Origin of the sequence: Streptomyces sp. VTCC 41912, assembly GCF_045799175.1 — a bacterium.
In the GTDB taxonomy this organism is placed as follows: Bacteria; Actinomycetota; Actinomycetes; order Streptomycetales; family Streptomycetaceae; genus Streptomyces; species Streptomyces albulus_C.
Map to the genome: position 1 here is coordinate 1 of NZ_JBJMAB010000014.1, position 167601 is coordinate 167601.

Here is a 167601-nt window from a genome sequence, read left to right on the forward strand (position 1 = left end):
GCCCGGCTCCAGCGGCTCGATCACGAACCGGGAGCGGTACTCGTCGACGACCTCTTCGGTCAACGAGGGACGCTGAGCAATCAGCATGGTGTCTTTCCTTCAGTCGTGGACGCCCGCTATTTGACGTCCGCTGTACTTCAAAGGGTACGGGCGGTACGACGCCATCGGCTCCGTACCGCCCGGACCACTTCGCTCAGCTCCTACTTGGAGTAGAGCTCAACGATCAGCTGCTCCTGCACCTGGGTGTCGATCACCGGGCGCTCGGGCAGGCTGTGCACGAGGATCCGCAGCTGAGAGGGCATCGCCTCGAGCCACGCCGGGACGGTCTTCTCGCCGGCCTCCGCCTTGGCCACCTCGAAGGGGGTCAGGTTCTTGGAGCCCGAGCGGACCTCGATGATGTCGTTCACGGCGACGCGGGACGACGGGATGTCGGTCTTGCGGCCGTTGACCTGGATGTGTCCGTGACGCACCAGCTGACGGGCGTGGTCGCGGGACTTGGCGAAGCCGGCCCGGTAGACCACGTTGTCGAGGCGGGTCTCAAGGATGCGCAGAAGGTTCTCACCGGTCTTGCCGGTCTTCTGGTTCGCTTCCTTGTAGTAGTTCACGAACTGCTTCTCAAGGACACCGTAGATGCGGCTGCACTTCTGCTTCTCACGAAGCTGCAGCAGGTACTCGCTGTCCTTGGTGCGCCCGCGACCGTGCTCACCCGGGGGGTAAGGACGGATCTCGATCGGGCACTTCGCGCTCTCGCACTTGCTCCCCTTGAGGAAGAGCTTCTGCTTCTCCCGACGGCAACGCTTGCAGTCGGCCCCGGTGTAACGCGCCATTGTCTAGTTGTCTCCTACTTCAGTGGGTCAGACGCGGCGACGCTTGGGCGGGCGGCATCCGTTGTGCGGGGTGGGGGTGACGTCCTGGATGGAGCCCACCTCAAGACCGGTCGCCTGAAGCGAACGGATGGCGGTCTCGCGGCCCGAACCCGGACCCTTGACGAAGACGTCGACCTTGCGCATGCCGTGCTCCTGCGCGCGACGGGCGGCCGACTCGGCAGCCATCTGCGCGGCGAAGGGGGTGGACTTGCGCGAGCCCTTGAAGCCGACGTGGCCGGCAGAGGCCCAAGAGATCACGTTCCCGGTCGGGTCGGTGATCGAAACGATCGTGTTGTTGAACGTGCTCTTGATGTGAGCGTGCCCGTGGGCGACGTTCTTCTTCTCCTTGCGGCGCACCTTCTTGGCGCCGGCCGTACGGCCCTTCGGAGGCATTCAATATCTCCCGTGGAGGTGGTCGGTCCTACAGCGAAGACCGCTGACGTGGTCCTGCTGAGGACTACTTCTTGCCCGGCTTCTTCTTGCCGGCGATCGCGCGACGCGGACCCTTGCGGGTACGGGCGTTCGTGCTGGTGCGCTGACCGTGCACCGGCAGGCCGCGACGGTGACGCAGACCCTGGTAGCAGCCGATCTCGACCTTGCGGCGGATGTCGGCCTGGATCTCGCGACGGAGGTCACCCTCGGTCTTGAGGTTGTTGTCCACGTACTCGCGGATCTTGACCAGGTCTTCCTCGGCCAGGTCGCGGACCCGGGTGTCCGGGTTCACGCCGGTGGCGGCGAGGGTCTGCTGCGAGAGCGTCCGCCCGATACCGAAGACGTAGGTGAGGGCGACCTCCACCCGCTTTTCGCGCGGGAGGTCAACGCCTGCGAGGCGTGCCATTGATGTGGCTCCTGATGGCTATTCGGAGGTCTTCCGCAGCACCGTTCCCGTAAGACTCTTCGGTATTACGAGCCGGGTCCCCGGCCTCCGAGCCGGGGGTGGCGTCCCTCGCGCGGGGCGCGGGGTCGGGTGACTGCATATGTACGTGATGTGCTTGCGTCGCGCGAACTGCGAAATGCAGGTGGTCGGCGTGCGTCAGCCCTGGCGCTGCTTGTGGCGCAGGTTGTCGCAGATGACCATGACCCGGCCGTGGCGGCGGATCACCTTGCACTTGTCGCAGATCTTCTTGACGCTCGGCTTGACCTTCATGGGATGTGAGGTTCTCCGGGTCAGTGCCGCTGCCCCACGGGAGCGGGGCGTCGGCAAGATCTACTTGTACCGGTAGACGATCCGGCCACGCGTCAGGTCGTAGGGAGAGAGCTCCACGACGACCCGGTCATCCGGGAGGATACGGATGTAGTGCATCCGCATCTTGCCGCTGATATGCGCGAGGACCTTGTGACCGTTCTGGAGCTCTACCTTGAACATTGCGTTCGGCAGAGACTCGATCACGGTGCCCTCGATTTCGATGGCACCTTGCTTCTTGGCCACGCTTCGCCTTTCGGATCGGCTACCTTGATCGACTCACTTGCACTGCCGCACCCGACGTGCGGGCACACGGGTGCACGAGAGCCGACGCGTCAGTCTACGTCAGTGCCTGAGAAAAGACGAATCCAGGAGTATTGCCCACCACGGAGATCATTACGCGTACGACACGGCGTGCGAAGGCGACGGGCGGACCGCTACGCCAGCGGGTCGGGCGCCGCGGTGATGCCGAGGGACGCGAGCTTGGCCTTGCCGCCGTCGGGGGCGGTGAGCACCAGCGGACCGTCCTCGGTCAGCGCGACCGAGTGCTCCCAGTGCGAGGACCAGCTGCCGTCGTTGGACTTGACCGTCCAGTCGTCCTCGAGGACGTGGGTCTTGGCGGTGCCGAGGTTGACCATCGGCTCGATGGCGATGCAGAAGCCGGGCACCAGCTTCGGGCCGCGGCCGCGCTTGCGGTCGACGTAGTTCAGCAGGTGCGGGTCCATGTGCATCTGCGAGCCGATGCCGTGGCCGCCGTAGTCCTCGACGATGCCGTACTTGCCGCTGGCCGGCCGCGGCTGCCGGCGGATGTACCCCTCGATCGCCTTGGAGATGTCCACCAGCCGGTTGCCCTTGGCGACCGCGGCGATCCCCGCCCACATCGACTCCTCGGTGACCCGGCTGAGCTCGACCAGCTCCGCGGAGTGACCGGACCCGACGAAGGCGGTGTACGCGGCGTCGCCGTGCCAGCCGTCGATGATCGCGCCGCAGTCGATGGAGATGATGTCGCCGTCCTGCAGCACCTCGTCGGCGGACGGGATGCCGTGCACGACGACGTCGTTCACGGAGGTGCAGATCGTGGCGGGGAAACCGCCGTAGCCGAGGAAGTTGGACTTCGCGCCGTGCTCGGCGAGTACCTTGCGCGCCGCGTCGTCCAGGTCCTTGGTCGTGGCACCCGGCACCGCGACCTCACGCGTGGCCGCGTGGATGGCGGCGACCACCAGCCCCGCCTCGCGCATCTTCGCGATCTGTGCGGGGTTCTTGATCTCCAGCATGCCGGTGCCTTCCGCCTTCACTCTCGTCCGCGGGCTTTTCCCGCCCGCCCAACACTACGGCCGCGGTGCCCATGCTGGACAACCGCGGCCGTTCGGAGCGTGCCGCTCTACGCGTCGCCACCCAGGGCGCTCATCGCGCGCTCGGTGACCTCCGCGACCTTGCCGAGGGCAGAGATCGTGGAGACCAGGCCCTGGGCCCGGTAGAAGTCGATGATCGGCTCGGTCTCCGCGTGGTAGACCTCCAGCCGCTTGCGGACGGTGTCCTCGCGGTCGTCCTCGCGCTGGTACAGCTCGCCGCCGCAGGCGTCACAAACGCCCTCGGTCTCCGGCTGGTTGTACGTGACGTGGAAGACGTGACTGGAGTCCTTGCGGCAGATGCGCCGACCGGCGATCCGCTTGACCACCTCGTCCTCGGGGACCTCCAGGTCCAGCACGGCGTCGAGCTTGAGGCCCTTGCCCTGGAGGTACGCGTCCAGCGCCTCGGCCTGCGCGAGGTTCCGCGGGAAGCCGTCGAGCAGGAAGCCCTCGGCCGCGTCGGCCTGCTCCATGCGGTCCTCGGCCATCCCGATGGTGACCGAGTCCGGCACGAGGTTGCCGGCGTCCATGTAGGACTTCGCCTCGACCCCCAGGGGCGTGCCCTGGGAGATGTTGGCGCGGAACAGGTCCCCCGTGGAGATGTGCGGGATCGCGAGGTTCTTGGCGAGGTACGCGGCCTGCGTACCCTTACCGGCCCCCGGGGGTCCGACGAGGACGATTCGCATCAGCGGAGGAACCCTTCGTAGTTGCGCTGCTGAAGCTGGCTCTCGATCTGCTTCACGGTCTCCAGACCCACACCCACGATGATCAGGATGCTCGTCCCGCCGAACGGGAAGTTCTGGTTCGCGTTGAACAGCACCAACGCCACTGTTGGCACGAGCGCGATCAGCCCCAGGTACAGCGAGCCCGGCCACGTGATCCGGTTGAGCACGTAGCTGAGGTACTCGGCCGTCGGGCGACCAGCCCGGATGCCCGGGATGAAGCCACCATACTTCTTCATGTTGTCGGCAACTTCTTCGGGGTTGAAGCTGATGGCCACGTAGAAGAAGGCGAAGAAAACGATCAACAAGAAGTACGTAATGATGTAAACGGGGTGATTTCCCTTGGTGAAGTTGGTGGCGATCCAGGTCGCCCATGCCGCCTTCGACCCGCTGAACTGTGCGATGAGCGCCGGGATGTAGAGCAGCGACGACGCGAAGATGACAGGAATCACACCTGCCTGATTCACCTTGAGCGGGATGTACGTGGACGTACCGCCGTAGGAACGGCGCCCGATCATGCGCTTCGCATACTGCACCGGAACGCGCCGCTGCGCCTGCTCGACGAAGACCACGAGGGCGACCATCGCCAGGCCCACCACGATCACCGAGAAGAACTCGATCCAGCCGTCGGCGAGCTTGCCCTGGAGCTTGATCTGCCACAGCGCGCCCGGGAAGCCGGCCGCGATCGAGATGAACATCAGGATCGACATGCCGTTGCCGATGCCGCGGTCGGTGACGAGCTCACCGAGCCACATGATCAGGCAGGTGCCGGCGGTCATCGTGACCACCATCGTGATGGTGGTGAAGATCGAGTCGTTGGGCACGATCTGGCTGGCGACTGGGCAGCTCTGGAAGAGCGCACCGCTGCGGGCGGTGGCCACCAGGCCGGTGCCCTGCAACACGGCCAGTGCCACGGTCAGGTAGCGGGTGTACTGGGTGATCTTCCCCTGCCCGGACTGCCCCTCCTTCTTGAGGGCCTCCAACCGGGGAATCACCACGGTCAACAGCTGGAGGATGATGCTCGCCGTGATGTACGGCATGATCCCCAGCGCGAAGATCGTGATCTGCAGCAGCGCTCCACCGCTGAACATGTTCACCAGGGCGAACAACCCGCTGTTGCCGCCGGCCTGCTTCATGCAGGTCTCGACGTTCGCGTAGTTCACCCCTGGGACCGGGACGTGCGCTCCGATCCGGTAGAGCACGATGATGCCCAACGTGAACAGCAGCTTCTTGCGCAGGTCGGGCGTCTTGAACGCTCGGGCGAACGCGGTGAGCACGGTGCCTCCTGCGCCTCCCGCCTTCGCAGGCTGAGAGGTGACGGTCTTGAGGATCGACGAATACGTAGCGGCTGTACCGCGCGGACAGCGCCCGCACGGTGCGTTCCGGAGCGGACCCCGGACAAATCAAACAGTGCAGGCCACCTTACCGGCGACCGTACCCCCGTGGAACGACCAACCGGGGATGCCCCAAACGATGGGCATCCCCGGTCAGTTGAACCAACGAACTCAGAGGAGTTCGGTGACGGTGCCGCCGGCGGCGGCAATCTTCTCCTTGGCGGAGCCGGAGACGGCGTCAACCGTCACCTGCACTGCCACGGAGATCTCGCCGGTGCCGAGCACCTTGACGAGCTCGTTCTTGCGCACCGCGCCCTTGGCGACCAGGTCGGCCACCGTGACCTCGCCACCCTGCGGGTAGAGCGCGGCCAGCCGGTCCAGGTTCACGACCTGGAACTGCTTGTGGGCGGGGTTCTTGAAGCCCTTCAGCTTCGGGAGGCGCATGTGGAGGGGCATCTGCCCACCCTCGAAGCGCTCCGGAACCTGGTAACGGGCCTTGGTGCCCTTGGTACCACGACCAGCGGTCTTACCCTTGGACGCCTCACCACGACCGACACGGGTCTTGGCGGTCTTGGCGCCCGGGGCGGGCCGGAGGTTGTGGACCTTCAGCGGGTTGCTCTCCGCCATGTCAGTCGACCTCCTTGACCGACACGAGGTGGCGGACGGTGTGCACCATGCCGCGGTACTCGGGACGGTCGTCCTTGACAACCACGTCGTTGATCCGCTTCAGACCAAGCGAACGCAGGGTGTCGCGGTGGTTCTGCTTGCTGCCGATCACGGACTTGACCTGCGTGATTTCGAGGCGAGCCATTACGCACTCACCCCTGCACGCGCCCGCAGCAGAGCGGCGGGAGCCACGTCCTCCAGCGGCAGGCCACGACGGGCGGCGATCTCCTCGGGCCGCTGCAGGCCCTTGAGCGCCGTCACCGTGGCGTGCACGATGTTGATCGGGTTCGACGAGCCGAGCGACTTGCTCAGCACGTCGTGGATGCCCGCGCACTCCAGGACGGCGCGCACCGGGCCACCGGCGATCACACCGGTACCGGGGGAAGCCGGCTTGAGCAGGACGACGCCCGCAGCCTTCTCGCCCTGGATCGGGTGCGGGACGGTACCGGCGATACGGGGGACCTTGAAGAAGTTCTTCTTGGCCTCTTCCACGCCCTTGGCGATGGCAGCCGGAACTTCCTTGGCCTTGCCGTAACCGACACCTACGGTGCCGTCACCGTCGCCCACCACGACGAGCGCGGTGAAGCTGAAGCGACGACCACCCTTGACAACCTTGGCGACGCGGTTGATCGCGACAACGCGCTCAACGTACGCGGTCTTCTCGGCGGCAGCGCCACCGTCGCGACCCTTCCGGTCCCGCCGCTCGCCGCCACCGGCACCGCTTCCGCGGCGCTGGGGTCCAGCCATTGGATTTACCTCTCTCTGTTACGTCCGCTAGCTCCGGAACCGGGGCTTAGAACTTCAGCCCGGCTTCGCGGGCGGCGTCGGCCAGAGCGGCAATCCGCCCGGCGTACTGCTTGCCACCGCGGTCGAACACGACGGCCTCGACACCGGCGGCCTTGGCACGCTCGGCGACCAGGGCGCCCACCTTCTGGGCCTGGGCGCTCTTGTCGCCCTCGCCACCACGGATCGACGCGTCCAGGGTCGACGCCGAGGCCACAGTGTGGCCCGCAACATCGTCGATCACCTGGGCGAAGATGCCGCGGTTGGACCGCGTCACCACCAGACGCGGACGCTCCGAAGTACCCGAAATCCGCTTGCGGATGCGGATGTGGCGACGCTTGGCGGCAGCGCGCTTGTAGGCGTTGCCCTTAGCGATCTTCACACCGTATGCCATGGCTTACTTACCCGCCTTTCCGACCTTGCGGCGGATGACTTCGCCCTCGTACTTGACGCCCTTGGCCTTGTACGGGTCGGGCTTCCGCAGCTTGCGGATGTTCGCGGCGACCTCGCCGACCTTCTGCTTGTCGATGCCCTCGACGCTGAACTTCGTCGGCGACTCGACCTTGAACGAGATGCCCTCGGGCGCCTCGATCAGGATCGGGTGGCTGTAGCCCAGGGAGAACTCCAGGTTGGAACCCTTGGCCTGGACGCGGTAACCAACACCGCTGATCTCGAGCTTCTTCACGTAGCCCTGGGTCACGCCGGTGATCATGTTCGCCACCAGCGTGCGGGACAGGCCGTGCAGGGCCTTGTTCTGACGCTCGTCGTTCGGACGGGAGACGGCGACGACGCCGTCCTCACCCTTGGCGACCTCGATGGGCGCCGCGACGGTGTGCGAAAGGGAACCCTTGGGGCCCTTCACGTTGACCGTGCGGCCCTCGATGGTGACGTCCACACCAGCGGGAACCTGGATGGGCAGCTTGCCAATGCGCGACATTAGCTATTCCTCCGTTCCCGATTACCAGACGTAGGCGAGGACTTCCCCACCCACGCCCTTCTTGCTGGCCTGCTGGCCGGTCAGGAGACCGTGGGACGTGGAGATGATCGCCACGCCCAGGCCGCCGAGGACCTTCGGCAGGTTGGTGGACTTTGCGTAGACCCGCAGACCCGGCTTCGAGATTCGCTTGATGCCGGCGATCGAGCGCTCGCGGTTCGGGCCGAACTTCAGCTCCAGGACGAGGTTCTTGCCAACCTCTGCGTCCTCGACGCTCCAGCCGGTGATGTAACCCTCCTGCTGGAGGATCTCCGCGATGTGCGACTTGATCTTGCTGTGCGGCATCGCCACGGAGTCGTGGTACGCCGAGTTCGCGTTACGCAGACGGGTCAACATGTCTGCGATGGGATCAGTCATGGTCATGAATTGGCCTTCGGCCTCTCTCGCCGGGGTTTCCTATATGCGCCATCCCTCTCCCCGATCTCGGTCGGGACGGGTGCGGCACGGGGACCTACGGCGTAGTAAGCGACGTTATGCGGGCGGAGCCCGCGGTCGGTCTCGGGCGGCGGGGCGCCCAAACCCTTCCAGCGTACGGGAAACGGGTCCGGGCGCCCACCAGCCGATTGCTTACCGAGAGCCTCCGGTAATGCCCAACTAGGGGATTACCAGGAGCTCTTGGTCACGCCCGGCAGCTCGCCACGGTGAGCCATCTCACGAAGGCACACGCGGCACAGGCCGAACTTGCGGTACACGGAGTGCGGGCGGCCACAGCGCTGGCAGCGGGTGTAGGCACGCACACCGAACTTGGGCTTACGAGCAGCCTTGGCAATAAGAGCCTTCTTCGCCATCTCGCTTACGCCTCCTTGAACGGGAAGCCGAGGTGACGAAGCAGGGCACGGCCCTCGTCGTCGTTGGTCGCCGTGGTCACCACGGTGATGTCCATACCCCGGGTACGGTCGATCTTGTCCTGGTCGATCTCGTGGAACATGACCTGCTCGGTGAGACCGAAGGTGTAGTTGCCCCGACCGTCGAACTGCTTCGGGGACAGACCACGGAAGTCGCGGATGCGCGGCAGCGCCAGCGACAGCAGGCGGTCCAGGAACTCCCACATGCGGTCACCGCGGAGGGTGACGTGGGCACCGATCGGCTGGCCCTCACGCAGCTTGAACTGCGCGATGGACTTACGGGCCTTGGTGACGGCCGGCTTCTGGCCGGTGATCGTGGTGAGGTCGCGGATGGCGCCCTCGATCAGCTTGGAGTCGCGGGCGGCGTCGCCCACACCCATGTTGACCACGATCTTGGTCAGACCGGGGATCTGCATGACGTTCTCGTAGGAGAACTCGTCCTTCAGCTTCCCGGCGATCTCTTCGCGGTAGCGCGTCTTGAGACGCGGCGCGTTGGTGGTGGCAGTCATCAGATGTCCTCACCGGTCCGCTTGGCAACGCGGATCTTGTTGCCCTCGTCGTCAAAGCGGTACCCGACGCGGGTAACGACCTTCTTGCCGTCCTGCTCCACGACCAGCTGAACGTTGCTGATGTGGACGGGGGCCTCGGTCGTCACGATGCCGCCGGTCTGCGAACCACGAGCGGTCTGTCCGGCCTTGGTGTGCTTCTTGACCCGGTTGACACCCTCGACCAGAACACGGTCCTCGCGGGGGTAGGCCGCGATGACCTTGCCCTGCTTGCCCTTGTCCTTGCCGGTGATGACCTGGACCAGGTCGCCCTTCTTGATCTTCATCGGTTACAGCACCTCCGGCGCGAGCGAGATGATCTTCATGAACTTCTTCTCGCGCAGCTCACGGCCCACGGGGCCGAAGATACGGGTGCCGCGGGGGTCGCCATCGTTCTTGAGGATGACGGCCGCGTTCTCGTCGAAGCGGATGTACGAGCCGTCCGGACGGCGGCGCTCCTTGACGGTGCGAACGATGACGGCCTTGACGACGTCACCCTTCTTCACGTTGCCACCGGGGATCGCGTCCTTGACGGTGGCGACGATGACGTCACCGATGCCCGCGTAGCGGCGACCGGAACCACCGAGAACACGGATGCAAAGGATTTCCTTCGCACCAGTGTTGTCGGCGACGCGCAGTCGCGACTCCTGCTGGATCACGTCTATCTCCTGAATGTCTGCCGGTTCCCGGCAGGGGCCCGCCCCTTACGGGACGTCAGCCCCTGCCGAGCCTGGCGGAACTGTTCCTAGGGGGTCCCCCCAGGAGGGATGTGCTTGCCTGTCGAAATCCCCGCGAGGGAATTACTTGGCCTTCTCGAGGATCTCGACGATGCGCCAGCGCTTGGTGGCGGACAGCGGCCGGGTCTCCATCAGGAGGACGCGGTCGCCGACGCCGGCAGCGTTCTGCTCGTCGTGCGCCTTGAGCTTGTTGGTACGGCGGATGACCTTGCCGTACAGCGCGTGCTTGACGCGGTCCTCGACGGCGACGACGACGGTCTTGTCCATCTTGTCGCTGACGACCAGACCCTCACGGGTCTTGCGGAAACCGCGCTCGTTCGTCTCAGTCACATTCTTCTCGCTCATCAGGCGCTCTCCACCGTCTCGATGCCGAGCTCGCGCTCCCGCATCAGGGTGTAGATCCGGGCGATGTCCTTGCGGACGGCCTTCAGCCGGCCGTGGTTCTCGAGCTGTCCGGTCGCCGCCTGGAAGCGGAGGTTGAACAGCTCCTCCTTGGCCTCACGCAGCTTGGCAACGAGGTCCTCGTTGTTCAGCTCGCGCAGCTCGGTCGCCTTGGTACCGGCCGCCATCACGACTCACCTGCCTCGCGCCGCACGATGCGGCACTTCATCGGAAGCTTGTGGGCGGCGCGGGTCAGCGCCTCCTTGGCAACCTTTTCGTTCGGGAAGGACAGCTCGAACATCACCCGACCGGGCTTGACGTTCGCGATCCACCACTCCGGGGAACCCTTACCGGAACCCATGCGGGTTTCGGCCGGCTTCTTCGTCAGCGGGCGGTCGGGGTAGATGTTGATCCACACCTTGCCGCCACGCTTGATGTGACGCGTCATGGCGATACGAGCGGACTCGATCTGACGGTTCGTCACGTAGGCCGCGGTGACGGCCTGAATGCCGTACTCACCGAAGGCAAGCTCGGTACCGCCCTTGGCCATACCGTTCCGCTTCGGGTGGTGCTGCTTGCGGTGCTTGACCCTGCGAGGGATCAGCATGTCGGTCAGCCCTCCGTTCCAGGGTTCTCCGCCGGAGCAGCGGCAGCGGCCTCGGCCTTGGGGGCCTCGGCAGCCGGCGCCTGCTGCTGCGGCTTGCGGCCGCGGCCGCCACGCTCGCCACCACGACGCGGGCGCTCGTTGCCACCACCACGCGCGGGGCGGTTGCCCGCGCGGGCGGCGGCGTTCTCGGCACGCACCTCGGCGATGTTCTTGACGTCGCCCTTGTAGATCCAGACCTTCACGCCGATACGGCCGAAGGTGGTCTTGGCCTCGAAGAAGCCGTAGTCGACGTTCGCGCGGAGCGTGTGCAGGGGCACACGGCCCTCGCGGTAGAACTCCGAACGGGACATCTCGGCGCCGCCGAGACGGCCACCACACTGGATCTTGATGCCCTTGGCGCCGGCCTTCATCGTCGACTGCATGCTCTTACGCATGGCGCGACGGAAGGAGACGCGGGAGGACAGCTGCTCGGCGACGGCCTGGGCCACCAGCTGAGCGTCGGTCTCGGGGTTCTTGACCTCGAGGATGTTCAGCTGGACCTGCTTGCCGGTCAGCTTCTCCAGCTCACCGCGGATGCGGTCGGCCTCGGCGCCGCGGCGGCCGATGACGATGCCCGGGCGAGCGGTGTGGATGTCAACGCGGACGCGCTCACGGGTGCGCTCGATCTCCACCTTGGAGATGCCGGCGCGCTCCATGCCCTTCGTCATCATGCGACGAATGGCGACGTCTTCCTTGACGTAGTCCTTGTACAGCTTGTCGGCGTACCAACGCGACTTGAAGTCGGTGGTGATGCCGAGCCGGAACCCATGCGGGTTTACCTTCTGGCCCATTACCGGGTTCCTTCCTTGCTGCTGACGACCACGGTGATGTGGCTGGTCCGCTTACGGATCCGGTAGGCACGGCCCTGGGCACGCGGACGGAACCGCTTCAGGGTCGGGCCCTCATCCACGTACGCCTCGCTGATGACCAGCGAAGAGGCGTCGGTGTGGTCGTAGTTGTGCGCGGCGTTGGCAATGGCGCTGTCCAGCACCTTGCCCACCGGCACGCTCGCGGCCTGCGGGGCGAAACGCAGGACCGCCTGAGCCTCCGTGGCATCCATGCCACGGATAAGGTCCACCACGCGGCGGGCCTTCATGGGCGTGACGCGGATGTACCGCGCCTGGGCCCTGGCTTCCATGGTTGTCCCTTCGGTGTCAGTCATAGTCTTCGCACTCCGGTCGATCAGCGACGACGCGACTTGCGGTCGTCCTTCTCGTGGCCGCGGAAGGTGCGGGTCGGCGCAAACTCGCCGAGCTTGTGGCCGACCATCGACTCGGTGACGAACACCGGGACGTGCTTGCGGCCGTCGTGCACCGCGATCGTGTGGCCGAGCATGGCCGGGACGATCATGGAGCGGCGGGACCAGGTCTTGATGACGTTCTTGGTGCCTGCGTCGTTCTGTACGTCCACCTTCTTGGCGAGGTGGTCGTCGACGAAGGGCCCCTTCTTGAGACTGCGCGGCATCTAAACCCGCTCCTAGCGCTTCTTGTTCGTCTTGCGGCGGCGGACGATGTACTTGTTGCTGGCCTTCTTCGGCGAGCGAGTACGACCCTCCTTCTTGCCCCAGGGCGAGACCGGGTGGCGACCACCGGAAGTCTTGCCCTCACCACCACCGTGCGGGTGGTCAACCGGGTTCATCACGACACCACGCACGGTCGGGCGAACGCCCTTCCAGCGCATGCGGCCGGCCTTACCCCAGTTGATGTTCGACTGCTCGGCGTTGCCGACCTCGCCAACAGTGGCGCGGCAGCGGACGTCGACCAGGCGGATCTCGCCGGACGGCATGCGCAGGTGGGCCATGGAGCCCTCACGCGCCAGCAGCTGCACGGAGGCACCCGCGGAGCGGGCGAACTTCGCGCCGCCGCCGGGCCGCAGCTCGATGGCGTGGATGGTCGTACCGACCGGGATGTTGCGCAGCGGCAGGTTGTTGCCCGGCTTGATGTCGGCGCCAGCGCCGTTCTCAATCCGGTCACCCTGCTGCAGGCCGCGCGGCGCGATGATGTAGCGCTTCTCGCCGTCCGCGTAGTGCAGCAGCGCGATGCGCGCGGTGCGGTTGGGGTCGTACTCGATGTGCGCGACCTTGGCCGGCACGCCGTCCTTGTCGTGACGACGGAAGTCGATCACGCGGTAGGCGCGCTTGTGGCCACCGCCCTGGTGGCGAACGGTCACACGACCGGCGTTGTTACGGCCGCCCTTGCTGTGCAGCGGGCGGACCAGCGACTTCTCCGGCGTGGACCGCGTGATCTCGACAAAGTCGGCGACGCTGGAGCCACGACGGCCCGGGGTCGTCGGCTTGTACTTGCGGATACCCATTTCTCAGTCCTCGTCCGATTCCGGACGACTCGGACTCCGTTAGGAGACCGGGCCGCCGAAGATGTCGATACGGTCGCCCTCGGCGAGGGTCACGATGGCGCGCTTGGTGTCAGCGCGCTTACCGAAACCGGTCTTGGTGCGCTTGCGCTTACCCTGACGGTTAATCGTGTTGACCCCGGTGACCTTGACCGAGAAGACCGCCTCGACGGCCTGCTTGATCTGGGTCTTGTTCGAGCCGGGCGCGACGATGAACGTGTACTTGTTCTCGTCCAGCAGCGCGTAGCTCTTCTCGGACACAACCGGCTTGACGAGGACGTCACGCGGGTCCGTGAAGGTCTTGCTGGTGACGACGGCCTCACTCATCAGGCGTCGCTCCCTTCGGTCTCAACGGCCTTGGGGCCAGACACGAAGGACTCGAAGGCGGCCTTGGTGAAGACCACGTCGTCGGAGACGAGCACGTCGTACGTGTTCAGCTGGCCCGGCTCCAGGATGTGCACCTGGGGCAGGTTACGGGCGGACAGCCACGCGGCCTCGTCGGAGCGCTCGGCGACCAGCAGGACGTTCTTGCGGTCGCTGACCTTGCCGAGCAGGCCCTTGGCGGCCTTGGTGGACACCGCGCCGTCGACCACGCCGGAGACGACGTGGATGCGGCTGTGGCGGGCCCGGTCCGAGAGGGCACCGCGCAGCGCGGCGGCCTTCATCTTCTTCGGGGTCCGCTGGCTGTAGTCACGCGGCACGGGGCCGTGGACGACGCCACCGCCGGCGAACTGCGGCGCACGGGTCGAACCCTGGCGCGCGCGGCCGGTGCCCTTCTGGCGGTACGGCTTCTTGCCACCGCCGCGGACCTCGCCACGGGTCTTGGTCTTGTGCGTGCCCTGGCGGGCAGCGGCCAGCTGTGCGACGACGACCTGGTGGATCAGCGGAACGCTGACCTTCGCGTCGAAGATCTCCGCGGGGAGCTCGACGGTCCCGGCCTTGTCGCCTGCCGGCGAAAGGATGTCAATGGTGCTCATCGGTTACCTCAGGCCCCCTTGGCCGCGGTACGGACCAGGACGAGGCCGCCGTTCGGACCAGGAACTGCGCCCTTGATGAGCAGCAGACCCTTCTCCGCGTCAACGGCGTGGACGGTCAGGTTCTGGGTGGTGACCCGCTCATTGCCCATACGGCCGGCCATCCGCATGCCCTTGAACACGCGGCCCGGGGTGGCGCAGCCACCGATGGAACCAGGCTTACGGTGCACGCGGTGGGCGCCGTGCGAGGCCTTGCCGCCGTGGAAGCCGTGACGCTTCATGACGCCGGCGAAGCCCTTGCCCTTGCTCTTGCCGGTCACGTCCACCTTGACGCCGGACTCGAAGGTCTCAGCGGTCAGCTCCTGGCCGAGGGTGTACTCGCCGGCATCGGCGGTACGGACCTCGACGAGGTGGCGACGGGGGGTGACGTCGGCCTTCGCGAAGTGGCCCTTGAGGGGCTTGTTCACCTTGCGCGGGTCGATCTCGCCAAAGGCGATCTGGACGGAGTCGTAGCCGTCCTGGTCATTGGTGCGCACCTGGGTAACGACGCAGGGGCCGGCCTTCACCACGGTCACCGGGACGACACGGTTGTTCTCGTCCCAGACCTGGGTCATGCCGAGCTTCTCGCCCAGGAGCCCCTTGATCTGCTTAGCCATCTCTTCCGCGCCTCTCAGAGCTTGATCTCGATGTCAACGCCGGCCGGAAGGTCCAGGCGCATCAGCGAGTCAACGGTCTTGGGCGTCGGGTCGAGGATGTCGATCAGGCGCTTGTGCGTGCGCATCTCGAAGTGCTCGCGCGAGTCCTTGTACTTGTGCGGCGACTTGATGACGCAGTACACGTTCTTCTCAGTGGGCAGCGGCACCGGGCCCGCGACCGACGCACCAGTGCGGGTCACCGTCTCGACGATCTTCTTCGCCGAGGAGTCGATGACCTCGTGGTCGTAGGCCTTGAGCCGGATGCGGATCTTCTGTCCCGCCATGGCTACTTCGTAGTCCTGTCTCTCGTAACGCTCTGGGACCCGGGAGGTCACCGTTCTTCTCCGACCCACGCGGTCGGGCGTGTCGCACCCCTTCTCGTAAATCTCCACATGGAAGATCCCTCGAGGAGGAGAACGTGGGGGAAGAACACCCACCGGACGCCTGGAGGAGGCACCCCGCTGACGCTTCCCGGAAGATTCCCGTACTTCCGCCCCTGAAAAGGAACGACGAATACCTGGGACTCGCTTCCGGTCCCCCCGGCGGGAGGCGCGCAGCATCGGCACTCAACCGAGCAACCTGGACAGTGTGCCACACGGGCCGCGCGTAAGGCCAATCGAGGCCCAACTGTCAAGAAGCCCCGCCCACCTGGCGGCGAGCGGGGCTTCCCGAACTACTACCGGATCAACCGGAGACCGTCTTACTTGACGATCTTGGTGACCTGGCCGGCGCCGACGGTCCGGCCACCCTCACGGATGGCGAACTTCAGGCCCTCTTCCATCGCGACGGGCTGGATGAGGTCCACCTTCATCTCGGTGTTGTCACCCGGCATGACCATCTCGGTGCCCTCGGGGAGGGTCACAACACCGGTCACGTCAGTCGTACGGAAGTAGAACTGCGGACGGTAGTTGTTGAAGAACGGCGTGTGGCGGCCACCCTCGTCCTTGGACAGGATGTAGGCCTGCGCCTCGAACTCGGTGTGCGGGGTGACCGAGCCCGGCTTGATGATGACCTGGCCGCGCTCGACGTCCTCGCGCTTGATGCCGCGGAGCAGCAGACCGACGTTCTCACCGGCCTGGCCCTCGTCGAGCAGCTTGCGGAACATCTCGATACCGGTGACGGTGGTCGAGGTCTTCTCGGTCTTGATGCCGATGATGTCGACGGTCTCGTTGACCTTGAGGATGCCGCGCTCGATACGACCGGTGACGACGGTGCCACGACCGGTGATCGTGAAGACGTCCTCGATCGGCATCAGGAACGGCTTGTCGACGTCACGCTCGGGCTGCGGGATCGACTCGTCGACGGCCTTCATCAGCTCGAGGACGGAGTTGCCCCACTCCTTGTCGCCCTCAAGGGCCTTCAGGGCGGAGACCTTGACGACCGGAACGTCGTCGCCGGGGAACTCGTACTCGGAGAGGAGCTCACGGACCTCGAGCTCGACGAGCTCCAGGATCTCCTCGTCGTCCACCATGTCGGCCTTGTTCAGGGCGACAACGATGTACGGAACGCCGACCTGGCGGGCCAGGAGCACGTGCTCCTTGGTCTGCGGCATCGGGCCGTCGGTGGCGGCGACCACGAGGATGGCGCCGTCCATCTGCGCGGCACCCGTGATCATGTTCTTGATGTAGTCCGCGTGACCGGGGCAGTCAACGTGGGCGTAGTGACGCGTCTCGGTCTGGTACTCGACGTGCGCGATGGAGATGGTGATACCGCGCTGGCGCTCCTCAGGAGCCTTGTCGATCTGGTCGAAGGCCGAGGCCTCGTTCAGGTCCGGGTACGCGTCGTGCAGCACCTTGGTAATGGCGGCCGTGAGGGTCGTCTTACCGTGGTCGATGTGACCGATGGTGCCGATGTTGACGTGCGGCTTAGTCCGCTCGAACTTCGCCTTCGCCACTGGGGTCCTCCTGTGGAGTGGTTCTGTACGCCTTACTCATCGGCGCCAGGTGATCTTTGCTGGATAGCCCGGGGCCCGGGGGCATTCCTCCGCTGTTGCGGCGGAATGCCCCGGCAGGCTCCGGAGTCAAGCCTAGAGCGTGAACTCGGGGGGTGAGTTACTCGCCCTTGGCCTTGGCGATGATCTCCTCGGCGACGTTCTTGGGAACCTCGGCGTAGGAGTCGAACTGCATCGAGTAGCTCGCGCGACCCGACGTCTTGCTGCGGAGGTCTCCGACGTAGCCGAACATCTCCGAGAGCGGAACCAGGCCCGTGACGAGCTTGGCGCCGGCGCGGTCCTCCATGGACTGGATCTGACCACGGCGGGAGTTGATGTCGCCGATCACGTCGCCCATGTAGTCCTCGGGCGTGGTGACCTCGACCTTCATCATCGGCTCGAGCAGGGCCGGGCTGGCCTTGCGGGCGGCCTCCTTGAAGGCCATCGAGCCGGCGATCTTGAACGCCATTTCCGACGAGTCGACCTCGTGGAACGCGCCGTCGAGGAGGGTGACCTTGACGCCGGTCAGCGGGTAGCCGGCGAGAACACCGAACTCCATGGCCTCCTGGCAGCCCGCGTCCACGGACGGGATGTACTCCCGCGGGATGCGGCCACCGGTGACCTTGTTCTCGAACTCGTACCCGTCGCCCTCGAGCGGCGCGAGCGCGATCTGCACCTTCGCGAACTGGCCGGAACCACCAGTCTGCTTCTTGTGCGTGTAGTCGAGGCGCTCGACCGGCTTGCGCAGGGTCTCGCGGTACGCGACCTGCGGCTTGCCGACGTTGGCCTCGACCCGGAACTCACGCTTCATACGGTCGACCAGCACGTCGAGGTGCAGCTCGCCCATACCCGCGATGATGGTCTGGCCGGTCTCCTCGTCGGTGTGCACCTGGAACGAGGGGTCTTCCTCGGCGAGACGCTGGATGGCGACACCCAGCTTCTCCTGGTCGCCCTTGGACTTGGGCTCAATGGCGACCTGGATGACCGGAGCCGGGAACTCCATCGACTCGAGGATCACCGGGGAACCCGCGTCGCAGAGGGTCTCACCGGTGGTGGTCTGCTTCAGACCCATGACGGCGACGATGTCGCCGGCACCCACCGCGTCGATCTCCTCACGCTTGTTCGCGTGCATCCGGTAGATCTTGCCGATGCGCTCCTTCTTGCCCTTCACCGAGTTCTGCACCTGCGTGCCGGCCTCAAGGCGGCCCGAGTACACCCGGATGAAGGTGAGCTTGCCCAGGTGGGGGTCGCTCGCAATCTTGAACGCGAGGGCGGCCAGCGGCTCGTCCTCGGACGGGCGGCGCTTGATGACCTCGTCCGGGTCGTTGACCGCGTGGCCCTCAATGGCCTCGACGTCCAACGGGGAGGGGAGGTAGCGCACGACCGCGTCGAGCAGGGGCTGCACGCCCTTGTTCTTGAACGCGGTACCGCAGAACACCGGCGTGACGGTGGTGACGTCGGCGTTGCCGGAGGCGATGGTGATGCGACGGATCGCGGCGTAGAGCTGCTCCACGGTGGGCTCCTGGCCCTCCAGGTACAGCTCCATGACCTCTTCGTCGTTCTCGGCCACGGTCTCGAGGAGCTTGCCGCGCCACTCGTCGGCAGCCTCGATGTGCGTGTCCGGGATGTCGACGGTGTCGTACATCTCGCCCTTGGCGGCCTCGGCGGACCAGACCAGGGCCTTCATCGACACGAGGTCGACGACGCCCTTGAAGTCGGCCTCGGTGCCGATCGGCAGCTGCATCACGATCGGGGTCGCGCCCAGGCGATCCGTGATCATGTCGACGCAGCGGTGGAACTCGGCACCGGTCCGGTCGAGCTTGTTGACGAAGCAGATACGCGGAACGCCGTAGCGGTCCGCCTGACGCCAAACGGTCTCGGACTGGGGCTCGACACCGGCGACGCCGTCGAACACCGTCACCGCACCGTCGAGCACGCGCAGCGAGCGCTCCACCTCGACGGTGAAGTCGACGTGGCCCGGGGTGTCGATGATGTTGATGGTGTTGTCGACGTTGTCCAGCGGCCAGTGGCAGGTCGTCGCGGCAGACGTGATCGTGATGCCGCGCTCCTGCTCCTGCTCCATCCAGTCCATCGTGGCAGCGCCGTCGTGGACTTCACCGATCTTGTAAGAAACACCGGTGTAGAACAGGATCCGCTCGGTGGTGGTCGTCTTGCCCGCGTCGATGTGGGCCATGATCCCGATGTTGCGGACCTTGGCCAGGTCAAGCGAAGTGGTAGCCATAGTGGCTCAGTCTTCTCTCGGTCTCGATGTGGGTTGCGACTACCAGCGGTAGTGCGCGAAGGCCTTGTTGGACTCGGCCATCTTGTGCGTGTCCTCACGCTTCTTGACCGAAGCGCCGAGGCCGTTGGAGGCGTCGAGCAGTTCGTTCATGAGGCGCTCGGTCATGGTCTTCTCGCGGCGGGCGCGGGAGTAGCCCACGAGCCAGCGGAGCGAGAGCGTCGCGGCGCGGCCGGGCTTGACCTCGACCGGGACCTGGTAGGTCGCGCCACCGACACGGCGGGACTTGACCTCAAGGGTCGGCTTGATGTTCTCCAGCGCGCGCTTCAGCGTGATGACCGGGTCGTTGCCGGTCTTCTCACGCAGACCCTCCATGGCGCCGTAAACGATGCGCTCGGCGGTGGAGCGCTTTCCGTTCAGCAGCACCTTGTTGATGAGGGAGGTCACCAGAGGAGAGCCGTAGACCGGGTCGATGATGACCGGGCGCTTCGGGGCGGGGCCCTTACGAGGCATTCTTACTTCTCCTTCTTGGCGCCGTAGCGGCTGCGAGCCTGCTTGCGGTTCTTGACGCCCTGCGTGTCGAGGGAGCCGCGGATGATCTTGTACCGAACACCCGGCAGGTCCTTCACACGGCCGCCGCGCACGAGCACGATCGAGTGCTCCTGCAGGTTGTGGCCCTCACCCGGAATGTAAGCGGTGACCTCGATCCCACTGGTCAGACGCACACGCGCGACCTTACGCAGGGCCGAGTTCGGCTTCTTCGGGGTGGTCGTGAACACACGCGTGCAGACGCCACGTCGCTGGGGCGAACCCTCAAGTGCGGGCGTCTTGTTCTTCTCGACCTTGTCCTGCCGGCCCTTACGGACCAGCTGCTGGATCGTAGGCACTACTTCTCCGGTTTCTGTGTGCCAGTCTCGGTAAAGCTAACCTGGAACATTCCCCGACCCACGCGGTCGGGTGTGTCGAATACTGCAGACCTGTCCTCGCTGGGACGAGGGCGGCGGCAGATTGCGGTGTCAAAACCCGGCTTCCGCGCTGCCGGGACTCTCCGGCCGGGATCCTCCTGGGCCTTGAACGGCCCGGGCGGTACCCCCGGGCGGGAGAAGGCGCGCACGGCAGCCCGGGGACACCCCAGGCACAAGGTCAGAGCGTACCTAGCGCATTGGCTGCGGTCAAAACAAATGCACACGCGAAGGACACGCCGGACTCCCCCGACGTTGCCGCCACCGTAGTGGGATCAACGGCACTACGGAAGAAGGAACGGCGCCGTCAGGAGTGGCTCACCGCCACCAGCGCCATCACCAGGAAGAACAGTGCCCAGGCTCCGATCCCGAGCCAACCGAGCACCAAACCGGCGACCGCCTGACCGTCCCCCCGCTCCCCCGTACGCCGGATCTCGGCCCGCGCCTTGTGCCCCAGGATCACCGCGGGGATCGAGGTCAGGCCCCACGTGAACGGCGCTATCAGTCCGCAGACCAGCGCTCCGGTGGCCGAACCGTTGGTGCTCGGCGGCATCGGCATCTGCATCGGGAGGAACGTCGCGGGCACCGCGGGCATCGGGGGCCGCGGTGCGAACTGCGCCTGCGGAACCGGCCCCTGCGGCAGGTCGGCGACCAGCATCTGGAGCTCGGCATGGGTCTGCGCCTGATAGGCCCGGCCGATCCGCTGCTCGTACTCCGGCTGCCCCAACCGCCCCTCGGCGAAGCCCGCCTTCAGCACGTCCACCGCCCGCTCGCGATCGGCGTGCGAGGCCCGCATGGCCGGCACCTGATACGGGTTCTGCGCGGGCTGCCCACCCTGCCACGGCTGGAATGCCATGTCGCGAACCTCCCCCCGCTCAACAGTTGTCCCCATCCTCTCATCACAGACGCGGCAATGGGAGGACAAGTTCCCGCGGCCCGCCGAACGCCGCAGGGCGGCCACCCCGTTGGGGTGACCGCCCTGCGAAGGCGCATCTGGCCTTACTGGTTGTACGGACCGTAGTCGTAGTCCTCCAGCGGGACCGCCTGGCCGGAACCGGTGCCGAAGGGCGAGTAGTCGATGTCGTCGTAACCGACGGCCGAGTACATCGCGGCCTTGGCCTCCTCGGTGGGCTCGACCCGGATGTTGCGGTAGCGGGACAGGCCCGTACCGGCCGGGATGAGCTTACCGATGATGACGTTCTCCTTGAGGCCGATGAGGCTGTCGGACTTGGCGTTGATCGCCGCGTCCGTCAGCACTCGGGTCGTCTCCTGGAAGGAGGCGGCCGACAGCCAGGATTCCGTCGCCAGCGAAGCCTTGGTGATACCCATCAGCTGCGGACGGCCGGAGGCCGGGTGGCCGCCTTCCGCCACCACGCGACGGTTCTCGCCCTCGAACTTCGAGCGCTCCACGAGCTCGCCCGGCAGCAGCTCCGCGTCGCCGGACTCGATGATCGTCACGCGGCGCAGCATCTGCCGGATGATGATCTCGATGTGCTTGTCGTGGATCGCCACGCCCTGGCTGTTGTAAACCTTCTGGACCTCGCCGACCAGGTGGACCTGGACGGCACGCTGACCCAGGATCCGCAGCACGTCGTGCGGGTTGATCGCACCGACGGTCAGCGGCTGGCCGACCTGCACGTGGTCACCCTCGGTCACCAGCATGCGAGCACGCTTGGAGACCGGGTAGGCCGTCTCGTCGCTGCCGTCGTCCGGCGTGACGATGACCTTCTTGGTCTTCTCGGTCTCCTCGATCCGGACGCGGCCGGCCGCCTCCGAGATCGGGGCGACGCCCTTGGGCGTACGGGCCTCGAAGAGCTCGACGACACGCGGCAGACCCAGGGTGATGTCGTCACCGGCCACACCACCGGTGTGGAAGGTACGCATCGTCAGCTGGGTGCCGGGCTCACCGATGGACTGGGCGGCGATGATGCCGACCGCCTCACCGATGTCGACCAGCTTGCCGGTGGCCAGCGAACGGCCGTAGCAGAAGGCGCAGGTACCGACCGCGGACTCACAGGTCAGGACCGAGCGGGTCTTGACCTCCTCCACGCCGTGCGCGATCAGCTGGTCGATCAGCACGTCACCGAGGTCGACGTTGGCCGGGGCGATGACCTTGCCGTCGACCACGACGTCCTCGGCGAGCATCCGCGCGTACACGGAGGACTCGACGTCGTCCGCCTTGCGCAGGATGCCGTCCGCGCCCTTCGAACCGATCCGCAGCTTCAGGCCGCGCTCGGTGCCGCAGTCCTCCTCGCGGATGATGACGTCCTGGGAGACGTCGACCAGACGACGGGTGAGGTAACCGGAGTCGGCGGTACGCAGGGCGGTGTCGGCGAGACCCTTACGGGCACCGTGGGTGGAGATGAAGTACTCCAGCACGGTCAGGCCCTCGCGGAACGACGCCTTGATCGGACGCGGGATCGTCTCGTTCTTGGCGTTCGACACCAGACCACGCATACCCGCGATCTGACGCATCTGCATCATGTTTCCGCGCGCACCCGAGTCCACCATCATGAAGATGGGGTTGGTCTTCGGGAAGTTCTCATTCATCGCCTCGGCAACCTCGTTGGTCGCCTTGGTCCAGATGTTGATGAGTTCCTGCGTGCGCTCGTCCTTGGTGATCAGACCGCGCTCGTACTGCTTCTGGACCTTCTCGTCCTGCGCCTCGTAGCCGGCGACGATGCCCTTCTTGGCCTCCGGCACGACGATGTCGGAGACGGCGACGGTGACGCCGGAACGGGTGGCCCAGTAGAAGCCGGACGCCTTCAGGTTGTCGAGCGTCGCCGCCACGATGACCTTCGGGTAGCGCTCGGCCAGGTCGTTGACGATCGCGGAGAGCTGCTTCTTGCCCACCGAGTAGTCGACGAACGGGTAGTCCTCGGGCAGCAGCTCGTTGAAGAGCGCGCGGCCCAGGGTCGTCCGCAGCCGGAAGCTGTCGCCCTGCTGCCACTCCGGCTCGCCCTCGACCGGGGCCGGCGGGGTCCAGCCGCGCGGCGGCACCGTGCCGATCGGGAAGCGGATGTCCACCTTCGCCTGGAGCGAGAGCTCGCGGGCGTCGAAGGCCATGATCGCCTCGGAGACCGAGGAGAACGAGCGGCCCTCACCCTTGACCTCGCGCTCCTCCTCGTCCGTGGTGAGGAAGAAGAGGCCCAGCACCATGTCCTGGGTCGGCATGGTGACCGGACGGCCATCGGCCGGCTTGAGGATGTTGTTCGAGGACAGCATCAGGATGCGTGCCTCGGCCTGCGCCTCCGCGGAGAGCGGCAGGTGGACGGCCATCTGGTCACCGTCGAAGTCCGCGTTGAACGCGGTGCAGACGAGCGGGTGGATCTGGATGGCCTTGCCCTCGACCAGCTGCGGCTCGAAGGCCTGGATGCCGAGGCGGTGCAGGGTGGGTGCACGGTTCAGCAGCACCGGGTGCTCGGCGATGACCTCTTCGAGGACGTCGTACACCACGGTGCGGCCACGCTCGACCATGCGCTTCGCCGACTTGATGTTCTGCGCGTGGTTGAGGTCCACCAGGCGCTTCATCACGAACGGCTTGAAGAGCTCCAGCGCCATGGCCTTGGGCAGACCGCACTGGTGCAGCTTCAGCTGCGGGCCGACGACGATGACGGAACGCGCGGAGTAGTCCACACGCTTGCCGAGCAGGTTCTGACGGAATCGACCCTGCTTGCCCTTCAGCATGTCGCTGAGGGACTTCAGCGGACGGTTGCCGGGGCCCGTCACCGGGCGACCGCGACGGCCGTTGTCGAAGAGCGCGTCGACGGCCTCCTGGAGCATGCGCTTCTCGTTGTTCACGATGATCTCGGGCGCGCCGAGGTCGAGAAGCCGCTTCAGGCGGTTGTTGCGGTTGATGACGCGGCGGTACAGGTCGTTCAGGTCGGAGGTCGCGAAGCGGCCACCGTCCAGCTGCACCATCGGACGCAGGTCCGGCGGGATGACCGGGATGCAGTCCAGCACCATGCCCTTGGGGCTGTTGCGGGTCTGCAGGAAGGCGGAGACGACCTTCAGGCGCTTGAGCGCACGGGTCTTCTTCTGGCCCTTGCCGGTCCGGATGATCTCGCGGAGGCGCTCGGCCTCCTCGTCGAGGTCGAAGGTCTCCAGGCGCTTCTGCAGCGCGGCGGCGCCCATGGAGCCGTCGAAGTACGTGCCGAAGCGGTCACGCAGCTCGCGGTAGAGGAGCTCGTCGCCCTCCAGGTCCTGGACCTTGAGGTTCTTGAAGCGGCTCCAGACCTCGTCGAGACGGTCGATCTCGCGCTGCGCGCGGTCGCGCAGCTGCTTCATCTCGCGCTCGGCACCCTCGCGCACCTTGCGGCGCGCGTCGGCCTTGGCGCCCTCGGCCTCAAGCTCGGCCAGGTCGGTCTCGAGCTTCTTGGCGCGGGCCTCCAGGTCGGAGTCGCGGCGCTGCTCGATCTGCTGACGCTCGACGGAGACGTGCGCCTCCAGCGAGGGCAGGTCGCGCGTACGGCGCTCCTCGTCCACCCACGTGATCATGTAGGCGGCGAAGTAGATGACCTTCTCAAGGTCCTTGGGCGCGAGGTCCAGCAGGTAGCCCAGCCGGCTCGGCACACCCTTGAAGTACCAGATGTGGGTCACGGGAGCGGCCAGCTCGATGTGGCCCATCCGCTCACGACGCACCTTGGCGCGCGTGACCTCGACGCCACAGCGCTCGCAGATGATGCCCTTGAAGCGGACGCGCTTGTACTTGCCGCAGTAGCACTCCCAGTCCCGGGTCGGACCGAAGATCTTCTCGCAGAAGAGTCCGTCCTTTTCGGGCTTCAGGGTGCGGTAGTTGATGGTCTCGGGCTTCTTGACCTCGCCGTGGCTCCACTGACGGATGTCGTCAGCGGTGGCCAGACCGATCCGGAGCTCATCGAAGAAGTTGACGTCGAGCACTATGCGTCAATCCCTCTCAGGGTTGTAAGTCTGTGGTCTGAAACGGGGGTCGCGGGGTCGGTAGGGGCCCGTTCCTGGGCCCCTACCGGAACTCCCGTCAGACCTCTTCGACGCTGCTCGGCTCGCGCCGGGACAGGTCGATGCCGAGCTCCTCCGCAGCGCGGAAGACGTCCTCGTCGGTGTCGCGCATCTCGATGGACATGCCGTCCGAGGACAGCACCTCCACGTTGAGGCACAGGGACTGCATCTCCTTGATGAGCACCTTGAAGGACTCGGGGATGCCGGGCTCGGGGATGTTCTCGCCCTTGACGATGGCCTCGTAGACCTTCACGCGGCCGGTGACGTCGTCGGACTTGATCGTCAGCAGCTCCTGGAGGGCGTACGCGGCGCCGTAAGCCTCCAGCGCCCACACCTCCATCTCACCGAAGCGCTGGCCACCGAACTGAGCCTTACCGCCCAGCGGCTGCTGGGTGATCATCGAGTACGGACCGGTCGAGCGGGCGTGCAGCTTGTCGTCGACCAGGTGGTGGAGCTTGAGGATGTACATGTACCCGACGGAGATCGGGTCCGGGAACGGCTCACCGGAACGGCCGTCGAACATCCGCGCCTTGCCGGACGGCAGGACCATGCGGTCGCCGTCGCGGTTGGGGCGGGTGTTCTCCAGCAGACCGGCCAGCTCGTCCTCGCGGGCGCCGTCGAAGACCGGGGTCGCGACGTTGGTGCGCGGCTCGACCTGGTCGGCGGCGATGGACTGCAGGCGCTGGGCCCACTCCTCACCGAGGCTGGAGACGTCCCAGCCCTGGCTGGCGAGCCAGCCGAGGTGGATCTCCAGGACCTGTCCCGGGTTCATGCGGGACGGGACGCCCAGCGGGTTGAGGATGATGTCGACCGGGGTGCCGTCCTCCATGAACGGCATGTCCTCGACCGGCAGGATCTTCGAGATGACGCCCTTGTTGCCGTGGCGGCCGGCGAGCTTGTCACCGTCGGTGATCTTGCGCTTCTGCGCGACGTAGACGCGGACCAGCTGGTTCACGCCCGGGGGCAGCTCGTCGCCCTCCTCACGGTCGAAGACGCGGACGCCGATGACCTTGCCGATCTCGCCGTGCGGCACCTTCAGCGAGGTGTCACGGACCTCGCGCGCCTTCTCACCGAAGATCGCGCGGAGCAGGCGCTCCTCGGGGGTCAGCTCGGTCTCGCCCTTGGGCGTGACCTTGCCGACGAGGATGTCGCCGGCGACGACCTCGGCACCGATCCGGATGATGCCGCGCTCGTCGAGGTCGGAGAGGACCTCCTCGGAGACGTTCGGGATGTCCCGGGTGATCTCCTCGGGGCCGAGCTTGGTGTCACGGGCGTCGACCTCGTGCTCCTCGATGTGGATCGAGGAGAGGACGTCGTCCTGCACGAGGCGCTGCGACAGGATGATCGCGTCCTCGTAGTTGTGACCCTCCCACGGCATGAACGCCACGAGCAGGTTCTTGCCGAGCGCCATCTCGCCCTCGTCCGTGGACGGACCGTCGGCGAGGACCTGGCCCTCGATGACCCGCGCGCCCTCGTCCACGACGACCTTCTGGTTGAAGGAGGTGCCCTGGTTGGAGCGGGTGAACTTGGCGACGCGGTACGTGGTGTACGTGCCGTCGTCGTTGGCGACGGTGATGTAGTCCGCGGAGACCTCCTGGACCACACCGTTCTTCTCGGCCTTGATGACGTCGCCGGCGTCGACCGCGCAGCGGTACTCCATGCCGGTGCCGACCAGCGGCGACTCCGCCTTGATCAGCGGAACGGCCTGGCGCATCATGTTCGATCCCATGAGCGCGCGGTTGGCGTCGTCGTGCTCGAGGAACGGGATCATGGCGGTCGCGGCCGACACCATCTGGCGCGGCGAGACGTCCATGTAGTGCACCTCGTCGGCGGGGACGAGGTCGACCTCGCCGCCACGACGACGGACCAGCACACGCTGCTCGGAGAAGCGCAGGTCCTCGCTGAGCTTGGCGTTGGCCTGGGCGATGAGGAAGCGGTCCTCCTCGTCCGCGGTGAGGTAGTCCACCTCCTCCGTGACCTGGCCGTCGACGACCTTGCGGTACGGCGTCTCGATGAAGCCGAAGACGTTGACCCGGCCGTAGGACGCGAGCGAACCGATCAGACCGATGTTCGGGCCTTCGGGCGTCTCGATCGGGCACATGCGGCCGTAGTGCGACGGGTGCACGTCACGGACGTCCAGACCGGCCCGCTCACGGGAGAGACCACCCGGGCCCAGCGCCGACAGGCGGCGCTTGTGGGTCAGACCCGACAGCGGGTTGGTCTGGTCCATGAACTGGGACAGCTGGCTGGTGCCGAAGAACTCCTTGATGGAGGCGACGACCGGCCGGATGTTGATCAGGGTCTGCGGCGTGATCGCCTCGACGTCCTGGGTGGTCATGCGCTCGCGCACGACGCGCTCCATACGGGCGAGACCCGTACGGACCTGGTTCTGGATCAGCTCGCCGACGTTGCGCAGGCGGCGGTTGCCGAAGTGGTCGATGTCGTCGGTCTCGACAACGATGCTGTTGCCGTTCTCGCCGATCGTCTCGGTCTCGCCAGCGTGCAGCTTGACCAGGTACTTGATCGTGGCGATGACGTCATCGGTCGTCAGCACGCCGGCGTCCAGCGGCTCGTCGCCGCCGAGCTTCTTGTTGACCTTGTAGCGGCCGACCTTCGCGAGGTCGTAGCGCTTGGGGTTGAAGTAGAGGTTCTCCAGCAGCGTCTGCGCGGCCTCGCGGGTCGGCGGCTCGCCCGGACGCAGCTTGCGGTAGATGTCGAGCAGCGCGTCGTCCTGGCCCTGGGTGTGGTCCTTCTCCAGGGTGGCGCGCATCGACTCGTACTCGCCGAACTCCTCGAGGATCTGCTCGGTGGTCCAACCGAGCGCCTTGAGCAGGACGGTCACGGACTGCTTGCGCTTGCGGTCGATGCGCACACCGACCATGTCGCGCTTGTCGATCTCCATCTCCAGCCAGGCACCCCGGGACGGGATGATCTTGGCGGAGAAGATGTCCTTGTCGGACGTCTTGTCGATCGAGCTGTCGAAGTACACACCCGGCGAGCGGACCAGCTGCGACACCACGACACGCTCGGTGCCGTTGATGACGAAGGTGCCCTTGTTGGTCATGAGCGGGAAGTCGCCCATGAAGACCGTCTGGGACTTGATCTCGCCGGTCTCGTTGTTGGTGAACTCCGCGGTGACGAAGAGCGGAGCCGCGTACGTGAAGTCGCGCTCCTTGCACTCGTCGATGGAGTTCTTCGGAGGCTCGAAGCGGTGGTCGCGGAAAGTCAGCGACATCGACCCGGAGAAGTCCTCGATCGGGGAGATCTCTTCGAAGATCTCTTCCAGACCGGACTTGGTGGGAACTTCCTGCCCACTCTCCAGCGCAGCCTCGACGCGACCCTTCCATGCGGCATTGCCGAGCAGCCAGTCGAAGCTTTCGGTCTGCAGCGCAAGGAGGTTCGGAACCCCGAGGGGCTCCTTGATCTTCGCAAAAGAGATGCGCAGCGGGGCGGTGCTGTCGCCGTTGTTCGTATTGGCAGTCGAGGCGTTGCGCGAGGCGGCCAAGAGGGGGTCCTTCCGAGGGCTCGGACTCACTACGCGCGTACCGGTCCCGAATCGAGCAAAGCGGCGGAAAGCCCAGGTCAGGGCGGGTCAGTCAGCTTTGCTCGGGCTCGGGTATGCCCCTGGTGACGGGCAGGGAGCAGCTAACAGGCAGCGCAAAGGGTCAGTGTAGCCACATGGCCCACTGATGTCCAGAGCGAGTTTCCGGAGACCGGTACCGCACCGTGTGCCGATCTTCTCCCTCCGGGAGGTGATGCCCTCCGCAACGGAGGTGCGCCTCGTTGTTCTTCTCTACGCCCAATGCCCTGCGCCTGCCGAAAGCCCTGCGCCAGTGGCGCACACCGATGCTTCCCTCTTCGTCCGCGATCCATGCCTCGAACCCTGGACCGCTTCTGCGTCGCGTCCCGAGAATTGCGCGCCGCGTCCGGTTCGTCAAGGCCCCCCGCCTCTGGGAGATCGTCACACCGAGGTGCGTCCGGACAACGAAGATCACCATACTCGCACTCGGTCGCGGGGCAACGCAGCCGGGGCGGGTACGCGGAAGGGCGACCACCCGTATGGGTGATCGCCCTTCGCGGTGTCCGCGTTACACCCTCAGGCGCAGCGGACGGGAGTCAGAGACTCACCAAGGTCACTTGACCTCGACGGAGGCGCCGGCGCCCTTGAGGGCCTCGGCGGCCTTGTCCGCGGCGTCCTTGGCGACCTTCTCCAGGACCGGCTTCGGGGTGCCGTCGACCAGGTCCTTGGCCTCCTTCAGGCCGAGGGAGGTCAGCTCACGCACGACCTTGATGACCTGGATCTTCTTCTCGCCGGCACCGGTGAGGATGACGTCGAACTCGTCCTGCTCCTCCTCGGCGGCGGCGGCCGGGGCACCGGGGGCACCGGCGGCGACGACGGCGGCCGGGGCGGCGGCGGTGACGTCGAAGCGCTCCTCGAAGGCCTTCACGAACTCGGCGAGCTCGATGAGGGTCATCTCGTCGAACTGGGCAAGCAGGTCTTCCTGGCTGAGCTTCGCCATGATGGCGGTCCTTCCACTAATTCGGCTGGTGCCGGATGTACATTTCGGCGGGCGTGCGGCCCGCTGTAACCCGCGCCGGAATGGCGCGGATCATGACGCGAGCCGAATTACTCGGCACCGCCCTGCTCGGCCTTCTTGGCGCGAAGCGCTTCCGCGGTGCGGACGAACTTCGACGGGAGCGCCTGGAAGAGCGCGGCAGCCTGGGACTGCTTGCCCTTCATGGCGCCCGCCAGCTTGGCGAGCAGAACCTCGCGGGACTCGAGGTCCGCAAGCTTCTTGATCTCGTCGGCGGACAGCGCCTTGCCGTCAAGGACACCGCCCTTGATGACGAGGTTCTGGTTCTCCTTGGCGAAGTCACGAAGACCCTTCGCCGCCTCAACCGGGTCACCGGTCACGAAGGCGACGGCCGTCGAGCCACTGAGGTGCTCGTCCAGCACAGAGATCCCGGCCTCCTGGGCCGCGATCTTGGTCAGCGTGTTCTTCACCACACGGTACTGAGCGTTCTCACCGAGCGAACGGCGCAGATCCTTGATCTGCGCAACGGTAAGACCGGTGTACGCGGTCACAACAGCGGCGTTCGAGTTGCGGAACTTCTCGGCAATCTCGTCGACTGCTGCGACCTTGTCGGGCCTCGCCATGAGCCTCGGCCTCCTTCCGGGTGATGAGGACCGCGCAGAAGGGGCTGGGCAAAACAAACGCCCCGGCGCAGGGCACGGGGCGTCACTCAACCAGTCAGAAAACTGTCCGGGAGTTTCTCCACACAACCTGCGCAGGCCGTCCGCAGCTAGCGGATCCTTCGGCCGCCGCGCGTCCGGGATCGGACGCACAGAGACAACCAGCGGTCTTTGGCTTCCGGGACACCGTACGGGAACGACCTGGGCCGGAGCAAATCGGCTGAGCGGGGGCACCGGGAACGCGCCCCGGACCCCCGCTCACCAGTGGACTTTTAACGCAGCGGACTCACTTGTACTCGGTGGTGTCGCTCGCCGGCGGCGGCGTCACCGAGACCTTGGTGCCGTAGTCCGAGTAGTAGACCGTCGAGTCGTACGGCGACTTGGCGTCCATCTGCTCGTGCTTCTTGACCAGCAGGTTGTCCGAGCTGACCCAGAGGTCGATGGTCTCGTTCTTGGCGCCGAGCGCCTGCAGCTGCCCTTCCAGGGCCTTCAGGTCCGCCTCGCTGACGTTCTTCGTCTGCATGCGGGTCAGCTCGCTCACCGAGAGCGTGCCGCTGTAGTGGGTGGCCTGGACGCCGCGGACGTCTTCCTTGCCGACTTCCTTGACCTTGCCCGAGGCGATCAGCAGGTCCACCGACCGGCCCGGGTTGTTGTTGTTCATCATGTCCTTCATGAGGGCGCCGGCCGCGCCCATCTTCTTGGCCATGACGTCGTAGTCGTACTTGATCCAGTTCTTGCCGGCCATGGGCATGCCCATGTTCATGTACATCGCGTCCGGCGTGTACAGCGCCTTCATGGGCTTGCCGGAGCCGCCCATCGGACCGCCGGCCTGGGTGATGTCCACCGACATGTGCATGCCGGACGCCCAGTCCATCGCGCCCTTCATGGTCTGGGTCATCGCGCCGTTCTTGGTGGTGCCCTCGACCTTGGCGGAGTTCTTGCCGTTCGTCTGCTGCGAGGCCGCCTTCAGCGAGGCGAGCGCCGCGTCCAGCGGGGACTTCGCCCCCGCCGCGTCGTTGCTGCCACCGCTGGCGCTGCCACCGCCGGTGCCGTTGCTCTTGTCGCCGCCGCCGTTACAAGCGGTCAGGCCGGCCATCATGACAACTCCCGCCGCAACGGCGACGGCAATACGCGTGGTGCGCACTGAGGCTCCCCCTTAGATCTTTTTATGGACCTCGGTGGCGACTGTAGTGCAGACCCCCGACAGCCCGTGCGCCAGGCCCGGCGAGGAACGCGTCAGGCCCCGCCCTCCCTGGGGAGAGCGGGGCCTGTAAGTAACGCGTCACGCGCTACGAGGCGTCGATCAGTGAGATCAGACGGCCTCGTCCTCGACGAGGAGGTTGCGGGTGCGGTTGGGGTCCACCGGGATGCCGGGGCCGATGGTGGTGCTGATCGTCGTCTTCTTGATGTAGCGGCCCTTGGCGGCGGACGGCTTCAGACGGCTGATCTCCTCCAGCGCCGCGGCGTAGTTCTCCACCAGCTTGGTGTCGTCGAAGGACACCTTGCCGATGATGAAGTGGAGGTTGGAGTGCTTGTCGACGCGGAACTCGATCTTGCCGCCCTTGATGTCGGTGACGGCCTTCGCGACGTCCGGCGTGACGGTGCCGGTCTTCGGGTTCGGCATCAGACCACGGGGACCGAGCACGCGGCCGAGGCGGCCGACCTTGCCCATGAGGTCCGGGGTGGCGACGACGGCGTCGAAGTCCAGACGGCCCTTGGAGACCTCGTCGATCAGTTCGTCCGAGCCGACGATGTCGGCGCCGGCGGCTTCCGCGGCCGCAGCACGGTCACCGGTCGCGAAGACCAGGACCCGGGCGGTCTTACCGGTGCCGTGCGGGAGGTTCACGGTGCCACGGACCATCTGGTCGGCCTTGCGCGGGTCGACGCCCAGACGCATGGCAACCTCGACGGTCGCGTCGAACTTGGCGGACGTGGTGTCCTTGGCGAGACGGACGGCCTCGAGCGGGGCGTACAGACGCTCCCGGTCGATCTTCGCGTCCGCGTTGCGAAGAGTCTTGCTGCGCTTCACTTCTGCTCCTGATGCAGTGGGGTGGAGTCGTGGTACGGACCAGCGCCTGGTCCTGCCACGGGCTGAGCCAACGTGCGGCGTGCGCCGCACGGCCGTGACGAGCTGAGGATCAGCCCTCGACCGTGATGCCCATGGAACGGGCGGTGCCGGCGATGATCTTCGACGCGGCGTCCAGGTCGTTGGCGTTCAGGTCGGGCATCTTGGTCGTGGCGATCTCGCGGACCTGCGCCTCGGTGATCTTGGCGACCTTGGTCTTGTGCGGCTCGCCGGAGCCCTTCTCCACGCCCGCGGCCTTCAGGATGAGCTTCGCGGCCGGCGGGGTCTTGGTGACGAAGGTGAAGGAACGGTCTTCGTAGACCGTGATCTCCACCGGCACGACCATGCCACGCTGCGACTCGGTCGCGGCGTTGTAGGCCTTGCAGAACTCCATGATGTTGACGCCGTGCTGACCCAGCGCGGGGCCGACCGGCGGAGCCGGGTTCGCGGCACCGGCCTGGATCTGGAGCTTGATAAGCCCCGTGACCTTCTTCTTCTTGGGAGGCATGCTCTCTCCGGGTCCTAGTGAGAGGTGGTTCGCCCCGCAATCCGGTCATCCGGATGGAGGCATACCGCACCACGATAACGGGTACTGTCGTGCGGCCAAAAACCGCGCAGGTCAGACCGGCTCTGCGCCGGTCTGACCTGGTCGGTGGCTGGAGGTCCGGAAGAACCTAGTTCTTCTGGATCTGGTCGAAGCTCAGCTCGACCGGGGTCTCGCGGCCGAAGATCTCCACCAGACCCTTGACCTTCTTCGAGTCGGCGTTGATCTCGTTGATCGTGGCCTGCAGCGTCGCGAACGGACCGTCGGTGACGGTGACGGAGTCGCCCACCTCGAAGTCCAGCACCTGGACCTCGACCTTGCGGGACGGCGCCGGCTTGCCCTCGGCCGCGGCGGCCTCCTTGGCGGCCTTCTCCTCCGCCTCCGGCGCGAGCATCTTGACGATCTCGTCCAGGGTCAGCGGGTACGGGTCGTAGGCGTTGCCGACGAAGCCGGTGACGCCCGGGGTGTTGCGGACGACGCCCCAGGACTCGTTGGTCAGGTCCATGCGCACCAGCACGTAGCCCGGAAGCTTGTTCTGGCGGACGGTACGGCGGTCACCGTTCTTGATCTGCACTACCTCTTCCTGCGGCACCTCGGCCTGGAAGATGTAGTCCTCGACGTTCAGCGACACGGCGCGCTGTTCGAGGTTGGTCTTCACGCGGTTCTCGTAGCCCGCGTAGGTGTGGATGACGTACCACTCGCCGGGGAGCCCGCGCAGCTCGTCACGGAGGGCGGCCACCGGGTCGACCGGCTCCTGCTCCTCGACGTCCTCGGAAGCCTCGTCGGCCTCCTCGTCCTCGACGTGCACGGCGGCCGCCTCGGCGGGCTCGCCGGCGTCGGCGTCCTCGGCGTCCAGCTCGTCGACGTCGTCCGCGCCCGCGACGATGTCCGCGGCGGCGTCCTCGTCAGCGATGGCCGCAGCCTCCCCCTCGACCTCGGCCGAGACGGCCTCGTCAACCTCGGCCTCTGCAGCCGCGACGGGCTTGGCGGCGTCGTTCAGGTTCGGGTCAGACACGTGGCTGCTTCTTCCTTGCTTCAAGGGGTTGAACGTGCGAAGGGCCGCCCCGCAGAGGCACCCTCCGCGGGATCAGCCGAAGACGTACCCGACGACTCGGTTGATTCCCAAGTCAATCACGGTTACGAGACCGATGACGATGGCCACGAAGACGATCACCACGGTGGTGTACGACGACAGCTGGCTGCGCGTCGGCCAGACGACCTTACGCAGTTCCGCGATGACCTGACGGTAGAAGAGCGCGAGCCGTGCGAAGGGCCCCTTCTTGCCGCGCTTGCCACCGCGGCGGGGCTTCTTCTCGGATTCCGCGGCGTCCTCTTCGGAACGACCGCGCTCAGGCATGTCGATGGAGCCCAGGGCGTCCGTCACTCGTCCTCACCTGAATCCGGGTCGTGGCCGTGCCGCGCCCGGCCCGGCCGCACGGCGGTGCATTTCGTACGTACGCGTGCACGCACTCGGTGATGACAGTGCGTGTAGCAGGGCCGGAGGGACTTGAACCCCCAACCGCTGGTTTTGGAGACCAGTGCTCTACCAATTGAGCTACGACCCTTTGTGGTTCCCCCAACCTACCGCATGCGGACGACTGCACTATGTCGTGTCATCGTGCGCCGCGGCGACCCGGTGGGAGCCAACGGTCAGCGAGTGTACGTGGTTCGGGGCCGGGCGTCGAACAGGAACCTCCCGTACCGCCCTGCAAACCCGTGCAACGCGGTCGCGCCCGGTCTGCAACGATGCCCCTATGAGCGCTGCCACTCCCTCTGCATCGTCCCCCGCCGACCGCCGGGTTTCCGTGCGCGTCGGTTCGATCTCCGAGTCCGCCACCCTCGCCGTCGACGCCAAGGCCAAGGCCCTCAAGGCCGCCGGGCGTCCGGTGATCGGCTTCGGCGCCGGCGAGCCCGACTTCCCCACGCCCGACTACATCGTCGAGGCGGCGGTCGAGGCCTGCCGCAACCCGAAGTTCCACCGCTACACCCCCGCCGGCGGCCTCCCCGAGCTCAAGTCGGCGATCGCGGCGAAGACGCTGCGCGACTCCGGCTACGAGATCGAAGCCGCGAACGTCCTGGTCACCAACGGTGGCAAGCAGGCCATCTACGAGGCGTTCGCGGCCATCCTGGACCCGGGCGACGAGGTCATCGTCCCGGCGCCGTACTGGACCACCTACCCCGAGTCGATCCGGCTCGCGGGCGGTGTGCCGGTCGACGTGGTCGCCGACGAGACCACCGGATACCGGGTCTCCGTCGAGCAGTTGGAGGCGGCCCGCACCGAGCGCACCAAGGTGCTGCTGTTCGTCTCGCCGTCGAACCCGACCGGTGCGGTCTACCCCCGCGAGCAGGTCGAGGCGATCGGCCGCTGGGCCGCCGAGCACGGCCTGTGGGTGCTGACCGACGAGATCTACGAGCACCTCGTCTACGGCGACGCGGAGTTCTCCTCGCTGCCGGTCGTGGTGCCGGAGCTGCGCGAGAAGTGCATCGTCGTCAACGGCGTGGCGAAGACGTACGCGATGACCGGCTGGCGGGTGGGCTGGGCCATCGGCCCCAAGGACGTCATCAAGGCGGCCACCAACCTCCAGTCGCACGCCACCTCCAACGTCTCCAACGTGGCGCAGGTCGCGGCCATCGCGGCGGTCAGCGGTGACCTGGCGGCCGTCGAGGAGATGAAGGTCGCCTTCGACCGGCGCCGCAAGACCATCGTGCGGATGCTCAACGAGATCGACGGCGTGCTCTGCCCGGAGCCGGAGGGCGCGTTCTACGCGTACCCGTCGGTCAAGGGGCTGCTGGGCAAGGAGATCCGCGGCAAGCGCCCGCAGTCCAGCGTCGAGCTGGCCGAGCTGATCCTGGAGGAGGCGGAGGTCGCCGTCGTCCCGGGTGAAGCCTTCGGCACCCCCGGCTACCTGCGTCTTTCGTACGCCCTGGGCGACGAGGACCTGGTCGAGGGCGTCTCGCGGATCCAGAAGCTGCTGGCGGAGGCGAAGTAGCCGCGTAGCGCGGCGCGGTCAGCCGCTCGGCGTGCGGGGTCGGACCGTCGTCCGGCCCCGCACGCCTTTTTGGTGGTCCCTCCGTTCGGGGCGGGGCCTATGCCGGCGGGCGGCGGGTGCGGCAGTATCTGCGGATGGAGCGTGTTCGTGATCTGCGTCAACTGCCGAAGGCCCACCTGCACCTGCACTTCACCGGCTCGATGCGACCGGCGACGCTGCTGGACCTCGCCGACAAGTACGGCGTCCATCTGCCGGAGGCGCTCACGAGCGGGAAGCCGCCCCGGCTGAGCGCCACCGACGAACGCGGCTGGTTCCGCTTCCAACGGCTCTACGACATCGCACGGTCCTGCCTGCGCTCCCCCGAGGACATCCAGCGGTTGGTGCGCGAGGCGGCGCAGGAGGACGTCCGGGACGGCTCCCGCTGGCTGGAGATCCAGGTCGACCCGACCTCGTACGCGCCGCGGCTGGGCGGGCTGATCCCGGCCCTGGAGATCATCCTGGACGCGGTGGACCGGGCCTCCCGCGACACCGGGCTGGGCATCCGCGTCCTGGTGGCGGCGAACCGGATGAAGCACCCGTTGGACGCCCGCACGCTGGCCCGGCTGGCCGTGCGCTACGCCGACCGCGGGGTGGTCGGCTTCGGGCTCTCCAACGACGAACGCCGCGGCCTCGCCCGGGACTTCGACCGGGCCTTCGCCATCGCCCGGGACGGCGGCCTGCTCTCCGCGCCGCACGGCGGCGAGCTGTCCGGGCCGGCGAGCGTCCGGGACTGCCTGGACGACCTGCACGCCGCCCGGATCGGGCACGGGGTGCGGGCCGCGGAGGATCCGGTGCTGCTGCGCCGGCTGGCGTCCCGCGGGGTGACCTGCGAGGTGTGCCCGGCGTCCAATGTGGCGCTGGGCGTCTACGGGAAGCAGGAGGACGTGCCGCTGCGGACGTTCTACGAGGCGGGGGTGCCGATGGCGCTGGGCGCCGACGACCCGCTGCTGTTCGGCGCGCGCCTGGCCGCCCAGTACGAGATCGCGCGCACCGCGCACGCCTTCACCGACGCCGAGTTGGCCGAACTGGCCCGGCAGTCCGTGCGGGCCTCCCGCGCGCCCGAGGAGGTGCGGCGGGCGGTGCTGGCGGACGTCGACGCCTGGCTGGCCGCCCCGGTGCCGTAGCGGCCCGGGCGGTCGGCCAGGGGCGCCTACAGGCTGACGCCGACCGTCACCGGCTCGTTGACGAGGGTCACCCCGAAGGCGTCGTGCACGCCGTCGCGGACCTCGCGGGCCAACGCGAGCAGGTCCTCGGTGGTGGCCCGGCCGCGGTTGGTGAGGGCCAGGGTGTGCTTGGTGGAGATCCGGGCCGGGCCGCTGCCGTAGCCCTTGGTGAAGCCGGCCCGGTCGATGAGCCAGGCCGCGGAGGTCTTCACCCGGCCGTCGCCGTCCGGGAAGGCCGGCGGCGCGGCGTCCGGGCCGAGCCGGTCGTGGACCCGCCGGACGAGGTCGTCGTGCTCGTCCTCGGTGAGGACGGGGTTGGTGAAGAAGGAGCCGGCCGACCAGGTGTCGTGGTCGTCGGGGTCCAGCACCATGCCCTTGCTGGCCCGCAGCGCCAGGACGGTCTTGCGGGCGACGGCGAGCGGCACCCGGTCCCCGGTGCCGACGCCGAGGGCACGGGCCGTCTGGTCGTACCTCAGGGGCGCGGAGAGCCCGTCCGCGTCCTCCAGGGCGAACCGCACGCGCAGCACGACGAACCGCTCGGGGTGCTGCTTGAAGCGGCTGTGGCGGTACGAGAAGCCGCACTGCGCGCGGGAGAGGGTGACGGTCTCACCGCTGTGGCGGTCGTAGGCGACGACTTCGGTGAGGGTCTCGGAGACGTCCTGCCCGTAGGCGCCGACGTTCTGGATCGGGGTGGCGCCGGCCGAGCCGGGGATGCCGGCCAGGCACTCGACGCCGGCCAGCCCGGCCTCGACGGTGCGGCCCACGGCGTCCGACCAGTTCTCGCCCGCGGCGAGCTCCAGCGCGGTGCCGTCGAGGGCGAAGCCGCGGGTGGCGATGCGCAGGGCGGTGCCTTCGAAGCCCTTGTCGCCGATGACGAGGTTGCTGCCGCCGCCGATGACCAGCAGCGGGGTGCCGGCGTCGTCCGCCGCGCGGACGGCCGCGACCACCTCGTCGTCGGTGGTGGCCGTGACGAGCCGGGTCGCGGGGCCGCCGAGCCGGAAGGTGGTCAGCGGGGCGAGGGGGGCGTTGTTCTCTACGTGGCGTTCCTGCACCCGGCCAAGGGTACGGGGGCGGCCCGGCGGTGCCGGCCGGCCGCCCCGCGCGGCTGCGTCAGGCGAGCCGGACCACGGCGCGGGACATGCCCAGCACCTTCTGGTCGGCGCTCTTGGCGGTGAGGTCCACCCGGACGGTCCGCTCGTCGTCGTCGAGCTTGGCCGCGACCGTGGCGCTGACCTCGATCAGCGCGCCGTCCTCGTCGTTGGGCACGACGACGGGCTTGGTGAAGCGCACGCCGTACTCGGCGACCGCACCCGGGTCGCCGACCCAGTCGGTGACCACCCGGACCGCCACGGCCATGGTGAACATGCCGTGCGCGATGACGTCCGGCAGCCCGACCTCCTTGGCGAACTTCTCGTTCCAGTGGATCGGGTTGAAATCCCCGGAGGCGCCGGCGTACTGGACGAGCGTGGCGCGGGTCACCGGGAAGTCCTGCGCGGGGAGCTCGGTGCCGACCTCGACGTCGTCGTAGGCGATCTTCGCGGTCATGTCAGGCCTCCTCGGCGCGCCGGGCGACGAGCTTGGTGATGGCGGTCACGACGTGCTCGCCGGCCTCGTCGTGCACCTCGCCGCGGATGTCGATGACCTCGTTGCCGGCCATGGAGCGGATCGACTCGATGGTGGAGGTCACGGTCAGCCGGTCACCGGCGCGCACCGGCCGCCGGTAGGCGAACTTCTGGTCGCCGTGCACCACTCGGCTGTAGTCCAGACCGAGTTGCGGGTCGGCGACGACCTGCCCGGCGGCCTTGAACGTGATGGCAAACACAAAAGTCGGCGGGGCGATCACATCGGAGTGACCGAGCGCCTTGGCGGCTTCGGTGTCGATGTAAGCGGGGTTGGTGTCACCGATCGCCTCCGCGAATTCGCGGATCTTTTCCCGGCCGACCTCGTACGGGTCGGTGGGCGGGTACGTGCGTCCGACGAATGACTGGTCGAGCGCCATGGGCTCGCAACCTCCCTGTACTGATGGTGCTAATGCCGCGAGGCCGCCCCCAGGAAATGGGGACGGCCTCACAGACGAGCCTGAGTTATCGCGTCTCGCGGTGCGCGGTGTGCGCGTTGCAACGCGGGCAGTGCTTCTTCATCTCCATGCGGTCCGGGTCGTTGCGCCGGTTCTTCTTGGTGATGTAGTTCCGCTCCTTGCACTCCACGCAGGCCAGCGTGATCTTCGGGCGGACGTCGGTGGCAGCCACGTGAGTGCTCCTTGACGGACGGATAGTCGATACGAATGCATACAAGAGTAGCCGACCGGAGGACCGACCCCACAATCGGCTACTGTAAGTAGCGGTGACCGGACTTGAACCGGTGACACAGCGATTATGAGCCGCTTGCTCTACCGACTGAGCTACACCGCTGCGGTGCGAGATTCCCCCGTCCGAAGACGGGATCCTCACACACCAGAGCCCCAATACGGAATCGAACCGTAGACCTTCTCCTTACCATGGAGACGCTCTGCCGACTGAGCTATTGGGGCGAGCGATGAAGACATTACACGGCCCGCCGCCAAACGTGAAATCCGTATCCGCGTCGCGTCCCAAGAACCCCCCGCACCACACCGGTACGACTATTTCGCGCCTGCGCGATGCGCTCCGGGCCGCGCCCTAGGCTCGGTTCCACGCCGCGTGATCTTGCACGCCGGGGCTTCGAGGAGCGCGATGTCCGACAGCAGTTCGCCGCAGCCGGGGAAGCCCGGGGGTGCCGGCCGGTACGCCCGGCCGGATTCCGGCGCACTGGTCCTGTGCGGCGCCCGGCTCGCCGACGGCCGCACCGTGGACGTCCGGCTCGGCGGCGGGCGCATCGAGGCGGTCGGCACGGCCGGCAGCCTCGCCCCGCAGGGCGCCCGGGTGGACCTCGCCGGCTACCTGCTCCTCCCGGCCCCCGCGGAGCCGCACGCGCACTGCGACACCGCCCTGACGGCGGACGCCGACGGGCCCGCCTCCGACTCCGCCGAGGACATCCAGCGCCGCACCACCGAGGCGGCGCTGCTCCAACTGGGGCACGGGTCGACCGCGTCACGGAGCCACGTGCGGATCGGCGGCGTCCAGGGGCTCCAGGCCCTGGCGGCGGTGCTCCGGGCCCGGCGGGCGCTGCGCGGGCTGGCGGACCTGGCCGCGGTGGCGGTGCCGCGGGTGCTGACCGGGGTGGCCGGCGCGAACGGGCTGGCGATGCTGCGGGACGCGGTCAAGATGGGCGCCACGGTCATCGGCGGCTGCCCGGACCTGGACCCCGATCCGACCGGCTACGTGGAGACCGTCCTGGAGGTGGCCGACGAGCACGGCTGCCCGGTGGACCTGCACACCGACGGCGACGACCCCGCGCGGCTGGCCCGGTTCGCGGCGATGTGCGGCGGGCTGCGGCCGGGCGTGGCGATCGGGCCGTGCGCCGGGATGGCGCGGATGCCGCGGAGCGTGGCGGCGCGGATCGCGGAGCAGTTGGCGGCCGCCGACGTCACCGTCGTCTGCCTGCCGCAGGGCGACTGCACGGGCCTGGAACGGAACGGCAACCGGGTGTCGCGGCCGGCGCCGGTGCGCCTGCTGCGGGCGGCCGGGGTGCGGGTGGCGGCGGGCAGCGGGGCGCTGCGGGACGCGGCGAACCCGGTGGGGCGCGGCGACCCGTTGGAGGCCGCGTACCTGCTGGCCTCCTTGGGCGAGGCGACACCGGAGGCGGCCTACGAGACGGTGAGTTCGGCGGCGCGGGCGACGCTGGGGCTGCCGGAGGTGCGGGTCGAGGCGGGCTTCCCGGCGGAGTTGTTGGCGGTGCGCGGAGAACGGATCGCCGGGGTGCTGTCGTTGGCGTACAGCCGGATCGTGGTGCACCGGGGCCGCGTGGTGGCGCGCACCAGTGCGGTGCGCGAGTACTGCGATTCGGTGGACGTGGCACTGGAGTTGCCCCGCCAGTCACAGCGCTGAGCGCCGCACCGGCCGGTCCTGCGGTGTGCCGGGGCGGTTCGGCGTACGGTCGGCAGCATGCGCATTGTCATCGCAGGTGGACATGGTCAGATCGCGCTGCGGCTGGAGCGTTTGCTGCACGCGCGCGGGGACGAGGTCGCCGGGATCGTCCGGCGGCCGGAACAGGCCGGCGATCTGCTGGCCGCGGGTGCCGAACCGGTGGTGTGCGACCTGGAGTCGGCCTCGGTGGGCGACGTCGCCCGGCACCTGGAGGGTGCGGACGCGGCCGTCTTCGCCGCGGGGGCCGGGCCGGGCAGCGGCGCCGCGCGCAAGGACAGCGTGGACCGCGGCGCGGCGACGCTGTTCGCGGACGCGGCCGAGGCGGCGGGGGTGCGGCGGTTCGTGGTCGTGTCGTCGATGGGTGCGGACCGGGAGCCGCCGGAGGGCACCGATCCGGTCTTTGCGGCCTACCTGCGGGCGAAGGGCGCCGCGGATGCCGACGTTCGGGCCCGCGCCGGGCTGGACTGGACGATCCTGCGGCCCGGTCGGCTCACCGACGACCCCGGTACCGGTCAGGTGACGTTGGCCGACGCGACCGGGCGCGGGGCGGTGTCGCGGGACGACGTGGCGGCCGTGCTGGCGGCGCTCTTGGACGAGCCCGGGACGGCCGGACGGACGTTGGAGCTGATCGGCGGGGACGTGCCGGTGGTGGACGCGGTGCGGAACGTGGCGTCGCACTGAGGGGCGTCGGCGGCGGAACGCGCCCCGGAAGGCCCTGAGGGCGCGTCTGCCGCCCCGTGACGCCCCCAACGACTCCGCCCGGGTGCCAGGTGGGCGTCGGGCGCCTGTGCGGCCGCTGGCGCCCGTGTCGGCGGGGAGGCGGGCGCGGCGCGCCGAAGGGCCGCGCCGCGGAAATTCACCCGGCGCGGAACCGGAGCGCGACACCACACGAAAGGCGGCAGCACGAAAGAGCCCCCGGATCGCATTTCTACGATCCGGGGGCTCTTTCTTGGCTGTGGCGGCGCCAGGATTCGAACCTGGGAAGGCGAAGCCGGCAGATTTACAGTCTGCTCCCTTTGGCCGCTCGGGCACACCGCCGGGTTGTGTCGTCCGGAGTTCCGCTGTGGGGCGGTGCTCCGTGGCAACGACGTAAACCATACCCGATGACAGGGGGTGCTTTGCCACTCGCTTCCGGGGCGCTGGATCTTGGTCGGGTGGCTAGGCTTGGCAGGCGGTCCGGGAAGGGCCGCATCCCTGATGGATCTACGTACGAGGAGCCAACCCACCATGGCCGACTCCAGTTTCGACATCGTCTCGAAGGTCGAGCGGCAGGAGGTCGACAACGCGCTCAACCAGGCCGCCAAGGAGATCTCGCAGCGTTACGACTTCAAGGGCGTGGACGCGTCGATCCAGTGGTCGGGCGAGAAGATCGAGATGCGGGCCAACGCCGAGGAGCGGGTGAAGGCCGTCCTGGACATCTTCCAGTCCAAGCTGGTCAAGCGCGGGATCTCGCTCAAGGCGCTGGAGACCGGCGACCCGCAGGCGTCGGGCAAGGAGTACCGGATCTCCGCCTCGACGCAGGAGGGGATCTCGCAGGAGAACGCGAAGAAGGTCGCCAAGATCATCCGCGATGAGGGCCCGAAGGGCGTCAAGGCGCAGGTGCAGGGCGACGAGCTGCGGGTCAGCTCCAAGAGCCGGGACGACCTGCAGACCGTTCAGCAGCTGCTGCGCGGCAAGGACCTGGACTTCGCGATCCAGTTCGTGAACTACCGCTGAGTCAACCACCGCTGAGCGGCCCCGAACGGGGCGTGCAGCGGCACGCGGTGAGTCGCTGGGGCGGCGCGGCACGGGAGCGCGCCGCCCCAGCGGCGTTCATCGGGTGGCGAACGGCTGGTCGGTGGGGACGATCTCGCGGCCCAGGGGGACCAGGGAGATCGGGATCATCTTGAAGTTGGCGATGCCGAACGGGATCCCGATGATCGTCACGCACAGGGCGAGGCCGGTGATGACGTGGCCGAGCGCCAGCCACCAGCCGGCGAAGACGATCCAGACGATGTTGCCGAGCACCGAGCCGGCGCCGGCGTCGCGGCGCTCCACGGTCGTCCGGCCGAACGGCCACAGGGCGTAGCCGGCGATGCGGAAGCTGGCGATCCCGAAGGGGATCGTGACGATCAGGATGCAGCAGATCACGCCCGCGAGTACGTAGCCGAGCGCCATCCAGAAGCCGCAGAGGACCAGCCAGAGGATGTTGAGGATGAACTTCATGATCGGCAGCCTTCCAAGGGCGGGACGGGCAGTGGTTCCGCCGTCCTAGACGCGGCCGGTGCCGGGAAACGTTGCGTCCTTCGGGTGACCGGTCGGTTTCAGGGGCGGTGGTGGCCGGCCATGCGCTCCAGTCGGGCGATGCGTTCGGGCATCGGCGGGTGGGTGGAGAAGAGCCGGGAGAGGCCCTCGCCGGGGCGGAACGGGTTGGCGATCATCATGTGGCTGGCGGTCTCCAGGCGGGGCTCGGGCGGCAGCGGGAGCTGCTGGGTGCCCCGTTCCAGTTTGCGCAGGGCGGAGGCCAGGGCGAGCGGATCGCCGGTGAGTTGGGCACCGGAGGCGTCGGCCTGGTACTCGCGGGAGCGGCTGACGGCGAGCTGGATCAGTGAGGCGGCGATCGGGCCGAGGAGCATGATCAGGAGCGTGCCGAGGAGGCCGGGGCCCTCGTCGTCGTCGGAGCGGCCGACCGGGATCAGCCAGGCGAAGTTGACCAGGAACATCACGACCGAGGCCAGTGCGCCCGCGACGGAGGAGATGAGGATGTCGCGGTTGTAGACGTGGCTGAGCTCGTGGCCGATGACGCCGCGCAGCTCGCGCTCGTCGAGGATCTGGAGGATGCCGTCGGTGCAGCAGACCGCGGCGTTGCGGGGGTTGCGGCCGGTGGCGAAGGCGTTGGGCGCCTGGGTCGGGGAGATGTACAGCCGCGGCATGGGCTGGCGGGCCGCGGTCGAGAGCTCCCTGACCATGCGGTAGAGCTGGGGCGCCTCGAACTCGCTGACCGGGCGGGCCCGCATCGCGCGCAGGGCGAGTTTGTCGCTGTTCCAGTACGCGTAGGCGTTGGTGCCCACGGCTACCAGGACCGCGAGGACCAGTCCCGTACGGCCGAAGAAGCTGCCGATGACGATGATGAGTGCGGACAGTCCCCCGAGGAGTACGGCGGTCCTGAGCCCGTTGTGCCGGCGGTGCACGGTACGCCCTCCAAGTGGTGCGGCAGGGGAACCCTTTGCTTCGTTTCTCCACTCTCCAGTGGACCCTTACTCACTGGTCAACGCGAGATGAGCGGGGGTGGTTCCCCGGGCCGTGCCTGGTGGCGGCCGGGTGGGGTGCGGCATGCGGGGTAGGGGCGGGCACCCGTGCGACCCCACGGCCAGGGGGCCGGGGGTCGTGGGGCGCGGCGGTCCTAGAGGAGGGCGCCGGCGGCGAAGCGGAGGACGAGCTGGGGGGCGCCGGAGAGGGCGACGCCCAGCACGGCGGCCAGGGCCAGGGCGGTGGTCAGGGCCGCCGGGATCGGGGCGCGGGACGGGCCTGCGGGCTCTTCGGCCGGTGCCTGGGCCGGGCGGAAGAGCAGCGCGGTCCACTGGAGGTAGTAGTAGAGCGCGATGACCACGTTCACGGCCATGACGACGGCGAGCCAGCCCAGTCCGGCGTCGACCGCGGCCGAGAAGACCGTCACCTTGGCGAACAGGCCGATGATGCCCGGCGGCAGGCCCGCCAGGCACAGCAGGAAGAAGCCGAGGGCGAGCGCCACCAGGGGGCGGCGGTGGTACAGGCCCCGATAGTCGACCAGGCGGTTGGCGGGGCTGGTGCGGGCGACCAGGGCGGCGACGGCGAAGGCCCCGAGGTTCACCGCGGCGTACATCAAGGCGTAGGCGACGGTGGCGCCGACGGCGTGCGCGGGGTCGTGGGCGTAGCCGGCGGCGGCGATCGGGACCAGCAGGTAGCCGGCCTGGCCGACGGAGGACCAGGCGAGCAGGCGGATCGCGCTGCGGGTGCGGGCCGGGTCCTGGCGGAGCGCGGCGACGTTGCCGACGGTCATGGTGAGCGCGGCGAGCACGGCCAGCGCCGGGCCCCAGACGTCCGCGTACGCGGGGAAGCCCTGGACGGTGACCAGGATCAGGCCGGAGAAGCCGACGGCCTTGCCGACCACGGAGAGGTACGCGGCGATCGGCAGCGGCGCGCCGACGTAGGTGTCCGGCACCCAGAAGTGGAAGGGGGCGGCGGCGGTCTTGAAGGCGAAGCCGACGAGGGTGAGCGCGACGCCGGCGCTGGCCAGGGTGGCCAGGCGGGGGTCCGGGAGGGCGGCCAGGGCGTGCGCCACCCGGGAGAGGTGCAGGCTCCCGGTGGCCGCGTAGACGAAGCTCACGCCGAGCAGCATCACGGCGGTGGCGGCGACCGAGGAGAGGAAGAACTTCAGCGCCGCCTCGGAGGAGAGCCGGTCGCCGCGGCGCAGCCCGACCAGGGCGAAGGCCGGCAGCGAGGCGACCTCCAGGGCGATGACCAGGGTGGCCAGGTCCCGGGAGGCGGGCAACAGGGCGGCGCCGGCCGCGGAGGACAGCAGCAGGAACCAGTACTCGCCCGCGGGCAGGTCGTGGTCCTTGACGGCGTCGATGGACAGCAGGGCCGTCAGGAGGGCCCCGGCCAGCACCAGGAACTGGACGATCAGCGTGAAGCGGTCGGCGACGTAGCTGCACGCCTCGGGGGTGCCGGTCAGGCAGAAGGTGCGGCGGTGGCCGTCCACGAGGGGCAGCAGCAGGAGCGCGGAGGCGGCCAGGCCGGCGGTGGCCAGCCAGCCCAACAGGGGCTTGCGGGCGGCCGGGAGGAAGAGGTCGGCGACCAGCACCACCAGGGCGACGGCCGCGGTGAGGGCGGGCGGGGCGATGGCGACCCAGTCGACGGACTGGACCAACGAGGTGACCTGACTCATCACTTACCGCCTCCAAGGAGCTGCTGGACGGCCGGGTTCGTGAGGCCGAGGAGGGCCGCGGGCCACAGTCCGGCGAGGACGGTGAGGACGACCAGGGGGCTCCAGGCCGCGTATTCGTAGCCCGCGAGGTCGGGGAGGGCGGGGGCGGTGGCCGGCCCGCCGGCGTCCGTCGGGGAGGTCGGGGCCTTGAGGGTGCCGCCCATGCAGATCCGGCGGACGACCAGCAGCAGGTAGGCGGCGGTCAGCAGGGTGCCGAGGCCGGCCAGTGCCATGAACGTCAGGAACGCGGGGCGGCTGAGGCCGGCGGCCGGGTGGAACGCGCCGAACATCGCCAGCATCTCGCCCCAGAAGCCGGCCAGTCCGGGCAGGCCCAGGGAGGCCACGGCACCGAAGGCGAGCAGGCCGCCGAAGCGCGGCGCGCGGCCGTAGAGGGCGGCGCCGGTGGTGCCCGCCAGGGTGTCCAGGTCGGTGCTGCCCAGGCGGTCCTTGAGGCCGCCGACGAGGAAGAAGAGCAGGCCGGTGATCAGGCCGTGCGCGATGTTGGCGAACAGCGCGCCGTTGATGCCGGTGGGGGTCATGCTGGCGATGCCGAGCAGGACGAAGCCCATGTGGCCGACGGAGCTGTAGGCGATCAGCCGCTTGAGGTCTCCCTTGGCGCCGGTGCGGACCAGCGCGAGGCAGGCCAGCGAGCCGTAGACGATGCCGACGGCGGCCAGCGCGGCGAGGTACGGCGCGACGGTGTGCAGGCCGTCGGGCGTGATCGGCAGCGCGATCCGCACGAAGCCGTAGGTGCCCATCTTCAGCAGGACGCCGGCCAGCAGCACCGAGCCGACGGTGGGAGCGGCGGTGTGCGCGTCCGGCAGCCAGCTGTGCAGCGGCCACATCGGCGACTTGACGGCCAGTCCGATGCCGACGGCGAGCACCGCGACGAGCTGGACGGTGTGGCTGAGCTGGGCCTTCGGCCCGTTGTCAGTGGCCAGTGCGACCATGTCGAAGGTGCCGGACTTGAGCCCGATGAGGAGGAGGCCGAGCAGCATGACGACGGAGCCGAGCAGCGTGTAGAGGATGAACTTCCAGGCCGCCGCCTGCCGTCCGGCGCCGCCCCAGCGGGCGATGAGGAAGTACATCGGGATGAGGACCATCTCGAAGGCGAGGAAGAAGAGCATCAGGTCCAGCACGGCGAAGGTCGCCAGGGTGCCGGATTCCAGGACGAGGAGCAGCGCCACGAATGCCTTCGGGGACGGGCCCGTCGGCATCTTGAAGTAGCTGTAGACGGCGCAGAGGAAGGTCAGCAGCGCGGTCAGGACGACCAGGGGCAGCGAGATGCCGTCGACGCCGAGGTGGATGCGGATGCCGAGCGCCGGGATCCAGCTGACGTCGGTGGTGGCCTGCATGCGCGCCGGGTGGCCGTGGTCGAAGCCGGCGGCCAGTGCGAGCGTCGCGGCGAACACCACGCCGGTGACGGTCACGCCGTGACGCAGCACGGCCTGGTCCGGGTTCTTCCCCTTCAGGCCGGGCGGGGCCGGCAGCAGCGCGGCGAGCGCGCCGACGAGGGGGAGGACGACGGAGCCCGCGAGGAGGATCTGCAGGGCGGTGTGGTTCACGGGTCAGGCCCTCCTCAGGGTTTCGGCTCCGGCGGGGCCGGCCACGGGGACTGTCGGCTGGGGGTGCGGGGGGCGGACCCCGGGGGATGGCGGCACGGTCAGGCTCCCGTGCCCGTGGCGACGAGGACGGCGGCGATGCCCAGGACCAGCGCGCCGGCCAGCAGCGCGCCGAGGTAGGTCTGCACGTTCCCGGTCTGGGCCCGGCGGACGGCGGCGCCCAGCCAGCGGGGGGCGGCGCCCGCGCCGCTGACGTAGGTGTCGACGACGGCGCGGTCCAGGAAGCGGACCAGTTCCGCTGCGGCGCGGACCGGCCGGACGAACAGCGCGGAGTAGACGGCGTCGAGGTGGAAGCCGGCGGCGGCGTGGCGGTGCAGCGGGCCGAGGAGAAGTCGGCCGGGGTCGGCCGGGTCCGGGGCGCCGGCGGCATCGCCGTAGGCCGGGGGGTGGGTGACGATGGCCAGTTCCTCGGCGAGGGCGGGGGTGGCGTCCTCCGCCACGGCGACCGCGCCGAGCGGGGCGCGGGCGGCGAGGGCGCTGGTGTGGCGCCAGGCGGCGTAGGTGATCAGGCCGCCGACGAGGGCGACGCCGGTGCCCAGCACGGAGGTGGTGGCGGTCGGGACGAGCGGGCGCCCGTCGAACCAGGCGGGCAGGAAGGGGGCGGTCAGCCCGAAGCCGACGGTGGGCACGAAGAGCACCCACAGCATGGCGGTCATGGGCAGCGGCTGGCGGCCGTGGTCGGGGACCTCCGGGCCGCTGCCGCGGAAGACCAGCAGCCACAGCCGGGTGGCGTAGGCGGCGGTGAGGAGGGCGGTGACCAGGCCGGAGACCAGCACGGTCCAGCCGGCGGCGCCGGGGATGCCGGCCGCGTGGCCGGTGGCGGCGTGCTCGGCGGCCCCGAGCACGGCCTCCTTGGAGAAGAAGCCGGCGAACGGCGGGATGGCGGCCAGCGCGAGCAGGGCGACGGCCAGCGTCCAGGCGGCGTCCGGGATCCGGCGGGCCAGCCCGCCCATCCGGGACATCGCGGCGAGCGAGTTGGTGCCCGCGGCGTGGATGACCACGCCCGCGCCGAGGAAGAGCAGGGCCTTGAACGCGCCGTGCGACAGCAGGTGGAAGACGGCGGCGCCGCGGTCGCCGACGGCCAGCGCCCCGGTCATGTAGCCGAGTTGCCCGACGGTCGAATAGGCCAGCACGCGTTTGATGTCGTCCTGGGCGAGCGCGGCCAGCGCGGAGCCGACCATGGTCACCGCGGCCAGCACGGCGAGCACGACCAGCGCCGCGGCGGAGGCGGCGAAGACCGGCAGGAGCCGGGCGACGACGTAGACGCCGGCGGCGACCATCGTCGCGGCGTGGATGAGCGCGGAGACCGGCGTCGGGCCGGCCATCGCGTCCGGGAGCCAGGTGTGCAGCGGGAACTGCGCCGACTTGCCCGCGACGCCGGCCAGCAGCAGCAGCGCGATCAGCGTCGGGTGGTGCAGGCCGTCGCGGGCGACGTGGCCGAGGATGCCGGTGATCCGGAAGGTCCCGGTGTCGGCGGCCAGCGCGAAGATGCCGAAGAGGAACGGCACGTCGCCGAGCTTGGTGACGAGGAACGCCTTGAGCGAGGCGGCGCGGGCGGCCTCGGTCTCCCAGTAGTGGCCGACCAGGAAGTACGAGCAGATGCCCATGACCTCCCAGCCGACCAGCAGCACCATCAGGTCGCCGGTGTAGACGACCAGCAGCATCGCGGAGGTGAAGAGCGAGACCAGCGCGGCGTAGGAGGGGTAGCGCGGATCGTCGCGCAGGTACGCCGTGGAGTAGACCTGCACGCAGGTCGCGACCACCCCGACGAGGACGGCGATCAGTGCGGCGAAGCCGTCGACGTGCAGCGCCAGGTCGATGGGGAGCGAGCCGGTCGGGGTGAGCCGGGTGGCGACGTCGGTGGCGGGACCGCCGCCCTGGCCGACGGCGACGGCCACGGTCAGCACCGCGGCGGCGAGCGTCGGCAGCACCGCCAGCGGTCGGACGAAGCCGGGCGAGCGGCGCCCCGTGAGGAGGCCGGCGACGGCCCCGAGGAACGGCAGGAGGGGAACGAGTACGGCGGTGGTCGTGAGCGTCACGCGGTGGCCTCCGCCCCGGTGTCCGGCTGCGCCTCGCGCGACCCGGCGGCGCCGTCCGGCCCGGCCGGCCGCTCGGCGAGGTCGCGGAGCCGGTCGATGTCGGAACTGCCGCGGTTGCGGTAGACGAGCAGCACGATCGCCAGCCCGATGCCGATCTCGGCGGCGGCGACGGCGATGGTGAAGAGGGTGAGCGCCTGGCCGCCGTGCAGGGCGTCGCGCAGCCAGACGTCGAAGGCGACGAGGTTGAGGTTGACGGCGTTGAGCATCAGCTCGACGGACATCAGCACCAGGATCGCGTTGCGGCGCGCGAGCACGCCGTACAGGCCGGTGCAGAAGAGCAGGACGGCGAGGACCGCCGGGTACGCCAGGTGCATCAGTGCCGTTCCTCCCCCGCGGCGGGGGCCGAGGTCTCGGCGGCGCCCTTGGCGTCGCCGCCGCGGCGGGACAGCACGATCGCGCCGACCAGCGCGGCGAGCAGCAGGACGGAGAGCGCTTCGAAGGGCAGCACCCAGAAGCGGAACAGGCTGCGCCCGGAGACCTCGGCGGAGCCCTGCACGGTCCCGTCGAGGTCGATCCAGGTGGCGCGGAAGGCGTCGACGACGACCCAGACCAGGGCCGCGGCCGAGGCCCCGGCCACCGTGAGCGCGGCCCAGCGGTTGCCCGAATCGGCGTCCGGGGACGGGCCGATGGGCGCCTTGGTGAGCATCAGCCCGAAGAGCAGCAGCACGACCACCGATCCGACGTAGATCAGCACCTGCACCCAGGCGATGAACTCGGCGGTGAGCAGGAGGTACTCCACGGCGACCCCGCCGAGGGCGACCACCAGCCACAGGGCCGCGTGCACCAGTTGCCGGGAGGTGACGGTCTGCAGCGCCGCGCCGAGCGTGGCGATGCCGACGAGGACGAAGGCGATCTCGACGCCGGTGGGCGACAGGAAGCCGTGGCTTGCGGCGGCAAGCGTCACGTTTCCTCCCCGGTGGTGTCGGTGGTGTCGGTGGCGTTGTCGGCGGGCGGCGGCGCGGCGGCCGCGGCGGCCTGTTGGGCGGCGAGCTTGTCCGCGGCCTTCTGGGCGGCGGCGATCTCCTTGGGCTCTTCGGCCGCCGGGTCCAGCGCGGGCGGTTCGGGCACCGTCCACATCCACTCGCGCAGTTTGTCGCGTTCGTGGGTCAGTTCGCGGATGTCGGTCTCGGCGTACTCGAACTCCGGCGACCAGAAGAGCGCGTCGAACGGGCAGACCTCGATGCAGATCCCGCAGTACATGCACAGCGCGAAGTCGATGGCGAAGCGGTCCAGCACGTTGCGGCTGCGCTCGCGGCCCCCGGGGGCGGCCGGCGGCACCGTCTCCTTGTGGGAGTCGATGTAGATGCACCAGTCGGGGCACTCGCGGGCGCACAGCATGCAGACCGTGCAGTTCTCCTCGAACAGCCCGATGACGCCGCGGGTGCGCGGCGGCAGGTCGGGTTGGGCGTCCGGGTACTGCGCGGTGACGGACTTCCGCGTCATGGTGCGGAGCGTGACGGCCAGGCCCTTGGCCAGACCGGAACCGGGAAACGAGCGGGGCCGCTTGGAAGGCGCCGTTGAGGGGTGGTGGTCGGGCGACGGGAGGGACATTTAGGAGATCACCACCTTGATGACGCCGGTGAGGGCGATCTGGGCGAGCGCGAGCGGAATCAGGACCGTCCAGGCGAGCTTCTGCAACTGGTCCTCGCGCAGCCGCGGGTAGGTGACCCGCAGCCAGATGACGACGAAGCAGAGCGCCACGGTCTTCACCAGCGTCCACAACCAGCCCAGGCCGTCGGCGCCGAACGGGCCGTGCCAGCCGCCCAGGAAGAGAACCGCGGTCAGGGCGCTGAGCACGACAATGCCGGCGTACTCGGCGAGCAGGAAGAGCGCGAAGCGCAGTCCGGTGTACTCGGTGTACGCGCCGAAGATGATCTCCGAGTCGGCGACCGGCATGTCGAACGGCGGCCGTTGGAGCTCGGCGAGCCCGGCGGTGAAGAACACCACGCCGCCGATGAGCTGCCACGGCACCCACCACCAGTGGAAGGCGTCGAGGATGCCGGGCAGCGACAGGGTGCCGGCGGCCATCGCGACGGACGCGGCGGCCAGCAGCATCGGCAGTTCGTAGGCGAGCAGTTGCGCGGCCGTCCGCAGACCGCCGAGCAGGGAGAACTTGTTGGCCGAGGCCCAGCCCGCCATCAGGGAGCCGAGCACGCCGACGCCCATCACCGCGAGCACGAAGAAGACGCCGGCGTCGAGGGCCTGCCCGACGGCGTTGTGCGGTCCGACCGGGATGGCGACCATGACCAGGAGGTACGGCAGCAGCGCGACCGCGGGCGCGAGCTGGAAGATCCGCCGGTCGGCGCCGTTCGGGACCACGTCCTCCTTCTGCGCGAACTTCACGCCGTCGGCGACCAGCTGCGCCCAGCCGTGGAAGCCACCCGCGTACATGGGGCCGAGCCGGCCCTGCATGTGGGCCATCACCTTGTGCTCGGTCTGGCCGATGACCAGCGGGAACACCAGGAAGACGACGAAGACGGCGAGCAGGCGCAGCACCAGGGCGAGGGTGTCGCTCACGGGGTGTCGCCTCCTTCGGGTCGTTCGTCGGACTGCTGGGGGGCGGGCTCCGGTGCCGGGGCCGGCTTCCGGGGCGCTTCCGGCTCCGGCGCGCGCTCGGGCTCCGGCTGCGGTTCCCCGGCCGGTTCCGGCCCGGGCGCGGCGTCGGGTGCGTCGAAGGCCGGGCGGGCGTGGTGCCAGGGCGCGTCGGAGGAGCGCGGGGCGGCTGCGGCGGACGAGGTCCCGGCGTCAGGGGTGCCCCCGGGCGCGGTGTCCTTGGGGGCCGTGTCCTTGGGCGCTGCGGTCTCGTGCGCTGCGGTCTTGGGCGCAGCTGTCTTGGGCGCCGCGGCCTCGGACGCGTCCCCGGGTGCGGTGGTCTCGGGCGCGGGGGGCTCGGCGGCGGCCTGCTGGCTGGCCGAACCGTCGCTCGCCGAGCGGGCGCGCCGGGCGGGCCGGTCCGGGCGGGCGGCCCGGGCGGGGCGCTCGACCGGGGTGCCGGCCGGCGTCTCGGTGGCCGGGGCCTGCTGGCTCGCCGATCCGCTGCCCGCGGTGCGGGTCCGCCGGGCCGGGCGCTCGCCGGCGGCACCCGCCGCCCGTGCGCCGCGGGCCGGCCGCGCCGGGGCGGGCGGCAACTGCCCCTTGAGCGGGCCCCATTCGTTGGGGTCGGGCACCCCCGGGGGCAGCATCTGCCGCCGCTTGGGCCCGCCGTGCTCGGACTCCCCCGGCTCCTTGGCGCCGGGCCACGCCTTCGCGACCCGGGCCGCCAGCACGAAGTCCTTGCGCAGCGGATGGCCTTCGAAGGCGTCCGGCAGCAGCAGCGGCACCAGGTGCGGGTGGCCGGTGAAGTCCACGCCGAACATCTCGTGGGTCTCCCGCTCGTGCCAACCGGCACCCGCGAACACGCCCACGGCGGTGGGCAGCGCGGGCGCGTCGTGCGGCACGGTGGTCCGCACGACCAGCCTGCGGACGGTGCCGCGGCGGGCCACGTCGACGAGGTGGGCGCAGATCCGGAAGCCGGTGCCGGGCTCGTCGACGGCGCTCAACCAGTCGAAGTAGGTGCAGCCGAGGTCGTCGCGGGCGACGGTCAGCGCGGTGAGCCAGGCGGCTGCCGGGACGTCGACGGTCAGCAGGTCGTACGCCAGCTCCGCGGTGGCGCCGGGGCCGAAGATCTCGCCGGTCGGACGCGGCAGCCAGCCGACGGGCGCCTCGACGACCGCAGCGCCCTCCCCGGCCGGCTCCTCGGACGGGACTGCTGACTGTTCGGGCTGTTCGGGCTGCTCGGGCTGCTCGGTCATCGGGGGTCCTCCCCCGCGGCGGTGGGCGCGGCCGGCCCGGGGGCGGCCGGCGGGGTCACCAGACCGCTGCGCAGCGCCGCGGCGGACGGCCGGGCGGAGCGCCCGTAGCGCTCGCCGAGCGACTCGCGGGCGATCTTCTCCTGGAGCTTGAGGATGCCCTGGAGCAGCGCCTCCGGGCGGGGCGGGCAGCCGGGGACGTAGACGTCCACCGGGATGATCTGGTCGACGCCCTTGGTGACCGCGTACGAGTCCCAGTACGGGCCGCCGCAGTTGGAGCAGGCGCCGAAGGAGATGACGTACTTGGGCTCGGGCATCTGCTCGTAGAGCCGCTTGATCGCGGGCGCCATCTTGTCGGTGACGGTGCCGGAGACGACCATCAGGTCGGCCTGGCGCGGACCGGGCGCGAACGGGATCACGCCGAGCCGGATGAAGTCGTGCCGGGCCATGGACGCCGCGATGAACTCGATGGCACAGCAGGCCAGGCCGAAGTTGAAGACCCACAGGCTGTAGCGGCGGCCCCAGTTCAGGACCACCTTCATGGGTTCGGGCGCGAGCCGGGCCAGCGTGCCGAGGCGCCGCGGCTCCGGCAGGAACTCGGGGGCGGCGGAGGCGGGGGTCACGTCCATTCCAGGACGCCCTTCTTGTACGCGTAGAGCAGGCCGATGGCGAGGAAGCCGAGGAAGACGAACATCTCCACCAGCGTCACTCCGCCGAATCCAGGAGCGGCGAAGACCGTGGCCCAGGGGAACAGGAAGATCGAGTCGACGGCGAAGACGACGTAGAGGAAGGCGTAGACGTAGTAGCGGACCTGGGTGTGCGCCCAGCCCTCGCCGACCGGATCCACGCCGCACTCGTACGTCAGCAGCTTCTCGGGCGTGGGCACGACGGGTCGCAGCAGTCGCCCGGCCCCGAAGGCCACGGCGACGAACAGCACTCCGACCACGGCGATGATCCCGACGGCCGAATAGCCCTGGAAATAGTCCGCGGCGACGGTGGTGCGTACGGTCGCGTCCGGCACGTCCGCCCCTCGCTCCCTGACTGCGTTTCTTGAAACGACTTTTACACGATCTGTATGGACGGGAGTCTAGGCCCTGCCCCGGCCGCGTTGAGAAGCCACTTGATCGCGGCCGGTGGGGTTGTCCCCACTTCGCCCCAACTGGGTGGCCGGCAGCGTAGACGGCAGGTCCGGTCGTCTCACGAGGTGTCTCACAGGCCGGACGGCATCCGTCCGCTTGGCGGGACGGCGACGGATCGGGGCGGGCCGGGAGGGCCCGGAGCGGTCTCCGCTCAGCGCGGGGTACCGCCGCCGTACGGGCTCCGGGGATCGTTCGGCGCAAGCGGCGCGAGGTGCTGTGGGTGCGGCTGGGGAGGGGGCGTCAGGGGCGGTGCGCCCGGGGGGCGGACCGGCGGCTGGGGGTAGCCCTGGGGGGCCGGCGCCGCGTGGGGGTGGGGCACCGGGGCGGGGTGGTCCCCGCGGGGCGGCGCCCCCTGGGCGGTCGGCTGCGGCGACTCCTGGTGCGGCGGCCGGCGCCGGGACCCGTCCCGGGAGACCGCGCGATCCATGACCTCGGCCGCGATCCGGGCCGCCGCCTCCCGCGTCCGGGCCCCCAACAGCTCGCCGCGGATGGCGCCGCCCGCCGCCAGGTGGCGGTCGTAGGGCAGCGGCAGCACCGCCGCGCCGCCGGCGCCCAGGTGCGCGGCGGCCCTGCGGACGTCGACGCCGCTGTCCGGCGAGGAGTGGGTGAGCACCACGACCGTGGTCGGCAGCAGTCCGCGGTGCAGGGTGCCGACCCAGTCCAGTACGGAACGGGTGGCGGCCACGCCCTCCGGCGTCGCCGGGGTGACCAGGACCCGGGCCTGGGTCGTCACCAACGCGGTGCGGGCCACTTCGGCGGGCAGCGTCTCGCAGTCCACGACCGTCGCGGCGAAGTGCCGGCGCAGCGTGGTCATCACCACCCGGTAGGTGTCGAGGTCCAGGCGGGTGCCGATGGCGCCCTGACTGCCGGGCAGCAGCCAGCCGCCGCCGGCGAACGGGAGGAGGTAGCCGGTCAGGTCGGTGATCAGCATCGACGGGTCGAGGATCTGCGCGAGGTCGCCGCTCGACCAGCGGACCTCGCGGGCGCCGAGCCGGTGCGGGAGCGTGCCCAGCGCCGGGTCGGCCTCCACGGCGAGGACCGGGTCGGGGCGGTAGTGCGCGAAGGTCAGCGCGAGCAGGGCGGCGACGGTGGACTTGCCCGCACCGCCGCGGATGCTCGACACCGCGATCTGCCGGCCGCTGCTGACCGGCTGCTGGATGGCGGCCGCGGCCCGGGTGACGGCCGCGGTCTCGGCGGCGGGCGAGGACGCGAAGACCCGGCGCAGGGCCCGGCCCGCGCGCCGCGCCAGCGGATCGCCGCGACGCGGCCGGGGCTGCCCGTCGGCCAACTCCGGCGGCAGCAGCGGCACCGGGAGCGGCGTCCGCGCGGGCAGCCCGGCACGCCCGTAGTGCCCGGGGGCGGGCGCCGACGCGGCGGTGGGTGCGGGGCCGGCGGGGGCGACCGACGGGGGCACGGGGCCGGTGGCCGCGGGGACCGGGCCGGCGGGTGGTACGGGGCCCGGCACGATGGCGGTCGGCGACAGCGGGGCGGCCGGGGGCGGAGCGGCGGGCGTGACGGGCGTGACGGGCATGTAGGGAGCGGCGGGTGCGGCGGGTGCGGCTGCCGGTGCACCTGCCGGCGCGGGCCCGGCCGCGGGCGCAGCGGCCTGCGACGGTGCGGCGACCGCTGTCGGCGCCGGGGCCGGCGAAGGTGCCGGTGCCGGGTCGAACGGGGACGACTCGGTGACGACGGGCAGCGGGCGGGTCGGGGCCGGGGCCGGGCCGGGAGCCGGCGCGGCCGTCGGCATCGGCACCGCGGCGGGCAGGGCGCCCGGCGCACCACCGGCCGCCGCCGCACCGCCCGGTCCGCCCGGTCCGCCCGGTCCACCCGGTCCACCGGTACCGGCTGGTCCACCAGTACCGGCCGGACCGGCAGCGCCCACGGCACCGGCACCACCGGCAGCTCCCGCCACCGGGCCCGGGTTCACCGCGCCCACAGCGCCCCCCGCACCCACCGGACCGCTCGCACCGTCCGCACCCACCGCATCCACCACGCCCTCCGTCGTCACCCGGTCCTCACCCCCGCCCCGTCATCGCCGCCCCGCGGACCCCTGCGTTCCGAACTCCCGGGCCCGGCCGGAACGTTCCGGCGCGGCCGGGTCTTCACAGGATGCACCCGTCGCCCCCTCGTCCCCGAAGCCTGCGCAGCTTGCGTTCCTCCCCGTCAGGAACCGCCCAGCAGCCCGTACAGCCCGAACGCGCCGAGGCCGACGGGGATCAGCGCCACCATGCTCACCGCCTCCACGAGGTCCAGCCAGCGCCGCAGCCGGTTCCGCAGCGGCTCCGGCAGCCGGACCGCACGCGACACCACCGGGACGGCGGCCAGGAGTCCCAGCACGGCCAGCGCCGGCCCGGGGGCCCCGCCGTCCGTCGCGCAGAGCACCGCCAGCCGCACGCAGACGGCCGTTGCGGCGGCGAGCAGGGCGACCACCTCGGCGGCCAACGGGTAGGCGCGGGCCCGGGAGAACAACACGAGGGCGAGCAACACGGCGGTGAGCACCGTCCAGGGCCCGGTCTCGCCCGCCGCGAGGACCCCGGCCGCGCCGGCCGAGGCCGCCAGCGCCACGGTGGCCGGGGCCAACCCGCGGTGGGTGGCGGCGAGCGCGGCGGCCACCCGGTGGCGGCTGACCGGGGTGCCGCCGGCGTGCCGGTCGTCCAACCCGGTCAGCCCGGCCGCGCGCAGCGCCAGCCGGGGCAACGCCCCCAGGGCCAGGAGGGAGAGGAAGCCGAGCACGACGCCGGTGCGGACCGGGTCGGTCAGGGCCAGCAGCAGTTCCCAGCAGGCCACCGCCAGCGCGACCGCGGCCGCGCCGGTGAGCCCGCCGCGCCCCAGGTCGGTGCGGAGGCCGAGCAGGGCCAGCGCGACCGCGGCGGCGAGTCCGGTGGCGGCCAGCCGGGCGGCCCCGCCGGGGGCCGCCTGCCAGGCGGCCAGCACGCCGAGGGCGGTGCCGCAGAGCAGCAGGGCGGTACCGGCGGCCCGTTGCCTGGTCACCGCGGTGAGCGCGGTGCCCCCGGCGGCGGCCACGACGGCCACGACTCCCAACCAGAGCGTGGCGGCGGTGCCGTACCAGGTGGCGGCGCAGATCCCGACGACCGCGGCGAGCAGCCCGCCGGCGGCCACCGCGGTCCGGTCGCGGCTGCGGTCGTCCCAGCACCGGCCACCGGTGTCCTGGGGATCGGTCGGGCCGGACGGCGCCGCGGCGGGTCCCGCCGGGGTCGGCGTCCGGCCGTGGTCGGCGCGTTGTCCGGGGCCCGCGTCCGCACCCGTCGTCGTACTCGTCATGTCCACGCGGCCGTTCTGCACCGCAACACCATACGGGCCGGGCGGCGCACCCTGTCCACAGCGTGCCGCGCCAATCCGGGCCGCCCCGCGAAGGGTGGGGCAAACCCCCCGCCCACCACCCGACGCACCCCATGGCAGAGCGGCACGGAGCCCGGCAAGCTGGGGCACATGACGGAAAGTTCCCAGCCCGCTGCCGACGCCGACGCCACCGACGGGGTGTCGCTCCCGCCCCCGCGGTCGCCGCTCGACGCGTGGACCTGGCGGGAGATCGGCTACCTGCTGGTCAACCTCCCGCTGGGCCTCACGGCGTTCGTGGTGCTGGTGGTGTGGCTGACGCTGGGGATCGGCCTGTCCGTCACGGTCGTCGGACTGCCGCTGCTGGCCGCGGGACTGACGGCCTGTCGGCTCTACGGAAAGCTGGAACGGGCCCGGGCCCGCGCCTGGCTCGGGGTGTCCGTCGCCGAACCCAGCCCGCTGCGGCTGCGCGAGCGCGGCTTCTTCGGCTGGCTGTGGGCGCGCCTGAAGGACCCGGTGGCCTGGCGGCACGCGCTGTTCGCGGTCATCCGGCTGCCGTGGGGCGTCTTCACCTTCCCGGTGGTCCTCACCGCGCTGTTCGTGGGCTGGCCGGTGCTGCCGTGGTTGGCGCGCTGGCTGTCCACCGTGGACCGGGCGATGGTGCGCGGACTGCTCTCGCCCTCCGACGAGTTGGAGCGGCGGATCGCCGAGCTGGAGTCGGACCGCGGGGTGGTGGTCGACACCGCCGCCGCCGACCTGCGGCGGATCGAACGGGACCTGCACGACGGCGCGCAGGCCCGCCTGGTGGCGCTCGCCATGGGCCTGGGCCTGGCCAAGGAGAAGCTGCTGGAGGGGCAGGCCGACGAGAGTGTGGCGGCGATGGTGGACGAGGCGCACGGCGAGGTGAAGCTGGCCCTCCAGGAGCTACGGGACCTGGCCCGCGGCATCCACCCGGCGATCCTCACCGACCGCGGGCTGGGGCCGGCGTTGGCGTCGCTGGCCGGCCGCTGCACGGTGCCCGTCACCACCTCCGTGGACCTCACCGAGCGGCCCGCGCCGGCCATCGAGGGCATCGTCTACTTCACCGTCTCCGAACTGCTCCAGAACGTCGCCAAGCACAGTGCGGCGCGGGGGGCGTCGGTGGAGGTGTGGCGCTCCCGGGACCGGCTGCTGCTCCAGGTGCAGGACGACGGGAAGGGCGGCGCACGGCTCGACGGCGGCAGTGGGATGGCCGGGCTGGCGGACCGACTGGGCGCCGTGGACGGGCTGTTCGCGCTTGACTCGCCGGCGGGCGGGCCGACCCGGGTCACGGCGGAGGTGCCGTGGCGGCCACGGCCGGAGGCCGGCACCGGGCCGCGGACCGGGCGGGGCCGGGGCGCCGGCAGGCGCTGAACCGCCCGCCGCCCGCCGCCGGGGTGGGGAAAACCCCCGGCTGAAGAGGGCGAGCAGCGTCATGGTCCGGGCTGCGGCGGGCGGCGACCCTGGACGGAGCCGGCAGGGGCCGGCCGGGAACCCGCCCGGAGTGCCGGCGGGGCCCACCGGAACCACCGCCGGACCGCACCGCGCGCGGTGCCGCCCCGGCGCCCGACACCACGGCAGAACGGACGGACTTCGAGACATGGACACCGCGTACTCCGCGCACCGCGCCCACCCCCCGCGGCCCGGCGGCCACCGGGTGCCCGCGGGCCTGCGCGCCCCGTTCTCCGGTCGCACCTGGCGGGAGTTCCTCCACCTCTGCCTGAGCCTTCCGGTGGCCTGCGTGGCGTTCGCCTACGCGGTGACCCTGGTCGGGCTGAGCGCCGGGCTGCTGATCACGTTCCTGGGCGTCCCGGTGCTGGCCGGCGGGCTGCTGGGGGCGCGCGGGCTGGGCGCCCTGGAGCGGGTGCGGGCCGCGGCGCTGCTGCGGCTGGACGTGCCCGCCCCGGAGCCGCTGCGCCCCGCGAAGCCGGGCCCGATGGCGTGGATCGCGGCGGTGCTCAAGAGCGGCGCGTCCTGGCGGCACCTGCTCTACGCGTTCGTGCTGTTCCCCTGGGCGCTGTTCACGTTCGTCTTCGCGCTGACGTTCTGGACGGTGGGCTGGTCGCTGCTGACCTTCCCGCTCTGGTACTGGCTCGTGCCCTCGTACGCCGGACTGCCCGGCATCCAACTGTGGGGGGACGGGAACACCGTCCTCTACGCCAGCCCGACGGTGGCGGCCTTCGTGAGCGGGGCGTGCGGACTGCTGATCGTGCTGGCCGGGCCGTGGGCGTTCCGCGGGCTGACGCAGGTCGACCGGCTGCTGGTGCGCGGGCTGCTGGGGCCGTCGCCGCTGGCCAACCGGGTCATCGAGCTGGAGTCGGACCGCGGGGTGGTGGTCGACACCGCCGCCGCCGACCTGCGGCGGATCGAACGGGACCTGCACGACGGCGCCCAGGCCCGCCTGGTGGCACTGGCGATGGACCTCGGCCTGGCCAAGGAGAAACTGGCCGCGGACCCCCAGGCGGCGGCGCGGATGGTGGACGAGGCGCACGGCGAGGTGAAGATCGCCCTCCAGGAACTGCGGGACCTGGCCCGCGGCATCCACCCGGCGATCCTCACCGACCGCGGGCTCGGCCCGGCCCTGTCCGCGCTGGCCGGCCGCTGCCCGGTGCCGGTCACGGTCCACGTGGACCTGACGCGGCGCCCGGCCCCCGCCATCGAGGGCATCGCCTACTTCACCGTCTCCGAACTGCTCCAGAACGTCGCCAAGCACAGCGGGGCGAACCGCGCGACGGTCGACGTCTGGTACGACGGGGACGACGGACTCCCGGAGCCGGACGGAACCAAACGGCCGACGGGGCGGCTGATGCTCCTGGTGTCGGACGACGGCCGGGGCGGCGCGAGCACCGCGTCCGGCGGCGGGCTGGCCGGCCTCGCCGAGCGGCTGGGCTCCGTCGACGGCCTGCTCGTCGTGGACTCCCCCGCCGGCGGCCCGACCGCCGTCACCGCCGAGCTGCCCTGGCGCGGCTGACCGCCGGGCGCACACCGCCGCGCGGTGGGTCGGGACGGGGGTCCGACCCACCGCGCGGCCCGCTGCCGCCCCGCCCCCGCCCGCTCGCTCCCACCCGCCCCCGCCCGTACTCACCCGCACTTCGTTGCTCCCGTGCTCCCCTCACCCGCCCGCCCCGTTCCGGATGCTGGAATGCTGGGGCCCGGCAGGCTGGACCGTGTGGAACGTGGGGGGAATGTCGTCGTGGTGGACGTGGAGGACAGCGTGCGGGTGGTCATCGCCGAGGACTCGGTGCTGCTGCGGGAGGGTCTGACCCGGTTGCTGACCGACCGCGGGCACGAGGTCGTGGCCGGCGTGGGGGACGGCGAGGCGCTGCTGAAGACGGTCGCCGACCTGGCCGGCGCGGGCACCCCGCCGGACGTGGTGGTGGCGGACGTGCGGATGCCGCCGACCCATACCGACGAGGGCGTACGGGCCGCCCTCCGGCTGCGCCGGGACCACCCCGGGATCGGGGTGCTGGTGCTGTCGCAGTACGTCGAGGAGCAGTACGCCACCGAGCTGCTGGCCGGATCGACCCGGGGCATCGGCTACCTGCTCAAGGACCGGGTCGCCGAGGTGCGGGAGTTCGTCGACGCGGTGGTCCGGGTGGCCCGCGGCGGCACCGCACTGGACCCGGAGGTGGTCGCCCAGCTGCTCGGCCGCAGCCGCAAGCAGGACACGCTGGCGCACCTGACGCCGCGGGAGCGCGAGGTGCTGGGGCTGATGGCCGAGGGCCGGACCAACTCCGCGGTCGCCCGGCAGCTGGTCGTCAGCGACGGCGCGGTCGAGAAGCACGTCAGCAACATCTTCCTGAAGCTCGGGCTGACGCCGAGTGACGGGGATCACCGTCGGGTGCTCGCGGTCCTCACCTACCTCGGCTCCTGACGGCCTGGCACCCTGCCAGATGTCACCGATGCGCGGATCTACCGATACTCGGAGCCCTGGTCGTAGAACCATGGCCCTAGCACCAATGGACGAGACCGGTGCGGCATGGAGACAGGGGGGACGGGGACAGTGATTCGATGACGAACCAGGACAGAACGGTGTCTCATCTCGGCGTCCACGATGTGGCCGACCCAGGGAAGGGCACCCTTACCCAAGTACGATGGTTATGGGACAACCGGTCGGTACGACACGTCCTACGCCCTGCGTCCGGCGGGGATGCCGCACCCCTTGAGGGAGGTCCGAAGCAGTGACCAGCCAGGTCAGTAGCACAGCCGAGCAGGCCGACGGAGCGCTAGTCGGGGAACAGCGCACGTCCGGTGACGGCGGCCCGGGCAAGGAAGTCCGGCGCCTGGACCGGGTGATCATCCGGTTCGCCGGCGACTCCGGTGACGGTATGCAGCTCACCGGTGACCGTTTCACCTCCGAGACGGCGTCGTTCGGCAACGACCTGTCGACGCTGCCCAACTTCCCCGCCGAGATCCGGGCCCCTGCCGGAACGCTCCCGGGCGTCTCCAGCTTCCAACTGCACTTCGCCGACCACGACATCCTCACCCCCGGCGACGCGCCGAACGTCCTGGTGGCGATGAACCCGGCCGCGCTGAAGGCCAACATCGGCGACGTGCCGCGCGGCGCGGAGATCATCGTCAACACCGACGAGTTCACCAAGCGCCCGATGGCGAAGGTCGGCTACGAGACCAACCCGCTGGAGGACGGCTCGCTGTCGGCGTACCACGTCCACCCGGTGCCGCTGACGACGCTGACCATCGAGGCGCTCAAGGAGTTCGGGCTCTCCCGGAAGGAGGCCGAGCGCAGCAAGAACATGTTCGCGCTGGGCCTGCTGTCGTGGATGTACCACCGGCCGACCGAGGGCACCGAGAAGTTCCTGCGGGCGAAGTTCGCCAAGAAGCCGGACATCGCCGAGGCGAACGTCACCGCCTTCCGGGCCGGCTGGAACTTCGGCGAGACCACCGAGGACTTCGCCACCTCCTACGAGGTCGCGCCGGCCACCACCGCCTTCCCCACCGGCACCTACCGCAACATCTCCGGCAACCTCGCGCTGTCCTACGGCCTGATCGCCGCCGCGCGCCAGGCCGACCTGCCGCTGTACCTGGGGTCGTACCCGATCACCCCGGCCTCCGACATCCTGCACGAGCTGTCCCGGCACAAGAACTTCGGCGTGCGGACGTTCCAGGCGGAGGACGAGATCGCCGGCATCGGCGCGGCGCTGGGCGCGGCGTTCGGCGGGTCGCTGGCGGTCACCACCACCTCCGGCCCGGGCGTGGCCCTGAAGTCGGAGACCATCGGCCTCGCGGTCAGCCTCGAACTCCCGCTGCTGATCGTCGACATCCAGCGCGGCGGCCCCTCGACCGGCCTGCCCACCAAGACCGAGCAGGCCGACCTGCTCCAGGCGATGTACGGCCGCAACGGCGAGGCACCGGTGCCGATCGTGGCGCCGAAGACACCGGCCGACTGCTTCGACGCGGCGCTGGACGCGGCCCGGATCGCGCTCACCTACCGCACCCCGGTCTTCCTGCTCTCCGACGGCTACCTCGCCAACGGCTCGGAGCCCTGGCGGATCCCCGAGGTCGACCAACTCCCCGACCTGCGCGTGCAGTTCGCCACCGGCCCCAACCACCAGCTGGCGGACGGCACCGAGGTGTTCTGGCCGTACAAGCGCGACCCGGAGAGCCTGGCCCGCCCGTGGGCCGTCCCCGGCACGCCCGGCCTGGAGCACCGCATCGGCGGCATCGAGAAGCAGGACGGCACGGGCAACATCTCCTACGACCCGGCCAACCACGACTTCATGGTCCGCACCCGCCAGGCCAAGGTGGACGGCATCGAGGTCCCCGACCTGGAGGTCGACGACCCGGCGGACGAGTCCGGCGCCGGCGCGCGCACCCTCGTCCTGGGCTGGGGGTCGACCTACGGGCCGATCACCGCGGCGGTCCGCCGGGTCCGGGGCGCCGGGCAGCGCGTCGCCCAGGCGCACCTGCGCCACCTCAACCCCTTCCCGGGGAACCTGGGCGAGGTCCTGGCGCGTTACGACGAGGTCGTCGTGCCGGAGATGAACCTCGGTCAGCTCGCCACCCTGCTGCGCGCCAGGTACCTCGTCGACGCGCGCTCGCACACCCAGGTCAGCGGGATGCCGTTCAAGGCGGAGCAACTCGCGGAGGTCCTTAAGGAGGCCATCAATGACTGACACGGTCTCGGAGAAGCCCTCCCAGATCGAGGCGCTCTCCCTGGTGCCCAAGGCCACGGCGAAGCAGTCCATGAAGGACTTCAAGTCGGACCAGGAAGTGCGCTGGTGCCCCGGTTGCGGTGACTACGCGGTCCTCGCCGCCGTCCAGGGCTTCATGCCGGAGCTCGGCCTGGCCAAGGAGAACGTCGTCTTCGTCTCCGGCATCGGCTGCTCCTCCCGCTTCCCGTACTACATGAACACCTACGGGATGCACTCCATCCACGGCCGCGCACCGGCCATCGCCACCGGCCTGGCCTCCTCGCGCCGCGACCTGTCGGTCTGGGTGGTCACCGGTGACGGCGACGCGCTGTCCATCGGCGGCAACCACCTCATCCACGCCCTGCGGCGCAACGTCAACCTCAAGATCCTGCTGTTCAACAACCGGATCTACGGGCTGACCAAGGGCCAGTACAGCCCCACCTCCGAGGTCGGCAAGATCACCAAGTCGACGCCGATGGGCTCGCTGGACGCACCGTTCAACCCGGTCTCGCTGGCGCTCGGCGCCGAGGCGTCCTTCGTGGCCCGCACCGTCGACTCCGACCGCAAGCACCTCACCTCGGTGCTGCGCGCGGCCGCCGCCCACCCGGGCACGGCGCTGGTGGAGATCTACCAGAACTGCAACATCTTCAACGACGGCGCCTTCGAAGCCCTCAAGGACAAGGAGCAGGCCCAGGAAGCGGTGATCCGGCTGGAGCACGGGCAGCCGATCCGGTTCGGCGCCCTGGCCCCCGACGGCTTCGGCTCCAAGGGCGTCGTCCGCGACCCCGCCACCGGCGACCTCAAGGTCATCGACGTCCGGGAGCAGGGCGCCGGCGCGGTCCTGGTGCACGACGCGCACAACCCCTCCCCCACCACGGCGTTCGCCCTGTCCCGGCTCGCCGACCCCGACACCCTGCACCACACCCCCATCGGTGTGCTGCGCGACGTCGACCGGCCGGTCTACGACACGCTGATGTCCGAGCAGTTGGACAGCGCCGTCGAGCAGAAGGGCAAGGGCGACCTGGCGACCCTCCTCGCCGGCAACGACACCTGGACGGTCGTCGGCTAGCAGGTCCCGGGCCGGGTTCCGGCCGAACTCCCGCGGGTGTCCGCGGGGAGCGCACCGCCGCTCCCCGCGGGCACCCGCTCGGCTTTTCCGGACCCGGCCGAGGGCGCGCCCGCCCCGCCCCCGGGGCCCGCGCTCCCGACCCTTCACACCCCTGTCATGACCGTCTAACGGAACGGGCATGACAGGAAGGGCGGACGGCGCTACCTTGCACAGGATCGACTCCGCGCGACCTGGAGGGCCCCTTGCCGCCTCGAACCGACCAACGCGCCGGCCTCGCGTACGGCCTCGCCGCGTACACGATGTGGGGCCTGCTGCCGCTGTACTGGCACCTGTTGGACGCCGCCGCACCGGCCGAGATCCTGGCCCACCGCATGCTGTGGTCGCTGCCGGTCGCGGTGATCATCCTGGCGGTGCTGCGCCGCTGGTCCTGGATACGCCCGCTGCTGCGGCAGCCCAAGCGCATCGGGCTGGTCCTGGTCTGCGCGTGTGTGATCTCGCTGAACTGGTTCCTCTACATCTGGGCGGTCAACGCCGGGCACGTGCTCGAAGCTTCGCTCGGGTACTTCATCAACCCGCTGGTCAGCATCGCCTTCGGGGTACTGGTGCTGCGCGAACGGCTGCGGCCGCTGCAGTGGACCGCGGTGGGCGTCGGCGCACTGGCCGTCGTGGTGATGACCGTCGCCTACGGCCGGATGCCGTGGATCGCACTCGGGCTGGCCCTGTCGTTCGCGACGTACGGGCTGGTGAAGAAGAGCATCAAGCTCGACGGCATCGAGGGCTTCAGCGCCGAGACCGCGCTCCAGGCGCTGCCGGCGCTGGGCTACCTGGTCTTCCTCGGGGTCCGCGGGGAATCCGTCTTCGTCACCGGCGGAACCGGGCAGGCCCTGCTGCTCGCCGCGTGCGGCATCGCCACCGCGGTGCCGCTGATCTGCTTCGGCGCCTGCGCGGTGCGGCTGCCGCTGACCACGGTCGGCATGCTCCAGTACCTGGCCCCCACCTTCCAGTTCCTGCTGGGGCTGACGGTCTTCGGCGAGCGGATGCCGCCGGAGCGCTGGGCCGGCTTCGCGCTGGTGTGGGCCGCGCTGGCACTGCTGACCTGGGACGCGCTGCGGACCGCCCGGCGGGGGCGCACCGCGCTGGCGACCGCCGGGGCACGGGCGGGCGAGGCCGTCGCCGCCGAGGCGGACCGGGCCGCGCGGCCGACGCCGGCGGAACGCCCCGGCCCGGCCCCGGACGCCCGGACGGCCGGTCCGGAGGCCGCGCCCGACACCGTCACGCCGTGACGTCGCGGGTGGTGAACCGCGCCCAGGCGGCCGAGCCGAACACCGCCGCGTAGAGCGCCTGGAGGCCCAGGTCCCGCTGGATCCCGTCCCAGTAGACCGGGTCGCGGAGCAGGTCGGCGAAGGACAGCCAGTAGTGCGGGAAGAGGTACGGCTGGATGGCCTGGAGCTGCGGTATCCCGTCCAGGATCTGGGCGGTGAGCACCAGGCCGACGGTCGTGGCCATGGCGGCGACGCCGCTGTCGGTGAGCGTGGACACGAACAGCCCGAGGGCCGCCACCCCGAGGAGGGAAAGCGCCACCACCCCGGCGATGGCCAGCGCCCGCAACAGCCCCTCACCGAGGGAGATGGACGTCCCCGACAGCAGCGTCACGTCCCCCAGCGGGAACAGCAGCGCACCGGTGGCCAGCGCGGACAGCGCCACGACGAGCGTGCCGGCCAGGCAGAACGCCACGACCGTGCCCAACTTGGCGAGCAGCAGCCGGCCGCGGCCGGCGGGCGCGACGAGGAGGTAGCGCAACGTCCCGGTGTGCGCCTCGCCGGCGACGGCGTCCCCGGCGATCACCCCGACCGCCATCGGCAGGAACACCGGCAACGTCACCGCGAGGGCGGTGAACACCAGGAAGAGGCCGTTGCCGGCGACCGCCGTGAGGAACGCCGGCCCCCGCCCGTCGCCGCCCCCGGACCGCCCGGCCTGGATCCGGACCGCGACGCCGACCAGCACCGGCACGGCCGCCAGGACCGCCAGCAGCACCAGGGTGCGCCAGCGCCGGAAGGTGGTGCCGAGCTCGCTGCGCAGCAGGTCCGCCGACCACGACGGCCGGCGGCGCGCCGCCGGCGGCGCCGTCCCGGCCGGCGGCGCCTGACTCTCAACCCGCGACATCGAATCCCTCCCCGGTGAGCCGGACGAAGACGTCCTCCAGGGACGGCCGTTCGGTGCCGAAGGCCCGGACCCGGACCCCGGCGCGGACCAGTGCGGCGTTCAGCTCCGCCGGGTCCGGCGGGGGCGCGCCGTCCGGGACCGCCGCGGGCAGCTCGCCGCCGACCCGGTCGCCGTCGGCCCGCAGGCCCCTCAGGCCGTGCTCCTTCAGGACCCGGACCGCGTCGGCCGGATCGGGGGTGGTCACCGTCAGCCGGACCTGGCCGCCGCCCGGGCCCAGGACGGCGGCGGTGAGTCCGGCGACCGGGCCCTGGGTGACCAGCCGGCCCCGGGCCATCACCGCGGCGTGCGTGCAGACCTGCTCGATCTCGTCGAGGAGGTGCGAGGAGAGGAAGACGGTGGTGCCGTCCGCCGCCAACTCCCGCACCAGGGCACGGATCTCCCGCATGCCCTGCGGGTCCAGGCCGTTGGTCGGCTCGTCCAGCACCAGCAGTTCGCGGGGCTGGAGCAGGGCGGCGGCCAGCCCCAGCCGCTGCTTCATGCCGAGGGAGTAGGCGCGCGCCTTCTTGCCGGCCGCGGCGGCCAGGCCGACCCGCTCCAGCGCCCGGCCCACCCGCGCGGTGCGGGTGCGGGGGTCGGCGGCCGGATCGGCGGCGTCGAACCGCCGCAGGTTGTCCCGCCCGCTGAGGAAGCCGTAGAGCGCCGGCCCCTCGATGAGGGCCCCCACCTTGGGGAGCACCTCGCGGACCGCGCCGGGCATCGGCCGGCCGAGCACCCGGGCGGTGCCGGCGGTCGGCTCGATCAGCCCCATCAGCATCCGGATGGTGGTGGTCTTGCCGGAGCCGTTGGGCCCGAGGAAGCCGAAGACGCTGCCGCGCGGCACGGCGAGGTCCAGCCCGTCGACGGCGGGGCGCGCGCCGCGGTAGGTCTTGGTCAGTCCCCGGGTCTCGATCACCCGGTGTGCGTCGTGCGGTGCCGCGCGCCCGTCGTCCGCGGCGGCTGGTGGTGGCACGTTCTCCCCCAACTCCTCGTGTGCGGCGGCCCTCGGGCCGTCGGCCGGGCGCGCGGTGGACCGCCTACGGGCCGCGCCGCGCCCTCCGAACCGGAGGTGCGGCGCGGCCCGGTCGCCGGCCGTGGACCGTTACTTCTTCGCGGCGTCGGCCGCGGCGATCAGTGCCTGCTTGTCGACGGCGCCGACGTAGACCGTGCCGTCGTCGGTCACCAGTGCGTTGACCAGCCGGGTGCTGAAGACGTGCCCGGAGCCGAAGCCGCCGGTCACCTTGGTGCCCAGGCTGTCCAGGAACTTCCCGGCGTCGCCCTTGGCGAGCTGGTCCTTGCCGGCCGGGCCGCCGGCGCCCTTGAGGGTGGCGATGGACGTCCAGCCCTTGCCGAGGACGTCGAACCCGCCGAAGTCCTTCGGGCCCTTGTGTTCCGTGGCGCCCTTGGCGCCCTTGAGGTCCTTGAGGTCCTTGCCGTGCTGGCGGGCGGCCTGGTCGCCGCTCACGACCTTGGCGCCCTTGGGCGGGGTGAAGGAGAAGCTGTCCGCCGCCGGGCGGGCGAAGTCGACGCGGGTGTAGCCGACGTCGATCGCGGCCGGGCCACCGCTCTTCGGGGTGAGGGTGAACTTCAGCGGGACGCCGTTGGCGGCGTCCACCGCGACCCGGATCGAGCCGACCGTGGAGGCGGCCTGCTTGGGCTTGATGACGAGCTGGTAGGCGTCCCGCCCGGCGACCTTGGCGGTGTCGCCGACCGTCACCGAGGTGGTGTCCCCGGCCGCCTTCAGCGCCTGCTGGGCGAGCTCCTGCGGGGTGGCGCCCTGCAGGCCCTCGGGAAGGCCCTCGGGCGCACCGCGCTGCGGGCCGCGGTGGGCGTCCCGGGGAGCGGTGTGGTGCACGGCGCTGTTGCTGCCGCTGTCGTACGCCCAGACGTCCGTGCCGTTGTGGATGAGGGTGTAGTCGGCGGAGCCGCCGACGATCGACACCCGCTGCTTCTCGGGGCCGTCGACGGCGACCCGCAGGGTGTGCGTACCGGACGCGAGCTCGGTCAGCTTGCTCTGCGGCGACGCCGCGCCGCCCGCGCCCTTCTCGCCGCCCTGGCCGCCGCCGAAGCCGCCGACGCCCGCGCCGCCCGGCAGGCTGGGCAGGCCGAGGTCCGTGGTGACCTGGACCGTGCCGGACAGCTGCTGGACATCGGACTTGGCGATCTTCGCTATCAGGTCCTGGGCGGAGATCTTCGGGAGGTCCGGCGAACCGGAGCCGGCGAACGCCGGGACCAGCCCGATCGTCGCGGCCGCCACCCCCGCCACCGCGACCGGTACGGCGTACCGCACCGCCTTGCGACGCTTCGTGGAGCGTCCCCCGTCCCATTCCCCGGTGACCTCGGTCGGTTCGTTCCGTGGCATCTGGCCTACCTCCGTGGTGTGCGGCGGTGCAGGGTCGTCCACTCGTCCACCCGCCGGGCCATGATGACCCGCCCCGCCGCTTCGTGGTGTCTCCATCTCACCAAAAGCTGCCGATGCTGGCGTCAACCCGCAGGGCCAACTCCGCGTACTGCTGTGGGATGACGCCCGGCCGCCGTCCGGCCGCGCCCGTACGCCGCGGGTCGCACCGCCCATGGCGGAATGCCGTAGGGGACGGCCCGGGGAACGCCGGGGACGGGCCGGTGGGCCCGGGGCGCGCGACGCGGTGCGGGCACCCGCCGCGGAGGTCAGCCCGCCCGGTGCACGACGGTGTCGCAGAGCCCTTCCAGGGCGGCCTTCGCCGTGCACTCCGGCAGCGGCACCAGCATCGCGCGGGCCTGCTCGGCGTAGCGCACGGTGTCCCGGCGGGCCTGCTCCAGGGCCGGGTGGGCGCGCAGTCCGGCCAGCGCCTCGGCGTGCCGGGCGTCGTCGGTGAGGTCGCCGGCCAGCAGCTCGCACAGCGCGCGGTCCTCGGCGGTGCCCGCGCTGCTCTCGGCGAGCGCCCGCAGCCGCAGCACGGGCAGCGTCGGGATGCCTTCGCGCAGGTCGGTGCCGGGCGTCTTGCCGGACTCGTGCGAGTCGCTGGCGATGTCCAGGACGTCGTCGGCCAACTGGAAGGCGGTGCCCAGCCGCTCGCCGTACTGGGTGAGGATGTTGACGGTCGTCTCGTCGGCGCCGGACATCATCGCGCCGAACCGGCCGGCGACCGCGATCAGCGAGCCGGTCTTGCCGGCGATGACGTCCAGGTAGTGCTCGATCGGGTCGCGGCCGTCGCGCGGTCCCGCGGTCTCCAGGATCTGGCCGGTCACCAGGCGCTCGAACGCCTCGGCCTGGATCCGGACCGCGTCGGGGCCGAGGTCGGCGAGGATGTGCGACGCGCGGGAGAAGAGGAAGTCGCCGGTCAGCACCGCGACGGAGTTGCCCCAGCGGGCGTTGGCGCTGGCCACGCCGCGGCGCACCTCGGCCTCGTCCATCACGTCGTCGTGGTAGAGCGTCGCCAGGTGCGTGAGCTCGACGACGACGGCCGCGGGGACCACGCCGGGGCTGTACGGGTCGCCGAACTGGGCGGCCAGCATCGCCAGCAGCGGCCGGAACCGCTTGCCGCCGGCGCGCACCAGGTGCTGCGCGGCCTCGGTGATGAACGGCACGTCGCTCTTGGTGGCCTCCAGCAGGCCCTCCTCGACAGCCGCCAATCCGGCCTGGACATCGGCTTCGAGAGCCTGGTCCCGCACGCTCAGCCCAATGGGCCCGACGACGGTCACGAGGGGTACTCCTGTCTGCTGACGATCAAACTGAATGTCGATCTGTCGCTGTCTCCACCATTGGCCAGCGTATCCGGTCACGGTTGGATCACCGCGAGCGCCCGCCCCCCGAACCACTCGCCCAGCACAGAAGCCGTCCCAGGGGTAGGTTTCCGATCGTCGCCCGGTTCGGTGTTTCCGTGGGAGAGATGGGGCAGCAGGGGTTTCAGGCGACTCAGAAGTCCCTTGCATCACAGTGGCGACCGGACGAAACCGGCACTACCGGGAGCGATCGCGGCCCGCCGAGCACACCGCATTGTTCACTCTCTCCAGGAGCCGGCGATTTCGCCGGCGGGCGACGCGGTGACCGATTCCGGCCATCGCCCCCGGACGCCCCACCCGTCACCGCGCGCACCTCCCCCACACCCGCCCACCCCGAATGCCCCACAGGGCGCACCATGCCCGAATTGGGCACTGTGGCAAGGTTTTTCCCTACTCCGGCGACCCGTCGCGTCCCAACCCACCGCCCCGCCCGCCGCTTCCCGGCCCGCTACCGCTCCTTCCCGGCCGAGGACCGCCCCGGTGATCGCCACCGGTCGTACCCTGATCGACGGACCCACCGGTCCACGGGGCACCCTTCCCCAGGCTCTCCACGCGGTGCGAGCAGGGGGCACCCCACCGGCCGGCCGCCCACCGGCGACGACGAGCGCGAGGAGCACTGTCCATGCCCGAGCAGAGCCCGTTCGACCTGACCGAAGGCGACCCCTTCGGCCCGCACACCCTCCCCTACGGCGTCTTCAGCACCACCGAAGCACCCGGCCTGCGCCGGCTCGGCGTCCGCTACGGCCGGCACGTCCTGGACCTGGGCGCCCTGCCCGACGCCCTGCCCGACGTCGTCCCCGCCGCGCACGCCGCCCTGCTCACCGCCGGCACCCTCAACCCGCTGTTGGCCGCCGGCCGCCCGGTGTGGCAGGAGGTCCACGCGGCCGTCCGCACCGCCCTCACCGACCCGGCGCACCGCACCACGGTGGCCCCGCTGCTGCGCCCGTTGGACGACGTCACCCTCCACCTGCCCTTCGACGTCGCCGACTACGTCGACTTCTACTCCAGCGAGCACCACGCCACCAACGTCGGCCGGATCTTCCGCCCCGACGACGCCGCGCTGCCGCCGAACTGGAAGCACCTGCCGATCGGTTACCACGGCCGGGCCGGCACCGTCGTGGTCTCCGGCACCCCGGTGGTGCGGCCGCACGGCCAGCGCAAGGCGCCGGCCGACGCGGCACCGGTCTTCGGCCCGTCCACCCGCCTGGACATCGAGGCCGAGGTCGGCTTCGTCGTCGGCACGCCCTCCACCCTGCACGCGCCGGTCGGCCTGGACGCCTTCCGCGAGCACGTCTTCGGCGTCTGCCTGGTCAACGACTGGTCCGCACGCGACATCCAGGCGTGGGAGTACGTGCCGCTCGGCCCGTTCCTCGGCAAGTCCTTCGCCACCTCCGTCTCCGCCTGGATCACCCCGCTCGACGCCTTCGACGCGGCCCGTACGGCACCGCCCGCCCGGGACGTGCCGCCGCTGCCGTACCTGGACGACACCGCCGCCGAGCCGGGCGGCCTGGACCTGCGCATCGAGGTGCGGCTCAACGGCGAGGTGCTCTCCCGCCCGCCGTTCGCCGCGATGTACTGGACGGCCGCCCAGCAGCTCGCCCACCTGACCGTCAACGGCGCCTCGCTGCGCACCGGCGACCTCTACGCCTCCGGCACCGTCTCCGGCCCCGAACCCGACCAGCTCGGCTGCCTGCTGGAGCTCACCCGGGGCAAGGGCCCCTACCTCCAGGACGGCGACGAGGTCACCCTCACCGCCTGGGCGCCCGGCCCGGACGGCGTCCGGATCGGCCTCGGCGAGGTCACCGGCCGGGTGCTGCCCGCCGTGGAACACCCCGCGGGCGCCCCCGCATGACCGCCCGCCCGGCCCCCGACCTCACCCTCCCCGAGGAGCTGTTGCTGCTCGGCCTCGACCCGGCGCGCGGTCGGCCCCTGGTCACCGGCCAGTTCCTGCGGTTCGGGCTGGCCGGGGCGGCCCTCGCGGACCTGGAGGCGGCCGGGCGGATCGTCGAACGGGACGGCCGGGTCGTGGTGGCCCGGCCGCTGCCGCTCGGCCACCCGGTGCTGGACGGGGCGCTCGCCGCACTGCCCGGCCCGGAGAAGGACCACCGGGGCGTCCGGGCCCGGTCCTGGGTGCGCCGGTCCGGCGGCACGGTCCACGAGCTGTGCGTGCGGCAGTTGACGGACCGCGGCGCGCTGCGCCGGCAGGCCCGGCGGGCGCTGGGCCTCTTCCCCTACGAGCGGTTCCCGGCCGGGTCGGTGGACCTGGCCGGGCCCGCCCGGGCACGGTTCGCCGCGGCGCTGGACGCCGGCCTGCCGGACCCCCGCGCCCGGACGCTCGCCGCCCTGGCCGCCGCCTGCGACCTGGACCGCACACTGCTGCCCGGCAACGGCCACCGCGCCGCGCGGCGCACGGTGCGGCGACTGGCCCGCACCGAGTGGACGGCGCACGCGGTCGAACGCGCCGTGCGGGAGGCGAAGTCCGCGGCCGCGACCTGACCGCGTCGCTCGCCCACCGGCCGCCCCGGGCCGCTGCTAGCCTCACGTCTCCCTGTCCCACAACGGAGGAGACGTACGTGCGCAAGGCAGCGCAGTTCGCCGGGGCGGCCGCCATCGCCGCGCTGCTGCTCAGCGGTTGCGGAAGCAGCGGCGACAGCGGCAAGGACGCCAGCACCCCGAGCAAGACGCCACCGACCGCACCGTCGGGTGCGGGCGGCGGCGACGAGAAGGCGGCGGACCCCAGCGCCGTCGAGGGCGCCTGGAAGGGCGGCACCGCCGCCAGCCCGCTGGTCCTGGTGGTCGCCAAGGGCACCGTCGCGTTCAGCAACGGGCACCAGTCCGCCTGCATGGGCAAGGTCGAGAAGATGGCCGGGATGACCATGGCCGTCCTCAAGTGCACCGACGGCGACACCACCCGCACCATGGGCACCCTCAAGACCGGTGCCGACGGCAAGACCCTGACCGTCAACTGGAAGAACGGGCCGACCGACACGTACACCAAGACCGAGGACGGCAGCGTCAAGGTCCCGGACCTGCCCAAGCTGCCGGACCTGCCCAAGAGCTGACCGCGGCCCCGCACCGCAACGGCCGCCGCCCGGCACCCCCTTGGGGGCACCGGGCGGCGGCCGCGCGTCGGGCCGGCGGATCAGCGGATGAAGACTCCCGCCTGCCCGGCCAGGTCGAGGAAGTACTGCGGCGCCAGGCCCAGCACCAGCGTGGCCGCGACGCCGACCGCGATGGCGGTGGACGTCAGCACGCTGGGCACCGCCACCGTCGGACCGTCCGCCTTCGGCTCGCTGAAGAACATCAGCACGATCACCCGGATGTAGAAGAACGCCGCGATCGCCGAGGAGATCACACCGACCACCACCAGCCAGCCCGCGCCGCTCTCCGCCGCCGCCTTGAACACCGCGAACTTCCCGGCGAACCCGGACGTCAGCGGAATGCCCGCGAAGGCCAGCAGGAAGACCGCGAAGACCGCGGCCACCAGGGGCGAACGCCGCCCGAGCCCGGCCCACTTCGACAGGTGGGTGGCCTCGCCGCCGGCGTCCCGCACCAGCGTCACCACGGCGAACGCACCGAGCGTGACGAAGGAGTACGCCGCCAGGTAGAAGAGCACCGAGGAGATGCCGTCCTTACTGGCGGCGATGACACCGGCGAGGATGAACCCGGCGTGCGCGATCGAGGAGTAGGCCAGCAGCCGCTTGATGTCGGTCTGGGTGATGGCCAGCACCGCACCGCCCAGCATGGTCAGGATCGCCACGCCCCACATCACCGGCCGCCAGTCCCAGCGCATGCCGGGCAGGACCACGTACAGCAGCCGCAGCAGCGCGCCGAACGCGGCGACCTTGGTGGCGGCCGCCATGAAGCCCGTCACCGGGGTCGGGGCGCCCTGGTAGACGTCCGGCGTCCACATGTGGAACGGCACCGCGCCGACCTTGAACAGCAGGCCCATCAGCACCAGCGCCCCGCCGATCAGCAGCAGCGCGTCGTTGCCCATCGTGCCGGCCAGCGCCGGGTCGACCTGCCGGGCGCCGTCCGAGATCACCTCCGCGATGCCGGCGTACGTCACGGTGCCGGCGTAGCCGTAGAGCAGGGCCACGCCGAACAGCAGGAAGGCCGAGGAGAAGGCACCGAGCAGGAAGTACTTCACCGCGGACTCCTGCGAGAGCAGCCGCTGCCGGCGGGCCAGCGCGCACAGGATGTAGAGCGGGAGGGAGAAGACCTCCAGCGCGATGAAGAGGGTCAGCAGGTCGTTGGCGGCCGGGAAGACCAGCATGCCGCCGACCGCGAAGAGCAGGATCGGGAAGACCTCGGTGGTGGTGAACCCGGCCTTGACCGCGGCCTGTTCGGCCTCGCCGCCGGGGACGGCGGCGGCCTGCGCCGCGAAGGAGTCCACCCGCTTGCCGTGGGTCGCCGGATCCAGCCGGCGCTCGGCGAAGGTGAACACCGCGATCAGCGACACCAGCAGGATCGTGCCCTGGAGGAACAGCGCCGGGCCGTCCACCGCGATCGCGCCCATCGCGGCCACGTGCGCCTTGGACGAGCCGAAGCCGCCCGCCGCCAACCCGATCACCGCGGCGAACGCGGCGGCCAGCGCCACCACGGTCAGCAGCACCTGGACGTAGTAGCGGCTGCGGCGCGGCAGGAACGCCTCGATCAGGACGCCGACGATCGCGGCGCCGAGGATGATCAGCGTCGGCGACAGCTGGACGTACTCGATCCGCGGTGCCGGGATCTTGCCCGGCAGCTCGGCCGCCACCGTCCACAGGCTGTGGACACTCGCCACGGAACTCACTTCGCGGCCTCCACGTCTTGGGTCTGCGCGGTCTGGCCGTGCCGGCCCGAACCTGGCACGGCGTCCACCTTCACGCTGGGCTTGGGATCCGTCTTGTCCACGACGGTCAGGGTGTGCTGGACCGCCGGGTTGACGATGTCGGTGAGCGGCTTGGGATACACCCCGAGGAAGAGCAGCAGCGCGATCAGCGGCGCGACCACCACCAGCTCCCGCGCCCTGAGGTCCGGCATCTTGCTGACCTCCGCCTTGACCGGGCCGGTCATCGTCCGCTGGTACAGGACGAGGACGTACAGCGCGGCCAGCACGATGCCGACGGTGGCGATGATCCCGATCACCGGATAGCGGCTGAACGTGCCCACCAGGACCAGGAACTCACTGACGAACGGCGCCAGTCCGGGCAGCGACAGGGTGGCCAGACCGCCGATGAGGAAGGTGCCGGCGAGGATCGGGGCGACCTTCTGGACGCCGCCGAAGTCCGCGATCAACCGCGAACCGCGCCGGCTGATCAGGAAGCCGGCCACCAGCATCAACGCGGCCGTCGAGATCCCGTGGTTGACCATGTAGAGCGTCGCGCCGCCCTGGCCCTGGGAGGTCATCGCGAAGATGCCCAGGATGATGAAGCCGAAGTGCGAGATCGAGGCGTAGGCGATCAGCCGCTTGATGTCCCGCTGGCCGACGGCGAGCAGCGCGCCGTAGACGATGCTGATCAGCGCCAGCACCAGGATCACCGGGGTGGCCCAGCTGCTGGCCTCCGGGAAGAGCTGGAGGCAGAAGCGCAGCATCGCGAACGTGCCGACCTTGTCGACGACCGCGGTGATCAGCACCGCGACCGGGGAGGTCGCCTCGCCCATGGCGTTGGGCAGCCAGGTGTGCAGCGGCCACAGCGGCGCCTTCACCGCGAAGGCGAAGAAGAAGCCGAGGAACAGCAGCCGTTCGGTGCCGGTGCCCAGGGTCAGCGCGCCGGACGCCCGGGCCTCGACGATCTGCGTCAGCGAGAAGGTGCCGGCGCCCAACTGGTCGGCGGTGGCGGCGTACAGCCCGATCACCGCGGCCAGCATGATCAGACCGCCGACGAGGTTGTAGAGCAGGAACTTCACCGCGGCGTAGGAGCGCTGGGCGGCGGCCTGCTGCTCGCCGCGCCCCCCGGCCCGGTCCCCGAAGCCGCCGATGAGGAAGTACATCGGGATCAGCATGGCTTCGAAGAAGATGTAGAAGAGGAAGACGTCGGTGGCCTCGAAGGAGAGCACCACCATCGCCTCGACCGCCAGGATCAGCGCGAAGAAGCCCTGGGTGGGCCGCCAGCGGCGATTGGGCTCCGCGCCCTCCAGGGGGTCGGCGTCGTGCCAGCCGGCCAGGATGACGAACGGGATCAGCACCGCGGTCAGCGCGATCAGGGCGACCGCGATGCCGTCCACGCCGAGGTCGTAGCGGACCCCGAAGTCCCGGATCCAGGCGTGGGATTCGGTGAGCTGGAACGGCTCCTTGGCGCCGGGGTCGAAGCGCACCGCGATCAGCACCGCCAGCGCCAGCGTGGCCAGTGAGAACAGCAACGCCAGCCACTTGGCCGCGGTGCGCTTGGCGGCGGGCACCGCGGCGGTGGCGATCGCACCGATCGCCGGCACCGCGGCGGTCGCCGTCAGCAGGGGAAACGACATGGCTCAGACACCCCTCATCAGCAGGGTCGCGGCGACGAGAACGGCGGCCCCGCCCAGCATCTGGACCGCGTAGGAGCGGACGAAGCCGGTCTGCAACTGGCGCAGCCGGCTGGAGAGTCCGCCCATCGAGGCCGCCGTGCCGTTGACCGCGCCGTCCACCAGGGAGTGGTCGAGGTAGACCAGCGTGCGGGTCAGGTGCTCGCCGCCCCGGACCAGGACGACGTGGTTGAAGTCGTCCTGGAGCAGATCGCGGCGGGCCGCCCGGGTCAGCAGCGAACCGCGCGGCGCGGTGGCCGGGATCGCCTTGCGGCCGTACATCAGCCAGGCGATGCCGACGCCGATCACCAGCACCACCATCGTGGCGGCGGTGACCGCACCGGCGTTCACCGGGGAGTGGCCGTGCGCGAAGGAGGTGACCGGCTCCAGCCAGCGGACGAAGGAGTCGCCCGCGCTGAACAGCCCGCCCGCGAAGACCGAACCGACGGCCAGCACGATCATCGGGATCGTCATCACCTTCGGCGACTCGTGCGGGTGCACCTCCTTCGGGTCCCACCGCTTCTCGCCGAAGAACGTCATCAGCATCACCCGCGTCATGTAGAACGCGGTGATCGCGGCGCCCAGCAGCGCCGCACCGCCGAGGATCCAGCCCTCGGAGCCGCCCCGGGCGAACGCCGCCTCGATGATCTTGTCCTTGGAGAAGAAGCCGGACAGCCCGGGGAAGCCGATGATGGCCAGGTAGCCGAGCCCGAAGGTGACGAAGGTGACCGGCATGTATGTGCGCAGGCCGCCGTAACGGCGCATGTCCACCTCCTCGTTCATCCCGTGCATCACGGAACCGGCGCCGAGGAAGAGGCCCGCCTTGAAGAAGCCGTGGGTGACCAGGTGCATGATCGCGAAGGCGTAGCCGATCGGGCCCAGGCCGGCGGCCAGCACCATGTAGCCGATCTGCGACATCGTCGAACCGGCCAGCGCCTTCTTGATGTCGTCCTTGGCGCAACCGACGATCGCACCGAACAACAGGGTGACCGCGCCGACCGCGACCACCGCGGTCTGCGCGTCCGGCGCGGCGTTGAAGATCGCCCCGGAGCGGGTGATCAGGTACACCCCGGCGGTGACCATCGTGGCGGCGTGGATCAGCGCCGACACCGGTGTCGGGCCCTCCATCGCATCGCCCAGCCAGGACTGCAGCGGCACCTGTGCCGACTTGCCGCAGGCGGCCAGCAGCAGCATCAGCCCGATGGCGGTCAGCTTGCCCTCGGACGCGCCGCCGGTCGCGGTGAGCACCGGCCCGAAGGCGAACGTGCCGAACGTCGTGAACATCAGCATGATCGCGATGGACAGGCCCATGTCGCCGACGCGGTTGACCAAGAACGCCTTCTTCGCGGCGGTCGCCGCGCTGGGCTTGTGCTGCCAGAACCCGATGAGCAGGTACGACGCCAGGCCCACGCCCTCCCAACCGACGTACAGCAGCAGGTAGTTGTCGGCGAGGACGAGCAGCAGCATCGCCGCCAGGAAGAGGTTGAGGTAGCCGAAGAAGCGGCGGCGCCGCTCGTCGTGCTCCATGTAGCCGATCGAGTAGATGTGGATCAGCGACCCGACACCCGTGATCAGCAGGACGAAGGTCATCGACAACTGGTCCAGCTGGAAGGCGAGGTCGGCCCGGAAGCCACCGACCGGGATCCAGCTGAACAGGTGCTGGTGCAGCGCCCGGTGCTCGGCGCCCTTGCCGAGCATGTCGACGAAGAGCACCACCGCGACGGCGAACGAGGCCACCGCGAGGAGCGTGCCGATCCAGTGGCCGGTGCGGTCCAGGCGTTTGCCGCCGCACAGCAGCAGGGCCGCACCGACCAGCGGTGCCGCGACAAGCAGCGCGATCAAGTTCTCCACTTTGTGCGACCCCTTACAGCTTCATCAGGCTGGCGTCGTCGACCGAGGCCGAATGACGGGTGCGGAAGATCGACACGATGATGGCCAGGCCGACCACGACCTCCGCGGCGGCGACGACCATCGTGAAGAAGGCGATGATCTGGCCGTCCAGATTCCCGTGCATCCGCGAGAAGGTGACAAAGGCGAGGTTGCAGGCGTTCAGCATCAGTTCGATGCACATGAACACCACGATGGCGTTCCGCCTGATCAGCACGCCGGCCGCGCCGATGGTGAACAACAGGGCGGCGAGGTAGAGGTAGTAGACCGGGTTCATTTCTGGGCGCCCTCCTTCGGTGCCGAGGGGCCGGGCCGCTTCTTCGGCGAGGCGCCGGGCTCCCGCCCCAGCCACTCCTCGGACCGCTGCTCCAGCGCCTTGAGGTCGGCCAGCGACTGCCCGGAGACGTCCCGGACCTGGCCGCGCTCCCGCAGCGTCGGACTGACCGTCAGCTCGGACGGCGTGCCGTCCGGCAGCAGACCGGGGATGTCGACCGCGTTGTGCCGGGCGTAGACGCCCGGTGCGGGCAGCGGCGTCACCTGCTTGCCCTCGCGGATGCGGGCCTCGGACAGCTCCCGCTGGGTCTTGGCGCGCTCGGTGCGCTCCCGGTGGGTCAGGACCATCGCCCCGACCACCGCGGTGATCAGCAGCGCGCCGGTGATCTCGAAGGCGAAGACGTACTTGGTGAAGATCAGCGCGGCCAGGCCCTGGACGTTGCCCCCGGCGTTGGCGTCGCCGAGGCCGTTGAACTCCTTGAGCGAGGCGTTGCCGATCCCGGCGATCAGCAGGATGCCGAAGCCGAGGCCCAGCCCGGCGGCGAGCCAACGCTGGCCCTTGAGGGTCTCCTTGAGGGAGTCCGCCGCGGTGACGCCGACCAGCATCACCACGAACAGGAACAGCATCATGATCGCGCCGGTGTACACCACGACCTGCACGACGCCGAGGAAGTACGCGCCGTTGGCGAGGTAGAAGACCGCCAGGACGATCATGGTCCCGGCGAGCGAGAGGGCGCTGTGCACGGCCCGCTTCATCAGGATCGTGCTCAGCGCGCCGGCCACGGCGACGATCCCCAGGATCCAGAACTGCACGGCCTCGCCGGTGGAGGCCGCGGCGGCGAGGTGCATCATGCCTGCGCCCCCTTACCCGTCGCGCCCGGCCGTTCGGCCGACCCCGTCGACCCGGCAGCCCCCGCAGACCCCGCAGACCCGGCCGCCGCGTCCTCGGGGTCCTCGGGGTCCTCCCCCTTGGAGCGGGCCACCTGCCGGACCGTGCCCGGCGCGGCGTGGTCCACCAGCCCGTTGTAGTAGTCCCGTTCGGTCATCCCCGGGAAGATCGCGTGCGGGGAGTCGACCATCCCCTCCGACAGGCCCACGAGCAGCTCTTCCTTGGTGTAGATGAGCGATTCGCGGGACCGGTCGGCGAGTTCGTACTCGTTGGTCATGGTGAGCGCGCGGGTCGGGCAGGCTTCCACGCACAGGCCGCACAGGATGCAGCGGAGGTAGTTGATCTGGTAGACCGCGCCGTAGCGCTCGCCCGGGGAGTAGCGCTCCTCGTCGGTGTTGTCCGCGCCCTCGACGTAGATCGCGTCGGCCGGACAGGCCCAGGCGCACAGCTCGCAGCCGACGCATTTCTCCAGCCCGTCCGGATGGCGGTTGAGCTGGTGCCGGCCGTGGAAGCGCGGCGCCGTCGGCTTCTTCTCCTCGGGGTACTGCTCGGTCAGCCGCTTCTTGAACATGGCCTTGAAGGTCACGCCGAAGCCGGCCACCGGGTTCTCGAACTCAGGCACCGTCGCCCCCCTTTCCGTCGCTCTCATTTCCGTCACTCACAGTGTCCACCCGACCACTGACAATCAACTCTCCGTCGCGACGGGGTCGCCTGCGCGGCACCGGCGGCGCGGTCTGCCCGGGCAGCGGCGGAACGGGGAACCCGCCGGCCATCGGGTCGAAGGCGGCGTCGCCGTCGCCCTCCGGCTCCACCCGCCGGAAGAAGTCCACGACCAGCGAGATCAGCAACAGCGCCACCGCGCTCCCGCCCACGTACAGCACGATCTGGGAGAAGTCGTAGCCCTCGTTCTTCAGGGCCCGGACGGTGGCGACGAGCAACAGCCACACCATCGACACCGGGATGAGGACCTTCCACCCCAGCCGCATCAACTGGTCGTAGCGGACCCGGGGCAGCGTCCCGCGCAGCCAGATGAAGAAGAACAGCAGCAGCTGCACCTTGAGGACGAACCAGAGCATCGGCCACCAGCCGTGGTTCGCGCCCTCCCAGAACGTCGAGATCGGCCAGGGCGCCCGCCAGCCACCGAGGAAGAGGGTGACCGCGACCGACGAGACGGTGACCATGTTGACGTACTCGGCCAGCATGAACATCGCGAACTTGATCGACGAGTACTCGGTGTTGAAGCCGCCGACCAGGTCGCCCTCGGACTCCGGCATGTCGAACGGCGCCCGGTTGGTCTCCCCCACCATCGTGACGATGTAGATGAGGAACGACACCGGCAGCAGCAGCACGTACCACTTGTTCGTCTGCGACTCCACGATGGTCGACGTCGACATCGACCCGGAGTACAGGAAGACCGACGCGAACGCCGCGCCCATCGCGATCTCGTACGAGATCATCTGCGCGCACGACCGCAGACCGCCCAGCAGCGGGTACGTCGAACCGGAGGACCAACCCGCCAGCACGATGCCGTAGATGCCGACCGAGGCCGTGGCCAGGATGTACAGGACGCCGATCGGGAGGTCGGTCAGCTGCATCGGGGTGCGGTGCCCGAAGATCGAGATCTCGTTGTCCGCCGGCCCGAAGGGGATCACCGCGATCGCCATGAAGGCCGGGATCGCCGCCACGATGGGCGCGAGGATGTACACCGCCTTGTCGGCCCGCCGGACGACCAGGTCCTCCTTCAGCATCAACTTGATGCCGTCGGCCAGGGATTGGAGCATCCCCCAGGGCCCGTGCCGGTTGGGGCCGATCCGCAGCTGCATCCAGGCGACGACCTTGCGCTCCCAGACGATGGAGAACAACACCGTCAGCATCAGGAACGCGAAGCAGAACACCGCCTTGATGACGACCAGCCACCACGGGTCGCGCCCGAACATCGACAGGTCCTCCTGGGCGGCCAACGCGGCCACCGGAAAACCGGGATGCTGCATCATGCCTCCACCTCCTCGGCCGACGCCGGCGTATCCGATGGGGCTCCCCCCGCTTGAGCGGAGTCGGGAGTGGGGGAGGCACTGACCTTCACCAGCTCACCGGGGTGCGCCCCGGTGTCGGCGGCGACGCCGCCTCCCACGGAATTCAGCGGCAGCCACACCACCCGGTCGGGCATCGACGTGACCCGCAGCGGCAACCTCACCGAGCCGGCCGGCCCGGTGACCACCACCAGGTCGCCGTCCTCGACGCCGGTCTCCTGGGCGGTCGCCGACGACAGGCGGGCGACCGCGGCGTGCCGGGTCCCGGCCAGCGCCTCGTCGCCTTCCTGGAGCAGCCCCTGGTCCAACAGGAGGCGGTGCCCGGCGAGCACGGCCTCACCGGGGGTCGGACGGGGCAACGGCCGTCCCGTCTGGGCCGGTTCGCCGGCGAACGGACCGCGCCAGCCGCCGAGCCGGTCCAGCTCCCGCCGCACCGCGTGCACGTCCGGCAGGTCCAGGTCCGCCTCCATCGCGTCGGCGAGCATCTGCAGCACCCGGGAGTCCGGCATCAGCTGCCGCCGGGTCATCTGGTCCGGCTTGAGCGCGGCCTCGAACGACCGGGCCCGGCCCTCCCAGTTGAGGAAGGTGCCGGCCTTCTCCACCACCGCCGCCACCGGGAGGACCACATCGGCCCGCTCGGTGACCCGGGAGGGCCGCAGCTCCACGCTGACCAGGAACCCGACCTCGTCCAGGGCCGCCAACGCGCGCGCCGGATCGGGCAGGTCGGCCACCTCCACGCCCGCCACCAGCAGGGCGGCCAGCTCACCGGTGGCCGCGGCCTCGACGATCTGGCCGGTGTCCCGACCGTGCCGGTGCGGCAGCGCGCCGACGCCCCAGGCCGCGGCGACCTCGTCCCGCGCCACCGGGTCGGTGGCCGGCCGGCCACCGGGCAGCAGCCCGGGCAGCGCACCGGCCTCGACGGCCCCCCGCTCGCCCGCCCGGCGCGGCATCCACACCAGGTGGGCGCCGGTGGCGGTGGCGGTACGGAGCGCCGCGGTCAGCGCCCCGGGCACCGCCGCCAGCCGCTCGCCGACGACGATCACCGCGCCGTCCGCGCGCAGCGCCTCGGCCGCGGCCCGGCCCTCGCCGTCCAGCCCGACCCCGCCCGCGAGCGCGTCCAGCCATTCGGTCTCGGTGCCGGGCGCGGCCGGCAGCAGCGTCCCGCCCGCCTTGATCAACCCGCGGGTGGCGTGGCTGGCCAGCCCCCAGGTGCGCTGGCCGTGCTTGCGGTGCGCCTTGCGCAGCCGCAGGAAGACGCCGGGCGCCTCCTCCTCCGCCTCGATGCCGGCCAGCAGGACCGCCGGCGCCTGCTCCAACGAGGTGTGGGTGACGCCGCTCCCGTCGAGGTCCCTACCGCGGCCGGCGACGTGGGCGGCGAGGAAGTCCGCCTCCTCCGCGCTGTGCGGCCGGGCCCGGAAGTCGATGTCGTTGGTGTGCAGCGCGACCCGGGCGAACTTGGCGTACGCGTAGGCGTCCTCGACGGTCAACCGGCCGCCGGTCAGCACGCCGGCCCGGCCCCGGGCGGCGGCCAGCCCGCGCGCCGCGGCGTCCAGCGCGGCGGGCCAACTCGCCGGCTCCAGTTCACCGCTCTCGGCGTTGCGCACCAGCGGGTGCTCCAGCCGGTCGCGTGCCTGCGCGTACCGGAAGGCGAACCGGCCCTTGTCGCAGATCCACTCCTCGTTGACCTCGGGGTCGTCCGCCGCCAGCCGCCGCAGCACCTTGCCGCGCCGGTGGTCGGTCCGGGTCGCGCAACCGCCCGCGCAGTGCTCGCACACCGACGGCGAGGAGACCAGGTCGAAGGGGCGGGAGCGGAAGCGGTAGGCGGCCGAGGTGAGCGCGCCCACCGGGCAGATCTGGATGGTGTTCCCGGAGAAGTACGACTCGAAGGGGTCGCCCTCGCCGGTGCCGACCTGTTGGAGGGCGCCGCGCTCGACCAGCTCGATCATCGGGTCGCCGGCGATCTGGTTGCTGAAGCGGGTGCACCGCGCGCACAGCACGCACCGCTCGCGGTCCAGCAGCACCTCGGTGGAGAGCGGCACCGGCTTCGCGTAGGTGCGCTTCTTGCCCTCGAAGCGGGAGTCGGGGTCGCCGACCTGCATCGCCTGGTTCTGCAGCGGGCACTCGCCGCCCTTGTCGCAGACCGGGCAGTCCAGGGGGTGGTTGATCAGCAGCAGTTCCATCACGCCGCGCTGCGCCTTCTCGGCGACCGGGGAGGTCAGCTGCGTGCGGACCACCATCCCGTCGGTGCAGGTGATGGTGCAGGAGGCCATCGGCTTGCGCTGGCCCTCGACCTCGACGATGCACTGCCGGCAGGCGCCCGCCGGGTCCAGCAGCGGGTGGTCGCAGAAGCGCGGGATCTCGATGCCGAGGAGTTCGGCGGCCCGGATGACCAACGTCCCCTTGGGGACGGAGATCTCGATGCCGTCGATCGTCAGGGTGACGAGGTCCTCCGGTGGCACCGCCGCAGCACCACCCCCATTGGGGGCGCTGGTCGTGATGGTCATGCGTTCACCCCCAGGTGAGCGTCGTTGTCGGCCCAGAGGGTCGACTTGGCGGGGTCGAAGGGGCAGCCCTTGCCGGTGAGGTGCTCCTCGTACTCCGCGCGGAAGTACTGGAGCGAGGAGAAGATCGGCGAGGCGGCGCCGTCGCCGAGGGCGCAGAAGGACTTGCCGTTGATGTTGTCGGCGATGTCGGCGAGCTTGTCGAGGTCGTCGAGCCGGCCCCGACCGGCCTCGATGTCGCGCAGCAACTGCACCAGCCAGTACGTCCCTTCGCGGCACGGTGTGCACTTGCCGCAGGACTCGTGGGCGTAGAACTCCGTCCAGCGGGTCACCGCCCGGACCACGCAGGTGGTCTCGTCGAAGCACTGGAGCGCCTTGGTGCCGAGCATCGAGCCGGCCGCGCCGACGCCCTCGTAGTCGAGCGGGACGTCGAGGTGCTCGTCGGTGAACATCGGGGTGGAGGAGCCGCCCGGCGTCCAGAACTTCAGCCGGTGGCCGGGGCGCATCCCGCCGCTGACGTCGAGCAGTTGGCGCAGGGTGATGCCCAACGGGCCCTCGTACTGGCCGGGGTTGGCGACGTGGCCGCTGAGCGAGTAGAGCGTGAAGCCCGGGGACTTCTCGCTGCCCATCGACCTGAACCACTCCTTGCCCTTGTTCAGGATCGCGGGAACCGAGGCGATGGATTCGACGTTGTTCACCACAGTGGGGCAGGCGTAGAGGCCGGCCACGGCGGGGAAGGGGGGGCGCAGACGAGGTTGGCCACGACGACCTTCCAGCGAATCCAGCAGCGCGGTCTCCTCGCCGCAGATGTACGCGCCGGCGCCCGCGTGCACCGTGACGTCCAGGTCGAGGCCCGAGCCGAGGACGCCCTTGCCGAGGAAGCCCGCCGCGTACGCCTCCCGCACGGCCTCGTGCAGGCGGCGCAGCACGGGCACGACCTCACCGCGCAGATAGATGAAGGCGTGGTTCGAGCGGATCGCGTGGCAGGCGATCACGATCCCCTCGATCAGCGCGTGCGGGTTGGCGAAGAGCAGCGGGATGTCCTTGCAGGTCCCCGGCTCCGACTCGTCGGCGTTGACCACCAGGTAGTGCGGTTTGCCGTCGCCCTGCGGGATGAACTGCCACTTCATGCCGGTCGGGAAGCCGGCGCCGCCGCGTCCGCGGAGCCCGGAGTCCTTGACGTAGGCGATGACGTCGTCCGGGGCCATCGCGAGGGCCTTGCGGGCGCCTTCGTACCCCTCGTGGCGCAGGTAGGTCTCCAGCGTCCAGGACTTCGGGTCGTCCCAGAAGGCGGAGAGGACCGGTGCGAGGACCTTCTCCGGGTTGGTCGTTCCGCCGGCGTGCGGCCGGGAGGCGCCGCCGAATTCGGCTGCCACGGTCATCACTCCCCCTCCTTGGCGGTGGGCCCGGCCGGGAAGGCGTCGTCGGAGGCCGAGGTCTGCTGCGGGGCGTCGTGCGAGCTGGGGTGGGTCGGGGGCGCCTGCTCACCGGGGCGCCCGCCGGGCGGCTCCTCGGCGGGGGCCGCCGCCCGGGGTGCGATGACGTGGTCCGTGGGGGGCCCGGCCGGGGCCTCGCCCCGGGCCAGCCGCAGCCCGACCAGGGAGGCGGGGCCGGCCCCGCCGGTCGCCTCGACGGCACCGGACCGGCCGTCGGGGAAGCCGGCGAGGATCCGGGCGGTCTCCTTGAACGAACAGAGCGGGGCGCCGCGGGTGGGTTCGACGGTCCGGCCGGCCCGCAGGTCGTCGACGAGCTGCCGGGCGGAGCGCGGCGTCTGGTTGTCGAAGAACTCCCAGTTGACCATCACGACGGGCGCGAAGTCGCAGGCGGCGTTGCACTCGATGTGTTCGAGGGTGATCGCGCCGTCCTCGGTGGTCCCGCCGTTGTCGACGCCAAGGTGCTCCTTGAGCTCCTCGAAGATGGCGTCGCCGCCCATCACCGCGCACAGGGTGTTGGTGCAGACCCCGACCTGGTAGTCGCCGCTGGGCCCCCGGCGGTACATCGAGTAGAACGTCGAGACCGCGGTGACCTCGGCGGTGGTCAGGTCGAGCTGTTCGGCGCAGAAGCGGACGCCGGTGCGGGTGACGTGGCCTTCCTCGGCCTGGACGAGGTGCAGCAGCGGCAGCAGCGCCGAGCGGGAGTCGGGGTAGCGGGCGATCACCTCCTGCGCGTCCGCGGCGAGCCGGGCCTTGACGTCGGCCGGATAGTCGGGGGCCGGAAGCTGGGGCATCCCCAGCTGGACGTCCTTGGGTGCCGGAGTGGCGTTCACCGGTCGACGCCTCCCATCACGGGGTCGATGGACGCGACGGCGACGATGACGTCGGCGACCTGGCCGCCTTCGCACATCGCCGCCATGGCCTGGAGGTTGGTGAACGAGGGGTCGCGGAAGTGCACCCGGTAGGGGCGGGTGCCGCCGTCGCTGACCGCGTGCACGCCCAGCTCGCCCTTGGGCGACTCGACGGCGGTGTACACCTCTCCCGGCGGGACCCTGAAGCCCTCCGTCACCAGCTTGAAGTGGTGGATCAGGGCCTCCATCGAGGTGCCCATGATCTTCTTGATGTGGTCCAGGGAGTTGCCCAGGCCGTCGGGGCCGAGGGCCAACTGGGCGGGCCAGGCGATCTTCTTGTCGGCGACCATCACCGGCCCCGGCTCCAGCCGGTCCAGGCACTGCTCGACGATCCGCAGCGACTGGCGCATCTCCTCCAGCCGGATCAGGAACCGGCCGTATGCGTCACAGGTGTCGGCGGTCGGCACCTCGAAGTCGTAGGTCTCGTATCCACAGTACGGCTGCGCCTTGCGCAGGTCGTGGGGCAGTCCGGCGGAGCGGACGAGGGGCCCGGTGGCGCCGGTGGCCATGCAGCCGGCCAGGTCGAGGTAGCCGATGCCCTCCATGCGCGCCTTGAAGACCGGGTTGCCGGTGGCGAGCTTGTCGTACTCGGCCATGTTCTTCTGCATCTTCTTGACGAAGGCGCGGACCTGGTCGACGGCGCCGGGCGGGAGGTCCTGGGCCAGGCCGCCGGGGCGGACGTAGGCGTGGTTCATCCGCAGGCCGGTGATCAGCTCGTAGATGTCGAGGATCAGTTCCCGGTCCCGGAAGCCGTAGATCATGATCGTGGTGGCACCCAGCTCCATGCCGCCGGTGGCGATGCACACCAGGTGGGAGGAGAGCCGGTTGAGTTCCATCAGCAGCACGCGGATCACCGAGGCCCGGTCCGGGACGTCGTCGGTGATGCCGAGCAGTTTTTCCACGGCCAGGCAGTACGCCGTCTCGTTGAAGAACGGCGTGAGGTAGTCCATCCGCGTCACGAACGTGGTGCCCTGCGTCCAGGTGCGGAATTCGAGGTTCTTCTCGATGCCGGTGTGGAGGTAGCCGATGCCGCAGCGGGCCTCGGTGACGGTCTCGCCGTCGATCTCCAGGATCAGCCGGAGCACGCCGTGGGTGGAGGGGTGCTGCGGCCCCATGTTGACGATGATCCGCTCGTCGTCGGACTTGGCGGCGGCCGCGGCGATCTCGTCCCAGTCACCACCGGTGACGGTGTAGACGGGGCCCTCGGTGGTCTCGCGGGGGGTGGCCCGGGACGTCTCGCTGGGAGTGCTCATCAGGTGTACGACCTCCGCTGGTCGGGAGCCGGGATCTGCGCGCCCTTGTACTCGACGGGGATGCCGCCGAGGGGGTAGTCCTTGCGCTGCGGGAAGCCCTGCCAGTCGTCCGGCATCATGATCCGGGTGAGCGCCGGGTGCCCGTCGAAGATCAGGCCGAAGAAGTCGTAGGTCTCGCGCTCGTGCCAGTCGTTGGTCGGATAGATGTCGACGGTCGACGGCAGGTGCGGGTCGGCGTCAGGTGCGGTGACCTCCAGCCGGATCAGCCGGTTGTGGGTGATCGAGCGCAGGTGGTAAACGGCGTGCAGCTCGCGGCCCTTGTCGTCGGGGTAGTGGACCCCGCTGACGCCGGTGCACAGCTCGAAGCGGAGCGCGGGGTCGTCGCGCAGGGTCCGGGCGACGACCGGCAGGTACTCCCGCTGGACGTGGAAGGTGATCTCGCCGCGGTCGACGACGGTCTTGTCGAGGACGTTCTCGGGCACCAGGCCCTGTTCGTCGAGGGCGCCCTCCAGCTCGTCGGCGATCTCGTCGAAGACGCCGGCGCCCTCGGCACCGTCCGGTCCCCCGTAGGGGCGGGTGCTGGCGCCGGGCAGGCGGACGGTGCGGACCAGCCCGCCGTAACCGGACGTGTCACCGCCGTTGTTGGCGCCGAACATCCCGCGGCGGGTGCCGATCACCTCGCCGGTGTCCGCGCGCTGCGCCGGGACGGCCTCGTCGGGGGCGTCCGGGTTCGGGGGGTTCGTCGGCTCGCTCACCGCAGCAGCCCTTTCTTCTCTGACGAGCGGTCCCTCTCGATCAGCGGGAGTGCCCTGAGCGCCGCGGCCTCTTCCTCGTGGGCCGCCTGCACCGCGTTGACCCCGAGCTTGGTGCCCTGGATCTTCTTGTGGAGCTTGAGGATGGCGTCCATGAGCATCTCGGGGCGGGGCGGGCAGCCCGGCAGGTAGATGTCGACGGGGACGATGTGGTCGACGCCCTGCACGATCGCGTAGTTGTTGAACATGCCGCCCGAGGAGGCGCAAACCCCCATGGAGATCACCCACTTCGGGTTCGGCATCTGGTCGTAGACCTGCCGCAGCACCGGCGCCATCTTCTGGCTCACCCGGCCGGCCACGATCATCAGGTCGGCCTGCCGCGGGGAGCCGCGGAAGACCTCCATGCCGAAGCGGGCCAGGTCATAGCGCCCGGCGCCGGTGGTCATCATCTCGATGGCGCAGCAGGCCAGCCCGAAGGTCGCGGGGAAGACCGATGACTTGCGCACCCAGCCCGCGGCCTGCTCGACGGTGGTCAGCAAAAAGCCGCTGGGCAGCTTCTCTTCCAGTCCCATTGGTGCCCCCTAGTCCCATTCCAGGCCGCCGCGACGCCAGACGTAGGCGTAGGCGACGAAGACGGTGAGCGCGAAGAGGAGCATCTCGACGAGCCCGAACAGTCCCAGGGCGTCGAAGCTGACCGCCCAGGGATAGAGGAAGACGATCTCGATGTCGAAGACGATGAAGAGCATCGCCGTCAGGTAGTACTTGATCGGGAAGCGACCGCCGCCGGACGGCTGTGGCGTCGGCTCGATTCCGCATTCGTACGCTTCGAGCTTGGCCCGGTTGTAGCGCCTGGGGCCGATGAGCGTGGCCATGACCACGGAGAAGATCGCAAAGCCTGCCCCGAGGGCTCCCAGTACGAGGATGGGCGCGTAAGCGTTCACCGTCCTCGCTCCCTTCAGTCGACGATGACTGGATGGCGGTCCGCTCGGGCTCGCCCGCTGCCCCGGTGATCGTGGATATGTGAGGCAGTTCACAAGCCCGATGCCCGCATCTTATGCCCGTCGGTCTGTGATCTGCGACACGGGGTGAGACAACGCCTTTGTGATCTTCACCACCTGACGAAGGATCATGAAGTCGGATGACCGGTGATCTCCGTACACGAAGCGCGCGAGTGATCACCAGAGGTGACATTTGCCAGGGTTACCGCTGGTCAGAGCGGTGGTTTCACTATCAAGAACCAAGCCGCACAAGCAAATTGGCGCTGGACGCACATCAACTGCTATATGCGCGAGGGCCGTAGACGTGATGCTCTCGTGACCCTCCCGTGATCGTCGGTACGTGCTCCCGTTCACGAGCGGAGGGTGGATCCGGGGAACTCCGGGACGGCGCACGGCCGGCCGGGAGCCGACGGTCGGTCACGGGAACATAACGGACACTCACGAGTGACCTATCCCACGCGCCTTGGAGTCATAAGACCTTGACGCCCGGGAAGCCTTGGCGTGGCGGATCAAGAAGTGATAAGCGCCCCCGGAGGCCGCGCCGAACATCAAATGCCGTGCGTAGGAACATGATCGCGAAATTCGGACATCGCGTCAGCGGCACGGCGCCTGACGAAAAGTCCGTTTTATTCGTCGCGTACACGCCAAGTGTGGCGCACCCCACCTTTGTTGGCAGCAACCTGCGGCTCCTGATAGCCGTGGTGCCATGTCCCCGAACGCACTCATACCCAGCCACCGGAAGCCCCGCCGCTCCGCGTCCTCGCGGGCCCTGCGTGCGGGCGTGACCGGTGGCTTCCTCACCCTCGCGGTGACCGGCGCGACCGTGCCGGCCAATGCCGTCGAGAAGCCCGTCTCCGAGACCCAGGAGATGCCCACCATCACGACGGCGCTGGCCACCAGTGCCGCCAAGAGCGCCGACGCCGCCCAGCAGGCCGCGTTCAACTACGAGCGTCAGGCACTCCAGGACGCGGCGGCCGCCAAGGCCGACAAGGCCGCCAACAAGGCCAAGGAAGCCGCGGAGAAGCAGGCCAAGGCCGAGGCCGAGGCGAAGAAGGCCGCCGAAGAGGCCCGCAAGGCCAAGGAAGCCGCGCAGACCCGCGCCTCCCGCTCCGACGCGCGCACCACGCTCTCCGCCGTCTCCGACGCCCCCGCCGCCTCCGGCAGCGTCGCCAGCCTCGTCTCCTTCCTGAAGGCGCAGCTCGGCAAGGCGTACGTGCTCGGCTCCAGCGGCCCGTCCTCGTACGACTGCTCCGGCCTGACCCAGGCCGCGTTCTCCCAGATCGGCATCGACCTGCCGCGGGTCTCGCAGAGCCAGTCGACCACCGGCACCCAGGTCGGCCTCGGCAACCTCCAGGTCGGCGACATCCTCTACTGGGGCAGCGCCGGCAGCGCCTACCACGTCGCCGTCTACGTCGGGAACGGCAACTTCATCGGTGCCCAGAACCCGAGCACCGGCATCGTGGAGCGCCCGCTCAGCTACGACATGCCCACCGGTGCGGTGCGCGTCCTCTAACCGTCCGCGGCTCCCGTAAGACACCCATCGGAAACCGCCCCTCCCCCGCTCGGGAGGGGCGGTTTCCGCGTCGTTCGGGGCCGGCGTGCGACGCGCGTCAGGCCTTCGGCGCGACCTTGCTCAGACCGTTGATGATCCGGTCCATCGCGTCGCCGCCCGTGGGGTCGGTGAGGTTGGCGAGCATCTTGAGCGTGAAGCGCATCAGCAGCGGGTGGGTCAGGCCGCGCTGGGTGGCGATCTGCATCACCTTGGGGTTCCCGATCAGCTTCACGAACGCCCGGCCCAGGGAGTAGTAGCCGCCGTAGGTGTCCTTGAGGACCTTCGGGTAGCGGTGCAGCGCCAGCTCGCGCTGGGCGTACGTCGCACGGGCCTGCGCCTGGACGATCACCTCGGCCGCGATCGCCCCGGACTCCATGGCGTACGCGATGCCCTCGCCGTTGAACGGGTTCACCAGACCGCCCGCGTCGCCGACCAGGAGCAGGCCCTTGGTGTAGTGCGGCTGGCGGTTGAAGGCCATCGGCAGGGCCGCGCCGCGGATCGGACCGGTCATGTTCTCCGGGGTGTAGCCCCAGTCGGCGGGCATCGAGGCGCACCACGCCTTGAGGATCTCCCGCCAGTCCAGCTCCCGGAAGGCGGAGCTGGAGTTGAGGATCCCCAGGCCGACGTTGCTCGTGCCGTCCCCCATGCCGAAGATCCAGCCGTAGCCCGGCAGCAGCCGGTCCTGCGCGCCCCGGCGGTCCCACAGCTCCAGCCAGGACTCCAGGTAGTCGTCGTCGTGGCGCGGCGAGGTGAAGTACGTCCGCACCGCGACGCCCATCGGCCGGTCCTCGCGCCGGTGCAGCCCCATCGCCAGCGACAGCCGGGTGGAGTTGCCGTCGGCGGCGACCACGATCGGGGCGTGGAAGGTCACCGGCTCCTTCTCCTCGCCGAGCTTGGCGTGCACGCCGGTGATGTGGCCGGTCAGCTCGTCGACGATCGGCGCGCCCACGTTGCACCGCTCGTGGAGCCGGGCCCCGGCCTTCTGCGCCTGCCGGGCCAGCTGCTCGTCGAAGTCGTCGCGCTTGCGGACCAGACCGTAGTCCGGGAAGGAGGCGAGTTCCGGCCAGTCGAGCTGGAGCCGGGAGCCGCCGCCGATGATGCGCAGGCCCTTGTTGCGCAGCCAGCCGGCCTCCTCGGAGATGTCGATGCCCATCGCGATCAGCTGCTTGGTGGCGCGCGGGGTGAGCCCGTCGCCGCACACCTTCTCGCGCGGGAACGCGGTCTTCTCCAGGAGCAGCACGTCCAGGCCGGACTTGGCGAGGTGGTACGCGGTGGCCGAACCGGCCGGACCGGCACCGACGACGATCACGTCCGCGCGGTGCTCCGATCGGAGGGTGCTCGCGGACTCGGACACGGACGCGGACTCGGTCACGGCATTGTCTCCCGGAAGTCGAAATCTGGATATCCGCTGTGGATATCTGGGTGCCGACCGGCACTGGGCAGGTGCAGTCTATGGGGGCCTTGATGATCGGAAACTGAAGGGTTGTCCCTGCCCGTCCGCGTCCGCCGGGTCCGCGCACCCCGCCCCCGCCGCGGGCGTCGGCGCACCGGCCCCCGAGGGAACCCGGGCCCGGCTCGTGGACTTGACCGAAACAAGAGCCCCGCCCGCGCATCCATTGCCCCGCCCCGTGTGTCTCAAGAGGGAGCGGCACTCTCATGTGCCCGCACTGCAGGGGTATTTGGAGCATCCACTTGAAAATTGGCATCAAAGGCATCAGGCGCATCAAGGGCATTCGGCGCGCATCCGCGGTGGCCGTCACCACCGGAGCCGTCCTGACCGCCGGCGCGTTGGGCTCCCAGGCGCAGGCCGCGACCCTCCCCACGCCCAGCATCACCGCCGCCGGCGGCTTCGTGATGAACAACGGCACCGGGTCGACGCTCTTCGCCAAGGCCGCGGACACCCGCCGGTCCACCGGCTCCACCACCAAGATCATGACGGCCCGGGTGGTGCTGGCCCAGAAGGGCCTCAACCTGGATTCGCAGGTCACGGTCCAGAAGGCGTACAGCGACTACATCGTCAACAACAACTGGGCCTCGTCGGCCCACCTGATCGTCGGCGACAAGGTGACCGTCCGCCAGCTGCTCTACGGGCTGATGCTCCCGTCCGGCTGCGACGCCGCCTACGCGCTGGCCGACAAGTTCGGCACCGGCTCGACCCGGGACGCCCGGGTGAAGTCGTTCATCGGCCAGATGAACACCACCGCCAAGAGCCTGGGCATGAAGAACACCCACTTCGACTCGTTCGACGGGATAGGGCGTGGCGCGAACTACTCGACGCCGCGCGACCTGACCAAGCTCGCCAGCAACGCGATGAAGTACTCCACCTTCCGCACGGTCGTGGGCACCAAGTCGACCAAGCAGAAGGTCACGACGAAGAGCGGCGGCTACCGCTACATGTCGTGGACCAACACCAACAACCTGCTCGGCAGCTACCAGGGCACCATCGGCGTGAAGACCGGTTCGGGCCCGGAGGCCAAGTACTGCCTGGTCTTCGCGGCCACCCGCGGCGGCAAGACCGTCATCGGCACGGTCCTGGCCTCCCCGTCGGTGAACAACCGCACCGCGGACGCCAAGAAGCTCATGGACTACGCCTTCAAGAAGTGACCCGCGTCCCGCCGCACGACGGGACCGGCGCCCCTTCGGACGGGTAGCCGGCTGGAGGGCCCGCCCCGACCGTGGTTCCACGGTCGGAGCGGGCCCTTCGTCGCGCGTGGGGCGCGCCCGCACGGCGCGCGCTCCGGGCCGGTCGAGGGCCCGGGCGCTCCGGCTCAGCCGTCGGCCGGCTTGGTGCCCCGGTGCAGCGCCACGATCCCGCCGGTCAGGTTGCGCCAGGCGACCTCGGTCCAGCCCGCGCCCTGGAGGCGGGCGGCCAGCTCCGGCTGGTTGGGCCAGGTGCGGATGGACTCCGCGAGGTAGACGTACGCGTCCGGGTTGCTGCTGACCGCCCGGGCGACCGGCGGCAGCGCCCGCATCAGGTACTCGGTGTAGACGGTCCGGAAGGGCGCCCAGGTCGGCTCGCTGAACTCGCAGATCACCACGCGCCCGCCGGGCTTGGTGACCCGGTACAGCTCGGCCAACGCGGCGCCGGTGTCCTGGATGTTGCGCAGCCCGAAGGAGATCGTGACGGCGTCGAAGACCGCGTCCGCGAACGGCAGCCGGGTCCCGTCCCCCGCCGTGAGCGGCAGCCACGGGTGCCGCTTCTTGCCCTCCCGCAGCATGCCGACCGAGAAGTCGCACGGCACGACGTAGGCCCCGGACCGCGTGAACGGCAGCGAGGAGGTGCCGGTCCCGGCCGCGAGGTCGAGCACCCGCTCGGCGGGCCGCGCGGCCACCGCGCGGTCCACCTCCTTGCGCCAGAGCCGCGCCTGGCCCAGGGAGAGCACGTCGTTGGTGAGGTCGTACCGTGCCGCCACGTCGTCGAACATCGCGGCGACTTCGTGCGGCTGCTTGTCCAGGGATGCTCGGGTCACCGGGCCATTGTCCACCGTGCGCCGCCGGCCCCCGGCACCGCCCCGGCCGGCGGCCGGACGGTTGGTCGGGGACGGCCGTCGTGCCCCCCTCTGGCGTTCCGGGCGGTCGAGCGGTGCGTGACGCATCGTGAGCGGCCGGGTGACGACCGTCCCCGCGATCACGATCTTGCCGGCCTGAATCCGTCGCTCCGCTTCCGTTGACACCGCCCTGACGTGCGACGGGGCCGCCTTGACGCGTTCCTGACGGGGCGCGTGGGCGCGCGGCTCGGCGTACGGAGCGGGGTCAGCGCCGGCGGTGGACGAGACGGCCGGCGAGGACGGTGGCCAGGCAGCTGCCGTCGGGGGCGAAGACGGCGAAGTCGGCCCGGGCGCCGGGGGCGAGGGGGGCCGGGGACCGGCCGTCGCTCCGGCCGAGGCCGGAACGCTGCACCGCCGTGCGGACCGCGGGGCGGGTGAACGGCCCGGCCAGCGAGGTGGTGCCGGCGGCCAACAGGCGCTGCAGGCCGCGCCGGGCGCTCGCGCCCCAGCGGGCCTCGGACATCGACAGGGCGGCCAGCGCCGCGCCGGTCAGCGGCTCCGTGCCCAGCTCGTCGGCCTCGCGCGGATCGGGGTGGTAGGCGGCCTCCAGGAGCGCCGCACCGTCCGGTTCGTGGCGGCCGGGGGTCAGCACCCCGCCCCACTCCCGGATCCGGGCGCTCCCGTAGGCCGCCGCGAGTTCCTCGTACGGCCCGACGGCGGCCAGCCGGTCGCCGTCGACGACGACCGCGTAGCCGGGGAGCGGCTCGGCGTCCTCACTGGGTGCGGGCCGCACGGCCCGCACCTTGTGGAGCGTCAGCATCCGGTGTCGTCAGCGTTCCTCTTCGGTCAACGTCCCGTTGCGGGCGGTCAGTTGGCGTCGACGAGCTTGAGTTCCGGGTGGGCGGTGCCGCCCTCCATGGCCGTCGAGGAGAGGTGCGAGACGACGCGGTCGTCGACCGGGTCGTTGGCCGGGTCGTCGTGCACGACGAGGTGCTCGTACGTCGTCGCGCGCTGCGCCGGCACCCGGCCCGCCTTGCGGATCAGGTCGATGATCTCCTGGCGGTTGGAGCGGTGCTTGGCGCCGGCCGAGGAGACCACGTTCTCCTCCAGCATGATCGAGCCGAGGTCGTCCGCGCCGTAGTGCAGCGACAGCTGGCCGATCTCCTTGCCGGTGGTCAGCCACGAGCCCTGGATGTGGGCGACGTTGTCGAGGAAGATCCGGGCGATGGCGATCATGCGGAGGTACTCGAAGAGGGTGGCCTGCGTCCGCCCCTTCAGGTGGTTGTTCTCCGGCTGGTAGGTGTACGGGATGAAGGCGCGGAAGCCGCCCGTGCGGTCCTGGACTTCGCGGATCATCCGCAGGTGCTCGATGCGCTCGGCGTTGGTCTCGCCGGTGCCCATCAGCATCGTGGACGTCGACTCGACGCCGAGCCCGTGCGCCGCCTCCATGATCTCCAGCCAGCGCTCGCCGGACTCCTTCAGCGGCGCGATCGCCTTGCGGGGGCGGGCGGGGAGGAGTTCGGCGCCGGCGCCGGCGAAGGAGTCCAGGCCCGCGGCGTGGATCCGGGAGATCGCCTCCTCGACGGAGACCTTCGAGATCCGTGCCATGTGCTCGACCTCGGAGGCGCCGAGGGAGTGGATGACCAGCTGCGGGAACGCCTTCTTGATCGCCGAGAAGTGCTCTTCGTAGTACTCGACGCCGTAGTCCGGGTGGTGGCCGCCCTGGAACATGATCTGGGTGCCGCCCAGTTCGACGGTCTCCGCGCAGCGCCGCAGGATGTCGTCGAGGTCGCGGGTCCAGCCCTTCTCGGTGTCCTTGGGGGCGGCGTAGAAGGCGCAGAACTTGCACGCCGTCACGCAGACGTTGGTGTAGTTGATGTTGCGCTCGATGATGTACGTCGCGATGTGCTCCGTACCGGCGTAACGGCGGCGGCGCACGGCGTCGGCGGCCTGGCCCAGCGCGTGCAACGGCGCGGAGCGGTAGAGGTCGAGCGCCTCCTCCGGCGTGATGCGGCCGCCCTGCGCGGCGCGGTCGAGTACGGACTGGAGGTCGGCGTTCTCGGTCACCGGGGCGTTCCTTTCGGAGGCGGACAGACTGCGAGCACTGCAGAAAAGCAGGACTGAACCAGCGTACGCCAGGGGTCCGACGGCGCCGGTGGGGGCCGGCGCGCGGTCCGGCCCGCCGGCCTGCTACTCCGCCGGCCCTTCCGTCGCTCAGCCACCGCTCCTCGCCAGGGTGGCCTTCGGGGTGCCGCCCCGCTCGTCGTCCGAGGTGAAGGAGAGCGAGCCGTCCTTGCCCAGGACGTACGTGACGGTGGAGGTGTTGCCCGTGCACCCCGGTCCCTGTTCGCCGTCGGGGCTCTCGCGCAGGACGAGCTTGTCGCCGGTGGCCGACACCAGCCTCGACGCGGCCCGGCAGCGCAGCAGCACCACGTCATAGGTGGTCCGCACGACGACGTCGCCCTCGTGGCCGGCCTTGATGACGCTGGTCATGGTGCCGTTGGGGATCCCGTTCGCCATGGTGACGGTGCCGCTCCAGGTGCCGAGGAAGCCCTTCGGGACGCCGCCGGTCGCGTCGGTCGGCGCGGGGGACCCGACCGTCGGGTGGTTCCCGGACGGCGGCGTGGCCGCCGAGCCGCCGCCCCCCGGCCCCTTGAGCACGCCGAAGAACACCGCGGTGGTGGTGGCGACCGCCAGCGCGCCGGCCACCGAGAGCACCAGGGTGCAGCTCATCCGCCGGGGCCGCTCCTTGCCGCCCAGCGCGCCGGTGAGCGCGATCCGCCGCTCCTTGGAGCCGGTGACCGGGGACGCCGCGGAGCCGGTCGGCAGGTCGGCGAGGCCGGACGGGGAGGAGAAGGGCGGCGCGGCCGGGGGCGCGGGCGGTGGTGGGGGCGCGTCCGCGGGGTGCGGGGCGCCGGCCGCCGGCCAGGCCGGTGGCGGTGGTCCCGGCGGAGGTCCCTGGAGGGCGCCGGGCGGCGTTCCCTGCGGAGTCCCGGGCGGCGGCGGATCGAACGGGATCAGCCCGGAGGCCGTCCCGGACCCGCCGAGGCCGGAAACGGGGCCGGAAACGGGGCCGGCGAGCGGACCGGACGCCGACCCACCGGATGCCGTTTCCGGCCCCGTCCCCGCACCGGAATCCGCCCCCGCGTCCAGGTCGAGCAGGGCCACCGCCTGGCGGCTGACCTGCTCGACCAGGGGGCCCGGTAGCCAGCCGGCGCGCACCAGTCCGGCCGCGCCCCGGGCGCCGGCGAGTCGGGCCGCGACCGTTTCGGGGGCCGGCCGCCGGACGGCCTCCTTGGCCAGGCAGGCGGCCACCAACTCCCTCAGGTCGCCGACGAGTTCCGGTCCCAGTTCGGGTTCCTCGTGCACCACCTTGTAGAGCAGCGCGGCGGACGAGTCCCCGGAGAACGGGCCGGCCCCGGTGGCCGCGTACGCCAGCACCGCCCCCAGGGAGAAGACGTCGGCGGCGGCCCCGGCCCCCTTGCCGAGGATCTGCTCGGGCGCCATGTAGCCGGGCGAGCCGACGGAGACCCCGGTGGAGGTCAGCGAGGCGGTGCCGTCCGTGGCCCGCGCGATCCCGAAGTCGATCAGCCGGGGCCCGTCCAGGGTCAGCAGCACGTTGGAGGGTTTGACGTCCCGGTGGACCAGGCCCAGCGCGTGCACCGCGCTGAGCGCCTCGGCCAGTCCGGCGCCCAGGGCCCGCACCGCACGGTCGGCGAGCGGGCCGTGGTCGGCGACCGCGCGGGCCAGCGAGGGGCCGGCGACGTAGCCGGTGGCGACCCAGGGCACAGGGGCGTCGGGGTCGGCGTCCAGGACGGGCGCGGTCCAGGCGCCGCCGACCCGGCGCGCCGAGGCGACCTCGCGCCGGAAGCGGGCCCGGAACTGTTCGTCGGCGGCGTACTGGGCGTGCACGGCCTTCACCGCGACGGTCCGTCCGCCGGCGCTGCGCCCCAGGTACACGCGGCCCATACCGCCCGCGCCCAGGCGCCCGAGCAGCCGGTACCCGCCCAAGGCCCGTGGGTCCCCGTCGGCCAGCGGTTCCATGGCGCCTCCCCCTCCAAGACGGCGGCACCAGCTTATGAACCAGGTCATGTCGGATTGCCGAAACCCTCGGGCCCGCTTTCCGCATCAAACAGGGCGCAAGCCGACCATCCGCCCCCGCACCTCCTCGCCCAGGGCTCGTCCATCGGCAGATCGGGAGAACGCCCATGCACCGCACCCCAGGGGACCGTTCCCACACCCCGCACCGGGAGGACAGTCGCGGACGGCGCGGCCTGATACGACGCGGACGCTTCCTCGGACGCGGCCGTTCCGCCCGGCCCGACGGGGCGCGGTGGTCGGCCCGGCGCCCCCGCTGGCGCGCGTCGTTCCTGACCGGTGCGGTGGCCGTGGTCGGCCTCTGCGCCTATCCGACCGTGAAGTACCTCGACGTGCTCAACGACACCGGCGAGCCGATGTCGTTCAGCCGTGCGCTGCCCGACGGGGCGCCGAGTCAGGTGCGGGCGTCGGCGGCGCAGCCGGCGGTCCGGATGCCGAGCGGTCCGCAGGCCGCGTTCCGGACGGCCGCCACCCTCGGCGACGGCACCAAGATCGGCGTCACCACCCTGCACGGCGGCAAGTCCGGCTTCACCGGCAAGGTGTGGGTCTGGGCGCCCAAGGAGTACTACGAGGAGCGCTACCGCACCAGCGCGTTCCCGGTCCTGATCGCCCTGCCGGGCGGTTACGGCCACCCCGCCAACTACTGGGCGGCGACCGGCCACAAGCTCCAGCAGACCGTCACCGACCTGACGGCCCTGGGCCGCAGCCGGCCGTTCCTCGTCGTGATGCCGGTCCTCAACCCCGGCAAGCGCTACTACGACGGCAGCGACATCCCGGGCCAACCGAAGATGGGCACCTGGCTCTCCGACGACGTCCCCGACCTGGTCAAGGCCAACTTCCGGACGTTCACCAGCCGCGACGGCTGGGCGTTCATGGGGTCCTCGTCCGGCGGGTTCGCGGCCCTGAAGCAGGTCCTGCAGCACCCGGACCGGTTCAAGGCGGTGATCGCCAGCGGCCCGGACACCCGCCCCGACTCCCCGCTGTGGCGCGGCCACCGGGCGGAGATGCGGGCCAACGACCCGGAGCTGCTGGCGCGGCGCCTGGCCGCCCGCCCCGGCGCCCCGGACGTCCACGTGCAGTTCCAGGTCGGCACGGAGGAGAGCGGCCGGGCCAACCTGCAACGGTTCGTCGAGCGGTACGCCAAGGGGCCGGTGCACGCCCGGCTGCACGTCATCGAGGGCGGCGGCCACAACGCCCGCAGCTACCTGCGCGGCATGCGGGACGAGAGCCTGGAGGCCATCAGCCGGGTCCTGCTGGGCCCGACGCCGACGCCCACGCCGGCGTCGTAGCCCGCGCGGCCGGACGGGGCGGCATCCGGCCCGGCGGTGCGGCGCGCCCTAGGCGAGGGCGTCGGCGCCCGCCGCGAGCAGTTCCACCTTCACGTCGGCCGGGAACCCGGTGGTCGGGCCCACCCGGCGGGCGAACTCCGTGACCCCGCGCAGTTGGTCCGGCCCGAACCGGAAGTCCAGGGTCGTGAAGTACCGCTCCAGCAGTTCCTCGTCGAAGTGCTCCCATCGGGCCGCCTGCTCGGCGACCTTGCCGACCTCCTCCAGCGAGAGGTCCCGCGAGGCCAGGAACGCCTCGTGCACCTCGTGGACCACCTCCGGCTCGCGCTCCAGGTAGTCGCGCCGGGCCGCCCAGACCGCGAAGACGAACGGCAGCCCCGTCCAGTCCTTCCACATCTGGCCCAGGTCGTGCACCTCCAGGCCGAGCTTGGGGGCGTCGTGCAGGTTGGCGCGGAGCGCGGCGTCGCCGATCAGCACCGCCGCCTCGGCCTCCTGCATCATCAGCCCGAGGTCCGGCGGGCAGGTGAAGTAGTCGGGCTGCACGCCGATCTTCTCGGCGAGCAGCAGCTGCGCCAGCCGCACGGAGGTCCGCGAGGTCGACCCGAGGGCGACCCGGGCGCCGTCCAGCTGGTCCAACGGCTTCTGCGAGACGATCACGCAGGACATGACCGGCCCGTCGCAGCCGACCGCGAGGTCGGGGAAGGCCACGAGGTCGTCGGCGGCCCGGAGGAACTCGACGAGGGTGATCGGCGCGATGTCGAGCTCCCCGCGCACCAGGCGCTCGCTGAGCTTCTCCGGGGTGTCCTTGGTGAGGTCCAGATCGAGGAGGGTGCCCGTGCGGGCCAGGCCCCAGTAAAGGGGCAGGCAGTTCAGGAACTGGATGTGGCCCACTCGCGGCCGGCTGCGACGGTGGTCTGCGTCGGTGCCCGCGGGTGCGTCTCCGAAGGTTGAATTGTCCACATGCGGAGGCTAGACCCGTCGGTTCCGGTACCGGACGGCGGGGCCCCGGTGTTGCCATTCCCACTCAGGGCCAAACGTGATCTTTAGCTCTTCCACCTCCCGAGTGCACCGTGCTAGGCTCAAGCCAAGTTGCAGTTTGGTTTCCCTTGCAGTACAGAGCCTGCGGAGCATGTGACCCGCAGGCTTTTGTAGTTTTCAGACTTCTTTGCAGGTTCTGGAGCAGGGCGACCCTTTGGCCCAAGGAGGGCTTATGGCTACCGGAACCGTCAAGTGGTTCAACGCTGAAAAGGGCTTCGGCTTCATCGCCCAGGACGGCGGCGGCCCGGATGTCTTCGTCCACTACTCCGCGATCAACGCCAGCGGTTTCCGCTCCCTCGAGGAGAACCAGCAGGTCACCTTCGACGTCACCCAGGGCCCGAAGGGTCCGCAGGCGGAGAACGTCAGCCCGGCCTAAGTTACCCGCTCCGGTCTTTCTCATCTGATCGACCAGTAGCACCCAAGGAGCCCCCCTCCACCTTCGGGCGGAGAGCGGGGCTCCTGCCTTTTGTGCAGCCTTTCGTGCGCTCCGGCCGCAGAACGGTTTCCGGCCCGCCCGCATGCCGGAAAAATGAATACCACGTGAATACGTGCCGTGACCCACCGCAGCGCGGCACATGGCGCGGATCGCCCGCCGCCCGGCGCCGCCCTCTCCTCCTGGCAGACCCCCGCCCCGGAGGCCCGCCGACGATCATCACGACCGGATGCGGAACGAGTAATTCCCCCGCGGCGGAACGCCCCCGGAAATATCCCGCCACCGCAGGAACCGGAAGATCCCATTGCGGATTACCGGGAATCGCACGACCCGGGAAATCCTCGCCAATTCCCGTCGCCGCCCGCCGTCACGACCACCGCGCGCGCCCGCGGCACCGCCCTGGCCTGCACACTTCGCCGGCTCGCGGCCCCTCATCCCCTGCCGGCAGGCACACACTCCCCGAATTCGGGCGCCTCCGGAAATACCGGGCCCCGGTCGAACCGGGAAGCCGCACTGGGCGATTGCCGTATCGATGGGCGCGATCACGGAAAGTGGTCACACGGCCACATGACACGTCCTACCGTGGGCAGAATGAGCGAGAGCATGCCCCCGCAGAAGCCGTGTCCGGACTGCGGCGGTGCGGGCACCGTCGAGTGGGAGACCCTCGGCGGCCACAAGGTCACCACGCAGTGCTCCGGCTGCGCCGGCACCGGAACCGTCCTGGCATAGGGGAGGCGGACGCAGACGATGGCGGCCTTCAGCAGCAGCGGCAAGCCGGTCGGCCTGGACGCGCAGTACGTCGGCAGACTCCCGTGCGCCGTCTGCGGGTTGCGGCCGATGAAGTTGCCCGGCCGGGAGGGCGGCGTGTGCATCCCCTGTTTCGCCGAGGAACGGACGGCCGCGGGGCGGCGGGCCGCCTCGGCCGGTGCGTGGGTGGCGGCGAGCTTCGTCGGGGATCCGTGCCTGGCGTGCGGGTCGCGGTCCGTGGACGCCAACGGGTGGGCGTTCTGGTGCAACTCGTGCCAGATGCAGACCGCGGTGGCCCTGCCCCCGCGGTGACGGGGCACCGGCGGCCGGGTCCGTCCGCGCGGGACCGCCGGGCGCGTGGCATGCCGATGGCCCCGTGCCACCTCCCCCACAGAGGTGACACGGGGTTCCAGTTTGACGCGCTGAGGGCCGTGGCTCCAGAGCCGGGCCGCTCCCTTTCGGAAACCCGGCCACTCCCTTTCACTCCCTTTGGTAAAGCTGGGAGATTTCGTGGGAGAAGTCACGGGCCACGGCGGCGCGGCGGAGTTTGAGGGACGGGGTGAGGTGGCCGGTGCGCTCGGAGAACTCGGCCGCGAGGACGGCGAAGCGGCGGATCGACTCGGCGCGGGAGACCAGCTGGTTGGCGTCGTCGACGGCGGTCTGCAGGTCGGCGAGAAGGCGCTCGTCGCGGACGAGTTCGGTGAGCGGCACATCGCGCTTCTTGGTCATCTGACGCCAGTGGGAGAGGCCGTCGGGGTCCAGCGTGAGCAGGGCGGTGACGTAGGGGCGGTCGTCGCCGACGACCATGCACTGGCCGACGAGGGGGTGGGCGCGGAGCCGGTCCTCCAGGGGGGCGGGGGCGACGTTCTTGCCCCCGCTGGTCACGATGATCTCCTTCTTGCGGCCGGTGAGGGTGAGGTAGCCGTCGGCGTCGAGCGCCCCGAGGTCGCCGGTGGCCAACCAGCCGTCGTGGTCGGTGGCCGGCCGGACGGCGTTGCGGGCGCCGTCCCAGTAGCCGGCGAAGACGTGCGGGCCGCGGAGCAGGACCTCGCCGTCGTCGGCGATGCGGACGGCGCTGCCGGGCAGCGGCCAGCCGACCGTGCCGATCCGCGGGCGCAGCGGCGGGGTGAGGGTGCTCGCGGCGGTGGTCTCCGTCAGGCCGTAGCCCTCGAAGACCTCGATGCCGGCGCCGGAGTAGAAGGCGGCGAGGCGGTGGCCCAGGGGCGAGCCGCCGCAGATCGCGTGGCGGACCCGGCCTCCGAGGGCGGCGCGGATCCGGCGGTAGACCAGCGGGTCGTAGAGGGTGCGGGCGGCCTTGAGGGCGACGCCGGGGCCGGGGCCCGTCCCGTGTTCGCGGGCCTCGACGGCCTCCCCGTAGGCGCGGGCGATGCGGGCCGCGCGGTCGAAGGAGGCGGCCCGGCCCGTCTTCTCGGCGGTGGCGCGGCCGGTGTTGAAGACCTTCTCCAGGACGTAGGGGATGGCCAGGAGGAAGGTGGGGCGGAAGGCCGCGAGGTCGGCGAGGAGTTCGTCGGTCTGGATGCTGGCGGCGTGCCCGAGGCGGACCCGGGCGCGCAGGCAGCCGACGGCGACCATGCGGCCGAAGACGTGCGAGAGGGGGAGGAAGAGGAGGGTGGCGGCGGGCTCCTCGCTGACCGACGTGAAGACCGGGTGGAGCAGGGCGATGGCGTTGTCGACCTCGGCGAAGAAGTTGGCGTGGGTGAGGGCGCAGCCCTTGGGGTTGCCGGTGGTGCCGGAGGTGTAGACGAGGGTGGCCAGGACGTGGGGGGTGAGGGTGGCGCGGCGTTCGTCCACGACCTCGTCGGGGAGGTCCCGGCCGGCGTCGACGAGTTGGGCGACGGCGCCGGTGCTGAACTGCCAGAGGTGGTCCAGGGACGGGAGCCGGCCGCGGATCTGGCTGATCAGCCGGGCCTCGTCGACGGCCTCGACGGCGCAGGCGCGGGCCGTCGAGTCGTGCAGGATCCACTGCGCCTGGTGGGCCGAGGAGGTCGGGTAGAGGGGGACGGTGACCAGGCCGGCGGCCCAGGCGGCGAAGTCGAGGAGGGTCCACTCGTAGGTCGTCCGGGCCATGATCGCGAGCCGGTCGCCGGGGCGGAGGCCGTGCGCGATCAGGCCCTTGGCGACGGCACGGACCTCGGCGGCGAACTCGGCGGCGGTGACGTCGCGCCAGGTGCCGTCGGGCTGTTTGCGGGAGAGGACGGCCGCGTCCGGGTCCTCGGCGGCGTTGGCGAAGGGGATGTCGCCCAGCGAGCCGGTGCGGACGGGCGGGGCGAGCGGGGGCACGGTGGCCTCGCGGACGGTGCCGTCGCGCAGCGTCGTGCGGGGCGGGGTGAGGCGCGGGGCGGTAACTGCGCTCGTAACGGGGGCGGTTGGGGGTGCGGTGGGGCGGTTGAACACGAGCGGCTCCTCGGTGTTGCGCGCTGGTGTTGCAGGGGGGAAGGGAGAAGAGGGGAAGGGGGGAAGGGGCGGGTCCGTGGTCGCGTCGCGTCGTCGGCTCGCGCGCCGTGCGGGCGGGAGCGCCCGCGCCGCCGGCGGCTCGCACGCCGTCTCGGTTGTGGCTGCCGGACGGCGGCGGTCCGATGGGGGCGGCGCCGGTGGGGGGCGGCGGCGGTGGGGGCGCGGACGGGGTGGGCCGCGGCAACGGGGTGGCGCGCGGCGACGGCGGCGGAGTGGGCGCGGTCGACCGGAACGCAGTGGATGCAGCAAGGTGCCGGCCCCTCTCGGCGCTGACCCGACGGTAACCTTACTGCGCAGTAAATTTACGCCCGGGGCACGGGGCTGGCCAATGCCCGTGCACGGCAATTCCCGTACGGCCGGGGGACGGTGGCGCGCCGGCCGCCGGTCGGGTCAGGCCGGGGCCCACCGTTCGCCGCGCATGCGGCGGTCGAGGCCGGACCAGGCGAAGTTCATCAGGGTGCCGGCGGCCTCCTCGGCCGTGGGCCGGTCCGGTGCGGGGCCGGCGGTGGACGAAGTGCCGTCGGCGGCCGGGGCGTTGACCCATTCGGCGAGGGATTCGGCGGCGCCGACCAGGGCGTGGGCCTGGCCGGCCACCTCGCGGTCGGCCAGTTCGCCGGCGCAGCCGGCCTCCTTCGCGGCGGCGCCGATCAGGCCGGTGACGAACCGGACGATCTCCGCCCGCATGGCCGCCACTTCGGCGACGAAGGGCTCACCCTGGGCCCGCGCCTGCTGGTGCAGCACCGCCCAGCCGTCGGGGTGCGCGGCGGTGTGGGCGAAGAAGCCGGCCAGGCCGCTCCAGAGCTGGCGGTCGGCGGCGGCGCCCGGTTCGACGGCCGCGGTCACGGCCGCCACCAACGCCGCGGACTCGCGCCGGATGACCGCGCCGAAGAGGTCTTCCTTGGAGTGGAGGTAGAGGTAGACCAGCGGCTTGGAGACGCCGGCGAGTTCGGCGATCTCGTCCATGGAGGCGGCCCGGTACCCGCACCGCGCGAACGTCCGCACCGCGGCGTCCATCATCTGCTGCTCCCGGACCGCCCGCGGCACCCGCTTGCGCTTGGCAGCTCCCACCCTCAAGCCCCTCCATCAGCCCGCCCCTTTGCGGCATTTACCGCAAAGTAAGTTTACGATCTTCGCCCTCCGCGCCCGCTCGCTTGACATGATGTGAGACACAACGAGACGATACGGTTCGTTTCATTGGGAATCGAGGAGGTCCGCGCATGGTGCAGCAACGAGGGACGGCGGTGCACGAGCAGTTCGTCGAGGTCGCCCCGGGAATCCGGCTGTGGACCGAGCAGCGGGGACCCGTCGACGCACCGGCGCTGCTGCTGGTCATGGGCGCGCAGGCCAGCGGCGTCGGCTGGCCGGAGCCGCTGGTGGACGCACTGGCCGCGCACCACCGGGTGATCCGCTACGACCACCGGGACACCGGCCGCTCCACCTGGCCGTTCGAGGACCGTCCGTACCGGGTCACGGACCTGGCCGCCGATGCGGTCGCCGTGCTGGACGGGCTCGGCGTCGAGCGGGCGCACGTGGTCGGACTGTCGCTGGGCGGCATGCTGGTGCAACTGCTCCTCGCCGACCACCCCGACCGGCTGCTCAGCGCCACGCTGATGGGCACCTGCGCCCTCAGCACCGTCCCGTACACCCGGCCCGACGGCTCCACCGTCCCGGTGGACGCGTTGCCGGGCATCGCCCCGGAGGTGCTGGAGATGTGGGCCCGGCCGGTGGTGGACCACGGCGAAGCGGCCGAGATCGAGCGCCGGATCGCGCACTGGCGGGTGCTCGACGGCGGGCGGTTGCCGTTCGACGAGGCGTTCTTCCGCGACCTGGAGCGCCGGGTCGTCGCGCACACCGGCCACCACCGCGTGGGCACCGCCCACGGGCGCGCCGACGACGGCGGGATGCTCCGCACCGAGGAACTGGCGCGCAACGCCGTGCCGACGTTGGTGGTCTGCGCCCCGGCCGAGCCGGTGTTCCCGCCGCCGCACCCGCAGCACCTCGCACAGGCGGTGCGGGGCGCGCGGCTGGTCGAGGTGGAGGGAATGGGGCACGCGCTGCCGCCGGCGGTCCACCGCCCGCTCGCGGCGGCGATCCTGGCGCACACCGGCGCGGTGGCACTCGCCCGTTGACGCGGTGCGCGCCGCCGCGCACGACAGCGCCCCCGCGGCCTCGTACGGGCCGCGGGGGCGTTGCGGGTGCTGCGGGGCGGACCCCGGTGGGTGGCGTCAGGCCGCGGCCGGGGCCGGCTCGCGCTCGGCGGCGGACCCGGTGGCCTCGGCGCCGGCGTCGGTGTCGCCGATGCTGATGCTGGTCGCACGGGCGTAGGCGTCGCGGTCCAGGATCTTCTCGCGGGCCGAGACCAGGATCGGGATGACGGACTGGCCGGCCACGTTGGTGGCGGTCCGCATCATGTCCAGGATCGGGTCGATGGCCATCAGCAGGCCGACGCCCTCCAGGGGCAGGCCCAGCGTGGAGAGGGTCAGGGTCAGCATGACCGTGGCGCCGGTGAGGCCGGCGGTGGCGGCGGAGCCGATGACCGAGACGAAGGCGATCAGGACGTAGTCGGCGATGCTCAGGTGCACGTTGAAGATCTGCGCGATGAAGATCGCGGCGATCGCCGGGTAGATCGAGGCGCAACCGTCCATCTTGGTCGTCGAACCGAACGGCACCGCGAAGGAGGCGTACTCCTTCGGCACGCCGAGGCGCTCGGTGACCTTCTGGGTGACCGGCATGGTGCCCACCGAGGAGCGGGAGACGAACGCCAGCTGGATGGCGGGCCAGGCGCCGCGGAAGAACTGCAGCGGGTTGACCTTGGCGACGGTGGAGAGCAGCAGCGGGTAGACGACGAAGAGGACCAGCGCGCAGCCGACGTAGATGTCGACGGTGAAGGTCGCGTACTTGCCGATGAGGTTCCAGCCGTAGGTGGCGATGGCGTGGCCGATGAGGCCGACGGTGCCGATCGGGGCCAGGCGGATGACCCACCACAGCGCCTTCTGGAGCAGTTCCAGGGTGGCGCGGCTGAGCTTGAGGACCGGCTCGGCCTTCTCGCCGAGCTGGAGTGCGGCGATGCCGGCGACGGCCGCGATGAAGACGATCTGCAGGACGTTGAGCTCGGTGAACGGCGTGATGACGTCGGTGGGGACGATGCCGGTGAGGAAGTCGATCCAGGAGCCGGTGTGCTGGGGGAGCTTGCCGTCCTTGGGAGTCAGTCCGGTGCCCGCGCCGGGGTGCGTCAGCAGGCCGATGGCCAGGCCGATCGCCACCGCGATGAGCGAGGTGACCATGAACCACAGCAGGGTGCGGGTGGCCAGCCGCGCGGCGTTGTTGACCTGCCGCAGGTTGGTGATCGAGACCAGGATCGCGAAGAAGACCAGGGGGGCGACGGCCAGCTTCAGCAGCTGGACGAAGAGGTCGCCGATGTGCTCCAGGGTGGAGCCGAGCCAGCCGATGTCACCGCTCTTGGCGGCCCAGCCGAGCAGCACGCCGAGGACGAGGCCGGCCAGGATCTGCACCCAGAACGGGATCTTGGGTATTCGGGAGGTCTTCGGGGTCTGGGGCGCCCCGGCGGGCGCGGGAGTCTGGGCAGACGTGGACAACGGACACACTCCGGAGACGGGGAAGGCGTGAGGACGCGGGGCGTCGGGAACGGCATGACGTGGCGCCAGGAGGTCCGTACGTACGAGCAGGATCTCCGGCCGCTGGGGGAACGGGTCAGCGGCGGCAACAGGCCGCGGACATACAGCGGCAAAGATCGACGTGCAGGCGCACCACGAGCGGGACGCTCATGGGGTTCGAGGGCGCAGCTGCGGTCTTCATGGCAGGAACGTTAACACTTGAACTTTGAGGAACCCAAAGAAAATCTTTGGGTCGGGAGGGAGCGGGGTCGGGCGCCCCAAAACCGGTGGGAAAACGCAAATCGGCGCCCGGTGCGGGGAGTTGGGACTCCGCGCACCGGGCGCCGGGCGGACGTGGGGACCGGACCGCGCGTCGACGTGACGCGTCTTACAGTCCGGCGGGGGGGACGGACGGGGCCTACAGCCCGTCCTCCATGCGCTGGTTGGCCGCGAGACGCTCCTTCTGGCGGTCCACCTTGGCCACGATCTGTTCGGACATCGCGTCCCGCTGCTTGCGCAGCAGCACGAAGCTGAGCGGCGCGGAGATCACGATGGCGAGGAGGAGCAGCCAGACGGTGTTGGAGCTGCCGACGCCGAGCGGAATGATCCGGAAGTACGCCAGCACCCACACCACGGCGAAGCTGGCAACGAACAGGCCGATGCGAAGGGCGGTGTAGCGGAGCGTGGCGAACTTGGGGCTACTCACGGTCGGGACCTTCTTCTCAACGGCAACCGAAAGGGTCTCCGTCCAGTCAAGCACAGGACGCTGGGCGATCTTCCGGGCCCCCGGCCGAGGGCGCTTCAGGCCAGGTCCAGCCACATGGTGATGTCGTCGCGGAAGTCGCCGTCGGCGAGCTTGATGGCGCGGGGGGCGCGGCCGATCTCCTTGTAGCCGCAGGACTCGTAGAAGCGGCGCAGGCCGGTGCCGCCGCGGCAGGTCAGGCGCAGGCCGATGATGTCGTCGATGCCGCGGGCCGCGTCGGCGACCGCGGCCATCAGGGCGCGGCCGACACCCCGGCCCTGGAGGTCCGGGTGGACCATCACGGTGTAGACCCACAGCCAGTGGGTGGACATCCGGTGCCAGTTGAGCGTGAGGAACGCGGTGGCCACGACCCGGCCGGCGGCGTCCCGACCGATGAGCAGGCGCTCGCGGCCCTCGGTGAGGGCCACGAGGTGGCGGACGAGGTCGGGGCGGACGTCTTCGGGGGTCACCGGCGGGACCAGGCCGACCGCACCGCCCGCGTTGGCGACGTCCGCCCACAGTGCGCGGATCCCGTCGCGGACTTCCGGGGTGACGGCAGGGTCCAGCTCGAAGCGCACGCTCATGGAGCGGACCCTACCGGGGCCCCGCGGGGCCGGGGGTGGTGTCAGAGCCGCATCGGCTGCGGGGACTCGCGGCGCTCGGCGTCCGGGCCGGGGTACTCGCGGATGGTCTCGTAGCGGGTGTTGCGCTCGACGGGCCGGAAGCCGGCGTCGCGGATCAGCTCCAGCAGGTCGTCGCGGGTGAGCTTGTTCGGCGTGCCGTAGTTGTCCGCGTCGTGCGTGATCTTGTACTCGACGACCGAGCCGTCCATGTCGTCCGCGCCGTGCTGGAGCGCGAGCTGGGCGGTCTGCACGCCGTGCATCACCCAGAAGACCTTGACGTGCGGGACGTTGTCGAAGAGCAGCCGGGAGACCGCGAAGGTCTTCAGGGCCTCGGCACCGCTGGCCATCGTGGTCCGCGCCTGGAGCTTGTTGCGGACCTTGCCGTCCTTCATGTCCACGAAGTCGTGCTGGTAGCGCAGCGGGATGAAGACCTGGAAACCGCCGGTCTCGTCCTGGAGTTCACGCAGCCGCAGGACGTGGTCGACGCGGTGGCGGGGCTCCTCGATGTGCCCGTAGAGCATGGTGGCGGGGGTCTTGAGGCCCTTTGCGTGGGCGAGGCGGTGGATCCGCGACCAGTCCTCCCAGTGGGTGGCGTGGTCGACGATGTGCTGCCGGACCTCCCAGTCGAAGATCTCGGCGCCGCCGCCGGTCAGCGACTCCAGGCCGGCGTCGATCAGCTCGTCGAGGATCTCCGAGGCGGACAGCCCGGAGATGGTCTCGAAGTGGTGGATCTCGGTGGCGGTGAACGCCTTGAGCGAGACGTGCGGCAGCGCGTTCTTCAGCTCCCGCAGCGAGCGCGGGTAGTAGCGCCACGGCAGGGTCGGGTGCAGGCCGTTGACGATGTGCAGCTCGGTGAGGTTCTCGTTCTCCATCGCCTTGGCGAGGCGGACGGCCTCCTCGATGCGCATCGTGTACGCGTCCTTCTCGCCCGGCTTGCGCTGGAACGAGCAGTACGCGCAGGACGCGGTGCACACGTTGGTCATGTTGAGGTGACGGTTGACGTTGAAGTGGACGACGTCGCCGTTCTTGCGGGTCCGCACCTCGTGGGCGAGACCCCCCAGCCAGGCCAGGTCGTCGGACTCGTAGAGGGCGATTCCGTCCTCGCGGGTCAGCCGTTCGCCGGCGCGGACCTTGGCCTCCAGCTCGCGCTTGAGGCCGGCATCCATCGACGCAGCCATCGGGTCGCCTCCCACCATCTCTGTCTGTCACCGGCCGTTTCACGTGAAACGCTGGCCGTTTCCTACGAAAAACGGGCTTCGCCGAGCCTACTCCCCCGGTTCCACGGCGGGCGGCGACCCCTGGAAAGTGCCCCGGCGGCGCCGCCCGCCCCGGTGAGCGCCCGACTCAGTCGACCTCTTCGGGGAGTTCGCCGACGCGGTTCTCCCACTTGGTGGAGAGCACGATCGTGGTCCGCGTCCGGGAGACGCCCTTGGTGCCGGACAGCCGCCGGATGGTGCGCTCCAGCCCGTCGACGTCGCCGACCCGCACCTTGAGCATGTAGGAGTCGTCGCCGGCGATGAACCAGCAGTCCTCGATCTCTTCGAGGTCCTTGAGCCGGCGGGCGACGTCCTCGTGGTCGGCGGCGTCCGACAGGGAGATGCCGACCAGTGCGGTGACGCCGAGTCCGAGCGAGGCGGCGTCGACCGTCGCACGGTATCCGGTGATCACTCCGGCCGCTTCGAGGCGGTTGATCCGGTCCGTGACGCTGGGACCGGAGAGGCCGACGAGCCGGCCGAGCTCCGCGTAGGAGGCCCTGCCGTTCTCACGAAGTGCCTGGATGAGCTGCCTATCCACCGCGTCCATGCCCTCAAGCCTTCCAATCTTTCCGCTTTTCTGCGTTCTGCATGTAGAATCTAAGGCATACAGGGCCCGAGCCCTGTGATTCATTTAGAATGATCAAGGACGATCTTTCAACAGGAGTTGTCACCGTGTACTCGATCGAGATGGCCTACGCCCGCATGCGTGAGCTGCAGGACCAGGCCAATCGTTCCCGTGCCGCCCAGCAGCCCGCGACCCCGCGGGCACGACGCCGCCTGGGCCGCGCCACCACCAAGAAGCGCTAACGAGCCTTCGGGGCCTCCCCCTTGGAGCCGCCCCCCAGCTCCCCTTCCCACCGCCGGTACAGCCCGTGCGGCACCTGAGCCGCATCGAGCACCCGGCCCGCGACGAAGTCCACCAGATCCTGGATGTGCGTCGCACCCGCGTAGAACGCCGGAGAGGCGGGCAGCACCACGGCGCCCGCCTCGTCCAGCGCCACCAGATGCTTCAGCGTCTGCCCGTTCAGCGGGGTCTCCCGCACCGCGACGACCAGCGGCCGCCGCTCCTTGAGCGTCACGCTCGCCACCCGCTGCAACAGGTCCTTCGACAGTCCCAGCGCCACGCCGGCCACACACGCCGTGCTCGCCGGGACGATCACCATCCCCTTCGCCGGATACGACCCCGACGACGGCCCCGCGGCCAGATCGCCGGCCGGCCAGTAGCGGACCCCCGCCAACTCCTCCTCGGTCACGGGGAAGGCGTCCGGCTTGCCGTCCGCGCCGCGCGCCAGCCACTCCCGCAGGTCGCTGCGCCAGTGCGCGTCCCGGAAGGCGATCCGGGTCTCGTCCATCAAGGTCAGTCGCGACGCCCGGCTGACGACGAGGTCTACCGCCTCCCCGGCCGCGAGCAACCCGCGCAGCACGGAGGCGGCGTACGGCGTCCCGGACGCGCCGGAGACCCCGACGACCCACGGCCGGCGGCCCGGGTCCGGCTCGGCGCTGTCGTGCGCGGCGCTGGCGTTCTTGCTGGTGTCGTTGTGCGGCGGCTCCACGGATCGAGCCTATCCGGCGGAACCGTCGGGGCCGTCACGACCGTTACTACCTGTGCGCCGGCAGGACGCCGGGGAGCCGACCGCAGACGCCGACGACGAGGGGGCCGACGATGACGCCGCGCACCGCACGGGCCAGACCCGCGCTCCTGCTGATGCTGGGCTGGGTGGCGCTGCTGTGGGTCCTGGAGGGCGTGGACGCCCTCAGCGGCAACGCCCTCGACGCCTTCGGCATCCAGCCCCGCGATCCGGCCGAGCTGGTCGACGTGGTCCCCGCCGCCTTCCTCCACTTCGGCTTCGACCATCTGGCCGCCAACACCCTGCCGTTGCTGGTGCTGGGCTTCGTCGCCGCACTGCGCAGCGGCATCCGGCGGTTCCTGGCCGCGGCCCTGCTGATCATCGTCGTCAGCGGGCTCGGCGTGTGGCTGACCGCCGCGCAGCACAGCAACACCGCGGGCGCCTCCGGCGTGGTCTTCGGGCTCTTCGGGTACCTGCTGGTCCGCGGCTTCATCGAACGCAAGGTGCTGGACATCGGGATCGGGGTGGGCGTCGCCGTGGTCTACGGCTCGATCCTGTGGGGCGCGCTGCCCACCACCAGCGGGATCAGCTGGCAGGGCCACCTGTTCGGGCTGGTCGGCGGGGTGCTGGCGGCGGTCGTCCTGCGCGAGCGGGGGCGGGCGGCACAGCCGACGGGCGTCGTTGTCGGACCCCTCTCGTAGTCTCGACGTACAAGGCTCGAAGGCGGCCGGGAGCCGGCATCGGCACTGCTCCACACCGTCCGCGGCGGCCCGGCGAGCCGACGGCACCAGCACTTCGGGGGGAATGCAGCATGTCCGACCACCACCAGCCGGGGTACGGCCCGCCCGGGGGCTGGCAGCAACAGCCCCCGCCCGGCGGGTACGGCCAGCCGGGCGCGCCCGGCTACGGCTACCCCACCGGCCCCGGGTACGGCGCCCCGCTTCCCCGGCCCTCGACGAGCCCGGCGATGTGGGCACACCTCGGGGCGCTGCTGACCATCTCCGCCGGCTCGATCTTCTGCGGCCTGGGCGGGTTCCTCGGCTGGATCGTCCCGCTGTCGATCCGCAGCAACGCCCGTCACAAGCACGATCCGTACGTCCGCCATCACGCCACCCAGGCGCTGAACTTCGGCATCACCCAGGCCGTCGTCGCGACGCTCGGCGTGCTGCTCTACTTCGGCAGCGCGATCACCTTCGCCGCGGCCGACGGCAGCGGGAGCAGCGACGCTCCGCCGGGGCTGGCCGTGCCACTGGTGACAATCATGGTGATCATGGCGGCCTACGCCGTGTCCGGGCTGGTCTGCGCCATCATCGGCACCATCAAGGCCAGCAAGGGCGAGCCGTGGAGCTACCCCCGACTGATCGCCTGGCCGCTCCACAAGGGCTGACCGGCCGGGCGTCAGGGCGACGGGGCGTCAGGGCGTCAGGCCGCGGACGAACAGGTCGAGCAGCGCGCAGACGAACAGCGCGATCCCGATGAAGCTGTTGACCTGGAAGAACGCCCGGTTGAGCCGCGAGGTGTCGTGCGGGCGCACGATCGCGTGCTCGTAGCAGAACGCCACCGCCACGATCACCAGACCGATCCAGAAGAAGACCCCGGCGCCGATCGCGACGCCGTACCACGCCAGCAGCGCGGTGGTGGCGACGTGGCACCAGCGGGCGCCCCAGAGCGCCCCCGGCACGCCGAAGCGGGCCGGTACGGACAGCACGCCGTTGCGGCGGTCCGCCTCGACGTCCTGGCAGGCATAGATCAGGTCGAAGCCGCCGATCCAGATGCCGACCGCGAGACCGAGGATCACCGACTCCCACGACCACGAACCGGTGACCGCGAGCCAGGCGCCGACCGGGGCGATCGCCTGGGCCAGGCCCAGGATCGCGTGCGGGAAGTTGGTGAAGCGCTTCCCGTACGGATAGACGACCATCGGGACCACCGCGACCGGCGCCAGCGCCAGGCACAGCGGGTTGAGCAGCGCGGCCGCGCCCAGGAAGACCACCACCGCGACCAGCGCACCGGTCCAGGCGGAGCGCACCGACACCGCGCCGGTGACCAGTTCGCGCCCGGCCGTGCGCGGGTTACGGGCGTCGATCTCCCGGTCGATGATGCGGTTGGCGGCCATCGCGAAGGTGCGCAGGCCGACCATGGCGACGGTGACGAGCAGCAGCCGGACCCAGTGGACGTTCCGGTCGAGCTGGTGCATCGCGGTGAAGGCCGCGATGTAGGCGAAGGGCAGCGCGAAGACCGAGTGCTCGATGACGACGAGCCGCAGGAAGGCCCGCGTCCTGCCCGGCTGCGGTACCGCGGCGGCGGATGCACTCATGCGGGAACCTCACTGCGCTCGGCCCGGCACGCGCACGGCACGCACCTGTTGATCGTCGGTACGCCAGGCTCGCTCACAGCCCGTACTCCTTCCAGCGGCGGTCGACCAGCGCCGCGGTCTTCGGGTCCGACTCGACCATGTCCGGCCAGCCGCCGTCGCGGGTGTAGCCCTCCTCGGGCCACTTCCTGGTGGCGTCGATGCCCGCCTTGCCACCCCAGAACTGCTGGTAGGAGGCGTGGTCGAGGTGGTCGACGGGGCCCTCGACGACGGTCAGGTCGCGGGCGTAGTCGGTGTTGCCCAGCGCCCGCCAGGAGACCTCGTGGAGGTCGTGCACGTCGCAGTCCGCGTCGACCACGACGATCAGCTTGGTCAGCGACATCATGTGGGCGCCCCAGATGGCGTGCATGACCTTCTGGGCGTGCTTGGGGTACTTCTTGTCGATCGAGACGATCGCACAGTTGTGGAAGCCACCGGACTCGGGCAGGTGGTAGTCCACGATGTCCGGCACGATGATCTTCAGGAGCGGGAGGAAGAACCGCTCGGTGGCCCGGCCCAGCGGCCCGTCCTCGGTCGGCGGGCGGCCCACGACGATCGACTGGAGCAGCGGGCGCTTCCGCATCGTCACGCAGTCGATCTTCAGCGCCGGGAAGGGCTCCTGCGGCGTGTAGAAGCCGGTGTGATCGCCGAACGGGCCCTCCGGCAGCATCTCGCCGGGCTCCAGCCAGCCCTCGATGACGACCTCGGCGTGCGCCGGGACCTGGAGCGGGACGGTCTTGCAGTCCACCATCTCGACCCGCTTGCCCTGGAGGAAGCCGGCGAAGAGGTACTCGTCGATGTCGCCGGGCAGCGGTGCGGTCGAGGCGTACGTCACCGCCGGCGGGCAGCCGAAGGCGATGGCGACCGGCAGCCGCTCACCGCGCTTGGCGGCGACCTGGTAGTGGTTGCGGCTGTCCTTGTGGATCTGCCAGTGCATCCCGATGGTGCGCTTGTCGTGGCGCTGGAGGCGGTAGAGGCCGAGGTTGCGGACGCCGGTCTCGGGGTGCTTGGTGTGGGTCAGACCGAGGTTGAAGAAGGACCCGCCGTCCTTGGGCCAGGTGAACAGCGCCGGCAGCTTCTCCAGGTCGACGTCGTCGCCGGTGAGCACGACCTCCTGGACGGGCGCGTCGCCCTTGAGCTTCTTCGGTGGGACGTGCGTCATGTTGGCGAGCTTGCCGAACGCCTCGCGCACGCCCACGAAGCCGTGCGGCAGCTCGGGCTTGAGCAGCCCGCCGATCTTCTCGCTGATCTCCCCGTACGACGTGAGGCCGAGGGCCTTCAGCAGGCGGCGGTCGGTGCCGTAGACGTTCATCGCCAGCGGCATCGACGAGCCCTTGACGTTCTCGAAGAGCAGCGCCGGCCCGCCGGCCTTCTGCACCCGGTCCACGATCTCGCCGACCTCCAGGTACGGGTCGACCTCGGCCTTGATGCGCGTCAGGTCGCCCTCGCGCTCCAGGGCCCGCAGCAGGGAGCGAAGATCGTCGTAAGCCATGCGCTCCAGTATCCGGTACGCACTACCCTGTACGGGTCACGGGGCCCCGCCGAAGGGCCCGCACGCACGCGCAGGGGGACCATCCGCAATGCTCAGGTATCTGCCGTTCCTTCTGGTGCTGGCACTGTGGATCTACGCCTTCATCGACTGCGTCAACACCCCCGAGTCGCAGGTGCGCGGCCTGCCCAAGGTGGTGTGGGTGCTGATCATCCTGCTGTTCGGCGAGGTGCTGATCGGGCCGATCGCCTGGCTGGCGGCCGGCAAGCAGCGGCAGCCGGCGGCCGGCGGCGCCGGCGGCACGCCCGCCGAGTGGCACCGCAACCGCGGCACGAAGTGGGTGGCACCGGACGACAACCCCGAGTTCCTGCGGTCCCTGCGCGAGGAGAACAAGAAGGACGAGGCGCTGCTGAAGGACTGGGAGGCCGATCTGCGGCGCCGCGAGGAGGACCTGCGGCGCAAGGAGACCGGGGCCGCCGACGGCGGGACCGGCACCGGCGACGGCGCGAGCGGCAAGGGCGGCGGGACCGGCAAGGACGGCAGGACCGACGGGGCCGACAAGACCGACACGACCGACAAGAGCGGCAAGGACCCCGAGGACACCCCGCCCGCCGCGTCCTGAGCGGGCCTCACGGCCGTCCGGCCCAGCCCGCGTTGCCACTGCCCGGCCGGGCGGGGAGAGTGACCGGCATGGACCAGGCACCGGATCCCGACCCGACGCGGGAGTGGGGGCAGGACCGCGACGCCGTCCGCCGCTACGGCCGCGTCGACGGCCACGACGACCCGTGCGGGCACCCCGACCACCTCCAGGAACAGGCCCGGGCCATGCTCGCCACGGCCGTCGCCGAGGCGCGGGCGGGGCTCGCCGAGGGCGGCGTCCCGGTGGGGGCGGCGCTCTACGGCCCGGACGGCGCGCTGTTGGGCCGTGGCCGCAACCGCCGTGTCCAGGACGGCGATCCGGCGCTGCACGCCGAGGTCGCCGCGTTCCGGGCGGCCGGGCGGCAACCCGGTTACCGCGGCACGACGCTGGTCACCACGCTCTCGCCGTGCTGGCTGTGCAGCGGGCTGGTCCGGCAGTTCGGCATCTCCCGGGTGGTCATCGGCGAGGCCCGGACGTTCCACGGCGGCCACGACTGGCTGGCCCGGCACGGCGTGCGGATCGTGCTGCTCGACGACCCCGGGTGCGCGGCGATGATGCGGGACTTCATCGGGGCGCAGCCGGAGCTGTGGCACGAGGACATCGGCGGCGGCTGAAGCCCCCTGCGGCCGCCGCGGGGCCCCCGGCCGGGGCGCGTAATCCGGTGGCCGGCGCCGCCCGGCCCCGGCAGGATGCCGCCATGAGCACCGGCACCACCGCCGCCCGTGAGCCGTCCTGCCGCATCCGGGCGCTGCACACCGCGGACACCGTCACCGCCTACCAGGCGTACGCGCCGTCACTGGGGCTGCCCGCCGCGCGCGACGGACGGTTCCCGGCCGCCTGGAAGCGCGACCGGATGACGTGGATCAAGCCGTCGTTCCTGTGGATGATGTACCGCTGCGGCTGGGCCACCAAGGCCGATCAGGAGACGGTGCTGGCCGTGGAGATCACCCGCGCCGGCTTCGACCTGGCGCTGGACCGGGCGTGCCTGTCGCACTACGTCCCCGGGCTCCACCCGGACCGCGCCGCCTGGCAGCGCGCGCTGCGCCGCGCGCCGGCCCGGGTCCAGTGGGACCCCGAGCGCGATCTGCACCTGAAGCCGCTGCCGCACCGCTCCCTCCAGCTCGGGCTGTCGGGCGAGTTGGCGCGGGCGTACGCGGACGAGTGGACCGTGGCCGTCCGCGACGTGACGCCGCTGGCCCGGAAGGTGCGGGCACTGGTGCGCGCGGGCGAGGACCGGGCCGCCCGGGAGCTGCTGCCCGACGAGCGCCCGTACCCCGCGCCGGAGGCGGCCCTGGCGCGGCTGCGCTGAGGCACGACGACGGCCGCTTCCGGCCGCCCCCGGCCCGCCCGGACCGCCTTGCTCCGCCGCGCGGGGGTCCGCTAGCGTGCGCCCGCCTTCCCGGGGGCCCGCGGCCGACGCCCTGCGGTCCCGGGTCCGCGAGCGGGTGGAGTCCGCCAGGAGAGTGGCCCCGCGTCGGCGCCCGTGCCCGGCACCCGGGCGAACTCCGGGCGTAAGCGGCGTGTCCTCGTCAATCGCCACAAAGGCGTAGCCGGGGTGGTGCACGAGTGGTCGAGCGCTGCTTCGGGTGACGTACGAGACGTAGGGCCGATCAGCCAACTCTGGTGTGTTCATGGCCATTTGACTCAGCGTTCAGCAACCTCCCCCTGCCCGGGAAACTGCGTCGCCGCCACAGTCGGGACGGCCCACCGAGAGCTTCCGCGACTCAGGGAGAGTGGCACATATGCCGAATATGACCCGACGCAGACTCCTCGGCTCGGCGGCCGGGGCGATCGGCGGCACCGCTGCGCTGTCGTTGCTGCCGCCCAGCGTCCAGAAGGCCGTCGCCGCCGGCCCGCCGCGGCACGGCACCCTGCGCGACATCGAACACGTGGTCCTGCTGATGCAGGAGAACCGTTCTTTCGATCACTACTTCGGCACTCTGCGCGGCGTCCGCGGCTTCAACGACCCGGACGCGCTCACCCTGTCCACCGGCCGGTCCGTCTTCTACCAGCCGGACCCGGAGAACCCCGACGGCTACCTGCTGCCGTTCCGCCTCAACACCCACACCTCCAGCGCCCAGGCCATCCCCTCCACCAGCCACGCCTGGTCGGTCCAGCACGAGGCGTGGAACGGCGGCAAGATGGACCGCTGGCTGCCCGCGCACCGCAAGGCCGACGGCGTCAACGGCCCGTACGTGATGGGCTACCACACCCGCGCGGACATCCCCTTCCAGTTCGCCCTCGCCGAGGCGTTCACCCTCTGCGACAACTACTTCTGCTCGGTCTTCGGGCCCACCTGGCCCAACCGGCTGTACTGGATGACCGGCACCCTCGACCCGGGCGGCACCCGCGGCGGCCCGGTCCTCAACAACACCGCGCCCCAGCCGTACCGCTGGACGACGTACGCGGAGCGGTTGGAGGCGGCCGGCGTCAGCTGGAAGGTGTACCAGGAGGAGGACGACTACGGCTGCAACCTGCTGGAGCAGTTCCAGACGTTCCGGGACGCCAAGCCGGGCAGCCCGCTGTACGAGAAGGGGGTGCGGCCCGGACCGGCCGGCGCCTTCGAGGAGGACGCCCGCAACGACCGGCTGCCGGCGGTCTCCTGGATCATCCCCACCAGCTACCAGTCGGAGCACCCGGACTACCTGCCGGCCGCCGGCGCCGACTTCGTGGCCAAGAAGATCGAGGCGATCGCCGCGAACCCCAAGGTGTGGGCCAAGACGGCCTTCATCCTGAACTACGACGAGAACGACGGCCTCTTCGACCACGTGCCGCCGCCGGTGCCGCCGGCCGGCACCAAGGACGAGTTCGTCCGCGGGCTGCCGATCGGGGCCGGGTTCCGGGTGCCGTGCCTGATCGTCTCGCCCTGGACGGTGGGGGGCTGGGCGGCCGGCGACGCCTTCGACCACACCTCGGTGCTGCAGTTCCTGGAGCGGTTCACCGGGGTGACGGAGCCCAACATCACCGACTGGCGACGGGCCTCGTTCGGCGACCTGACGTCAGCGTTCGGCTTCCGTTCGCCGGCGCACCACCCGCCGCGGCTGCCGCGGGACACCGCCGAGAAGCTGGCCGAGGCGAAGTGGGAGGTGGCGCACCTGCCCAAGCCGACGCTGCCGGGGGCGGACCAGAAGCCGCCGCGCCAGGAGCACGGCGGGCGCAAGCGGCGCTGAGGCGGGGCCGCGGCTCCCGTAGGGGCGGCGCGGCTCCCGTACACACGACGGTGCCGTACGGAACGGCCTCGCGGGCGAGGCCGTGGGTCCGTACGGCACCGGGGTGTTGCGGGTGGGGCGGGCGCGTCAGACGCCGGCGTAGGAGTGCAGGCCGGTGACGAAGATGTTCACGATGAAGTAGTTGAAGAGGTAGCAGACGAAGGCGATCACACCCAGCCAGGCGGCCTTGCGGCCCTTCCAGCCGACGGTGGCGCGGGCGTGCAGGTAGCAGGCGTAGGCGACCCAGGTGATGAAGGACCAGACCTCCTTGGGGTCCCAGCCCCAGTAGCGGCCCCAGGCGGCCTCGGCCCAGATGGCGCCCGCGATGATGGTGAACGTCCACAGCGGGAAGACGGTGGCGTTGACGCGGTAGGCGAACTTGTCGAGCGAGGCGGCCGAGGGCAGCCGCTCCAGGACCGAGGTGGCGAAGGAGCCGGGCTGCGGGCCGTCCGGGTCGGCGAGCTTGGCCTCGTAGCGGTCGCGGAAGAGGAAGAGCAGGCTCGCGACCGCACCGAGGTAGAGCACCGCGCCGGAGATGATCGCGCAGGAGACGTGGATCCACAGCCAGTACGAGTGCAGCGCCGGCACCAGCTGGTCGCTGGCGGTGTACAGGACGCTGACGGCCAGGCCCAGGTCGAGCAGGACGGTGGTGATCAGCGGCAGGCCGAGCCAGCGGACGTTCTTCTTGAGCAGCAGCAGGACCAGGTAGGCCGTCACCGCGACCCCGCCCAGGGTCGTGGAGAACTCGTACATGTTGCCCCAGGGGGCGCGCTGCACGGACACGGCGCGGGTGACGATGCCGCCGACGTGCAGCGCCCATGCCAGGACGGTCAGCGAGATCGCGATCCGGCCGTAGAGGTCGCCCTTCTCAGTGCCGCCGTGCGCGCCGGGGCCGTCGGGGACGTCAGGGCCGCCGGCCGCGGACCGGGTGACGACCTTGGGGCGCTCCAGGACGGCGGTGCCGCCCTTCTGCCTGGTCTGGACAGGCGCCGCGGCGGTGGCAGCGACCTGGGCGGTCAGGGCGGCGGCGGTCCGGCCGACCTTGCTGCGGCTGCCGAACACCCACTCGGCCATGTGGGCGAGGAAGGCGAGGGTGTAGACGGCCATCGCCGAATACACCAACACATTGCTGTTGTGAGCCAGTGTCTCGTTGGCTGCGGCAGCGAGATTCACGCGCGCGCTCCTTCGGAGGGATCAGCAGGATCGGCAGAGTCGGTAGGCTCCGTCGGTTCTTCGGCGGACGGGGCGGAATCGTCCGCGGTGTCCGGGGAGGGCGCGGCGGCGAGCGGGGCGCTGGGCGTCAGCGCGGCCGCGAGGGCGGCGAGTTCGTCGGCCACCCGGGCCGATTCGCTGCGCCCGAGGCCGGCCATCTCGACCATGGTGACGCCGTCGGCGGGCCGCTCCGCGCGGACCCAGACGCGGCGGCGCTGGATGAACAGCGAGCCGGCGAGGCCGAGCAGCGCGCAGACCGCGCCGGTCAGGGCGAGGCCGTTGCCGGGCTGGTGGGCGATCTTGAAGCTGGCCCAGGTCTTGATGCCCTCGAAGGTGATGGAGCCGGCGCCGTTCGGGAGCGTCATCGTGGACTCGGCGTCGAGCTGCTGGGGGGTCAGCTCGGCGCCGGCGTGGCCGAGCATCTGGGCCGCCCGGTCCTTGGGCAGCAGCATCTTCTTGAAGATGTCGCCGCTGGCGTCCTTGTACTGCTTCAGCCGCTTGGTGTCGAGCTGGTAGACGTTCTGCGGCAGGCCGGAGTCCAGGCCGAGGTCGCCGTGCCAGGCGTTGACCGACAGGACGGGGAAGTCCGGCGCGGGGAACTGGGAGAACATCGACCCGGAGTTCTTGCCGCCGAAGGTCGGGACGAACAGCGCCTGGAAGCCGAGCTGGTTGCGCTGGCCGTCCTTGGTCTGTGCGCCCGGGACCTTCACCACGCCGGAGGAGGTGAAGTTCTTCGGGTCCTGCGGGAGGAACGGCACCGCACCGTGGTAGACGACCTTGCCGCGGCCGTCCTTGACGGTGACGACCGGCGCGTAGCCGTGGGAGAGCAGGTAGACCTTGTTGCCGGCGATGTCGAGCGGGGTGTTCACCTCGATCGACTTCTTGTGCGGTGTGCCGTCCGCGCCGGTGAAGTAGGTGATGTTGGCGCGGAAGGTGCGGGGTGTGCCCTTCTGCGGGCCGGTCCGCTCGTAGGTCGCGTCGAACGAGTTCATGGTGAACCCGAACGGCTCCATGGTGTCGGTGTCGAAGAACGGGCCGGAGCTGAAGTCGTCGTACTGGGTGAGGCTGTTGGAGAAGCCGTCGCCCTCGGTGACCAGCTTGCCGCCCTCGGACTTCCACAGGCCGCCGACGGCGAACGCCACCAGCAGCACGATCAGCGCGACGTGGAACAGCAGGTTGCCGGCCTCGCGCAGGTAGCCCTTCTCGGAGGCGACCGAGGTGTCCTCCCGGCGGACCCGGAAGCGCCGCTTCTTCAGCAGCCGCTCGGCCGCCGCGAGGACCTCCTCGGGCGCCGCCTCGGTGTGCCAGGTGGTGTACGCGGGCAGCCGGGTCAGGCGGCGGGGGGCCACCGGCGGGCGGCCGCGGAGCTGGCCGATGAACTGCCAGGCGCGCGGCACGATGCAGCCGATCAGCGAGATGAACAGCAGCAGGTAGATCGCCGAGAACCAGACCGAGCTGTAGACGTGGAACATCCCCAGCTTGTCGTAGACCTCGCCGAGGGTCTCGTGCTTGGCCTTGAACGCGTCGACCTTGACCGGGTCGATGCTGGTCTGCGGGATCAGCGAGCCGGGGATCGCGCCGATGGACAGCAGGAAGAGGAGCAGCAGCGCCACCCGCATCGAGGTCAGCTGCCGCCAGAACCAGCGCACCCAGCCGATCGGGCCGAGGGAGGGGAGGGAGACGTCCTCCTTGGGGGCGGTGGAGAGCTGGGATCCGGCAGTGCCGAGATCACCGCCCTGGTCGGCGGCGGCGCCCGGCTCGTCCGTGGTGTCGGTCTTGGTGGACATCAATCAGATCCCAACGGTGATGCTTTGCGTCCAGCTCTGTAGCTGGGACATCAGGATGTCCCAGACGCCTGTGAGGAGGAGGACGCCGAGGGCGATCATCATGCCGCCGCCGGCCCTCATCACCCAGACGTAGTGCCGCTTGACCCAGCCGAAGGCCCCGAGGACCCGGCGGAAGGCGAGTGCCACCGCGATGAACGGCAGGCCCAGGCCCAGGCAGTACGCCACGGTGAGCAGTGCGCCGCGGCCGGCGCTGGCGTCGTAGAAGGAGAGGGTGTTGACGGCGGTGAGGGTGGGGCCCAGGCAGGGCGTCCAGCCGACGCCGAAGAGGACGCCGAGGAGCGGCGCGCCGGCCAGCCCCATCGCGGGCTTCCGGTGGAACCGCAGCTCGCGCTGGCCGAACCGCTTCAGGACGCCGGCGAAGGCCAGTCCGAGCAGGATCATCAGCACGCCCAGGACGCGCGAGATGACGTCCTTGTAGTCCTGGAGGGTCTTGCCGAAGAAGCCGAAGAGGGCGCCGCCGGAGACGAAGACGGCGGTGAAGCCGAGGACGAAGAGGAAGGCGCCGGCCAGCATCCGGCCGCGCCGGGCCTCGGCGAGGTCGGTGCCGGTGACCCCGGTGACGTACGACATGTAGCCGGGGACGAGGGGCAGCACGCAGGGCGAGAAGAACGAGACCAGGCCGGCGACGAGGGCGACCGGGACGGCCGCGATGAGGGCACCGGTGAGGATGGTCTGGTTCTCCGCGGCGTTGGCGGCGAGCGCGATCACGCGATCACTTCTCGGCGATCAGCGGGTCGACCATCTTGCGCAGGTCGTCCTCGGCGAGCGGGCCGATCGAGCGCGCGGCGATCCGCCCCTGCCGGTCGATGGCGATCGTGGACGGGATCGACTGCGGGTTGAGGCTGCCCTTGGGGAAGCGCAGCATCAGCTTGCCGGTGGGGTCGTACAGGCTCGGGTAGGGCACCTTGTGCTGCTGCTCGAACTCGGTGGCCTGCGACTTCTCGGCGTCGCGGGTGTTGATCCCGATGAACTGGACGCCCTTGTCCTTGTCCTCGTTCGCGACCTTGGCGAAGTTGGGGGCCTCGGCGATGCAGGGGCCGCACCACGAGCCCCAGACGTTGATGATGACGACCTTGCCCTTGTAGTCGGCCACGTTCAGCTTCTTGCCGGTGGTGGTCTCCCCGGACAGGTCGGGGGCGGGCTGCCGCTCGTCGGGCTTGACGGTGTCGACGCCGTTCTTGCCCTGGACGAACCGGGTCTGCGCCGAGCCGCCGGAGGCACCGTCGCCGCAGGCGCTCAGCGTCAGCGAGGCGGCCGCCGCTCCCGCGGCGAACAGGGCGAGACGGCGGCGACTGGTGAGGCGGCGGGGGGCGCGGCTGTCACTCATGTGAAAAGTTTCGCATGGGCCATTTGCGGATCTTCCGCGCCCCCCTCGCCCCGCCGCACAGCTGACGAAGGGCCATGTCAGACCGTACGGAACGAAAGCTTCCGGCGCGTCACCGGGGGTCTCCCGCAGGCGCCGGGCCGCTCAGGCGGCCGCGGAGAGGTACGACTTCCAGCCGCCGGCCGGCCGCTGACCGACGCCCAGCCCCTGGAGTTTGCGGACGACGCCGGGGTCCTGGACGTCGAGCCAATCGGTGAACTGGCGGAAGGAGACCAGCCGGACGTCCTTGTTCCGCTCGTCGGCGATGTGCTTGAGCGCCTCTTCGACGGCGTCCATGTAGATGCCGCCGTTCCACTGCTCGAAGTGGTTGCCGATGAAGAACGGCGCGCGGTTGGTCTCGTAGGCCCGCTGGAATCCGGCGATGTACGCCTCGCTGGCCTGCTTGCGCCAGCCCGGGTAGTTGGCCGGCGGCGCCTTGGTGGAGTTCTTCGACTGGTTGGCGAGGATGTTGTAGTCCATCGAGAGGACCTCGAAGGAGTGACCCGGGAACGGTATCTGTTGCAGCGGGAAGTCCCATATCCCCTGCTTCTTGCGGGGCCACATCTGCAGGCCGCCCGGGGAGCTCGCGTCGTAGCGCCAGCCCAGTTCGCGGGCGGTGGGCAGCAGGTTCTCCTGGCCGAGCAGGCAGGGCGTGCGGCCGCCGACCAGTTCCTTGCTGTAGTCGAAGGGCAGCGGCTCGGCGTCGGCGAGGCCGGTGTGCGTCTTCCACTTCGTGACGAAGCCCATGGCCTGGTCTATCTCGGACTTCCACTGGGCGGGCGTCCAGTGCGCCACGCTGCCCCGGCCGGAGCAGAAGTGGCCGTTGAAGTGGGTGCCTATCTCGTGCCCGTCGAACCACGCCTGCCGGACGTTGTCGAGGGTCTCCCGTATGTGCGCGTCGCTGAGGTAGCCGATGTCGGAGGCGCCGGGGCGGTTGTTCGGCGGGAGGTAGAGGCGCTTCTTGTCCTCGGGCAGGAGGTACAGCCCGGAGAGGAAGAAGGTCATGGCCGCGCCGTGGTCCTTGGCGAGCTTGCGGAACCGGGGGAAGAGGCCGTTGCCGACCTCTCCCGCCCCGTCCCACGAGAAGATCACGAACTGCGGCGGGGTCTGCCCCGGCGCCAGCCGCTCGGGCGCGCCGGGCTGGTGGGGCTGCTTGCCGTAATGGGCGGTCGAGCCGTCACCTATCAGCTTGGGGCGGGCCGGTGCCGCGTTCTTGACCCGCTGCCCTTCCTCGCCGTCCTGGCCCGAGGCGGAGCACCCGGCGACGCCCAGGGCCGCGGCCGCCCCGACCCCCATCCCGAGCAGATTCCGCCGACTCATCGCGCCCATAGCGTCGTTCCCCATCCGTGCTCACCGAACTCGATATCCATATAAACGGACATCTTTATAGAGGGCATGCCGGACGGGGAGGTTCCGTGCTATTGGGTCACATCTTGCATTTCCGACGAATTTGACATTCCGCCACGTGATGGCACGTCAGGCCCCGAAAGCCTTGGACTTGCCCTTCGCGGGTTTGGCGCCGGCCAGCAGGTGGGAGGGAACCAGGTCGCGCGCCGGCTCGCTGTACCCCACCGAGATGATCTTGTCACCGTGGAAGGTGAACGAGGTCAGCGAGGCCAGGGTGCACTGCCGCTTCCGCGGATCGTGCCACAGCCGCCGCCGCTCGGCGAAGCTCCGCACGATCCAGATCGGCAGCTGGTGACTGACCGCCACCGCCTCGTGCCCGCGGGCCGCGTCCCGGGCCGCGCCGAGCGCCGCCATCATCCGGACGACCTGCTCCAGATACGGCTCGCCCCACGAGGGCCGGAACGGGTTGGTCAGGTACTTCCAGTTGCCCGGCTTCTTCAGCGCACCGTCCCCCACCCCGAAGGTCTTGCCCTCGAAGACGTTGGCCGCCTCGATCAGCCGCGCGTCGGTGGCGATCTCCAGGCCGTGCGCCCCGGCGATCGGCGCCGCGGTCTCCTGCGCGCGCTCCAGCGGCGACGCCACCACATGCGTGACGTCCCGCTCCGCGAGGTGCTCGGCGACCTGGTCGGCCATCTTCCGCCCCAGGTCGGAGAGGTGGTAGCCGGGCCGGCGCCCGTAGAGCACGCCCTCCGGGTTGTGGACCTCGCCGTGCCGCATCAGGTGCACCACGGTGATCTCGTCGCCGCCCTGCGCGCCGTCGCTCATCCCGCCCGCCGTCCGGTCCGTCCCGCTCGTGCCGGTCATGCGCCGGCCTCCGCCGCGGCCCGGGCGGCGGCCGGCAGTGCGGCGGCGATCCGCTCGACGGCCGCGTCGTCGTGCGCGGTCGAGACGAACCACGACTCGAACGCGGACGGCGGGAGGTAGACCCCCTGCGCCAGCATCGAGTGGAAGAAGGCGGTGAAGCGGAACGACTCCTGCGTCTTGGCCTTCTCGTAGTCCGTCACCTCGGCGTCCGTGAAGAACACCGAGAACATGTTCCCGGCGACCTGGAGCCGGTGCGCCACGCCCTCCTTGGCCAGCGCCGCGGTGACCAGCCCGCGGACCTCCGCGGAGACCGCGTCGACCTTCGCGTACGCGGCGTCGTCCAGCAGCCGCAGCTGCGCGACACCGGCGGCGGTGGCGATCGGGTTCCCGGAGAGCGTGCCCGCCTGGTAGACCGGCCCGGCCGGAGCGAGGTGCGCCATGACGTCCGCGCGCCCGCCGAAGGCCGCGGCCGGGAAGCCGCCGCCCATGACCTTGCCGAAGGTCATCAGGTCCGGACGGACCCCGTCGATGCCGTACCAACCGGCCTTGCTGACCCGGAAGCCGGTCATGACCTCGTCGGAGATGTACAGCGCGCCGTTGCGCGAACACAGGTCCGCGAGCCCCTGGTTGAAGCCCGGCAGCGGCGGGACGACGCCCATGTTGCCCGGCGACGCCTCGGTGATCACGCAGGCGATCTCGCCCTCGTGCGCGGCGAAGGCGGCGCGCACGGCGGCCAGGTCGTTGTACGGCAGCACGATCGTGTCGCCGGCCTGCGCACCGGTCACCCCGGGGGTGTCCGGCAGCCCGAACGTCGCGACGCCCGAACCGGCCGCGGCCAGCAGCGCGTCCACGTGCCCGTGGTAGCAACCGGCGAACTTGATCACCTTGGCGCGGCCGGTGAAGCCGCGCGCCAGCCGGATCGCCGACATCGTCGCCTCGGTGCCGCTGGAGACCAGCCGCACCTGCTCGACCGGCGCGATCCGCGCCACGATCTCCTCGGCCAGCTCGACCTCGCCGGCACCCGGCGTCCCGAAGGACGTCCCGCGGGCGACCGCGTCCTGGACCGCGGCGATCACCTCGGGGTGCGAGTGGCCGAGGATCATCGGCCCCCACGAGCACACCAGGTCAACGTATTCCCGGCCATCGGCATCAGTGAGGTACGGACCGGTACCGGACACCATGAACCGGGGCGTACCACCCACGGCTCGGAACGCCCGCACCGGAGAATTCACGCCGCCCGGCGTCACCACGGACGCACGGTCGAACAGCGACTGCGAAACAGGGGCTTCATACGGAAAAGACACTGTGATCCTGACCTGCATATACGGGGGGGGAGGGCGGCGGCGCGCGGACACGGCCCGGCTGACAGCGGTACGGGAACCACCCCGCGGACCACCCGGCCCGCCGACGCGATTCCCCTTCATTCCCTCTTGGTTTCTTTTTCGTTCCTCTCGCTCGCGACCGGGCCCCAGACCCCGCGCGTCTGCGAAACTGGGGCGTCGTACGAGTGGGTCACGCAAGCAATGGTCTCAGAGGCGCACGGGGGCGTGCGGCCGGGCGTTTCACGCGCCGGTGACGGGGGAGGTCTCTGAGACGATGATCGGGTTGCGCGGCTGGGGCTGCGAGTGGTCGGGTGGAGATATGCATCGCGGTGGCGAACTGGGCGAGGGAACCAATGACCGGGGTCCCGAGCGCGCCCAGCGCGGCCGTCACCGACGCGACGGCGCCGAGAGAACCGGGGACGACCGGCACGAGGCCACCCAAGGCATTACGGGCGGGGACAACAAGGGCGGCCGCATGGGGGTGACGTACAAGTACTTCGGCGCACCCAACGGCGCCACGGCTGCCCGCGTCCCGATCTCGATGCGTCCCGAGGAACTCGGCGGTGACGAGCTCGGCATGGGCGGCATGTTCACCAAGATCAAGCCGGAGACGATGGCCGCCATGGTCCTCACCGGTATAGAGGGCATACCGCTGCACAAGGTTCCGCCGCTGGAACTGGTCGTGCTCCACCCCGACTACGCCGTCGTCAAACTGCCCATGACCGTGGTCGACCCGCTGCGCGGCGTCGGCGAGGAGTCCGTCGGCGCGGCCGCCTTCATCTGGTCCACCGTCCCCGACCGCGGCGGCCCGCAGGACGCCTTCAGCGTCTACCGGCTCCTCCACGAGTGGCAGGACTTCTCCCACCGCCTCCACGAGGCGGGACACCAGGCGTACTGCCTGGTCTGGCCGTAACGCGGCCGGGCGAGCGGGGCGACCCGGCCGGCACCGGGGACGCCCACTCCCTCCCCAGGGGCCACGGGCGGGGCGCCGTGCCCCGGTGCCGCAGGACGGGCGGGTGCACCCCGTGCGCCGGCCGGGCGCCTCGGTGCCGTCACCAGGTGGGGCGGGCCGAGACGCCGCCGTCCACGACGAGATCGTGCCCGGTGATCCAGGAAGCCATCGGCGAGGCGAGGAAGACGCAGGCGTCGCCGACGTCCTCGGCACGCCCCAACCTCCCGGTGGGCACGGCCCGTTGCCAGCGGCGCACCCCCTCCGGCCAGTCCTCGGCCAGCCCGGGCCGCTCGATCAGACCCGGCGAGACGGTGTTCACGCGGATCCCGTGGGGCCCGTACTCCAGCGCCGCGGCCCGGGCGTGCATCACCACCGCCGCCTTGGCCGCGCAGTAGTGGGCGTGCCCCGGTGCCGGGCGATCCGCCTCGATCGAGGCGATGTGCGTCACCGATCCCCCACCGGCCGCGCGCAGCACCGGCACCGCGGCCTGGGTGCAGGCGAAGACGCTGTGGACGAGGGGATCGGCGACCGCCCGCCAGTCGGCGAGCGACATCCCGGCGAGGTCCTGGACCGGCTGCACCCCGGCGTTGTTCACCAGGCCGGTCAGCCGCCCCCGCCACGCGGCGGCCTCCGCCACCAGCCGCCGGCACTCCTCCTCCACGCCCAGCTCCGCGTGGAGCGCCAGCGCGCTCCCGCCGCCCCGCTCGATCTCCCCGACCAGCTCGCGCGCGGCCGCACCGCCCGCCCGGTAGTGCACCACCACCGCCGCCCCGGCAGCGGCGAACCGCACCGCGATGCCCCGACCGATCCCACCCGACGCCCCGGTGACGAGCACCACGTGACCGGTGAGGTCCGGGAGGTCGGCGCGCCCCCCGCGGTCCGCGCGGACGGCCTCCGCCGGACCTGCCTCCCCGGCCATCCCCGCCGCCCCCACTGCTCCCACTGCCTCCGTAGGACGATCCCCCTGGCCGAATGCGCCCTGTTCCGCGGCGAGTTCGGGAGTGCCCGCCCCGTCCCCGCCGTTCGGCTCATGAGGGGTCCGCTCCACTGTCATGCCCGGCTCAGCGCTCCGATCCGCAGTGCCTCGTGGGGGAACCGGGCGGTCAGCCGCCCGGCGTCCCCGTGCTCGTAGTCCGCGAAGGTGAAGCCGGGCGCCATCGTGCAACCGAAGAGCGTCCAGGCGCCGCCGGCGGCGACCTCGGCGGCCATCCAGGTGCCGGCCCCGACCGTGAACTGCACGTGCTGGCCGCCGAGTACGTCCGGGCCGAGGACGACGGTGCGGGCCGCGTCGGCGCGGCCCTGCGCGGGCTCGCCCTCGGACAGCAGGAACAGGCTCAGCGGGTCGCCCCGGTAGAAGTGCCAGGTCTCGTCGGCCGGCAGCCGGTGCAGCGCGGAGAAGACACCCGGCTCGGCGGTCAGCAGCATCACGATCGCCGAGCCCTCGGGCCGGCCGTCCGACCGCTCGGGCCCGGCCCAGGTCCTGCGGTACCAACCGCCCTCGCGCGGCAGCCGGGTCAGCCCGTAAAAGGCGACCAGTTCCTGCGGGAACCGGTCCCGGGGCACCGCGGGGTGTTCGTCCATCCGTCTGGCCGCCTTCCGCTCGTCCGCGGGCCGGTGTGGTCGCCGTACGGGCCGGTGGGCCCGCCGGCCGCGGTCGCTTGGCCGGCTGTCGCCTCACCCTAGGGGCGGACGGGGCGCGGGCCGCGGAACGAGCGGCAGAATCGGGCCATGTCTGATCCCGTCACGACCTCCTCGGCTCCCCCTCCGGACGCCAACTGCCCCTCCTCCGCGGCCCCTTCCACCGGCGAACCTGACGACGCGGCCCCTTGGCGCACCGTCGAGGCGCTCGTCGGGTGGCTCGACCGGGAGAGTGCGTTGCCGAAGGAGCAGGAGCGCGTGCTGCGTGTCCTGAAACTTTCGGAGGAGGTGGGCGAGGCGGCCCAGGCCGTCATCGGGGCCACCGGCCAGAATCCGCGCAAGGGGCACAGCCACACGTGGGACGACGTGCACGCCGAGCTGTGCGACGTGATCGTGACGGCGATGGTGGCGCTGCGGACGCTGACGCCCGAGGCGCGGCAGGTCTTCGAGGGCCACCTGCGGCGGATCGCGGAGCGGGTGCCGGGGCCGGGCCCGTCCCCGGAGACGGGGCCGGGGACGGGGACGGGGACGGGGACGGGGACGGAATAGCGACGGGCGGGGCGGCGAGCCCCCGGCGCCTGCGCATCCGCTCCGTCAGGGGCGCTCCGCCGTCAGGTAGCGCTGGATGGTGGGGGCCAGCCAGGCGACGAGTTCGTCGTGACCGAGGTCGACGGCGGGCGGGACGCGCAGGACGTAGCGGCACAGCGCCATGCCCAGGATCTGCGACTCGATCAGGGCGGCGCGGGCCGCCGCCTCCTCCGGCACCGGGCAGGCGGCGTCGATCATCGGCCGCGCCTGCTCGGCGAAGACCCGACGGATGCACTCGGCGCCCGCGTCGTTGGTGGCGCCGACGCGCAGCATGCCGGTCAGCGTCTCGTCGCCCTCCCAGAGCTCTATGAAGTGGCGCACGAGCCGGGCGCCGCGCTCCTCGGGCGGCAGCGCCGCCAGGTCCGGCACGCGCAGGTCGATCTCCGCGGCGGCCGCGAAGAGGCCCTCCTTGTTGCCGTAGTAGCGCATCACCATCGACGGGTCGATGCCCGCGTCCCGGGCGATCGCGCGGATGGTGGCGCGCTCGTAGCCGTCGGCGGCGAAGCGGTCCCGGGCGGCGGCGAGGATCGCGGCACGGGTGGCGTCGGAGCGGCGGGGGCGGCGGTGGGTGCCGATGTCGGGGGCCTCGGCGGCGACCGGCGGCGGGCCGGCGTCGATCTCGGGGCCGACCGCCGCGGCGGGGTCGGCGGACCGGCCCGCGGACCGAGGGTCGGAGGGGGTGGCGGAGGGATCGCGTTCGACCATGTCAACAACTGTAGGCCAACGAGCGTTGACATGCGAGCGGCGGGAGCCGTACGCTTGCCAACAAGCGTTGACCAACAGTTGTTGACCACCGTGCGTTGGCAGGAGGCGGCAGACATGGATGCCCTCAACCGCAAGCCCGCAGACCACAGCAGCGACCTCGGCAGCGAGCACGACGGCGACCCGACCACCCGACCGACCGTCCCGCCCGCACGGCCGGAGAGCGACGCCGGCGCACGGCGCGCTCCCGCCGCCACGCCCGCCGGCCGGGACGCGGACGTGATCGTCGTCGGCGCCGGTCCCACCGGCCTGCTGCTCGCCGGGGACCTCGCCGAGGCCGGGATCGCCGTCACGCTCCTGGAGCGGCGCGACGACACCACCAGCAATCTCAGCCGGGCCCTCGCCGTGCACGCCCGTTCACTGGAGCAGTTGGACGCCCGCGGGCTCGCCGACGAGCTGATCGCCGGCGGCCACCGGCTCCCCGGCCTCCAGGTGTTCGGGGACGGCATGCTCCCCGCGGGCGGGCTCCACAGCCGCTTCCCCTTCGTCCTGATCACGCCGCAGTACGAAGTCGAGCGGCTGCTGCTCCGGCGCGCGCGGCAGGCCGGCGTCACCTTCCGGTACGGAGCGGAGGTGCAGGAGCTCACCCAGGACGCGGACGGCGTGACGGTGCGGTTCCGGGCGGCCGGGGGCGGGGCCGGAGAGGCGGCCGGGGACGTCGGGAGCCTGCGCGCCGGCTACGTGGTCGGCACCGACGGCGCCCGCAGCTCCGTCCGCGAGGCGATCGGCCTTCCCTTCCCCGGAAAGGCCGTCGTCCGCTCCGTCGTCCTCGCCGACGTCCGGCTGGACCGGGCGCCCGACTCCCCGTTCGCCGTCCGCGCCGCCCGTGACGCCTTCGCCCTGGTGGGCTCGTTCGGTGACGGCTGGTACCGCGTCCTGGGGTGGAACCGCCACGCGCAGGCCCCCGACGACGCCCCCGCCTGCCTCGACGAGGTCCGCGAGGTCACCCGGCTCTCCTTCGGCACCGACTTCGGCATGCACGACGCCCGCTGGATCTCGCGGTTCCACAGCGACGAACGCCAGGCCCCCGCCTACCGCGTCGGCCGCGTCTTCGTCGCCGGTGACGCCGCGCACGTCCACTCCCCGGCCGGTGGCCAGGGGATGAACGTGGGCCTCCAGGACGCGGCCAACCTCAGCTGGAAGCTGGCGGCGGTGGTGCGGGGCCACTCCCCCGACCGCCTGCTCGACAGCTACCAAGAAGAGCGCCACCCGGTCGGCACCGCGGTGCTGCGCAGCAGCGGTGCCCTCATCCGGCTCGCGCTGCTGCGCGGCGCCCCGGCCCGGGCCCTGCGCCGCCTCGGCGGGCAACTCCTCACCCGCCTGCCGTCGCTGTCCCGGCGGGCGATCGGCGGCGTCTCCGGCATCGATGTCGCCTATCCGGCCGGGCCCGGCGCCCATCGGCTGGTCGGCCGCCGCGCGCCCGACCTCCGCCTCGCCGGTGGCGGACGGCTCTACGAGCTGCTGCGGCAGGGCACGTTCGTCCTCGTCACCCCTGCGGGCGAGATACCGCAGGAGGCGCTGCGCGAGGCCGCGACCGACCGGGTCGTCACCGCCTGCTGGGCGAGCGAGCGCCGGACGGCCCTGCTGGTGCGTCCCGACGGCTACGTCGCGTGGGCCACCGACGCCACCGACCCCGGCGAACGCGCCACGGCGCTCCGTTCCGCCCTCGCCCGGTGGACCGGCGCCGGATCCGACCCGACCGACGCCTCCGCCCCATCCGCCTCGTCCGCCCCATCCGCCTCGTCCGCCCCCGCTGCCGCACGGTCCGCGGGTCGCTCCGCGCGGAGGTGAGGCGCCGGGGCGGCCGCGGTGGCACCGATGCGCTCCGGTCCGTGGGCGGTGGCCCGCGCGCCACGCGCCGGCGGCGGGCCGGGACGGGCCCGTCCTCGCCCGGGGCCGGACCGGGTCCTTACGCTGAGCGGCATGCTCATCGCCCGTTCCGTAGCCCTGTTCGTCGTCGCCGCGCTCTTCGAGATCGGCGGTGCCTGGCTGGTGTGGCAAGGGGTGCGGGAGCACCGGGGCTGGGCGTGGATCGGCGCCGGGGTGATCGCCCTGGGCGTGTACGGCTTCGTGGCCACGCTCCAGCCGGACGCCAACTTCGGCCGGATCCTCGCGGCCTACGGCGGGGTGTTCGTCGCCGGGTCGCTGGCCTGGGGCATGGTCGCGGACGGCTACCGTCCGGACCGCTGGGACGTGATCGGCGCGCTGGTCTGCCTGGCCGGCATGGCCGTGATCATGTACGCCCCCCGCGGCCGCTGACCCCCTCCTGCCGCCCGTCCGGCCATACCGGGCGGGGCGCCGTTGCCCGACCGCCCATGCCCGCCCGGCGTGTGCCCGCTCGGCGTGTGCCCGCCCGGCGTGTGCCCGCCCGGCGTGTGCCCGCTCGGCGTGTGCCCGCCCTGGACTCGGCGGAAACAGGCCGCCGAACCCGTCCAACCCGGCGGGCACTGCATCGGCGCGCCGCACCAGAGCACGGGGCCCGGCCACGGGACCGGGCCGGGAACCAACGCATCCATCGGGGCAGGACGCGGACGCCGCAGGGCCGAGGGGCCACGTTCACCCAGCCCTCCGGCCGCCGACCCGGCGCGCTCCCCTGCATATCCTGACCACGCACGCACCACCCGCACCACCCCCACCACCCGCACCTCAAAACGCCGAAGATCACGGCAGATCACCGAAGTTCACCGACCGCACGACCGCACGACCGCCCGCGCAGCGCCTCCACACCCCGCACCACGGCGCGGCGCAGGCACCGCACGCACCACACCACGGCATACGGGGTTCCGTTCGGCCCCGGCCCCAGCCCCAACTCCAACCCCAGCCCCGGAACCGGCTCGCACACCGCACCACGATGGCGCGGGCCACCTGCACCCTGGTTCACGGGCGGCACCACGACGCGCCGTCCGCACCCGTACCGCGTAGAGGGAGAGCACCATGACCGCCGACACCGCCGACACCGCGAACACCGCCGGCGTCCGTACCGCCGTCGTCACCGGAGCGAGCAGCGGCATCGGCGCCGCGACCGCCCGGGCGCTGTCCGCCGCCGGCTACCGGGTCGTGCTCACCGCCCGCCGCAAGGACCGCATCGAGGCGCTCGCCGCCGAACTCCCGCACGCCGAGGCGTACGCGCTCGACGTCACCGACCGCGCCGCGGTCGACGCGTTCGCGCGCTCCCTCGGCCGCTTCCCCTCCGTGGACGTCCTGGTCAACAACGCCGGCGGCGCGGTCGGCGCGGAGCCGGTCGCCACCGGCGATCCGGCCGACTGGCGCACGATGTACGAGGTCAACGTGCTCGGTGTGCTGCACATGACCCAGGCGCTGCTGCCCGCGCTGACCGCCTCGGGCGACGGCACCGTCGTCGTCCTGTCCTCCACCGCCGGCCACGGCACGTACGAGGGCGGCGGCGGATACGTCGCCGCCAAGCACGGTGCGCACGTCATCGCCGAGACGCTCCGCCTGGAGCTGTGCGGCGAGCCGGTACGGGTCATCGAGGTGGCCCCCGGCATGGTCAAGACCGAGGAGTTCGCGACCACCCGTTTCCGCGGCGACGCCGAGAAGGCCGCCAAGGTCTACCAGGGCGTGGACGCACCGCTCACCGCGCAGGACGTCGCCGACACCATCGCCTGGGCGGTCTCCCGTCCCCCGCACGTCAACATCGACCTGCTCGTCGTCCGCCCCCGGGCGCAGGCCTCCAACACCAAGGTGCACCGCAACAGTTGACGGGACGGCGGGTGGCGGGGCCGGCACCGGCGGGGTGGCGGGATCGATCGCCGCAGCCCCGCCCGCCGCCCGCCGCAGCCCCGCGCGGCTCCGGGAACCCACCCCGAAAAGAGGGGGCCTAGGTACACCCCCTGCTGGGTGTGCGGGCCCCGTGTCCCGCTCCCCCCGCGCCGCGACAGTGGGCGCATGCCAACGACCCCGAGCCCCGCGTCCCCACCACCGGCCGCCGGCCCGCACGCAGCCCGGCCCGCGCCCGCCGCCCCCAGTAGCACGCGGCGCCGTCGTCCCCCGACCGCCCTCTGGCTGGTACCCCTCGTCGCGGTGTCGCTGCTCGTCACGGCGCAGGCGGTCAGCGCCTACGTCCCGCCCGACCTGCACACCAGTCGCGTCCCGCCGCGCAGCGAACTGCACTACGCGCTCCTGGTGGCGCACATCTTCACCGCCACCGTCGCGGTGCTGACCGGCCTCGCCCAGTGCTGGCCCTGGCTGCGCCGCCGGCTCCCGGTCGCCCACCGGTGGATCGGCCGGACCTACTTCTTCGGCGGGGTGTTCCCGTCCGCCCTGATCGGCATACCGGTCGTCTACTTCGTCCCGCTGGGGCTGAGCAACCAACTGTCCCTGGCCGTGCTCGACGCGTTGTGGATCGTCACCGGAGTCGCCGGCTACCGCGCCGCCCGCGCGCGCCGCTACGCCGACCACCGGGAGTGGATGGTCCGCAACGTCGCGCTGACCCTGGTCGCGCTCACCTCGCGGATCATCCAGCCCGTCGTCGAGCACCTCGTGGCGAGCCAACTCGCCGACCCGGTCGCGTACGCGGGCGATCCGCTCACGGCCAGCCACGACATCGCCAGCACCTCGTCGTGGTGCGCGCTGCTGTTGAACCTGATCGCCGCCGAGTACCTGATCCAACGTCGACGACCGGCCCGACGCCGCCCGGCGGCAAGCGCCCTCCGCGGGGAACACGGCGCGTAGGCCCCCGCGGCCCGGCGCCCACCGGACCGGTGGGCGCGGCGGGCGAGGCGGGCGGGCCGGGCGAGGCGGGCGAGGCGGGCCGGGCCGCTCCGGGGCAGTGGCGCTCCGGGCGGAGCCAGCGCCCCGCCCCTCACCCCTTCACGCACACCACCTGCTTGAGCTTGGCGACGACCTCCACGAGGTCCCGCTGCTGCTCCATGACCTTCTCGATCGGCTTGTAGGCGCCGGGGATCTCGTCGACGACCCCGGAGTCCTTGCGGCACTCCACGCCCCGCGTCTGCTCCTCCAGGTCGCGCGTGGAGAAGCGCTTCTTCGCCGCGTTCCGGCTCATCTTGCGGCCGGCGCCGTGCGAGGCGGAGTTGAAGGACGCCGGGTTGCCCAGCCCGCGGACGATGTACGAGCCGGTGCCCATCGAGCCCGGGATGATCCCGTACTCACCGCTGCCGGCCCGGATGGCGCCCTTGCGGGTCACCAACAGCTCCACGCCCTCATAGGTCTCCTCCGCCACGTAGTTGTGGTGGCAGGAGATCACCGGCTCGAAGGTCGGCCGGGCCTTGCGGAACTCCGCGCGGACGACGTCCTGGAACAGGGCCATCATCACGTCGCGGTTGTGCCGGGCGTACTCCTGCGCCCAGAACAGGTCGTTGCGGTACGCCGCCATCTGCGGGGTGTCCGCGACGAAGACGGCGAGGTCGCGGTCGACCAGCCCCTGGTTGTGCGGCAGCTTCCGGGCCTGCTCGATGTGGTGCTCGGCCAGTTCCTTGCCGATGTTGCGGGAACCGGAGTGCAGCATCAGCCAGACCGCGCCGGTCTCGTCCAGGCAGAACTCGATGAAGTGGTTGCCGGACCCCAGCGAACCCATCTGCTTGGCCGCCCGCTCGTGCCGGAACTTGACCGCCTCGGCCACGCCGTCGAAGCGACCCCAGAAGTCGTCCCAGCCGGCGGTCGGGAACCCGTGGACGCGCCGCGGATCGACCGGGTCGTCGTGCATGCCCCGGCCCACCGGGATCGCCTGCTCGATGCGGGAGCGCAGCCGGGACAGGTCACCGGGCAGGTCGTCGGCGGTGAGCGAGGTCTTGACCGCGCTCATCCCGCAGCCGATGTCCACGCCGACGGCGGCCGGGCAGACCGCGCCGCGCATCGCGATGACCGATCCGACGGTGGCCCCCTTGCCGAAGTGCACGTCCGGCATCACGGCCAACCCCTCGATCCACGGAAGGGTGGCGACGTTGCGCAGCTGCTGCATCGCGACGCCCTCGACCGTGGCCGGATCGGCCCACATGCGGATCGGCACCTGGGCGCCGGGCACTTCGGTGTACGACATACCTGTCTCTTTCCCCCGGAAAATTGAAAAACGCAAAAGCCGGACAATATGCCCGATCTTGGACGGCGAACCGACGTTCGCGGCGAAACGTGCGGTAGACATTGTGTCCATCGGCCGCCGCCCGGCGGCAACCGCATTTCCGCAGGGAAGGAGCCGCGAACGATGCCGCGCAAGTCGTTCGTACCCGGTGCCGCACTGCTGGCCACCGTGGCCCTGGCCGCCGGCCTGACCGGCTGTTCCGGAGGTTCCGCCACGGGCACCAGCGGCGGTGACGGCAAGGGCGGTGACACCACCGCGGCCAGCCCGTCCGCGCAGCCGGGCCGCTACCAGACCCTGCCGGAAGCCTGCGGCCTGCCGTCCCGCGGCACCCTGCGCGCCATGCTCCCCGGCGACGACCAGCAGCTGTCGCAGGCGGACGCGCAGAAGATCTACGGCGGCCGGGCCGACATCACCTACGACACCGACCGCCGGGTCGGCTGCCAGTGGACGCGGGAGACCACCGCAGGAACCCGCCACCTCACGCTCGACATCCAACGCGTGGTCTCGTACAACGCCGCGGTCAGCGACGACGACCGGGCACAGGAGCTCTACCTCGGCAAGGAGCAGGCCGCCAAGATCCCGTCCGCCGGCTCCGACACCCCCTCGGCGTCGGCCAGCCCGAAGGACGCGCCCAAGGGCCAGCAGAAGCCGTCGGCCGGCGCCACGGAAGCGGACGGCGGCCAGGACGCCGCCGCGGGCGGGAAGAAGGCGGACGGCGCCGCGGCGGCGACCAGCGCCCCGGCCACCCCGTCCGACTCCCCCTCGGCGACCCCGTCCGACCCCACGACGGGCCCCGGCAGTCCGCTCGCCCCGCGCGTCCTGGACGGCCTCGGCGACGCGGCCTTCCTCAACGACCAACTGATCACCACGGACTCCGGCGTACACCGCGACATCACTGTGGTCTTTCGCACGTCGAACGTCATCGTGACGCTCACCTACGACCAGTGGTCCACGGACAAGACGCAGCTGCCGGAAAGCCAGGAACTGCAGGACAAGGCCCGTTCCCTGGCCGGCGAACTGGCCGACAGCCTCAGCGAATAGGCCCCGTTGATGCCGTTAATCCGGATCGAGCACTTCACTCGCGAATCGCCCGATTCGTCCCGCTGCTCAATTGTTATGAATCGGCCACCCCCCTCGCTCCGCCGCGTACCGTGCCCTAGGACCAGCCCCGAACACGGGGCCGGGCCAGCACGCTCCACAAGGGTCCGCACCGACTCGACGACGACGAACAGCGAAGGAACCATGCACCGATCCGCCAAGCGACTCGCCAGCCTCCTCACCTGCGCAGCAGTACCGGTGCTGCTCGTCGCCGGGTGCTCCGGCTCGGACGGCAAGAGCTCCGGTGACAGCACTCCCTCCGGCTCGTCCAGCGCCGCCGCCGGCAGCCCCTCGCCGACCGTCGCCGCCGCGAAGTTCAAGAAGCTGCCGAACCCCTGCGAGGCGTTCTCCAAGGACACCCTCAACAAGCTGCTGCCCAAGGTGAAGGACGCCGCCGGCAGCCAGGGCAAGTCCACCGACACCACCTCCCGCGGCGCCTGCTCCTGGAGCAGCTCCGACGACCAGGGCGTCGACGGCACCCAGTTCCGCTGGCTGGACGTCGCCTTCCAGCGCTACGACTCCGACCCGGCCATCGGCTCGGGCGAGAAGCGGGCCACGGACTTCTACACCCAGCAGATCAACGACGCCAAGGCCACCCAGGGCGCCAAGAAGGTCGCCGCCGTGCCGACCGCGGGCACCGGTGACGCGGCCACGGCCATCAGCTACGACGTCAACAAGGAAGACAACGACTTCAAGAACACGACGATCGTGGCGCGCACCGCCAACATCGTCGTCACCGTCAACTACAACGGCGCGGGCATGGCCGGCGCGGACACCCCCAACGGCAACGACCTGCTGAAGGCCGCCCAGGCCGCCGCCAAGGAAGCCGTCACCGCCGCCACCAAGGCCAACCAGGGCTGACCCGCCCGGGGCCGGCGGCACCGCCCGGGCCGCCCTCCCGCGCCCGGAGCCCTCCCCGACCCGGCAGGAACGGGTGTGCAACGCTATGCGCGCCAATTCGCCGAGTCCGGGGAGGGACCGCGGGTGTCCGCGACACAGACCGCGCAGTTGACCCGTACGCACCGCATCCTGATCGGCGTGGTCATCGCCGGCGCGGTCCTCATCGCGGCGATCGGCTTCACCGGCTCCTACGCGGCCGTCCGCGCCCTGGCCGAGAAGAAGGGCTTCGGCGCCTTCGCGGCGGTCTTCCCGATCGGCATCGACGCCGGCATCGTGGTCCTCCTCGCCCTGGACCTGCTGCTCACCTGGATCCGCATCCCGTTCCCGCTGCTGCGCCAGACCGCCTGGCTGCTGACGGCCGCGACCATCGCGTTCAACGGCGCCGCCGCCTGGCCCGACGCCCTGGGCGTCGGCATGCACGCGGTGATCCCGGTGCTGTTCGTCGTCGCCGTGGAGGCCGCCCGGCACGCCGTCGGCCGGATGGCCGACCTCACCGCCGACAAGCACATGGAGGGCGTCCGGCTCGCCCGTTGGCTGCTCGCCTTCCCCTCCACCTTCCGGCTGTGGCGCCGGATGAAGCTGTGGGAACTTCGCTCCTACGACCAGGTCATCCGGCTGGAACAGGACCGGCTCGTCTACCAGGCGCGGCTGCGGGCCCGTTACGGGCGGAACTGGCGCCGCCGGGCACCGGTCGAGTCGCTGATGCCGCTGCGACTGGCCCGGTACGGCGTCCCCCTCGCCGAGACCGCGCCGGCCGGACTCGCCGCCGCCGGCATCGACCAGCCGGTGGACGCCGCCCACTCCCGCGCGCTCTCCCCGGCCCCCGCCCACCCGGGCCCGGAGGCCCTGCCGACCGCCGCGCCCCCACGGCCGGCACCGGAATCGGAACGGCAACCGGAACCCCCGCAGGAGTCGGGGCAGGAGTCCGCAGCGGCAACGGAACCCGCGGCGGTCGGGCGGCCCGCGCCCCAACCGGCGGCGCCCGACGCGGAAGGGGCGCCCGCGCACCAGGACGTCCCCCGGCCCCGCCCGGAACCCGTTGCGGAAGCCCCCGAGCCCGCCGCCCCGCACGAGCCCGAACCCACCGCGGCCGGCCCGCAGTTGACCGTCCCGGTCGGCCCGGGCCGCAGCCGCCCCCTGGGCACCGCGGGCGGCGCGCTCCCCCAGGACGCGCCGGACGACGCCCCCGTCGAGCCCCCCGTCTGGGAGCCCGCCGACGACGCGCCCCGGGACGAGAAGTACTTCGCGGCGTTCCGCTCGTACGTGGCGGAGAAGAACGACTTCCCGGACTCCCGGCAGTTCGGCCGCTACCTGCTGGAGTTCTACGGGTACCAGGGCCGCGACGGCGGCCCGCTCAGCGAGGGCTACCTGCGCGGCTTCATCCGGGACTTCCGCGCCCGCTTCCGGATGGAGATGGAGGCGGAGCACATCCCGTAGGCGGACCGGGCGGCCCCGACCGCGCGGCCGTCGCGGCGCCGAACGGGACCGCCCCGCAAGCCCGTTGGAGCCGCCCGGCCACGGCGCGGACTACGCCGCCGCCCCCGCTTCCTTCCGCTTGCGGTCGGACTCCCCCCACACCATCAGTGCCGCGCCCGCCACGAAGAGCGCGCCGTAGGCGGGCCAGGGCAGCTCGACCCAGTGCCGGAGCACGCCCCAGGGGCCGTCGGCGAAGAACAGGCCGGCGAGGCCCAGGCCGCCCTGGACCATGACGAAGAACCCGATGATTGCCCTCATCCCGTCATCGTGACGGCTTCGGCCCCGGGAACCGTCGTTCCCGGGGCCGAACCCGTTCTCACCCTCAGGGAGGAGGAGGCCGCCCGGGCCTCCTCCCGTCAGCCGCCCAGCAGCTTGCGGACCCGGTCCGCACCCACCGCGAGCAGCAGCGTGGGCAGCCGGGGGCCGGTGTCGCGGCTGACCAGGAGGTTGTAGAGCAGCGCGAAGAACGAGCGCTGCGCGACCTTCAGCTCCGGGGTCGGCTTGGCCTCCGGGTCCAGACCCGCCTGGACCTTCGGAACGCCGTAGACCAGGGTCGTCAGGCCGTCCAGCGACCAGTGGTCGTCCAGGCCGTCGAGCAGCAGCCGCAGCGCGCCCCGGGACTGGTCGTCCAGGGAGCCCAGCAGTTCCGCGTCGGGCTCGTCGCGGACGACGGTGCGCTGGTCGGCGGGGACCTGGGTGGCGATCCAGTGCTCGGCCTTGTCGAGCCGCGGCCGGGTCTCCGCGAGGGAGCCGACCGGGTTCTCCGGGTCGAGTTCGCTCAGGATGCGCAGGGTCTGCTCGTCGTGGCCGCCGGTGATGTCCGCGACGGAGGCGAGCGTGCGGTACGGCAGCGGGCGCGGCGTGCGCGGGAGTTCACCGGCGGCGGTGCCGACGGCCCGGGCGTAGGCCCCGGCGTCCGCGGGCTGCGCGGTGCCCTCGGCGACCTTGGCCGCGAGCTTGTCCCACTCGTCGTAGAGCCGCTGGATCTCCTGGTCGAAGGCGATCTTGAAGGACTGGTTGGGCTTGCGGCGGGCGTACAGCCAGCGCAGCAGCGGCGCCTCCATGATCTTCAGCGCGTCGCCCGGGGTCGGCACGCCGCCCTTGGACGAGGACATCTTCGCCATGCCGCTGATGCCGACGAAGGCGTACATCGGGCCGATCGGCTGGTCGGCGCCGAACACCTCGCGGACGATCTGCCCGCCGACGACGAACGACGAGCCGGGCGAGGAGTGGTCCACGCCGGACGGCTCGAAGACCACGCCCTCGTAGGCCCAGCGCATCGGCCAGTCGACCTTCCAGACCAGCTTGCCGTGGTCGAACTCGCGCAGCGCCACGGTCTCGGAGTGGCCGCAGGCGACGCACTCGTAGGACATCTCCGTGGTCGCGTCGTCGTAGGCGATGACCTTGGTGAAGTCCTTGTTGCAGACCGTGCAGTACGGCTTGTACGGGAAGTAGCCCGCACCGCCGGCGCTGCCGTCGTCCTCGGTGGCCGCGCCGGAGCCCTCGGCCGCCTCCAGCTCCGCCTCGTCCACCGGCTTCTGCTGCTTCTTCGGCTTGCCGGTGGCCTTGTCCTTGGTGCGGTAGCGGCCCAGGACGGCGTCGATGTCGCCGCGGTGCTTCATCGCGTGCAGGATCTGCTCGCGGTAGGCGCCGGAGGTGTACTGGGCGGTCTGGCTGATGCCGCGGTACTCGATGCCCAGCTCGGCCAGGGACTCCTCCATGGCCACCCTGAAGTGCTCGGCCCAGTTGGCGTGCGGGCTGCCGGGCGGGGCGGGCACGGCCGTCAGCGGCTTGCCGATGTGCTCCTCCCAGGACGCATCCACACCGGCCGGCACCTTGCGGTACCGGTCGTAGTCGTCCCAGCTCAGGACGTGCTCGCAGGGGATGCCGCGGCGCCGGATCTCGTCGGCGACCAGGTGCGGGGTCATCACCTCGCGGAGGTTGCCGAGGTGGATCGGGCCGGACGGGCTCAGTCCGGAAGCGACGACGACAGGTTTGCCCGGGGCGCGGCGCTCCGCCTCGGCAATGACCTCGTCCGCGAACCTGGAAACCCAGTCGGTTTCGGTGCTCTGCTGAGCCACGATCGGCCCTTCCTCTTCCTGGTGCTTTTCCGATGCGCCCACTCGCGCCCTCCGGTGCCGCGCTCCGTCACCCGCGGCGCGGGCCGAACGGTCCGGACGGACAAAAGCCTGACGGTGCCCATTGTCCCAGACGCCCGCCGCCCGGAAATTCAGTGGTACTGCCGTGGGATACTCAGGGCAAACCCTTTCCACCCCAACGGAACGGCAGCTCAATGGCCTCGGTCACCTCCCTCGCAGCTACGGTCAACCAGCGCGTCGCGGACGCCCTCTCGGCAGCCCTGCCGGAGGCCGGCGCCGCGGACCCGCTGCTGCGACGTAGCGACCGGGCCGACTTCCAGGCCAACGGCCTGCTCGCACTGGCCAAGAAGCTGGGCGGCAACCCGCGGGAGCTGGCCGGCAAGGTCGTCGAGACGCTCGGCACCGACGGCGTCCTCGCCGACGTCGAGGTCTCCGGCCCCGGCTTCCTCAACCTCACCGTCGCCGACCGGGCCATCCTCGCCACGCTCGCCGCGCGGGCCGCCGACGACCGCCTCGGTGTGCCGTACGCGGCGCACACCGGCACCACGGTCATCGACTACGCGCAGCCCAACGTCGCCAAGGAGATGCACGTCGGCCACCTGCGGTCGGCGGTGATCGGCGACGCCCTGCGCAACATGCTGGACTTCACCGGCGAGAAGACGATCGGCCGCCACCACATCGGCGACTGGGGCACGCAGTTCGGCATGCTCATCCAGTACCTGATCGAGAACCCGGGCGAGCTCGCCCCGGCCGCCGACGTCGACGGCGACCAGGCCATGTCGAACCTCAACCGGGTCTACAAGGCGTCGCGCGCCGTCTTCGACGCCGACGAGGAGTTCAAGGAGCGCGCCCGCAAGCGGGTCGTCGCCCTCCAGTCCGGCGACGCGGAGACCCTCGACCTGTGGCAGCGGTTCGTGGACGAGTCGAAGGTCTACTTCTCCTCGGTCTTCGAGAAGCTCGACATGGAGATCCGCGACGAGGAGATCGTCGGCGAGTCGGCCTACAACGCCATGATGGCCGAGACCGCGCGGCTGCTGGAGGAGTCCGGCGTCGCGGTGCGCTCCGAGGGCGCCCTGGTCGTCTTCTTCGAGGACATCAAGGGCAAGGACGACAAGCCGGTCCCGCTGATCGTGCAGAAGGCGGACGGCGGCTTCGGGTACGCGGCGAGCGACCTGTCGGCGATCCGCAACCGCGTCTTCGACCTGGACGCCACGACGCTGCTGTACGTCGTCGACGTGCGCCAGTCGCTGCACTTCCGGATGGTCTTCGAGACGGCCCGCCGGGCCGGCTGGCTGAACGACCAGGTCAAGGCCCACAACATGGGCTACGGCACGGTCCTCGGCGCGGACGGCAAGCCGTTCAAGACCCGTGAGGGCGAGACGGTGCGGCTCCAGGACCTGCTCGACGAGGCGGTGCAGCGCGCCGCCGAGGTGGTGCGCGAGAAGGCGCAGGACCTCACCGAGGACGAGATCCAGGAGCGGGCCGCGCAGGTCGGCATCGGCGCGGTGAAGTACGCGGACCTCTCGACGTCGCCGAGCCGGGACTACAAGTTCGACCTGGACCAGATGGTGTCGCTCAACGGCGACACCAGCGTGTACCTCCAGTACGCCTACGCCCGGATCCAGTCGATCCTGCGCAAGGCCGGCGAGACCGGCCCGGTCGCCCACGAGCAGCTCGAACTCGCCCCGGCGGAGCGGGCGTTGGGCCTGCACCTCGACGCGTTCGGCGCCACCGTCGCCGAGGCCGCGGCGGAGTACGCACCGCACAAGCTGGCCGCGTACCTCTACCAGCTGGCGTCGCTGTACACGACCTTCTACGACCAGTGCCCGGTCCTGAAGGCGGACACCCCCGAGCAGGTCGAGAACCGCCTCTTCCTGTGCGACCTGACCGCCCGCACCCTCCACAAGGGCATGGCCCTGCTGGGCATCCGCACCCCCGAGCGGCTGTAGGACCCACCCCGCCGCATGACCCGGGCCCCGTACCGCACTGCGCGGTACGGGGCCCGGTCGTTCACGCGCCTTCGGGCAGTTCGCTCACCGCCCCGTCCGGCTCGCGCCGGATCGGCACCCACCGCTTCTTGTCGAGGGAGTACCCGTACTGCGGCCGGCCCTCCTCGCCGCTGGTGCGGAACGGCTTCCCGGTGTCGTCGATGCGCACCGTGCCGTGCCGGTCGCCGCTGGACCAGTCCAGCTCCAGGTACCAGCGCACGTGGTGGGCCTTGACGGTCGCGTTCACGTAGAACGTCTCGGCGTCGTCGGCGCGCACCGTGTAGGGGAAGTCGTCGTGCGCGCCCTCCTCGGGGGTCAGGCGGGGCACCGAGGAGTCGAGGTCCACGCCGAAGCTGTGCTTGGGCACGTTGCCGCCGCAGCCCACCCCGATGTACCCCATCGCGTAGTCGTTCCAGGCCAGCGGCGCGTCGGTGCCGGCGACGCGGACGTGCAGGGACTCCAGGACCACGGTGTTGCCGCCGACACCCTGGACGGTCAGCCGCACGCTCTGCCGGCCCGCGGACACCGCGCCGTTGGCGGACACCCAGCCGGGGGCGTCCTGTTCGTTGGGCGGAGGCGCGATGCGGCCCGGCGGCCGGTCGATCAGGTAGGGATGGCCGCAGGGGCTGTCCCAGTACTGCGGCTGGGTGGACACCGTCAGCGGCACGCCGGTGGCCGGCGCCCCGCCGTCCTGCCGCGCGCCGCCGGGGGACGGGGTGCCGTCGGCGTCCCCGGCCTCGCCGTCCGCGCCCTTGCCGGTGTCGGACCCGTCGGCCCCGCGCCCTGAGCCGGGCCCGGCCGTGCCGCCCGGGGACCGCTTCGGGACGCCGCCCGCACCCCCGGGCACCGACGGCCCGGCCCCGTCCGGCGACGCCTCCGCCACCGCCCCGGCCCGGTCGCCCCTCGGCGCGAGGAACCCGCCCGGCACGACGAGGGCGGTGGCCCCGAGCGCCAGCGCGACACCGGCCCCCACCACCGCGGCGATCCACCGCGCACGGGACGCGGGCCGGGCGGGCCCGGCCGGCGGCGCGGTTCCGCCCGGCGCGGTGGCCGCCGCACCCGTTCCCGCCTCCGCGTCCGCCGCCGGTTCCGGCAGCGGCTCCGAACGGGACTCGGCCTCCTGCTCCGGCCCGGCCGGAGGCACCCGCTCCGGCTCGGATACCGGCCCCTGCGGCCCCTTTTCCGCGCCGCGGCGCCCCCGTGCCGCGTCCGCCACGATCCACCGCCGGTGGACCTCCACCAACTCCTCCGGCGCCGCCCGGCAGGCCCGGGCGAACCGCTCCACCGGCGCGAACTCCGTGGGCACCGCGGTCCCGTTCACGTACCGGTGCAGCGTCGACGTACTCATGTGCAGCCGCTTGGCGAGCGCCCCGTAGCTCAGCCCCGACCGCTCCTTCAACTCCCGCAGCAATGCGGCGAGATCCCCCGCCCCCACGTGCTCCTCCCTCTCCCCCCGCCGTTCCCTGCCGCCGTTCCAGTCCGCCGTTCCAGGCAGTTCCCGTTCGCGCAGCTCAGCGCCGGTACGGGCGTTCCAGCGTCCCGGATTGCCGGGCGGCGCTGGCGATCGGGACGGAACGGACCGCACGCTGGGGCCATCCAAACACGCCGCCCCCCTCGTACGGGGAGTGCGCCGCTCGTCTCCCGGACCACCCGGGCCACCCATGGTTCAGCCCCCGCCGCACAGATAGCGAGATCCAGCCATGCCCACCCCGCGCCTCCGCCGCCCCCGCACCCGGCTGTTCGCCGCGACCACGCTCGCACTCGCCGCGTTCTCGCTCACGGCCTGCAACACCGGCGCCTCGGGCGTGCGGGACGCGGGCGCCGCCCCCGCCCGCGACGCGTCGTCCACCACGGAGGCGACCCCGAATCCGGCGGCCAAACCCGGCAGCGGCCCCACCGGCGCGACGGGCTCCGCCGGCAAGGGCTCCACGGCGACCACCCCCGAGAAGCACCGCACGACCGCCGACCCCGACGCCCCGGACCGCCGCGTGCCCTGCACCGCCGCCAACACCCGCGTCACCGCCGCCCCCGTACAGCGCCCCCTCAACCACATGCTCCTCACGGTCACCAACACCGGCTCCACCCTGTGCGACCTGCCGGCCTACCCGATCGCCCGGTTCGAGAACGCCCAGTCCGTACCGCCGGTCATCGAGAACACCAAGCCCCAGGCCGCCGTCTCGCTCCGGCCCGGCGCGAAGGGCTACGCGGGCGTCGTCCTCTCCGCCGGCGACGGCAGCGGCGGCGCGGGCTACTCGGCGCGGAGCCTGCAGATCGGCTTCCCCGGCACCGACGCGATGGTCGACGCCGCGCTCCGGACCAACAAGGTGCACATCGACGACGCGCTGCGCGTCACGTACTGGCAGTCCGACCCGGCCGACGCACTCCAGTGACGACCCACCCGCACCGACGCCACATCCACGCCGCGGCACCGCCCGCGGCCCATCGAGGAAGGCAGAACCACCCCATGCAGATCCGTCCCCGCCACGGCGCCCCCCGCCTCCGGGCCGCCGCCGCGGCCCTGACCGCCACCCTCGCCCTCACCACGCTCGGCGCCGTCCCGGCGGCCGCCGCCGGCACCCCGACCGCGAAGCCCGTCACCTGCACCGCCGCCACCACCAAGGTGACCGTCCAGAAGGTGCAGCGCCCGCTCAACCACCTGCTCCTGACCGCCACCAACACGGGCAGCAAGCCCTGTTACGCCTACAACGCCCCCTACCTCCGCTTCGACGACGCCCAGGCGGCCACCGCCGTGCTCCGCGACAGCGTGCCGCAGGCCGTCGTCACCCTGGAGCCGGGCGAGAGCGCGTACGCCGCCATCGGCACGGAGTCCCCGCAGGGCACCCACGGCTACCGGGCCCACCGGCTCGGCGTCCTGTTCTCCAACCGCGCGATGGACGGCAGCGTGGGCGGCTGGGCCCGTCCGAAGCTGCCGACGGGCGGGGTGTACGTGGACAGTTCGGCGTTCGTCACCTACTGGCAGCCGAACCCGGCCGACGCCCTGATGTGGTGACCCGCCGCCCACCGGGCCCGCCGCCGGCCGAGGAGCACGCATGACGAGGCCCCGGGCACCGCGATCCGCTCGCGGTGCCCGGGGCCCTCGCTCCGCGGGCGGCTAGCCCAGCTTCCGCGCGACCTCGGTCGCCCAGTAGGTGAGGATCATGTTGGCGCCGGCCCGCTTGATCCCGGTGAGGGTCTCCAGGATCGCCTTGTCCCGGTCGATCCAGCCCTTCTCGGCGGCCGCCTCCACCATCGCGTACTCGCCGGAGATCTGGTACGCCGCGACCGGCACGTCGACCTCGTCCGCGATCTTCGCCAGGACGTCCAGGTAGGGCAGCGCCGGCTTGACCATCACCATGTCGGCGCCCTCCGCCAGGTCGAGCGCCAACTCGCGCAGCGACTCGCGGAGGTTGGCCGGGTCCTGCTGGTAGGTCTTGCGGTCGCCCTGCAACGACGAGCCCACCGCCTCGCGGAACGGCCCGTAGAACGCCGACGAGTACTTCGCCGTGTAGGCCAGGATCGAGACGTCCTCGTGGCCCGTCTGGTCCAGCGCGTCCCGGATCACCCCGACCTGACCGTCCATCATGCCGCTGGGCCCCACCACGTGGACGCCCGCGTCGGCCTGCACCTGCGCCATCTCCGCGTACCGGTCCAGCGTCGCGTCGTTGTCGACCCGCCCGTCGGCGTCCAGCACCCCGCAGTGGCCGTGGTCGGTGTACTCGTCCAGGCACAGGTCCGACATGATCACCAGGTCGTCGCCGACCTCGGCCTTCACGTCCCGGATGGCGAGCTGCAAGATGCCGTCCGGGTCCGTGCCCGCCGTGCCGACCGCGTCCTTGTTGGCGTCCTCCGGCACGCCGAACAGCATGATGCCGCCGACCCCGGCCTCGACCGCCTCGACGGCGGCCTTGCGCAGGGTGTCGCGGGTGTGCTGGACGACGCCCGGCATCGCGGAGATCGGCACCGGCGCGGCGACGCCCTCGCGCACGAACGCCGGGAGGATGAGTTCGGCCGGATGCAGGCGGTACTCCGCGACCATCCGCCGCATGGCGGGGGTGGTGCGCAGCCGCCGCGGCCGCGCCCCCGGGAAGCTTCCGTACTTCGTCATGCCCTCCACGCTACGCCCGCCCCGCACCCGCCTTTGCCGACGCAACGTCGGGCGGACGGGCCGCGACGAGGGCCGCCGACGACCGCGGACGAGCGGAAGGGCGCCCCCGAAACGGGGACGCCCTTCCACCACGGTGCCTACCGACGCTCAGCTACGGGCCCGTCGGCGCGAGCCCGGCCGGCGCTCGCTGGGGCGGGTGACCGGGTCGCCGGCCTCCAGCGCCACGTCGCGCCGCGCCGCCCCGAACTCCGCGAGCGCCTCGGCCAGCTTGTGCACCGACGGCTCGGGCGACATCACGTCCACCCGCAGCCCGTGCTCCTCGGCCGTCTTGGCGGTGGCCGGGCCGATGCAGGCGATCACGGTGACGTTGTGCGGCTTGCCGGCGATGCCGACGAGGTTGCGCACGGTCGAGGACGAGGTGAACAGCACGGCGTCGAAGCCGCCGCCCTTGATCGCCTCGCGGGTCTCGGCCGGCGGCGGCGAGGCGCGCACGGTCCGGTAGGCGGTCACGTCGTCGACCTCCCACCCCAGCTCGATCAGCCCCGCCACCAGCGTCTCGGTGGCGATGTCGGCGCGCGGCAGGAAGACGCGGTCGATCGGGTCGAAGACCGGGTCGTAGGGCGGCCAGTCCTCCAGCAGCCCGGCCGCGGACTGCTCGCCACTGGGCACCAGGTCCGGCTTCACGCCGAAGGCGACCAGCGCCCTGGCGGTCTGCTCGCCGACCGCCGCGACCTTGATCCCGGCGAACGCCCGCGCGTCCAGCCCGTACTCCTCGAACTTCTCCCGGACCGCCTTGACGGCGTTGACCGAGGTGAAGGCGATCCACTCGTAGCGGCCGGTGACCAGGCCCTTGACCGCGCGCTCCATCTGCTGCGGGGTGCGCGGCGGCTCCACGGCGATGGTCGGGACCTCGTGCGGCACCGCACCGTACGAGACGAGCTGGTCGGAGAGCGACGCGGCCTGCTCCTTGGTCCGCGGGACCAGCACCCGCCAGCCGAACAGCGGCTTGTTCTCGAACCACGAGAGCTGGTCGCGCTGGGCCGCGGCACTGCGCTCGCCGACCACGGCTATGACCGGCTGCCCGCCGTCCGGCGACGGCAGCACCTTGGCGGCCTTGAGCACCTGGGCGACGCTCCCGAGGGTGGCGGTCCAGGTGCGCTGCCGGGTGGTGGTGCCGGCGACCGTGACGGTCATCGGGGTGTCCGGCTTGCGGCCCCCGGCCACCAGTTCCCCGGCGGCCGCGGCCACCGAGTCCAAGGTGGTGGAGACCACCGCGGTGGCGTCGCTGGCGCCCAGCTCGGTCCAGCAGCGGTCGTCGGCGCTGCGGGCGTCGACGAAGCGGACGTCGGTGCCCTGGGCGTCGCGCAGCGGCACACCGGCGTACGCGGGCACGCCGACCGCGGCGGCGATGCCGGGGACGACCTCGAAGACGATGCCCTCGGCGGCGCACGCCAGCATCTCCTCGGCGACGTAGCCGTCGAGACCGGGGTCTCCGGTCACCGCACGGACGACCCGCTTGCCGGCGCGCGCGGCCCCCATGACAAGATTGGCGGTGTCCCGAAGGGCGGAAACGCCCGGGGGGCTGCCGGGGATTGACGCCGCGTCAGCTGACGCCTGCAACGGAGTGTCCACCTGTGCGCGTGCGTGCACACGCACGACGTCCAGGACTTGCGGGTCGGCGATGAGGACGTCCGCGGAGGCCAGCGCCTCAACGGCACGCAACGTCAGCAGACCCGGGTCTCCCGGCCCGGCACCCAGGAAGGTGACCTGACCGGAGGCGGAGTGGTTTGGGGCGGTGGGGTTCAAAGTGCTCGCTCCCCCATAAGACCGGCCGCACCCTTTGCGAGCATCTCGACGGCGAGTTCCCGGCCCATGCGAAGCGGGACCGACTCGTCGGCAAGAGAGGCAGGTACGTGCCCGGTGGTGGACAGCTGCACCAACGTGCTGCCGTCGAGCGTGCCGACGACTCCGCGCAGGTGCATTTCGGTGACAGCCTGCTCGTCGGCCTTGGGGCCTCCCCTGCTCGAACGAAGTCGAGAGCTTGGGGAAAGGTCGGCGAGTGCCCCCACGGGGGCGGAACAGCCGGCCTCCAGGGCGGCGAGCAGGGAGCGCTCGGCGGTCACGGCGGCCCGGGTGACCGGGTCGTCGAGCTCGGCGAGCGCGGCGACGAGGTGCGCGTTGGCCGCGACACACTCGATCGCCAGTGCCCCCTGGCCGGGGGCGGGCAAAATCACGTCGGGCGACAGCAGCTGCGTCGCCTCGTCGATCCGGCCGATCCGGGTGAGGCCGGCGGCGGCCAGCACCACCGCGTCCAACTCGCCCTTCTCGACGAAGCCGATCCGGGTGTCGACGTTCCCGCGGACCGGGACGGTCTCGATGCGCTTGCCCAGCGTCGTGGCCCACGCGTTGAGCTGCGCCATCCGCCGGGGCGAGCCGGTGCCCACGCGGGCGCCGTCGGGAAGTTCCTCGAAGGTGAGCCCGTCCCGCGCGATCAGCGCGTCCCGGGGGTCCACCCGCACGGGTATGGCCGCCAGGGCCAGCTCCGCGGGCTGCGTCGTCGGCAGGTCCTTCAACGAGTGGACGGCGAAGTCGATCTCGCCGGCCAGCAGCGCGTCGCGCAGCGCCGAGACGAAGACGCCGGTGCCGCCGATCTGCGCCAGATGTTCGCGGGAGGTGTCGCCGTAGGTGGTGATCTCCACCAGTTCCACGGGGCGGCCGGTCAGGTCGCGCACCGCCTCGGCCACCTGCCCGGACTGGGCCATGGCGAGCTTGCTGCGCCGGGTGCCCAGGCGCAGGGGGCTCATCGTGCTGTCGGTCATGCCCGCTCCCGTGCGGCGTCGTGCTGGTCTGCTCGGGTGTCGGCCCTGCTGACGGCCGCGACCGTCTGGGGGTCGAGGTCGAAGAGCTCCCGCAGGGCGTCCGCGTACCCGGCACCGCCGGGCTCGCTGGCGAGCTGTTTGACCCGCACGGTGGGCGCGTGCAGGAGCTTGTCGACGACCCGGCGGACGGTCTGGGTGATCTCCGCCCGCTGCTTGTCGTCGAGGTCGGGGAGGCGGCCGTCGAGTCGCGTGATCTCGCTGCTGACGACGTCCGCGGCCATCGTGCGCAGGGCGACCACGGTGGGGGTGATGTGCGCGGCCCGCTGGGCGGCGCCGAAGGCGGCGACCTCGTCGGCGACGAGGGCACGGACCTTGTCCACGTCGGCGGCCATCGGCGCGTCCGCGGACGCCTCGGCCAGCGACTCGATGTCGACCAGGCGGGCCCCGTCGATCCGGTGCGCCGCGGCGTCGACGTCGCGCGGCATGGCCAGGTCGAGCAGCCACATCCGGCCGTCGCGGCCGGCCAGCGCGGCGGCGACCTGCTCACCGGTCAGCACCAGCCCGGACGCCCCGGTGCAGGAGATGACGATCTCGGCGCGGACCAGCTCCGCCTCGACGGCGTCCATGGCGAGGGCGCGGGCGGTCAGCCCGGTCGCGGCGCCCGGCCCGCCCGGCTCGGTGAGGATCTGCACCAGGCGCTGGGCGCGCGCCACCGTCCGGTTGGCGACGACGAGCTCGCCGACGCCGCTGCGGACGAGGGTGGTGGCGGCCAGCGAGGACATCGAGCCGGCGCCGATCACCAGCGCCCGCTTGCCGCGCGCCCAACCGGCGACGTCCGCACCGCCGGCCAGCTGCTCCAGGCCGAAGGTGACCAGCGACTGGCCGGCCTTGTCGATGCCGGTCTCGCTGTGCGCCCGCTTGCCGACCCGCAGGGCCTGCTGGAAGAGGTCGTTGAGCAGCCGCCCGGCGGTGTGCTGCTCCTGGGCGACGGCCAGCGCGTCCTTGATCTGCCCGAGGATCTGACCCTCGCCGACCACCATGGAGTCCAGGCCGCAGGCCACCGAGAACAGGTGGTGGACGGCACGGTCCTCGTAGTGGACGTAGAGGTAGGGGGTCAGCTCCTCCAGACCGACGCCGCAGTGGCGGGCCAGGAGGGTGGACAGCTCGGCGACACCGGCGTGGAACTTGTCCACGTCGGCGTAGAGCTCGATGCGGTTGCAGGTGGAGAGCACCGCGGACTCGGTGGCCGGCTCCGCCGACACCACGTCCTGGAGCAGCTTGCCGCGGCTCCCGGGGGCCAGCGCGGCCCGCTCCAGCACGCTCACCGGCGCACTGCGGTGGCTCAGCCCGACGACGAGGAGACTCATGCCGGCATCACGGCGGGGACGTCCCCGTCAGGTCCCTTGCGGTCGGTCGCGGCGGCCGCGGCACGGGCCGGCGGCGCCGGCGTGCCCTCCAGGCCCTCCGCCGCCTCCGAACCGCCCTGGCCGGTCTCCTCGCCCGCCTTGCGCTGCTCGTGGAAGGCGAGGATCTGCAGCTCTATGGAGAGGTCGACCTTGCGGACGTCGACCCCGTCGGGGACGGTCAGCACGGTCGGCGCGAAGTTCAGGATCGAGGTGACGCCGGCGGCGACCAGGCGGTCGCAGACCTGCTGGGCGGCGCCGGCCGGCGTGGCGATCACGCCGATCGAGACGCCGTTGTCCTGGATGATCTGCTCCAGCTCGTCGGTGTGCTGGACCGCGATGCCCGCGACCGGCTTGCCGGCCATGGCCGGATCCGCGTCGATCAGCGCGGCGACCCGGAAGCCGCGGGAGGCGAAGCCGCCGTAGTTGGCGAGCGCGGCGCCGAGGTTGCCGATACCGACGATGACCACGGGCCAGTCCTGGGTGAGGCCGAGCTCCCGCGAGATCTGGTAGACGAGGTACTCCACGTCGTAGCCGACGCCCCGGGTCCCGTAGGAGCCGAGGTAGGAGAAGTCCTTGCGCAGTTTCGCGGAGTTGACTCCCGCAGCGGCCGCGAGCTCCTCGGAGGACACCGTGGGGACCGAACGCTCGGAGAGCGCGGTCAGTGCACGCAGATACAGCGGTAGCCGGGCGACGGTGGCCTCGGGGATGCCTCGGCTTCGGGTCGCCGGTCGGTGAGTTCGGCCAGTTGCCACGGTGCTCCTGCGGGTAGAGCGGGGCTGCGGACGACCGTCGGAAACCCGACCGCCCTGTCTCTTGCAGGCTATGTCTTTGTGAACGCGTGCACAAAGATGGTGTCCGCTTTGTCCGGCCAAAGTGATGGGGCTCACGCAGCTTTTACGGGTGTCCGCGGAACCAACTCCCGCACCACGCCGTTCACGCACGCCACCGGCGATTCGCGGCAGCACCGACGGGAGCACGCGCCCTCACTCCTCACCGCTATACCCCCGGAAACCAACAAATCGCCCATTGATGGTAAGCGAAACCATCCACGGGGAGCGCCGCCCCGAACCGGCACAATGACCCCATGGCCCCCTTGTTCAGCCGCACCCCCCGCAAGAGCCCCGCCGACCGGATGGTCACCCTGATCGGGAAGCCGGGCTGCCACCTGTGCGACGACGCGCAGGCGGTGATCGAGGAGGTGTGCGCCGAGACCGGGGCGTCCTGGGAGAAGAAGGACATCACCGAGGACGCCGAGCTGCACCGCAAGTACTGGGAACAGATTCCGGTCGTCCTCGTGGACGGTGCCCAGCACGACTTCTGGCGCGTCGACCCCCGGCGCCTGCGCACCGCACTGGGCGCCTGAGCGCCACCGCACCCCGGGCCGCGCCCGCGCCGGGCGGCCCCTCGGATGGCCTTAACGCAACCGTCGGCGGCCCCGCTGCTTCCAGACACGCGCCCGTAACCGGAAGCACCGAACAAACTGGCTACGCTAGCCGCATGGCCCGCCCGTCGCCCGCTCACCGCCCCGACCGGAGCCCCGCCGGGGCGCTCTTCCCCACGGGGTGGTTCACCCGCCGCCGACGCCCCGCCACGGCACGCAGCGTGCTCGCCGGCGAGGCCGCGGCCGAGGCCGCCCGGAAGTCGTCCCAGGAGGCGCCGCCCACCGAGGCCCCGGCCGAACCGGAATTCCCGGTCGCCGGGGACACCAGCGCGGCCGCCTTCTTCGACCTCGACAACACCGTCATGCAGGGCGCCGCCCTCTTCCACTTCGGCCGCGGCCTGTACAAGCGCCGCTTCTTCCACAAGCGCGACCTGGCCCGCTTCGCCTGGCAGCAGGTCTACTTCCGCCTCGCCGGCTCGGAGAACCCCGAGCACATGGCGGACGTCCGCAACAGCGCGCTCTCCATCGTCCAGGGCCACCGCGTCGCCGAGCTCATGACGATCGGCGAGGAGATCTACGACGAGTACATGGCCGAGCGCGTCTGGCCCGGCACCCGCGCACTGGCCCAGGCCCACCTCGACGCCGGCCAGAAGGTCTGGCTGGTGACCGCCGCACCCGTCGAGACCGCCACGATCATCGCCCGCCGCCTGGGCCTGACCGGCGCCCTCGGCACGGTCGCCGAGTCCGTCGGCGGCGTCTACACCGGCAAGCTGGTCGGCGAACCGCTGCACGGCCCGGCGAAGGCCGAGGCGGTGCGCGCCCTGGCCGGCGCCGAGGGCCTGGACCTCTCGCACTGCGCCGCCTACAGCGACTCGGCCAACGACATCCCGATGCTCTCGCTCGTCGGCCACCCCTACGCGATCAACCCCGACACCCGGCTGCACAAGCACGCCAGGGAGCACGGCTGGCGGGTGCGCGACTACCGCACCGGGCGCAAGGCGGTCCGGATCGGCATCCCGGCGGCCGCCGGGGTGGGCGCGCTCGCGGGCGGCGCGGCGGCCGCCGCGGCCCTCCAGCGCCGCCGTCGCTGACCGTCCTTGATCGACGGCCCCGGCGGCGGGCCATCCGCACTCCCTACCCCCGCCGTGGCCCCGTCAGTCCCTTTCCTGGCGGTTAGCCACAACACGCCCTCCAACCAGGCAGATTGCGCTCCCTTCCGATCAATAGTTGCTCAATATTCGATACTTGATCCGCCACCAACCGAACACGGAACGTAAGTAATCGATGATTTGAGCAACTGGGTGTAGCGCTGCCTGTACGAAGCGTTATTCTCCTCAGACGCATTCCGGAACCCACACGTCCCTACGACGAGTGAACGGTCCCGCACTGCACGTGATGGAAGCTCTGCCTCTGGGAGTCCCGTGTACCCACACGTCGGGGTTGACGCCTCGGGCCTGGCTACGCTGCGTACGACACTCGTCGACCACCTGCGCAGTTTTGTCCCCACCGCGTACGCCGTCCCCGCATTCGCCACAGCCGTCCCCACCGGCCCCTGCTACGCGCTGGCTGACGGGAGCGCTGCGGTCGGCAAGGCCGCCACCGCCGGGAGAACCCGCCGCGCCGGCACCGGCACCACCACCGCACGGCGCCCCGCGGACAGCGACAGCCGCCGCATGATGGACCTCGTCGAACGCGCCCAAGCCGGCGAGGCCGACGCCTTCGGCCGGCTCTACGACCAGTACGCCGACACCGTCTACCGCTACATCTACTACCGCGTGGGCGGCCGCGCCACGGCCGAGGACCTCACCAGTGAGACCTTCCTCCGCGCCCTGCGCCGCATCGGCACGTTCACCTGGCAGGGGCGGGACTTCGGCGCCTGGCTGGTGACGATCGCCCGCAACCTCGTCGCCGACCACTTCAAGTCCTCCCGCTTCCGCCTGGAAGTCACCACCGGAGAGATGCTCGACGCCAACGAGGTCGAGCGCAGCCCCGAGGACTCGGTCCTCGAATCCCTCTCCAACGCCGCCCTGTTGGAGGCGGTCCGCAAGCTCAACCCCCAACAGCAGGAATGCGTCACCCTTCGCTTCCTCCAGGGCCTCTCGGTCGCCGAGACCGCCCGCGTCATGGGCAAGAACGAGGGCGCCATCAAGACCCTCCAGTACCGGGCCGTCCGCACCCTGGCGCGGCTCCTCCCCGACGACGCCCGCTGACGCCCGACCCCTCCGCCACCCCCAACACCCCGCCCACCGCTCACCGTTGGTGACCAGGCATGCCCTGACGGTCAGATCATCGTGAGTGCGTAACCCGAGTGCCGCGCCGCTCGTTGTGCGGGATGCAGGCTCCACGCGGTCACGCCATGCCCGCTGCCTCTCACTCGTTCGAGTGGCCGCGGACAACGGCGTGCAACCATCCGGCCCGTCTGGATAGTCAATGCCAGTCCGGGGAGTCGAGCGGGATGACGAGAGGAGGTGCCGCCCGTGATCACGAATGTCTCGGTGCACCGGCGGGCCAACGCCTTCGCCCAAGCCCTGGAGGAGCAGGAGCTCAAGGGCGCGGCGACCGAGGACCAGGTCGACAGTCCGGCACAGACGCCGGCAGACGCAGGGCTATTGGCGGTCGCTGACGGCCTCGGGGAACTCCCGAAGCCGGAGATGGCCGCCGAGGTCAAGACAGTCCAGCGCGCCCAGCTCATCGCCGCGATGGAGGCCGCCTTCGCCGAAGGCGCCCCGTCCGGCGACGCCCGGGTGCCCGAGCAACGCGAAGCGGGAGGCGCGCACCGCGCCACGAAATCACTCGGCCGGCTGCGCCCGCGCTCCCGGCTCTCCAAGGGCCTGGCAGCCGGCGGTCTGACGGTCGGCGTCGCCGCCGGCGCGTTCAGCGGCGTCGCCATGGCCAGCACCGACGCCCTCCCCGGCGACTCCCTCTACGGCCTCAAGCGGGGCATGGAGGACCTCCAGCTCACCATGGCGGGCGACGACTCCGACCGCGGCCGGCTCTATCTCGACCAGGCGTCCACCCGGATGCTGGAGGCCCGCCGCCTGATGGAGCGTGGTCGAGCCGCCCAGCTCGACCACGAGCAGCTCGCCGAGGTCCGCCGGGCCCTGGCCGGCGTCCGCCACGACGCGGGCGAGGGGCACCGCCTGCTGCACGCGGCCTACGAACGCGACGGTTCGCTCGGCCCCATCCAGACGCTGAGCTCCTTCACCAAGTCGCACCGCAACACCTGGACGCAGCTGCGCGACCGGCTCCCGGTGCAGCTCACCGACGTGCGCGACGAGGTGAGTTCGGTCTTCGACGCCATAGACGATGAGGTCGGCCCGCTCCGCTCGCTGCTCCCACAGGGCCCGGAGTCCCACAACCGCCACCGCGACACGCCGGCCGACGGCGGCGGCACCGACCGCGGCCGCCGCCCGTCCCCGGCCGGCAGCGGGTCCGCGTCCGGCTCCCACGGCACCGCCGAGCAGGCCCCGCGCCCCTCGGCCTCGCCGTCCCCGGAGCAGGACGGCCTGCTCGGCGGCAATACGGGCGGCCTGCTCGGCCCGCCCGGCAAGGGCAGCGCCTCGCCGCACGACGGCAGCCACGGCAAGGAGGGCGCCGGCCAGCCCGACGTCACACTGCCACCGCTGCTGCCCGGGCTCCTGCCCGACCTGGGCATCGACGGCGACAGCCTGCCCAAGTAGCGCGACCCGCCGCCGGGCACCGTCCCGCGGCGGACGGCGCAGCGGTTCAGCGGCGCTCGGTGTTCTTCCGGTCCTCCCTCAGAAGAACACCGAGCGCCGCTGCACGAGCAGCTTGTAGAGGGTGTGCTGGATGGTCTCCCGGACCTGGTCGGTCAGGTTGAACATCAGCATCGGGTCGTCCGCCGCCTCGGCCGGATAGCCGTCGGTCGCGATGGGCTCGCCGAACTGGATCGTCCACTTCGTCGGCAGCGGCACCGCACCGAGCGGCCCCAGCCACGGGAAGGTCGGCGTGATCGGGAAGTACGGCAGCCCCAGCACCCGCGCCAGGGTCTTGGCGTTCCCGATCATCGGGTAGATCTCCTCGGCGCCCACGATCGAGCACGGCACGATCGGCACCCCGGCCTTCAGCGCCGTGGAGACGAAGCCGCCCCGCCCGAAGCGCTGGAGCTTGTAGCGGTCCGCGAACGGCTTCCCGATGCCCTTGAAGCCCTCCGGCATCACCCCGACGATCTCCCCGCGCTCCAGCAGCCGCTGGGCGTCCTCCGCACAGGCCAGGGTGTGCCCGGCCTTGCGGGCCAACTCGTTCATCACCGGCAGCACGAACACCAAGTCGGCCGCCAGCAGCCGCAGGTGGCGCTGCGCCGGGTGGTTGTCGTGCACCGCGACCTGGAGCATCAGACCGTCCAGCGGCAGCGTCCCGGAGTGGTTGGCGACGATCAGCGCACCGCCCTCGGCGGGGATGTTCTCCATCCCCTTCACCTCGACCCGGAAGTACTTGTCGTACAGCGGCCGCAGCAGCGACATCAGGACCTGGTCGGTCAGCTCCTCGTCGTAGCCGAAGTCGTCGACCTCGTAGTCGCCGGTGATCCGGCGGCGCAGGAAGGCCAGCCCGCCCGCGATCCGCTCGTCCAGGGTCCGGCCGCCGGTCGGGCGCGGGGCCGGCGGCGGCTCCGGGTCGGTGCGGGCCTCCGGCACCGGCGCCAGCGCCGTGCCCCGCCCGCCGTGCCCGGCCCGCCGGGCCTTGCGGCGCGCCCGGGGCTCCTCGCCGAACGGGATGACCTTGGCGTCCGCCATGGTGGCTGAACTCCTCACTGGCTCGCGCCGCGACGTGCGGACAGCACGCCGGCGAGCCGGTCGACGGTGCGGGCGAGGGACGCGGGCGGCAGCAGCCCGGGTCCGCGGCTGCGGGCGAATTCCTCGAAGGTCTCCGCCGTCGTGTAGCTGGGGTGGAATCCCAGTGTCTCGCGCATCTGCGTGGTCTCCACGACCCGGCCGTGGGTCAGCATCCGGATCTGCTCCGGGGAGAAGTCGGTGATGCCGAGGGACCGCACGGCGGTGCCGGCCCACGTCACGGTGGGCAGGAAGAGCGGGAGGGTGGGCCGCCCCAGGCGCCGGGAGACCTGCGAGAGCAGCAGGACCCCGTCCCCCGCGATGTTGAACGTGCCGCTGTTGAGGGTGCCGCGGCGGGGCGCGGCGGCGGCGATCCGCAGCACGTCGATGGCGTCGTCCTCGTGGACGAACTGCAGCCGCGGATCGTAGCCGAGGACGGTGGGCAGGACGGGCAGCGAGAAGTACTCGGCGAGCGGGGAGTCCGCGCACGGTCCGAGGATGTTGGCGAACCGCAGCACGCAGACCGCCACGTCGGGCCGGCGCCGGGCGAAGCCGCGGACGTACCCCTCGACCTCGACGGTGTCCTTGGCGAAGCCACCGCTGGGCAGCGACTTGGGCGGGGTGTTCTCGGTGAAGACGGCCGGATCCCGGGGCGCGGAGCCGTACACGCTGGTGCTGGACTTGATCACCACGCGCTGGACGTGCGGCGCCTTCTGGCAGGCGCCGAGCAGCTGCATGGTGCCGATGACGTTGGTCTCCTTGACGGAGGCCCGGCCACCGCGGCTGCCCAGGGGCGTGCCGTTGATGTCCATGTGGACGACGGTGTCCACGCCCGTCTCGGCCAGGACCCGGGCGATCGCCGGATGCCGGATGTCGGCCTTGAGGAATTCGGCGCCGCCGAGGTGGTGCTCCGGCGCCACGGCATCGACCCCGATCACCCGCTCGACGTCGGGATCGCGCTGGATCCGGCGGACGAACCGGCCCCCCAGCTGCCGTGCGGCGCCCGTGACGAGCACGACGTTGCCCAAGATCAGCCCTCCTTACCGGCCGCGGCTTCCGCCTGCGACGAGCTGTGCCGCTCACGCTATCGGGTCGGTGTTGCACGGTGATGACCGCGCAGTGCCCGGAGCGACATTTGCGTACCACCTCCGTCCATACGGCCCACAAAAACGCCGCACGAAAGCACCGCGGCCCCTCACCGCCCGAGGGCGATGAGGGGCCGCGAAATCGCGATCAGCGTCGCTTACTTCTTGTTGCGACGCTGGACGCGGGTGCGCTTGAGCAGCTTGCGGTGCTTCTTCTTCGCCATCCGCTTGCGCCGCTTCTTGATAACAGAGCCCACGACTACCCTCGCTCACTTCGAATCACTCGGTGCGGGGCGTCCGAGCCCACACTACCTACATCGGGCCAGGGTACCCGGCGCCGGCCGTACCGCGTAATCCGAGGGTCGTCGAACGAGCGGTCAGGCCGACTCCACCCCCACATACGATTCCCGGAGGTAGTCGTGGACGGCCTGCTCCGGCACCCGGAAGGACCGCCCCACGCGGATCGCGGGCAGATGACCGCTGTGCACCAGGCGGTACACGGTCATCTTCGACACTCGCATCACCGTGGCGACCTCCGCCACTGTCAGGAACACAACCTCGTTCAACGGCCTCTGGTCCGCAGCCATCACACACCTGCACCTTCCGCATAAGACGGGCACCGGCTTCCCCTCCGGTGACTCTTCGTCGCCATGCGTTCACTCCCCAGATTAGGGGCGGGTGATGCGAGTGGGGAAGAGGAGCAGCGAACGGCCGCCTATCAGGACAGACTTGCTCGATTGAGGACATAGCGCGTCAGTGGTCGATAGTCCACGGACCGGACGGCATCGTCGAGCGGCACCACCGCGGACAGCCGCCCCTCCGCCTCTCCGACGAACGGCGCGGGGTCGTCGGCGTCCGCCAGCCCAATCGCCTCGATGCCCAGCTGACCTGCTCCGCAGACCCAACCGTGGTCCCCGATGACCAACCCCGGAAGCGACCCCCCGGAGGTCGCCGCGGCCTCCAGTGCGGTCCGCACCGGCAGCGGCGAGTGGGTGTGCACGCCCCCCTCGGCAGGTGCGCCCCGCACGCCGGGTTCGCGCATCAGCGCGACTCCCCGTACGTAATCGAGGACCCGGGTGCGTACCCCGAACCGGGTCGCTATGTCGACACGATGGCCATGCGCGGGGGTGAGGACGGGGCAGCCCACCGACGAGAGGGCGTCTGCGAGGACGGCGTAGAACTCCCACAGCCGGTGCGGATGACCCGTGCCGAGCAGCACCGGGAGCCGCTGACCGGCCGCCGCGGCGACCCGGTCGGCGAACGCGTCCAAGGCCCCGATCGTCCGCTCCGGGTCGATCACATCCAGACCGGAAGTGTGCGCCGGATCGGCCGAAACACCGCACTTCCGCCCCATCAGCCGCAGGACGTCGCCGTAGGACCAGTCCCCCTCGGGATCCAACCCCAGCAGCGCCCGCGGGTCACGGGCCGCGAAGAGCCGGTACCGCCGCAGACTCTGCTCCCGCGTGGTCGCGATCGTCCCCGCGAGCCCCGCCTCGATCAGGTGCGCCCGCAGCGCCCCGGTGCCCAACACGGCCCCCATGCTGACCGGTTGGCCGCAGGGCGAATGCCCTAACCGACGGGTAGTCACACATCTGGGGGCAGCAACCGCCCGGGAAGCCCCCAGCCGGGGCGGCACCCTCGCCTCAACCGAGGCCCCGCCGCACCCCAGTTCCCGCCGCGCCCCGGGCCCGCCGAACCCCAGGCCCCGGGGCGCCCCCGCACTCGGGACGCCCCGCACCCGGGGCAACTGTCCGCTTCACGACTCCTGCGGCTGGGGACGGAATACCCGCCCACCCCACCACGTTGTGGCCCCGCAGGGGGCGCTCAGAACCCCTACGGGATCCGTTCGCCCACCCCCTAGGGCGGCCCCGCCTCACCTCACGGCAGCAGACCGTGGGACGGGAACACCGCCCGCCGCGTGGCCAGCACCGCCTGGTCGAGCCGGTCCGCCGGGTCGTAACCGCCGTCGGCGAAGTCCCGCCAGTACGGCGTCCGACCGTCCGTCATCCGCAGCGGCGCCAACTGCCGTGTCCTGCGGAACACTTCGTGCCGCCACGCCTCCGGTACCGACGACGTCGGGTCGATCGGCCGGTGCCCGGCGATCGCCGCCAGGTGCGTCCAACTGCGCGGCACGACGTCCACCACCGCGTAGCCACCGCCCCCGAGCGCAATCCAGCGGTCCTCGGCGTGCTCGTGGGCCAGCGCGTGGCAGGACTCGGCCGCGGCCCGCTGCGCGTCCAGGCTCACCGCGAGGTGCGCGAGCGGGTCCTCGAAGTGGGTGTCGGCTCCGTGCTGCGTGACCAGGACCTGCGGCCGGAACGCGGCCAGCAGCTCCGGCACCACCGCGTGGAAGGCCCGCAGCCAGCCCGCGTCCCCCGTGCCGGCCGGCAGCGCCACGTTCACCGCGCTGCCCTCCGCGCCCTCACCGCCGGTCTCCTCCGGCCAGCCGGTCTGCGGGAACAGCGTCCGCGGATGCTCGTGCAGGGAGATCGTCAGCACCCGCGGGTCCTCCCAGAACGCCGCCTGGACACCGTCGCCGTGGTGCACGTCCACGTCCACGTACGCCACCCGTTCGGCCCCCAGTTCCAGGAGCCTGGCGATGGCCAGCGCCGCGTCGTTGTAGATGCAGAAACCGGAGGCGCCGCCGGGCATCGCGTGGTGCAGGCCGCCCGCGAAGTTCACCGCGTGCTCCGCCTCACCGCGCCAGACGGCCTCCGCGGCGCCCACCGACTGCCCCGCGATCAGCGCCGACGCCTCGTGCATCCCCGCGAACGCCGGGTCGTCCTCGGTCCCCAGCCCGTAGGCGACGTCCGCGGAGGCCGGATCGGCGGAGGCCCGGCGGACCGCCGCGACGTAGTCCTCCCGGTGCACCAGCCGCAGCGTCGAGTCACCCGCCGGCTTGGCCGCCACCACCTCCAGCGGCCCCCGGTGGAGCTCGTACGCCTCCACCAGCCGCATCGTCAGGGCGAGCCGGACGGGGTCCATCGGATGCCCCGGCCCGAAGTCATAGCCCGTTACTGCCTCGTCCCACATCAACTGTGCGCGGCCGCTCATGGTCGTCACCGTATCTGGCCGGAGACGACCCGAACGAGCGGGCGTACACCAAAGTCACCAGCACCAGGGCCATCGGCACGAGCATCGCGCCGCGGTAGCTCCAGGCGTCCCCGAGCGCCCCCACCAGCGGAGAACCGATCAGGAAACCGACGTAATTGAAGATGTTCAGGCGCGCGATGGTCGGGTCCGAAGCCTCCGGACCGTGCCGCTCGACCGCGTACCGCCCGGCCGCCGCGAAGGTCTGCGGCACGATGACGCACAGCCCGAAGCCCAGCAGTGTGAACCCGACCATCCCGACCCAGGCGTCCGGCGCCGCCGCCACGACCGCGAAGCCGACCGCCGCCACCACGGTTCCGGTCCGCACCACCGGGGCCGGACCGAAACGCCGCACCCCCAGGTCACCTACCGTCCGTCCGAGCAGCGTCGTCACCATGTACACGTTGTACGGAACCGTCGCCAGCTGCTCCGAGCTGCCCAGGACGTCCTGGAGGTACTTCGCGCTCCAGTTGGAGACCGTCGAGTCCCCGATATACGCGAACGCCATCACCAGGCACAGCGGCAACAGCAGCCGCATGGCGACCGGCGAACCGGCCCCCGTCGCGGGCCGCCCCGTCCCCTCGCCCCCACCCTCCTCGTCGCCCCTGCCCACCAGCCACCGGCCGCTCAGCAGCACCAGCGGCACCGACACCGCCACCACCGGCCCGTACAGCGACCACAGCGGCAGTTGCCCGTGCGCGCCCACCCACGCCAGCGAGGCCCCGACGATCCCGCCCAGGCTGTACGCCGCGTGGAACCCGAGCATGATGCTGCGTCCGTAGGCCCGCTGGAGGCTCACCCCGAGCATGTTCATCGACGCGTCCAGGGCCCCCACCGTCAGCCCGAACACGGCCAGCGCCACTGCCACTTGCGCCAACGAACCGACCGCGCCGACGGCCAGCAGCGCCAGGCAGACGACCGGCTGCACGCAGCGCAGCACCGTCTTCGGCGAGACCCGCTTCACCAGGTGCTCGGTGCCGACGCTGCCGGCCCCGGCGAGCACCGGAACGGCCGCCAGGAAGGCCGGCAGCAGCCCGTCCGAGATGCCGTAGCGCACCTGGATGGCCGGTATCCGGGTCACGAGCAGGGCGAAGACCGCCCCCTGGACGAAGAAGCTGAGGGCGAGCGCGACCCGGCCGTGCCGCAGCCGTGCACCCGGTACCTGAGGGGGCGTCATGGCCGGTCAGCCTAGAACTCCCGGCTACCGCTGGGTAGATGGATCACCGACCCAATTCCCACTGGCGTACGAGGAGTCACGCCCTCCGCACACCAACACCGGCCGACGTGCCCCGCCCCACCGCTCCCTACTGCAACACCTGCGGCAGTTCCGCCATGTCGCTGAACAGCGCGGTCGCGCCGGCGTCCGCCAGCTTCGCGGCCGGCGTCATCGCCGTGAACCCGTACACGTCCATCCCGGCGGCCACCGCCGCCCGCACCCCCAGCGGGCTGTCCTCGATCACCGCGCACCGCCCGGGCTCGACACCCATCTCCCTCGCGGCGTGCAGGAACAGGTCCGGCGCCGGCTTGCCGCGTCCCACGTCCTGCGACGAGAAGATCCGCTCCGCCCCGAACCGCTCGAACAGCCCGGTCTTCGTCAGCGCCACCCGGATCCGCTCATGGCTCCCTGACGACCCGACGCAGTAGGGCACACCGTCCGCGGCCAGCTTCTCCAGCACCGTCCGCACGCCGGGCACCGGTTCCAGCCGTCGGCGGAACTCGTCAAAGACCAGCGTGTGGAAACCGGCCTCGAAGTCTCCCGGCAGCGCTCGACCGGATCTCTCCCGCACGATGTCCCGGATGCGCTGCACCGAACCGCCCATGTAGTCACGCAGCGATTCCTCGTACGTGGTCGGGTGCCCCAGTTCGGTGAGATAGCCGGCGAGGATTTCGTTGGAGATCGGCTCGCTGTCCACGAGCACACCGTCATTGTCGAAAATGATCAGGTCATAACGCATCTCTCGACCCTACCTACGCCCCTCCGGAGTACAACGCAAAAAAGCCTCGTTCCCCGAGTCGAAACTCGGGGAACGAGGCTTTATCAAAATTTGTTCGGCGGCGTCCTACTCTCCCACAGGGTCCCCCCTGCAGTACCATCGGCGCTGAAAGGCTTAGCTTCCGGGTTCG

The 167601-nt window shown here is 71.2% G+C and carries 165 protein-coding genes, 4 tRNA genes, 1 rRNA gene and 1 pseudogene; 44 read left to right on the top strand and 127 right to left on the bottom strand.

Translation table 11 applies throughout. From position 1 onward, the window contains the following. Positions 1-200 precede the first annotated feature (200 nt). The 44 genes from rpsD to ACJ6WD_RS20800 form a co-directional block, all read right to left on the bottom strand. A complete protein-coding gene (gene rpsD / locus ACJ6WD_RS20585) occupies positions 201-827 on the bottom strand; it encodes a 30S ribosomal protein S4 (protein ID WP_016571071.1) in 627 nt (208 codons plus the stop codon). A gap of 27 nt (positions 828-854) precedes the next feature. After that, on the bottom strand, positions 855-1259 hold the full coding sequence (gene rpsK, locus ACJ6WD_RS20590) for a 30S ribosomal protein S11 (protein WP_004571845.1): 405 nt from the start codon (positions 1257-1259) through the stop codon (positions 855-857). A gap of 64 nt (positions 1260-1323) precedes the next feature. Further along, positions 1324-1704 (bottom strand): 30S ribosomal protein S13, encoded by a 381-nt coding sequence (rpsM, locus tag ACJ6WD_RS20595; protein WP_006604894.1) that lies wholly within the window; start codon positions 1702-1704, stop codon positions 1324-1326. 195 nt (positions 1705-1899) lie between these two features. Beyond that, positions 1900-2013 (bottom strand): 50S ribosomal protein L36, encoded by a 114-nt coding sequence (gene rpmJ, locus ACJ6WD_RS20600; RefSeq protein WP_003956441.1) that lies wholly within the window; start codon positions 2011-2013, stop codon positions 1900-1902. A gap of 60 nt (positions 2014-2073) precedes the next feature. After that, positions 2074-2295, bottom strand: a complete 222-nt coding sequence (infA, locus tag ACJ6WD_RS20605) for a translation initiation factor IF-1 (protein WP_003956442.1) — start codon at positions 2293-2295, stop codon at positions 2074-2076. A gap of 191 nt (positions 2296-2486) precedes the next feature. After that, positions 2487-3323: a type I methionyl aminopeptidase gene (gene map, locus ACJ6WD_RS20610; protein WP_044369761.1), complete on the bottom strand. Its 837-nt coding sequence runs from the start codon at positions 3321-3323 to the stop codon at positions 2487-2489. 107 nt (positions 3324-3430) lie between these two features. Further along, entirely contained in the window at positions 3431-4084 is a 654-nt protein-coding gene (locus ACJ6WD_RS20615; RefSeq protein WP_233657581.1) for an adenylate kinase, read from the bottom strand. After that, the gene (gene secY / locus ACJ6WD_RS20620; RefSeq protein ID WP_016571068.1) at positions 4084-5397 is read right to left on the bottom strand and encodes a preprotein translocase subunit SecY; all 1314 of its coding nucleotides are present in this window, start codon (positions 5395-5397) and stop codon (positions 4084-4086) included. The genes ACJ6WD_RS20615 and secY overlap by 1 nt, the downstream gene beginning before the upstream one ends. Positions 5398-5625: 228 nt before the next feature. Continuing rightward, complete coding sequence (gene rplO / locus ACJ6WD_RS20625) at positions 5626-6081, bottom strand: 50S ribosomal protein L15 (protein WP_016571067.1); 456 nt, start codon at positions 6079-6081, stop codon at positions 5626-5628. Between the two features lies 1 nt (position 6082). Continuing rightward, positions 6083-6265, bottom strand: coding sequence for a 50S ribosomal protein L30 (gene rpmD / locus ACJ6WD_RS20630; protein WP_016571066.1), 183 nt, complete (start codon positions 6263-6265; stop codon positions 6083-6085). Next, positions 6265-6867, bottom strand: coding sequence for a 30S ribosomal protein S5 (gene rpsE / locus ACJ6WD_RS20635; RefSeq protein ID WP_016571065.1), 603 nt, complete (start codon positions 6865-6867; stop codon positions 6265-6267). The genes rpmD and rpsE overlap by 1 nt, the downstream gene beginning before the upstream one ends. A 46-nt stretch (positions 6868-6913) precedes the next feature. After that, positions 6914-7297, bottom strand: a complete 384-nt coding sequence (rplR, locus tag ACJ6WD_RS20640; protein ID WP_016571064.1) for a 50S ribosomal protein L18 — start codon at positions 7295-7297, stop codon at positions 6914-6916. 3 nt (positions 7298-7300) lie between these two features. Then, positions 7301-7840, bottom strand: coding sequence for a 50S ribosomal protein L6 (gene rplF, locus ACJ6WD_RS20645; RefSeq protein ID WP_016571063.1), 540 nt, complete (start codon positions 7838-7840; stop codon positions 7301-7303). 21 nt (positions 7841-7861) lie between these two features. Further along, positions 7862-8260: a 30S ribosomal protein S8 gene (rpsH, locus tag ACJ6WD_RS20650; RefSeq protein ID WP_016571062.1), complete on the bottom strand. Its 399-nt coding sequence runs from the start codon at positions 8258-8260 to the stop codon at positions 7862-7864. Positions 8261-8499: 239 nt separating this feature from the next. Next, positions 8500-8685 carry a type Z 30S ribosomal protein S14 gene (locus ACJ6WD_RS20655; protein WP_003956452.1) on the bottom strand — a complete coding sequence of 62 codons (186 nt, stop codon included), beginning with the start codon at positions 8683-8685 and terminating at the stop codon, positions 8500-8502. Between the two features lie 5 nt (positions 8686-8690). Continuing rightward, the gene (rplE, locus tag ACJ6WD_RS20660; protein WP_016571061.1) at positions 8691-9251 is read right to left on the bottom strand and encodes a 50S ribosomal protein L5; all 561 of its coding nucleotides are present in this window, start codon (positions 9249-9251) and stop codon (positions 8691-8693) included. Beyond that, the gene (gene rplX, locus ACJ6WD_RS20665) at positions 9251-9574 is read right to left on the bottom strand and encodes a 50S ribosomal protein L24 (protein ID WP_100604420.1); all 324 of its coding nucleotides are present in this window, start codon (positions 9572-9574) and stop codon (positions 9251-9253) included. Before rplX ends, rplE begins: the two co-directional genes overlap by 1 nt. A 3-nt stretch (positions 9575-9577) precedes the next feature. After that, positions 9578-9946: a 50S ribosomal protein L14 gene (rplN, locus tag ACJ6WD_RS20670; protein ID WP_003998823.1), complete on the bottom strand. Its 369-nt coding sequence runs from the start codon at positions 9944-9946 to the stop codon at positions 9578-9580. Between the two features lie 141 nt (positions 9947-10087). Beyond that, entirely contained in the window at positions 10088-10369 is a 282-nt protein-coding gene (gene rpsQ, locus ACJ6WD_RS20675; RefSeq protein WP_006604882.1) for a 30S ribosomal protein S17, read from the bottom strand. Further along, positions 10369-10593 (bottom strand): 50S ribosomal protein L29, encoded by a 225-nt coding sequence (gene rpmC / locus ACJ6WD_RS20680; RefSeq protein ID WP_004950453.1) that lies wholly within the window; start codon positions 10591-10593, stop codon positions 10369-10371. The genes rpsQ and rpmC overlap by 1 nt, the downstream gene beginning before the upstream one ends. After that, entirely contained in the window at positions 10593-11012 is a 420-nt protein-coding gene (gene rplP / locus ACJ6WD_RS20685) for a 50S ribosomal protein L16 (protein WP_016571059.1), read from the bottom strand. The genes rpmC and rplP overlap by 1 nt, the downstream gene beginning before the upstream one ends. Positions 11013-11017: 5 nt before the next feature. Continuing rightward, a complete protein-coding gene (rpsC, locus tag ACJ6WD_RS20690; protein ID WP_016571058.1) occupies positions 11018-11842 on the bottom strand; it encodes a 30S ribosomal protein S3 in 825 nt (274 codons plus the stop codon). After that, on the bottom strand, positions 11842-12189 hold the full coding sequence (rplV, locus tag ACJ6WD_RS20695) for a 50S ribosomal protein L22 (RefSeq protein ID WP_004571827.1): 348 nt from the start codon (positions 12187-12189) through the stop codon (positions 11842-11844). Before rplV ends, rpsC begins: the two co-directional genes overlap by 1 nt. 44 nt (positions 12190-12233) lie before the next feature. After that, a complete protein-coding gene (gene rpsS, locus ACJ6WD_RS20700; RefSeq protein WP_016571057.1) occupies positions 12234-12515 on the bottom strand; it encodes a 30S ribosomal protein S19 in 282 nt (93 codons plus the stop codon). 12 nt (positions 12516-12527) lie between these two features. Further along, the gene (rplB, locus tag ACJ6WD_RS20705) at positions 12528-13364 is read right to left on the bottom strand and encodes a 50S ribosomal protein L2 (RefSeq protein WP_016571056.1); all 837 of its coding nucleotides are present in this window, start codon (positions 13362-13364) and stop codon (positions 12528-12530) included. Between the two features lie 39 nt (positions 13365-13403). Beyond that, complete coding sequence (gene rplW / locus ACJ6WD_RS20710; protein ID WP_016571055.1) at positions 13404-13727, bottom strand: 50S ribosomal protein L23; 324 nt, start codon at positions 13725-13727, stop codon at positions 13404-13406. Beyond that, positions 13727-14377: a 50S ribosomal protein L4 gene (gene rplD / locus ACJ6WD_RS20715; protein WP_233657580.1), complete on the bottom strand. Its 651-nt coding sequence runs from the start codon at positions 14375-14377 to the stop codon at positions 13727-13729. Before rplD ends, rplW begins: the two co-directional genes overlap by 1 nt. 8 nt (positions 14378-14385) lie before the next feature. Next, positions 14386-15030: a 50S ribosomal protein L3 gene (gene rplC, locus ACJ6WD_RS20720; RefSeq protein ID WP_016571053.1), complete on the bottom strand. Its 645-nt coding sequence runs from the start codon at positions 15028-15030 to the stop codon at positions 14386-14388. 14 nt (positions 15031-15044) lie between these two features. After that, a complete protein-coding gene (rpsJ, locus tag ACJ6WD_RS20725) occupies positions 15045-15353 on the bottom strand; it encodes a 30S ribosomal protein S10 (protein ID WP_003948644.1) in 309 nt (102 codons plus the stop codon). A gap of 416 nt (positions 15354-15769) precedes the next feature. Next, positions 15770-16963, bottom strand: a complete 1194-nt coding sequence (tuf, locus tag ACJ6WD_RS20730) for an elongation factor Tu (protein ID WP_233657579.1) — start codon at positions 16961-16963, stop codon at positions 15770-15772. A 157-nt stretch (positions 16964-17120) separates the two neighbouring features. After that, positions 17121-19241: an elongation factor G gene (gene fusA / locus ACJ6WD_RS20735; protein ID WP_016571051.1), complete on the bottom strand. Its 2121-nt coding sequence runs from the start codon at positions 19239-19241 to the stop codon at positions 17121-17123. A gap of 39 nt (positions 19242-19280) precedes the next feature. Then, the gene (rpsG, locus tag ACJ6WD_RS20740) at positions 19281-19751 is read right to left on the bottom strand and encodes a 30S ribosomal protein S7 (RefSeq protein ID WP_004571813.1); all 471 of its coding nucleotides are present in this window, start codon (positions 19749-19751) and stop codon (positions 19281-19283) included. A gap of 2 nt (positions 19752-19753) precedes the next feature. Beyond that, positions 19754-20125 (bottom strand): 30S ribosomal protein S12, encoded by a 372-nt coding sequence (gene rpsL / locus ACJ6WD_RS20745; RefSeq protein WP_003948652.1) that lies wholly within the window; start codon positions 20123-20125, stop codon positions 19754-19756. Between the two features lie 382 nt (positions 20126-20507). Next, complete coding sequence (locus ACJ6WD_RS20750; RefSeq protein WP_037633763.1) at positions 20508-20996, bottom strand: DUF1707 and DUF4190 domain-containing protein; 489 nt, start codon at positions 20994-20996, stop codon at positions 20508-20510. A gap of 203 nt (positions 20997-21199) precedes the next feature. After that, entirely contained in the window at positions 21200-25099 is a 3900-nt protein-coding gene (locus tag ACJ6WD_RS20755) for a DNA-directed RNA polymerase subunit beta' (protein ID WP_233657578.1), read from the bottom strand. Positions 25100-25196: 97 nt separating this feature from the next. After that, complete coding sequence (gene rpoB, locus ACJ6WD_RS20760; protein ID WP_016571048.1) at positions 25197-28682, bottom strand: DNA-directed RNA polymerase subunit beta; 3486 nt, start codon at positions 28680-28682, stop codon at positions 25197-25199. 628 nt (positions 28683-29310) lie between these two features. Continuing rightward, on the bottom strand, positions 29311-29697 hold the full coding sequence (rplL, locus tag ACJ6WD_RS20765; RefSeq protein WP_016571047.1) for a 50S ribosomal protein L7/L12: 387 nt from the start codon (positions 29695-29697) through the stop codon (positions 29311-29313). Between the two features lie 107 nt (positions 29698-29804). Then, positions 29805-30335, bottom strand: a complete 531-nt coding sequence (gene rplJ, locus ACJ6WD_RS20770; protein WP_016571046.1) for a 50S ribosomal protein L10 — start codon at positions 30333-30335, stop codon at positions 29805-29807. Between the two features lie 322 nt (positions 30336-30657). Beyond that, positions 30658-31470, bottom strand: a complete 813-nt coding sequence (locus ACJ6WD_RS20775; RefSeq protein ID WP_331247730.1) for a hypothetical protein — start codon at positions 31468-31470, stop codon at positions 30658-30660. A 213-nt stretch (positions 31471-31683) separates the two neighbouring features. Beyond that, positions 31684-32400 (bottom strand): 50S ribosomal protein L1, encoded by a 717-nt coding sequence (gene rplA / locus ACJ6WD_RS20780; RefSeq protein ID WP_016571044.1) that lies wholly within the window; start codon positions 32398-32400, stop codon positions 31684-31686. A gap of 109 nt (positions 32401-32509) precedes the next feature. Further along, positions 32510-32944, bottom strand: a complete 435-nt coding sequence (gene rplK, locus ACJ6WD_RS20785; protein WP_016571043.1) for a 50S ribosomal protein L11 — start codon at positions 32942-32944, stop codon at positions 32510-32512. 166 nt (positions 32945-33110) lie between these two features. After that, on the bottom strand, positions 33111-33995 hold the full coding sequence (gene nusG / locus ACJ6WD_RS20790; RefSeq protein ID WP_016571042.1) for a transcription termination/antitermination protein NusG: 885 nt from the start codon (positions 33993-33995) through the stop codon (positions 33111-33113). Between the two features lie 72 nt (positions 33996-34067). Beyond that, positions 34068-34364 carry a preprotein translocase subunit SecE gene (gene secE / locus ACJ6WD_RS20795; RefSeq protein WP_016571041.1) on the bottom strand — a complete coding sequence of 99 codons (297 nt, stop codon included), beginning with the start codon at positions 34362-34364 and terminating at the stop codon, positions 34068-34070. 108 nt (positions 34365-34472) lie between these two features. After that, positions 34473-34545, bottom strand: a tRNA-Trp gene (locus tag ACJ6WD_RS20800). 189 nt (positions 34546-34734) lie between these two features. On the opposite strand from ACJ6WD_RS20800, the gene ACJ6WD_RS20805 reads away from it, so the two are divergent. Both ACJ6WD_RS20805 and ACJ6WD_RS20810 read left to right on the top strand, forming a co-directional pair. Then, positions 34735-35970, top strand: coding sequence for a pyridoxal phosphate-dependent aminotransferase (locus ACJ6WD_RS20805; RefSeq protein WP_233657577.1), 1236 nt, complete (start codon positions 34735-34737; stop codon positions 35968-35970). Positions 35971-36104: 134 nt separating this feature from the next. Continuing rightward, positions 36105-37133, top strand: coding sequence for an adenosine deaminase (locus tag ACJ6WD_RS20810; RefSeq protein WP_044377241.1), 1029 nt, complete (start codon positions 36105-36107; stop codon positions 37131-37133). Positions 37134-37159: 26 nt separating this feature from the next. Here the strand turns inward: ACJ6WD_RS20810 and ACJ6WD_RS20815 are convergent, their stop codons facing one another. From ACJ6WD_RS20815 to ACJ6WD_RS20840, 6 genes are all read right to left on the bottom strand, one after another. Then, the gene (locus ACJ6WD_RS20815; protein ID WP_233657576.1) at positions 37160-38224 is read right to left on the bottom strand and encodes a UDP-N-acetylmuramate dehydrogenase; all 1065 of its coding nucleotides are present in this window, start codon (positions 38222-38224) and stop codon (positions 37160-37162) included. Positions 38225-38282: 58 nt separating this feature from the next. Further along, the gene (locus ACJ6WD_RS20820; RefSeq protein WP_233657575.1) at positions 38283-38717 is read right to left on the bottom strand and encodes a MaoC family dehydratase; all 435 of its coding nucleotides are present in this window, start codon (positions 38715-38717) and stop codon (positions 38283-38285) included. A 1-nt stretch (position 38718) separates the two neighbouring features. After that, positions 38719-39171: a MaoC family dehydratase N-terminal domain-containing protein gene (locus ACJ6WD_RS20825; RefSeq protein WP_016578603.1), complete on the bottom strand. Its 453-nt coding sequence runs from the start codon at positions 39169-39171 to the stop codon at positions 38719-38721. Between the two features lie 85 nt (positions 39172-39256). Then, positions 39257-39421 carry a 50S ribosomal protein L33 gene (gene rpmG / locus ACJ6WD_RS20830; protein WP_016578602.1) on the bottom strand — a complete coding sequence of 55 codons (165 nt, stop codon included), beginning with the start codon at positions 39419-39421 and terminating at the stop codon, positions 39257-39259. 89 nt (positions 39422-39510) lie between these two features. Beyond that, a tRNA-Met gene (locus tag ACJ6WD_RS20835) sits at positions 39511-39583 on the bottom strand. Between the two features lie 46 nt (positions 39584-39629). Next, positions 39630-39702, bottom strand: a tRNA-Thr gene (locus ACJ6WD_RS20840). A 181-nt stretch (positions 39703-39883) separates the two neighbouring features. On the opposite strand from ACJ6WD_RS20840, the gene ACJ6WD_RS20845 reads away from it, so the two are divergent. Beyond that, positions 39884-41137 (top strand): amidohydrolase family protein, encoded by a 1254-nt coding sequence (locus ACJ6WD_RS20845; RefSeq protein WP_376554784.1) that lies wholly within the window; start codon positions 39884-39886, stop codon positions 41135-41137. Positions 41138-41194: 57 nt separating this feature from the next. Continuing rightward, positions 41195-41857, top strand: coding sequence for an NAD(P)H-binding protein (locus tag ACJ6WD_RS20850; protein ID WP_233657573.1), 663 nt, complete (start codon positions 41195-41197; stop codon positions 41855-41857). 275 nt (positions 41858-42132) lie between these two features. Here ACJ6WD_RS20850 and ACJ6WD_RS20855 read toward each other — a convergent pair. Next, positions 42133-42214, bottom strand: a tRNA-Tyr gene (locus ACJ6WD_RS20855). Between the two features lie 189 nt (positions 42215-42403). Here ACJ6WD_RS20855 and ACJ6WD_RS20860 point away from each other — a divergent pair. Continuing rightward, on the top strand, positions 42404-42892 hold the full coding sequence (locus tag ACJ6WD_RS20860) for a YajQ family cyclic di-GMP-binding protein (RefSeq protein ID WP_233657572.1): 489 nt from the start codon (positions 42404-42406) through the stop codon (positions 42890-42892). 96 nt (positions 42893-42988) lie between these two features. On the opposite strand, the gene ACJ6WD_RS20865 is transcribed toward ACJ6WD_RS20860, so the two are convergent. From ACJ6WD_RS20865 to ACJ6WD_RS20930, 14 genes are all read right to left on the bottom strand, one after another. Beyond that, the gene (locus ACJ6WD_RS20865) at positions 42989-43381 is read right to left on the bottom strand and encodes a YccF domain-containing protein (RefSeq protein WP_233657571.1); all 393 of its coding nucleotides are present in this window, start codon (positions 43379-43381) and stop codon (positions 42989-42991) included. A 98-nt stretch (positions 43382-43479) separates the two neighbouring features. After that, positions 43480-44346 (bottom strand): zinc metalloprotease HtpX, encoded by an 867-nt coding sequence (htpX, locus tag ACJ6WD_RS20870; RefSeq protein WP_016578597.1) that lies wholly within the window; start codon positions 44344-44346, stop codon positions 43480-43482. 212 nt (positions 44347-44558) lie between these two features. Further along, positions 44559-46082: an NADH-quinone oxidoreductase subunit N gene (locus tag ACJ6WD_RS20875; RefSeq protein WP_331247727.1), complete on the bottom strand. Its 1524-nt coding sequence runs from the start codon at positions 46080-46082 to the stop codon at positions 44559-44561. Continuing rightward, a complete protein-coding gene (locus ACJ6WD_RS20880) occupies positions 46082-47671 on the bottom strand; it encodes a NuoM family protein (RefSeq protein ID WP_407616339.1) in 1590 nt (529 codons plus the stop codon). The genes ACJ6WD_RS20875 and ACJ6WD_RS20880 overlap by 1 nt, the downstream gene beginning before the upstream one ends. A 113-nt stretch (positions 47672-47784) precedes the next feature. Then, on the bottom strand, positions 47785-49782 hold the full coding sequence (locus ACJ6WD_RS20885) for an NADH-quinone oxidoreductase subunit L (RefSeq protein ID WP_331247728.1): 1998 nt from the start codon (positions 49780-49782) through the stop codon (positions 47785-47787). Next, the gene (gene nuoK, locus ACJ6WD_RS20890; protein WP_233657568.1) at positions 49779-50156 is read right to left on the bottom strand and encodes an NADH-quinone oxidoreductase subunit NuoK; all 378 of its coding nucleotides are present in this window, start codon (positions 50154-50156) and stop codon (positions 49779-49781) included. Before nuoK (ACJ6WD_RS20890) ends, ACJ6WD_RS20885 begins: the two co-directional genes overlap by 4 nt. Beyond that, the gene (locus ACJ6WD_RS20895) at positions 50156-50746 is read right to left on the bottom strand and encodes an NADH-quinone oxidoreductase subunit J (RefSeq protein ID WP_016573337.1); all 591 of its coding nucleotides are present in this window, start codon (positions 50744-50746) and stop codon (positions 50156-50158) included. Before ACJ6WD_RS20895 ends, nuoK (ACJ6WD_RS20890) begins: the two co-directional genes overlap by 1 nt. After that, positions 50743-51285, bottom strand: coding sequence for a 4Fe-4S binding protein (locus tag ACJ6WD_RS20900; protein WP_233657567.1), 543 nt, complete (start codon positions 51283-51285; stop codon positions 50743-50745). The genes ACJ6WD_RS20895 and ACJ6WD_RS20900 overlap by 4 nt, the downstream gene beginning before the upstream one ends. Before the next feature lie 108 nt (positions 51286-51393). Next, positions 51394-52359: a complex I subunit 1 family protein gene (locus tag ACJ6WD_RS20905; RefSeq protein ID WP_016573335.1), complete on the bottom strand. Its 966-nt coding sequence runs from the start codon at positions 52357-52359 to the stop codon at positions 51394-51396. Further along, complete coding sequence (locus ACJ6WD_RS20910) at positions 52356-53633, bottom strand: NADH-quinone oxidoreductase subunit C (protein ID WP_407616314.1); 1278 nt, start codon at positions 53631-53633, stop codon at positions 52356-52358. Before ACJ6WD_RS20910 ends, ACJ6WD_RS20905 begins: the two co-directional genes overlap by 4 nt. Then, positions 53630-54259: an NADH-quinone oxidoreductase subunit B gene (locus ACJ6WD_RS20915; protein ID WP_016573333.1), complete on the bottom strand. Its 630-nt coding sequence runs from the start codon at positions 54257-54259 to the stop codon at positions 53630-53632. Before ACJ6WD_RS20915 ends, ACJ6WD_RS20910 begins: the two co-directional genes overlap by 4 nt. Beyond that, positions 54250-54651: an NADH-quinone oxidoreductase subunit A gene (locus ACJ6WD_RS20920; protein WP_016573332.1), complete on the bottom strand. Its 402-nt coding sequence runs from the start codon at positions 54649-54651 to the stop codon at positions 54250-54252. Before ACJ6WD_RS20920 ends, ACJ6WD_RS20915 begins: the two co-directional genes overlap by 10 nt. Positions 54652-54920: 269 nt before the next feature. Beyond that, positions 54921-56300 (bottom strand): hypothetical protein, encoded by a 1380-nt coding sequence (locus tag ACJ6WD_RS20925; protein ID WP_233657564.1) that lies wholly within the window; start codon positions 56298-56300, stop codon positions 54921-54923. A gap of 632 nt (positions 56301-56932) precedes the next feature. Then, positions 56933-58072 carry a secretion protein snm4 gene (locus ACJ6WD_RS20930; protein WP_233657563.1) on the bottom strand — a complete coding sequence of 380 codons (1140 nt, stop codon included), beginning with the start codon at positions 58070-58072 and terminating at the stop codon, positions 56933-56935. Positions 58073-58219: 147 nt separating this feature from the next. On the opposite strand from ACJ6WD_RS20930, the gene ACJ6WD_RS20935 reads away from it, so the two are divergent. From ACJ6WD_RS20935 to rarD, 6 genes are all read left to right on the top strand, one after another. Then, complete coding sequence (locus ACJ6WD_RS20935) at positions 58220-59458, top strand: sensor histidine kinase (protein WP_376554768.1); 1239 nt, start codon at positions 58220-58222, stop codon at positions 59456-59458. A 226-nt stretch (positions 59459-59684) separates the two neighbouring features. Further along, positions 59685-61055: a sensor domain-containing protein gene (locus ACJ6WD_RS20940; RefSeq protein ID WP_331250120.1), complete on the top strand. Its 1371-nt coding sequence runs from the start codon at positions 59685-59687 to the stop codon at positions 61053-61055. Positions 61056-61298: 243 nt separating this feature from the next. After that, positions 61299-61958, top strand: coding sequence for a response regulator transcription factor (locus ACJ6WD_RS20945; RefSeq protein WP_037635584.1), 660 nt, complete (start codon positions 61299-61301; stop codon positions 61956-61958). Positions 61959-62265: 307 nt separating this feature from the next. Continuing rightward, positions 62266-64218 (top strand): 2-oxoacid:acceptor oxidoreductase subunit alpha, encoded by a 1953-nt coding sequence (locus tag ACJ6WD_RS20950; RefSeq protein WP_233661097.1) that lies wholly within the window; start codon positions 62266-62268, stop codon positions 64216-64218. Next, positions 64211-65305, top strand: a complete 1095-nt coding sequence (locus ACJ6WD_RS20955) for a 2-oxoacid:ferredoxin oxidoreductase subunit beta (RefSeq protein WP_016573325.1) — start codon at positions 64211-64213, stop codon at positions 65303-65305. Before ACJ6WD_RS20950 ends, ACJ6WD_RS20955 begins: the two co-directional genes overlap by 8 nt. Before the next feature lie 242 nt (positions 65306-65547). Beyond that, positions 65548-66588, top strand: coding sequence for an EamA family transporter RarD (gene rarD / locus ACJ6WD_RS20960; protein ID WP_233661098.1), 1041 nt, complete (start codon positions 65548-65550; stop codon positions 66586-66588). Here rarD and ACJ6WD_RS20965 read toward each other — a convergent pair. The 4 genes from ACJ6WD_RS20965 to ACJ6WD_RS20980 form a co-directional block, all read right to left on the bottom strand. After that, a complete protein-coding gene (locus ACJ6WD_RS20965) occupies positions 66578-67468 on the bottom strand; it encodes an ABC transporter permease (protein WP_233661099.1) in 891 nt (296 codons plus the stop codon). The two genes, rarD and ACJ6WD_RS20965, sit on opposite strands and share 11 nt — an antisense overlap. Next, positions 67455-68477: an ABC transporter ATP-binding protein gene (locus ACJ6WD_RS20970; protein ID WP_233661100.1), complete on the bottom strand. Its 1023-nt coding sequence runs from the start codon at positions 68475-68477 to the stop codon at positions 67455-67457. The genes ACJ6WD_RS20965 and ACJ6WD_RS20970 overlap by 14 nt, the downstream gene beginning before the upstream one ends. A gap of 129 nt (positions 68478-68606) precedes the next feature. Beyond that, the gene (locus tag ACJ6WD_RS20975) at positions 68607-69866 is read right to left on the bottom strand and encodes a LolA family protein (protein ID WP_407616315.1); all 1260 of its coding nucleotides are present in this window, start codon (positions 69864-69866) and stop codon (positions 68607-68609) included. A gap of 305 nt (positions 69867-70171) precedes the next feature. Further along, positions 70172-71185 (bottom strand): polyprenyl synthetase family protein, encoded by a 1014-nt coding sequence (locus ACJ6WD_RS20980; protein WP_233661102.1) that lies wholly within the window; start codon positions 71183-71185, stop codon positions 70172-70174. A gap of 703 nt (positions 71186-71888) precedes the next feature. Between ACJ6WD_RS20980 and fahA the strand changes: the two genes are divergently transcribed. The 3 genes from fahA (at position 71889) to ACJ6WD_RS20995 (ending at position 74328) form a co-directional block, all read left to right on the top strand. Beyond that, positions 71889-73118 carry a fumarylacetoacetase gene (fahA, locus tag ACJ6WD_RS20985; RefSeq protein WP_376445387.1) on the top strand — a complete coding sequence of 410 codons (1230 nt, stop codon included), beginning with the start codon at positions 71889-71891 and terminating at the stop codon, positions 73116-73118. Further along, positions 73115-73762, top strand: coding sequence for a GPP34 family phosphoprotein (locus tag ACJ6WD_RS20990; RefSeq protein WP_331249375.1), 648 nt, complete (start codon positions 73115-73117; stop codon positions 73760-73762). The genes fahA and ACJ6WD_RS20990 overlap by 4 nt, the downstream gene beginning before the upstream one ends. 77 nt (positions 73763-73839) lie before the next feature. After that, positions 73840-74328, top strand: a complete 489-nt coding sequence (locus tag ACJ6WD_RS20995; protein ID WP_233661105.1) for a hypothetical protein — start codon at positions 73840-73842, stop codon at positions 74326-74328. Between the two features lie 80 nt (positions 74329-74408). Here the strand turns inward: ACJ6WD_RS20995 and nuoN are convergent, their stop codons facing one another. From nuoN to ACJ6WD_RS21065, 14 genes are read right to left on the bottom strand one after another with little or no spacing between them, the layout of a single operon-like run. Beyond that, positions 74409-76061, bottom strand: a complete 1653-nt coding sequence (nuoN, locus tag ACJ6WD_RS21000) for an NADH-quinone oxidoreductase subunit NuoN (RefSeq protein WP_407616316.1) — start codon at positions 76059-76061, stop codon at positions 74409-74411. Next, a complete protein-coding gene (locus ACJ6WD_RS21005) occupies positions 76058-77716 on the bottom strand; it encodes an NADH-quinone oxidoreductase subunit M (protein WP_233661106.1) in 1659 nt (552 codons plus the stop codon). The genes nuoN and ACJ6WD_RS21005 overlap by 4 nt, the downstream gene beginning before the upstream one ends. A 3-nt stretch (positions 77717-77719) precedes the next feature. After that, positions 77720-79603 (bottom strand): NADH-quinone oxidoreductase subunit L, encoded by a 1884-nt coding sequence (nuoL, locus tag ACJ6WD_RS21010; RefSeq protein ID WP_407616317.1) that lies wholly within the window; start codon positions 79601-79603, stop codon positions 77720-77722. A 13-nt stretch (positions 79604-79616) separates the two neighbouring features. Then, a complete protein-coding gene (nuoK, locus tag ACJ6WD_RS21015) occupies positions 79617-79916 on the bottom strand; it encodes an NADH-quinone oxidoreductase subunit NuoK (protein ID WP_016573026.1) in 300 nt (99 codons plus the stop codon). Further along, complete coding sequence (locus tag ACJ6WD_RS21020) at positions 79913-80764, bottom strand: NADH-quinone oxidoreductase subunit J (protein WP_233661108.1); 852 nt, start codon at positions 80762-80764, stop codon at positions 79913-79915. Before ACJ6WD_RS21020 ends, nuoK (ACJ6WD_RS21015) begins: the two co-directional genes overlap by 4 nt. Then, on the bottom strand, positions 80761-81423 hold the full coding sequence (gene nuoI, locus ACJ6WD_RS21025; RefSeq protein WP_407616318.1) for an NADH-quinone oxidoreductase subunit NuoI: 663 nt from the start codon (positions 81421-81423) through the stop codon (positions 80761-80763). Before nuoI ends, ACJ6WD_RS21020 begins: the two co-directional genes overlap by 4 nt. Beyond that, positions 81416-82795 carry an NADH-quinone oxidoreductase subunit NuoH gene (nuoH, locus tag ACJ6WD_RS21030; protein WP_233661110.1) on the bottom strand — a complete coding sequence of 460 codons (1380 nt, stop codon included), beginning with the start codon at positions 82793-82795 and terminating at the stop codon, positions 81416-81418. Before nuoH ends, nuoI begins: the two co-directional genes overlap by 8 nt. Beyond that, positions 82792-85335, bottom strand: coding sequence for an NADH-quinone oxidoreductase subunit G (locus tag ACJ6WD_RS21035; protein WP_407616319.1), 2544 nt, complete (start codon positions 85333-85335; stop codon positions 82792-82794). Before ACJ6WD_RS21035 ends, nuoH begins: the two co-directional genes overlap by 4 nt. Next, positions 85332-86714 carry an NADH-quinone oxidoreductase subunit NuoF gene (nuoF, locus tag ACJ6WD_RS21040; protein ID WP_038520160.1) on the bottom strand — a complete coding sequence of 461 codons (1383 nt, stop codon included), beginning with the start codon at positions 86712-86714 and terminating at the stop codon, positions 85332-85334. Before nuoF ends, ACJ6WD_RS21035 begins: the two co-directional genes overlap by 4 nt. Then, a complete protein-coding gene (nuoE, locus tag ACJ6WD_RS21045) occupies positions 86714-87559 on the bottom strand; it encodes an NADH-quinone oxidoreductase subunit NuoE (protein ID WP_233661159.1) in 846 nt (281 codons plus the stop codon). Before nuoE ends, nuoF begins: the two co-directional genes overlap by 1 nt. A gap of 35 nt (positions 87560-87594) precedes the next feature. Next, positions 87595-88929, bottom strand: a complete 1335-nt coding sequence (locus ACJ6WD_RS21050; RefSeq protein ID WP_331249379.1) for an NADH-quinone oxidoreductase subunit D — start codon at positions 88927-88929, stop codon at positions 87595-87597. Continuing rightward, positions 88929-89684, bottom strand: a complete 756-nt coding sequence (locus tag ACJ6WD_RS21055; protein WP_233661112.1) for an NADH-quinone oxidoreductase subunit C — start codon at positions 89682-89684, stop codon at positions 88929-88931. Before ACJ6WD_RS21055 ends, ACJ6WD_RS21050 begins: the two co-directional genes overlap by 1 nt. Beyond that, on the bottom strand, positions 89681-90253 hold the full coding sequence (locus tag ACJ6WD_RS21060; protein WP_016574487.1) for an NADH-quinone oxidoreductase subunit B family protein: 573 nt from the start codon (positions 90251-90253) through the stop codon (positions 89681-89683). Before ACJ6WD_RS21060 ends, ACJ6WD_RS21055 begins: the two co-directional genes overlap by 4 nt. Positions 90254-90262: 9 nt before the next feature. Further along, on the bottom strand, positions 90263-90622 hold the full coding sequence (locus ACJ6WD_RS21065) for an NADH-quinone oxidoreductase subunit A (protein WP_016574488.1): 360 nt from the start codon (positions 90620-90622) through the stop codon (positions 90263-90265). A gap of 763 nt (positions 90623-91385) precedes the next feature. Here ACJ6WD_RS21065 and ACJ6WD_RS21070 point away from each other — a divergent pair. Continuing rightward, positions 91386-92192, top strand: a complete 807-nt coding sequence (locus ACJ6WD_RS21070; RefSeq protein ID WP_016574489.1) for a C40 family peptidase — start codon at positions 91386-91388, stop codon at positions 92190-92192. 97 nt (positions 92193-92289) lie between these two features. Here the strand turns inward: ACJ6WD_RS21070 and ACJ6WD_RS21075 are convergent, their stop codons facing one another. Continuing rightward, positions 92290-93636, bottom strand: coding sequence for a geranylgeranyl reductase family protein (locus ACJ6WD_RS21075; RefSeq protein WP_308401810.1), 1347 nt, complete (start codon positions 93634-93636; stop codon positions 92290-92292). A 251-nt stretch (positions 93637-93887) separates the two neighbouring features. On the opposite strand from ACJ6WD_RS21075, the gene ACJ6WD_RS21080 reads away from it, so the two are divergent. Then, positions 93888-94835: a D-alanyl-D-alanine carboxypeptidase family protein gene (locus ACJ6WD_RS21080; protein WP_374206886.1), complete on the top strand. Its 948-nt coding sequence runs from the start codon at positions 93888-93890 to the stop codon at positions 94833-94835. A gap of 164 nt (positions 94836-94999) precedes the next feature. Here ACJ6WD_RS21080 and ACJ6WD_RS21085 read toward each other — a convergent pair whose 3' ends face one another. The 4 genes from ACJ6WD_RS21085 to ACJ6WD_RS21100 all read right to left on the bottom strand — a co-directional run bounded on the left by ACJ6WD_RS21085 (position 95000) and on the right by ACJ6WD_RS21100 (position 99763). After that, positions 95000-95701: a demethylmenaquinone methyltransferase gene (locus ACJ6WD_RS21085; RefSeq protein WP_376554739.1), complete on the bottom strand. Its 702-nt coding sequence runs from the start codon at positions 95699-95701 to the stop codon at positions 95000-95002. Between the two features lie 283 nt (positions 95702-95984). After that, positions 95985-96539: an imidazolonepropionase-like domain-containing protein gene (locus tag ACJ6WD_RS21090; protein WP_407616320.1), complete on the bottom strand. Its 555-nt coding sequence runs from the start codon at positions 96537-96539 to the stop codon at positions 95985-95987. A gap of 47 nt (positions 96540-96586) precedes the next feature. Then, positions 96587-97786 (bottom strand): cyclic dehypoxanthinyl futalosine synthase, encoded by a 1200-nt coding sequence (gene mqnC / locus ACJ6WD_RS21095; RefSeq protein ID WP_407616321.1) that lies wholly within the window; start codon positions 97784-97786, stop codon positions 96587-96589. Positions 97787-97933: 147 nt separating this feature from the next. Then, a complete protein-coding gene (locus ACJ6WD_RS21100; protein ID WP_331249384.1) occupies positions 97934-99763 on the bottom strand; it encodes a serine/threonine-protein kinase in 1830 nt (609 codons plus the stop codon). Between the two features lie 164 nt (positions 99764-99927). Between ACJ6WD_RS21100 and ACJ6WD_RS21105 the strand changes: the two genes are divergently transcribed. Further along, positions 99928-101106 (top strand): alpha/beta hydrolase, encoded by a 1179-nt coding sequence (locus ACJ6WD_RS21105; RefSeq protein WP_407616322.1) that lies wholly within the window; start codon positions 99928-99930, stop codon positions 101104-101106. A gap of 48 nt (positions 101107-101154) precedes the next feature. Here the strand turns inward: ACJ6WD_RS21105 and ACJ6WD_RS21110 are convergent, their stop codons facing one another. Then, entirely contained in the window at positions 101155-102063 is a 909-nt protein-coding gene (locus ACJ6WD_RS21110) for a menaquinone biosynthetic enzyme MqnA/MqnD family protein (RefSeq protein ID WP_233661119.1), read from the bottom strand. Positions 102064-102313: 250 nt separating this feature from the next. On the opposite strand from ACJ6WD_RS21110, the gene ACJ6WD_RS21115 reads away from it, so the two are divergent. The 3 genes from ACJ6WD_RS21115 (at position 102314) to ACJ6WD_RS21125 (ending at position 103633) form a co-directional block, all read left to right on the top strand. Further along, the gene (locus ACJ6WD_RS21115; RefSeq protein WP_016574426.1) at positions 102314-102517 is read left to right on the top strand and encodes a cold-shock protein; all 204 of its coding nucleotides are present in this window, start codon (positions 102314-102316) and stop codon (positions 102515-102517) included. Between the two features lie 648 nt (positions 102518-103165). Beyond that, positions 103166-103303, top strand: coding sequence for a hypothetical protein (locus ACJ6WD_RS21120; protein WP_407616323.1), 138 nt, complete (start codon positions 103166-103168; stop codon positions 103301-103303). Between the two features lie 18 nt (positions 103304-103321). Then, positions 103322-103633 (top strand): hypothetical protein, encoded by a 312-nt coding sequence (locus ACJ6WD_RS21125; protein ID WP_016574424.1) that lies wholly within the window; start codon positions 103322-103324, stop codon positions 103631-103633. Positions 103634-103801: 168 nt separating this feature from the next. On the opposite strand, the gene ACJ6WD_RS21130 is transcribed toward ACJ6WD_RS21125, so the two are convergent. Further along, positions 103802-105736, bottom strand: a complete 1935-nt coding sequence (locus tag ACJ6WD_RS21130; RefSeq protein WP_374206887.1) for a long-chain fatty acid--CoA ligase — start codon at positions 105734-105736, stop codon at positions 103802-103804. Between the two features lie 450 nt (positions 105737-106186). Further along, entirely contained in the window at positions 106187-106864 is a 678-nt protein-coding gene (locus tag ACJ6WD_RS21135; RefSeq protein ID WP_407616324.1) for a TetR/AcrR family transcriptional regulator, read from the bottom strand. Positions 106865-107013: 149 nt separating this feature from the next. Between ACJ6WD_RS21135 and ACJ6WD_RS21140 the strand changes: the two genes are divergently transcribed. After that, positions 107014-107925: an alpha/beta fold hydrolase gene (locus ACJ6WD_RS21140; protein ID WP_407616325.1), complete on the top strand. Its 912-nt coding sequence runs from the start codon at positions 107014-107016 to the stop codon at positions 107923-107925. 96 nt (positions 107926-108021) lie between these two features. On the opposite strand, the gene ACJ6WD_RS21145 is transcribed toward ACJ6WD_RS21140, so the two are convergent. The 5 genes from ACJ6WD_RS21145 to ACJ6WD_RS21165 all read right to left on the bottom strand — a co-directional run bounded on the left by ACJ6WD_RS21145 (position 108022) and on the right by ACJ6WD_RS21165 (position 112578). After that, positions 108022-109392, bottom strand: coding sequence for a dicarboxylate/amino acid:cation symporter (locus ACJ6WD_RS21145; RefSeq protein ID WP_233661121.1), 1371 nt, complete (start codon positions 109390-109392; stop codon positions 108022-108024). 436 nt (positions 109393-109828) lie between these two features. Next, on the bottom strand, positions 109829-110116 hold the full coding sequence (locus tag ACJ6WD_RS21150; protein ID WP_016578589.1) for a DUF4229 domain-containing protein: 288 nt from the start codon (positions 110114-110116) through the stop codon (positions 109829-109831). 95 nt (positions 110117-110211) lie between these two features. Beyond that, on the bottom strand, positions 110212-110736 hold the full coding sequence (locus tag ACJ6WD_RS21155) for a GNAT family N-acetyltransferase (RefSeq protein WP_016578588.1): 525 nt from the start codon (positions 110734-110736) through the stop codon (positions 110212-110214). A 41-nt stretch (positions 110737-110777) separates the two neighbouring features. After that, on the bottom strand, positions 110778-111941 hold the full coding sequence (mqnE, locus tag ACJ6WD_RS21160; RefSeq protein ID WP_016578587.1) for an aminofutalosine synthase MqnE: 1164 nt from the start codon (positions 111939-111941) through the stop codon (positions 110778-110780). 178 nt (positions 111942-112119) lie between these two features. Next, positions 112120-112578 (bottom strand): Lrp/AsnC family transcriptional regulator, encoded by a 459-nt coding sequence (locus ACJ6WD_RS21165; RefSeq protein ID WP_016578586.1) that lies wholly within the window; start codon positions 112576-112578, stop codon positions 112120-112122. A gap of 125 nt (positions 112579-112703) precedes the next feature. On the opposite strand from ACJ6WD_RS21165, the gene ACJ6WD_RS21170 reads away from it, so the two are divergent. After that, a complete protein-coding gene (locus ACJ6WD_RS21170) occupies positions 112704-112838 on the top strand; it encodes a hypothetical protein (protein WP_016578585.1) in 135 nt (44 codons plus the stop codon). Here ACJ6WD_RS21170 and ACJ6WD_RS21175 read toward each other — a convergent pair. After that, complete coding sequence (locus tag ACJ6WD_RS21175; RefSeq protein WP_020930670.1) at positions 112835-113584, bottom strand: UbiX family flavin prenyltransferase; 750 nt, start codon at positions 113582-113584, stop codon at positions 112835-112837. The two genes, ACJ6WD_RS21170 and ACJ6WD_RS21175, sit on opposite strands and share 4 nt — an antisense overlap. A gap of 110 nt (positions 113585-113694) precedes the next feature. Here ACJ6WD_RS21175 and ACJ6WD_RS21180 point away from each other — a divergent pair, with 110 nt between their 5' ends. Together ACJ6WD_RS21180 and ACJ6WD_RS21185 are read left to right on the top strand one after the other, a co-directional pair. Then, the gene (locus ACJ6WD_RS21180; RefSeq protein WP_376444068.1) at positions 113695-114300 is read left to right on the top strand and encodes a rhomboid family intramembrane serine protease; all 606 of its coding nucleotides are present in this window, start codon (positions 113695-113697) and stop codon (positions 114298-114300) included. A gap of 110 nt (positions 114301-114410) precedes the next feature. Next, entirely contained in the window at positions 114411-114986 is a 576-nt protein-coding gene (locus tag ACJ6WD_RS21185) for a DUF4870 domain-containing protein (RefSeq protein WP_233661124.1), read from the top strand. A 27-nt stretch (positions 114987-115013) separates the two neighbouring features. Here ACJ6WD_RS21185 and mqnP read toward each other — a convergent pair whose 3' ends face one another. Next, positions 115014-115916, bottom strand: coding sequence for a menaquinone biosynthesis prenyltransferase MqnP (mqnP, locus tag ACJ6WD_RS21190; protein ID WP_233661125.1), 903 nt, complete (start codon positions 115914-115916; stop codon positions 115014-115016). A gap of 73 nt (positions 115917-115989) precedes the next feature. Continuing rightward, positions 115990-117444, bottom strand: coding sequence for a menaquinone biosynthesis decarboxylase (locus ACJ6WD_RS21195; protein ID WP_233661126.1), 1455 nt, complete (start codon positions 117442-117444; stop codon positions 115990-115992). 88 nt (positions 117445-117532) lie between these two features. On the opposite strand from ACJ6WD_RS21195, the pseudogene ACJ6WD_RS21200 reads away from it, so the two are divergent. From ACJ6WD_RS21200 to ACJ6WD_RS21215, 4 genes and pseudogenes are all read left to right on the top strand, one after another. After that, a pseudogene (locus ACJ6WD_RS21200) lies at positions 117533-117913 on the top strand (PLD nuclease N-terminal domain-containing protein); the annotation flags it as partial. Positions 117914-118131: 218 nt separating this feature from the next. Next, positions 118132-118695, top strand: a complete 564-nt coding sequence (locus ACJ6WD_RS21205; RefSeq protein ID WP_331248963.1) for a nucleoside deaminase — start codon at positions 118132-118134, stop codon at positions 118693-118695. Positions 118696-118778: 83 nt separating this feature from the next. Continuing rightward, positions 118779-119390, top strand: a complete 612-nt coding sequence (locus ACJ6WD_RS21210) for a DUF4291 domain-containing protein (RefSeq protein WP_407616326.1) — start codon at positions 118779-118781, stop codon at positions 119388-119390. A 433-nt stretch (positions 119391-119823) separates the two neighbouring features. Further along, the gene (locus tag ACJ6WD_RS21215) at positions 119824-121251 is read left to right on the top strand and encodes an alkaline phosphatase family protein (RefSeq protein WP_233661129.1); all 1428 of its coding nucleotides are present in this window, start codon (positions 119824-119826) and stop codon (positions 121249-121251) included. A 126-nt stretch (positions 121252-121377) separates the two neighbouring features. Here the strand turns inward: ACJ6WD_RS21215 and ccsB are convergent, their stop codons facing one another. From ccsB to hemL, 7 genes are all read right to left on the bottom strand, one after another. Further along, on the bottom strand, positions 121378-122463 hold the full coding sequence (gene ccsB, locus ACJ6WD_RS21220; RefSeq protein WP_407616327.1) for a c-type cytochrome biogenesis protein CcsB: 1086 nt from the start codon (positions 122461-122463) through the stop codon (positions 121378-121380). After that, positions 122460-124289 carry a cytochrome c biogenesis protein ResB gene (locus ACJ6WD_RS21225; RefSeq protein ID WP_407616328.1) on the bottom strand — a complete coding sequence of 610 codons (1830 nt, stop codon included), beginning with the start codon at positions 124287-124289 and terminating at the stop codon, positions 122460-122462. The genes ccsB and ACJ6WD_RS21225 overlap by 4 nt, the downstream gene beginning before the upstream one ends. Before the next feature lie 3 nt (positions 124290-124292). Continuing rightward, the gene (locus ACJ6WD_RS21230) at positions 124293-125057 is read right to left on the bottom strand and encodes a cytochrome c biogenesis CcdA family protein (RefSeq protein WP_233661132.1); all 765 of its coding nucleotides are present in this window, start codon (positions 125055-125057) and stop codon (positions 124293-124295) included. Between the two features lie 4 nt (positions 125058-125061). Further along, on the bottom strand, positions 125062-125676 hold the full coding sequence (locus ACJ6WD_RS21235) for a TlpA disulfide reductase family protein (protein WP_233661133.1): 615 nt from the start codon (positions 125674-125676) through the stop codon (positions 125062-125064). A gap of 141 nt (positions 125677-125817) precedes the next feature. Continuing rightward, positions 125818-127041 carry a hypothetical protein gene (locus ACJ6WD_RS21240; RefSeq protein ID WP_233661162.1) on the bottom strand — a complete coding sequence of 408 codons (1224 nt, stop codon included), beginning with the start codon at positions 127039-127041 and terminating at the stop codon, positions 125818-125820. A 147-nt stretch (positions 127042-127188) separates the two neighbouring features. Further along, a complete protein-coding gene (locus ACJ6WD_RS21245; protein ID WP_016572474.1) occupies positions 127189-127884 on the bottom strand; it encodes a histidine phosphatase family protein in 696 nt (231 codons plus the stop codon). Between the two features lie 35 nt (positions 127885-127919). Further along, entirely contained in the window at positions 127920-129245 is a 1326-nt protein-coding gene (gene hemL, locus ACJ6WD_RS21250; RefSeq protein WP_233661134.1) for a glutamate-1-semialdehyde 2,1-aminomutase, read from the bottom strand. Between the two features lie 319 nt (positions 129246-129564). On the opposite strand from hemL, the gene ACJ6WD_RS21255 reads away from it, so the two are divergent. Next, positions 129565-130158: a hypothetical protein gene (locus ACJ6WD_RS21255; RefSeq protein WP_233661135.1), complete on the top strand. Its 594-nt coding sequence runs from the start codon at positions 129565-129567 to the stop codon at positions 130156-130158. Positions 130159-130297: 139 nt separating this feature from the next. Here ACJ6WD_RS21255 and ACJ6WD_RS21260 read toward each other — a convergent pair whose 3' ends face one another. Both ACJ6WD_RS21260 and ACJ6WD_RS21265 read right to left on the bottom strand, forming a co-directional pair. Then, positions 130298-131116 carry an SDR family NAD(P)-dependent oxidoreductase gene (locus tag ACJ6WD_RS21260; protein ID WP_407616329.1) on the bottom strand — a complete coding sequence of 273 codons (819 nt, stop codon included), beginning with the start codon at positions 131114-131116 and terminating at the stop codon, positions 130298-130300. A gap of 131 nt (positions 131117-131247) precedes the next feature. Continuing rightward, positions 131248-131778, bottom strand: coding sequence for a cupin domain-containing protein (locus tag ACJ6WD_RS21265; protein ID WP_016572470.1), 531 nt, complete (start codon positions 131776-131778; stop codon positions 131248-131250). 147 nt (positions 131779-131925) lie between these two features. On the opposite strand from ACJ6WD_RS21265, the gene ACJ6WD_RS21270 reads away from it, so the two are divergent. Further along, positions 131926-132384 carry a MazG-like family protein gene (locus ACJ6WD_RS21270; RefSeq protein ID WP_407616330.1) on the top strand — a complete coding sequence of 153 codons (459 nt, stop codon included), beginning with the start codon at positions 131926-131928 and terminating at the stop codon, positions 132382-132384. Between the two features lie 45 nt (positions 132385-132429). On the opposite strand, the gene ACJ6WD_RS21275 is transcribed toward ACJ6WD_RS21270, so the two are convergent. Then, complete coding sequence (locus ACJ6WD_RS21275; RefSeq protein ID WP_331248967.1) at positions 132430-133128, bottom strand: TetR family transcriptional regulator; 699 nt, start codon at positions 133126-133128, stop codon at positions 132430-132432. A 114-nt stretch (positions 133129-133242) separates the two neighbouring features. Here ACJ6WD_RS21275 and ACJ6WD_RS21280 point away from each other — a divergent pair, with 114 nt between their 5' ends. From ACJ6WD_RS21280 to ACJ6WD_RS21295, 4 genes are all read left to right on the top strand, one after another. After that, positions 133243-134976, top strand: coding sequence for an FAD-dependent monooxygenase (locus ACJ6WD_RS21280; RefSeq protein ID WP_407616331.1), 1734 nt, complete (start codon positions 133243-133245; stop codon positions 134974-134976). 132 nt (positions 134977-135108) lie between these two features. Continuing rightward, complete coding sequence (locus ACJ6WD_RS21285; RefSeq protein ID WP_376557686.1) at positions 135109-135444, top strand: YnfA family protein; 336 nt, start codon at positions 135109-135111, stop codon at positions 135442-135444. 675 nt (positions 135445-136119) lie between these two features. Then, positions 136120-136905 (top strand): SDR family NAD(P)-dependent oxidoreductase, encoded by a 786-nt coding sequence (locus ACJ6WD_RS21290; protein WP_233661140.1) that lies wholly within the window; start codon positions 136120-136122, stop codon positions 136903-136905. Positions 136906-137091: 186 nt separating this feature from the next. Beyond that, positions 137092-137877: a DUF2306 domain-containing protein gene (locus tag ACJ6WD_RS21295; RefSeq protein WP_407616332.1), complete on the top strand. Its 786-nt coding sequence runs from the start codon at positions 137092-137094 to the stop codon at positions 137875-137877. Positions 137878-138007: 130 nt separating this feature from the next. Here ACJ6WD_RS21295 and ACJ6WD_RS21300 read toward each other — a convergent pair whose 3' ends face one another. After that, positions 138008-139201 carry an RtcB family protein gene (locus ACJ6WD_RS21300; protein ID WP_016575560.1) on the bottom strand — a complete coding sequence of 398 codons (1194 nt, stop codon included), beginning with the start codon at positions 139199-139201 and terminating at the stop codon, positions 138008-138010. Between the two features lie 162 nt (positions 139202-139363). Here ACJ6WD_RS21300 and ACJ6WD_RS21305 point away from each other — a divergent pair, with 162 nt between their 5' ends. From ACJ6WD_RS21305 to ACJ6WD_RS21315, 3 genes are all read left to right on the top strand, one after another. Next, on the top strand, positions 139364-140281 hold the full coding sequence (locus ACJ6WD_RS21305; protein WP_233661142.1) for a hypothetical protein: 918 nt from the start codon (positions 139364-139366) through the stop codon (positions 140279-140281). 201 nt (positions 140282-140482) lie between these two features. Continuing rightward, positions 140483-141199: a DUF3558 family protein gene (locus ACJ6WD_RS21310; protein ID WP_233661143.1), complete on the top strand. Its 717-nt coding sequence runs from the start codon at positions 140483-140485 to the stop codon at positions 141197-141199. Positions 141200-141322: 123 nt separating this feature from the next. Further along, positions 141323-142675 carry a DUF2637 domain-containing protein gene (locus ACJ6WD_RS21315; RefSeq protein ID WP_407616333.1) on the top strand — a complete coding sequence of 451 codons (1353 nt, stop codon included), beginning with the start codon at positions 141323-141325 and terminating at the stop codon, positions 142673-142675. A 90-nt stretch (positions 142676-142765) separates the two neighbouring features. Here the strand turns inward: ACJ6WD_RS21315 and ACJ6WD_RS21320 are convergent, their stop codons facing one another. Then, positions 142766-142972 (bottom strand): hypothetical protein, encoded by a 207-nt coding sequence (locus ACJ6WD_RS21320; protein WP_376444031.1) that lies wholly within the window; start codon positions 142970-142972, stop codon positions 142766-142768. A 98-nt stretch (positions 142973-143070) separates the two neighbouring features. Beyond that, entirely contained in the window at positions 143071-144795 is a 1725-nt protein-coding gene (gene lysS / locus ACJ6WD_RS21325) for a lysine--tRNA ligase (protein WP_376444028.1), read from the bottom strand. Between the two features lie 212 nt (positions 144796-145007). Between lysS and argS the strand changes: the two genes are divergently transcribed. Next, the gene (gene argS, locus ACJ6WD_RS21330; protein ID WP_233661147.1) at positions 145008-146762 is read left to right on the top strand and encodes an arginine--tRNA ligase; all 1755 of its coding nucleotides are present in this window, start codon (positions 145008-145010) and stop codon (positions 146760-146762) included. A gap of 61 nt (positions 146763-146823) precedes the next feature. On the opposite strand, the gene ACJ6WD_RS21335 is transcribed toward argS, so the two are convergent. Further along, positions 146824-148236, bottom strand: coding sequence for a helix-turn-helix domain-containing protein (locus ACJ6WD_RS21335; RefSeq protein ID WP_407616334.1), 1413 nt, complete (start codon positions 148234-148236; stop codon positions 146824-146826). Positions 148237-148501: 265 nt separating this feature from the next. On the opposite strand from ACJ6WD_RS21335, the gene ACJ6WD_RS21340 reads away from it, so the two are divergent. Together ACJ6WD_RS21340 and ACJ6WD_RS21345 are read left to right on the top strand one after the other, a co-directional pair. Then, entirely contained in the window at positions 148502-149191 is a 690-nt protein-coding gene (locus ACJ6WD_RS21340) for a DUF4232 domain-containing protein (RefSeq protein ID WP_407616335.1), read from the top strand. 74 nt (positions 149192-149265) lie between these two features. After that, positions 149266-149811 carry a DUF4232 domain-containing protein gene (locus ACJ6WD_RS21345; RefSeq protein ID WP_407616336.1) on the top strand — a complete coding sequence of 182 codons (546 nt, stop codon included), beginning with the start codon at positions 149266-149268 and terminating at the stop codon, positions 149809-149811. Positions 149812-149913: 102 nt separating this feature from the next. Here the strand turns inward: ACJ6WD_RS21345 and hemB are convergent, their stop codons facing one another. The 5 genes from hemB to ACJ6WD_RS21370 all read right to left on the bottom strand — a co-directional run bounded on the left by hemB (position 149914) and on the right by ACJ6WD_RS21370 (position 155883). Next, complete coding sequence (hemB, locus tag ACJ6WD_RS21350; RefSeq protein ID WP_233661151.1) at positions 149914-150906, bottom strand: porphobilinogen synthase; 993 nt, start codon at positions 150904-150906, stop codon at positions 149914-149916. A 147-nt stretch (positions 150907-151053) separates the two neighbouring features. Further along, positions 151054-152712 (bottom strand): bifunctional uroporphyrinogen-III C-methyltransferase/uroporphyrinogen-III synthase, encoded by a 1659-nt coding sequence (locus ACJ6WD_RS21355; RefSeq protein ID WP_233661152.1) that lies wholly within the window; start codon positions 152710-152712, stop codon positions 151054-151056. Beyond that, positions 152709-153725, bottom strand: a complete 1017-nt coding sequence (gene hemC, locus ACJ6WD_RS21360) for a hydroxymethylbilane synthase (RefSeq protein WP_407616337.1) — start codon at positions 153723-153725, stop codon at positions 152709-152711. Before hemC ends, ACJ6WD_RS21355 begins: the two co-directional genes overlap by 4 nt. Next, the gene (locus ACJ6WD_RS21365) at positions 153722-155092 is read right to left on the bottom strand and encodes a glutamyl-tRNA reductase (RefSeq protein WP_233661154.1); all 1371 of its coding nucleotides are present in this window, start codon (positions 155090-155092) and stop codon (positions 153722-153724) included. The genes hemC and ACJ6WD_RS21365 overlap by 4 nt, the downstream gene beginning before the upstream one ends. Continuing rightward, positions 155089-155883: a redox-sensing transcriptional repressor Rex gene (locus ACJ6WD_RS21370; RefSeq protein WP_016571304.1), complete on the bottom strand. Its 795-nt coding sequence runs from the start codon at positions 155881-155883 to the stop codon at positions 155089-155091. The genes ACJ6WD_RS21365 and ACJ6WD_RS21370 overlap by 4 nt, the downstream gene beginning before the upstream one ends. Before the next feature lie 332 nt (positions 155884-156215). On the opposite strand from ACJ6WD_RS21370, the gene ACJ6WD_RS21375 reads away from it, so the two are divergent. The 4 genes from ACJ6WD_RS21375 to ACJ6WD_RS21390 all read left to right on the top strand — a co-directional run bounded on the left by ACJ6WD_RS21375 (position 156216) and on the right by ACJ6WD_RS21390 (position 160192). After that, a complete protein-coding gene (locus ACJ6WD_RS21375; RefSeq protein ID WP_016571303.1) occupies positions 156216-156494 on the top strand; it encodes a glutaredoxin family protein in 279 nt (92 codons plus the stop codon). Positions 156495-156733: 239 nt separating this feature from the next. Continuing rightward, positions 156734-157603 (top strand): HAD family hydrolase, encoded by an 870-nt coding sequence (locus ACJ6WD_RS21380; RefSeq protein ID WP_374206888.1) that lies wholly within the window; start codon positions 156734-156736, stop codon positions 157601-157603. Positions 157604-157933: 330 nt separating this feature from the next. After that, positions 157934-158722: an ECF subfamily RNA polymerase sigma factor, BldN family gene (locus ACJ6WD_RS21385; protein ID WP_016571301.1), complete on the top strand. Its 789-nt coding sequence runs from the start codon at positions 157934-157936 to the stop codon at positions 158720-158722. Between the two features lie 267 nt (positions 158723-158989). Continuing rightward, on the top strand, positions 158990-160192 hold the full coding sequence (locus ACJ6WD_RS21390; RefSeq protein WP_233661156.1) for a DUF5667 domain-containing protein: 1203 nt from the start codon (positions 158990-158992) through the stop codon (positions 160190-160192). Positions 160193-160270: 78 nt separating this feature from the next. On the opposite strand, the gene ACJ6WD_RS21395 is transcribed toward ACJ6WD_RS21390, so the two are convergent. The 9 genes from ACJ6WD_RS21395 to rrf all read right to left on the bottom strand — a co-directional run. Next, positions 160271-161266: a lysophospholipid acyltransferase family protein gene (locus ACJ6WD_RS21395; RefSeq protein WP_016571299.1), complete on the bottom strand. Its 996-nt coding sequence runs from the start codon at positions 161264-161266 to the stop codon at positions 160271-160273. A 14-nt stretch (positions 161267-161280) separates the two neighbouring features. After that, on the bottom strand, positions 161281-162330 hold the full coding sequence (locus ACJ6WD_RS21400) for an NAD-dependent epimerase/dehydratase family protein (protein WP_376447074.1): 1050 nt from the start codon (positions 162328-162330) through the stop codon (positions 161281-161283). 215 nt (positions 162331-162545) lie between these two features. Beyond that, complete coding sequence (locus ACJ6WD_RS21405; RefSeq protein WP_003948845.1) at positions 162546-162644, bottom strand: 30S ribosomal protein bS22; 99 nt, start codon at positions 162642-162644, stop codon at positions 162546-162548. A gap of 120 nt (positions 162645-162764) precedes the next feature. Further along, on the bottom strand, positions 162765-162974 hold the full coding sequence (locus tag ACJ6WD_RS21410; protein WP_014144137.1) for a helix-turn-helix domain-containing protein: 210 nt from the start codon (positions 162972-162974) through the stop codon (positions 162765-162767). Positions 162975-163105: 131 nt separating this feature from the next. Further along, the gene (locus ACJ6WD_RS21415) at positions 163106-163918 is read right to left on the bottom strand and encodes a phosphatase (protein WP_331248979.1); all 813 of its coding nucleotides are present in this window, start codon (positions 163916-163918) and stop codon (positions 163106-163108) included. Positions 163919-164265: 347 nt separating this feature from the next. Then, a complete protein-coding gene (locus ACJ6WD_RS21420; RefSeq protein ID WP_016576788.1) occupies positions 164266-165441 on the bottom strand; it encodes an acetoin utilization protein AcuC in 1176 nt (391 codons plus the stop codon). Then, positions 165392-166654 carry an MFS transporter gene (locus tag ACJ6WD_RS21425; protein ID WP_407616338.1) on the bottom strand — a complete coding sequence of 421 codons (1263 nt, stop codon included), beginning with the start codon at positions 166652-166654 and terminating at the stop codon, positions 165392-165394. The genes ACJ6WD_RS21420 and ACJ6WD_RS21425 overlap by 50 nt, the downstream gene beginning before the upstream one ends. A gap of 127 nt (positions 166655-166781) precedes the next feature. Beyond that, entirely contained in the window at positions 166782-167432 is a 651-nt protein-coding gene (locus ACJ6WD_RS21430) for an HAD family phosphatase (protein ID WP_233661158.1), read from the bottom strand. Between the two features lie 92 nt (positions 167433-167524). Further along, positions 167525-167601: ribosomal RNA gene (gene rrf, locus ACJ6WD_RS21435) — 5S ribosomal RNA — on the bottom strand; the annotation flags it as partial.

What these genes read in the sequence shown, in the direction of transcription:
- mqnE (WP_016578587.1), bottom strand. Translation starts at nt 111,941, where the DNA reads ATGGATGCCGGCCTCAAGCGCGAGCTGGAGGCCAAGGTCCGCGCCGGC.
- rplR (WP_016571064.1), bottom strand. Translation starts at nt 7,297, where the DNA reads ATGGCATACGGTGTGAAGATCGCTAAGGGCAACGCCTACAAGCGCGCT.
- ACJ6WD_RS21035 (WP_407616319.1), bottom strand. Translation starts at nt 85,335, where the DNA reads ATGACCATCACGACCAGCGCCCCCAATGGGGGTGGTGCTGCGGCGGTG.
- ACJ6WD_RS20810 (WP_044377241.1), top strand. Translation starts at nt 36,105, where the DNA reads ATGGAGCGTGTTCGTGATCTGCGTCAACTGCCGAAGGCCCACCTGCAC.
- ACJ6WD_RS21050 (WP_331249379.1), bottom strand. Translation starts at nt 88,929, where the DNA reads ATGAGCACTCCCAGCGAGACGTCCCGGGCCACCCCCCGCGAGACCACC.
- rplP (WP_016571059.1), bottom strand. Translation starts at nt 11,012, where the DNA reads ATGCTGATCCCTCGCAGGGTCAAGCACCGCAAGCAGCACCACCCGAAG.
- rplF (WP_016571063.1), bottom strand. Translation starts at nt 7,840, where the DNA reads ATGTCGCGCATTGGCAAGCTGCCCATCCAGGTTCCCGCTGGTGTGGAC.
- ACJ6WD_RS21235 (WP_233661133.1), bottom strand. Translation starts at nt 125,676, where the DNA reads ATGAGTGACAGCCGCGCCCCCCGCCGCCTCACCAGTCGCCGCCGTCTC.
- rplB (WP_016571056.1), bottom strand. Translation starts at nt 13,364, where the DNA reads ATGGGTATCCGCAAGTACAAGCCGACGACCCCGGGCCGTCGTGGCTCC.
- nuoE (WP_233661159.1), bottom strand. Translation starts at nt 87,559, where the DNA reads ATGCCCCAGCTTCCGGCCCCCGACTATCCGGCCGACGTCAAGGCCCGG.
- ACJ6WD_RS20975 (WP_407616315.1), bottom strand. Translation starts at nt 69,866, where the DNA reads ATGCCACGGAACGAACCGACCGAGGTCACCGGGGAATGGGACGGGGGA.
- ACJ6WD_RS20615 (WP_233657581.1), bottom strand. Translation starts at nt 4,084, where the DNA reads ATGCGAATCGTCCTCGTCGGACCCCCGGGGGCCGGTAAGGGTACGCAG.
- ACJ6WD_RS20860 (WP_233657572.1), top strand. Translation starts at nt 42,404, where the DNA reads ATGGCCGACTCCAGTTTCGACATCGTCTCGAAGGTCGAGCGGCAGGAG.
- rplD (WP_233657580.1), bottom strand. Translation starts at nt 14,377, where the DNA reads ATGAGCACCATTGACATCCTTTCGCCGGCAGGCGACAAGGCCGGGACC.
- ACJ6WD_RS21310 (WP_233661143.1), top strand. Translation starts at nt 140,483, where the DNA reads ATGCACCGATCCGCCAAGCGACTCGCCAGCCTCCTCACCTGCGCAGCA.
- ACJ6WD_RS21345 (WP_407616336.1), top strand. Translation starts at nt 149,266, where the DNA reads ATGCAGATCCGTCCCCGCCACGGCGCCCCCCGCCTCCGGGCCGCCGCC.
- ACJ6WD_RS20655 (WP_003956452.1), bottom strand. Translation starts at nt 8,685, where the DNA reads ATGGCGAAGAAGGCTCTTATTGCCAAGGCTGCTCGTAAGCCCAAGTTC.
- ACJ6WD_RS20915 (WP_016573333.1), bottom strand. Translation starts at nt 54,259, where the DNA reads ATGGACGTGACCCCCGCCTCCGCCGCCCCCGAGTTCCTGCCGGAGCCG.
- ACJ6WD_RS21425 (WP_407616338.1), bottom strand. Translation starts at nt 166,654, where the DNA reads ATGACGCCCCCTCAGGTACCGGGTGCACGGCTGCGGCACGGCCGGGTC.
- ACJ6WD_RS20865 (WP_233657571.1), bottom strand. Translation starts at nt 43,381, where the DNA reads ATGAAGTTCATCCTCAACATCCTCTGGCTGGTCCTCTGCGGCTTCTGG.
- ACJ6WD_RS20750 (WP_037633763.1), bottom strand. Translation starts at nt 20,996, where the DNA reads ATGCGGGCCTCGCACGCCGATCGCGAGCGGGCGGTGGACGTGCTGAAG.
- ACJ6WD_RS21245 (WP_016572474.1), bottom strand. Translation starts at nt 127,884, where the DNA reads ATGAGCGACGGCGCGCAGGGCGGCGACGAGATCACCGTGGTGCACCTG.
- rpmD (WP_016571066.1), bottom strand. Translation starts at nt 6,265, where the DNA reads ATGGCTCGCCTCGAAATCACGCAGGTCAAGTCCGTGATCGGCAGCAAG.
- ACJ6WD_RS21005 (WP_233661106.1), bottom strand. Translation starts at nt 77,716, where the DNA reads ATGTCGTTTCCCCTGCTGACGGCGACCGCCGCGGTGCCGGCGATCGGT.
- ACJ6WD_RS21395 (WP_016571299.1), bottom strand. Translation starts at nt 161,266, where the DNA reads ATGGCGGACGCCAAGGTCATCCCGTTCGGCGAGGAGCCCCGGGCGCGC.
- hemC (WP_407616337.1), bottom strand. Translation starts at nt 153,725, where the DNA reads ATGACCGACAGCACGATGAGCCCCCTGCGCCTGGGCACCCGGCGCAGC.
- ACJ6WD_RS20805 (WP_233657577.1), top strand. Translation starts at nt 34,735, where the DNA reads ATGAGCGCTGCCACTCCCTCTGCATCGTCCCCCGCCGACCGCCGGGTT.
- ACJ6WD_RS20775 (WP_331247730.1), bottom strand. Translation starts at nt 31,470, where the DNA reads ATGATGGCCGGCCTGACCGCTTGTAACGGCGGCGGCGACAAGAGCAAC.
- ACJ6WD_RS21180 (WP_376444068.1), top strand. Translation starts at nt 113,695, where the DNA reads ATGACGCCGCGCACCGCACGGGCCAGACCCGCGCTCCTGCTGATGCTG.
- ACJ6WD_RS21285 (WP_376557686.1), top strand. Translation starts at nt 135,109, where the DNA reads ATGCTCATCGCCCGTTCCGTAGCCCTGTTCGTCGTCGCCGCGCTCTTC.
- ACJ6WD_RS21185 (WP_233661124.1), top strand. Translation starts at nt 114,411, where the DNA reads ATGTCCGACCACCACCAGCCGGGGTACGGCCCGCCCGGGGGCTGGCAG.
- rpsQ (WP_006604882.1), bottom strand. Translation starts at nt 10,369, where the DNA reads ATGAGCGAGAAGAATGTGACTGAGACGAACGAGCGCGGTTTCCGCAAG.
- rplW (WP_016571055.1), bottom strand. Translation starts at nt 13,727, where the DNA reads ATGAGTGAGGCCGTCGTCACCAGCAAGACCTTCACGGACCCGCGTGAC.
- ACJ6WD_RS20825 (WP_016578603.1), bottom strand. Translation starts at nt 39,171, where the DNA reads ATGGCGCTCGACCAGTCATTCGTCGGACGCACGTACCCGCCCACCGAC.
- ACJ6WD_RS21115 (WP_016574426.1), top strand. Translation starts at nt 102,314, where the DNA reads ATGGCTACCGGAACCGTCAAGTGGTTCAACGCTGAAAAGGGCTTCGGC.
- ACJ6WD_RS21240 (WP_233661162.1), bottom strand. Translation starts at nt 127,041, where the DNA reads ATGGGCGCGATGAGTCGGCGGAATCTGCTCGGGATGGGGGTCGGGGCG.
- ACJ6WD_RS21305 (WP_233661142.1), top strand. Translation starts at nt 139,364, where the DNA reads ATGCCGCGCAAGTCGTTCGTACCCGGTGCCGCACTGCTGGCCACCGTG.
- ACJ6WD_RS21290 (WP_233661140.1), top strand. Translation starts at nt 136,120, where the DNA reads ATGACCGCCGACACCGCCGACACCGCGAACACCGCCGGCGTCCGTACC.
- ACJ6WD_RS21280 (WP_407616331.1), top strand. Translation starts at nt 133,243, where the DNA reads ATGGATGCCCTCAACCGCAAGCCCGCAGACCACAGCAGCGACCTCGGC.
- map (WP_044369761.1), bottom strand. Translation starts at nt 3,323, where the DNA reads ATGCTGGAGATCAAGAACCCCGCACAGATCGCGAAGATGCGCGAGGCG.
- ACJ6WD_RS21375 (WP_016571303.1), top strand. Translation starts at nt 156,216, where the DNA reads ATGGCCCCCTTGTTCAGCCGCACCCCCCGCAAGAGCCCCGCCGACCGG.
- ACJ6WD_RS21090 (WP_407616320.1), bottom strand. Translation starts at nt 96,539, where the DNA reads ATGCTGACGCTCCACAAGGTGCGGGCCGTGCGGCCCGCACCCAGTGAG.
- ACJ6WD_RS21120 (WP_407616323.1), top strand. Translation starts at nt 103,166, where the DNA reads ATGAGCGAGAGCATGCCCCCGCAGAAGCCGTGTCCGGACTGCGGCGGT.
- ACJ6WD_RS21060 (WP_016574487.1), bottom strand. Translation starts at nt 90,253, where the DNA reads ATGGGACTGGAAGAGAAGCTGCCCAGCGGCTTTTTGCTGACCACCGTC.
- rplJ (WP_016571046.1), bottom strand. Translation starts at nt 30,335, where the DNA reads ATGGCGAGGCCCGACAAGGTCGCAGCAGTCGACGAGATTGCCGAGAAG.
- ACJ6WD_RS20940 (WP_331250120.1), top strand. Translation starts at nt 59,685, where the DNA reads ATGGACACCGCGTACTCCGCGCACCGCGCCCACCCCCCGCGGCCCGGC.
- ACJ6WD_RS21365 (WP_233661154.1), bottom strand. Translation starts at nt 155,092, where the DNA reads ATGAGTCTCCTCGTCGTCGGGCTGAGCCACCGCAGTGCGCCGGTGAGC.
- ACJ6WD_RS21430 (WP_233661158.1), bottom strand. Translation starts at nt 167,432, where the DNA reads ATGCGTTATGACCTGATCATTTTCGACAATGACGGTGTGCTCGTGGAC.
- ACJ6WD_RS20925 (WP_233657564.1), bottom strand. Translation starts at nt 56,300, where the DNA reads ATGCCCGTCACGCCCGTCACGCCCGCCGCTCCGCCCCCGGCCGCCCCG.
- ACJ6WD_RS21205 (WP_331248963.1), top strand. Translation starts at nt 118,132, where the DNA reads ATGGACCAGGCACCGGATCCCGACCCGACGCGGGAGTGGGGGCAGGAC.
- rplV (WP_004571827.1), bottom strand. Translation starts at nt 12,189, where the DNA reads ATGGAAGCCAGGGCCCAGGCGCGGTACATCCGCGTCACGCCCATGAAG.
- ACJ6WD_RS21300 (WP_016575560.1), bottom strand. Translation starts at nt 139,201, where the DNA reads ATGTCGTACACCGAAGTGCCCGGCGCCCAGGTGCCGATCCGCATGTGG.
- ACJ6WD_RS21295 (WP_407616332.1), top strand. Translation starts at nt 137,092, where the DNA reads ATGCCAACGACCCCGAGCCCCGCGTCCCCACCACCGGCCGCCGGCCCG.
- fahA (WP_376445387.1), top strand. Translation starts at nt 71,889, where the DNA reads ATGCCCGAGCAGAGCCCGTTCGACCTGACCGAAGGCGACCCCTTCGGC.
- ACJ6WD_RS21155 (WP_016578588.1), bottom strand. Translation starts at nt 110,736, where the DNA reads ATGAGCGTGCGCTTCGAGCTGGACCCTGCCGTCACCCCGGAAGTCCGC.
- rpmC (WP_004950453.1), bottom strand. Translation starts at nt 10,593, where the DNA reads ATGGCGGCCGGTACCAAGGCGACCGAGCTGCGCGAGCTGAACAACGAG.
- ACJ6WD_RS21420 (WP_016576788.1), bottom strand. Translation starts at nt 165,441, where the DNA reads ATGAGCGGCCGCGCACAGTTGATGTGGGACGAGGCAGTAACGGGCTAT.
- ACJ6WD_RS21195 (WP_233661126.1), bottom strand. Translation starts at nt 117,444, where the DNA reads ATGGCTTACGACGATCTTCGCTCCCTGCTGCGGGCCCTGGAGCGCGAG.
- rpsS (WP_016571057.1), bottom strand. Translation starts at nt 12,515, where the DNA reads ATGCCGCGCAGTCTCAAGAAGGGGCCCTTCGTCGACGACCACCTCGCC.
- ACJ6WD_RS21140 (WP_407616325.1), top strand. Translation starts at nt 107,014, where the DNA reads ATGGTGCAGCAACGAGGGACGGCGGTGCACGAGCAGTTCGTCGAGGTC.
- ACJ6WD_RS21225 (WP_407616328.1), bottom strand. Translation starts at nt 124,289, where the DNA reads ATGTCCACCAAGACCGACACCACGGACGAGCCGGGCGCCGCCGCCGAC.
- ACJ6WD_RS20935 (WP_376554768.1), top strand. Translation starts at nt 58,220, where the DNA reads ATGACGGAAAGTTCCCAGCCCGCTGCCGACGCCGACGCCACCGACGGG.
- rpsM (WP_006604894.1), bottom strand. Translation starts at nt 1,704, where the DNA reads ATGGCACGCCTCGCAGGCGTTGACCTCCCGCGCGAAAAGCGGGTGGAG.
- ACJ6WD_RS21270 (WP_407616330.1), top strand. Translation starts at nt 131,926, where the DNA reads ATGTCTGATCCCGTCACGACCTCCTCGGCTCCCCCTCCGGACGCCAAC.
- rpsE (WP_016571065.1), bottom strand. Translation starts at nt 6,867, where the DNA reads ATGGCTGGACCCCAGCGCCGCGGAAGCGGTGCCGGTGGCGGCGAGCGG.
- hemB (WP_233661151.1), bottom strand. Translation starts at nt 150,906, where the DNA reads ATGACGAAGTACGGAAGCTTCCCGGGGGCGCGGCCGCGGCGGCTGCGC.
- rpsD (WP_016571071.1), bottom strand. Translation starts at nt 827, where the DNA reads ATGGCGCGTTACACCGGGGCCGACTGCAAGCGTTGCCGTCGGGAGAAG.
- mqnP (WP_233661125.1), bottom strand. Translation starts at nt 115,916, where the DNA reads ATGAGTGCATCCGCCGCCGCGGTACCGCAGCCGGGCAGGACGCGGGCC.
- rpmJ (WP_003956441.1), bottom strand. Translation starts at nt 2,013, where the DNA reads ATGAAGGTCAAGCCGAGCGTCAAGAAGATCTGCGACAAGTGCAAGGTG.
- rplE (WP_016571061.1), bottom strand. Translation starts at nt 9,251, where the DNA reads ATGACTGCCACCACCAACGCGCCGCGTCTCAAGACGCGCTACCGCGAA.
- ACJ6WD_RS21215 (WP_233661129.1), top strand. Translation starts at nt 119,824, where the DNA reads ATGCCGAATATGACCCGACGCAGACTCCTCGGCTCGGCGGCCGGGGCG.
- rpsJ (WP_003948644.1), bottom strand. Translation starts at nt 15,353, where the DNA reads ATGGCGGGACAGAAGATCCGCATCCGGCTCAAGGCCTACGACCACGAG.
- rplX (WP_100604420.1), bottom strand. Translation starts at nt 9,574, where the DNA reads ATGAAGATCAAGAAGGGCGACCTGGTCCAGGTCATCACCGGCAAGGAC.
- ACJ6WD_RS21020 (WP_233661108.1), bottom strand. Translation starts at nt 80,764, where the DNA reads ATGATGCACCTCGCCGCCGCGGCCTCCACCGGCGAGGCCGTGCAGTTC.
- nuoK (WP_233657568.1), bottom strand. Translation starts at nt 50,156, where the DNA reads ATGCACCTGGCGTACCCGGCGGTCCTCGCCGTCCTGCTCTTCTGCACC.
- ACJ6WD_RS20900 (WP_233657567.1), bottom strand. Translation starts at nt 51,285, where the DNA reads ATGACGCGGAAGTCCGTCACCGCGCAGTACCCGGACGCCCAACCCGAC.
- ACJ6WD_RS20955 (WP_016573325.1), top strand. Translation starts at nt 64,211, where the DNA reads ATGACTGACACGGTCTCGGAGAAGCCCTCCCAGATCGAGGCGCTCTCC.
- ACJ6WD_RS21100 (WP_331249384.1), bottom strand. Translation starts at nt 99,763, where the DNA reads ATGGAACCGCTGGCCGACGGGGACCCACGGGCCTTGGGCGGGTACCGG.
- ACJ6WD_RS21070 (WP_016574489.1), top strand. Translation starts at nt 91,386, where the DNA reads ATGTCCCCGAACGCACTCATACCCAGCCACCGGAAGCCCCGCCGCTCC.
- ACJ6WD_RS21255 (WP_233661135.1), top strand. Translation starts at nt 129,565, where the DNA reads ATGCATCGCGGTGGCGAACTGGGCGAGGGAACCAATGACCGGGGTCCC.
- rpsC (WP_016571058.1), bottom strand. Translation starts at nt 11,842, where the DNA reads ATGGGCCAGAAGGTAAACCCGCATGGGTTCCGGCTCGGCATCACCACC.
- ACJ6WD_RS20845 (WP_376554784.1), top strand. Translation starts at nt 39,884, where the DNA reads ATGTCCGACAGCAGTTCGCCGCAGCCGGGGAAGCCCGGGGGTGCCGGC.
- ACJ6WD_RS20875 (WP_331247727.1), bottom strand. Translation starts at nt 46,082, where the DNA reads ATGAGTCAGGTCACCTCGTTGGTCCAGTCCGTCGACTGGGTCGCCATC.
- ACJ6WD_RS21410 (WP_014144137.1), bottom strand. Translation starts at nt 162,974, where the DNA reads ATGGCTGCGGACCAGAGGCCGTTGAACGAGGTTGTGTTCCTGACAGTG.
- ACJ6WD_RS20965 (WP_233661099.1), bottom strand. Translation starts at nt 67,468, where the DNA reads ATGTCGCGGGTTGAGAGTCAGGCGCCGCCGGCCGGGACGGCGCCGCCG.
- argS (WP_233661147.1), top strand. Translation starts at nt 145,008, where the DNA reads ATGGCCTCGGTCACCTCCCTCGCAGCTACGGTCAACCAGCGCGTCGCG.
- rpsH (WP_016571062.1), bottom strand. Translation starts at nt 8,260, where the DNA reads ATGACCATGACTGATCCCATCGCAGACATGTTGACCCGTCTGCGTAAC.
- hemL (WP_233661134.1), bottom strand. Translation starts at nt 129,245, where the DNA reads ATGCAGGTCAGGATCACAGTGTCTTTTCCGTATGAAGCCCCTGTTTCG.
- ACJ6WD_RS21260 (WP_407616329.1), bottom strand. Translation starts at nt 131,116, where the DNA reads ATGGCCGGGGAGGCAGGTCCGGCGGAGGCCGTCCGCGCGGACCGCGGG.
- ACJ6WD_RS21080 (WP_374206886.1), top strand. Translation starts at nt 93,888, where the DNA reads ATGTGCCCGCACTGCAGGGGTATTTGGAGCATCCACTTGAAAATTGGC.
- nuoK (WP_016573026.1), bottom strand. Translation starts at nt 79,916, where the DNA reads ATGAACCCGGTCTACTACCTCTACCTCGCCGCCCTGTTGTTCACCATC.
- rpsK (WP_004571845.1), bottom strand. Translation starts at nt 1,259, where the DNA reads ATGCCTCCGAAGGGCCGTACGGCCGGCGCCAAGAAGGTGCGCCGCAAG.
- ACJ6WD_RS21105 (WP_407616322.1), top strand. Translation starts at nt 99,928, where the DNA reads ATGCACCGCACCCCAGGGGACCGTTCCCACACCCCGCACCGGGAGGAC.
- fusA (WP_016571051.1), bottom strand. Translation starts at nt 19,241, where the DNA reads ATGGCTACCACTTCGCTTGACCTGGCCAAGGTCCGCAACATCGGGATC.
- ACJ6WD_RS21340 (WP_407616335.1), top strand. Translation starts at nt 148,502, where the DNA reads ATGCCCACCCCGCGCCTCCGCCGCCCCCGCACCCGGCTGTTCGCCGCG.
- ACJ6WD_RS21165 (WP_016578586.1), bottom strand. Translation starts at nt 112,578, where the DNA reads ATGGACGCGGTGGATAGGCAGCTCATCCAGGCACTTCGTGAGAACGGC.
- rplC (WP_016571053.1), bottom strand. Translation starts at nt 15,030, where the DNA reads ATGGCTAAGCAGATCAAGGGGCTCCTGGGCGAGAAGCTCGGCATGACC.
- rpsG (WP_004571813.1), bottom strand. Translation starts at nt 19,751, where the DNA reads ATGCCTCGTAAGGGCCCCGCCCCGAAGCGCCCGGTCATCATCGACCCG.
- rplK (WP_016571043.1), bottom strand. Translation starts at nt 32,944, where the DNA reads ATGCCTCCCAAGAAGAAGAAGGTCACGGGGCTTATCAAGCTCCAGATC.
- ACJ6WD_RS20850 (WP_233657573.1), top strand. Translation starts at nt 41,195, where the DNA reads ATGCGCATTGTCATCGCAGGTGGACATGGTCAGATCGCGCTGCGGCTG.
- ACJ6WD_RS21265 (WP_016572470.1), bottom strand. Translation starts at nt 131,778, where the DNA reads ATGGACGAACACCCCGCGGTGCCCCGGGACCGGTTCCCGCAGGAACTG.
- ACJ6WD_RS21275 (WP_331248967.1), bottom strand. Translation starts at nt 133,128, where the DNA reads ATGGTCGAACGCGATCCCTCCGCCACCCCCTCCGACCCTCGGTCCGCG.
- nuoH (WP_233661110.1), bottom strand. Translation starts at nt 82,795, where the DNA reads ATGATGCAGCATCCCGGTTTTCCGGTGGCCGCGTTGGCCGCCCAGGAG.
- ACJ6WD_RS21125 (WP_016574424.1), top strand. Translation starts at nt 103,322, where the DNA reads ATGGCGGCCTTCAGCAGCAGCGGCAAGCCGGTCGGCCTGGACGCGCAG.
- nuoF (WP_038520160.1), bottom strand. Translation starts at nt 86,714, where the DNA reads ATGACCGTGGCAGCCGAATTCGGCGGCGCCTCCCGGCCGCACGCCGGC.
- rplO (WP_016571067.1), bottom strand. Translation starts at nt 6,081, where the DNA reads ATGGCGGAGAGCAACCCGCTGAAGGTCCACAACCTCCGGCCCGCCCCG.
- ACJ6WD_RS21320 (WP_376444031.1), bottom strand. Translation starts at nt 142,972, where the DNA reads ATGAGGGCAATCATCGGGTTCTTCGTCATGGTCCAGGGCGGCCTGGGC.
- ACJ6WD_RS21210 (WP_407616326.1), top strand. Translation starts at nt 118,779, where the DNA reads ATGAGCACCGGCACCACCGCCGCCCGTGAGCCGTCCTGCCGCATCCGG.
- rplL (WP_016571047.1), bottom strand. Translation starts at nt 29,697, where the DNA reads ATGGCGAAGCTCAGCCAGGAAGACCTGCTTGCCCAGTTCGACGAGATG.
- ACJ6WD_RS20820 (WP_233657575.1), bottom strand. Translation starts at nt 38,717, where the DNA reads ATGACCGCGAAGATCGCCTACGACGACGTCGAGGTCGGCACCGAGCTC.
- ACJ6WD_RS20990 (WP_331249375.1), top strand. Translation starts at nt 73,115, where the DNA reads ATGACCGCCCGCCCGGCCCCCGACCTCACCCTCCCCGAGGAGCTGTTG.
- ACJ6WD_RS20910 (WP_407616314.1), bottom strand. Translation starts at nt 53,633, where the DNA reads ATGACCGAGCAGCCCGAGCAGCCCGAACAGCCCGAACAGTCAGCAGTC.